This is a genomic window from Legionella clemsonensis (assembly GCF_002240035.1).
Lineage (GTDB): Bacteria > Pseudomonadota > Gammaproteobacteria > Legionellales > Legionellaceae > Tatlockia > Tatlockia clemsonensis.
Genome location: NZ_CP016397.1, coordinates 770,687 through 1,001,372 on the forward strand (window position 1 = coordinate 770,687; position 230,686 = coordinate 1,001,372).

Below are 230,686 nucleotides of genomic sequence, written 5' to 3' on the forward strand. Positions count from 1 at the left end.
CTAAAACAATCAGGTTCTGACTTCATTAACCAATAACGCGTCATCATTTACTCCAATAAATTGCGCGAGGTGTAATTATTGCTGTCAAAGCAACATCCCAGGGTTGAGCTTCGATATAGAGTTGCCGTTGGAATTCATAGGCTACACCGATGAGCAATGGATGGTTTTCATTAGCTAAAGTCCGATCATAATAACCGGCTCCCATACCTAAACGTGTTCCCTTTTCATCAAAGGCTACCAAAGGCATAAAAATAATATCCAGTTCCCGTATTGGAATGGCGGTTTTTCTGTCAACGTCTGGTTCTGGAATACCATAGTTATTATTAACAAAGGGAGTTGCTGGCGTTGCTGGTAAAAATAAAAGTGTTTTATCTTTATTGAGTACAGGATAATAACAAAATTTTCCCTGTAATGGAGCCGAGTCCCACAAAGCCTTTAAACTAATTTCACCACCTACAGGTTTATACAGTGCAATGTGTTTAGCGTAACGATAGTGTTCCATGGCGCGAATCCGGGAACAAACTTGTTTGGAGGCGGTATGCTGATAAGAGAGGGGCAGCTTTTCGCGAATTTGTCGACAACAATTTCTTAAGGCAAGTTTAAAGCGATCGGCCATATAATCTATCTCTTTATAAAAGTTTTCCCTGCAAAGGCTTATGTTATTCCAAGTCTTGGGCTTAATGAAGAAAAAAATTTTAAAAAAACTCTAGGCATTATTGAAAAAATAAGGTATATAGCTGTCGAATTTACTGGTACTTGGTAGCTAAACCACTACCAAGCGGATAGCGAGTAAGCTTTGAGAGAATAGCATGAGTGACATGTTTGATGATGATGATTTGGATGAAGTTGATCCTTTCATAAATCCTGAAGAAGAATTAATTAATACCGATGCATCTGGAAATCCAACACTGGATGCGCGTAGACGTCTTGAAAATATGCTGGAAGAAAAACGTTTGCGTGATGAACTTGATGATTTTGTTGATTATTAGTAATGTCCACGCTCATTTTTCTAAATGAAAATGGGCAACATGCTCCTTTCCCAATGGATGACCGGGTATTCGTGGGAGAGGCGCTTTTTGAAACACTTCGTGTTGCTCACGGCAAACCCTGTTATGCGAAACTTCATTGGCAGCGCCTTCAGCAGTCAGCCGCATTGCTAAAAATTCCTTTTGATGTATCTTTTGAACGTTGGTTGAAAACACTTTTACAATGCATTCAAGCCAGATCAATGCAAAATGGTGGTATCAAAATAACGCTGTGTGGAGGGAGTGCACCCAGAGGACTAACGGCAAAAGCCATGGAATCACGTCTAATTTTTGATGCTTTCAATTATATTAAAAAAACTCAGCCTCTTAAATTAATCAGTGTTCCCTGGGTTCGGGCTAGCAATAATCCACTTTACCAAATTAAATCAACTAATTATCTTGAGGCAATTATCGCGCGGCGACGTGCTGAAGATGCTGGAGCAGATGATGTCTTGTTTTACAATGAGAAATATCAGCCTACAGAAACTTCGGTGGCCAATTTTTTTATTATTAAAAAAAATACCTTATATACTCCCGATTTAAAGTGTGGCCTTTTGCCTGGAATAATTCGCCAACGGCTATTGACAATCAGTCAAGCGAATGCTATCGCATGTGTTGAAGAAGAACTGGATAAAAAAGCGCTCACAGATGCTGATGCAATGTTTACCTGCAATGCTTTACAGGGATTATGTGCAGTTTCAACACTGGATCATGTTACTTTTTCTACTAGTCATCCTTTGATGGAATTATTAGAAGATCTTTTGGCAAGCGATTGCTTTTTTTAATACGTTGTCGCTGACAGTACCTCATTATTTTTATACTACAGAATAACAAACCTAAAATAAGTAGAATAAAAATACTGGAGTTTTTATAAAAAGGAATTTGCTGCGTTAAAACTTCCATTCCTGCATAACCGCAATAGGTATAAACAATTTCAGCAGGGGTGAGAAAAATAAAGGTGGTGATTACATAGTGGCTGAGTTTGATTTGCGTAAGCCCGAGGCCGTAATTAACAAGATTGAAGGGAATAATAGGTACTAAACGGAGCAAGGCAACAAATTGCCAACCATTTTTCTCAACACCGGCAATCAGCTTGTTAATACGGGGATTTCTTTTTTTAGTAAACCAATCTGTGGCCCAATGCCTGCTAATATAAAAAGCACTGGCGGCACCTAATGTAGCACCCAAAAGATTTAATAGTGTGCCAAATAAAGGACCAAACAATGCTCCACCAGCCAGTGTAAGTACCATTGTTGGTAATAGCAAGACGGTTGCAAGACAATAGAGCAGCAAAAACAAAACGGGTGCAAGCCAGCCTAAGTTTTTGATGCTTTGCAGGATTATCGGTGCATTCTGCTGAAAAACATAGGCACTAGCAATAAATCCAATTAATGCCAATACTGTGCAGAATACTCTCATTCGTCATTAGGTCTATACCACATGGGCATCACTTTATTACAGAGCGCTAATTTGAGCAAGTTTAGTAAGTAGATCAACGAAGCTGTCCCCACTCAAGGTAAACCTGTCTACTAGCATAAATAAATTCAGAATGCCTGCATTTCGCGCTTTATGCCTGAGAAAGGATTACAAAACAAATGAGTAGTTATTTAATAAGGTAATTGCTTTTCCTCTCGCTTTGGAGCTGCGCTAATTGTTGATAATGGACACTATGGTTTTGTAATGGTTGGTTCGGCTGATTTATCAGAAGGCTTTTCTGGAAACGATGCAGCATGGAAGAAAACTACTTCAGTACTTGATGCATGAGAGCTTGGGAAATTTAGTAGTTTGCTATACCAGGAAGCATATTGTTTTTCAGATAAATAGGGCTGTAAATTATCTTTTAAGAGCATTATGGCGTTTGCAACCTCTTTCTTTGTAAGGGGGCTAGAGGTACTGACTAATGTATCTAATAAAGAAGCAAAATTGTTCACTGCCAAACGCGCACAGTCTTTGGCAGCTGAAAAATTAAGGCTTTCAACTAATCGCTGTAGATGAGAACACAACATCAAAATACGTTGAAAAGGCTCTTGATAGTTGTTAAGAATAGTAGCAATTTCTGTATTTTCTTTTAATAGCAACTCTAATTCAGACGGTTTAAAAGAAGTCTCTGTGGCATTAAAACGCAACAGTTCGCTTTGTTGTTTTTTAATTTGCTGCTGCCAATACTTAAAAAGTTCTTCGCTAATACAATGTTCTTTGCAGCGAGGCAAAAGTTGATGATAAATAAAACTTAATTGCTCAATGTCTAACTGGCAATGAGTAATTAAATGATGCAACGCGTGTAATGCTTCATTATTGATTTCATTTTCCTTGTCAATGTCTTGAAGATCTTGGCTTACTTTAAGATTGTTATCAACAAGGGCTATCAGTGTTGTAGCTGACATATCAGCAAAAGAGTTCTCCTGCGTCGTTGATAAATTTCGAGAATTAAAAATTACCAATTTATTTAAAACAGAATTTAACTGAGGTTTTAAATGGGGATATACTGAAAGAACACGCCTTACAATCCAGTCTTTCTCCAGTTGGGTTAATTGAGATTCACAACGAATTCTTCGTGCCGTTTTAAGACCTTCTTTTATATTGAGACTGCCAGATACAAGAATGGCAACAGCATGCTTTTCAGCAGGTTGATAATCTCTCATAATGCCAGAAGCATATTGATGAGGATTTAAGAGGCTAGTATTATCTTTAACTGAGTTAATATGAAAATCAGACGGCCATGTTTGTAAAATTTTTCCAGCAAAAAAGTTTAAAGTTTGATAATTAAGTCTGTCAGATGACCACTCCTTTTGCTTTTCTTCCACCACATTGTAATGAGTGCGAATGAGCACCTCAGTTACTAATCGAGTAACCTGCATGAGCAACGGGTGTGGTTTGGGATTAACATATTCATATAAATCTTTTATTATTTTTAACGGGGTATCGTAAGAAGTATACTTAAAACGAGTAGAATCAATTTTTTTTTCAAGAACGTCTAAAATTTGTTTTTTTACTTGCAGATAGATGCTTTCTCTTATGAGATCTTCTCTGGTTGGAGAAAAAGAGGATTCAGCGAGTATTTGTTTGATAGGGTCAATCTTGTTAATTCCAGAATTTAAAAAACTTAGAAGAATAATTAATTCCTGGGCAGCAAAAATAAACGGGTGAGAATTCTCTTTTGCAGAAATATCCTTCTCCGGTGAAACATATAATTTAATGAGGGTCTCTGCTAATAGATAAGATTCAATAAATTCATATTGGTCTTGTATGTTCTCTTTCTGATAGAGTGCGTAATAATAAGTAAGGCATTCTTTGGGTGCGTGCTCAAAAAGTTGTATTAAATAATTTTGATAATCCTGTGGTGGCAGTCTTCGCTTAAGTGCGTCTAATCGCTCAATAATTTGGAGATTTTCTTTTGTATCTTCTGCCTTTTTTAATCGTTGAAGACGACATCGAAAATCCTGAAGCGCTTTTTGTGGTTCAGAGAAGAGGGCTGCCTCGAATTGCGAGTCATCTAAAAAGATGGTCTCTATTGCGTTGGAGTCTATCGTAACTAACTGGTTATCAACCTCTGGCGTGATTAACAAGGCTTCGCGCAATCTTGAGCCAGGTTGTGAGTTAAGCTTTAAGTAGCCAAAAGAGATAAAAGAGATAAAATTCCATAGCCAGTTTAAATTGGCAGTCCAGCTCCAACCTTGTTGGTGTTCATCACCTAATAATGTGTTTTTTCTTTTATTAAATTGAATCAATCGATCCGATGAATTTGCATTAACATCATCTAAGAGCGTTAACAATTCCTTTTTTAAAGGCTCTCTTTTTGTGTCAATTGTATTAAGCTTTTGTCGCCACGCATATAGCAACGCTTCCTCTGAGTTATATTTACGCATTTTATGCAGAGTTAGATTTAATTCTGTATTAATAATAACCTAAATAAGGGACTAAAAATGTTAAGTTATTGTAAGGGTTTGCATCAATGATTAAATCTCTCTTTTTTGTTGTAACTTGAAATTCTACTTGTGATCCCTGATAAATTCAGGCATTTTTATAAGGAAGGGTTATTTTTTGTCATTCTGTTAATATCGGAACATTTCGCTAAATTAAATGACTTAATAAAGCCTTAATCTTTGCTTGTTATGATGTAATTATGAATTATCACGGAGGCTGTGATGACAAATAGCACACAATACATGTTGGCTCAAATGGAAAAGCCCTCATCTTCTAAATCCAAAGTAAACTCTGAGCCTGAAGTTCAAACAAGTGACACCAAAACCTCTGTAGAAGAGTCTTCACTACAAAAACTGGTACAGGAATGTCTGATTAAAAAAGACCAGTATAGCAATACCCCTTATTCCTAATTGTTATTTTTCAATAGCTGCTTTATTTGCTTGAATTCTAATTAACGAAAGATATACTGTTAATATATAAGTCAAGTGGTAAGAGGTTTATATGGCGGCTGGCAGTTTTGCTGAAACAGCCCATTGGCGTGACTCAGCACGAAGTACTCGTTTTTTCATGGTAGATGCAAGAGCAGCATTTCCTATTTTTCTTTTTTTAATGCATATCCGTGTCTGGACTGGAGTTCTGGTTCTCCTTTCTGCTGTTATCTTTGGTATTATTGAACATTACGGCTTTACGGTTCCTGTTTTTTTGCGTTGGTTGAGACAGTTTCTGGCTGGACCTATTAAAAGTTCACAACCATGGTGGCGCCAATAATGGAAACAGATATCAAGAAAAGTATGGCGCTCATTGCTGGTAGTATGAATGCCAAATTTTATTTAAATGATCGATTTGTAAGCTTTGATGAAGTTTTTTCTGAAACTGGTCTACTTCCAGCCATTGCCAGGCGAGCTGATCAATTATGTTCACTTTGTTTGGGATATGGTTTGGGTGTTACTTTTGATGAAGCGGAGAATGCTTTGTTAGGAATACGAGTTGTTTTTGATGAAGTCACACCCAACGCGTTACGGCTACTGTGTATGACTGATGTTTTAAATGAATTAATTCAAGGGGGACCGAGCAGAGATTACACGCCTTTGGATGAATTAATGTATGACTAGCAATCCTAAAGATTTTAATTGTAAAAAAAGTGAAAGTTTAGAATTCCTTAAGATTATCTTAAGGAATTTAATGATACTCTAAACTTAAGTTAGTAGTAGGAGTATACGAATGCCATCAAGTAGTGATCACAAGAAAGTCATGGAAGCATTGCGAAGCCAGAGTTTTCTTAAATCTCCGGTGTCTCCTACTAAAGATGCACAATTGATTGAAATCGATTTGGCAGATGAGCTCACTGGTCCTTTATCTAGAAAAGTGGCCAATCCATTGCAGACCATACTTTCCATTAAATCTGACGAAAATAATAAACTAGCTCAAGCGGAAGTTGGCAAACTTACAGAGATAATAAAAACAGTGGTTTCGAATCCTGCAGCAGCTGAACAGATAGCTAAAGAGCAAAGTGCTCAATATCGCGATCAGGCTATTGAAGTTCAAAGTGAAGAGCCTGTCCCTCCCTCCGCTCCACGCATGTAATAGTATGCAGCGTTTCTGTTGAATGCTGTTATACTGTTCATATTGCTTTTATTACTGGTGCATTAGCACCCTATTGTTTTTCATGAAAGATAAATTAACACCTGAACAAGCTTACGTTATTCTTAAAGCGCTGGATGATGCAATTGCAGAAGGGCCTTGGGAAGAGTCAAATTTTCTACGTGTCATTGGTAAAAATTTACGAGAAATACGTCAAAATTTTGCTGATCGTATTGGCAGCACTACAGAATTACCTCAAAGCAATGTTGCTGCTAATCGGGGAGAAGGAGCAGTCTTGCAATCAGGCCAGCAAGAAATTTTTGTTGGCCTTTATTCAACAGAAGGCAACAGTGTACAGGCATGGGAACGTATTCTTGCCAATTTGCCACGGCAAATTATATCAAGACCCATTTATACCAATGAGCAAGATGTCAAAAATTTTATAAAATCTAAAGAAAATAGAATTAATGAAGCTTATGTGGTGGCTTATGTTAATGAAAGCGATGTTCTGCAGATGGCCCCGGATAAAGCGCCAGTAGATCGTTTTGGACGGCCTTTATTAACTTTGAAAGATCGCTCTTTAAATCTCGATAATATTGTTCGCTTTGTTCATTTATCCGGGGTTTATCGTTATGTAAAGGGACGCTTGATAAAAAATTCCTCGATAGAATAGACTGGAGTGGTCGCACCATCGCTAAAGAGGGTATATACTTTCCTGTAATTAATATTTTTTATTTTGATAAAGCGGATGGCTCAACAACCACAGCAACAAGGCGGCGGTGACAATTCAATGGCACCAGTATGGATTATGGTACTGGTGTTTTTTACCCTTTTCTTTGTCTGGAAACTGGGGCATCAACATATCGTTTCTTTTGTGTTCTATTTAAATATTCTGCAAGCAAAACTAGTAGGATTTTTTGTCAGTGATGCTCAGCTTGAGAATGATATTTATTTAATGCAAACCATTGATCCGGCGACTGTAGGCTGGGATCAATTTATTGATTTAACCAAAAGCGTTGGCGATTATATCCGCTACCCCATAGTAGCGATTCTTATTTTTCTGGCTATTTTCCTCTATAAATCCAATATCACCCTTAAGTTCCGTCGAGCACATAATATGAAAACATTACGTGCACAGGAGCAACATAACTGGATGGCAATTATGCCTGTTGTTAAAGAGGATTTAGTAAGTGCTGATATCAACAAAGGGCCATGGGCAATGGCTCTTACACCGATGGAGTTTGCTCGCAAATATAAATTACTTAAAAAAGATGACGCTCTTTTAGATAATCCTGTTCCTGGACAGGAAATGACTGCCGGCATTCGCAAAGGTGATGCTAAACGTGTATTCACACTGCAATTAGGTCCTTATTGGGATGGTTTTGAACGTTGTCCCCCACAGGCTTGGGCTTTGGCAGCAGTATTCATTGCGCGCATGAATAGAGATAGAAATTCAGCCAGTGCTATTTTAGAAGCACTCGATAAATCTTACGCCACAGGTAAAATTGATTTTTCTGTGGCAAAGCCTATATTAAAAAAGTATCAGAATGCTGAAAATGTTCAGGAGATAATAGCAAAGCATGCTTACCTACTGACAGTAATGGCTTCTTTACTGGAAGCGGCTCGGGAAGATGGCGTGGTCCCGACCTCAGAATTTTTATGGTTAAAACCTATCGATCGTCGATTATGGTATATGCTTAATTGTGTAGGTCGGCAAACTCCTTTCGCAGAAGTGGCCGGGCCTTTTGCGCATTGGCGTGCTGAGAAGGTTATGAATCGTCGCTCACTTGTTCCTATGATTGATGAAGCAATAAAGGCGTTGGAAATTGCAGTGAAAGAAGTGAAGTTAACACCAAAAGAGTTGCAGGAGTTAGAGCCATGATGCGAGGTATTGATTCACGTCATGAAATAGATCCCACTCAGCTATTGCGGGATACACGTACTCTTGGTCAGCGCATTGGAGATTTTTTCTCTGATCCCACCAATGTGTCTATCGTGTTGGTATCCTTGGCTGCTACGGCTTATTACTTATCGCAGGTTTCTACGCTTATGCTCATTTTGGGAGTGAGCTTTTTCCTGTATGCATTCTCTCGCAAACAAAAACTCCCGTTTCGCTTACCTAAAATTGCAAGAGTAAAAGATTATAATGATTTAAAACCGGGTATTGGGACTCCGAATGTTGCTAGAGGGATTGCTTTTTTCGGGAATGATCGAAAGACCAAAGAGGAACTTTGGTTTGCAAACGATGATTTAAGAACTCACGCTCTTATTTTTGGCTCCACCGGTAGTGGTAAAACGGAAACCTTAGTTTCCCTAGCTTATAATGCGTTGGTGCAGGCTAGTGGATTTATTTATGTTGATGGTAAAGGCGATAACTCACTGTATGCAAAAGTATTCTCCATGGTACGCAGCATGGGGCGGGAAGATGATTTACTGTTGATTAACTTTATGACTGGTGCTCGCGATATTGTAGGGCCTCAGGAAAGACGCTTATCCAATACGCTTAATCCATTTTGTCAAGGTTCCTCAAGTATGTTAACGCAGCTTGTCGTTAGCTTGATGGGTTCTTCAGGTCAATCCTCAGACGGTGATATGTGGAAAGGCCGGGCTATCAGTTTCGTCGAAGCGTTAATGAAACTGCTTGTCTATATGCGAGATGAAGGTGCAATCTTACTTGATGCAAATACCATTCGTAACTATTTTGATTTAGGGCGATTGGAATCCATTGTTATTGATAAAGTTTTTCCACGTGACGAACAGGAGAGTATTAATATAGAATCCGTTCCAAAATTGATTACTGATCCATTACGTAACTATGTATTTAACTTACCAGGCTACAATAAAGAAAAAAAGGGCAAGCAAGTTTCACAAGTGCTAGAGCAACATGGTTTTATTACCATGCAGTTAGTCCGTGTGTTTTCTTCATTGGCGGATACTTACGGGCATATTATTCGTACCAATCTGGCAGAAGTGGATTTTAAAGACGTCGTTCTTAACCGTCGTATTCTTGTAGTACTGTTACCTGCTTTGGAAAAATCACCGGATGAATTATCTAACCTCGGTAAAGTGATTGTTTCTTCACTCAAGGCGATGATGGCTGCAGGTCTAGGAGATCAGGTCGAAGGGGATTATCGTGATGTTATTGAAAGGAAGCCTACGAATTCGCCTACACCTTATATGTGCATCCTAGATGAGTATGGTTATTACGCCGTGCAAGGCTTTGCCGTCGTGCCAGCACAGGCTCGTTCACTTGGATTTTCTGCTATTTTTGCCGGACAAGATTTACCCGCATTCCAGAAAGCATCTAAAGAAGAGGCCGCATCTATCGGTGCAAACACCAACATTAAAATCTGTATGAAACTTGAAGATCCCACTGAAACCTGGGATTTCTTTACCAAGACAGCAGGTGAAGCTTACGTTACAAAAGTCGACTCTTTTCAAACGAAAGAAACCAGTATGGCTAATAGTTATTTAGATACTAAGAGCTCTTCGTTTGAAAAACGAGCCCGTATTGATTTATTAGACCTGAAAGAGCAAACCGAGGGTGAGGCTCATATTTTCTTTAAATCAAAGATTGTCCGGGCTCGTATGTTTTATGCCAATCCTAAACCGGTAAAACAATTAAAGCTTAATCAATTCTTGAAAGTAGAGCCACCGCCTGATGAATATTTAGTGAAATTACAAAAACAGCTCTCCGGATTTCAAAAGATACTTGAGAGCGGTGATTTAAGTATTAATAAAGAAGTAGAGACAGAAGAAATTACCTTAATCACTAAAGCATTACAAGAGTCAAATGTTGCCGAGCCTATTGAACGAGGAGTCGCTGCTTTATTGGCTTTTCATGGTCATAATGAACCTGCTCCAATTGAAGAAATTATCGAAGAAGAGGAAGAGGGGGTATTAACTATCTTCAGTAAACTTCGTCGTTCAGCCAATGCCTTACCTCTTTTAGTCAAGGACGTTGAACAATTTTCACAACCTTTGTTAGCAATTAATGAGACAAGAAATTATCTTTCTGTCATTGAGCGTATTAGTGGGGCGAAGGATAAATATGCGGGTACTGTGGCAAATGAGTTAATTAAAGATTTTCAAATGGCGACCAGTTATCCTCCTCAGGAACGAGATGAGATTAGTGCTTCAGATTTGTCACAATTAGTGAATATGCTTTCTGAGAAGATAGTTAGTGAACGTGAAAAAGCAAACGCCAAGGCTTCAGAAGAACTCTAAGTCTCCTAGACTGACTCTAAGTGTAAAACACAGAGTGCTTTTTTCTTACTCACTTCATTATTAATTTTTAACAACTGCTTGTAACGCAATGATTTGTATGTTTTTATTTGGTGGAATGGGAAATCTAATAAGTGAGAGGGTATAAGGTGAGACGATTGCATGTTGGCTTCAGAGGGTTTACAACATGGCATGCCACTTTGCTTGCATCTCTATTATTATTGGGTTGCCACCGAGGCGGTGTTCTAGTGATGGATGGGCCTAAGTTGCCCAGAAAAGTAGCTGGTGCTTCTGATAAAGAAGTCATCCTCATGCAAAAAAGATTAGCAAAATGTGGCGTTAAAGTGATAACTATTGGTTCTGAATATTTAATTAGTATGCCTTCAGCTGCGTTATTCGCGGATCAATCTCCGAGATTAACCTGGCAATCCTACGGTTTATTAAATAATGTCGCCAGTTTTTTAAAACAATTCCGGAAAGTAGCTATTACGGTTACCAGTTATAGCAGTAAATATGTTTCTGCAAAACGTGAACATGCTTTAACGTTAGCTCGATCAAGAGCGGTAGCCGATTATTTGTGGTCTCAAGGCATTGATAGTCGCTTTATTTTTACAATAGGCGCGGGAAGTGATAAACCTATCATGGCTTATGCTCAAGGTGGTGATAGATCAGCTAACTCGCGTGTTGAAATTACTTTCCGAGATGCAATCATATAGGTGAGGGTAGAATGGGCCGAGAAACGTGGGATACGATAAAACGTTCTAAAGCATTTTATATTCGTACCTATCGGAAGGGTGGAACATTTGTTATCGTATCGCTGATTATTAATATATTATTAAGTCTTTTAATTTATTATATTCATTTTAATCAGCCGGAGCCTGATTTTTATGCAACCAGTGGGATTACGCCACCCATACAGCTAACCCCACTCAATGCACCGAACTATTCGAGTACACCCTTACTTGAACCCGACCCCACTAATGAAGATGAAACGAGGGTCATACCGCAATAACCGAGGTAACTATGGCTGAAGATGCTTTAACAACTGTTGCGATGAGGAATACTTTCTACCGTGATGGCCAACGCAAGATAATGGTTGCTCTTTTAATTTCTATTCTTGTTAACTGTATCTTAGGTTCTCTGGCATTTTATTTATTAACTCATCCTCCTGCACCTAAATATTTTGCGACAAGTATCAATGGACGAATAACCCCTTTATATCCTTTAAATGAGCCTAATCAATCCGATTCTGCTGTTTTACAATGGGCCAATCAGGCAGCTATTGCAGCATTTACCTACAATTTCGTCAATTACAGGGAAGAGCTGCAAGCCTCGTCAGGTTTTTTTACAGCGGATGGTTGGACTCAGTTTTTAAATGCCTTGCAAGAGTCAAATAATCTGGATGCAGTAAAAGCAAAAAAATTGATTGTTTCAGCCGTTGCTACCCGAGCTCCAATTATTTTACAAAAAGGAATACTAAACGGGAGATATTCCTGGCGTGTGCAAATGCCGATTCTGGTAACTTACCAGAGTGCTAGCGAATTTTCTCAGCAAAACAATGTGGTAACTATGTTAATTACACGAGTTTCAACATTGAACTCTCCACGTGGTATTGGTATATCACAGTTTGTTGTAGGACCAGCTAGTGGTGGAATAACTCAATGAAAAATAAAAAAATGATCCAGGGTGTTATAGCTACTGTCCTGATTCTTGGCTCTGTACCTTTTAGTTATGGAGCTGATCAATCCGATTCTGCCCAACAGGCATTACAGCAGCTTCGACTGTTACAACAAAAGCTTTCTCAAACCAGTAGCGCGTTGTCATCCGTAACTCAACCGAATCAAGCTCAACAGCCAGCGGCGGCTGCAACTGCCCCTGCCCCTACAGGTGCTCCTGCTGCTACACCCACTCAGGCACCAGCTAATCGACCAGCGCCACCCCCCCCTCCTCCTCCTCAACAACAAGCACAGACGGAGACGAGCCCTGCATCCATGGCGGCCGATAATGAACTTATTGATACTCAGGCTTTTGAAGGAGTCACTCGTCAATTATTTCCTCTGACTCCGGAACAAATAGTCAGATTAAAACAAATCTATAATGCTTCTGAATACGCCCAGGCGGCGACTGCAGGTACACCACCAAAACCAACAGCAACCTCACAATTTGTCAATTTGTCACCTGGCTCAACACCTCCTGTTATTCGCTTATCCCAAGGATTTGTTTCCTCGCTTGTCTTTCTGGACTCAACGGGCGCTCCCTGGCCTATCAGTGCCTATGATTTAGGTGATCCTGCTTCCTTTAATATTCAATGGGACAAAACAGGTAATACGTTGATGATTCAATCATTAAAATTATATACCTATGGTAACCTTGCTGTAAGGTTGCGTGGTCTTAATACACCAGTTATGCTGACTTTAATTCCAGGTCAAAAAGCTGTTGATTACCGCGTTGATTTACGCGTGCAGGGGATTGGTCCAAATGCGAAAGCCATGCCTATGGAAGAAGGTATTCCTCCCAGCGCGAATGATCTGTTATTACATGTGTTGGATGGTGTACCTCCTCCAGGCAGTCAACGTCTGACTGTAAGTGGCGGTGATGCTCGAGCTTGGCTTTTAAATGAAAAAATGTATATTAGAACCAATCTCACAATCCTGTCTCCTGGTTGGATAGCTAGTATGACCAGCGCGGATGGAATGCATGCTTATGAAATGCAAAAATCTCCTGTATTACTTGTTTCCTGGCACGGAAAAGTCATGCAGCTCAAGGTAGAAGGGTTATAATAAATGGCAGGAAAAAAAGAAAATATAAAAGCACTGTTTACCAATACCCGTACTCGGGTAATTATTATTTTTACTCTACTCTTGCTCATTATTGCCGTTGCCGTTGGTGTTATACGGTTAAGGGGTAATACGGACATTAATGGAGGCACTACAACAGTGGCAACCGTACCTGGTATTCAGTCTATACCTGGCGCCATTGATCCCACTGTACAATACGCAAAATTACAACAAGAACAAAATGTTTCTCAGGCTCAACAGGCGATGAAAACCGGAGGCAGTGCCATTCCGACGATTATTCGTTCTCAAGCTCTTGGTGATGGTGTTCAGGCTGTAGGTCCGCAGCAAGGAGAGGGTGGTGTGGGATTTGCAACACTTGCTCGCGAGGAAGAAGCAGGACCTCAACGCAGTTTATGGATTCAATCACTGCAAAATAGTAATTGTAGTAAAGCAGCTGTAACCAGTGTTGTAAATCAGGGGGCAACAATAACCGATTTAAAAGCTGGCTGTAGTTGCACACAATTAAAAGATGTGGGTTATCAGATTACTGATTTGGATCAGGTATGCTCATGTAAAGAATTACGTGCAGCAGGGTTTAACGCCCGACAATTAAAAGATGCTGGGTATGATGCCGGACGATTGAGGCTTTGCGATTTTAATGCTTGCGAATTAAGAGATGCTGGATTTACTGCTCAGCAAATGAAAGATGGTGGTTTTACCGATGGAGAGTTAAAGGGTGCAGGCTTCTCGGATAATGACATTGCCAAGGCGAGTGGTTTGCCTGACGGTATAACAGCTGCTGATGTACGGAATGCAGGCTGTCAAGTGGATGCTTTAAGACGTTTACGTGCTGCAGGAGTAACTGCTGCTGCTATTCGTCGCATTAGTGGTTGTAGTGCGGCTCAATTAAAAGCTGCTGGTTATACGGCGGCTGAGTTAAGAAACGCAGGATTTAGTGCAGCTGATTTAAAAAACGCAGGATTTACCCCCGCACAATTGAGACAAGCAGGATTTAGTGCAAGAGATTTATTGAATGCTGGTTTTACTCCGGATGAACTGAGTAATGCCGGCTATACTCCAGGAGAAATTGCTGCAGCTGAAGCGGAGCTACCTCCAGGTATAACGCCAGCGGATATTAAAAGTGCAGGCTGTGACATTGAAACATTAAAAAAAGAACGTCTTGCAGGAGTGAGTGCGAAGCTCATCAGACAGTATGCTGGCTGCAGTGCCGAAGCATTAAAGGCGGCTGGATTCACTGATTCTGATTTGGCAAATGCTGGTTTTACTCCTGCACAGATTGCTGCTGCAGGCCCGGTTGGTGATGATGCAATTCGTGCTGCAGGTTGTGATCCTGATAGATTAAGAATCCTTTTGTCTAAAGGTGTTTCAGCCAAACGAATACGTGCTTTGAATGGTTGTAGTGCTTCAGCACTACGAGCTGCTGGTTATAATGCTCAAGCTTTAAAGGATGCTGGTTTTTCTGATGCAGATCTGGCCAATGCAGGATTTACTCCTGCTGAAATTGCTGCTGCCAGTCCCGTTGATGATGCTGCTATTCGTGCTGCGGGTTGTGATCCGAATAAATTAAGGACTCTTCTGGTACAAGGTGTTTCTGCGAAAAGAATTCGAGATTTGAATGGTTGTAGTCTGGATGCCTTAAAAGCAGCGGGATTTGATGCCAAATCATTGGCTGATGCGGGATTTACTCCGCAACAATTGTTAGCAGCTGGATTTACACCGGATCAAATTCAAGCAGCAACAGGTCTTTCTGATGATACAATTCGCGCAGCGGGTTGTGACCCTAGCAAATTACGGTACTTACTCAACCAGGGTGTTTCCGCAAGAAGAATTCGTGAGCTGAATGGATGTAGTGCAGAAGCTTTAAAAAATGCTGGTTATGGTGCTAAAGCTTTATCCGCAGCAGGATTTACTCCCGCTGAACTTCTATCCGCAGGTTTTACACCAGATCAATTGCGACAGGCTGGTGTCGGTACTGCCGCAGCAATTGCTGCAGGAAGAACCGCTGATTGCAGTGTGGCATCCTTGCGGGCAGCAAGAGCGGCAGGTGTATCAGCTGCTACTATTAGACAAACGCTGGGATGTAGCGCCGCAGCAATGAAAGCAGCTGGTTATACTGCAGCTGAATTAAGAGCAGCCGGCTTTACAGCCGCCGAGTTAAAAAATGCAGGTTTTAGTGCAGCGGATCTTAAAAATGCCGGCTTTTCTGCCAGAGAGTTACGTGCAGCAGGTTTTAGTGCAGCGGATCTAAAAAATGCCGGCTTTTCTGCTGGTGAGTTAAAAGATGCAGGCTTTAGTGCTACTGATCTTAAGAATGCGGGCTTTTCTGTAAATCAACTTAAAGCTGCAGGTTTTAGTGCCAAAGATTTAAAAGATGCTGGTTATACTGCTAATGAATTGAAGAATGCTGGATTTAGCGATGCAGAGTTACAGGCCGCGGGTTTCCCAGGCTCGCAAGTTGCAGGTCTTACTGCTGTTACTCAGGAGGGAGCTCCTTCTACCGTTCCTGGCGTTCCTGGAGGAATACCCAGTATTGCAGGTACTGGAGCTCAACCAGCCGCTGCAGCAGAGGCAGCTAACGCTCAGCAGTTGCAAGCTATTTTGAATAGACAAAGCCAACAACTTGCTGATCAGCGCTTTCAGCAAAAAATTCAGCAACGAATGTCACAAATGCAGGGAGCAGCAAATCAATCTTTACAGGCATGGCAGAAAGTATCAGTGCAGTCCTACAATGCAACTTCAGAACCGGAGGCTGCAAAAGAAGCGGCCGCTCAGACTACTGCTGGTGTATCTGGACAAGTTGCTGAGCAAACACAGGCTATGAGTCCAGGCGGTGGTCCTGGTACTACTAACCAAAGAGCCATTATTAAAACCGGAGATATTATGTTTGCGGTATTGGATACCTCGGTAAATAGTGATCAACCTGGACCAATTTTAGCAACAATCGTTTCTGGAAGATTTAAGGGTGCCAAATTAATAGGTAGTTTTAATCTCCCGAGCAATGCAGACAAAATGGTTATAAGCTTTAATACCATGTCTGTGCCAGGTGCCCCAAGAACCACCTCCATTAGTGCTTATGCCATTGATCCCAACACAGCCCGGACAGCGATTGCCAGTAAAGTTAATCACCATTATCTTTTACGCTATGGCTCGCTGTTCGCTTCTTCTTTTATTGAAGGATTTGGTAATGCATTTCAATCAGCCAACACTACAGTAACGATTGGTGGTACTGGTGGTGGTGATAACATTACCGTACAGAACGGTATTGGTCGTTCTGCTTTAGAAAATGCCATCATTGGTTTGGCAACTGTTGGAAAAAGCTGGGGACAAGTTGCACAGCAGCAATTTAGCACTCCGACAACGGTAGAAGTTTATTCAGGTACTGGCTTGGGTATTCTATTTACCCAAGATGTAACCTCACTTTAACTTGATAAGTAGGTAAGACATGGTAGACGACGATAAGAATGAATATAATGATGAATATCAATTTTCTGATTTGGATGTAATCAGTCCTGATGCTAATGAAGAAGAAACCACCTCAAGTACTGTCGTAAAACAAGAATCTGGTGCTAACATCAGACGTAATGCTTTGATTGCAGTAATTATTATAGTTATTGCCATGCTGGCTTACAAATTTTTAGGTCCTCTTTTTACGAAAAAACCTCAATCTGCCGATACAGTACCCCCACTGACAACTACATCCACACCTCAACCCGTAACGCCACCGCCATCCCAGGTGCAGACTGTTACGCCGACAGAGCCGACTCCACCCGTAGAAACAACTCCTCCAGTAACTCAGCCTGTTTCTACTGTTGATAATTCTGAAATTACTCAACGATTATCAGCACTGGAAGTCAGTCAGCAGAATCTTCGTTCCGAAATGGATTCATTGAATAGCCAATTGGCAACTATTAATACCAATATTAATACTCTCACTACAAAGATAGCTCAGTTAAACCAGACTCTGACTGTTATTGTGAGCCGGGTGGAAGAACAATCAAAAGAGATCTCTGTTTTAACAGTACGTACGAAGCCAAAACCTGTTCGCAAAGTGGTAATAAAAGCACCGCCGCCACCTTCTTATTTTATTCAAGCTATAATACCTGGAAGAGCTTGGTTAATTGCGCAAAATGGGTCTACAATTACCGTTAGAGAAGGAACGCAAGTAGCTGGTTATGGTGTAATTAAGCTGATTGATTCCAGACAGGGAAGGGTACTCACAAGTTCTGGTAGAGTGATAAGGTTTAGTCAGCAAGATAGTTGAGGCAATTCTCTATGTCTACTGGAAATAATACTGGTAGTTCTATTATCAATTGGCTAAATAATCAAGCCGATATATTGAATAATATTGCCAATAATTTAATCCCGGTTGAACGTTTGGTTACGGGTGCGGCTTATTTGCTAGGCTTGGCATTCGCATTTAAAGCAATATATAGTTTAAAGGTGTATGGTGAAGCTAGAACAATGATGTCTAGCAATACGAGTATAAAAGAACCCTTAATGTATTTGTTGGTTGCCGGCATGCTGATTTATTTTCCGACAGGTTTGGCAATTTTATTACAAACTTCCTTTGGCTCGTCCAGTATTTTGCAATACGCTCCTGTAAACAGTAACAATCAAGCAATAACAGCAGTATTTGGTACTGGTAGTGTGATAGGTAGGCCAATAGCAATTATTATTCAGGTTATTGGCGTGATAGCTTTTGTTAGAGGATGGGTTCTTATCGCCCGTTCCGCGTCTCAAGGACAACCACCAGGCGGAACTGGAAAAGGACTAATTCATGTTTTTGGTGGTATGCTGGCAATGAACATTGTAGCGACGCTACAAATCATTAATAATACAATTTATGGTACGAGTTAATAGTTTTTACAGAGGAGAAATTAAGTGAGAAAACCATTAAATTTAAAGAGCAATTTAACACAACTGCTTCTATTTACTGCCTGTGTCAGCTTGATGGTGCTGGTGGGAGGGGAGGCAGTTGCGGGTCAAAAAACTTTGGGGAATATGGCATCCAGTATTACAGGTTCTTTCACTAGTGTTGCTAAGCTGATTACTGCGGGTTCCTATTTGGCTGGGCTTGGTTTCTCCATTGGTGCAATTATGAAATTTAAACAGCACAAGGATAACCCTACACAAATTCCAATTGGTACTCCTATTGCGCTGGTTTTTATTGCCGCGGCTTTGTTATTCCTCCCATCTATTCTGGGTGTTACTGGGCAAACGATGTTTGGTGAAGCCGGTTCTGTGGCTGGTCCTACAGGAACAATTTTCACAGGCTCTGGCGGTTAATATCTATGGAAAAATCAGGAAGCCAATTTATTGACTTCCTGATTTTTTATTACCTTTAATAGTGTGAGTGTTAAATGGCGGGTACCCGGGAACGTTCCAATTTAAAACTTGTAGCAAGTGCTGGTTCTTGGCGTCTTTATTCAGCCAGGAAAGCCGATGAGCGTTTTAAGGCTTATGAATTAAAAGTATTTCAACGGGATCGTTATACTTGTCAATTTTGCGGTTTTCAAGCAAAGCTGTTTCAAGAGGTCGTGAATCTTGATCATGATTTTACCAATAATCGTTTATCCAATCTGGTTACCGCTTGTTGCTTTTGTGCGCAATGTTTTTTTATTGAATCTGTAGGGGTAGGTGGATATGGGGGGGGACTCTTATTTATCTCCCTGAACTTAGCCAGCCTGAACTGAATAGTTTATGTCATGTGTTATTTTGTGCTATCACCAATGATACCGGTTATAAGAGTAGTGCGCAAAATATCTATCGGAGTTTTAAATTTCGCTCGCAAATTGTTGAAGAAAAGTTTGGTGAAGGTACGAGTGACCCAGCAATTTTTGGTCAGCTCATTATTGACTCAGGAGTAACACCGGAAGTGGCAGACAATTTATTTAAAAATATTCGATTACTACCATCGCGAGCCAAATTCCGCAAGCAAATTGAGCGATGGGCAGCGAGTGCTCTGGAAGAAATTACAGAAAGTAAATAATTTCAATTTTATAAAGATTTTTAATTCTCAATGAGAATATAAGTTTAATAGGAAATGACATGGGGAAATGGGCAGAATCATTTTTTGAGGGTGTTGATACCTTTTTTTCCTGGTTAAGTACCTCATTAAAACAAACAACAGAGTCTTATTGTGATTTGGAGACAGCTGATAGCCCTACTGTTTTAGTCAATCACGATGGTAGCCTGCTGTCAATTTTAAAAATTGAAGGGATTACAGCGCTTGCCGGAGCTGAAGAATTTGAACGTTTGGTAGAAGGTTTAAGCAATGCATTTCAGGCTGCTATGGGTCGTCCAGGTCATGCCCTGCAAGTTTATTTTAGTCATGATAAACAAAACATACGAAAAGTTATTCAAGATATTTATGAACCGGCTGAGGCTACTGCCAAGCGATTAGAATTAAACCTGGATGATTTATTTACTGAACGGGTAAATTTTTTAGCCCAGTACTGTGCTGAAGAGCGTGTCTATTTTGCTTTATATACTCGCCCCTATAATCTGGCACAAGAACAGCTGAAAGCCGCGAACAAAGCAAAGTTGAAGATGCTTAAGGACATGAAAGCACCTCCATTTAAAAATACCCAGACAGTTTACGCCGCCATACCAGAGTTGCGGGATACTCATGAAGCTTATGTTCGCGCAATTATCAATGACTTGGATTCGTTGAATATCTTTGCTCGACTAATGGAAGTGCATGATGCAGTTCACGCTATCCGTATGACCGCTGATCCTGATTTTACCGCTGATGACTGGAAGGCAACTTTACCTGGTGATACCATCATGCCCCGGGAGATTAATGGGTTCAATGGTGATCCTTCTGATTTATTATGGCCTTCTTTGGCAAAGCAAGTTATTCCTCGTGATGCTGAGAATCTTGATTTTAGAACAGTTAAAGTTGGGAATAAATTATACTCTTCTGTTTTTATCGATCTTTTTCCCAAAGACATTCGTCCCTTTATTAATTTGTTTGCACGTATTTTGCCTGCGCATATTCCCTGGCGAATTGCGTTTCTAATAGAAAGTGAAGGTTTAAATACACTTAAACTTAAGGGGTTACTTGCGGCAATTTTGAGTTTTTCTTCCGCCCAAAATCGTTTAATTAGCGACTCTGTCAATTTATTAAAATACCTTCAACTGAACACAGATGACACAATTGTTCGTTTGCGTGTAGTGGCCACCACTTGGGCGCCGGAAGATCAACTACCGCTGTTAAGACGACGTAGCTCTGAATTAGTTAAAGCAATTCAGGGATGGGGGTCAACCGATGTCTCAGAAATTTGCGGTGATCCTTTTGCAGGTTTTGTATCCAGTATGTTGGCAACCACCTTAAACAGTGCGGCAGTTCCTTCGGTTGCACCGCTATCTCATGTAATCACAATGTTGCCTATTACCAGACCTGCTTCTCCATGGGAAACGGGGGCATTGTTGTTTCGTACGCCTGATGGCAAACCTTGGCCATTTCAGCCTGGTTCTACTCAACAAACCACTTGGATTGATTTAGTTTATGCTCGACCAGGTTCGGGTAAATCGGTATTGTCGAATGCATTAAATTTGGCACTTTGTTTGTCTGGAGGATTAACTCGCTTACCTCGTATTGCTATTATTGATATTGGTCCATCAAGTAGTGGATTAATTTCATTATTGAAAGAGGCGCTTCCTGCTTCTAAACGTCACCTTGTTGCTTATCATCGCCTGCGAATGACTCCTGAGTATTCCATTAATCCTTTTGATACTCAGTTGGGCTGTCGTTATCCCACGGCCTTGGAGCGTTCTTTTTTAGTTAATTTTTTAACCTTGTTAACAACACCACTGGGCGCTACGAGACCTTACGATGGTATGGCCGACTTGGCTGGTATGATTGTTGATGAACTCTACAAGAGCCTTGCCGATGAATTCAATCCCACCCCCTATGCACAAGGTGTCGAAGAGTTTATTGACAGTATTCTTGAAGAAATTGGCTTTGTAAAAGATTCAAAATCGACCTGGTGGGAGGTCACCGATGCGCTTTATTCGGCGGGTTTTGTACATGAAGCAATGCTAGCACAGCGTTACGCAATGCCTTTGTTGGCCGATGCTGCTTCCATTTGTCGCACGCCCTCTATTGAGGATTTATATGAAAAAGTCACAGCACCTACAGGAGAGTCTCTTATCAATGCTTTTTCCCGCATGATTTCTGGTGCAGTACGTGAATACCCTATTTTGTCCCGGGTCACCAGTTTTGACATTGGTGATGCCCGTGTTGTGTCTCTTGATCTTGATGAAGTGGCCAAAAGCGGGGGTGATGCAGCGGATAGACAAACTGCTGTAATGTATATGCTTGCCCGCTATGTGTTGGCACGACATTACTATTTAACGGAAGAAAGTTTGAATAATATTCCCGAACAATATCAGGAGTATCACAAGCAGAGAGTTTTAGAGATTCGAGAAGATCCAAAGCGCATCGTGTATGATGAATTCCACCGCACTTCCAAATCAGCTGCTGTTCGTGATCAGGTGATTATTGATATGCGAGAAGGCCGTAAGTGGAAAGTACAAATTGCATTGCTGTCTCAATCGGTCGAAGACTTTGATCCGATTATGATTGACTTTAGTACAGCAATTTATGTAATGGATGCGGGGCCTTCTCAGGCTATAGAAAAAACCAGTCAGATCTTTGGCTTATCAAATACAGCAAAAACTGCCTTGCGTACGCGTGTGCATGGACCTCGTCAGGGTGGGGCAACCTTTTTGGTTCAATATGCCACCAAAAGTGGTGTTAACGTGCAATTGTTAACACTGACTTTAGGCCCTGTTGAATTGTGGGCATTTAGTACGACGGCCGAAGATGCCAGTGTTCGAAATCAACTTTATCGTCATTTGGGTCCGGCAGAAGCAAGACGTTTATTAGCGGCGTTATTTCCTAATGGTTCTGTGGCCAGGGAAATTGAAGTGCGTTTGGCTTCAATGAGAGAAGAAACAGGCCTTATTGAAGAGGATGCCAAGGCCAGTGTTATCGAGCAATTAGTCCGTGACATTCTTGATGCTTATGCCAAAGATCCGAACGTAAAAATGTTACCAAAAACTCATTAGGGTAATGTAATCAGCGCCCCTGGAGATTAACTCTGCTTTACATCCCTGCAACTTGTGCCAGTGCGTTGCAGATTTTTCCCCATTGTGAGTTAACTGTGCTTTGTGTCTGAGCGATCCTCACAAATTTTATACATCCCTACGTACCGCGCTTTATACTTCAATCAGCCAAGTTTTCTGGTCATTTAAAAGGAAAGTATAAAAGATTAGCATGGAACCGCTCGTGCTGAGGAGATGCGCTAGCATCGTCTCGAAGCTTGCATCAGGAGCAAGTCATGATGGAGAGAGCATGTTTTGAGTTTATATTTTTCAGTGCCAACCCTTATTATTTCTTTCAAATTTAATGAAATTTTATGCAAATTGTCTCATAATAAGACAGATGTACACATAAAATTCAAATTGCGCTATTGCATGATTAGGTTGTTAATATTTACTTCAGCTAAAGAACTTATAATGGATATAAATCGTGATGTGGGGAAACTCAAATGAGCGGATCAATATTTGCAGAAATGACAAAACTGAAAGCTAAACTTAAAGAGATAAATAATGGTCAAGAAATTAATCCTAACCCTAAAAATTTCTCTGGGCTAAGTTTGTCCGAAAAAACGTTTGTCCATCCTTCTCTTTTACCCCCTGCGCTTACTGAGGAAGTTTCAGGAGAATCTGTTGCTACGCCAGAAGAGATGGAAGACTATTCTAAAAGAGCTATGGAAGCGGTATGGTACATCGCTTCTTTTGATGAAGATTCTATAAAAAATTATGCCTCCATTTTTTTTAATAGAGATAATATTTGGGCAGCCTTTAATTTCCTTGATAATGACAATGTGCCAAAAATTGTCGATGAACGAACCTATCAAGTTGGAAAAGCCCTTCTTGAATTTTTAAATAAAGTGACCAGTGACGAAATCATCAACAATCTTCGAGAAGAAATTTCAATACCTCCTTTTGGCCCCCAAATAATAATACGTCAGCAAGCTCTAGCTTTTATGAACCCTAAAAAAGAGGCTTTGCGTAAAAAATTGGCTATTTATGAAGCCCATACTCCAAATAAAATTGCTGAAAAAGAGGCGTTACTCGCAATAAGAGAGACTAGACTAAAGCGATATAATGAAATCACCTCTACTTTTGGGAGTGTCCTGGAGGAAGTAACTTATTTGTCCAGTCAAATAGGAGCAAGTTTAGAAGAGGCTGGTATTGAGCCTGAGAAATTAAAAAAACTCCAGAAAGAGATTCAACAACAATTAGAAAAGCTCACAAAGGCTTATGAAAAATTTGATGAAGACATTGAACAATGGGATAACGAAAATCATGGCGAGTTCGATATTAATGGAGTTTCTGGCCGCTTACCTCAGTCAATAGAATTATCGAACTTTCTATATTTTAAATATAATTATAATTCAAAAGAAGCCGCCGTTTCTGCTGAGCGTGTTTTAGATGAATGGAAAAGACTGTTTAATTCTTCTAGCAGCCTGTTTCATTATGAGATTTTAGGTAAATTAGAAAACAGTTACGAACGAAAAGAGAATCTTCTTATTCTTAAGGAAGGGAAAATTGCTAGTTTAAAGATTTTACAGGAAGAAGTTGCGCAGCAGTTGCAAATCGCTGAAGACATCGCGCCTTTGGTGAAGGAACTTAGCGAGCGTGTTAATGAGGCCCTTTATGGCAAGGCACCTGATGTGTCTCAACCAAAAAATTCACAAGACTGTGCTAAAGAAATTGTCCAATTGCAAACTTATTTGGCAACATTTCAGCAAAAAACTGCACTTACTTACGATAGCTTTGCCACCTATCCTTTTCCAGAAGAAAAGAATGACCCCCTCTATGAAAAAGCTTATAAAAAGGCAATAGAAGAAGCGAAAGGTCAATTATTAGAAGGAAAAGAAGAAAAAATAAAAGAAATAAAAGACATGATTGCAGTTTTACAAAAGCAGCAACGAGAATTTGAGCATGAGGAGGCCAAGCAGTCTGCAGAAAAGAGAAACGAACTTCTGTCTGAACTTATACAACGAGTAGACTCCCTGCGTGAGCAAAAATATAGTATTCAAGTGCAAGAGACTGATGCTCATCGTGATGCTGAAGAATTTTTTACTAGGCAATATCAACCTGCTGTTGAAACAATTCATAAGAAGACTCAGGCGCTGCTGGTAGGGCTTACGGCAGATGATAATGAGCGACAAAGCATGGTTAGAGAAGATTACCCTCTCATGTTAAAACAGGAAGAGGCAAAGCGCAGAGAATTTCTGCAAATCGCGCAAGAAGCGTTGCAATCTTATGAAAAGCTGCTTCAAGAATCTACCGGCATTTACATTCCAACAGACAAGATTCCTAGAGAGGAATTAAAAAAATATCTGGAAGTAACTAAGGCGACACGGATAGAGGGCATCATAGATGAGATCTATGATGAACAGGAAAAAGCGAAGGCTAGTGTTGTAACTAATATTACTAATTACTGGAATCACTATACTTCTTGGATGGGACCTAGCAATTTCGATATGGATTTTAATTTACTACAGGATGCGATTGCTGACAAACTTAAACAAATTTCAGCGGAATTATCCGTTGAAGTTACTGCTGAACCGGGGGAGCCCTCTCAATCCTCAAATTTAGCTGGAAATAATTTATATACTCTGCAACGGAAAAGTAATGAAAGTACGCGCTTGGTTAATATTAACCAATTAAAAGTAGAGGAAGCAGAGTGGGACAAGAAGAAAAAAAACGTTGAACAAAAAGCAGCAGAAGCGACTCTTCACCGTCAATTAGCAATTGCTCAATATAATCAGGCTGTGCTCGAAGCAGCTATATTCAGGCTTGATAGCAGATTATTTGAAATTAAGGAAAAGGCTAATACCACCTTGGCTGATATTACTTTAGCAATGACTCAAAAGACTGGTGATGAGGCATTGGAGTATTTTACTGAGATAAAAGGAAGCCTTGATGAGCTTGATGTTGAGAGCCTGCTTACCGTTTCCAGTATTGAAGAGGGTAACGGTAGGGCTTTAAAACTATCAATTAAAGAACAGTTAAAAGACCTTGAAAAACTTTGGGGTACAGAGATAAACGAATTATCAGGTCAGATTGAAAGCTTACCCAAGGCTATACAAACCTTAAAGGAGGAAGCGGCAGCCCATTTCGTTACTCTCCAACAACAAACAGTTAAATTAGAACCTACAGAACAAAGACTAACTGAAGCTGTCAAGACAAAAAAAGGAATTATTTTCTCACTAAAAGAAATGGCAATTCAGCAATCAGAAATTGCTAAGCTGCTTGATAGAAGCAAAGAAATGCAATTAGCTAATAACGAAGCTAAGATAGGGCTAATTGCGGACATTAGCAACAGCGAAGCCAGCCGACAAAAACTACTAGAAGAGTTGGGTCTTCAGGAGAATGCTGCGATTAAAGAAAAATTGGCAGTGACGAAAGAAATGATTAAAGAGTTGGATAAGGCTAAAGTTGATTTACAGCTTGACCTTTTAAACAAGATCACTGCCAAATTTGCTGAATTCACAACAAAAAATTTTACAGCAATGAACCTTCCTGAAGAGCATTTCTTTGAACAAGAATTGGAAAATTTCAAGAAAGAGATTAAAAATGCACTGGATGTTTGTAATAACAGTGATAATGCTCAGGTCAAAGAAAAGTTTTCTGCAGTCGAAAAAATTAAAGAAGCCATTCCTGTGGTTATTCCTACGTTTGAAAAAATAGAAGAATTCTCTGAAAAATATGCTGAGTTAATTAAAAAAGCAGAAAATATTCCTCCAAAACGCTTAAGACCTGGACTTGAATTAATTAAAGCGGCTGATAAGTTAGAGGCTGAGTCAATGCCTGCCCTTGAGAAAGCTAAAGCGTTGTCTTTATCACCAGAAAAAGTGGCAGCCATTTTAAAAGCACAACAAACACTACGTGATTTAAAAGAAGAATACACCAAACGCTATACGGAAAATCCTTCACTGTTAATTCAAGAAGTCTATGACGAATATCATGCCTTGAATGTGCTAAGGAAAGAATCAGAAAAATCAGAGTTTCAATTTTATGAAAAAAGCAAAAAAGGACTTTATGATCAAATCATCGCTTTGAAGAATAGTGAACTTCTTGCTGTATTTAATTCGCGTAATCATGGGGAAAGTGAACAATTAAATTCTATTTACAATTATCAAGCTGAACTTAAAGCGTTTACCTTTCAGCAGGCACCACAATCGCATGCTGCAGCTTTATTTTTTAATAAACCTACGGTGAGACTAATAGAGGATCAACAAGAGGCAGCAGAAAAATTCTCCAATGCCAGAGCGTATTTGGAAACGAAGTATTTTGGAGACAATACCAGTGAGTCGAAGTTGGGAGGGGCTTTCGGTACCTATTTGCAGCAAAGAGCTGAACAGTTCTGGTTTAGAGATCTAATGAGTTCTTTTCTTGCCTTCGGCTTAAGTTGTTTTGGTTGGAAAACGGAAGTGAAGCTAAGAGAAGATTATTTACTTAAATTAAAAGATGCTTTTCAAAAATACAAAGAAGATCCCGAAAATTATCACGATTTGCTAAAAATTGTTGGCGAAGGACAACAATTTAAACCAAGAAGCGAGTCCGGTGAAAAAGGGTATGAAAAAACGCTACAATCTTACCTGGCGGACTTTAAGAGAGAGGTACGGATAATTCACGATCAAAACGTTGAGGACAAACCAGTTGAGAGCTCTCAATTAGGCCAGGTAAAGCTGTAGGAAAATTGTTACTATACTGTTTAAATACCGCAGTGGAGAGTAACCCATGGTTGGGAAGGATGATCAAAGGCCTGATCCCGATGCTTTACTGGCTCAAGTTCAAAGTCAGGAGAAACAAGCTTCTCAGGGAAAATTAAGAATTTATTTCGGAGCTTCAGCGGGAGTGGGAAAAACCTATGCCATGCTTGTTGAGGCCAGGAAGCTAAAAAAAGAAGGCTGCGAGGTGGTTGTTGGTCTTGTAGAAACACATGGACGTCAGGAAACGCAAGCCTTATTATCCGGTTTACCTGTCCTGCCACGTAAGACTATTGTTTATCGTGGCAGGACTCTCTATGAGTTTGACATTGATGCAGCGCTTGCCAGACACCCGCAATTAATTCTTGTTGATGAGCTTGCCCATTCTAACCTGCCAGGTATGCGCCACCCCAAGCGCTGGCAAGATATAGAAGAATTACTCGAAGCGGGTATTGATGTATTTACCACTCTCAATGTGCAACATTTGGAAAGTTTAAATGATACCATCGGGGGTATTACTAATGTGCACATTGCTGAGACTGTTCCCGATACTATCTTTAATAAAGCTGACGAAGTGGTCATGGTGGATATCACGGCTGATGATTTACTGCTGCGCTTAAAAGCAGGCAAAGTTTATCAGGGTCCGCAAGGTGAACTGGCTGCCAAAAATTTTTTTCGCAAAGGAAATTTAATTGCTCTTCGCGAACTTGCATTGAGACGAATCGCAGAGCGTCTTGAAGAAGATGTGCAGGCTTACCGTGTTGAACAATCGATTGATAAGGTTTGGAAGACTGATACAGCCTTATTAGCATGTATCTGTGAACGGCCTGGTGCTGAATATGTGGTACGTAGTACTGCAAGATTAGCAAACCAGTTAAATGCCGAATGGCATGCCATTTATGTGGAGACACCGGAAATGATGCGCCGGCCATTCTCAAAGAAGCAATACGCCTTAAATGCACTAAAGATGGCTGAGGAATTGGGCGCTACGACATCCATATTAACGGGTGAAGATGTCGCGTTGGCCATTATTCATTATGCTCGCAATCAGAATTTTTCAAAAATTGTGTTAGGAAGAAGACGACGATCTATCCGTTTTTGGCACAGCTCCTTACTGTCACGTCTTTCAGCTTACGCCCCTGATTTTGATATTTTAGTCATTGGCAATTTGGAAAAAAAAGATAGAGAGATTCGCGAAAAAGATATTGAATTGCCTCTAAAAGAAAAAAAAGGATATGCGCGTTATTTGATAGCAGTAGGAGCCAGTTTTTTTACTATTCTAATCACCAAAATTTTAGAGTTTCATCTCAATCTGATTAATATAGGATTGCTGTTTTTATTAACCGCCTTACTAGTTGCTATTCGTTTTGGACGCGGACCTGCACTTGTTGCTGCTTTAACTGCCATTGGCGCCTTGAATTTCTTTTTTATAGAGCCGCGATTTTCCTTTTTGATAGTGGATTGGCAGCATGGTCTCATGTTGGGTTTAATATTACTCATTGCTTTGATTACGGGACATTTAACTGCGAATTTACGTTATCAACTATTCATGAAAGGACAGCGAGAGTCGCGAACCCATGTACTATATAAATTTGCCTATGAATTGGCGGGTGCCTTGTTAGTTGAGTCTATTTTGGAAACTACTAGGATGTATGTTCAACATGCATTTAGCGCACGTGCCTGGCTACTTTTGCCAGACGAGAATGGTCACTTGCAACCGCCGTTGAAAACAGAACCTGTTACTGAAGCGATGCAAGGTTTGGATATGGGGATTGCGCAGTGGGCATTTGATCATAAAGAATCAGCAGGTTTGGGGACAGACACGTTGCCTGGGAACAACTTTTTCTATTTGCCTCTGATAGCTCCTATGCGAACACGAGGTTTACTCGTTATTAAACCCAAAACTTCAGAGTGGTTAAAAAAACCTGAAGAGCGCCAACAACTGGATACTTTTGCAGCTCTGGCGGCAATCGCTCTGGAGCGAGTCCATTTTATTCAAGTAGCCCAGGATGCGCTTGTTCAGATGGAATCTGAACGGATGCGAAATTCGTTGCTGGCGAGTTTGTCTTATGATTTACAAACGCCTCTGGCTTCTATGATCCATTTATCAGAATTACTGATTAGAAAGGACTCCATGCTAACTCCTTTGCAACAAGAATTGCTACATGCATTAAAAAAAGAAATAGTGCACATGGAGTTATTAATTAAAAATTTAATGGAAATGGCGCGCATCAAGAGTGGGGAATTAAAGCTAAATTTGCAGTGGTATCGTTTTGAAGAGATCCTAACGAATGTTAGCCGTGCTTTGCATAGTAAAATAACAACTCATCCTGTAGAAACATTCTCCCAAAACAATCTTCCTTTGGTTTTTGTGGATAAGCTTTTGATAGAGCGTGTGCTTATCACCCTACTGCAGAATGTCTGTAAGTATACGCCAAAAGGAACAGCGATAGTTTTAACCGTGACTACAGAAGGTAATAATTTACAAATTGCTGTGTATAATAAGGATTCTCTTTTTTCTACTGGTCAGGCCAAAGTAATTTGGGAAAAATTAAAACAAAATTTCCGTATTGATCTTGAAATTGCCATTTGTGGAACAATCATAGAGGCGCATGGCGGCAGTATGCAATTAGGGCATTCATCTACAGGAGGAACTTCCTTTGTTTGTTCTATTCCCCTGAAGCCTGCACTTAAATTAGTGCCTAGTGATAAATCAAGTTCTTGATTAATCTTTACACAAGGACTGGAGGTTTGTTATCATGTGCTTATGAAAGCAACCACTCGCTTATTTCATTATATTATTCTTGTAAGTCTGGTTTTATTTTCAATAAAGCCATTACTTCACTATGCGCCTTCTGTAGATTCTCCAGCTACAATACAATACAACGCCGTTAATAAATGCTCAGGAGGAGGCAGCACATCAATAACATCCTGTCCACTGTCAGCAACCTATACTCTTGCTGAATGGGGAATAGAAACTGATTTATATTTTTTTGTATTCGCTGGTTTGCTTTTTTATAGGTATAGACAGTTTAGTTCAGTCCCACCTTATTTCAGATTATTCAAACCTCCCATTTTTAACTGCTAGCATGATGAATGATTAATGAAAGCATATAAGTCCTTCTCTTATAGGCTTATCGGAAGTATGCCGACATTCTGTGCTACTTAAATCATCGTTGTTCTAGCGAAAAGTCACTTAATCTCATCAATTGAATTATTTAACAATTCATTAAAAAAGGATTAACTATGAACAATCTGAAATCTTATATAAGCATTTTGATGCTTATGCTTATTTCGCAGGCTGTCTGGTCTTTTACCCCAGCATTCGAAAGTGCGAACCCATTAACAGTAATGCATTTTATTCAAGCGCATAGTGCTTGGGTCTATTTAAGTGTATTTTTCGGCCTCGGTATCTTATTAGCCTTTACGCCCTGTGTGTTACCCATGGTACCCATTTTATCGGGAATTATTGTGGGACAAAAAGCGTTATCAACTGCAAAAGCTATAAAACTTTCCTTCAGCTATGTTTTAGGTATGGCTATAACCTATGCAGTTGCGGGCATACTGGCTGGCTACATGGGCAGTACCTTACAAACCTGGATGCAAAGACCGATGGTGATTATCACCTTTAGTGCAATTTTTGTATTGATGGCTTTATCCATGTTCGGTCTATTTGAACTGCGTATGCCGCAAAAAATGAATGCGCGTTTAGCCTCATTAGGTCAAAAGAATAATCGTGCCACTGTGGCATCGGTAGTTTGCATGGGAATAATCTCCACCTTGGTTGTTTCTCCTTGTGTAACTGCACCTTTAATAGGGGTATTGACTTATATTGGTCAGAGCGGAGAGGCCTGGATGGGAGGAGTCATTCTTTTTGTTATGGCTTTAGGAATGGGTATCCCTTTAATGGTGGTAGGAGCAGGTCAGGGTGCTTTATTACCGAAAACAGGCCCATGGATGCTAAAAATTAAGCAACTATTTGGCGTTATAATGTTGGCTATGGCAATTTGGATGTTAGGGCGGCTATTGCCTGAGACCTGGGTGAAATTACTTTGGGCTACTTTACTGATGATTACCAGTATCAGCTTAGGAAGTTTACGCACCCAAGTTACTAAATTGGGAAAACTGTTTCAAGGATTGGGAATAGTGATTCTGCTAACAGGTGGCATTATCGCTTATTCAACCATCACAGCCATTTCTGCCCCCCAGGGAGCGAGAGCCATCCATCCGATAAAAGCACCGTTTATTCACGTTAATAATTTGGCAGCACTCCAAAAGCATTTAGCTGAAGCTCAACAGGCGCATAGGGCAGTATTTCTCGAGTTCTATGCATCCTGGTGTAGTGATTGTCAGGAGATGGATTCGAGGGTTTTTAATCAGCCAGAGGTAGCCAAGGCAATGACAGGCTTGATTAATCTTAAGGTGGATATCAGTGATACTGACAATTTTGAAGTGAAGAAAATTAAAAAAGCGTTTGCTATTTATGGCACTCCGACAATGCTGTTTTTCGATACGTATGGTAAATCCTTAGCTGAGCTCAATGCAGTGGGTTTTATTGATAAGCAAGCATTAGTTACGTTGTTGGAACAAGTGCATAAAGCCACGTGAGTTCGCTACAGGGTTTTTGAAGAACCTTTGATTTCGCTGTGCTCCCTTAAGCCTACTTGGAGATAGGCTTAAGGGAGCACAGCGCAGTTAAGACATTTCAGGTTACTTCTTTGTTCAAGAAAAATCCGGTCAAAATTCCAGGGCTGAAAGGATTAATTTGATTTTGGGTTTTCAACAAGTACCTGCCAGAGTTGCCATTCACTTCAAATAAAATTTGTAAACTTGCACTGTCTTCACTATCCACTAACACATTAACTTTCTGCAGCATTTTAAAGAAGGCCCATGGCCCGACTTCTTCTAGCTCATAGTGATTGCCTTCGATAGAATCCAGGCTTAATTTAGCATCATTTTGTGGCCAGTTGAATTGGGTAAAGGAGTCACTGTTCTGATTGTCAGTGAGAGTAGTTTTGCCGATGGTTAATTGAAGGTTGGCTACGACAGGATCCAGATTAATTTTTTGTAAACTAAATGCAATTTTACTAATGTCATTATCCGGTAAAAAGAACATGTTGGTAATTACATTGGCACGGATGAGCTCATTCGTAATATCGCTTGAAATAGGCATGACATAACCATTAACTTCTTTAGGTTGCCATTGAGGAGAGGAGGTATCCAGGAATGGCTTTAAGTAATTACTGACAAAGTTATTTAAGGTGCCATGTGGTGAGAAGAAGTGATTAAAATCAATCAGCGATACTTCCTCTGTTCGCGACGGATCCAGTGGATAGCGATTTGCAATGGTGAGCTGATACTCACTATAAACTTGCTGCTCCCATAAGCGATTCAGATAGGTTTTACTTTCGCTGATAAAAATAAACCAGGTATCGTCAGCGATCTGTTTTGTCCATGTAGCAATAGGTTCTGGTAATTGTCTTGTTTTATTATATAAATTACTTAATGGATCAGCAGAAGTACTACCTTGAAAACGATTTTTGGTTAATTCAAAGGTGGTCCGTCCCTGATCATTAACCAGAGACAAAGTAGTCAGAAATTTTTCCAATTCATTAATGCTTAGCGTTAAATCATTAATTGTGGAATCACTCATTAAATTTAAGTTTGTAAATTCATTGGCAATCTTTTGATTAAACAATACAGCATTCTCATTGGCATCTGGTGCAGTTTGTTGCTGAATCAGTTTAATTAATTTAGCCAAAGCATTGTTTTGATACAGCGTCTGCGTGAGCTGTCTTGCTTGCTGGTAATCCTGGTAATGCAAGGGTCTCGTACGACGAATAAAATTTTGCCACCAGGTGACGTATTCAAAGCAATAAGCCTGTTCAAGCTGAGCAGGCAGGTTAGCCAAATCCTGACGAGCCAGTACCCAGTTTTCGCGTTGTAGTTGTGCAGAAATTTTAGGTAAGGCCGCTATAATTTCCAGAAATCCAGTTTTCGTATAAAAATAAGGTAATGTTTTACTTGCCAGATCAAATCCCTCGACAGCAATAGGGTAGCTGGCGGTAGGGAAACTATTTTTTGCCAGGGTATAGTACAAATAAGTAGCAGGTAAGGCGTTAAGATAATTACGCACATCGCTAACTAACTGTTTATTAATAGCAACTGGCTGTATCGGCCGTCTTAGAGCATGTTGTAATAAAGTTAGCTTTTTATGCAATCCACTTTGCTGATGAGTGGTTTTCCAATAATCACTAAACCATTTAGTTATCTCTGCTTCTACAGAATGCTCTGGTTCTCCCAACATCAAATATATTTTGAGTGCCTGATAACGTGCCGTTTGTGTTTGTGCAGGATCCAGCATAATACGTTCAATACCTGCCAAAAGCTCGGGGAGAAAATCATCATGCAGACGATGTTTGGTATTCCTGTGAAGTTGATTTTTTAGTTGCTCAATCGCCGAAACAGACAATAGGTTACTTGGTATCTGCTGTAACTTGGCCGCTGCCAATGATAAATGGTAGAGAGCCGATGTTTTATCATTAGCTTGTCCTAAAAAAGTCTCATAAGTAATAAGTTCCTTGCTGGCTTCATCCAGGAGGCGAGATGTTTTGAAATGTTGTTGCACTACCCAGATTAATGACAAACTGACAATACTTGTGGCAAGACCGATTAGGCATTTCTGTGTGGTATTTAATTGAGCCGTATAGCGCTTTGTTTGTTCCTGGAATGCCCTTATCGCTCCCTCGATAAAATAAGCACGGTAATTGTTTGATTGCGGATACTTATCCTGGATAGTCAATGCATATTCATGCTGAATTTTTTTATTTAATTTATCAATGCTTAAACCCCCTTGTTCTGCACTGGTAAAATAAATAGCTTGTAGGCGAAGAAGTTGCAGTGGTAAATTTTGTATCAAGGATTGCACCGGTATTCGCAAGCTGGCCAATTGTAATGGAAATTCGCGAATCAAGGTTCTCTTTACGCTTGAACGAGCAGGATGTAACTTGTTAATGATTTGATGACCCAGCACTTCAATCATTTGCTCAAATTGATGGCGATAATGATCAAGTAAACCTTTTCGATGGTTGACATAACTTAATGAGAAGCCAAGGGGTTTAATCAGATCATTAACATGATCAGTTTGAAAAAAATCACAAAATCCTGCCAAAGCATCAAGTTTGGTTAGAATAATTGATGCATCAACAGTATACCCCAACCCATGAGCAAATCGTTCCAACAGTTGTGTGTGGGTTTTACAATGTTCTAAAAGTTGTACGGGTTCAGTAAGTAACAACTCATTGCTGTCTATGCATAAAACAATTCCCGTGACTTTAACGCTACTATGACAGCGATTTAACTGTTTCAAAGTATAGGCCAGCAAATTTTCACTTTGATTAAGCCATGATTCACCCAGTTCAAGAATCACCCCATGCTGATTGTAAAAGAAATTTGCACTATTCTCTGTTTCGACAGGATAATGCATTAAATTACTTTGGCGTAATAGAGTGGTTTTACCTTGGTTAATTTTCCCTGTGAGGATTAGAAAGGAAATGGCATTATTTTGCGGTTTTAGAAAACCGAGAATTTTTTTGAGTGCATTACAAAGTTCGGTTAACGATTTATCCATTAGTCATCCAGTTTAGCCGCCACGGTATGTCCAAACTGGACAAATTTAGCTTGGTTCTCAAGTAAAAAATGACTTATTAAATAGCCGCCAATCAAAACACCCAAGGCAAGAATAGTGCTAATTATCAGTGGCTTATAGTTCTTGGAAAAATTAACCACGTGTTTTTGCTCTTTAAACAAATGATGTGATTTATTAACACGATATTGTTTGATTAACTGATATAATTCTTCAATTAAATCATCTAGGACCTGCCTTCCATCTGTACGGCCGTGTTGTTCACCTTCAAAACCGGTAATTAAACAGTAGTAAGCCAATTCAATCAGATCCAGATATTGATTAGGTCTTTCCTTGATGTATTTGACAATATCAAAAAAGCGTTGCTGTGGCCCTACATCATCATGAGAAGAAGGCGTGAATGCTTTAAATTCGGCTATTTTTCCATACAGGCGCAAATAATTTTTGCCTAATAATTCATCAATTGTAGCACATAACAAATAGTGAGCGATGGCATCAAATTCTTCCGTATAGGTTTTGCCACTTAAGCGACTATGAAAAGCCCGCAATTCATGATCAATATTTTCACGAATACTATTAATAGGAGGAAGTGTGGGCGTTACATACAAACGTTCGAGAAGTGAAAGCAGAGGACCTGCTGCAGCAACTAGCGGATTGGTGGTAAAAGGCGCAATAAACAATTTAGAGCGATAATAGCCTTGAGGCATTTTTTGGGCGCCAGGTAATGACAGTCGGTTCACAATAGAGGCCGAAAAGCGTTCGGCTGTCATGGCTTCACTCCGAAAAAGGTAATGTACGTTCACTATCACTCAATACTCTGACAAAATCGCTGCAAAATATAAAACTGTTGATGTGATTGTCGAGTTAAGATAATACGTTATCTAAACTTGCTTGACAATTGGTTTCATACAGCTATACAACAATCAATCACCTTTAAATTTCATTTAGTAGCTGGCCAAAATGGCGCTTAATCCATTCTTGACCAATCCATTCAAAGGCATCATTAAGAAAGTCAGCTAGTTCTTCTGGACTGAGTTCATGTTCAGATCCAACAGGTTCAATATTATGGTGAAAATAGTGACCAAAATAATGTTCGCAGAATGCTACATAATCCTCTGTATGCAATATAAATGCATGCCAAATTTTATCCAAGGTCAACAACGGCCCAAATAAATAGGTCGATTTGTTATACGTTTTTCGATAAGCATTTAACCATAGCCAGGCCAGAAGATCAGAAAGCAACTGCTGGCCTTCTTCATGGGAAAATGCGGTATAGTAATGGCAAAAATAACGAACTACTTGCTCATTTTCATAAGCAAGCAGGTCTTGAAGAGGAGGTAATTTCACCGACAACAAGTTTTTTGTAAAGCTTGTTGGGTTAGCTGACGAACGAGACGACAAATTATTTCTTCTTTGGACATAGAGGTCTCCATGGTAAGAATACAGTGTATTTGAACACCCTATTAGGTGGAAATCAATCAAAATTAGCCCAGACAGAGTAAATGCTTACTATGTTGAGCATCACAAACGAACCTACATACCTACTTCGTTATTAAGCCCATATCCTGAATTTCAGGATAATGGGGCTAATAAGTTAGTCGCTATAAAGAGGAGCGGAGAGTATTGTTTTGATTTCTTATTTCTTCCTCAGTTAGTTCGATATATCGATCGAGTATGCTGGCGGATGTGGTTCTACCCCAAGCTCCTTTAAAAATTGAATTGTTTCGATGTTCGCAAAATAAAGGCAACGTTCTGGCTTTTTTTAGAGCAGTGAGTTGCGTTTGAATATCGGGAAGTTCAGTGACTTCAACTCTTAAAGTGTTCAAAGCACGTTTCCTGAATTCTGCTAAGGTATTTCGCCAGGAGGTTGTGTTTTTTATACCAAAGAAACTATCAAAGCGAGGATTTCGGTGCTCATTCAATGCGGTAATTTCTTTAATGGCATTGTAGAGAGAGGAGAACTCATCGATAGAGAGTTGTCTGGCTTTAACTTCATCCAGCAGAATTTTTTGCTTTTCTGTTTTTGATTTTCCTTTCTCAATGGCGGCAATAATGTCAGAAAGTTGGTTCGAGGCTGGTTTTTTCTTACCCATCTCCACATTATCACTCAACGCTGTATCAGTAGAATGGTTTACAGGGGGCATTAGAGAATTAGCCGGAGGCATTATAGTGGGCTCTGGAGCTGTCTCATTAGTTGGTTTAAGAATATTGGTTACCAATCCAGCTTCAGTTACCTTAAAGGGAAGATCAAACATTGCAACAACTTCGGTGAGTTTAAGCCGCTGTTGAGTCTCATCTTGTAACAATTTAGAATCACCAAGCTTAGCTAAAAATTCTTTAGCCAAACCTTTCTCTTGCAGGGTGAAAAGCAGGGAAGCAAAATTATTTTTTTCTTCAGCACTAGCCTTTTGATATAACAGGAACACTCGCTGAAGAATTAAAGTTAACTCATTGACATCAATCACTCCGTAGGATGCAGAGCTCTCTTGTAATTTACTCGCCTGAAGCGCATATAAGTCGTGATAAAGTGTTAACATGGGGATTAGACGAGCGACGATGACTTGCTCATCAGTTGGCTCAACGGGTGCAAATTCAGCGCCCGTCGTTGCAGTCAATAATAATTTTGGACCGTACATGACCATAACAGCAGGTTTATCAGTTTCATAGGTATTTCTGTTAAGAAATTCAATTAACTCGTCCTGTATTGACTTTGGTAGTTTATTAACTGCTGCCTCAATGCTTCTAACAAACAATCGAGTATGTGCATCGTAAATCCCATGCTCAGAGATAGTTTGTTGCTTGGTTTGAACATTAATTGCTGTCTTAAATAAATGGCAACGCAGCATTTGTGCAAGACGTGTTTTAGCAAGAAGTGCAGGCTCTTGAGCGTTTTCCTGAACAGCAATTTCTGGAATAGCCTGCGCTAATTTTTGACGATAACGATGATAGGCTTCACTACTGGCTTTTTCACCCAGTCCTTCTTCTGCTACCTCCAATAAGGTTTCATAAAGCAGATTAATCTTGATGTGGATCTCTGGACTGAAGCCTCCAGTGATACTGGCGTATGAATCTAGAGGTGCTGCACCAAAAATATCATAACAGTGATGGGCAAAGATGAGTTTTGCTTTTTCAGGGTCTTGTTGATAGGCTTTAAAAAATAAATCCAGGCCTTTTTTAACGCCGATAAAAGGGATTTCTCCTTGAACAATTTGTGCGATATTGGTTTCATTACATAGAGAAATTAATTCATCACAAACTGCAAACGTTTCTCTATCTTTTATTTCAGTGGTGGGACCACCCCAAATAAGGAATTCGGTTCGCGAACAGCTTTTTAGCTTTGATCCTGCTATTGCATACACTTCAAGTGCTGCATCGTGATCAACATGTTCTTTTGCCTGGTTGAATTCTTCGTCATCAACCTCTTGTACTTCTCCATTAGATTCTAATTGATAGCATTTATTGTCAATAATGACATAATAAATTCCCTGCTTATTCATCCTGACCGCATTCTTAATCACATCGCCTTTGCCTGCATCATGAATAGCAAGGTGCAACAGAAAGGCTTCCTTGTAGGAAGGTTTTTGGGCACTTAAACTGAGTAAGGCTTTATATTGTTCAGTCATTCCAAAAATACCGCGAGGGAATGGAATAGTCAGATGACCACTAAGCGCTGAAATCGCATATAACATACTGTTTCCGGTGCGCTTAAACTCAACCCCCAGTATGTCTTTTTCTTTGAGCAATTCCCTTACTCTATCTGTATATAAAAACATTTTTCTGCAATCATTTAATAGTGCAGTGGTTAATGGAGAAAATTTTTTCTCAGGAGAAACCTGCTGTAGGGCTTTTTGCAAACTTGCTACTGTTGATTCGGTTAACGCAAATTTCATTTTTTGTATGAATTCAGCTAAATCTTTAATCCATTTTAGTAAGTCATCATTTAACATCGACTTATCGTCTAAATATTCACCCCAGGTGATTAGTGCACCTATAAAATCATGCAGGCCCTTTGCTTGCTGGGTAGTGAATCTGGCGATGGAGCATTCAGCATTTTCTTGACCTAAAAGATATTGGGTATCCTCGCTTAAAAGCTCATCCTGCATGATCAGGGCTAACTGGCTTTGTAATTCTTTAAGGCTTGCCAACGTCCAGAGGCTTTTAATTTCCTTTTCTAAAGCTTCTAATGGTTCAGGCTCACTGTTGGCTGTGTTCTTCAATTCAAAAAGCCGTGCTTTCAATTGCAAAATAGTTTTATAACTTGTTTGTAATGAGACTAGCGCTTTTTTCTTCTCAACCGGCAAGGCCTCTATCGCTAAAAAATGAAGCAGGGAAGTGAAGAAAATATTATCCAGCTCTTTACCGTAAGTAAAAAATTGCTGTTCTGTACCTAATTTAACATCCTTTTCTTGTGCCTCTACCGTAGCGTCAATTAATACCCCCGTGCTACCTACCATACGTAAACTAAGCTGTTGAGCCGGAGTGTTTTCCACGCTGGTAAAAAGCATCTCTTTTTTGAGTTTTGGTAGCCCAAGTTTTTCCCATTGTCCCAGTTCAAGTAAAACTGCCAAAGAACAAACCACATCATGAGGCCAAAATGCATGGTATTTAGAATGTTTTAAAAAGGCTACTATGCCGGACAACAACGATTCGGAATACTGTGCTGCATGAAGCGGGTAAGCACGAGCCATAATTTCTGAAAAGCTCGCTAGCCAGGTTTTCGAATTATATTGGGGTAATGTTCGAGTCGTTTCCGAAACCACATGCAAACCATTTAGTTTCATTATATTGATAATTGCTTGAGGTGCTTTATGCGGGTCAGTAATGCGAGCATTATAGGGGAAACGTGGATTTGCTATTTTTGACTCATATTCTGAATGAGAATAGGATCTGTTATAACCCATCGTTGTCAGGCTAAAATTGTTCTGCTGCTCAGCGGGAATTGTAGTAATAAAATCACTAACCGCATCGAAAGCAGCTATACTAACCAGTGCTGCGCCTTCAGGTACTGTTTTTTGCAGTTTCTCAACCCATGAAGTTGAGTCTCCCAATAAACAAAGTGACTTATCAGCATCTGATTTAGCATAATATTGTTCTACTTCTTCATTAGGATAAAAGGCAAAACTGTCTGTCTCGTGATGATAGAATTTTTGTTTTTCTTCATCAAAAGAGTAATAGGTTGTCTTAGAACCCACAATAATCGTTGGAAAAGCTTCAGGCGGTAAGGTTAATTGTTGTTGAAGTTTGGCAAGCTCCATGGATAGATAAAGTGCTCGTAAACCATATTGTCCCTCAGGATGTTGAACTCCTTTGTTATCACAGGGTATTTCATCGGTAGTTACCAAATGGATAGGAGTTTCCACGGGAATAACGCCCGCTGATTTTGCTTGTAAAATGCTATGCACAGTTGCTAATAAATCATCACCATCTTTGCCTGCATCCGTAAAAAAAACAATGGGCTTCACCTATTTTCTCCTAAATATTTAAAAATAAAAAATGTCCATTTTTACCATATTGAATTTTAAAAATAAACAAAAAGATTTATTATCAGGCAAGAGAGTATCATTTTGAATAAATTTCACACTATCATCTTGCACAAATTACCGTCAATCCTGAGCAAAGCGAAGGATCCCCCGGCAGATAAATCCCGCTCTTTGAACGAAGATCCTTCAAGCGACGGTGTCGCTTTCAGGATGACGTGTTGGAGTCTTTTGTCTATTTACCTCTCGTCATCCAGAATGCGGCAAAGCCGCATGATCTTCTGTAGTAGAACCCTATCCCTTATTGAGGATCCTTCTTTGCTCCCAAAGACGTACGTCATGTCGAACGTAGTGAGACATCTTCTGATACAAAGGAGATCAACTATGTTCGGGATGACGTGCGTCTTTTTTGATGTTGCCTCAATGTGGTGGGGATAATCAGGATTGCTTTTTATTACTTTAAAGAAAGTATGATGTGTGGCCTGTAATTTGCTGATACATTAATCGATTTTTCCTATCAATACTATAAAAATATTTGATTTTACTTATTAAATGGCAAAGGCTACATTAAAGAGGACAGCAAAAATTAGGAGAAGAAAAATGATTAGTGTAGGCAGCAAATTTCCTGAATTTCATTTAAAAGCCACCGTAAGTAATGAGGTGCCTAATGCCTTTAAAGTGATTTCAAACGAAACCTACCAAGGTAAATGGTTAGTAATTTTTTTCTGGCCAAAAGATTTTACCTTTGTATGTCCCACCGAAATTGCAGAATTTGGCAAATTAAATAACGAATTTCAGGACCGCGATACACAAGTACTAGGTGCGAGTATCGATAGTGAATTTGTTCATTTAGCCTGGCGTAATCAACATCCTGATTTACATGACTTACCTTTTCCTATGTTAGCGGATATCAAACGTGAATTGAGTCAGTCCCTGGGTATTCTTGATGAGAAAGAAGGTGTTTCACAACGCGCTACTTTTATTGTAGATCCTGAGGGAGTAATACGATTTGTAATGGTCACTGATTTAAATGTAGGACGCAATCCGCAAGAAGTGTTACGGGTGCTGGACGCTTTACAAACAGATGAGCTCTGCCCTTGTAATTGGAAAAAGGGAGAAGAGACCATTCACATCGAATAAGCCGCTAGTGAATGACTAACAACCTTGATGTGAATTTGCGTCAAGATGCATAATAAAGGATAGAATCATGCTTGAAAACATTAAACAGCAATTACCTGAATTTGCTAAAGATATGCGAATTAATTTAGGAAAAGTACTTGATTTAACGCAAACGGATGGATTGAGTGAACAACAAATTGTAGGCAGCGCTCTTGCTGTAGCTTTTCATTTGGGAAACCAGCCCTTGTTAGAGGAGTTACTTGCTTTACCTCATGCAGAGTCAATGAGTGAGAGTGCTAAACTTGCAGCGAGTTTAATGGCCATGACAAATGTCTATTACCGCTTTGTCCATTTAAGCGAACAGCCAGAGTTGGCTCAAGTTCCTGCAGGACTGCGTATGCAGGGTATAATGAACCCAGGAGTGGATCGTGCGACTTTTGAGATTTTATCATTAGCAGTCTCTATATTAAATGGTTGTGGGGCCTGCATTAGTGCTCATATGCGTCAACTTAAGGAGCATGGTTTTTCAGCACAAGCTCTTTCTCGCATTGGTCGCATTAGTGCTGTTCTTCACAGTACAGTCGTAACGCTCGAACTATAAAAGGGGTTGCCCATCCTGGGATGGGCAACGCAGAAAACTTAAGTTTAACCAAAATAAGAGGGCATCAACACACTTATTGAATGGGTCCGCAAGCGATTCTATCACCACCACCGCCTAAAGGTGGATTGTCACTGTAAGTATCACCACCTTCGTGAACCATAACGGCCAATCCTTGAAGATCATTAGTTTTTAATCGTGGAGCCAGCACTGGAGTAGTTGCACTTCCATCAGCAGCTACATATAGCACTGGTAAATCACCTAAATGGCCTTTGCCATAGGGGCCCTGGTGGCTATCAGTTTTTTCAGGATCATAATGACCACCGGCATGTTTCCCTTTATCGCCGCAGTCGGCATGTTGGTGTAAGTGAAAACCATGTGGGCCAGGTGGTAGTGCATTGAGACTGGGAATAATTAATAAACCGTAATCGGTATCTTTAAATAGCACCTTACCAATTTCTTTATTACCATTTGAGGTTGTATAAAGAATTGCTTCGACCTGACCAGCGTAACTGGTAGTGCCAAAAAGACTAACTAAAAGAAAAATAATTAATTTATTCATGATGCTCCCTGCGATATTTGTTTTAGGAATAGTAAATCATAACAAATTTATCTGTTATTTTGTTCACGCTTGCGGTTGGTTTCTTTCTTTTGGACATCACAAACATTTTTTGTTTGTTTTGTATTCGGTGATACATCACAAATGTTTTTTATCTCTTTAATTTCAGGGTGATCCTTTTTTTCATGTTTTTTCATAACATACTCCAGTCTGTTATTTAAGTATATTATACTTTAAGTTTAACTGCTTTTGGTGAGTACTCAATGGAATTGAAAATTGACAATACCCCTTTTAAATCATTATTTCAGCCACTTGACTTAGGTTTTACCCAATTAAAAAATCGCTTGCTTATGGGCTCGATGCATACGGGTTTGGAGGAAGATAAGGAAAATTTACTACGTCTTGCAACGTTTTACAAAGAAAGAGCTTTAGGCGGCGCTGGTTTAATCGTGACGGGAGGCTTTGCTCCCAATCGTGCCGGTCGTTTAGCGCCCTTTGCTGCTAAACTAACCTCTGCTAAAGAGCAGCAGCTGCATGAGTTGGTTACTCATACAGTACATGATGCCGGTGGTAAAATTGCCTTACAGATTTTACATGCTGGCCGTTATGGTTACCATCCTTTTGTTGTAGCGCCAAGTAAGTTGAAATCGCCCATTAGTCCTTTTAAACCGTGGGTATTGAGCAGACGTCGCATTATAAAAACCATTCAGCATTTTGCTCGATGCGCGCGCCTTGCCCAACAAGCTGGTTATGATGGTGTTGAAATTATGGGTAGTGAAGGCTATCTCATTAATCAGTTTATTGTTGCCCATACCAATCAACGTACGGATGAGTGGGGCGGTTCTTTTACCAATCGTATGCGTTTTCCTGTTGAGATTGTAAGAAGCGTACGCGAGGCAGTTGGGGAAAAATTCATCATTATTTATCGTCTGTCAATGCTTGATTTAATTAACGACGGTAGCAGTTGGGACGAGGTGGTGCAATTGGCAAAAGCCATTGAAGAAGCAGGGGCTACACTTATTAATACTGGTATAGGCTGGCATGAAGCTCGCATTCCTACGATTGCCACCTTGGTACCGCCTGCTGCATTTACCCCAGTTACCAAAAAGCTTAAACCGGAAATATCAATACCTGTGATTACTTCAAATCGCATCAACACCCCAGAGCTTGCAAATAAACTTCTTGAGGAAGGAGTTGCGGATATGATTTCAATGGCAAGGCCTTTCCTGGCTGACCCCCAATTTCCTCAAAAAGCAAAAGCGGGTGATACCAAAGCGATTAATATATGCATTGCTTGCAATCAGGCGTGTCTGGATCGCGTCTTTGTTAATAAAACTGCCTCCTGTTTGGTCAATCCTCGCGCTTGTAATGAAACCGAGTTGGTTTATGAAACGGTTGATCATCCTAAACGCATTGCTGTAGTAGGTGCAGGCCCTGCTGGTTTGGCCTTTGCTGCGGTTGCTGCTGAGCGTGGTCATAAAGTGACACTCTTCGAACAAGGCGAGGTGCTGGGAGGTCAATTTAATTTGGCCAAAAAAATTCCAGGAAAAGAGGAGTTTCAGCACACTATTAATTATTTCACTCATCAATTGGAAAATTTTCAGGTTGACGTGCGCTTAAAAACCCAGGCTACGAAAGATCTGTTGAGAAATTTTGATGAGATTGTTCTGGCAACCGGCATTACGCCTCGTGTTCCTAATATTGAGGGGATTAACCATAATAAAGTCATGAGTTATGTCGATTTGATTCGCGAACGAAAAACCCCGGGAGAACGAGTAGCAATTATAGGTGCAGGTGGTATTGGTTTCGATGTGGCGGAATTATTGACTCATACTTCTGAAGAAGATACAGAACAATTTTATGAGGAGTGGGGGATTGATATAAAAATGGCACATCGCGGTGGGTTAAAGACACCTCAAAGAAAGCCAGGGCTACGTCAAATTTACTTATTGCAGCGTAAAAAAGAAAAACATGGTAAAAATCTGGGTAAAACAACAGGCTGGATCCATCGTCTGAGCTTAAAACATCGCAATGTTAAAATGCTCTCCGGTGTTCAATATGAACGCATAGATGATGAAGGCCTGCATTTGCACGTGAATGAAAAGAAAGAATTGCTAAATGTGGATTCGATCATTATTTGTGCCGGGCAAAAGGAGTTACGCGAACTTTATGAGCCGTTAAAAGAGGAAGGTAAGTCTGTTCATTTAATTGGTGGAGCATTTAAAGCATTGGAATTAGATGCCCGACATGCCATTAATCAGGCGTGTCGTTTGGCGGCTATTTTATAGTAGGGGTTATTCAAAGATCTGCGTATTCTAACGGGAACTTGTCTTTAGGTTGGAAGTAGAAATTAAAAGGATGTAATGAATGAAATTTGATGTCTTGGTACTTGGTGGTGGGATTATAGGTGTGTCAGTAGCTACGCATTTGCAACTGCGTGGTCGTTCAGTTGCCTTGGTCGATTTAAAAACCCCGGGTAGTGAAACCTCATTTGGCAATGCAGGTTTAATTCAGCGGGAAGGTGTCTATCCTTATGGATTTCCAAGAGGGTTATCTTCGCTCGTTAAATATGCATTTAATCGCTCGCCGGAGGTGAGATATCATCCTCGAACGCTAGTGAAACTCACTCCTTTTTTATGGCAGTACTGGTGTAATTCTCATCCTGTGCGACATGCCGAAATTGCGCGTTCCTATGCAACTTTAATTGAACATAGTGTTACTGAACATCATAAGTTGGCAGCGTTAGCTGGTGTGAGTCATCTAATAAGAACAGGAGGATGGCTAAAGGTTTTTCGTACTGCAAAAGTACAGGATATAGAAATCAAGTTTGCTGAAAAATGCCGCGATGAACATGACATCAAATTTGAAATGCTAGATCCCCTTTTATTACGAAAACTTGAGCCCAATCTTGACCATTCTCTCCTAGGAGCTCTTCGTTATACGGAGTCTGAGACAGTGAGTGATCCAGGTGCATTGGTTAGGGCTTATGCTAATTATTTCAAAAAAATTGGCGGTTGCTTTTTCTGTGGCAATGCAAATACGCTGACTGAGAAATGGACAGTTAAAACAGAACAAGGTGTTGTTAAAGCAGACTCAACGGTCATTACTTTGGGGCCATGGTCAGATCTACTGCTCTCCCGCCTTGGCTACCGTTTTCCACTGGCAGTTAAACGTGGCTATCATATGCATTATGAAGCAAAAGCTGATGCAAAGCTGTTTCATCCTGTTCTTGATATAGAAAATGGTTATGTAATGGCCCCAATGACACGTGGAATTCGACTCACTACCGGTGCTGAATTTGCAGCACGAGATTCCAGAAAAACACCAGTGCAGCTCAATACAGTAGAGCCAATTGCACGCACACTTTTCCCTATCACCAAACGTCTTGATGAATTGCCCTGGATGGGATGTCGCCCTTGTACGCCTGATATGCTACCTATTATCGGACAAGCTCCTCGTCATGCTACACTTTGGTTTGCCTTTGGACATGCGCATCATGGATTAACTTTAGGACCAGTTACCGGACGTTTACTTGCCGAAATGATCACCGGCGATGATTTAGTCACGGATCCCATACCCTTTAGCCCCAGCCGTTTTAGTTCCTATAAAAATTTTCTTATAGCGCACAGAAGCAGTAACTTGCAAAAAGATATTCACTAAAAGGCTGAGAATTGCCCACCATTCCAATTGGTTGTGACTGATCACCAAAGTTTCTTGCAAAAAACCTTTTCCATTAAGCCTCACTTAATAAGGGCGGTGATAATATTTCTCCGATTAGTTTAATTTTTGCGCAATATGCGCTCATGTGGAGATTATTATGTTACCGGTTAACGAAATTCAAAAAATGCTGGATGAAAACAAAGTCATTAAAGAAATATTGGATACAGAAAGCACCTACAACAAGACCTTAGATTTTTTACTTAAATTATCAATGCCCGACAGTGAGCTTTTTGCCCAATTAAAAATTTATCTTTCTCAATTGAAAGAAGTCTCAGATAGGTTAATAGAAAACGTAAAAGTGACTTTTGCAGAGCCCAATATTTCTTCGCTTAATGCATTAAAAATTCATCGCATTCAGTTAATTAAAGCTTTTTTTACCCTGTATAAAGACTATTTAGGTTGGCATGAAATTTATCTTAAAGAAGTGGCAGCTAATCCTGCTAAATTTAATCAACTGAATCAATATCTTTCAACACATTCTCCAGATATGGCTGATCTCTCTTTTTATCTTATTCAGCCAGTCCAGCGTGGGCCTCGTTATGCTCTTTTAGCAGCAGAAATAATTAAGTGTAACAATAGATTAGCAGATGGACATCCAGCAAAATTTTCTGATACGACCATTGCTGATCTCATGAAGGTGATAGAAGTGATCAAGGAGCGTCTGCAAGAAGCAAATTCTTCTATGTCTCAACCCTCATCTGCTTCGTCAACCACAGTCAAACCCTATCAATTTGGCGATTACACCCGTGCAGCCCTGGCCTATCTTGGCGAATACATGGATCAAAGCGCCTATAAAGGGTCCAATGAGGTTTCAATCCCATCTACTTCAGCTGCTAAAAGAAGTGGTTATAATTTAAGTTCATGGTGTTCGATATGGTCCAGTCACTCTAAACCACAGCCTGCAGAAGCCTCATCATCCTCTGCAGCAAAACCTGAGGAGGATACTGATCTGGATTCCGAGGCAGAAGAATTTGTTCTTATGTAATGGCGTTGTAAGTAGTAACTGTAAGAATTAACAGTTGCTACTTATAGGTTATGAATTAAAGCGTCACATCAAAGGCAAGTAATTAATAGCGTATAAAATCAGGTTGCCGAGCTTCGTATCCCCGGATTGCTCCGCTACGCTCTTCGCAATAACGCCGGTTTGCCCTTGATCAGTTATAATAATGATTTCCCTCCTTCTGGGGAGGGAAAATCAACTCATGTTACGAACTTAAAGTCATTGTAGCAGCAGAAGAAGTAGCTTCCTGCCGTTGTCTGCGCTGCCCCAGGAAACCAAATTGTTCTATTTGAGCACCGACAGTGGCTTCTCTGGTTTTTGCCAAGGCTGGACCTCTCATAGTGCAAACAGCCGTGTATTTACCCAAGGTTTTTTCGTCATATTTTCCTAACTCATTGTCGAGATTTCGCACATTCGCACTGGCTATTAACTCACCGCTATCATGTCCATGCACATAGCTTACAAAATAACCATTATGCTGTGCAGACCGATTAATTGCTGTGTAATCTCTGTTCCACATCAGAAAAAGGAATGGGTTTTTTTGTTTATCAATCAAGTTATACTCACTTGCAGCTGCTGTCATATCCTGAGGATCATATAATTTATGAATTTGATTTGAGCCGGCATATTGTTGATAATGTTGATTAATGCGATCAATTGATGCAGCTAATGCTTGAGGAGTTCTGTCGTCATATTTAACCTCCCAAGCTTTTGCTAAATTTTGGATTACTTCAACATCAATAGGAGCATGGCTATACAAAGTGATTCCGTTGTTCTCATGATCCAGAGTATAAGAAAGAACGCAAGACATTGGCCTGTAAATATTGTTATAGAGACTAACCACTTCTTCCCAATCTACGGTTTTATCTTCCTCAATAGCCCATTTAAGTAGTATCATGGATTTTTGAACAGAAAAGCCAAAAAAACGAGATGGCTCGAAATCACTTCCTCTCACAGATTCTTGAGGATTGTCTAATTGCTCCGTAATTTCTTCCTCTTCTCTGCCTGTTATTGCTTGAGCTGGTAGCGCTTTTTCATTTTCCCGTCTTTTCAGTTCCTTTTCTATAGCCTCTATAAATTCAATGGTATGATTTGAAGCTAAACTTTTAACCTGAATTTTTACGCTAGCTAATTTATTAAGTAGCAACATAGTGAAAAAATCGTTTCGACCTCTGTCAGCGAAGTCATCACCGACTAATCTTATTAATAGGGTTTTACGAATAGTTTCATCGACAAATTCCATGCTCTCCAATAATTCAGCAAATTGTTGGTAGTCCTTTCTTTCATGTTTGTCTTTTTTATAAATTTTAGAAAGTTCCTGATAATTTTCTTCCGGGATACGAGCAATGCCATGAAACACCAGTGTAAAGAGCAATTTCATAGTATTGGCATGAAGGTCACCCAAGGTAATCTCACTACCCTGTTTTACCTGGTAACATTCACTAACAGCGGGACACTCATAAATATTGACTCCATCAATTTCAACGGTATCTTTAAATACTGTTTCGGTGTGAGGATTGGGCGTGACAATCGAGGCTTGTCTGTGCTGTGCTTTTTTCTGTTCTCTCTTATGAAAATACTCTTCGACGCTGATTGGGTTTAGTTCTGGATTAACTGCTTCAGAAGCTTTTACAGTAAAATGATGAAAGTAGGGGTGAGTCGATTTCCATATGAGGCTGGGAGTCAACCTATGTTTTTCTTCGAACCCTAAATGCTCGAGAAATTCTAACAAACGAGCTGCTTCTTCCTGTGGATTGGGCTGGTATGTTCTATCAATGACAATATTACTTGGAATTTCGTTCTCTTCATACCATTCACCATTTACACACACACAACGAAAACACCGAATTTTATTACCTGCTGAGGTACTTTCTTTGCGTGAAACAGTAAGCATTTTGTCATTTGAACTTTCACGGACAAGCCAGGTTCCTGGAACTGCATTTTTTAGTTCAGAATCACTGTTTTTTGTAAAAACAAAGTTCTGCTCTGGCTTAAGATCACTGGGTGAGAACAATGGACGGAACGTAAATTTCTTTTGGGGAGCGAGATGGTGTTCCTCTTCTTCTCTTGATTCAATGCGAGGTAATTCTTTATAAATAATCACGTTGCTACTTGCTTCGTCAGGTTTAGGCAGTAACAAGTTTGTGCGATTAAAGGTCCTTTCCAGAAAATTTAGTAATTTTTGAGCATCCCCATCAGGAGCGCTTATCTCATTTTTATCTACTTTATCAGCCAGTTGCCATTGCCCTTTTGCAAAACAAATGCGTGTATTCAACAAGCCCCTCTCTTTATCAAAATAGGAAACGGTTAAATTTAAGGGATATCTACTGCTCTCTCGCACCAAATAATTATTACAGTTGCCATTTAACTCTTTAAAGGAACAATTGGCTACGAACACGATGGGTTGTTTCATCTTTAGACTCCTATGAAATTATCAAGCCCGCTGCTTACTGAACAACACGCTTTTTAGGTTAAATAAGAAACAAAAAAGATGGGAAAATTTGGCTTGGTGAACAAACACTTCGCTGAATTAAAGTTAACAAACAGGAAATAACCCAAGTGGATTATTTGTTCATCTTCTTTGTCTCAGCGACAAACCCGTTTAGTCATTAAAACTAAGTGTTTTCACCAGTCCTCCAAATTATCCTTAAGGAGAAGATAGGTCGCATCTAAATCCATACAAGATTTAGTTGTTCAAAATAATAACAATTAAATCTTAAGAAAATCTTAATTAGGAGAAATTTATTTATGCTTCCATCTCACAGAGTATAAATCATGACGACGGTCTTTAAGATTAAGCACGGTACCCTGATTGCGAACAATTTCTAAATTATGCATGCTCAAATCAGCGAAACATACCATTTCCACATTAGGCGTGGTGTCTGCGGCGATTCCATCTCGGGAAAATGGAAAGTCACAAGGAGTAAAAATACTGCTTTGCGCATATTGAATGGCCATGTTGGCAACACCAGGCAAATTGCCTACATTACCTGCCATAAGAACGTAACATTGATTTTCGATGGCGCGGGCTTGTGCACAATAGCGAACGCGCATGTAAGCCTGTCTCTCATCCGTGCAAAACGGTACAAACAAGAGCTTGGCCCCCTGGTTTACGACATGTCTGGCCAGTTCTGGAAATTCACAGTCATAGCAAATTAATACAGCAATAGGACCGCAATCAGTCATAATCGTAGTCAATTGATCGCCGCCGTGAATATTCCACCAGTAGCGCTCATTAGGAGTAGGGTGAATTTTATATTGTTCGTGAATTTGGCCGTCCCGCAAGAAAACATAGGCGACATTGTAAATCATGTCTGCCGCTTTGGTAGGATGGCTTCCTCCAATAATATTGATATTATATTTGACAGCCAGCGAAGACATTAATTCTAGATAAGGTTCTGTATATTCAGTCAGTTGTAAAATAGCTTTCTCAGGACTTAGGTCAATATTTTGGATGGACAGTAACTGCATGGTAAACAATTCCGGAAAAAGAATAAAATCGGCATAGTAATCGGCAACGACATCAATAAAATATTCCACGTGCTGGGAGAATTCTTCAAAAGACTGTACCGGCCGCTGCATATATTGCACGACACTTAGCCTAACTTTATCAACAACAGGTTCGGGTGTTGCTTTTTGTCCGGCTTGTTCCGTAATCATGGCAAGGGGTGTATACCAAACTAAATGAGCGGCATAACCCATGGATTGTCTGTCAATAGGAAGATAGTGGGGAAGGACACCAATGAGTTGAAAATCATTACGTAGTTGAAATGACAGTACAGGATCCCTAACTTCCTTATGGATAACCGCATTAATATAATCATGAACATTAGGATATTTTTTATGTTGCTTATGATAACGTGGAATTCGACCGCCAAAGACAATACCCTTTAAACCTTCGGCCTGACATAACTTCTTACGGGCTGTGTAGAGTCTATTGCCAATACGTAAACCACGATAGTCCGGATGGACACACACTTCCATTCCATACAGAAAGTCTCCATTAGGATCATGGCGGGAAGCAAACCCACCCCCCGTGATTTCATTCCAGGTATGAGGCTTAAGGGCGATGTCACCGCTAATCTTGAAGGTTGCGCAATAGCCTATAATTTGCTCTTCGTATTCCACAACAAATTGTCCTGTGGGAAAATGATGAATTTGCCCACGCAACGCATCAGGTGAATAAGTCTCCATATGATCAGGATAAGCCCGTGCAACTAACTTCCGTATACTTGGAATATCACTGATTTTGGCGTTGCGAACGACTACAAGAGGCCGCTTTTTTACATGCTCAGTCATTAGATCCTGTTCATCCTGAATCTTAAAAATTTTTAGTACATTATTATGAGTATACCAAATATCGGTATAATTATTTTACAAAAAGATTGAATTATTGTCTTTGAGGATTTATAATAATCAGCTGTAACTTAGTTTAGTCGATGTTTTAACTGACAGTGAACCAATACCTGCAACAAATTAAAGAAGAATAATTTCGTGCATCATCCTGTTTATTTTGTTATTATAATGCGCTAATTTTTTGCATTAATTTTACACGTCGCATTTACACTTTTTTGGATTTCCTATGACACAAGAATTATTAAACTTTACTGCCCTCAATTTATCCGAGGCATTACTAAAAACGCTTGAGGACATGAAGTTTAAAACACCATCGCCAGTACAGGCACAAACGATTCCTTTACTCCTTCAGGGAAGGGATGTCATCGCCCAGGCGCAAACTGGTACGGGTAAGACTGCGGCTTTTGCTCTACCTATTTTACAGCAAATAGCTGTAAACTCACAGGCAACTCAGGCATTAATTTTGGCACCTACCCGAGAGTTAGCTATTCAGGTTGCTGAGCAATTTGAATTGTTAAGTACTCACATGAAGCAAGTGTCTGTTGCTGTTCTTTGTGGTGGTCAGGATTATCGGCGACAGCTAAAACAATTACGCGATGGGGCTCAGATTGTTGTTGGAACTCCCGGACGTATACTCGATCATCTTGAGCGCACTACACTACAATTAGGTCATTTAAAAACTTTCGTGCTTGATGAAGCTGATGAAATGTTACGCATGGGCTTTATTGAAGATGTAGAAACAATTCTTGCCAAATTGCCAGCAGAAAAGCAAATTGCTTTATTCTCGGCAACAATGCCTGCGCCAATACGCAAAATAGCAAATAGTTATTTAAATCATCCTGCTTCTGTGGAAATTCGTGCAGAAACAGCAACTGTAAAAGCGATTGAACAGCGATTTCTGTTTGCCTCAGCGGCTCAAAAACCAGATGCCTTATTACGCGTATTGGCTGTTGAAGATTATCAAGGCGTCATTGTATTTGTGCGGACCAAAAGTAGTACAGAAGAGGTTGCACAGCTGTTGCAACAGCAAGGACATCGGGCAATGGCAATTCATGGAGATATAACCCAGGCTTTGCGTGAAAAGGTGATTGCTCAATTTAGACAAGGTAGCATAGACATTTTAGTCGCTACCGATGTTGCAGCCCGTGGTTTGGATGTTGAACGTGTGACTCATGTTATTAACTATGACATCCCTTATGATTGTGAGACTTATGTGCATCGCATTGGACGAACTGGTCGTGCGGGGCGTAGCGGGATAACTATATTATTCATTACTCCTAAAGAAGGACGTCTTTTAAATACGATTGAACGCCATACCCGCCAGCGTATCGAAAAAATTGTTGTTCCCAATGATTATATGATTCAAACAGCAAAACAAGAACGATTTATGGCTAATATTGCAGCGCGTTTGCAGCATGAGCATTTACCGTCTTACAAACGCATTATTGAGGAATTCCTAAAGCAAAATCCAGCTTCTGCAATTGATGTTGCAGCAGCGTTGGCTCTTCTGCTAAATCAAGATAAACCATGGAAATCTGAATTACCTAAACCTGTTCGTGCAACTAAGGAAGTTCGTCACTCTGAAAGGGATAGAGAGTTTAAATCTAACAACCGCGGCAGTAAATCAGATAGGAAAAGAAAGTCATTTCATGAAGATTACCCACAAGAGCTGTTTCGTTTGGATGTAGGTCGAGTACATGGTGTAAAACCTGGTAACATTGTTGGTGCTATTGCTAATGAAGCTGGACTCGAGAGTCGCTACATCACTGGTCTTAAAATTCATGAAGATCATTCAACTGTGCGATTACCACAGGGGATGACTAAAAAAGTCTTTCAAGATTTAAATAGTGCCTGGGTATGCGGTCGTCAGCTTAAGCTTACGTCACTGGGTAGTGCCTGATTTTATCAATTAAACTGGTGACGCTTATCTCGTCATCTTGGGAGAAAAGCGAAGGATCCGAGCAGTAAATCCTGCGCTTTGCACGAAAAAATCCTCCCACTTTGCTCCCAAAGACGTACGTCATGTCGAACGTAGTGAGACATCTCCTGATACAAAGGAGATCCTTCACTACGTTCGGGATGACGGTCGTCTTTTTTGATGTTGCCACAATGTGGTTAGGATACTCAGGATGATGCCTTATTGTATAGATTAGATAAAGGATGATCTTGCCCCAGGGCAAGATCATCCTATTTTGAATTAATTTCACACGATTATCTTGCACAAATTACCGTCATCCTGAGCAAAGCCCGTCATTCTGAGCAAAGCGAAGGAGCCCCAGCAGATAAATCCCGCTCTTTGAATGAAAGATCCTTCAAGCGACGATGTCGCTTTCAGGATGACGTCTGTTATAATCTTTTGCATATTTTTTCCATCTCGTCATCCAGAATGCGGCAAAGCCGCATGAAGGATTGCAAGTAGAACCCGATTCCATATCGAAGAGGTCCTTCGCTTTGCTCCCAAAGACGTACGTCATGTCGAACGTAGTGAGACATCTCCTGATACAAAGGAGATTCCCTCACTACGTTCGGGATGACGGTCGTCTTTTTTGATGTTGCCACAATGTGGTTGGGATACTCAGGATGATGCCTTATTGTAGATGAGATAAAGGATGATCTTGCCCCAGGGCAAGATCATCCTATTTTGAATTAATTTCACACGATTATCTTGCACAAATTACCGTCATCCTGAGCAAAGCCCGTCATTCTGAGCAAAGTGAAGGAGCCCCAGCAGATAAATCCCGCTCTTTGTATGAAAGATCCTTCAAGCGACGATGTCGCTTTCAGGATGACGTCTGTTATAATCTTTTGCATATTTTTTCCATCTCGTCATCCAGAATGCGGCAAAGCCGCATGAAGGATTGCAAGTAGAACCCGATTCCATATTGAAGAGGTCCTTCGCTTTGCTCCCAAAGACGTACGTCATGTCGAACGTAGTGAGACATCTCCTGATACAAAGGAGATCCCCTCACTACGTTCGGGATGACGGTCGTCTTTTTTGATGTTGCCACAATGTGGTTGGGATACTCAGGATGATGCCTTATTGTATAGATGAGATAAAGGATGATCTTGCCCTGGATCTTGCCCTGACGGCGTGGAAAAAAAATTGATCGTTGACTTATTTCTCTATATAATTCGACATTTTTCTATGGAAAATCAATTGATTAGGTGGCAGATGAAAACCTTATTTACCTTTTTTATCCTTCTTTTTTCAGGATTGGTAGCTGCAAAACCTTTAAATAATATAGTTGTATTTGGTGATAGTTTATCGGATAACGGCAATCTCTACGAATACATGCATCAAAAATTACCCCAATCTCCACCTTATTATCAAGGACGTTTTACCAATGGGCCAGTGTGGGTTGAACATTTAGTGGCTTCCTATTTCCCCGAGCCTTCAGGTCATTTTTTTGATTATGCCTTTGGGGGAGCGGGTATTTCAGAAGATCCTGATGATGACGTTTTATTTACCTTAAAAAAAGAAATTGATACCTATTTTCTAGCCCATCAAAATAAGGCTGATGAAAATAGTTTGTATATTATTTGGATAGGAGCCAATAATTACTTAGGTATTCCAGATGATATGGAAAAAGCTCTTGATGAAGTAAATCAAGGCATTAACCATGATCTGCATCGTTTGGCAAAGGCTGGAGCCAAGCATATTTTGGTTGTAAATCTACCTGATTTGGGAAAAACACCCATTGCTCTTGCGTTTGATTCAGCAGAAAAACTCTCCTATCTTACCAATCAACATAATGAATTGCTGGCTATGAGCATCAATAATCTTAAACAAGAGTTTCCAGAGGTTCAATGGCTTCTCTTTGATGTAAATCAAACATTAAGTGAGTTAGTTATTTTTCCTGAAAAATATGGTTTTACCAATATTACTGACACCTGCTATGAAGCAATGGTAGAAAAACCATCTCATCGTTCTGTTCTGCATATGGCAGCAAAAATTAAAGCCAAAAATGAAGCGGATGCCTGTGACGGCTTTCTATTTTTTGATCCTGTGCATCCGACAGCACCGGCTCATAAAATTATGGCTGAGCATGCCAGACTGTTTTTAGAGGCTGAAGGCATAGAGTTTTAAATAATCCCTAACTAGCCTGATGTTAACATCAGGCTAGCACTACCGGCATTTCAATAGCGCTAGTTTTAACATTAGAGTGGGCAGGAAATTTGCTTGGCTTACCAAATCTCAAACAAAGGGATAAAAGCGATGCAACTACTCCTGGGCTTTTGTTTGTTGTTTTTTTTAAATTTTGCTGAAGTTGAGGCGGCAAGTTTGGATATTCTTGTCAATCAGCAAAAAGTTGCCTTACCTTATTGGCATTTCAAAGGGAAAAAACAACATGGGGTAGTTGCAATTATTAACGGCGAACAAGACAGTGAGGGTTCCGAGTTAGTAAATAGTTTAGGTAAGGCGCTGGCAAAACATGGTTGGTCAGTGGCATTGCTAAATACCAGTCTACAAATTCCTGTGCCCTGGACTGAACAGCTACCCGAGACACTTACCACTTTACGCAAAAAAAATAGTAAGCGAATGGTAGTGATTCATTACGGGTCACAACTTAAGAATTCTGTGAATTATTTTACTCAACTACAATCCAAACAGGCGAGCGGTCTGGTTTTACTTTCAGCCTTTGATCACCCTGAAAATAAAGAGGTAGCGAATTTAATAAAAAAAATACCTTTTCCTGTATTGGATATCACCGGTCAATTTGATTACACTCCTGTATTAGAACAGGCTTCAATTCGTCAATTAACTATAAAAAATGAGCGCTATTTACACCGGCGACTACCAGGAGCAAATCATGATTATGCTTACAGCAAAAATATCCTGGTGGCAATCATTAATGGCTGGATGAAAAAATTAAAATCTGCAAGGCCAGTAAAGGCTCCTATTATTTTAGATAAATCAATTCCCAATTCACATCAATAATGTGACAGAGATTCTGCTCACTATCAACTTAGCACGTGCTTTATGCGAGAGACCCTCACAAAAGTTGGTTATAGTTGTATCATTCATTTCTTGTTACCTAATAATCCTTTGCACAAGACAAAAATTTAGAGTCGTGTTGTTGCGAGCGCCAGTGAAGCAGTCGAGTACGATTTTGAATAAAAATCTATTCCGGATTGCTTCACTTTGTTTGCAATGACGACATATAAAAATTTTGTCCTGTACTAAGCTAATAATGGTGTACTCTCATTAATTTCAGTTTCTTTTTGTGAGGTTAAGTTACAGTATTTAATGAGTAAATTCTTTGCTAAATCGGCAATTACAGCATCTCTGAATGGAAGAGATAGATTTGATAGGCAAGTATGGATCGACAAAATTACCCACCTGCCATCTTTTAGATGAATAAATGCGGTATCGTTCCTAATGCCTCCTAGACCACCTTGTTTAGACCCAAATGCAGAAGAATAAGGAAGAAAATTCCTTGCGCCAGTTTTAATGGTGGTTTCCCCAGTTAAACAATGTTCCATTTTAGTAAAAATGACATTAGCAGCTTTTCCTATCCAGCTTTCATCTTTTTCTTTTTCCATCAACATTAATTTTAACAAGTCTGCCATCATTTGGGGCGTACATGCATCTGATTCACTCTGTACCATACTGGTTTCAGTTGGTCTTAGAGAATAAGCTGACAAGAACTCATATAAAGTGTTGCAAATATTTAAAAAGGACTTACTGACCGTAGTACCATAATAATTTGCCAGCAATGATTTGGAGGAAAAAGATAAATGATGTTTGCCAAGGTTCAAGTCCTGCATTAGTTTATTAACAACATCTTTACCGCCGACTAATTCAAGTAATACATCAGTTGATGTATTATCACTTTCAGTTAACATGTATGTGAGCAGTTCATCGATGGTTCGCTTATCTGCTACAGCCCATGGGAGAAAAAAATATCTATCCAATGTATTAGTCGGACGCCCTGCTGAAAATTGTGAATCAGTAATGTTAATTTCAGAATTTAAATCAAGATCTTTATCTACAAAGATTCTTTTAAGCACTGTTAATGCAATTCCAATTTTTTTAGTGCTTGCCATTGGCAGCATCATATCAGCATGATAACCTGACTGTGCGAGCACCTCTCCATCTGAACCAAGCAAGTAAAATTTAACTCCTAATTTTGCTCCCTCTCCTAATTTTTGTTCACTCGCTCTAAAAAACATAGGGATGTCCTTCTATTATTCATTTTCTTGGTAATTCCAGAGAACCGGTATAGTGTAATTATATCATTAGGCTTGAAGCTTAATTCTAAGCTCAAATACCTCAGCGTTAATACGCACTCGACCCGTGGTAAATGGAAATTGCTGACCGTTTAGGAATAAATAATTTCCAATCAGTGTCTTGGAAAATACATGACCATAGAGCAATTCCAATGTGGTGAGTTTGGAAAGATGATAGTCAGTTGCCAGTCCTAAAAAATATTGCGTATCGGAAGGAAAGTTAATTGTGCGCAAGTGATCACGCTCAGGACCATTATCAAGGAGTCCAATTAATGTCAGCCCTAAATTTTCACTGTACTGCTGCCTTATGGCTGCCGAATAAGCCCAGGAGGGATTGTATTTCATTGTAAATGTGAAATTGGGTCCCGCCGGTGGGGGCGCTGCTGTATTTTGAATACGGGCAAATTGATTGGCATTCCATTCAGAACAAAAAATCTGAAAACTTGCCAACCATTTTTGACTGAAAAGATGCGTGTAGTGCAATATCGTGGTTGCAGGCATGCGGAAATTAAAGCGTAAATCTGTACTCACATTTCCATTTAAAATACTTTCACCACGCGTTTTTTGTTTAATAGCAGAATAATAAGTTGCACCCAAAAAATTATTGGAGTTAGCCATGAAATAAACGCCTGCATCATAGCCAATACCAAATCCTGACGTGCGGTTAATAAACATAGCGTACTGCGTTTGACTGACAGGTAATGCCCAATTGGTCTCATTATCCTTAAGAAAGTTAAAATTCAAACCAGCACCAATCGTGAGTTGGGGTACAATGTTATAAGAAAAGCGGGGACTGATATCTACGTCAGTCATTAAAGTTTCTGTAGCTGCATAACGGGTAAAGGCATCTAATCCATAGATTAAATTAGAATGGAAAGGCTGAGTAACATCCACTCCCCATACAAGTTTTTGATTAATTCGTGAGGCGATGCGTCCATAAGGTAAAAAACTAAATCTCCTGGAGGCACTGACACCGCTGTCATATTGAAAGGTATTTAAATTTAAAACACTACCTGCAAATCGAACATCACCATAAAACCCTGTGCCCCCGATTAAAAATTCATTCTTTTTAACCTTAAAAAGTTCGGCGGGATTACTATAACTGATCCCTGCAAAATATTGCAAAACATTGGCATAACTGCCAATACTTGAAAGACTTAAAATAATAGCCAAAGAATAGCGCATAATTTTATTCTACTTCAGTAGGGATACAACGTGGTGGCTGTATCCCAATTAATTAAATGTTACTGTGGTTGAACTGTAGTTGTTGTTGATGGCGTTACACTACCAGATGGTGTGGTCTGGGTTGATGTGGTGGGAATATGAACATTGCGCGGTACAGCTATCATTTGCATGATACCCAAATCACCAGAAACTTTCCTGCCAACCACCAAATTTACGGTAAGAGGTTGTGTCAATTTTTCTTTATTATTTTGATAAACCACTTGCACAGGCAAGCTAATTTTCCATTGGTTCTCTTTGACTTCTGTAATTTGTCCAGGCCCGCTAATCATGCTGCTAACCATTAATTGCTGGGATTTGATGGCGTTAAGATTTCCTGATTTTTGTAAAGCATCATTAAAACCTTGCCAACCTAATTCTGTATAGCAGGCCTTAAGTGCTGCAAGTTGGGAGTCCATGGTGTTGTAGTCGAAGTCAAATGATTGCACCGTTGCTTTTTCTGCCCACCTCAACACCAGCGCTTGATCAATCGCTGTTGTGGATGGAGGAATACGATAATTGCAGTCAAGAGGTTGAGTTGGCTGCGACTGAGTAACTATGCCAGTTTGTACATTTTGTGAGGCGGGTTGAGTGACTGTTGTCGTGGTCGTGGTGGTTTGAGTAGATGCAGGAACTGGTGGGGTATTCACATTGCTACTGGACGTTGTGGTTTGATCTGTTGTGGCCGGTGTTTGAGTGGTTGTGGTTGCTGTACCTTGAGAGATTGACGTTTCTACTGCAGGTGTTTGTACCTGAGCAGGCGCAGAAGGAGCATCCTGTGGTGTGGGTACGCCCTGAGGATTGGGTACGTCTGGGCCCTGCGGATTTGGCACTTGTACGCCACTGTTTGCTGGTGCAACGGTCTGGGAAGCCAACATTTGTCTCTGTTGCCCAGTATTTGTTGCATGAACAGGGTTGGTCATCTGCGTGTTAGCTTGTATAGCGGCTACCAGATTCTCACGAGTTTCATCATGATTTTCAGCATATACCGAAGTGCATAAAATACTTATTAATCCTGCATACAGCATGGATTTATTCATCGAAGACTCCTTGCATTAATAGTAATCCAATAATTCTGCCACTAAATTTGCAGAAAGACGTATCGTTTTCTGCTCGCTGTCGAGTGGAGGCGAAAGTTCAGCTACATCGAAACTTACCACTTTGCCAGTTTGTAAGATGTATTTCAACAGGGGGAGTGTTTGCCATGGAGTTAAACCCATGGGTTGCGGTGCACTAACTCCCGGAGCAAAACATTCAGCAAATACATCAAGACAAATTGTTAAATAAATAGCATCATGATTTAATAAAAAAGAATCAAGAAAAGCGGTTTGCCAGGCGATATTTTCCGTATGAATTTGCTCTGCAGTCAGAAAAGAAACATTTAATTCATCGGCAGCATCGAAAAGGCTTTTCGTATTGCCCAATGCTTGAATACCCAAACAACAATAATTAAAAGGCAGTTGATTTTGCTCACAAAATTGAGCAATCTGGCGAAACGGGGTACCGGATGTCCCATAACTTTCCCTTACTAGGGGTCGCAAATCAAAGTGTGCATCAAAATTGATTATTCCAAGCTTGGGATATGAAGAAACAAGTCCTAAGAAGTGTCCCAATGCAACTTCATGGCCGCCACCAAAAACAATTGTTTTGTAGTGTTTTTTTTGCAGATAAGAAACTAACTTTGCAAGCTGGGCTTGAGCTTCTTCTAATTGACCACTATTGCAAACAATATTACCCACATCAAATAACTGCTTAGGAGTGTGACAAGGTAGTTTGGCCAATTGCTCCCTTAGTTTTAAAGATCCATATTGTGCTCCGATACGCCCTTCATTACGCTTTATGCCTTCGTCACTACAAAATCCAAGAATAGCGATGTCCTGTTGTCCGTCACTTAAATGTTGCAACGACAGATCAACCAAATTAATTCGTTGGAAAAAACGTTCGCCTGATAGACTGTCCTTACGCCCGTGCCAAAGAGAAAAATCTGGCGGGTCGTAATGTAAAAGATCAAGTGGCATTAGAGAGATCCTGATTCTAAGGGTGATGATTCTCGTTAATTAAATGATTCTATAAAAAAAAAAATTAAAAAAACAGACAATTAATAAATAAGCCTTACACAGGAATAATTTTAAGTGGTCATTGCGAACAAGTGAAGCCATTCAAAACAGATTTAGTTTTCAAAACTAGTATTAGATTACTTCGCTGGCGCTCGCAAGGACTTAATTTCAATATGAAATGTTGTATTCTCATGACACTTTGGGTTGCAAAGAAGATTCTACTTTTTTCTCCTTGTTATTGGTCCTTTTGAACATTCTAAAATTCTCGCCGACTGGCCCTGTTTCTTCTGATGATTTCTCTTCAGGTATTGTCCCTAAACTAGGCTCTCTTTGAACTGATTTTTGTGTAGTTTTCATGCTATTTTGTGTGTGATCATGGATTGTACCTGCACTCATTGCTTGAGCTTGGTGCGAGTCACCTGTAGGCGCTTTCCCCTCTAATTCAGGTCTTTTTTCATATATACTTTGAAGCAGGTGACGTCCACTGTTACTTTGTCTCAATACCATTAATAAATTTGTTTTTTCTTGTGTTTTTCTACAGATAACAGGCCTGAGCAATTCTGTATGTGAAATTAGCTTAAGAAGCGCTTCATTTTCCTGAATTAATTTTGCTAAAATTTTTAGACCTTCTTCACCACTGCATGCTAACCAATGTAAGCAACATGAACCCATTTCCTTCTCTGTATCAATAACCGTAGTCCAGGCAGAAGCTGGAATTTCTTTAAGATAGTTTGGATTTGCCTGCAATAACTCAGTCAATGTAGGAATACCATAATGTGCATGACAGAGATATTGTAGAGGTGTAGAGGAATAATTGAATAAAGGAGGGCCAATTTTGATTATTAAATCTTTGGCAGGAAAAAATTTTACAAAAGATCGATCTTGTCGTAATTTTTCGCATAATAACAATCGCCCTTCGCATGATAGGAGTAGAGCGTAACTAGGCCTCAATGAGAAGGGCTGGAGATTAGGAAGGGTTCTATCAACTCCTGAAAATGTCAGTAAGGTGTGACTTATACAATTATCAAGAGTTGTTGGATATTCTGAGAATATCTGTCTTATTTTTTGTATGCCATTTTGGCTACGGCTAAAGCCATCTAAAAGACTCTGTGGAATTGCTTCTATTCTTGCATGAGTCTTAAGAGTCAATAGCTGTGATGTAAGAGTTTCCATCTCCGGGGTTAGAAACTTATCTAGCAAGTCACTTAGTCCGTAGTGATAAACCAGCCAATATAAAGGAGAAGTATTTACAAGCATTGGAGGAGACTTGTCAGTTAATAGTTGTGTTAATTGAGTGTAGGAAACTTCTGTTGGTAACTGGGGATTATTTTCCAGAAGCTGGTTCAAAACTCTATGTCCTAAAAGATCCGATGTCAGATAATAAAATGCAGTGGTATAGGCGTATTTTTCTGCTTCTTCTGGTCGCATACGTAATAAGTCGGAAGAATGAAGTCCCTTCCTAATGTTTTCATTTAAATCCAGTAATGCAACAAGTAACTGACGACCGTCAGAACAAGTGGTTAACCAGTAAAAAGGAGTTGCATTTACATCTGATTTGAAAGCACTTGCACTCGTTATTGGTCGAATAAAATCTTCCAGTTTTAAATCAGTTGCAAGTTTTTTGTTTAAATTAAATAGATTTTTTAATACAAGTCGACCTGCAGCATTAAAACTCAGCCAATAAAGTGGAGAGACATCTTCGTCCTTAACAGTTAAACCCAAATCCTTGGCGGAAATATAATTTGCAATGGCAGGTTTTAATTTTAAAAGTTCATTTAACCAGGTGCACCCCTCATTCATTTTAGATAGAGTGTACAATGCGCGCATTCTCTTTTTATTTGGGGTGAGCGCGGACGCTAATTTTTCTGCTGGAATTTTAGCAATGATATCTGGTTTAAGTTCTAATATTTTCTTAAAGACTGAAAAATGCTCTCTGTCCATAGTCAGCCAAAAGAAAGCCATCTCAAGTTCTGGCGAGGGGATAGAAAATAAAGTCTCGATTAATTCTTCAGCGGACAGGTTTGCTATAAGCTCTGGATTCCTATCAATCCATTCACCTAATAGCACGGGTGAAGAAAAACATAACCAGAAAAAGGGCGAGGTATTTTTAAAATTATTCTTGTCAACGGGTTTCATCAATGCAGGGGATAATTCAGTAATTAATTTTTGATTGTTCTTTAATATCAACCGCAATAAATTACTGTCATTGGGAAAATTTGAATCGTTATTAGAGAAAAGTTGAGCCGTAACTAAATGCATTAACGCAAAATTATCTTTTGTCATATAACTGGTAGTCATATCTAAAGAAGATAGATTTAGTAGGATTGGATTTTTTTTGAACAAAATAGATAAAATTTCATGACCTTCGGGCTTTTGAGTCAAATCTAGAAAAATTGTGCTTTCTTCTTCGCCGTAAGAATATTTTTGCGTCAGAAATTCCGGTAATAAGTACCTGGCTATTGCGGGGATATATTTGAGTAAATTATACAGTCTATTCTGTCTAAATAATTCCAGAAAAAGAGGGCGGCCATTAAAATCACCCAGTAAACCCTCCGCTATCATTTTGATGTATTTTTGATTTTCTACTACAGACAGTAATAATTTTTCATGCTGTTCCAGCTCTAATGACTTTTTATGTTGTGCTGGCACAGACGCTAATAGTTTTTTATGTTGCTCTAACTCCGATTGCGAGAATAATTCAGGATGTTTTAAAACGGCCTCCAAAAGCTTTTTATGTGACTCTACTACTGTTCTATATTTTGCTGGGATACGCGCTATCTTTTTAGATTGATCTGGCGATACTAACCATTTTTTAAGTTGTTCCAGTGCAGAGGTAAATATTTCTTCTGGCTGTTCCAACACAGAAGCTAATAACCTGAGGTTATCTTCTTTGGCAATAAAATCGATAAAATTACACGAATCACCCTTAGGTTGAAAAAAATACTCAGTAATTAGCGGGCTATTAAGTAATTTTGCGAGTAATTTTCTTGAAAAATTAGCTGGAAACTTAAGTTCAGCTCCTGGAGCTCCATGCTTTCCTTTGGCTGGTAGTGATTGGTGACTAGTTTTTTCAGTTTTTATGGCTTCAGGGTTTGTCGAAGAGTATTCAACATCTTGTGTTACAGGCTCAACATTCTCTTTAAGTTTCTCCACTTCAATTCTTGTGGCAATTTCCTCATTGCCGTGCTGTCGTTGTTTATCCGCTTCTTTAAGCCAATCAGTTTGATAATCCTCTGCAAGTTCAAGGTGTAAGAGCGTGTTCTGATTAGCAATGGCGTTTTGTAATACCTCGCTAAGCTGCACTATTTGTGTAATATCCTGGACAATAATCAAATTCTTTTTAGTTCTGGTAAATGTCGTAAATATTTTGTTCCATAAAGGCCCGACGCTTGAATTTCTTTGACCCTGTTTAGCGCGATGCATTGGTGCAACCAGAGTGCCTTCCTTAATTTTATTCTTAAGTTGTGCATTAGCTTGTTTAAACTCCTCTTTGTCAAATAAGCGAAATACAACAACAGTTTGATACTCAAGTCCTTTAATTTGTTCAGGCGTAAACACAAGAGGAGTTTGGAAAAGTTTTATTGCTTCGTCTTTAAATTCCTCATAAGTCACCACGACAAGTTCTTTCTGACGTAACTTTAGTAGTTCTTCGGTTGCGGAGTAATTAAGCCACTGTACAAACCCCGTTTCAGTTTGCGAATCAGAGACAGATGAAATCGTTGTAAATTCTTTTTTATCAGCGATACCACCAGTCAAGCTATTTTTGATTTCAATCACTTTATTGGCTAATTTAACAATCGCAGGAGGACAGCGATAAGTAGCACTTAATGGCAAATGTTGCGCTTTATAATGACGTTCACTCAACATTTGCAGCAAATAATCGCGTTTGGCTTGCTCATCTTCCAGACTTTGATGCGTATCCATGCATGCAGCCAATTGGCATTCTTTGGCCAAGTCGCGTAAATTTTTCAGCTGATAATGGGATAAATCCTGGGCTTCATCGACAACAATAAGTGAATAAGCAGGGTTCATTTGCAATGGATAAAGTGCAGGATCAAGACGTTTTGTTTCTTTAAGATGGAGTAAATAGGCTTTTGCTATTTCTAACATCCATTGCTTTTCATTTGCACCATAAATCAATGATTGACGCTCACCGAGCTTTAAGTAGTCTTCAGGTGTATAAGCTGTAAGAATTCGTAATTCCCGATAGAGGAGAGGAGCTTGTTTTAAGAAAACCTCATAACCTGTAATCGTTTTTTTACGATGTTTTTGTTTAGCATTGTATTGCTTAAACCACGTTTGAAAATACGGCTCCCCAACTGTTTCTTGCGCTACATTTAATTTATTTAAAAGCTCTATATAGGTACAAAATTGTACTGAATTAGGTGGTAAATTTTGAGCAGCAGGTAATTCTTTCCAAGCTGTTTCGAGTAGCTTTTTTAAAGGCTCAGATTGGGTAACATACAAAATAGGAGCATCATTATGGGCTTGCTGACTAACTGCCTGCTCTAAAAGTGAAAGGGCAACACAGGATTTTCCTGAACCAGGTGGACCACTAATCACAGCCGGAAGCGTTGCGCCTCTCGCGATTTGTTGCTCATCATTGAACTCAATATACATTTGGTGGTAGTAGTTAATGGGGGCAAACTGCAATGAGGGAGCCAACTCTGGCGCCTCTTGAGTAAGCAATGGAACTTTATTGATAGCAATAAAATTACTGTGATCGATTTGCTGGACAATTCCGTCGGCATTTTTTTTCAGATAATTTTTTAATACGGAAGGATTAAAAAAGGAACATTTTCTGTAATCATGGTTTAATACCACGTCCAACAAAAGCAGGTAGGATTTTCCCTCTTTCTCAAATGTAGTAAATATTAAACGATCGCTTTTATTTACACGGACACTGTAAACACGGTGGCCATCAAGCTGTTTTAAATCCAAATCAGCGGCTTTGTAATTACCTTGAGCCAGCTTACTAATTGTTGCCTGATAGGGCGCAAATAATTCAGCATCTCCTACAATACCTTGCCAGTAATAGACCTTAACTTTACCCATAGTATCTAAATTGCCTAATTTTTAATCTGAGTAATAATAACTCAATAAGGGCAAAAAATGGATGTGCATATTTACCCATATAGTTTAAATTCGAGGTTCATAAAAAAATCAAATTGAGTTCGGCATGTTTTTTACATCTGTATAAGGCTCGCAATAGACGCGATTCCAATTTTTGTTTCCAAGCCGTTTCGCCTTAGTTCTACAGGTTTTGCATGGAAACTAAGGGGGGAGGTAATCAACTGTACCGTTATTTATCCAAGTTATGCCAATTCAATAGAATGTCTGTTATTATTCGGCGCAAAAATTATCTGATTTTTGATCATTCTGAAGCAGATTATAATATTGAGGTGCATCAGAATCTCCGTGGTCCATTAATTCAGATTAAGGTTGATTTCTATTGGGGGCATTATTGTGTTTGTAATCACTGGTGGCGGCAGTGGAATTGGGCGTGCATTGGCACAACATCTAGCCACGCAGAAAAAAGAAGTGTTAATTATCGGAAGACGGGAGAAAGCGCTGGCGAAGACAGCTTCTTTTTCCCCCCTTATTTCTTCTCTTGCTGCCGATGTGTCAACCAAAGAAGGCAGAGAGCAAATTGCATCACAGTTGCAGTCTAAGAAACCTATCGATGGATTAATTCATAATGCGGGTATAATCGAACCTATCACTCCTATTGCTGATATTGATGAATCATCATGGCGGCAGACATTAGCAACCAATCTTGAGGCGCCTTTATTTTTAACCCAACTGCTGTTACCCCAATTAAAAAAAGGACGTGTTCTTAATATAGGTTCCGGCGCGGCTTATTTTCCAGTAACAGGATGGGCAGCCTATTGTGTCTCAAAAGCGGCCTTATCCATGTTAACCCGCTGCTGGCAATTGGAAAATCATGAGACAGCGTTTGCTTCAGTGATGCCAGGAATCATTGATACCGATATGCAGGCTTTAATTCGTCAGGCGCAATTTATGGATGAAGAAAAACTGCATTTTTTTCATACCTTAAAAGCCGAGAAACGTTTATTAACCACGGAAACTGTTGCTCTTTTTCTAAGTTGGTTGCTTCTTAAGGTAAGTCGAGATGAATTTATTGCCAGGGAATGGGACATTTATGATAAAAGTCACCACCAGTTTTGGCTTATCCCCTCTCATGAAGTGCCTGAGTGGGAGAGCTAATGATCGACTGTGAGCGCTTATTACTCAATGCAACAACGATTAATGCTGCCGGTGAGGAATGTCAGCATCAGGCCATTGCTATTTCAAATGAGCATATCGTTTGGTGCGGTGATATGGCGAATCTTCCAACTGACTATAAACAACATGCCATAGCGATCCATGAGTGTGATGGTCAATTGGTGACACCTGGCCTTATCGATTGCCATACCCATTTGGTTTATGCAGGAAACCGTGCTAATGAATTTAAACAGCGGTTACTAGGAAAAACCTATGCGGAAATTGCAAAAGCAGGTGGGGGTATTTTATCCACCGTTCGACTCACAAGAGCAGTGTCTGAAGACGAGCTATTCGAACAATCGTTGCCAAGAATGTTAGCCATGCGGGCCGAGGGTGTTACTACGGTTGAAATTAAATCAGGTTATGGTCTTGATTTAAAAAATGAGATAAAAATGCTTCGTGTTGCCAGACAACTAGGTGCAATGAGCGGCATTCGCGTGAGAACCACATTTTTAGGCGCTCATGCAGTACCACCGGAATTTAATAATGCGCAAGGCTATACGGATTTTTTATGCTCTGACATGCTACCGGCAGTAGCAGAGGCAGGTTTGGCCGATGCAGTTGATGTTTTTTGTGAGTCAATTGGTTTTAATCTGGCGCAAACAGAGCAGCTTTTTATAAGAGCAAGAGCCCTTGGATTACCTGTTAAATGTCATGCGGAACAATTATCAAATCTGGGTGCGAGCAAATTGGCTGCTGAGTTTGGTGCCTTGTCTTGTGATCATCTGGAATATTTGGATAATGCAGGGATTGTTGCGATGGCTCATAGCGGTACTGTCGCTGTATTATTGCCAGGAGCCTATTATTTTCTGCGAGAAAAGAGAAAACCTCCAGTGGATAATTTGCGTAAGATGAACATTGGTATGGCTATCGCTACCGACTCAAATCCTGGTTCATCACCAACCACCTCATTAACACTGATGCTCAATATGGCCTGTCAATTGTTTGGCCTAACTGTTGCTGAAGCCTTGGCAGGTGTAACGTCTCATGCAGCCAAAGCACTTGGTTTGGAGCAAGAAACAGGTTCAATTGCGGTAGGATTAAAGGCGGACTTGATACGCTGGTCAACCAATCAAAGTGCAGTTCTTTGTTACCATTTTGGTTACCCATTGGAACATAGCACCATGATCGCTGGAAACTGGTTAAGCATTTAATATGAGGAGTAGAATCATGCAAAAATGGCTGAGTGGATTAATAGCATTGATTATTTTCGCAGTAAATCCGGTTTGGGCTGAATCGCCAACAACAGTAACCATAAAAAAAGAAACCCCCACGTTTGATTTAGATATTAAATATCCACAAGGGTTTGCCAATAGAAATATTGATAAAGTGATAAAGGCTTTTATTGACGAAACGCAGCAAGCAGATTCTAATCCAGACGCGAGTACAGCAAGTACTTCAGGAAAAAACAGCCTCTATATTGACTACAAGCTTCCATTTCAGAATGAAAAAGCAGTGAGTTTATTATTTACAGTGTCCGTTTATAGTGGCGGTGCTCACCCCAATAATACCGTAAAAACGTTTAATTTTATCGAGGGGCAAGAGATTACATTAGCGGACGTGTTTAAACCGGAAAGTCCTTATTTGTCTCAAATTGCCAAAGTGAGTCGTGCTGCTATTCTTGAGAAAAAACTCTCTGATGAAAAATGGGTAATTACCGGAACAGAGCCAACTGCCGACAATTATCGCAACTGGAATTTTACGAAAGATGGAATAGCCATTGTTTTTGATACTTATCAGGTAGCAGCGTATGTTTACGGACCACAAACCGTGGAAATTCCTCGATCAAAACTTGCAAATTGGTTACGCCCGGAAATAGCCAAAGTACTATGGGGTACTCAATGAATAAATCTGCTCCGTTTATAACAGCGGATAAAAAAGTCGGAGAATTAACATTTCGTGTAGTAGTCCTTGCTATTATTCTTACCGTATTATTGGCATTATCGAATGCTTATCTGGCATTGAAATTAGGCATTTTAACCTCGGCGTCGATTCCTGCTGCCATTATTTCAATGGGGATTCTACGATTTTTTAAAGACGCTACAATTCTGGAAAATAATGCAGTGCAAACGGCTGCCTCTGCGGGCGAGGCAGTTGCAGGTGGAATTGTTTATACCATTCCGGCCTTAATTATTATTCAATATTGGAATGGATTTGATTACCTTACCAATTTTTTAATTGCGGCAACGGGTGGAATATTGGGAGTTTTGTTTTCTATCCCCTTGCGTCGGGTTCTGGTTAATGAGCCTGTTCTTAAGTTTCCTGAGGGGCGAGCTATTGCGGAGGTACTGAAATCTTCTGCTGAAAAAGCTGGCATTCACGATATTTTTTTAGGCGGTGCAGTTGGTGGTTTTCTTGAACTTTTACAAACAGGATTTAAAGTAATTGCCAACAATTGGAGTTATTGGTTTGTCGCAAGGCGCTCGTTGTTTGGTTTTGGTGCAGGATTTTCAGCAACAATGATAGGTGCTGGTTATTTAGTAGGCCATGAAATGGCGCTCAGTATCTTTTTAGGCGCCATCATTTCCTGGTTAATAGCCATGCCTGTTGTAAGCCAATTTTATCCTCAATTCTTAGAGCAATACTCTGCTGATCAAGCTGCCGGATTTTTGTGGAATAGCGAGATGAGGTATTTAGGAATAGGTGCAATGCTTTTTGCAGGAACCTGGACATTTTTAAAATTAATAAAACCTCTGATAAAAAGCATGCAAGTATCATTCCGTGCTTTCATGACTAAAAGCCATTCAGAGGCTCAGTTACCGCGCACTGATAAAGATATCCCTATGCCATTTATTATTATTGGAATATTTATTATGGCAGCTATATTATTTTTATTTTTTCAGTTTATTTTTCCTTTGGAAGAAGTTGGTCTTGATGGCGATTTTAGTCCAAGCATCATATTTGGTGCTGTTCTTTATATTTTAATCATAGGCTCTTTGTTTTCGGTGATTACCGCTTATTTTTCAGGCATGGTAGGTGTTACTGCAAGCCCCGGTAGTTCTGTTGTTATTGCTGGGATGCTATTTGCCGCCTGGATATTATTAACGGTGATGAATCATTTGTTCTCATCGCCGCTAACCAATGAACAAATTAGAGCAGCTGAAGCAATTACTATTATTATTGGTTCAGTGGTGACTGGAATTGCAGCAATTGCTAACGATAATACCCAGGATTTAAAAGTAGGACAGTTAGTTGGTGCGACTCCCTGGAAACAACAAGTTATGCTGTTACTGGGAGTAGTTATTTCTTCACTGGTCATTCCTCCTGTGATGCAACTTTTGTTTGATGTCTATGGAATAGCAGGCGTTATGCCTCATGAAGGTATGGACCCAGGTCAAACCTTACCAGCTCCTACAGCTGCATTAATGGCTGCAATCACAGAAGCGGTTTTTCGTAACACACTTCCCTGGACAATGATGTTTGTTGGTGCAGGTATTATCTTATTAATAATTATTTTGAATCGTGTATTACAATTGGCCCGTTTTATAAGATTATCTATTTTGGGCGTAGCTATTGGGATGTATTTACCCTTGGCATCCTCATTTCCATTATTTCTAGGTGGCATGATAGCAATGGTTGTGCAATGGCGTTTGAACAAGCGAGCTTTAGCTGAAGAAGAAAAGCATTATCGAAGGCAAAAGGGGGTATTAATTGCCTGCGGCCTTGTTGCTGGCTCGGCGTTGGTTGATGTACTATTGGCAATTCCTTTTTCTATTTTTCACACGCCCGATGCTTTGACTCTTGTTGGTCGAGATTGGAATAACTATGGCAGTATACTGGGAGTATTATCTACATTACTGCTTGCCGGGTGGATTGGACATCGCGTATGTGGTAAGGTTTAAAAGGATCACTGATGATTATCTATGAAGTGAATTTGGAGATTGAGGTTGCTATTTTTGATGCATACATGCACTGGCTAAGACCTCATATCAAGGATTTACTGACAATAGAGGGGTTTATCAAGGCTGATTTATTAGTTGATATGGATAGCAAAGACAAAGGAATTAGAAAAATTATCGTTGCTTACTATATCAAAAATTATGAAGCCTACAGTAACTATCTAATTAATCATGCAACTCAAATGCGTGAAGAGGCTCTCAAACGTTTTAATGGGCAATTTAATGCTTCCCGACGTGTACTAAAGTTGGAAGACACGTATTCTCTGTGATAGAGACTTCTAATATTGAATTTGCTAAAACCCCGTCTGTATAGTCGTTAGTCAAATATAACCTGATTTTAAAGGTTTTTCACTAAACCGTGTAAGATTGTCGCTTGCATGGTGATTTTTTATTGTTTTAGGAGTTTGACCTACTAAGGAGAGAATCAATGTTAGAGAAGAATACCAAGTCCACTATAAAAATTTTTTCCTTCACCACGCTATGTTTTTTCTTACAAGCGCAAATTGCCTACAGCGCGACGCAGCTTGGCCAGGGAATCTATTATGATGAACAACAAATTGCAAAACTTGCTCAAAAATATCCTGGACGCGTTTCAAAGGATGCAGGCTACCCGCTGATTGATAATTACTCCACTTTAAAATCAGTCTTTCGTGGAAGTCAATTTGGCCTTAGCAATAAGCCTGTAACCACAGGGCTCTGGTGGACACCTCTGCTAGCTGTTGATAAGCCAGCCTCTCAAATACAAGATAGGGATTATCTTTCGCCGCTATTACTGATTCCAAATCCACTGACTGTGCGATTAACTGAGCAAGGTATTTCTCTTGGGATCCCTTTACAAAGTGCCAAAGTTGATAATGTGCATGTGGACAGAGGTTACGATAATACACTCGATGTCACTGTTACAACGGGTGATTTAGGCGGAACAGCGCCACTCGTTGCTGATTATTCGGATTGGATGGTAAAAGCAGAATGGGCTCGCAATAATATCCCCTTGCTTGCTGCCAGTATTATAGAAGGCTCCCCCTTTGTTTTTCTTGAAAGAAAAAATAATCAAACGGCCTCCTATCTGCAGTTCAATAATTCACAAGAGGCAAAATTGTTAAGTCAGAGCGCAGGCTTAAGCGTATTCAAAACGAAAAATGCCTCAGATCCGGGCTATCGCTATTATGCTTATTTTACCAATCCTGATTCGTCAATTAATCCGTGGAAAACAGGTGCTGGCACTGTCATTGTTCCAGTCAATCAGGGTGGTAGTGGAAATATCGTACCCGGAACGTCTATCAATACCATGGAAAGTAATCGCTATTTTTCCATGGCAGTTATCCCGGCGTCCTCGGATTCAACGGCTATTGAGATAGCTAATCAATTTAAACCCTATGCCTATAGCGTCGTCAAAAGAACTACGATTAGTTACGAATATGATAAAAATAAAGCAGAGGTCATTACTCATTTTAATTTTGATTCTGAAACAGTTTATCAAAATTCATCTCTAAAAAAACAACCGCTGGTTATGGTTTATCCCTGGCAGATAAAAAACATGAATAGCGATTCGAAAGCAAGTTGCCTCTTTCAGGATGATTGCGCCAGCAATAAAGGGATAATACACACTTTAAAAGGAACAATGCATGCCTATGTTGTCCCTGTCGATCCAACATCATCCGGGAAAGCTTCATTTACTACTGAAGTAGCATTTCGAGGCATTCTGCCTGCGCTGCCCAATCGTCTTAGTCAGGCTGAGCTGGATAAATTAGCCAGTTATTCATTCAGTTTACCTCCTGATCCACATTTGGACGCTAAAAATCCCTGGACGGATACTTATGCAACAGGAAAATTATTAAGTCGTGAGGCTCAGCTCATAAAGATAGCCAATATACTCATGGGCTCACCAACCAATCCTAATCCACAGTATAAAAAAATTCGTGATGATCTATTAGCGAATCTAAAGAAACAGGTGACCAGCTTTTTAACCGGTTTAAATTATACCGATCCTTGTCCTGATGGGTCTTCGGATTGTCAACGTCCAGAAGGTAGCTGGTTTTTTACTTACAATAATGAATGGCATACGATGATGGGGTTTCCTAGTGGTTTCTTTACCGCAACGATGCTCACTGATCACCCATTCCATTGGGGTTATCTAGTTGATGGGGCTGCAACCATTGCGCAATTTGATAAAGCTTGGGCTCGCCAATATGGCGCTATGGTTAACCTGCTTATTCGCGATATTTGTAATTACAAATATCAGGACGGAAGTACTGAACCTACTACCTTCCCTCATTTCAGGAGTTTTGATCCCTACGCCGGTTTGTCTTCTGCTTTGGGCATGCCTTATAGTCCTGACAATGTTAATGAGGAAGATAGTGCTGAATTTATGAATCTGGCTCAAGGTATTGTTTTATGGGGCTTAAACACCCAAGGGCTTACTTTTGAAGCCGATGATACATCACCACAAACATTGGTAGAAACCGGTTTATATTTATACACTACTGAAGAACAAGGCTTAAATCATTATCATTTTAACCAAAATCCTGAGTCAGGTGTTTTTCCTCCTGGATGGGCAAACAGTTCAACCGGTCAAAATTATTTATTAGTGGGTAATGTCTGGGGTGGGAAGCTAGACAGATCAACCTATTTTTGTGCAAGACAGCCTTGCTATTATCAAAATCTTGCTTCAAATACTTTACCCATTAGCGCAGGTTCCTTATACCTTGGTTTTGAGCCTGCTTTTGTTAATAAAGCTTACAATGAGGATGCAAAAAATCCTTGTTCAGGTGATGCGTCAAATGCTGCTTATTGTGGGACCTTATTAAAATATCTGGCTCTTGGTGATGCTACAAAAGCTTCCCAATATTATACTCGCTATTTTGATGAGCAGGCTAATACACCTGATCCCGGCGAGTCAAAACCCAGCATTTATTATTGGATTAATAATCTAAAGGCTTTAGGGCATTTAAATAAAACAATCAGTGCCGATACACCTGCCTATGCTGCTTTTGGTGCAGGCAAAAATCTTTATGTAGCAGCTTACAACCATGAGACCTCACCTAAAGCAGTCAATTTTTACCGTGAGGGAAGCCTTGTCTGTCGTTTGGAAAATATACCCGCAGGGGAAATAAAAGGAAGTATTTGTGGTGAGGATGAGCCTGAACCGCCAGTGACTCAATATTCCTATATGATTTATGTCGGTTATCCCTTTAAACCAGTATTGATTAATAATACTATTACCTGTCCTGATCCAGTTACCAAGAATCCGGCATGTTTGGTTAAAAATATTGCTGGTCCGTCAGTTATGACCATTACTGGCAGTAACAGTAATCTGTGTACTTTGGCAATCAATAAAGAGGGTACTGTCTCTGTGAATGGCGAAAAATCAAAAGGCTGCTATATCAATTCAACACCTGCAACACCTGATAAGGCTGGTAGCATTAACTTGCCGGGGGGATTTTAAGAATAAATTCTTGACTTACATTGCATTGGTTACTTTCGTAGCCTTGACGCAGTGTAGTCAAGTTTTTTTCATGAAGGTTATCCAATTGATGCGCTGGCTCAATGCTCTGCTTAAAAGCTCCCCATTTCCGTTTGCTAAACTTAATAATATAGCTTTGAAAAGAAAGGGGAGAGAATCCAATGGGTACAAAGGAAGAAACCAAACAGCCTGATAAGCAGAAAGATATTGCCCAATCTTATAACAAATTTAAAGAATTTGAGGGAAAACGGTATACAGGTATGAAGGTGGGACGTAGTCATTCCTGGATTTATGATGCAGGTCCCTGGAAAGAAACCAAAATAACACCTGATAAATGGGAAATTAATTATACCGTCACTAAAAGACGAAAAGGTAGAGCACCTGAAGGTTCTGGTGTACCTGTGGGAACCAAATACCACTGGTATATTCTGGCGCATCAGATTGTTGAAAAATTAAATGCAAATGATTATTCAACGGAAATGAGAGGCTTAAAATATAAAGTGGCTCATCAACGAGCCAATAAAGATGACTGGAATATTTCAGAGTTAGCTCAGAAAAAGCGTCTAGTGAAAGTGTTAAAAGAAATAATCAGTACTTTGGAAGAAGAGATTGAAGAAGCGGCTGAGAAGAAACAAACTAAACCCAGAAAAGAAAAAGTAATAGCAAAAAAAGAAAATCTGTTGCAGCGCCTAAAAAAGAAAAATCTACCAAGGAAAAGATTGCTGCAAAAGAAGAAAAGAAAAAAGCTGCATCAGTTAAACATCTTCACAAAAAAATGCCTGCCAGAAATGAGCCTTATCATGAAGAGAAAAAAGCCAGGAAGAGCGGACATCGCTAACTGACAAACGAAACATAGTAAAATAGGCAATATTGCTGTGTGCCAAAGAATAACCTATTTGCGTTTTGGTAGTGCTACAAATAATGATCCTGGGTGATTTAGCGCATTTGCCTCCACACCAGCTTGGTTACCCTCGCCCTTGTAGACATCCACATGAGCACCCACAATTGCGCCTCCTGCGTCTTGGGCTACGCACCATGAAGTAGATTTTTTGCAATGATAGATAAAATTCATTCCAATAGGGATAACCTTGTGATCAGTTGCACATGAAGTATGCGGAGTTAGAGCAATATTCTCTGAACCATAAGGCCCCCCCTCTTCTTTGGTAAAGAATACAAAGCTTTGATCGCGATTGCGCAAGTTGTCCGCTTTATCTTGGTTAAGAAGGCTACCTAGATACTGGCGAATTAGCTTTTCTGATGCAGCGCTTTGCCTAATTTCTTTTGATATATTACAGCGTAACTTTGCTTCATCATGGCATTTAGGATTTTTAGCACAATGTTCCATGGCATCCAGGTTGCCCCCACAGGTTGGGTCTTGCGCACATTGGACTATGCGACCAAGCATCGTGCGTGGCCTGCCGTTAGCACTGTCGTAATTGATCCGGAATACTTTACCATCAAGAATTAATGAGCCAGAGCCTTGAAGCATTAAAAAAGCTGGATCATTGGGATCTTTAACGTAACCAATTACATATTTTGGATCTAAAGCCCCACGATTGATTTCCTCTCGGTCTGGCGCTACAGAATACGTGCCATTGGCATTTTTCATACAAAATCCGCGCGGTATTTTGGTAAGCGGGTCAATTCCGCAAAGAGGAGCTTTCAAATTAAATTTTCTGCATTCCAGAGCTACATTAACAACCCCTGGGTTACTGTAGATAGGATATTGAAATACGCCACCACGTTGGGTGCGAGCCTCTAGAGCAGCCGGTGCATAATAGGCGGTAAATTGAAACTCACCTTTTTTAAATCCTGCATAATTTTCAGGCCATCCATCGCTTTTATACCAATCGAACTTGGTTTTAATGGTCGATAAAAATTTTTTAAAATCTCCATGGGCAGCTTTGGCAAGTTGAAGCATTTTTTTATTGGTCTTAAGGCACCATTCTGTATGCTTGAATGTATGACCAGCAATAGTTACTGTCTTAAATTCGCTCTGATTTTTATTGCAGTTTTCAATCTGATTATTTAATGCTTGAATAACTTCCTTCATATTCCCTACCGGGTTATCTAGCGGCAACTCTGATGCTGAAACTTTATGAAACTTAAAACGCAATACCCCGGGTTCTTTGGCAGCTATCTTCTGCCTTGTAGTAATGTCCACAAGCCTTCTGACATCCAAACAACGCTGAATTGGATCAGTGGGAAGGGCTGCTTGAGTCATGATGCTAAAAGTCATTAGAGCAATTATTAACGCTGATTGAAACATGGTCTCCTGCCCTTGTCTGGTTGAATCTTTGCTTTACCAATGATATAGATTATATAGAGTAAGACCAGACATTCAAAGGTATGAATATAGGGGAATTCAGTAATGCCTGGACAAGCCTCCTTGTTTGTCAATAATTCGCAGTATGGTTTGAGACGTAGGGTAACCTTGATACAGCGCAGCTAAATCAAGGTTTTACTCTCAACAAATCCCTAAAGAGACTCTACCGTTTTCTTATGGTGTAACAATTTATCCTTTGTAAGTAATGCCTGAGCAAGCTTTTCTTGTTCTTTGGCAATAATATCCGCGGGAGCATTGTCGGTAAATTTAGGATTTCCAAGTTTATTTTCTGCCAGAGAAATATCTTTGTCTAATTTAATGAGCTCTTTCTGTAGTCGTGCCAACTCAGCATTCTTGTCAATTAATCCCGCCATGGGAATTAATAATTCCAACTCACCCACTATTGCTGAGGCAGAAACAGGGGTTTTTTCATCGTCTTCCATACAATAAATATGAGTCAATTTGCTTAAAGTCAGTAATGTGGTTTGATATTTTTCTACACGTTCTTTGATATCAGGTGTTACATTTTTTAGATATAAAGGAATAAGCTTCGCAGGAGAAATAGTCATCTCACTACGAATAGTACGTATCGATTGAATTACTGCCTTTAGCCAATCGATTTCCTCTTCCACTTCAGGATTAATAAATTCTTCATTAACCTTTGGGAAAGGGCTTAACAGGATGGTTTCACCGTTGGTGCTGGTTAATTTACTGGTGCGTTGCCAAATTTCTTCGGTAATAAAAGGCATAATTGGATGTAATAATTTTAAAATCTGATCAAGCACATGAATTAAGGTACGACGTGTACCTCGTTTCATAGCACCTAAAGCTTGCTGATCATAAAGTACGGATTTTGATAACTCGAGATACCAGTCGCAGTATTCATGCCAAACAAATTCGTAGAGGGTATTGGCCAGCAAATCAAAGCGATAGGTTTCAAAATAATGATGACACTGAGCGATAGTATGCTGTAAACGAGACAGAATCCATTCATCAGCAGGACTGTATTGGAAAGCACCGTCGCCAAAATCAATCTGCTCTTCATCAGTGTTTAACAAAACGTAGCGGGAAGCATTCCACAGTTTGTTACAGAAATTGCGATAGCCTTCAACACGACCCATATCAAAACGTACATTACGGCCAGTGGATGCCAGAGAGCAAAAGGTAAAACGTAAGGCATCAGTACCAAAAGCGGCGATACCCTCTGGAAATTCCTTACGTGTTGTTTTGGCTATCTTGTTGCGAACCGAAGTCAGCATAAGATTTGATGTTCTTTTTTTAACCAGGCTTTCCAAATCAATGCCGTCAATAATATCAATTGGATCAAGTACATTACCCTTGGATTTGGACATTTTATGCCCCTCGCTATCACGAATAAGGCCAGTGATAATGACTTCTTTGAAAGGGACTTTGCCAGTAAATTTAAGTCCCATCATAATCATGCGAGCAACCCAGAAGAAAATAATGTCAAAACCAGTGACTAACACTGAGGTGGGGTAAAATTGTTCAAATTCAGGAGTCCGTTCCGGCCAACCCAAGGTAGAGAAGGGCCACAAGGCGGAAGAAAACCAAGTATCTAAAACATCTTCATCCTGTTTCAAGGAAATGGACTCATCGAGTTTATACTTAAAGCGTACGTCATTCTCGCTATAGCCGACATAGACATGGCCGTGACTATCATACCAGGCGGGAATGCGATGCCCCCACCATAATTGTCGACTTATACACCAGTCCTCAATATTTTCCATCCACTGAAAATAAGTTTTTGTCCAGCTCTCGGGAACAAAACGAATGTCTCCTTTTTTAACTGCTTCAACAGCAGGTTCAGCCAAGGGTTTGATTTTGACATACCATTGATCGGTTAAGAGAGGTTCAATAATAACACCGGATTTTTCTCCTCGAGGGACTTTTAGCTTATGTGGTTCTATTTTAACCAGTAATCCTGCTTTATCCAGATCTTGAACAATTTGCTCACGTGCGACGAAACGATCCATTCCCTGATAATTAAGGGGAGCATTCTTATTAATGGTGCCTTTTTTAGTTAAAATATTAATTAAAGGTAATTCATGACGTTTACCAATTTCATGATCATTGAAATCATGAGCAGGAGTAATTTTTACACAGCCACTGCCAAAATCCTGTTCGACGTAGTCATCAGCAATAATAGGAATCACTCTCTCGCTCAGTGGAAGTTTAATTTGTTTACCAATAAGATGCTTGTAACGTTCGTCTGCAGGATGAACGGCAACTGCTGTATCACCCAGCATGGTTTCAGGACGTGTGGTTGCAATAACAAGCGATTCCTCTGAATCAAGAATAGGGTAACGAATATGCCACAAAAAACCGTCTTCCTCTTCAGAAAGTACTTCGAGATCAGAAACTGCTGTGCCTAACTTGGGATCCCAGTTTACCAGTCGTGTGCCTCGGTAGATTAAGCCTTCGTCATATAATTGCACGAATACTTTCTGCACTGCTGCAGATAAGCCTTCATCCATCGTGAAGCGCTCACGAGACCAGTCGACAGAGGAACCAATGCGACGCATTTGTTGAGTAATTTGATTACCCGATTCTTCTTTCCATTGCCAAACTCTATCTAGAAATTGCTCGCGTGACATGTCTCTGCGTGAAAGACCTTCGGCTTCCAGTTGTCGTTCCACCACTAATTGGGTGGATATCCCTGCATGATCAGTTCCAGGCTGCCAAAGTGTTTTATAACCTTGCATGCGATGGTACCGTATTAATGCATCCATTAACGTGTGTTGAAAACCATGCCCCATGTGTAAACTGCCAGTCACATTGGGTGGAGGCAACATAATACAATAACCCTTACCATCACCACGCGGTGCAAAATAATGGTGGTTTTCCCACTTTTCATAACAAGTTTTTTCAATCGCATGAGGAGAGTAAGTCTTATCCATCGTTTAACCCGTACAAATTAAAGTTGCGCATATTACCATATACCACAGGCATAAATCATCGTTAATCAAAAGAGACTCCAAATCACAGATACCCACGGTATTGAATCAAAATTATTACCAGAACTATTCAGATTCAGGTGGAGAAGTCATCAAATTTTCATTTAAACTGGCCTGTTTTTCTTTAGCCAAGTCATGACGATGGTCAGCGGCAAGGTATGTATACATTGTAGGTACAACAAAAAGAGTAAATCCAGTACCCACTAACAATCCCATGGCAATTACCAAACCGATATCAAAACGACTCACCGCACCTGCACCTGTAGCCATTAATAAAGGAATAACGCCAAATACCATGGCAGCAGTAGTCATTAAAATAGGACGTAATCGAATGCCTGCTGCCTCTTCAACTGCAGCTCTGCGATCAAGGTGTTTTTCACGTTGTAACTGATTGGCAAAATCGACAATCAAAATTCCGTGTTTACTGATTAAACCAATTAAAGTAATTAAGCCCACTTGCGTATAAATATTAATACTTGCAGCACCTAAATTCAGTGGAATAAGAGCTCCACAAATCGACATAGGCACGCTAATGAGAATGATTAAGGGATCTCGAAAGCTTTCATATTGCGCTGAGAGTACCAGGAAAATAACAATGATAGCCATAAAAAAAGCAAGAATAAGAGCACTTCCTTCCTGAATAAATTGTCGTGACTGTCCACCATAGTCATAGGTAAATCCCTTGGGTAATACGTCTTTGGCTGCTTCGGCAAGAAAGGCTAATCCTTGACCCAAAGTTTGCCCTGGCATCATTACCCCTTGAATGGTAGCGGAGTTAAGCTGCTGGAAATGAGTAACAGCATTAGGCTGTACTATTTCTTTGCCTGTAACAACGGTTGATAAAGGCACCATAGTGTCATTGGCGGTGCGAACGTAAATTTCGCTTAGCTGTTCAGGAGTAAGGCGATATTTTCTATCCAATTGGGGAATCACCTGATAACTTCGCCCTTGAAGGTTGAAGTAATTCACATAATTGCCTGATAATGCACTCGTTAAACTGCTACCAATAGTTTGCATGTCCAAACCTAAATCAGAAGCTTTTGAGCGATTAATTTGAAATTCTACTTCTGGTTGATTAAATTTTAAACTGTTATCCAGGTAAATGAAAAGACCACTCTGTTGTGCCTTCTCCATCAGTTTATTGGAGATCTCAAATAGCGTTTGAAAATCATTCGTAGTTTTTATAACAAATTGAATGGGCGTGCCGCTACCACCTCCTGGCAGCGGCGGAGGAATTACAGCAAAGGCTTTTAGTCCTGCAACTTCATCTAATTTCTTCTGTAGCGGCTCTTTCAATTGAAACTGGGTTTTAGTGCGTTTATCCCAGGCTTTTAACACCATTCCAGAAACGGGTGCACTCATGTTAACGGTAAAATAATGCTCTGTTTCGGGAAAACTTTTATAGATTTCATCGAAAGGTTTGGTGAAGGCTTCAATGTAATTAATGGTTGCATATTGAGGTGCTGTACCCACGACGAAGAAAAAACCTTGATCTTCTTCAGGGGCTGTCTCATCGGGTGTATGAGTATAAAGATAGGGAAGCATTAGTAAAACGGCTGCGGCGAATATCAATATAATGGCTCTTGTATCCAACAGGCTATGAAGTAGGCGCTGGTAGCGGGCTTTTAGTCGATTAAACTTGTCATCAAGAAAATGAACGAAACGCCCGCTGCTAATGTCGGCAGAAAGAATTTTAGAACACATCATAGGCGTTAAAGTAAGTGCGATGATTCCAGAAATTATTACTGCACTTGCCAGGGTAAATGCAAATTCTTTAAATAGAGCACCAGTTAACCCTCCCATAAAACCAATGGGGGCATACACGGCAGCCAAAGTAATGGTCATGGCAATAACCGGTGTTGCAATTTCACGCGCGCCAATAATGGATGCTTGCAGTGGTGTTCGACCCTCTTCGATATGGCGGTGCACATTTTCAACCACGACAATGGCATCGTCCACTACAAGTCCAATTGCCAGAACAAAAGCAAGTAGTGTCAGCAAATTAATCGAGTAGCCAAGAAAAAGCATAAACGTGCAGACACCGATCAATGATAGCGGTATGGTAACGACTGGGATAATAACCGAGCGTACAGATCCCAGAAATAAAAAGATCACCACGATAACAATTAAGGCTGCTTCCAGAATAGTTTCCACTACTTCTTCAATGGAGGCACGAATAAAGTCTGTGGCATCATAGACCACCGTACCTTTCAATGAAGGGGGAAATTCGCGCTGAATGGAAGGCATAATCTTGCGGACATCACTAATTACTGTGAGTGGGTTTGCAGTGGGTGTTGGAGTAATGGCAATAAATACAGCCTTTTTACCATCGAAACGAACAGACGTATTATAATCCTGAGATCCCAGCTCTATCTTGGCAATATCACGTAGACGAATAATAGAATTATTACTGGAGCGGACGATCAATTGGCTGAATTCTTCCGCATTATTAAGATCAGTTTTCGCCGTCATATTAATGGCAACGTATTCACCTTTTGTACTGCCTGCTGCTGTTAGGAAATTATTGCGCGCCAGTACATTGGAGACATCAGCAGGCGAGACGTTTAACGCTGCCATTTTTACAGGATTAAGAAAAATTCTCATGGAATAAGTAGCCCCACCAAGAATTTCAGCTTTGGCCACACCATCTACGGTTTCAAGCTGTGGTTGCACAACACGCGTTGCGTAATCCGTGATTTGTTGTGGGGTCATATCCGCACTATCCAGACTAATGTACATTAGTGGTGTTGAGGTGTCAGAACTTTTGACAATCACCGGTTGTTGCGATTCGGGTGGTAGCTGGTTTAAGGTTTGCTGCACCTTGCTCATGACGTCAGTAAAAGCAACTTGAGGATCAAAGTTGAGCTTAATTGTTAATGTGATTGTACTAACACCCTGGGTACTTGAGGAGGTCATATAATCAATCCCTTCTGCACTTGCCACAGCTGCTTCAAGTGGGGTGGTTATAAACCCTGCGATTAAGTTGGCATCTGCGCCAGGATAAGCCGTGGTTATTGTAATCACTGTATTATCCATCCGTGGATATTGACGTATCTGCATGGTCAGGATTGAATTTAATCCAAATAAAAAAATTAGAAGACTTATGACAGAAGCTAAAACAGGGCGTTTGATAAATATATCTGTGAATTTCATGATTATCCTGATAAAACTATTTCAATACCTGCGTAGAATGTATTCGCTTTTTAGGGGATGAACGAATTACTCCAAGCGTCATGGGTTTATCCCAGCGCTAACCATGTTATTGACCTAACTGATCTGGATCAGCGGCATCTTGCAGTTTTACGCTGTTATTAATGACTACACGTGTTCCATTTTGCAATTTGAGCTCACCAGAACTAACGACTTGTTGTCCAGGTTCAATGCCTTTTTTAATCACTGTAAAGTTACCTTCCTGTTCACCCGTGCTCACAAAGACGCGTCTTACACGTAGAATATCTTTGCCTTCATTATCTTTTTTACCTTGTTTGTCTTTCTCGATAACAAAAACGGAATTGCCATATAAACTATAAGAAATCGCGGTGGAAGGTAAGACAACTGTATCGGGAATTGAGGGTTGCTCAACAGAAATGGCAGCAAACATTCCAGGAATAAATGCAAACTGGGTCACGTGATTTTTTGCATTTAAACTGCTATCACATTTAATGACCATCGGGTTATTTTCTTTTTGACTTTTTTGATCCTTGGCACTTTTTAGCTGAGGATCAGTTGCCGGACAATTTGGAACCGTTGCCTGTACCAGGATATTATGTGTATTCGTATCAACCTTGGCATTGATAGCGGTTATTTTTCCTTCAAATACGCGATTGGGGAATCCTTCAACACTAAATTGAATCCGTTGCTCAAGATGTAAGCGTTTTAACATTTGCTCAGGTAAGTAAAATTCAAGAAATAAGGGGTCCATCGATTGCAGGGTGACGATAGAGGTTTGTCCTGGGGTGATGTATTGGCCTAAGTTAACCTGACGAATCCCGAGTTGACCTGAAAATGGGGCAGTAATGTGTTTTTGACTTATTTCAGCCTGAGTTTTTTCGACATTGGCTTGTGCTTGCTGCAGGCTTGCAAGAGCCTCATCAACATTTGAACTTGGAGTCGCTCCACGTTTGAATAAATCAGCTTGACGTTTGTAACTTAATTCTTTTAAGGCCAAATCTGCCTTATTAAACTTAAGCGTAGCTTGATCAACCCTATCATCAATATCAATAAGAGGCTGATCCTTTTCAAGATATTGACCTGACTCAAAATGAATTTCTATAACGTTGCCTGAGGTTTGTGAGTTTACCTCAACGCCATTAATGGCAACAAAATTGCCAACGGCAGCAATGGTGGGTTTCCAATTTTTTTTAACAGCGGTGACCGATGAAACGCTAACAGCTGGAGGTTCGTAACTTGCAAAAAACCGCTTAATCATAAAACTTTTAAAGAGATTAAACGCAATAATTCCTCCAAATACAACCACAAGAGCAATTATCATGATAGTCATGCGTTTTTTCATTTTAAATCCCCAAACAGATGCGCGGTCAATGAAGCGGCGTTTACTATAACATAAATACTTTTTGAGGGGATCCTTCATGCATAAAGCGCAGTATGTAGAGGCATAAAATTTATGAAGAGCTCTCAGAGACAAGCCGCAGGACATAGGCATTAAATTCACTTAAAATGGTAGGTTCTATGAAATCTAAAGACCTGGCTTATTTTTTTTGAGTGATTCAATTTCTTTCTCAGTTTTTTGTAATTGAGCGTTAAAAAAACCTGTGCGATTTTGATGACTACTGTCTGCTTTCAGAAAGGAAAGTATATGGCTTGCTAACTCATAGGGCAGATTATATTGCCTTCGTATGGTGGGCATGGTGACTAATGCCCTTGCCAAATCAGATTCACCATTCCCTGCAAGATTAAATCGTGCGCTTTCGTCCCCTAGAGCTGTTAGTATCTCGTTCTTTTGTAAAGTAGTTTTTCCTAAAAACAAATCATTGTTGGCCAAGTCAACTGTTGTTACGGTTAACGGAATAGCCGCAAAGATTTTAGCGAGCTCCTTTGGAGTAAATTGACCAAGGTCATTTTTACACAAGCGTAGGGAAGTTATATTGGGAGGAATCAATTGGAATAATGCAGCCAAATCAGCCGCCATTAAGTCATTGAAACTATTATTGCTTAAGTCTAAAGAAAGATTATGTGCTGGAAGAACAGCGAAAATTTTGGTTAGTCCTGTAACCAGTTCAACAGCAGAATTATTATTCAAAATCAATGAAGTAATATTTTTTGGAAGCTCTTTAAAAACTTCCTCAGGAATCCGGTAAATTGGGATAGCACTTAAATTGAGACAGCTTACGGTATTAGGAATCGCTTGGAAAATTTTGACCAATACATTGCGTTTTAGTTTATAAAGTTTATTGTCGCTCAAGTCTATCATAGTAAGGGCTTGAGAAATTAAATTTCTTAAACTTTTAGCTAAAACAGCACCTGAAACTATATTAAGTTCATTGGAACTTAAGTTCAATGAAATTAGCCCTGCAGGGATAGAGTGAAAAAGTTCGATCTGGTTTGTTGTACTGCTTTTGAATAAGCCATTTTTGCTTAAATTAAGTACTCGAATGTGGATTGAGAGGGCATTGAAAGCCTGTGTCACAGAGATAGCTGGCAGTAGGTGGAGTTGATTACTACTTAAATCCAATGAAGTGACCTTGCGCGGAATTGCTAGAAACAGGGGAAGCAATTTAATGAGCTCAGTATTACCAAAATTATTCTCTCGAAGTTGCAATGAGCTGATAGTTTCAGGAAGTACTTTTAAAACACGCGTCAATTTTTCAGGTGAGCTAGTAAAATTGTTACTTAGATCAAGGGAGCTTACAGCAAGTCCTTCAAAAGCACTGGCTAATACTTCCTCTGGTAGTTGGTAAAGAGCATTGCCTCCTAGACTTAAGATTCTGATTGTTTTTGGAATACTCTTTATAACTTGGACAAATTCCTCTCCCTGGATATTACTAAGATAATTCCAATCAATCGATAATGCCTTAATATTTTGTGGAATCGATTGGAAAGCCTGAATTAATTCTGCTGCTGATTTAGTACCTAAATTGTTTGAGCTTAAATTCAGCATTTGTATCCAGGAGGGGATTGCTTTAAAGAGTTGGGCCAATTCGTCGCCGGTTTTCCCACTTAATTGATTGTTAGTTAAGAGGAGTGAATCTACGTTCTTTGGAATAGAGCGAAAGGCTTGCTTGATAGTATCATTGGATACCAGATTAAAATTACAATAACTTACTTCGAGTGAACTGCATGTAGCTGGAATCGCAGCAAAAGCTTTTGAAAAGTTACCTTCTATTATTTTCACCAAATAATACATGTTTCAGACATGCTATCTAAACTGCTGTTACTTTATCTCTGCTGGGAGAAGTGGAACATAGGTAAGTTTACCCACTTGAGGAGATCTGTGGTTAACTGTTGATGATAATTTATTATCTTAACAATAATGCAACATAATTTTACAAAAAATAGAGATTGAATAATTTTCGCTTAATAAAAAAATGCTACATTCTTTTTATGAAGTAAAATATTGTCGTATGTGAGATTTTATGAAGTCAACAGTTGTTTCAATACCTTCCTCTAAGATAAAACAAATTGAAATTGAGCTTGTTAATGATCTCGCTCAAATCGAAAGAGACTATTCCAACTTATTTGAGCAGATTAAAGAGCTGGAAACATTATTATTATTTATCCGTGAGTTGGATAAGAATCCACAAAAGAAAGAAGAAATGCGACTAGAGCAGCAAGCATTGCAGCAAAAAGCGAGTACAGAAGAAAAATTAACTGCGCAAGAAGAGCAAAGGTTATCTTTTTTGAAAAAGTTAGAATTGGGTAACTACTCAACCCAAATCGATAAGTTAGCGATAGAATTTGGCGATAAGGTGATTACCAGCTTTAGCTTAATGCAACTAAAAGCAAAAGCAATCGGTATGGAGATAGAAAAATTACCTGATTTTATCAAGACAGAAGATCTTAAGATAATTACTCAGGTAATTGGAGCTTCGCTACATATGATAGTTCCATCTGACATTTGGTTACGACGCTTACTTGGAGTAAAAGCAGATACAAGTTCTCAGAAATTAAAAGCAAAATTACAGGAATTTGTACAAACAGAAATTGAAACTAGAGTCGATAAAGGTCAGTTATTACCTGCCCTAAGCAGATTTGAGAAGGATATATTAAAAGAGTTTAATGCATATTCACGGGAATTAAAGCTTGCTAATAACCTCATTAAATCTTTTGAAAAGTATAGTGATGCTGCTGGGAATCGTTTTCAGGTGGCCGTGCATAATGTTTTAAATCAATTAAGCATTCTCTCAAAGACATTGGTTGCAAAGGAAGAGTCAAGATTCCAAAAAAGCGATGCCTATAAAAAGATTTCCGGTGAAAGAGATAAAAGAGCGGCTCTTATTGCGCATATAGGAAAATTTGAGGAGCTCTTACCTGTCGAAGAAAGATTGCAATTTATTGAGAGAATACTAAATAGTCAGAAGTCCGCTAAATTTACCGGAGAAAATGCAGAAGACCAAAGAAAACAGCATAAGGAAGACAAAAAAACATTTGCCCCCCTATTTAAAAATAAACAGTTTATACGAGAACTGTCAGAACTACATAAAGCGTTTAAAGCGGTTCAGTCTGCAAGAGTAGCTTATCTGAAAGCAGAGGAAAAAGCTGATAAGCCAGAGGAAAAAGCTGATAAGCTCTCTCGTAAACGAGCTATAGAAGAGAAAAAGGTTGATTATGGCTGTATAAGAGATAAACGAATAAAAACTCGCGCGCTTGTTACAGATTTTTTTTCTAAACCGTCAGCAGATAAAAGATCTGTACAAGAAGACAATACGGTGGATAGTTCACAGAAATCATCTCGTAAACGCCCTGTAGAAGAAACACCGGCAGAACAAAAGGAAAACCATCATATAGGACGTAAGCGTGTAAAAGTTAGACCTGCAATCTTCTTTGAACCGCCATCAGAGAAGAAACCTGAACACGACGTAGACGTGGCAAGTAACCCACGGTTTAAATAAAATAAAAGGCCAGTCGCACTGGCCTTTTATTAGTTTTATCAGAATAAAATCAAAGCTACTGCTAGAGATCTTCAAGATCACCAGAGGGAACGTCAGGATAAACAGGATCACCAGGAATTTTTCGGGTTTCATTGGCCCATTCACCTAAATCAATTAATTTACAGCGCTCGGAACAAAAGGGCTTAAACGTATTTTCAGGCGTCCAGGTGTTCGGTTTTCCACAGATGGGACAACTGGGTTTCTGTTCTTTTTTCATAGACTAAATATCCAAAACTAAGCTAATAAGGCGCTTTGAATATCATGGGTTTCATAGTGGTAGTCAAATGGCCATAATGAGTTAATCTCGTCTAGATTAAATCGCGTAGAATTTTTATACTCTTCGATTGCCATAGGAGTAATACTAAGAATATCTGACTGGGAAAAACTGCAACCGATAAGAGTCCATAAACAACGGTAAGAAGAAGCGTTAAGAGAAATTTGCTCCACATGCCCATAGATCTCACTTTCAGATAGCTCACGACTTGATAACAAATGTTTAGGGATCTTTACGCGCACTAGAAGCTGTGGGTAATGAAACTTATGCAAGTTATTAATTGCCACCATTTTTTCTTTAGTTAAGGTAACGGCAAGAGTAGTTTTAGCGCAGGTATTATTTAATAGGTTAACAAGATGTTCAAGATTAACTCTGGGAAGTTCTCCATTCTTAAGCTTAGGTAAAGTAAGAATGTCCGGATAGTTGCTATTTTCGCCCTTTTCGCAAAAAGGAATACTAAGATAGTATTCTCCCATACTCTCTTGTGCAAAAAAACCGGTATAGTGTTTCCCCCGAAGAAAGCAATTTAAGGAATATCGAGTGCGATAGGAATTTAATTTTTCCTCGGAATTAACTGTTTCATAAGCCAACTGTATCTGACGTAGCTCTGCGTTGATTATTGCAGAATCTAATTCTTCTTGAGTATGAAGCTCAATAGTTCGAGTATAATAAGCACTTTTTATTTTTGGCAAATCAGCGGTAGGCTCTACTTTAAATAGTTTGAAAATATCCAGAGGGGCTTTCATAAATACTCCCGATTTATTTTGCCTGATTGTATTGAACTTTAGAGAATAATTAAAGGGTAAAAAATTGCCATGAGATTAATAAAAAATGCAGGGAGTATGATTGTGAGACGGAGTACTTTATTTCATGGACACAAAAAAAACCTATTGACTAAATTAAATCCTTTGTTACCATTTGGCTTCCACTAATTATAGGGGTTTATAATAATGAAACTTAAGTCACTGCTTTTTGTTTGTTGCCTGAGTTTGTTAACATCAGCATTTGCTGACAACCGTCATTTACATCCGCAAGCAAATAATCCTAATGCAAAGGCTACAGACGCTAAATCTGCTGCAAAAAGTGCTAAGTTACCAGGTTACTGTGAAATAGAAATTATCAATAGCAGCTATGATAATGTGCGTGTTTATGGGGTTTTTGATGATGGCACTAGTTTAACGCCTTTTAATATTTATCGCTATGAAAGTCCCCATTATATTGACCTATTTTACTATGGCTATTGCCATGCAGGTATGAACTTGTACATTGATACCTTCAGTGGCTATCGAGTATACTCTGGCTACACCTATGTCAATAGCACTGTACACGTCGTACCTTATCTGACTAACAAAGCCAAAGTAGAAATTACTGCTAAATAATTTATTAAGAAGCTCTTACCAAGGCACGATTTTTCGTGCCTTTCTTTTATCCATTATCCTTGAGGTTTACCATGACACGTATTCTTGCTTTACTCATTTTATTGCCTTTAATCAATGCATGCACGATTGAAAATGACTATTATGAGAGTAATTATCACTCACATCCCAGTACGCATTACCATTCAAACCCTGGTGCTCAGGTTGAAGTGCCCTATGGTGATTCGTATAGAGAGCCCAATACCCATTATCACTACAATGAAAGAATGGCTTATAAACATTCTAACCAGCACGGGCATAGAAATAATGTTCCTCGCGGTAAACCTTATACCTATCAACATGCTCCCAATACACATGGTCACTCCAATAAGGCGATAACAAGAAAAGGACCTGCCAATAATAAAGCAGATTCCAATATCCATAGTCATGAAAATAAAAATTCTTCCAATCATGGTCATCATTCAATTCGTAGCCATGAAAAGGAAGTAGGGATTACTACTCATGGTCATGACTCCTAAATTATGGTGTGGTATCTTTCCTTTGATTTTTTGTTTAAAGGAAATAACATGTTAAAAATAATCAAGTTATTCACTATCACATTACTGATAACTCTTATCGCTGCTTGTGCTGCGACACCAACGACTGAAAGCACTGGACAATATCTTGACAGTGCTGCAATTACAGCAAAGGTTAAAGCGGAATTGGTGGATAAATTAGGAGCTAAAGGATTTGCAATCAAGGTAAAAACTTATAAAGACCTTGTGCAATTGAGTGGGTTCGTAAACAGTGCGGTAATCAAACAGCGTGCTGGTGTCATTGCTGGCAATGTGGAGGGTGTGAAGCACGTTCGTAATGATTTGATTGTTAAATAACTTAAACGTTTGCGTGACAGTATCAGGTGAGCAGTACTATAATTGTTCAATTATAAAACGTAAGGATTACAAATGTTTGATAAAAGCTACACGATTGCAGATTTTGATGGAGAACTTTGGCAAGCTATCGAGGCTGAGCGTAAACGTCAGGAAGATCATATTGAGCTTATTGCTTCGGAAAATTATGCAAGTCCGCGGGTACTTGAAGCTCAAGGTTCAGTACTGACTAACAAATATGCTGAGGGTTACCCCAACAAACGCTATTATGGTGGCTGTGAACATGTTGATATCGCAGAATCATTGGCAATAGCAAGAGCTAAGCAATTATTTGGTGCTGATTATGTAAACGTGCAACCACATTCAGGTTCGCAAGCCAATGCAGCTGTCATGATGGCACTCCTCTCACCAGGTGATGTTATTCTTGGAATGGCTCTGCCTCATGGGGGTCATTTAACGCACGGCTCAAAAGTTAATTTCTCAGGCAAACTTTATCATGCAGTGGAATATGGTGTAGATGCTGATACTGGCTTAATTGACTACAATGTTTTGGAGAATCTGGCTGTTGAACATCGACCTAAAATGATTATTGCCGGTTTTTCGGCCTACTCGCAAATCCTGGACTGGCAGCGATTTAGGGCAATTGCTGATAAAGTAGGGGCTTATTTAATGGCCGATGTTGCTCATGTTGCTGGTTTGATTGCTGCAGATCTGTATCCTTCTCCAATTCCCTATGCTGATGTAGTTACCTCAACAACACATAAGACCTTGCGGGGTCCCAGAGGAGGATTAATACTGGCTCGAGCCAATGAGGAAATTGAAAAAAAATTAAATTCCTCCGTATTTCCCGGGATGCAGGGCGGGCCCCTTATGCATGTGATTGCAGCAAAAGCGGTTGCTTTCGCGGAAGCGTTGCAACCTGAGTTCAAAAAGTATCAGCGTCAGGTTTTGTTAAATGCAAAAATTATGGCAGAAACGCTAAAAGGCCGAGGTTATCCCATCGTTTCTGGTGGTACAGAAAATCATCTAATGTTGGTTAATCTGATTGCAAAAAATCTTACTGGCAAAGAAGCTGATGCGGCTCTCGGCAAGGCTCATATTACAGTCAATAAAAATACTGTTCCTAATGATCCTCGCTCTCCTTTTGTAACCAGTGGTCTTCGTTTAGGGACTCCTGCAATTACCACACGCGGCTTTAAAGAAAAAGAGGTAAGCATGTTAAGCGAATGGATAGCTGATGTGCTTGATGATGTTAATGACGAGGCAACCCTTTCCCGAGTTAAAAATCAAGTGTTGCAGTTATGTCGAGAATTTCCGGTATATCGCTAACATGCATTGTCCATTTTGTCATGCCGAAGACACCAAGGTAGTTGATTCTCGCCTTGTTGCAGAAGGAGCTCAGGTTCGAAGAAGACGACAATGTCTTATCTGTCATGAGCGTTTTACGACTTTTGAGACGGCTGAATTAATTATGCCGTTAATTATTAAGCGAGATGGGCGCAGAGAGCCTTTTAATATTCAAAATTTACGTGCAGGCATGTTGCGTGCCCTGGAAAAAAGACCTGTAAGCGTTGATGCCTTGGAAGAGGCAATTGTGACTATTATGCAACAGATTCGCCGTCGCGGTGAGCGGGAAATTGATTCACGTGAAGTAGGCGAGCTGGTAATGAAGCAATTATACCGTCTTGATCATGTTGCTTATGTACGTTTTGCTTCCGTATACAAGCGCTTTAAAGACGTCAGTGATTTCAGACAAGCGATTGATGAAATGAAAGATGATAGAAACTCATGAGGTAATTTGTGGAAAAACAAGAAATTAGTGGCAAAAGACGCGCCAGGAAATTAGCATTGCAAGCGCTTTATCAATGGCACATGTCTCATCAAGCGTTGTACGAAATTGAAGCCCAGTTTCGCGTGAATAATAATATGGCAAAAGTAGATGATAAGTATTTTTGCCGGCTTCTTCATGGTATTCCTAAGCAAATTGACAAATTGGAGGAGAATCTTAAACCTTTTTTAGACAGACCTATTGAAAGTTTAAATCCTATTGAGCTGACGGTATTGCGATTAGGCGCCTTTGAACTCCTTCACTGCCCTGAAATACCCTACCGTGTTGTCCTGGATGAAGCCATTTCCCTAACCAGGGAGTTTGGTTCTCAAGATGGTTATCGTTACGTAAATGGCGTCTTAAATAATTTGGCGCAGCAAGCCAGAAAAATTGAAATTAGTCATGGATGAGTTCTCTTTAATAGATACTTTTTTTAAATACCCAACTCACCCGCGTGATGATGTCAAGTATGGAATTGGCGATGATGCGGCCTGCGTAACTATTCCAGCAGAACATGAATTACTGATTAGTACGGATACACTCGTCTCAGAAGTGCATTTTCTAAGCACTTGGGATGCCTATGATATTGCTTATAAAGCAGTGATGGTTAATATAAGTGATATGGCCGCTATGGGAGCGATGCCTTGCTGGCTCAGTCTCGGATTAACCTTACCTGAATCAAATGTCACTTGGCTGCAACGTTTTTCACAGGGACTGCATGAGGCTTTAAATCAATTTAACGTGGCGTTGATAGGTGGTGATACAACCCGTGGTCCTCTGAGTATGACGTTAACTATTCATGGCTTGGCGCCGAGAGGCAAAGCGGTGCGCCGTAGTGGTGCAAAGGTTGGTGATAAAATTTATGTGAGTGGTGAGTTAGGTGCAGCTGCACTTGCTGTCTATTTTTTACATCACAAGAATATCAATACCGAAGATATAAAAGTTTTAATGAAAAAATTGCAGCATCCTAAACCTCGTGTTGATTTAAATGGGATCCTGCAGGAGTATGCTTCTGCTGCTATTGATATTTCCGATGGTCTAAGTGCAGATTTAAATCATATTTGCGTCTCTAGTAGCGTGGGAGCTTGTTTGATAGGGGAAAATATTCCCATTCATCCTCTTGTAAAGAAATATCAACAGGACGAGGCCATTTATTTTTCCCTTACCGGTGGCGATGATTATGAGTTATGTTTCACAGTATCTCCGGTGAAAGAGCAGCAATTCATTGCTTCGCTTACTAAACTTGGCTTGGAGTGCTGCTTTGTTGGGACAATAGAAGAGCAAAAGGGGATAAGGATAACCATGGCAGGTAAATCGAAAGTTTTTACACCACGTGGCTACAGTCATTTTTGATTGCACCCGAATGCCGCAGCTTTATTGGAGAAATAATGAATGCAGTAAAACTAGAGAATAAAGTCTGGCAAAATCCCGTATATTTTATCGCCTTTGGTTTTGGTAGCGGGTTAATGCCGTTTGCTCCTGGGACCTGGGGGACACTTGCCGCAATTCCTGTTTATTTATTAATTGCGGGACAATCTTTAGGTCTCTACTTAATAATAACGCTCTTGGCATTCTTGCTGGGGGTGTGGGTTAGCGAAAAAGTATCGAAAGAATTAGGGGTTCATGATTATTCTGGTATCGTCTGGGATGAAGTGGTTGGCTACTTATTAACTATGATAATGGCTCCTCAAGGAATAGGATGGGTAGTAACAGGCTTTATACTTTTTCGTATTTTTGACATCTGGAAACCACAGCCAATTCGATTCATTGATCTGCATGTGCGAGGTGGGGTAGGCATTATGCTTGATGATGTTCTGGCAGCCATTCCTGCCTGGTTAATACTGCAGTTGTTAGCCTGGGGTTTTGCATAAATGAATGAAAATCACAAAGAATTAATTAGTATCGGCTTAACCATCGGGATTGTAGTATTTGCGCTGTTTATTGTGCATCGCTTTATCCCCTCAATGATTTGGGCGACTATTATTGGTATTGCTACCTATCCTTTATACCTGCGTTGGCGGTATTTTTTCGGCAATTATCATAATCTTTCAGCCTTACTGTTTACCTCAATTCTTGCTTTATTATTTTTACTTCCTTTAAGTTGGTTAGCCACGATTTTAATTAAAGAACTACAATTGTTTATTAACTATCTGCAAACAATCAACCGTCAAGGCGGACAGGCGCCCTCCTTGTTACAACAATTTCCTGTGATTGGTAATGATTTAGTCACCTATTGGGATAATAACATCGGCCAACCTGGAAAAGTAAGAGGTCTATTATCGAATCTACATTTGTCTTTGACGCCAGCCAGTTACTACATCAAGCAAATAGGAGTTAATTTGGCGCATCGAGGGTTTCAATTGGGATTTACGCTGTTGGCGTTATTTTTCTTTTTTCGTGATGGCGATAAATTAATTCAACAGGTTAATCATATCGGAGAGTTTTGCTTAGGCCAACGATGGTTTCGATATGCCGACAGGCTTCCTTCAGCCTTACGGGCCACAGTGAATGGCACTATAGTCGTAGGCTTAGGAGTGGGGGTTTTAATGGGGGTTTGCTATATGCTTGTTGGTTTTCCTGCGCCTACCTTGACGGGCTTTATCACCGCATTTGCGGCGATGATTCCCTTTGTGGTTCCTATTGTGTTTGCTATCGTAGCACTTATTCTGCTGTCGATGGGGTCGCTGATTAGTGCAATCATTGTCGTTATTTGGGGTACGGTAGTGATGTTTGTAGCCGATCATTTTATTAAGCCAGTTTTAATTGGTGGTGCTATTAAATTACCATTTTTAGCAGTGCTTTTTGGTATTTTGGGAGGCGTAGAGACGCTAGGCTTGTTAGGGTTATTTGTGGGACCAATTATTATGGTTTTATTTGTTACGCTTTGGCAGGAGCCTCAGGGTGATGTTAAACCAATCCTCGGTTAGAACAAATGTTACGTGTGCTCCACTATGCCTCGAAGCTCAGGGTTTCTGACTTAGGCCAGCGAAATGGCAGATTTTCTTGTGCTAAAAAATATTTTTTAAGACCTCTTGGAATTTGATACCTTTAGCCCAATATTATTATCATAATTTTCCCAAGACCCATAGAAGTAGGGGGTATAATGAATAAGGATTGGCCAACAAGAGATCAAGACATGTTTACTGCCCAACGCATAATGGAAGAATATGCAAAAGAGCAAAATACCGACTCCCTTGGATTATTTGAGCTTGTCGTTAATCAAGAAGAAAAAAGAATGGACTTTCGTTTATCTTCCTGGGTTTTACTCTTGGCAGAACACTTCAAATCCCTTTATGGTGCAAGTCAAGGTGATTTTGTAACTCGACAAGTCATTAGTCGCTGTATCACAAAGGATGAAACTGTACATTAATCTTTTATCCAACCCAGCAATTGTAGAGGCGTTTTTAAGCAAGCAAAATGCGTAAGACAACAGGATAAACGCCTCTAATGCGCTATTAGATGCGTTTACCTGGCAAGACAATAGCTATGCGTCGAGCAGAGCCCTCAAAAAAAGGCAATGTACTTATTAAACTCCCGTTTGAAAGCGTTGCTATTTTGAAATTTTATTAGGGCCTGATTAATCTGGTTTAGTAATTCTGCATTATTGCGATTGACTGCAATTCCAAGACCAAAGCCATAACTGAAAGGTTGACCCAACACCTTTAATCTTCCTGAAGATTGTGCTTGCCAATACATGGCAGAAGGATTATCCATCAAGACTATCTCCACTTTTCCTGCTTGCAGAGCATCAATGAGACTGGGTGCGTCATTAAAGCTGATAATTTTAGGATCTCGAATCCCCAAGGCATTTATTACAGCCGGAAAAATAGTTCCTTCTTCGATACCAATCGTTTTATTATGCAACAGTTGCAGTGTAAAAGGTTGGTCAGCCAATTGGTTAAGACCTATAAAACGAGAATGACTCAACAGATAAGGCATGGAAAAAAGCACACGAGCAGAGCGTTCTGGCGTAATGGTCAAGGCGCTTACTGCAGCATCCACTTGTCCCCTTTCAAGGGAAGTAAAAATATTATTGAACTCCGTGGGAACAAAAACACAGGTGCGCTGGATTTCCTGACAAATATATTTCATCATGGAAATGTCAAATCCATAAAGTTGTGAATTTGCTCCTTCCATAATGAAAGGAGGTGTAAATGTATCCACTGCGATTCTAAGTGGTAGAGGCGCAGGTTGAGGGGGCTCCTGAGTTGCATGCAGGGAGTTAAGGAAAAAAAAGAAAAGCGTGAAAATACCGACAAAGAAATGTTTCATACGTTTAATCATTGAGAGTTGCAATAATTAAGAATATAACTTGATAACTATTTTTTAAAGAAAATATTGCTTAATTCCTGCCTTGAAAATTCAGTGCCGGCAATAACCATTACTACCGCTATTTATTTCTTAAATGGTAATTGTCTTTATCATTGAGTTTTCTTTTACTCTTCGCTAGGCTTAAGTATTGTTATTAGCAAAGTTTACTCGATGGAAATTCCATCCCTCTTACAAGCAAAACTTACGTTGTATCAAAAAAATTTTACTGCGTCTGAGCCCGATGAAGCCCTGGCAAAACTGTTGTTAACGAGTGATTATGCTTGTCGACATATTAATCTTTTACAGCAGTTAATGACCGAGGGTTATCAGCGGCCTTTAACCTTGCAAGATTATTCTTATTTGTTAAGGCAAGTCAAAGATCAGCCTTTTGATCTTTTTGCACGTGCATTGCGTCAATTCAGGCATAAACAATTATTACGCTTATTGCTTAGGGAGTTAAAAGGATTTGCTGCAACAGAAGAAAGTATGACACAGTGGTCAGATTGTGCAGATGCGATTATTTTAAGAGCAATGCAGTTTTGTGAAAATGAAGTGGCAAAATGCTACGGAAACCCCTGTAATGAACAGGCAAAACCCGCCAAATTATATATTCTTGCTATGGGGAAGTTGGGAGGGCGTGAACTTAACTACTCTTCAGATATAGACTTAATCTGTGCTTTTTCTGAAGCCGGTTATACTCAAGGAGAGATGTCAATAACTAACCAACAATACTATACCAAAGTAGTGCAGTTATTTATTCAATTGTTGCAAACGGTTACAGCAGACGGCTTTGTATTTCGAGTGGATTTACGCTTGCGCCCTAATGGTGATAGCGGAGCTCTTGTCTCAAGCTTGGCTGCCATGGAAACCTACTATCAAGAGCAGGGGCGAGACTGGGAACGTTATGCAATGGTAAAGGCTCGTGTAATAGGAGAGGATACCACTAATCCTCATCACTGGTTTCACCGCTTAATTACCCCCTTTGTATACAGACGCTATGTTGATTTCAGTGTAATTGAATCGTTGCGCAGTATGAAAGCCATGATAGAGCGAGAAGTTCAACTCAATCCCATGCTCGATGATATTAAACGCGGATTAGGAGGTATTCGTGAAGTTGAATTTATTATCCAAAACATGCAACTGATTCGCGGGGGTCGATTACCTAAATTACAGCAACAAAATACAATTGCAGCACTAAATGCTCTAGAGCAGGAAAATTTGTTATCGCATACGGCTGTCTTAAAGCAGGCTTATCTTTTTTTACGCAAACTAGAAAATAGTCTTCAAAGCCATAATGATCAGCAAACCCATTCTTTACCGCAAAATGAAATGAAGCAAATGCAAATCACTTTAGCCATGGGATATGATAACTGGCAGCATTTAGTAAAAAAGCTTCATCAATATCAACGAATTATCAGCAGTCTTTTTCGTGCTGTATTGGCAAAACCTGATCCCTATGAAGATGAGAAGCGGCTGCTAGCCAATCAATTAATGAGTATCTGGCAGGGACATGTAGAAACAACCATGGCTGTTAATTTGTTGGCGAGTCTGGGATTTCAAGAGGCTGAGCGCTGCTATCAAATGCTTAATACTTTTCGCCATGCTCCTCGCTGTAGAAGATTAACGCAGGCAGCCAGAATAAGACTTGATCGGCTAATCGTATTATTGCTGACTGAACTGGTAAATGTGAGTGACACTGATGCTGTTCTTGCGCAGGTATTACACTTATTAGATAACATTGTGGGCCGCAGTTCCTATCTCGCCTTAATTACAGAAAATCCGCAAGTGTTAAAGGAGTTATTATATTGGTTTGCGCATAGTTCATTTATAACCACATTAATTGTCAATCAACCTTTTTTGCTTGAAGTATTGTTACACCAACCGCAATGTTTTCATTTGGATTCTAAAAAAGAACTGACAAAATCCTTAGAAAAGCAATTGTTGAATTGCTCAGAGATGGAACAAAAAGAAGAGGCTTTACGGCAATTTAAACTCGTCAATTGGCTTTCAGCCGCTCAGGCAGAAAGATATGGTCATCATCATGCAATACGTATTAGCAACTTTCTAGCCGACGTTGCTCAGGTTATTGTGCAACAGGTTTTTATACTGGCTTGCGAGCAGTTAAGTCCACGTTATCCGCAAATGGAAAAAATTAAATCACGATTTTCCATTATTGCTTATGGTAAATTAGGCAGTCGGGAAATGAATTATAATTCTGACCTCGATTTAGTATTTATGCATGCAGCTGCACCAGAGGAGGAAGCGCTCGTCACACGCTTGACGCAGAAAATTTTGCATATGCTTACCACCCGTTCGCAGGCAGGTATTTTGTATGCAGTGGACACCCGCTTGCGTCCATCAGGTGAGGCTGGATTACTGGTAAGTCATGTGGATGCTTTCATCGAATATCAATTGCATCATGCCTGGATTTGGGAGCATCAAGCTTTAATCAGAGCAAGAACCATTGTGAGTGACAAGCGCCTCTCTCAGTTATTTAATCAATTAAAAAAATCTATATTCAAACTTTCGCGAAATTCTGCTCAGGTTCGCCAGGAAATTCTTACGATGCGTGAAAAAATTTTCAAGCATATAAAGAGCGAGGAAAAGGGGATTAAGCATGAATCGGGTGGACTAATTGATATAGAATTCCTGGTACAATTTTTGGTACTAACCCACCCGGATAAAAATTTTTATCCATATACCAATACACTCAGTTTGTTGCGGAAACTATCTGCAGAACAACTTCTATCACAGCAACAATTTAAAAAACTTATCAAAGCCTATAAATACTACCATCAACTGTTACACCAGAATTTACTTAACCCTGTGGCTAAAGATATACATCTTCAACAAAAAAATGTGCTGGAGGTTTGTCAGGAAATTTATCGTCTTTCTTAAGCGTAGAGCATACTTGGATATTCAAATATTCTTATCTGATAGTCAGGGAAAAATCATACTTAATATAAAAGCATTAACAAATATGACGTCACCTGAACAAGCTATTGTTACAGATTTCAATGTTGCTGTTTTTGTAGCCAATCAATAATTGCCTGTTTGGTTGCCTCTAGAATTTGTATCAGCTGATGATATAGTTTCTCTAAAAGAGGGCTAGGAGTGGTTTTTTGATACCCTTCCAAATAATGGCAGGCATATCGCAAACGGGTTGTTCCGCAGTAAAGTGCACTGCTTTTCATTTTTAAAGCCAGCTTTTCAACAGTTGGCCAATCCTTGGCGGCAAATGCTTCTTGAATCTTGGCTTTATCATTGGGGATATCTTCATTTACCATTAGAGTTAATAATTCTTTTAATAAATCAACGCTTCCAAGATTATTCAGACCTTGTTCAATATCTAATAGAGGATAACTAGTTAAGTTGAAAAGTTTTTCTTCATTAACAGGAAGCTCTTCATCAAACAAAGGTGTTGTTACTTCAAGTTTATTTAAAGGTATAAGTGCTGAAACGATATCTTGCATAGTGGCTAAATTAATCGGCTTGGCAAAAACTTTATTCATCCCGGCTTCCAGGCATTCATCGACAGAACTTCCCAGAGAATGCGCTGTTAAACCAACAATAGGAACTGGCTTTTTATTTAAAGCTTGCTCCCAATGGCGAATATAAATGGTTAACTCAATGCCTGACATTCCAGGTAGCCCAATGTCTGTAATTATCAAATCATAGTTATTTTGTTTGACCAGTTCAAAAGCTTCTTCGGCATCCATTGTGGAGGTGAATTGGCAGCCCACTTGTTTGCTAACTGACTCGAGTAAGCGTAAGGCTATGGTATTATCTTCAATTAACAGAAGATGCGGCAATTCATTCGATGCCTGCTTTAACTTGTTGGTGTGGCTAAAAGGTTTGACATTCGCAGTATGCTTCTCTTTGGAAGAGTTTTCTCCCTCTAACTCATGGGAATTGGAAAGAGGGCTCGTGGGGTACCCCATACCTGACTTAACGGATAACTTAAAGGCGAAAATACTTCCTTTGCCAACCATACTTTTTAACCTTATTTCGCCGCCCAATAAAGCGACATATTTTTTTACGATATGCAAACCCAATCCATATCCTTTATAAATGCCTTTGTAGGAAGGATCTATACGAAAAAAACGCTCGAAAACCCTTTCCTGCTGATTATCGGCTATCCCAATCCCTGTATCTTCCACACGAAACTCAAGCTCAACGGTTTCTTTAGATGAAGAGAGATGTTTAACTGCTAAAATTATATGTCCTTTTTCAGTAAATTTGATCGCATTTCCTAATAAATTTAATAGAATCTGATGAATTTTAATACGATCACTCAATATAAAGTCAGGAACTGATTCTTCTATATCAAGAGTAAATTCAAGATTTTTAACCTTAATTGCGGGTAATTCCAGTTTGCAAATGGTTTGAAGTTCTTCTTTCAAAGAAAACCATTCCTGATTAACCTCTAATTCTTTCATATTTTCAAGAGAAATCAATTCCAAGACATTATTTAATAAATCAAGTAATTGCTCTCCACTTTGATTAATCCAATAAGCGTATTCCTTTTCTATTGCAGTTTGCGCTTCATCCTCTAACAATTTGGAAAGGCCAACAATGCCACTTAAGGGGGTGCGTATATCATGGCTCATATTAGCAATAAATTCTGATTTAGCCTTATTAGCAATTTCAGCGGCTTCTTTGGCTTTTTTTAAATCCTCAGTTTGTTTAAGCTCATCGGTGACATCAGTGGCAACACCTGTGACACCATAGCACACCCCTCGATGATTAATAAGTGGAAAACCTTTATCAATTATCCATCGGACTTCTCCGTTAGGCCGGATAATACGATATTGCTCTGAATATCGCGCTTTCTCTCCAAGAAGTCGAATTTGCTCCGCCATATGATGAATTGGATGATGATGTTCAACATCTTCAGGGTGTAAAAAATTTATCCAGATTTCGGGGTTAGCATAGAGCTCTTCTCGTGAGCGCCCCCAGATTCGCTCATAAGAAGGACTGATGTATTGAATTTTTGAAAAATCAGGACTACTAATCCAGTAGACCTGATCGCTATGCTCTGACAATTTGGCTAAAAAATCGCCTACTTCGTCAAGTGTAAAGCGAAATCTGGTTTTTTTTTCTTGCATTGTCAAGTTTTCTATATCGAAGGTATAATTAAAATATTAGCAAACAACAAAATATTTGTTCAGTATACAAGGAAATAAGCCATGTTTACTCCAGACGGTCAACCTGCTGATAAAATTGACAAAATTATGTTACTTTCCTTATGGGTTAAGGCTTTACGCAAAGAAAGAGCTCAAATTAAAGATTCCTTGCAAAAACTGCAAACTATTATTACTGCAGGTATGGGACAGCCAACTTATCCTGTAAGTGCTCATACTATAGACTTTTTTTTGGTTTATTGGAAACATTTGGAAAAACTGGTTAAAGACGCCCAGAATAATCTCGATGAAATCAAGGAAGCAGCTGCCATTGATTATGGTCATCCACAAGGTGATGAAGAGGCAAGGACGCTTATGGCTGAAGCCATGACCGCTTGGTACAAAAAAGAGATTAAGCCTGAACATATTTTATTTACGACTGGCGGTGCAGGCGGTTTGCGGGTTGTTTTTGAAGCACTGCATGAGCGGTATAAGGACATACCACTACATCGAATAATTACACCGTTTCCGTATTATGGACTCTATGGTGATTATCCAAAGCACCGTTTGCATCCGATTGAGGTCATGAAAGAACCAGGATTTCGACTTACTGCTGAAGCACTTGAAAAGAGCATTATTGATGCTTACGCGTTAGGTAAAATAGATGGTGGTATCCCAAAAGCAGTGCTTATTTGTAATCCTAGTAATCCTTTAGGAACAGTTATAAGTGAAGCAGAATTTAAGAAAATTGCTGAGGTTTTAAGAAAATATCCCGATTTACATATCATTTTTGATGAAGCTTATACTGAAATGACGTATGTTGAGCTACCGTCTTTTCTGCAAATTGCGCCTGATTTGCAACACAGAACGGTAATAATGCGCTCCGCTACGAAAGGTTTGTCAATGGCCGGTGAGCGGATGGCAATGCTTTTAACGGCCGATCCAAAATTAATGAATGAACTGTTAACCATTAACATAAGCATTAGTGGCCATGCACCACGCTCTTTACAGATGGCTTATGCACATACCATGAAAAACATCACCGAAAAAGAAAAAGAGGATCTTAAAAATTTTTATAAAGAGAAAGTAGATTATGTAACTGACCGCTTGAAAAAAATGGGCGCAGAAATATCGGATCCCAATTATAAAGTAGAAGGAACTTTTTATGTGCTGGCAGATTTCAGTGACATGTTCAATTTGGAGATACCCGAAGAGGCTGTAAGGGCTTTGGGAAAAAAAGGAAAAGTTACAACGGATGAAGAATTAACGTATTATCTGCTGTTTAAAGATTCGATAATGATTGCTCCTCTTTCCTATTATGGAGTCTCAGAGAAAGCAGGGTTAATGCGAATAACCTGTAGCAAAAACTTAAAAGAATTGAAAGAAGTAATGGATAGGCTCGAATCTACCTTGCTTGAAGCAAGACAGGCCAGGAAGACAGAGTTATTAACTCATAATTATCAGCAACTTCAAAAAATTGGTGATCCAACCCTATATGAAGAAATTAATAGCAGGCTTAACCAAATTACCCACAAAACTGGCGATTGTTTAAGCTATAAATCGCAACTGAAAGAATTAAATAGTCTCCATCATACAATTATGAAGACATTATTGCATGACTCTCCAGAGCCAAAGATTTTTCCTGAAGAAAAAGAAAAGGAGAGAATATTAGCCCCTCGTTTTTTTAATACGGGAGAAGTCTCTTGCGTAAAGAAGCAGGTGGATAAAGAATGGGAAGAGTTTTTAGATAAAACGTTTGGTAAAGAAGGTACTGTGAGAAAACTGATGGCAGGACTTTCAGCCGATGAACGGTTGGAAATTGTGCCCTGGCGTGAACATCTGGCGAGTAGACCACCTTTAGCTTAAGGCTAGCCAGAGCTTATTAGCTCTGGAGCTGTAAGGAATTATTTATTTTATGAGAGTATCTCTCCATACAGATCATAATCGTCACTGGATGTAATGGAGACCTCAATTTTATCCCCTGTCTTGATACCCTCAGCAGGAGAAAGATAAACTAAACCATCAATTTCAGGGGCATCACTTTTGCTGCGAGCAATTATCTGTTCTTTGTCAATATGATCAACCAGAACCGTTTGCATTGAACCAATTTTTTGTTGCAATTTTTTGCGACTGATTGCCGCTTGAACCTGCATAAAGCGATGGTAACGTTCTTCTTTAACGTGTTCAGGGACAGGATTTGCCAGTTCATTTGCTTTCGCACCTTCTACCGGTGAATATTGAAAACAGCCTACTCTGTCTAACTCGGCATTTTGTAAAAAGTGCAACAACTCTTCAAACTCAGCTTCTGTTTCACCAGGAAAACCAACAATAAAGGTCGAGCGTAAAGTTAGCTCAGGACAGATAGCACGCCATTTGGCAATTCTTTCCAGGGTATTCTCACTACTTGCAGGACGTTTCATCGCTTTTAATACCCGTGAACTGGCATGCTGAAGCGGAATATCGAGGTAAGGTAAAATCAAGCCATCGCGCATTAAAGGAATAACATCATCAACATGTGGATAGGGGTAAACATAATGCAAACGCACCCAGATGTTCAATTCGCCTAATTGTTCACATAAATCATAAAATTTAGTGTTGATGGTTTTTCCTTGCCAATCGATAGGTTGATAACGTGTATCAACACCGTAAGCACTGGTATCCTGAGAAATGACCAATAATTCTTGAACACCTGCCTCTTTTAAACGTTTGGCTTCCGAGAGCACTTGAGTTATGGGGTAGCTCTGTAATTTGCCTCGCATGGTAGGAATGATGCAAAAAGTACATTTTTGGTTACAGCCTTCGGATATTTTGAGATACGCATAATGTCGTGGCGTTAGTTTAATTCCTTGAGGAGGAATTAATTGAGTAAAAGGATCTGCAGGGGGTGGAAGATGGCGGTGCACGGCTCGAACTACTTCTTCATAAGCATGGGCACCACTGATGTGAAGCACGTCAGGACAAGTTTCGCGAATGACATCGGCTTTAGCACCAAGACATCCTGTGACAATGACTCGACCATTTTCAGCCATGGCTTCTTGAATTGTATCCAACGATTCAGTGACCGCTGCATCAATAAAACCACACGTATTGACAACAACAACGCCTGCATCCTGATAACTGGAGACTAATTCATATCCTTGAGCTCGTAGCTGCGTGATGATTCGTTCTGAATCCACTAATGCTTTGGGACAACCCAAACTGACAAAACCCACCTTATGATTCATTGTTTCTATCTGTAAAAAAATGGTAAATTATAGCGCGCCTGTAGCAATTTTGTCTAATTATGATTGCTCTCATACCTAAAGCTCCATTGCTTAATCAAGGGCTGATGCTTGCACTAGTTTCTCTAGAAATTTACTTGCCGAGGTTTCGCCTACAAGACGCAGATGACTTTGTTCATTACCGTGTTTATTAAAAAATAAAAATGTAGGTGGGGCAACAACACCATACTGGCGTAGCAGTGCTTTATCTTGAGCATTATTAGCCGTAATATCTACCTTTAGAACAATAAAATTTTTTAATGCTGCTTCAACCTGGGGATCCTTGAAAGTAGTCGATTCCATGACTTGACAAGAGGTGCACCAGTCAGCATAAAAATCCAACATGACAGGTTTGCCTTTGGCCTTGGCGATTGCTTGTTGCACTTCAGAAACAGTACTGACAGTTTCAACCGAAAAATTAGGTTTGGCATTTGCAATAGCCTGAAATCCTGTCAAAGGCTGTAAAGGATTGGTATTCCCCATACTGGCACCAATTAGAATTAATAAACCGTAAACGAAGCTAATAAGACCAAATCCTTGCTGTAGCTTCGCGTAATTAGAGAGGGATTTACTAAGAGCACCGCAATAAATCCCTAGGAGAATCAACAGACTGGCCCATAAGAGCATTACTATTACGCCGGGCAAAATGCGACTTAGCAGATAAATGGCGACGGCAAGAAGCAGTACACCAAAGAATACTTTGACACCATTCATCCAGTTTCCTGCTTTAGGAAGCCATTTTCCAGCAGAAGTTCCAATCAAGAGTAAAGGGGTACCCATCCCTAATCCTAAAAAAAATAAAGTCAGGCTACCAAATATAATATTGTTACTATGGGCAATATAACTTAATGCACCAATTAAAGGAGCAGTGACACAGGGAGATAAAATGAGCGTTGAAAAACAACCCATGACAGCTGCTCCCAGATAATGTCCATTGGCGTGGTGATGGCTGGCCCCTGCCAGTTTTGCTTGCCAGGAAACCGGCAAGCGTAATTCATAGTAGCCAAACATGGAAAGGGCTAGTAGTACAAAGACTGCACTAAATAAGCCAATTGCCCAGGGCGATTGCATGGCAATTTGCAGGTTGCTGCCTAACAAAGAGACAATTGCTCCTACTAAAGCGTAAGTGGCTGACATGCCAAGGACATAACTTAAAGAAAGAAAAAAAGCTTTGCGCGTGGAGATATTTTTTCCATGCCCCACAATAATTCCTGAAAGCACAGGTACCATCGGCAAAACACAGGGAGTAAAAGATAGAAGCAGACCAAAACCAAAAAAAGTTAAAAGAACGAGACTCCAATGTTTGGTAAAAATCTCTTCAATCTCGCTGGTAGCGGGGATAGCTTCGCTTTCTTCTTCATATTGAAGGGGAGTAGTTTCTATGGTGACATGAGTCAAGGCTAAATGGTCATCAATGGTTAATTTAATTTGCCGTGTTTCTGGGGGATAACAAAAGCCATCATCTGCACAGCCTTGAAAACTTAAGTTAACTAAAGTTTCTCCGGGTTGCTCTCCCAGAATAGGTACGGAAAGTGATAATTCGTGGCGGTAAATGGCATAGCTTTTTCCCTGTTTATCCGTTTTTGTCAAAGGAGTAGGGAAGCGTAAATCGCCTATATGCACGTTGCTATTGGGTTGAGCGGTGACTTTAATGCGATCCGCATACAGAAAAAAGCCTGGTTTTACTTGCCAAATAAGAGAGAAGGTATTTGGATCAATCTGTTTCGCATTAACTTGAAAAACCTCTGTTGCAGGAAGAGGGGTTGCATAATTAAGAAATGAAGCGAAACAGAGTAATGAAAACAATAACCATTTTTTCATGGATGTCTTATAGCTAACCAAATAGTAGAACATTGTAGTAGCAGTATCAAAAAAAACCAAAAAAAATTTAAAATCACCCCTTGAAAGCCGGTGAGGGAGTCCCCATATGGCTGTCATCAGCGAAATGCAATGAGAGACATCAAGTATCAGCATTGCATAACGCTAAAAAATCAGAGCTTACCTCTGAAAATTATAGGTGATAATCAAAAACCAGGAGAAAACAAGTATGAAAATTCGTCCTTTACACGATCGTGTTGTTGTTCGTCGTATGGAAGAAGAACGCACTACAGCCGGCGGTATCGTTATTCCAGATAGCGCTACTGAGAAGCCCATGCGTGGCGAGGTTATCGCTGTTGGTGCAGGTAAGGTATTAGATAATGGTGATGTCCGTGCCTTGGCTGTGAAAATTGGAGATATAGTTCTCTTTGGCAAATATTCTGGTACAGAAGTTAAAGTAGCAGGCCAAGAATTGGTTGTGATGCGTGAAGACGACATCATGGGTGTGATTGAGAAGTAAATCAACTATCTTAGGATTTAAAGGAGACTATTATAATGGCTAAAGAAGTACGTTCTGGCGATGATGCACGTCAAAAAATGATTGCCGGTGTAAACATTTTGGCAAATGCTGTACGTGTAACAATGGGTCCTCGTGGAAGAAATGTGGTATTGGAAAGATCTTTTGGTGCTCCTACAGTAACCAAAGATGGTGTATCTGTTGCTAAGGAACTTGAGCTGGAAGATCGCTTTGAAAATATGGGTGCACAGATGGTTAAAGAAGTTGCTTCCAAAACTTCTGATGCAGCCGGTGATGGTACTACTACTGCTACTGTATTGGCTCGCGCTATTATGGTTGAAGGGAACAAAGCGGTTGCCGCTGGTATGAATCCAATGGATTTAAAGCGTGGTATCGACAAAGCGGTTACTGCTGTAACCAAAAAGCTGCAAGAAATGTCCAAACCTTGTAAAGATGGAAAAGCAATTGCTCAGGTTGGAACAATTTCTGCAAACTCTGATCAATCTATCGGTGATATCATTGCTGAAGCGATGGAAAAGGTTGGTAAAGAAGGTGTAATTACTGTTGAAGACGGTAATAGTCTGGAAAATGAATTGTCTGTGGTTGAAGGTATGCAGTTTGACCGTGGCTACATTTCTCCTTACTTTATTAACAACCAGCAAAACATGAGTGCTGAGTTAGAGCATCCATTTATCCTTCTGGTAGATAAGAAGATTACCAATATTCGCGATATGCTTTCTGTATTGGAAGGTGTTGCTAAATCTGGTCGTCCTTTGTTAATCGTTGCAGAAGACGTTGAAGGTGAAGCATTAGCTACCTTGGTGGTTAACAACATGCGTGGTATCGTTAAAGTATGTGCTGTAAAAGCACCTGGCTTTGGTGATCGTCGTAAGGCAATGTTGCAAGATATTGCTATTCTGACCAATGGCCAAGTGATCTCTGAAGAAGTTGGCAAGAGCCTTGAAGGTGCTTCATTAGAAGACTTGGGTAGTGCAAAACGCGTTGTAGTGACTAAAGAAAATACCACTATCATTGATGGTGAAGGTAAAGAATCTGAAATCAATGCTCGTATTACTCAAATTCGTGCACAGATGGAAGAAACCACTTCTGATTATGATCGTGAAAAGTTACAAGAGCGTGTTGCCAAATTAGCTGGCGGTGTTGCTGTGATTAAAGTGGGTGCAGCTACTGAAGTAGAAATGAAAGAGAAAAAAGCGCGCGTAGAAGATGCTCTGCATGCAACTCGTGCTGCTGTTGAAGAAGGCATTGTTGCAGGTGGCGGTGTTGCCTTAATTCGTGCCCAAAAAGCACTGGATGGTTTAAAAGGTGAAAACGCTGACCAAGACATGGGTATTAGCATTCTGCGTCGTGCTATTGAATCACCATTACGCCAAATCGTGGCGAATGCTGGTTATGAGTCTTCCGTAATCGTTAATAAAGTTGCTGAAAATAAAGATAATTATGGATTTAATGCAGCAACTGGTGAATACGGTGATATGGTTGAAATGGGTATTCTGGATCCAACCAAAGTGACTCGTACTGCTCTGCAAAATGCTGCTTCTGTGGCTAGCTTAATGCTTACTACCGAGTGCATGATTGCTGATCTTCCCAAGAAAGAAGAACCAGTAGGTGCCGGTGATATGGGCGGCATGGGTGGAATGGGTGGCATGGGCATGATGTAAGCCAAGCTGCTGTTCCCCCAAAAAAACCCGCTTTCGAGCGGGTTTTTTTTATGATATTTTCAACAGCGGGATAAATAAGTTAGTCTAAACTAATAACGAAGGTAAAGTAATTTACTTTTTTAATATCCTTTGTCACAAGGAGATGAATATGGTAAGCCAACGCAGTGTGGTAAAAGCCAGTGAAGTGACCGGTGTTGATGTTAAAAATATGGAAGGAGAAAGTTTAGGTACTATTTATGAAGTAGTAATTGATAAAGCTTTCGGTAAAGTTAATTATTTAGTATTAGAATTTGGTGGTATTTTAGGCTTTGGTAATAAATTTTTTGCTCTTCCATGGCATTTATTCAAATATGATAAGACTGAAGATTGTTTTTTAATTGATATGGATAAAGAACGGCTACAAAATGCACCTGGTTTCGATAAGGATCATTGGCCTGATTTTGCTGCACCGGAGTTTGCTACAAGAATTCATAAATATTATGAATAAGCAACAACTACTCAACTATAAGGAAATATCATGAATAAAAATCCCTCAAAATCAAATGATGAGAAAAAAAGTACAAAATCTTCCCAAACCAGGGAGCATTTAACGGCTGACTCCGTTTCTGAAGCTAAAAGAAGAGCACGAGGCACTCAAGCACGAGATACTCAAGAAAAAATTGAGGAACATTATCGACAGTTGAAAGATAATACCAACGAATGGTTAGAAGAAGGCAAGAAAAAATTTGAGGAAACGCAAGACAGCTTCAAAGAATATACGGATGAGCTTGCAGAGAATGTAAGAAATAATCCACTTAAAGCAATTCTGATTGCGGGTGGCATTGGATTTATTTTATCGTCACTTTTAAGAAAGTGATCGTATGATAAATTTTATTGAGCATTTGGAAGGTGTTATTGCCAGTAAAATGGCTACAGCGAAAGGAATGTATACCTTATTTAAGCTGGAGGCTCAACTGGCAGGATTAAATATAGTGCCCTTGTTAGTAAGCATAGGCGCGCTAATAGCGCTTTGTTTTTCAGGCTGGCTAACTTTAATGGTATTAATCAGCTATTTATTGATGCTTTTGATTGGTCCTTTACTAGCGATTATTACTGTTTTAATACTCAACATTATTGCGCTATTTATTGCCATTAGAAGTCTGGCCTCCTGTATCAGGCAAATGAGTTTTGAAAAAACAAGGGCTTTATTAACCAATCAGCCAAAGGAAACTCATGAGCTCACGAAAACAACTACGGCAATCCATAAATCAGCTAGAAGTTAAGCTGCAAATGGAGAATACCAGATTGATAGAACATAAGCGCTACTTTAATCAACTGTTCAAAGAGCATCGCTATCTTTTTCTCGCTTTATTAATTCCTACTTTTTGGGCAGGATGGCAAGAAGGAAAGCGAATAAGAAGTGGAAGAGGCGGTAGTTTTAAACGCTTTGCCAGGTTTATGTTTAATACTTCCTTTGCGACGTTTAATACTAAAAATTTATTTAAATGATACCATCAAAAACTTGATGGTATCATTTTAGATTATTTTCTATAGTCGCGGGGGTTCTCTGAGCTACGATGCTGACCGCCTATTGGTTTGCTGTCTGAAAAATGCTTACCAGCTTTATTATTTTGATGACGCTCATCTCGACGAGAGTGAGGAGAACTGGAGTCTGGATTGTGCGAATAAGATTTATCTCGATTTGAAGCTTGATTAGAATGACGTCCTTGTTGATCATGATGACCAGGTCTGTTGTTTTCATTTTTTTGAGTCATGATTAATATCCTTATTGTTAGTAAATTTCCAAGTACAGCAAATTAATAGTAGGAGCTGAATTTAAAAAATTCCAATGACTTAAAAAAATTATTTTTTTTATAGTATTAGGCAAAATACTTATCTGAATTATAAACAACAAGCGTCACCCTGAGCAAAACGCTGAAACTTATACACATCTCTGAAAACTCTGTTTTTTCCTCCTAGAAATGGTCAAGCTAAAGATGAGCTTCATTATTGTTCTAATCATTTGATTAGCAATTAAAAATGCGAGGTTACAACTAAGCTCCGGTTTTTTTACGGCATATTTTTTTGTATTCTTTTTCCAATGCTATCAGCTCTTCGTCAGTAAGCTTATTCAAATCAATCGACTGATTATTTGCAGCTCGATGTGATTTAATTAATTCATCAAGTTTTAAGTTTAAAATGACAGTATCGCGATTTTGAGTATGCTGAATTAAAAAGACCATAAGAAAGGTAATGATAGTGGTGCCCGTATTGATAATTAGCTGCCAAGTGTCTGAAAAATGAAATAAGGGCCCTGTAATAGTCCAAATGACAATAGCGAGCAAGGCTAACAAAAAGCTCCAGACGGTACCGACCGCATCAGAAATGATTTTGGCAAAACGCGCAAAATAATTATGCGGTGTTTTTTGAGTTTGCTTCATATCTTCTCTCCTGTACTACGCATTTCCTTTCCTGATTCACAACTATACTTAATTTAATGAGTAAACGTAATATTTTAAAACCAGCAAATTATATGAAAACAATTGAAATTCTGGATGTCTCTTTAAGAGATGGTGGGCATAGAACAAATTTTCATTTTAGTGATCAGGAATTGCAACATATCTTAACTGCCCTCGATAAATCCGGTATTGAATATATTGAAATTGGCTATCGTAATGGGCTTGCAGGTTTAGCCAGTCCCGTTGGAAGAGCGGGATTGTGTGAAAGAGATTACCTTTATTTTTGTCAATCCTTAATCAAGCACGCAAAAATTGCCGTCATGATTCATCCGCAAAATATTTTAGAGTCAGATCTCTTAGAATTGAAAAAATGCGGGGTCACATTAATCCGGGTCTGCGTCCTTAAAGATAAATTGATTGATGCGCTATCGTTTTTTAAAAAAGTGAAGAATTTATCTCTGAAACTTTCTATTAATTTTACCAATATGTCGCACTACCAGCCAGCCGAACTGGATGGACTGATAAAACAAATCATTCAGTTTGAGCCAGATATGATTTATTTTGCGGATTCAAATGGAAGTATTACTCCTGAAAAAATTAGTATGATTTACCAAAAATACACGCAGCAATATGCTATTCCATTCGGTTTTCATGCTCATGATAATCTTGGTCTGGCACAGGCAAATGCCTTGGCGGCTATTCACTCTGGGGCTACATTTATTGATGCTTCTTTGGCTGGTATGGGAAAAGGAATCGGGAATTTAAAAACGGAATTTTTTGCTGCTTATTTACAAGCCACAAAAACAAAAACATATAATCTTGCAGAATTATTAACAGCTTCAAATTATGTCCGTCATGCGCTAGGTATTGGACATGAACCCATTGAATGGGATGAATTCAATCGCGGTATTTCTGATCCCGCTTATTAAGCTGAGTTATTTTTAATTGGCGATTCCCAAAGAATTTGCCTATTATTAGGTTTAGCCACGCAACATGTAATAGATATAACCTATTATGTTAATATAAATAATTGATTTTATAAATTATTGATTTTTGGCTATGTTTAGGAAGAGAGAGAACCTATAAAAAGGAGTATTAAATGGATGAAATTATCAAAAAATTATCAGTTTTAATGGCAGATACTTACGCTATTTATTTAAAAACCCAAAATTACCACTGGCATGTCACCGGGCCTCAATTTAAGGGAATGCACGAATTGTTTGAGATGCAATATCAGGAGTTGGCAGAAGCTGTTGATGCTGTTGCAGAGCGTATTCGCACTTTGGGACATAATACTCCGGCTACTTTCAAAGAATTTGAAAATTTAAAACGAATAAAGGATGGAGATGCTAATAAAAATGCTAATGAGATGGTGATAGATTTAGCTCATGATCATGAGACGCTGGTAAGAGACTTAAATCAGGCACTTGCACTTGCTCAGGAAAATAAAGATGAAGGTACAGCTAATCTGTTAGGGGATAGAATTGCTGCGCATGAGAAAGCACGTTGGATGCTTAATGCTTCTCGAGAAAAAGCTTAAACTCTGGCTGTCAAACGCATGCACTATGAAACTTGCCTGACAGTGTTAACTTAAGAAAATACTAGTAGCCTTAGTGAAACGATAGCATAAGATAAACATTTCACTGGAAGAACCTGATTATGCTATCGCTTCACTAAGACCAGAGGGTTGCAATTATTGTCATTGCATTGGAAGGGATAAGAACAGCTAAATAACTGTCTTGGCAATTAAATTAAAGACAGTGACAACCGACAATTTATTTTGATATAAAACTTTCTTCATTTTTATTTATAAGCGAAAATTCCCGAGGGAAACTTTTTCCAAGGATTTTAGGATTCGCTAATGCAATTTCTTTTTTCAATAGGTCTTTTTTTAAGCGCAAGTCTATTATTTGTTATCCAGCCCATGGTAGCAAAAGTTTTACTTCCTGTTTATGGAGGCACACCTGCTGTATGGACAGTTTGTATGCTTTTTTTTCAAGCTATGTTACTGGTATCCTACGGTTATGCGTGGTTGCTTAGCAAACTAGCTACAGCTTGGGAGTGGCGTTTTACTCATAGTCTTTTAGTAGTGGTAAGTCTGCTAGGTTTTCCCTTTTTATTTGTTGTTTTTCCAGAAAAAGGTATCCCTGAGTTTATTATTTTGCGGCACTTGATTTCTCAGTTGGGTCTCCCATTATTAGTGATAGCCGCTTCAGCGCCACTCTTACAATTTGCCTATAGTCAAACCCGAGGTAAAAAGGCCAGTGATCCTTATTTTTTATACGTGGCAAGTAACGCAGGGAGTTTACTGGCTTTATTGGCCTATCCCTGGATTATTGAAAGATTTGTAGGATTAAAAACGCAATTTTATGGCTGGACGATAGGTTATATGATGTATCTTGTTGTGTTAGGGAGTCTTCTTTTTGGTACATCTTATCAACCTTTGATAAAACAAAAAATTGCAAGCTACTCATTATCACGGTTGCTCAAGTTTCAATGGATTGGATATAGCTTTGTTCCATGCAGTTTGCTTTTAGGCGTTACTTTTTATATTACTACTGATATTGCAGCAACACCGGTATTTTGGGTTTTGCCACTGGCACTTTATTTATTGTCCTTCATGATAACTTTTGCGGAAAAACCGCCTATTCCTTTTCCTTGGATAGAAAAAAATGCTTTATTCTTTTTCATTTTTCCTGTAGTTGGTTTTATTCTGGGGAGTGCGGTACCTGCCTGGCAATTCATCTTTTTTCATTTGCTTAATTTTTTTATATTTGCTTTGTTGTGTCATGGCCGATTAATCCAAAGTCGTCCTCCTGCCAGTCAGCTGACAAGTTTTTATTTTTGCTTGGCATTGGGAGGCATGTTGGCTGGTGTTTTTAACAGTCTCATTGCGCCAAGACTTTTCAATGATGCTTATGAGTATCCCCTGGTTTTAGCGTTGGGAATGCTTTGTATTCCAAAAAATAAAACAAAAGGAATGACTCTTACTCCCCTTGTCGTTTTACTCCTATTGCTGATTAATTATTATTTGCCCAATTTGGGTTGGCTTGCGATAGTCAAGAAGTATAAAGTGGCCGAGTTTCTGTCCTTGTGTATGATTATGTGTTGGCCTGGCAACAGGATTACTCTTTTTGTCAGTGTATGTATTTTATTTGTATTTTTATTTTATCCCGGCTTGAAACATAGCACCATTTTATTCCAGCAACGTAATTTTTATGGTGTTAAGAAAGTTTCAGCCATACCGGGGTCTAATGTGTTAATTAGCCAAAATACAGTCCATGGCTTTCAATTGACTCATTTAGAAAAAATAGACCATGGTGCTTTAGGATACTATGGACCGTCTGCACAGGTGGTAAAGCTATTTCGCCAGCGAAAAGCACCCTTGAATGCCATGATTCTCGGACTGGGAACTGGCATGATGGCTTGTCAATATGAAGGGGATGACAAGCTAAGCATGGTGGATATTGACAAACAGGTCATCGAGATTGCTAAAGATCCGCGATTATTCACCTATTTAAGGGATTGTCCACCCCAGGTTTCTCTTGAAGAGGGAGATGGCCGTTTGGTAGTGCAAAATATTCCCGATAGCAGCATTGATATCCTAGTGATCGATGCTTTTTCGTCGGATTCGATACCGATTCATTTATTAACGCTGGAAGCTTTTCAATTATATTTAAAAAAAATTACACCGGATGGTCTCATTTTGGTGCATATTAGCAATCGTCATTTAAATTTATTGCCAGTGTTAACTGCTGTTGGACGACAACTGGATTTAATCGTACTTCATAAGTTTCAACCTGCTGATGCCAAGACTGGACAACTTGCCTCTGAATGGGGATTATTAACAGCCAATCAACAGTTTGCCATTTCTCTAATGCGCACTGCCGGATGGCGTTTCGTGACTGAGGGTGAAGAACACTTATGGACAGATGACTATTCAAATCTAATACCGTTGTTGAAATGGTAGCTCGAGGTGTTTTTGGCTCGTTGAAATTTGCATGTGGCAATAAGTGCTGGTTTAATTTATCCTACTGCTTTTTATCGGGCTGTGAGACTAGACTTATAAATCTATTAAATTTCAGCTAAATTTCCTTTTGTCTCTAGCCAGATTTTACGATCAGCTGCTCTTTTTTTAGCTAACATCATATCCATAAGCGCTAAAGTTGCTTCTTCATCCTCTAAAGTAAGCTGTATCAATCGTCGCGTATTCGGATCCATGGTGGTTTCGCGCAATTGCATGGGATTCATTTCACCAAGCCCTTTAAAGCGTTGTACATTAATTTTTGCTTTACTGGTTTTGCTCAGTTTTTCTATAATTGTTTGTTTTTCCTCATCATCCAGCGCGTAATGCACTTCTTTCCCTGCATCAATGCGGTAAAGTGGGGGCATAGCAACAAATACGTGTCCGGCCTGGACCAACGGTTTAAAGTGACGCAAAAACAGCGCGCATAGCAAGGTTGCAATATGTGCACCATCAGAATCGGCATCGGCAAGGATGCAAAGTTTTCCATAACGAAGCCCAGAAAGATCGGGTGACCCTGGATCAACGCCAATTGCGACAGAAATATCATGTATTTCCTGAGAAGCAAGCACTTCTGCAGAATCCACTTCCCAAGAGTTTAAAATTTTTCCACGTAATGGCAGAATAGCCTGATAATCTTTATTTCGCGCCTGTTTTGCAGAACCCCCTGCCGAATCCCCCTCTACTAGAAATAATTCTGCCTGGCTTAAATCCTGCTGCAGGCAATCAGCCAGCTTTCCTGGAAGGGCTGGGCCTTGGCTAATACGCTTGCGCGCTACCTGTTTGGCTTGCCGAAGGCGTTTTTGGGCGCGCTCAATGGCAAATGCAGCAATGATTTCGCCCTGGCTGCGGTGTTGATTTAACCAGAGTGCAAAAGCATCTTTGACGACATTACCCACAAAATTGGCTATTTGGCGCGAGCTAAGACGTTCTTTAGTTTGACCCGCGAATTGTGGTTCTTTCATTTTGACAGAAAGCACGTACTGGCAGGGCTCCCACAGATCATCAGCTGTCAACTTGACACCTCTTGGTAATAAATTTCGCAATTCGCAAAATTCAGACAAAGCGTCATAAAGCCCTGAACGTAATCCATTGACATGGGTACCACCCTGTGCGGTAGGAATTAAATTGACATAGCTTTCACTTAAACCATTATGGGTTGTTGGTGACCATGCCAGTGCCCAATCAGCGGTTGCTTCTTCGCTGGCGAATTCGCCAACAAAAGGCTCATCAGGAAAATAATCGGAAGGGAGTGACTGTTTTAAATAATCAGCCAAACCTTTTTCATAACACCAATGGCTCTCTTCATTGGTTAATTTATTAATGAAGGTCATGGAGAGTCCAGGGCATAATACGGCTTTAGCCCGCAAAACATGAGTAAGGTGTTTGACGGACATCTTAGTCGTATCAAAATATTTTGCATTGGGCCAAAAGCGAATAATTGTGCCGGTATCGCGCTTTTTGGTCACACCCGTTTCATTAAGTTCTTGAATTTTATCACCATTGGCAAAAGCCATGTGATAAATAATGCCGTTTCGCTTGATAGTAACATCAACACGCTCTGATAAAGCATTAACGACAGAAACCCCTACGCCATGCAAGCCTCCAGAGAAGCTGTAATTTTTATCTGAAAATTTTCCGCCAGCGTGCAGACGCGTCATAATCACTTCTACACCACTTAAACCAAGTTGTGGATGGAGATCTACAGGCATCCCTCGACCGTTGTCTTCAACTTCAACGGAGCCGTCTTCATGTAAAACGACAGTGATTTGATTGGCAAAACCTGCAATTACTTCATCAACACTATTATCAATGACCTCCTGGGCCAAGTGATTAGGTCTGGTGGTGTCAGTGTACATTCCGGGACGGCGTTGTACAGGTTCAAGACCACTTAATACCTCAATCGCTTCAGCTGTGTAATTGTCAGACATTGATTGTATAACCTTGGTTAAATAAGCCATAGTGTAGCATGAAAATCATCTTATAGAGCGAGAGGCTGGTCTAAATCAGTTGGTCAAGAAATTACTCAATTGCAATTTTTCCAAATCTTTCTGCATAATTAAGCGGCTTTTTGGATAAGGCTATTGCAGTATGGATTGCCGTCTTCATAAAAATTTTTGCCAACTCATCATTTCGGGTTGCTGTAGGATTCCCCTCATCACATTGCATTTGAATGCGCTTATCCAGTGGGAGTTGGCCCAATAGAGGTACTGAAAAAGTTTGACTTAAAATTTCACCACCACCATGACCAAAAATGGTCTCTTGATGACCACACTGACTGCAAACATGCAGTGACATGTTTTCTACCAATCCAAGAACATCGATGTTGGTGCGAGCAAACATTTTGATCGCTTTTTGAGCATCTAAGGTGGCTACATTTTGCGGTGTGGTAACAATGATAGCACCTGCCAAAGGAATTTTTTGTACCAGACTTAATTGGATATCACCGGTACCGGGAGGTAAATCAATCAATAAATAATCAAGCTCATCCCATTTTGTTATATCGAGCATTTGGATTAATGATTTAGCCAGCATAGGACCGCGCCATATCAACGCTTCCTGATGATCGGTGAGGTAGCCAATGGACATAGCCTGGACACCCTGAGCAAAAATGGGTAAATAATGCTCTTCATTGACCTGTACGGGTTCTGTGCTACCTAACATCAGGGGAATGCTGGGGCCATAAATATCAGCGTCAAGAATACCGACTTTAGCGCCTGCTCGTGATAAAGCGATAGCCAAATTAATCGCTACCGTTGATTTGCCTACACCCCCTTTGCCTGAGCCAACGGCAATTAAATTTTTGGCCCCTTTTAAACCTTTTCCAATAAGCTGGGTGCGATGGGCTTTTATAAAAAAGTTCAGGGCAATTTTAATTTCATAATCAGGCAAGGCCTGTGCAAGGTGGTTTTTTAACGCAGGTAATAAACTTTCTTCTAAAGGCAGGGTAGGAAAACCTGCTTGTAGTGTAATTTCTATTTGCTTGTTGTTGACCCTCACTATAGGTTGTAATCCCATCTGTTGTGGGGTCAGGTCAAGCCATTGGTCATGGACAGTATTAAGCAGTTCAATAACGGTATTTTCAATAGTCATACAACAATCCAAAGAGTTTAGCATAAATGAACATAATAGCAGATAACGGAACTCCGTAGATTTAAATCTTGCTAATCAGGCAAAATCATATCATTTTGAATTAATTTCACGCGCTTATCTTGCCTAAGTTACCGTTATCCTGAGCAAAGTGAGATTCTCAGCAGATAAAATCCCGCTCTTTGGACGAAAAGATCCTTCAAGCGACCATGTCGCTGTCAGGATGATGCCTTTGTTGTTTATATTTATTAGATAAAGTAAGAGTGTTCCCTGTCTTGCTGATTACGCTGCGCTTCACCAAGGTTAACTGGAGCGTAGTTGCGGCAACTAAACTTTTATTATTCTTAAAAAAGAGAACAGGGATTTTCATTACCCTCTTCAAGGGTATGCTCATTTTCTTTATTGTGAAGTTTTTTCATAGCTGCTACCAAGGAAGGATTTTTAGCAATTAATTTCCCCTCATTATCAATCCAGCCTAACTCAGTAATCACTTCTCGTGTGCGTTTGCCGCCGTCTTCTAAAGCATGCTTTAGAATATTCTCTAAAGTAAGTGATTCGGTTTTATAATTGATGTGTGTAGTTCGGAAAAATCCAAACCAACCCTCCTTATCATCTTTCCATTTCTGGCCGTAATTTTCACGAAATTGGGTTAAGAGTGATTCGTGCGGGGCTGAGAAATGGTATTTTTCACTGAATTCGTCATAAAATTTTTCGGCTAAAATTTTATGAACATGTGCTGAGGGATGCTTGTCATCCCAAAACATATAACCTGGCGCTGGTGAAGTTTTATTTGAATTTAACTTAAAATCTTTTGACTCAAGATAGGGGGAGTGAATTTTTGCAGAATCAAGCTGATATTTTTGCGGATTATAATAGGCATCGGTAAAAATTTTATTGACATCAAAGGTATTAATAGAACAATTAGGGTGTTTTTCTGATAATTCTGTTACTTTTTGCTGTAGTAATTGGTTATAGTAGTTACACACCTCCCGTGCATTAGCCTGCTCTTTTTCACCTAATCGATAAAAATGGGGAGTCAGTGATAAATCAGGCAGATTAAACAAGACGAAATGGTAATACCCTGCTTTGATTAATTCCTCAGCGTTCTTAATTCTTGCCAGAACTGCTTTTTCCGCCTCTTCTTTAGAGGGTTCATTATTAACTGTGATTAAATCATTAGCGCCAGACCATTCGGTAATAAGGGTTCTTTTTTTATGTTCTGCAGAAATAGCACGTGCATTATCATCCGCCAAGAGTAAGCTGCGTTTTTCATCAAGATTAGAGACAACCTTCTCTGTAACAAGACATTTAATATTGGTAGTGATTCTGCCAGAGTAATCATAAGAAGTCAGGCCACCTTCGTCATAATACCTGATAAAATCACGTCCTGCGAAATTGATACGTCTATAATCATCAAGCTTCAGATTGTGGAGAGAATTTTCTACCTTTGGATCATGAACAATTACCTCATCAGCAATCTCGGTAGAGTCTTCACCCTTACGCTTAAGGGTGCGAATAATTCTTTCCTCGACGAAGTCAGTTCCGAAGTCAGTATCCCAAACGTAACCATTCGTGAATGCCCCCTTAGGCGATTTGCCTTTTAAACCACTTAAACCATCCATTGGGATTAAACCACCCAGTTTTTTATGAGCCATTCTCCCTGGATCAGAAAGGCTATCGCCCATGGAGATGATATGTTCAATGATTGGTTTAGGCATGGTTTCCTCAGCGAGAAGTTAATTGACAGTGTTTATAAAATCACACACTTAAGATAATATTAAATACCATAAAGTAAATGAATTGAGCAAAAGGAATTATTTTGATTTAGAATAATTGATCAAATTGGTTCATAATTGTACTAATAGGTTATTGTAGCAAGGATGCAGTATGAAAAAAGTACAATGTTTAAAATTTCTGGGGCTTTTATTAATGTGTAGCTTTTTTGCTGCACCAAGTCTTGCTGCTCCTGATACTATTCCCACCGTTGCTCGTTTAAGCTATATGAAAGGCGTGATTAGCTTTGCTCCTGCAGGGCTTAAAAAATGGATTAAAGTGAGCTTAAACCGTCCGTTGGTGATTGGTGATCAGTTGTGGGCTGATAAGAATGGATTGGTTGAATTACAATTAGGTACAGCAGTGGTTCGTATTGGTGATCACACCAGCCTTAAAATTTTAAATCTCAATAATACGATTGCCCAGTTTCAACAGACCAATGGCATGCTAGGGTTAAGTGTTAAACCAGAAAATAAGAACAGACGCTATGAAATTGATACGCCTAATCTTGCTTTCACTACTACTGTTTCTGGTTATTATCGCATTGATGTTGATAGTAAAAAAAATGTAACTATTGTAACTGTGCGTAAAGGTAGAGGTGATATCTACGGCAAAAATTCTTCCTTTAAAATTAAGGAAGGGCAATCCTGTCGCTTTACAGGGAATGATTTGAAAGGCTACCAATGTAGTGCTGTGGGTCCTGCTGATGATTTCGATCGCTTTAATTTAGAACGTGATCGTCGTTCTGTTAAAACAGTGATTAAATATGTTGCTCCAGAAATGATTGGTTATGAGGATCTGGAACATTATGGTACATGGAAGGTCATTAAAACCTATGGTCGCGTATGGGTTCCTCAAGTGACAGTCACCAACTGGGCTCCTTACCGCATGGGGCGATGGATATGGCTTAATCGTTGGGGTTGGACCTGGGTTGATGATCAACCCTGGGGTTTTGCACCTTTCCACTATGGTCGTTGGACACGTTGGCAAAATCAATGGGTATGGGTTCCTGGGCCGCGCAATATAGCGCCAGTTTACGCACCTGCATTGGTTGCCTTTGTGGGAGGAAGACAATTTAATTTACGAGTAGGAGGCGCTCCAGGAATTGCCTGGTTTCCGCTTGCACCAGGTGAAATTTATATACCTCCCTATCGGGTAAACCAAAATTATTTTACGCAAGTAAATATCAGCAATACCGTGATTAATCAAACCTATATTAATCAGATTTATAATGCATCAACAGTTAATATTAATTATCAAAATATTAATATACCTACTGCCATTACTGCGGTACCAACCACCACATTTGTGCAGTCAGTTCCTGTTAATACAGAAGCGGTTGAAATTTCGCCAGAGACTTTGAAGGCTGCTCCTGTAACACCGGTGGCTGAGGTGGTACCTGAACCCATCAGTGTTCAAGGGGGAAATGCACCTTCTAGTGCTGTTCCAAGCAGTGAAATAGTTAATGAAGAGACGGTAACTCAAACAGAGCCTCCTCCGGAGCCTATACCGTTTACTCAAGAGCAATCGTTGTTGGCTAATGATCCAGGCAAACCTTTGACAGAAGAACAGCTTGAACAACTCTCACCACAGGCGCCGTCTCAGGAACAGCAACCAGCGCCTGAAGTACAACCAGCGCCTGAAGTACAACCAGCGCCTGAAGTACAACCAGCGCCTGAAGTACAACCAGCGCCTGAAGTACAACCAGCGCCTGAAGTACAACCAGCGCCTGAAGTACAACCAGCGCCTGAAGTTCAGCCAGCGCCTGAAGTTCAGCCAGCGCCTGAAGTTCAGCCAGCGCCTGAAGTACAATCAGCGCCTGAAGTACAACCAGCGCCTGAAGTACAACCAGCGCCTGAAGTTCAGCCAGCGCCTGAAGTTCAGCCAGCGCCTGAAGTACAACCAGCGCCTGAAGTTCAGCCAGCGCCTGAAGTTCAGCCAGCGCCTGAAGTTCAGCCAGCGCCTGAAGTTCAGCCAGCGCCTGAAGTTCAGCCAGCGCCTGAAGTACAATCAGCGCCTGAAGTACAACCAGCGCCTGAAGTACAACCAGCGCCTGAAGTTCAGCCAGCGCCTGAAGTTCAGCCAGCGCCTGAAGTTCAGCCAGCACCTCAGGCTCCTGAAACTCCTGAGATTCAGCAGACTCCTCACTTACAACAAGCACCGGAGATGCAACAAGCTCCGCAAATTCAATCCACTCCGGAAATTGAGCAAAATGCTCCCTAGTTGAGAGTGAGTTTGCTGGCAACGGAAGAATGAGTAACTACAACTTTTTAAGTTACAGGGTCAGCAAAGAAAGTTCTTCTGTATACGCCCACTCTATCCAATTACCTTTTGCAAGGTAATAAACCCCACAGCGAATAGGGTGGCTGGATTGTCTGGATAACAGGTGTGCATATTCATTAACCTGCAGGCGGTGTTTGGCTTGTGCAGTTTCATCGTCGCTTCCAGTTTTAAAATCAATGACCCACCGTGTCCCCGCATCGATAAAAGTACGATCGATAATGCGTGTCATTGCAGTATGTTCACTGACGAATAGTGCATATTCGTTGGCTTCTTCTTCATGAGTCTTAATTAGCCATTGTCCAATGGGTTCGGTAAATAATTGCTGTAGCTGTTGTCTTAAGTTTTCACAAGCCTCATTTAATTCGCTTTTTGTAAATCCTAATGATTTAAAACGGTTAGTTACCAATTGCCATGGTAATTCTTCAAAACTGATTGGATGATTATTACAAATCCATTGTAATAATTCATGCGCTACAATGCCGATTTGACGCGCATTGGTCGAATAAGGAATTAAAGTAGCTTGTCCTTCTTGTAAGGAGGAGGAGGGTATTGGTAAATTTTCATAAAAGTGAGCAGGTAATTGCTGGCGTAAAGGGAGTGAAATTTCCTGACTTTCCTTTGTTAACACTGCTTCATTGGTTATAAATTCTTGATGCTTTAATAGATGACGGAAAGTACCCTTGGTCTCTTTTTCACGATTATCAAAAAGATAAAGACGTTTTTTAGCACGAGTAACAGCAACATAGAGTAAGCGCTGTAATTCATAGCTGTCTTTTTTGGCATCAAGTTTGGCAAGATAATCATAAAGTTTGCATTCTTCTTGATAAGCTGCTTTTACTGGCGAAACCAGTAGCAGATCATTTCTCTCTGCACCTGGAAGTTTTAACCAACGCAATAAGGGTTGATCAGTGTTATGCGTTTTGGCGCTTAAACCTGGTAAAATGACACAATCAAATTCCAAGCCCTTCGATTTATGAATAGTCATAACCTGCAAACGTGAAGCAGTGGTACGTTGGGAATAGAGTTTATTAAATTCAATTTTAAATTGTTCCAGATTAGGAAATTGTCCTTTAGCAGTAAAGCGCTCAAGTAGCTGCCAAAATTGCTCAAGATCTTCCTGTTGCTGGGCATTTAGAATATGTTGCCCGTGCAACTGTTTGAAGGTTAATTCAATCCAATCGACTAAGGTTTCTTGCTGACGCAAATGCAGAGCATTTTTTATTACTTGATATACAAACTTAAGTCTGGTATGTGTATTTTCCTCAAAAGGCAACTCATCCATTTGTGAAAGAATTTCATAGATTGACTTATTCTTATTTACATTTGCAATGACATGTAACTCTTCAAGTGACAAACCACAAAAAGGACTTCTTAATAAGGCTAACCACGCCAGCCGACTTGCGGGTAGCAGTAAAACCTGGGTGAGTGTCCAGAGATCACGAAGATGAGGAAGTTGAGATAGACAATCGATTTCAACACCCTGAAAAGGCACATTCTTTTCACGTAATAAGCGGGTGATTTGAGTAAGCTGGTTGCGAGAACGCACGAGAATGGCAATGTCCTGTTCCGAATGTGCTTGAAGCTCAGCAATAGCACAATCAACCACTGCTTCGGCTTCTTTTGTTCGAGTGGGAAATTGACAGGCGCTAATCAAACTTGCTTCATCTGCAAAAATCACCGGTGTAGCATGATGAAATGAAATTGCTCCGGATTCAATCTCATCGAACTTTGGAAAAATCATTTGAAATTGCTGATTTACCCAATGAACAATTGTTGGTGTGGAGCGAAAATTACAGCATAACTCTAAAAACTCCAGTTTTACCGATCCTATGCCTTCTTGTTTTGCTTTTAGAAAAAGACCTACTTCCGCTTGACGAAAGCGATAGATGGATTGCATAGGATCGCCCACTACAAAAAGAGTTCTGCCATCGCCAGGTTGCCAACCGTTTAACAATTTTGTTAATAACTGGAACTGTTGAATGGAGGTATCCTGAAATTCATCAATTAAAAAATGATGGATTGTATTATCAAAGTACAAGGTTAAATCGGTAGGCTGTTCTTCATTGCCTAAGGCAAATAAAGCCTGCTGAGAAATTGCTGTAAAATCTACTTCATTGTTTTCTGCAAAGATTAAATGCAGATGTCCAACCAGTAAGGGTAATAAAGTAAATAAAGATTGAAGAACTTGCCATTGCTCTGTAGCGTATTGGGATGGAGGCAAATCCTTAATATGCAAAAGCGTTTCCAGAAATTCTGGCTCCCTGTTTAGTTCAGTTAACAGCGCTTTACTTGCAGTTTTCAATTCATCATAAAGCTTATCGTCACAGACGCCACGTTTTAGGCCAACATGGTGATCAAAACTTTGGCGTAACGTGTTTTGTGAGGTGAGTAACAAAGCTGCCAAACCCAAGGCAATCTCACGGTTCAGTTCATCATTATTATGCCATTCTCGCAATACAAAACGGGGCGATTCAGGAGCATTTTCGATGGTAGCCAACTGGCGAGCGAGTGAACATAATTGGGTGCGACAGGATAGGGGGATAGACTGTTTGAACCGCAGAAGCGCTTGTTGTTCAATGAGTTTTAGCGTGTTTTCAAAACAAACCTGAGTTTGCTCTCGTGCAATATACAAGACTGAAAGCCATTGATCGCGATTAGCTAACAAGTCACTGAATAAATTCAGGAGCTTATCCTGACGATTATCAAGATGTCTTAGCAAGTTTTTCAGGGGAAGATGCAAATTACTCTCAGCCAGAGCATAGGCTAAAAAAGAACGAGCCGCTGCCTGATAATGAGGTTGTGCATTTTCCGTGACCTGAGCATAAGGAATTTGTTTTTCCAGCAAGGGAATGGCTTGGCAAATTATTTGACATAAAGAATCAATAGTCATTACACGCAGGCGATTAGGCTGCTGTAGTATTTGCCACTTCAATTGCTGGCTACGAGCCAAGGCTTCTTTAGCATAGAGAAAGGTTTGCTGTTGATGAGATGAAGCAGGAACTTTCCCCTCGGTCGCGTGCTTCAATGCCAACAAAATACGTTCACGCATCTCATTGGCTGCTTTACGTGTAAAAGTTAACGCTACAATTTGCTCTGGTGTAGAAACTGTACTCAACAACCTTAGGTAACGCTGTGTCAGTATTTCCGTTTTACCAGAGCCTGCAGGTGCTTGTACAATAAATGATCTGCAAGGGTCTGTGGCTTGCAGTCGTTGTTGGCCGTCCTGAAGCATTCATTAATCCATGATAATTTCTTGTGCTGGCGCTCTGAGATTATAATGGGAACTCATACAATAACCATAGGCGCCCGTGCTTGCTATCAAAATGACATCGTTTTCATAGGTTTCGGGAAACAGTCTATCATAACCTAACGTGTCTCCTGATTCACAGATAGGACCTACCACATGGGCGAATCCAGTTTTCTCTTGATTTAATTGACTTAAATTCACAATTTCGTGATAAGCACCGTAGAGGGCGGGGCGCATTAAAGAATTCATACCCGTTTCAATACCAATAAAGCGCACCTTTCCTTTTTCTTTGCATTGCGTGACTTTGGCAAGGATAACACCGCTTTCTGCAACAAAAAAACGACCTGGCTCTATCCAAAATGACAATTGAGGGTGCCCGGATTTGACGGCCATCAGCAACTCATCCAATGCATTTAAATCTAGCGGTTGTTGTCCAGGTTTTTCAACGACACCTAAACCACCTCCCAGATTAATAATGCGAACATCGGAAAATTGACTGATAAGTGCGGTAAGCATTAAAGCAGTTTGCTGCCACAATTCTGGTGTGAGAATACCGCTGCCAGAATGAGCATGCAAACCGATGACTTTGATTTGATGTTTTTCAATAAGCTGTTTAACTTGCGGCAAGTCAGCTTGAGGGATGCCAAATTTTGATTCATTACCGCCTGTGCAAACATACTTATGATGACCTGCACCGCAGCCAGAATCAATGCGTAACAAAATAGATTGATTTTTAAAAAGTTCAGGCCAGTTTTCTAAAGGGTAGAGATTATCAATCGTAAGGTAACAGCCTGTTGATAAAGCAAATTCATATTCCTTTTTTGCCGCAAAATTTGGCGTGAATAATACACGTTGTTTAGCAATGTCAGGGAACTGCGTGAAAACCTGTTGTAGTTCATCAATAGACACGCATTCAAAGCCAATGCCTTTTCGATACAGATTTTTTAAAATAGCAGGATTCGGATTTGCTTTTATTGCATAAAAGACGTGGTCAATGGATTTTAATGCCATTAACTCGTCAGCTTTCTTCGATTGGGTCTCCAGATGATAAACATAGCAAGGTGACTGAGTCGCAGCCAGATCAAGTAGTTTGTCTTTTTCCTGTTCCCACCAGGGACTATTTTTTACACCAGGATTACCGAATTCCTCTTGCCAGCTTTTGGAGTAGTAAAAGCTTTGGGGGTTATTATCGATCAACACATTATGCAGTTTTTGACACAATTTGTCGGCTTTGGATTCGTCAACGACAAACGTTAAATTAAGATCATTTGATGCAAGGGACATTAAATACACTTGCTGAGCATCAAACACCTCCAGTGTTGGGCCTAGTTGTGGAAGAACAGTACGTATATGATGACCAACCAAACTCACAGCACTACAAGGTTCGATCAGTTTTGCACGACCAAAACGATTTAAGTCAGCAAGTAACGCCTCAAGTGCTCGACGATCATATAATTTAGCATTACTATCCAACGAGAGGGTAATATTCGTCTCTGAAGAGGAGAGTAAATCTACTGAAAATCCATGCAACTTAAAAGCGGTAAACACATCAGCTAGGAAACCCACCTGCTGCCACATATGAATGGTGTCAATAGAAATTAAAATAATGCTGTGTTTCACCTGAATGGATTTAATAGGAGGTGCTTTGTCATCACTTTCATGAGAAATACGTGTTCCTGAATGCGCAGGCATTCGCGTGAACTTAACCACCATAGGAATGCCGGCCTTGCGTACAGGTGATAGACAGTTTGGATGCAATACCTTAGCACCCATTGAGGCAATTTCTTGAGCCTCATCATAATTAAGCTGCTTCAACAAGCGGGCATGAGGCAATAAATGTGGATTTGCAGTATAAATACCTGGAACATCTGTCCATATTTCACAAACCTTGGCTTGCAAAATTGCTGCTAACAGGGCTGCAGAAGTATCAGAACCGCCACGACCCAACAAGACTGTCTCTCCCTGGGGATTCGCAGCGAAAAAACCTTGAGTAATAATCGCTTGGGCACCACTGGCCGCCAATTTATGACGCAGTTCAGGATTAGACTCACTGTTGCAGCGTGCAGCTAAATAATTAACTGCGTCACCACCAGCAAGTGGAGTTGAGACCAATGCTTCACGCACATCAAACCACAGACATTTAATTCCTTGATTGCATAAAAACGCATGCCCCAACCTTGTCATCATTAACTCGCCCAGACTTAATATTTGAGCGCGAGTTTTGGGGGATGCTTCTTTTAGAAGTGCAATCCCCGTAAGCCATTGTTGCAGTTGGGTTATTTCTGTATTAATAAGCTCAGAAGAAACTTGTAAGGCTTTTGCCAATTCTTGATAACTCTCACGGATATCAGTTTCAATACTTTGATGCTGATTAATAAGAGCAGCCTCAATCGCTTTTTCTAATTTGTTGGATATTTGGGTTAGCGCTGAGCAGACAAGAACGGGTTGTACATTATCAGCGATATGCTGTTTAGTAATTGCTGCAATATTTTCCCATGTCTGCAAAGAAGAAACACTGGTTCCACCAAATTTGGTAATGACTTGTTGCATAAACGATATCCGTGCAAAAAAAGAACACATTATCATGGAGTGGTTAGTGTTTACAAGCCAGTGGATGAGTAAAATAAATGATAATAATCTCTCACTGTGATTTTTTTGTATTCATGTTGGGTTTTTTATGGTTATCTTTTGATTCTATGGAGAATTTTTTTGCTTTAGACGTTTGAAATCATTGCTAATTCATTTATTATCACTTTAGTTCGCCATGTATTGGGATGCATTTAACGTAAGGAGTGTGATGAGTATGCAAAAACCCATTAAAACATTAGTCAGCGCAGCTGTCGTTGCGTTGATGGCGGGTTCCGCCAACGCAGGGAGCTTCTCCCTTTACACAGAAAGCAATGGATCTGCCGTGGGCAACTTTGCTGCCGGTATCGCTGCCGAAGCTGCAGATGCATCAACAGGTTGGTATAATCCGGCGGGACTTGCGTTAATTCGTGAGCAACAGGCTGTATTTGGTGGTGTGGGAGTGTTCCCGGTTTCCGAATTGAGTGGAACAAGTACTTTCAGAACCACAGGCATTCCATTCCCTTATGTCCAAACGTTCAGTGATTTGGACGGTGCTAAAAACGCTTTAGTACCTTCCCTGCACTATGCATTGCCTTTAGGTGACAGTGCCACTTTCGGTTTCAGCGTCGTCTCTCCCTTTGGATTAAAAACCTTGTGGAGTGAAAGAAGTCCTGTCCGTTATGCTGCGACCTTAAGTGAGTTACAAACTATTAATGCTTCTCCTGAAATTGGTGGTAAGATAACGGATAACATTGCGTTAGGCGCTGGTATTGATTTTCAATACGCAAGAGTTAAATTTAACCGTATGCTCGGTGCTCCTGCTTTAATGCAATTCTATGGGCTTTTCGGTGTGCCAGTTACCCCAAATTTTGTAGATTCAGAAAGCTACAACAAAGGCGACTCGTTCGGTGTTGGTTTCCATGCGGGTATATTGGGGATGTTTAATGATAACCATACGCGCATTGGTTTAAATTATCAGTCAGAAATGCGACACAAGTTCCATGGCTTTAGCCGTTTAAATGGTCGTTTAGCCTCACCTGGGCTTGATATTACTGATCCTTTCTCAGTACTAGCCGCTGACCCAAGAGCAGTGCTTCAAAATGATAGTTTATCTAGTAATAACATCAGCTTCCCTGATATTGTTACGCTAAGTGGATATCATGATGTCAATGAGAGACTTGCTCTTCTGGCATCTGTTGTATGGACTGGTTGGTCAACCATTCAAACTATTGAGCTTAATAATGCAGTTGCTTATGCACCGCCATCAGCAACATTTCCAGGTGGTCAAGTATTAGTTAACTCTGTTTCTACTGAAAACTATAGTGATGCCTGGCGTTTTGCCATTGGAGCCAACTATCGCTTTACTGACCAATTCATGCTCCGTGTGGGTGGTGGTTACGATGAGACACCAACTAACGATATCCACAGAAGCGTTCGTATCCCTGATGCAAGCCGTTGGGCTGTTGCTATCGGTGGTCATTATCAGTGGAGACCTAATCTCGGTATTGATGCGGGTTATACTTATTTGTTCACTGATGAAGATCCTATTATCAATAGAACAGAGGTTATTGGTTCAAGCACGAACACTATTAACGCACGCGGTAATGCGCATGCTCATCTGGTGGGTGCTCAACTTACCTGGATTATTGATCAACCTGTTCCCGTTCCAACGAAGTAAAGTAAAAAGCCACGCTAGCGTGGCTTTTTTATTTAATCAAATTACAGACTCTAATACTATTTTTCTGGATGATGCTCGTTTAGCGACACAAAGGACTTCTACCTTATGTCGAATTCATTTTAGCCAGTCTACAACTATAAGCTGTCCATTTAATATCTGATAATATACTCTTAGATTGATTATAAGCAACCAAACTGTTAAAATACTTATCAATATACATCCTCTTACTTATGAAAATGAAGTTATATTTAATTGGTAATTTGGCCCCAGTCAGTCCTTTTATACAGTTAACTTTTCCCATAGAAAAATATACCCCCGAACCACGGAAAGAACGCCACTCCCATGCCTTTATTATCAATGAATTATTTAATATCGATCCTAAACGACATCCTACAGTCTTAGCTTTCACTTCCGAAGATAAAGCATTAAAGGTATTAGGAACTAGTGCACAAATTCTCTATACCTTAGAGGTAGAAAATTTGAATATAGCTTCTTACGAATGTGGTATACTTGTGCATAGCGTACGCTCTATTGCTCAAAAGGCCATTCTAATTTCAGCTAAGATCCAAGATACAGTCTATCAAATCAATTTGGATTTATCTAAATACAAACTTATTTCAACTCACGACTTTATTAAGGCTTACAACAAACAATATAAAAGCGAATGGTTCTCTAATCCTTGGAGTAAAATGAAGCAATTGATTGCAGGTCCAAATCTCACCATGAGTGATATTTATGAACATGCGTTTAGAAATCCATATAGCAGAACAGCAAATATCCTAAGAAGTATGCAAGTTCCTCAGTCACTTCTTACGAATGAGGTCGAGGTAATAAATCCTTCACGTAATGAACCTGGAGGATGCTAGTAAGCACTCCTGCCCTGCTTAACCATGGAACCCTCTGGAATTTAAAAATTCAATTAAATGAGCGTATTTTTAAATATATTTTTCTTGTCTAGCTTAAGATCTCTCTTACACAAAAGGTATTTCTACCTTTTGTGTAAGATTTCATTAATTTTTAGTTAATGTTGCTTCACCCTTACCATTGACGGTCATTGTATAGCCATTTGCACTCAATCGGGTAGGACTGATTTCACCGCTTTCTACATTCAATGATACCACTCCTAAATCTACTGGATTGGCAGTATCTGTAGCCATTTTGATAACTGCTTTGCATATGTTGTTTTTGTCTGTGTTATTAAAGCAAGCCATTCTTACTACATACCAGGAAACCTTGCCATCACTATTGGGCGCTGTGGGGTGAGGAGAGGCTTTTCCTGCTACGTAAGCATTTGATTCTACGTCGGTTTTATTATGAGTTACTAAATAGGCTGGACTTGCCAGGGCGGTTGTTGCAGCGAAGGCCAAAGCAGAGACAGTCAAGCTTTTAAGCAATTGGTTCATATAAATTTCACTCCATGGTTAAAAAAAATTGGAATCACGAGTCGATGCAATCTATTCCAACAAACATTTACTATAGGGGAATGGTTTGCTCGAGACAATAGTTTTATTTTTTCTTCAGGAACTTAGCAATATTTTTTGCAAAATAGCTGATTATAAAGTCAGCACCTGCACGTTTGATAGCCAATAAACTTTCATACATCCCTTGCTCTTCATTGATCAATCCATGAATAGCCGCATTTTTAAGCATGGCGTACTCCCCACTCACCTGATAAGCCCCTAAGGGGATTTCGGGAAATTGTTGTTTAATCTTAAAAATAATATCCAGATAATTCATTGCAGGCTTTACCATCAGCATGTCTGCACCTTCGGCTACATCCAGTGTCGCTTCTCTTATTGCCTCATTGCTGTTAGCAGGATTCATTTGATAAGTTTTTCTGTCACCAAACTGGGGAGCACCCTGAGCAGCTTCTCTAAAAGGACCATAAAAACTGGAACTGTACTTAACAGCATAACTTAAGAGAGCTGTATCGATATAACCAGCTTCGTCCAATGCTTCACGAATTGCTCTTACCATCCCATCGGTCATACTACTGGGTGCTACCCAGTGAGCTCCTGCTTCAGCATGACTTACTGCCTGTTGGGCCAGTGCTGCCAGGGTTTTGTCATTATCAATTTGTTCACCCTTTAAAATGCCACAATGACCATGGTTTGTGTATTCACAAAAACAGACATCGCTAATTACTACCATCTGTGGATTAATTTGACGTATTTTGCGTATAGCTTGTTGAATAATTCCTTCCGTATGGAATGAAGCGCTTCCATGAGGGTCCTTATGCGCGGGAATGCCAAAAAGTAAAACGGCGGGAATGCCTAATAGCGAAAGTTCTTCTATTTCCGCGGGCAAATCATTTAAGCTTAATTGAAATTGACCCGGCATGCTTTTAATTTCGCACTTTTCAGTTAATGTCTCATTAATAAATAAAGGCGCGATAAATTGGCTGGCCTGTAAATGCGTTTCCTGCAATAGACTTCTTATGGCTGGAGTTTGACGCAAACGTTTTAAGCGTAGAGAAAGGTTATAATCTGTCATAGTTAATCCTTGCGATGTGTATAAAGCAGATCAATACCGCTACCGGCAAGACTGGAGTTGACCTGTATACTAAAAAATTTATTCAGTAAGTAGGTTAGAGTAACTACATTGCTGTCTGTTTTGGCCAAACCATAGTTATAGCTGACATACAAGCGCTTGGACAGTGATTTTCCTACCACAACCGATGTTTTTTCGGTTATCTGATTATTCTTAGGATCAAATTGGGGATTGCTTTCCAAGTTGACATCGACGCCAAGCGTTTGTTTTAACTGCTCAACCAATTGTGTACCATTTGCGCCTGAGCCTAAGTTCATGGAAGACATGGCTGCCAACAATAATTGTCCACCTGCTTTGTTAGCCTGACTGGCTGGCCTGCCGAGTAAAAGCATTGACAAAATATCCGCTTGCGAAAGGGTGCTGGGAATAGAGAAAAGTTCTACTTTAGGAGAATTTAAGCGCCCCGTTACTTCAATACCAACCGTGGTTTTGCCACTAAAATTCATGGTTTGCAAGTTCGACGTATTAAAATCCAGCAATTGATTTGAGCCTGAAAATACAGTAGACGTGTTATTAAACTGACGAATTGCTCGTACCCGCAGCCCAGGATTCAATACTGAACCACCTGTAAAAATGAGTTGACCTTGGTCAATGGTTAAATCTTGTCCGTAAGCCTGATACTTACCATTTTTAATGGTAAGATCTCCTGTCGCATTAAGAGGCTCTTGTGATAGTTGGTGCAAATGAATAGCACCTGTCAAAGCGCCACTTAATCCCTTTACGCTGAGCGAGACATCCTCTCCCATCTCCAGGCGAATATTAGTATTAACAGGCAAACGGGTAGCTTTTTTTTCCTGACCTTCAAATACCACATCCTCTGACAGGCTAACAGAATTGGTAAAGGACTGTGGTTTTATTTGTGCTTTTGGAATAGTGACAGTGCCTTTGATATTAAGGGCTTCAGGTGTCATTTCAAGCAGTAATTTAGGTGAAACGTTGATTAAATACTCTGGGGTATTAATTAAGGTTAAATTATCGCCCTCAAGATGGAGAGTGCCAGAGACTCTGGGATCAAAAATGCCTTCCCCATAAAGCGTTAGGGGTTTATTATTGGAAATCAGAGAACCTGTTGTTTTCCAACGTTTGTTTTGACTTTGCAGATGCATTTGCATCGTATGAAAATTAAGCCCCCAATCAGGCAAGGAAATCTGTCCGTGAGTTAAGTCAATTTTACCTTTGAGGGAAGGTTTACCTAAAGTACCTGTGGCTTCAAGAGTCGCTTTTAATTGCCCTTCCAAGTGGTGGATTTCACTGCTTAAGTTTTGCAGAAAATTTAAAGAGTTCACCTTTAAACGCAAATTTCCTTCAATGACTTGATTTGCGATTAATTTTTTATCCAATTGTAGATTGGGTAATTTCAATGTTATGGCTAAATGTTTATCTTTATCGATGGTTAGTTTGCCATTTAAGGCTAATTTTTGCGGCGTTAAAACAGCCTCTAATTGACCGCCTGCAAACGGTAATTTTGATAAATTTCCTTCTTCAAATTGATAGTGACCAGGTTTAATTATTACATGCGCTTGCCCTGTCCTATAGCGAGATAAAGAGGCGTCGGCAATAATTATTGTGTCTAATCCAGTTAGCGAGGGTGACAGGAGGTGCGGTTTCGGTAAGTTAGCTTTTGCTTGCCATTGATAGGGATAGGTCCCGTTAATCTCCAAGCGATTCCCGCCCAGATTTACTCGTGCGTGCAGCTGTTGATTTTGGTAAAGAAGATTAGCTAGTAGGGGCGTATTTAAATAGTTAGCTGTTAAATGGGTATTGAACGTAAGATTATCCGGAGAATCACCAGTAAAGTCAGCATTCAGTTTTACATCTTCGAGTATCAGGCTTTTTTTATTGGGTAGAGTAGATGCCTGTAAATTTCCCTTGAGTTTGGGAAGATCACTCTCCTTGTAATTTAAATTAAAATTTACTTGACCTTCTGCTAACTGAATAAGCCCTTGTGCTTTTAAACCTTTAGCTTGTGTATGAGCGTGCAGGGTAATCTCGGATTGAACCGGAGAGTTGATGGTCGAATGCAGGGCTAGAGTTACTTTTGGAATACGTCCTGTTATTTCAAGTTGTCCATTACTATTCAGTGTTGATTGTGTAGTTAGAGGCCAAATAAAATCCTGCCACTGCGCTTTGGTATTCAGTTCCTGTCCATGTCTTAGAGTGCCATGCAAAGTTACTGTCGTTGGTTGGGTACGATTGAGATTCGTCACTTCACCTTCCCAGCGGTAAAAAGATAAATCTCCATTTACCCTGATAAAACCTTTAATGGGAAGATTAGGATTGAGATGATTTGTTAGCTTTAACTCAGCCGAGATAGCATAGGGTAAGACAGGTTGAATTTCGCCTTTTGCTTCCAGACTAATATTTCCATGGTTTAAGTTAAATTGTTTAATATCCCATTGCCTGTTCGTCATCTGTGCTTGTAGTTTAATCTCTTCAAAGGTATGTATGGTATTATTTTGAACAAGTTGGACCTCATGGAAAGAGGCATCATGAAGAGTTACTGTCAAGGGAAGTCTGGGAAAAGCAAAAGATCCAGCGTCATGTTGTGCAGTCGTTTGTGGGTGTATAGTGAAGCGTCCCTCTTGACTGGCAAACGTTTGTATCTCTAGCTTGCGATCCAAAAGTCCTAAAATTTTCCACTTAAGATTCACGTTTTTAAGTGTCACATCTATTTCGGAGTCATGATAGTGCAAGTAACCTAATGAGCAGTGACCAAGTAATTGACCATGAACAGTTTCTACATCCAAACGTCCAGGTAAAAAATAATGGGCTAACTTTAACGTCAAGGCTAAACCCGGCGTAGTTGCGATTAAAAAAAGCAACATACTAGTGAGGATTAAAAAAGCGATAAACAGTTTATATATCGCTAATTTAAGTAGTTTAACAAGCCTGCGCATTTATAAATCGGGACCCATGTTAATGACAAGCCTTGGTTTTTGATCGTTTCTATTAAAATGATTGTCCATCGGTTGAGCTACCCCTATTTTAATGGGACCTACCGGCGACACCCACATTAACCCAACACCTGCATCATTTTTCCAAATCTTGGATATTGGCATGTAAACATCGCCGCTGTCAAAAAAAACTACAAAATACCAATGATCGGCAGTCTCTTTTTGAATTTCAATGCCGTTATAAGTCAGAATTTTTCCTGGGCCCAGAGAATTATAGCTATAACCTTTTAAGTTATCTGAGCCGCCCAATAAGAAAGCTAAAGATAAGGGCATTTGATTGATGTCATTAATCTCGGTGATACCTTGAATTGAATGAAAATAAAGACGGGTACGAATAGGGTCCAGTGTTAACGCTGCTTTAACATTAATGGATGCTTGGGCAAAATTAACCTCTGAAAGAACTGCTTTACTGGCGCCTAAACCTGTTAACGTAATGTTATAGCCAGAAGGTGAAAAAAGTTTATCCTTTGTTTTAAGCCAGGTAAAACTTGCTTTAGGGAATAATGTATTTTTCTCTTCCCTGGGTTGATTGGTATAGGTGTAACGTTCATATAAGCCATTTAACGCCAAGGTTCGTTGAAAACGTGCTGCGGTATGTTGTTGAGCAATAGAGGTTAAAACCGAGTTACTGGCACCGCTATTGTAATCTAAGTGGGCGAGATTGGCGGTAATGGTGTATTGATCAGTAATCGGATTGGTACCAGGGATAATGTATTGAGCTTGTAGTGCATTCTCTTTAAAGGAACCAAGTGCCGCAGCATTAAATTTATGGCCAGCGGGATTAAGCGGAACCACGTGATATCCCAGACGGCCACGCAGCCCGGTATCTGTCCCATAACCAAGACCTAATGAATAGCTAAATCTTTCAGCAGGTTCCAAATGAACATCTACAGGAATGTGACGTAAGCTATCTATTTGTGGTTTTATTGACACATTCTTGAAATAGCCGCTAAATGCCAATTGATTATTGAAAGCAAGAATTTGATCAGTGGAATAAGGTTGGCCGTATTGGAAAGGAATATAGCGTTTCAATAATTCAGGAGAAATAAACGTTGGGTCAAAACGAACCTGACCAAAATAAAACTGTGGGCCAGTATTCAAAATTAAATCAATGGAGGCAGTACTATCAGGATGAATAAGGATTTCCGATTTTTCATAGGCTGCACGCATGAACCCCTGATGTTCTGCTGCATTCAATAAATTTTGTTTAAGTTCCTCGTATTTAATGGTATTAAGTGCGTCGCCTTGTTTAAGAGACAGAGGTTCCAGCACGCGTTTAATCATACTATTGGTTGTGCCTTCGCCTTTAATTTCAATATTGATATCGGAAATCAATACTTGTTCGCCAGGAACAATAGCAATTCTCAGTGGTTGATAACCTAGAAGGGTAACCTGGGGCTTAAAATATCCATAGGGTTCCATCGCCTTGATGATTTGAAGGCGTAACTCTTCGTCGGATAAATTATTCAGCGGTTTATCTTTTGCCAGTTCCGTAAGCCGTGCTTCAATATTGGTTGCAATTTTTTTCTTGACACCAGTTATTTTAATTGTGGGAGATGTTGCAGCAACAAGCAATACCACGCTAGCGACTGCAACAAAAAAACGTAGATATTGTTTATGTAATTTTAAACACAAAGTAACAAAACCGAGGCGATTATCAGTTGATGTTGTTTTTAGTTCATATCGGTTCATATGGACTACCCGTCCGTAGCATTTGCTTCTAAATCTTTTAATCGATAAACCAGTGCCAATGCTTCTCGTGGTGATAAATTATCTATATCAATTGCTGCCAATGCTTTAAGAATGGGCGATTGCGTTTCTTGTTCAGGTTTTGAGTGTGATGAGGGGCCTGTTTGTTGTTGTAAACAGTTTAACTGTTTTGAGGCGATTGCTAATACTTCCTTAGGGATACCAGCGAGTTGGGCAACTTCCAAACCATAGCTACGATTAGTTGCCCCTTCTTCAACACGATATAAAAATACAATGCGACCCGAGGTTAGGGTGGCTTGTAAATGAATATTTTTGATGCAATTAAACTGTGCTGGTAAATGAGTTAATTCAAAATAGTGGGTGGAAAACAAGGTGTAAGCTTTAATGGTATTGGCAAGGTAGGCACAGGTCGCATAAGCCAATGCCATTCCATCGTAGGTACTGGTTCCTCGACCTATCTCATCAATAAGGACCAAACTTTTATCTGTAGCTTGTCGCAAAATCTGTGCTGTCTCAGTCATTTCTACCATAAAGGTTGAGCGGCCTGAGGCAAGATCATCACTGGCACCAATGCGGGTAAATATTTTATCAATGGGACCTATACACGCTTTTTCGGCCGGAACATAACTACCAATATGCGCCAGTAGTACAATTAAGGCATTCTGCCGCATATAGGTTGATTTCCCTCCCATATTGGGTCCAGTAATTAAAAGAATATTTTGTGTCTTGTCTAAATAAAGATCGTTGGCGATGAATTGCTCCTGCAAGACCTGCTCTACGACAGGATGGCGGCCAGCTTTAATGTAAATCCCGGGAGTAGATACTAATTGGGGACGACACCAGTTCAGACGCCGTGCACGCGCAGCAAAGGTTGTCAGTACGTCCAGCTCAGCGATTGCTTGTGCGAGTTGTGTCAATGAACCAATAAATTGCAAAACTTCTTCTAATAGATTGTCATAGAGCCATTTTTCTCTTGCCAATGCTTTAACTTGTGCAGACAGTACCTTTTCTTCAAACAATTTTAACTCAGGCGTGATATAGCGCTCTACATTCTTTAAAGTCTGTTTGCGCTGATAATTAGCCGGGGCTCTCTCAGCTTGTGTACGTGACAATTCAATGTAATAACCTTGCACGCGATTATAACCAAATTTGAGGGAAGACAAGCCTGAGCGTTGTTTTTCGGCATGTTCAAGTTCAATAAGCTTGTCAGTTGCATTGCTATTAAGCCTTCTTAATTCATCAAGTTCTTCATCAAAACCTGTTGCTATGACGCCACCATCACGAATGAGCATGGGAGGATTCTCAACAAGGGCTGCAGCCAAGAGCTCATACAGCGTGGGTTGAGGTAGAAGTTTACTGGCTATTTCTTTGATTAAAGGCGTCTGATTACTCTTTAGAGCTTCACTAAATTCAGGTAAAAGTACTAATGTATTTCGCAGCTGAACCAAATCCCGTGGTCTGGCCGATTTTAAGGCAATACGTGAGGCAATACGCTCAATATCACAAGTCTGTCGTAACAAAACGTGAAGAGGGTTATCCTGTCTTTTATCAATTAATTCAGAGACAGCTTGTTGTCTTTGCTCAATGCATTCGTACTGATTGAGTGGTTTGCCTAGCCAACGTTTTAAAAGTCGACTTCCCATGGCGCAAGCTGTATGATCAAGCACAGCCAGTAAACTATTCTCCCGTCCTCCCTGATAATTTTCAAATAGTTCCAGATGCCTTTGAGTCGCTGCATCCAATTGTAAATAATCTGTACTTTGTTCCAGAGTAATCTGGGATAAATGAGGCAGAGCTTGTCGTTGAGTGGTTTGCAAATAACTTAATAAGCAACCTGCTGCGGAAAAGGCAATGCCATAACTGTGTTCACCTAATCCTTCCAAGTGGCTAACTTCAAACTGCTCGCACAATAATTGTCTGGCATGTTGAGCTTCAAATTCCCAATCAGGACGGATTTTGACGGTATATTTTCCCTGTAATACAGAAGGAAAAGACGAGGACAATAAAATTTCCGCTGGCTGTAAACGACTCACCTCAGCAGTTAATTGCACTTCATCGCTAACCTGCAGCAAATGAAATCGTCCACCACTTAAGTCTACCCAGGCCAGGCCATAATGCTGTCGCTCTTGATGAATAGCCAGCAGAATGGTATCACATTTGGCATCCAGTAAGGCTTCATCAGTCACCGTACCGGGAGTAATAATGCGAGTAACTTGTCGTTCAACAGGTCCTTTGCTAGTTGCTGGATCACCAATTTGTTCGCAAATTGCAACGGATTCCCCCTTTTTTAACAAGCGTGCCAAATAGTTTTCTACTGCATGGTAGGGTACACCCGCCATAGGAATCGGTTTATCAGCAGATTGTCCGCGGTGGGTTAAGGTCAAATCAAGTAATTGGGCTGCTCGTTTGGCATCCTCATAAAAAAGCTCATAAAAATCGCCCATTCGATAGAAGAGTAGCATATCGGGGTATTCTGATTTGATGCGCAAATACTGCTGCATCATAGGGGTATGAGTTACAGACATGGACATTCAAAAGCAATAAATTTTAGGAATTCTAACAAATGTACTTCATCAAGTCAGTAAACGGATTATATTCAAATCGCTTACGGAATCGAGAGCCAGGGCAAGATCATGCCATTGAGTGATAGTTAACGGTAATACCGTATCAATTTTGCAAAAAAATAGTACTGGCGGTTTAAAATTGAGCGTGTAAGAAAATTTATTTATAGCAATATTTCATAAGTCCTTCACTTAAGATAAATTTTTGCTAGACTAATGGAGGGAAGTTAATAACCTATGATCAACTACGGAGAATGATTATGAAACGTCTGGCTCTTTTAGCTGTAACCGCATTTTTGGCAGTAATACTTTCTGCTTGTGGTGAAAATGCGGAAAGAAAAGCTGAGAATAACGCTACAACTACTATGGAGCAACAGGATCAAAATAAAGCGACAGACACTACTGGAACGACTGACGCTAATAAAACTGAGCATACTACAGGTCAGTAATTCCTCACTTTATCTTAACCCCGCAGATTGCGGGGTTTTTTTTAGTTAATTTTGAGCTACATTATGAACGATTTAGTGCGTGAGGTGACGGGGAGTTTACACGCTTTGCATTTGCAAATTGCTACCGCAGAATCATGTACCGGTGGGTTAATTGCAGGGCTATTGACAGACTTGCCTGGAAGCTCCCAGTGGTTTGAGCGCGGTTTTGTTACTTACAGTAATCTGGCCAAAGAAGAGATGCTTGGAATTGACTCGAAGTTAATCCAGATGCATGGAGCTGTAAGTGAGCCTGTCGCAGAGGCAATGGCACTGGGGGCGTTAAAATACAGCGTGGCCGAGGTCTCTTTGGCAGTAACAGGCATTGCAGGTCCTGAAGGAGGAAGTGTGGCAAAGCCGGTTGGAACTGTTTGTTTTGCCTGGGCGATCCGCGGACTACCCGTTGTGTCTGCCCAAAATCACTTCGCCCATGCATCCCGCGAAAAAGTACGGCAATTAGCGTGCACTCGTGCTCTCGAAGGCGTTTTATCATTGTTGAAATCTTTCTCTTCTAGCCACTCTTAAGACTTCACAGCAATGACGCCTGTTTTGGGCTTACGCAGTTTTAATCACCCCCTTAGGTGAGTCTTGAGTTTACTGCAGCCTCCTATCTGTGTGATAATTTGCCCTTTGCAAATACGTGAGTAAAAAATGGAAAATAACAAACAAAAAGCATTAAGTGCGGCACTCGCTCAAATTGAACGTCAATTTGGTAAAGGATCAGTGATGCGCATGGGTGATAATCAGGCTGTGCGCGATATCGAAGCGATTTCAACAGGTTCTTTGGGACTTGATATTGCTTTAGGGATTGGTGGCTTACCTCGAGGCAGAATTGTTGAGATTTATGGCCCTGAATCTTCAGGTAAAACGACACTTACCTTGCAGGTTATTGCTGAATGCCAGAAAAAGGGCGGTACAGCTGCGTTTGTTGATGCTGAGCATGCCCTGGATCCGAGTTATGCTGCAAAGCTTGGTGTCAATGTGGACGAGTTATTGGTTTCTCAGCCTGATACCGGTGAACAGGCCCTTGAAATTACCGATATGCTGGTTCGCTCCGCTGCGGTGGATGTGATTATTGTCGACTCTGTTGCTGCATTGACACCTAAAGCCGAAATTGAGGGCGAGATGGGTGATGCTCATGTAGGTCTGCAGGCACGACTAATGTCTCAAGCACTCCGTAAATTGACAGCAAACATCAAGCGTTCCAATACATTGGTGATATTTATTAACCAAATTCGGATGAAGATTGGTGTGATGTTTGGCAACCCTGAAACAACGACTGGTGGTAATGCGCTTAAATTCTATGCTTCAGTACGCTTGGATATTCGCCGTGTAGGCTCAATTAAGAAGGGTGAAGAGATTTTGGGTAGCGAAACCCGCGTTAAAGTGGTTAAAAATAAAGTTGCACCGCCCTTTAAAACAACCGATTTTGATATTCTTTATAATGAGGGTATTTCTCGAGAGAGTGAAATTATTAACCTGGGTACGCAGTTAGGTTTGATTGAAAAAGCGGGTGCCTGGTACAGCTATAATCAAGAGAAAATCGGACAGGGCAAAGACAATGTTCGTCTATACCTCAAAGAAAATCCTCAAGTTGCTCAAACATTGGAACAGCAAATTCGTGCGGAGCTTCTGGTTAAAAAATTATCAGATAATACGGCAATGGAAGAAGTATTAGAGGATATTGATGGCTGACGCGTTTGAGTGTGCAGTGCGTCTGCTAGCCAGACGCGAGCATGGGGCGTGTGAGCTGGCTGGAAAGTTAGCGCAAAAAGGTTTTGGGCAGGTAGAAATTGACGAAGCAATCACTAAGTGTCAGCGTCTTGGCCTTCAAAGTGATAGGCGCTTTGTAGAAGCGCTTAGCGCTGTACGCATTCGTCAAGGTTGTGGGCCTTTAAAAATCCTTCAAGAATTGCAGGCTAAGCATATTGCCCGTGAATTAATTGATGAGATTCTTAGCCAGGAACAAGATAATTGGTTAGATTATGCACAGGCTGTATGGGATAAAAAATTTAAAAAGCAACCTAAGCTATCCTATATAGAGCTACAAAAGGCACAACGTTTTCTGCTATATCGCGGATTTCCGACAGATATTATTGCAAAAGTTGTGAAAGAGATCGGAATCGATGTTACCAGATGATAAGTGATAAATAATATAAACCATGAAAAGTTCAGAAATTAGACAAGCATTTATTCATTATTTTGCTGAAAGAAACCACGAGGTTGTTGATTCCAGCTCTTTAATCCCTGGAAATGATCCAACCTTATTATTTACTAATGCCGGAATGGTACAATTTAAAGATATCTTTCTTGGCCTGGAAACACGCTCCTATACCCGAGCAGTCAGTTCACAACGTTGCGTTCGCGCGGGGGGAAAGCACAATGATCTGGAAAACGTAGGCTACACGGCAAGACACCATACCTTTTTTGAAATGCTTGGCAATTTCAGCTTTGGTGATTATTTTAAGCGTGAAGCAATTCACTATGCCTGGGAGTTTTTAACGCAGGTATTAAAACTACCAGCAGAACGTCTCTGGATTACGGTGTATACTGACGATGACGAAGCGGCGGATATCTGGTTAAAAGAAGTAGGCGTCTCTGCAGAGCGATTTTCACGATGTGGAGAGAAAGATAATTTTTGGTCAATGGGTGATACTGGACCATGCGGGCCTTGTACAGAAATTTTTTATGACCATGGACCAGCGATTGCCGGTGGCCCCCCGGGAAGTCCGGATGCTGATGGTGATCGCTACATTGAAATCTGGAATTTGGTCTTCATGCAATTTAATCGTGATAAAAATGGTCAATTGCATCCTTTACCAAAACCCTCTGTCGATACAGGAATGGGATTAGAGCGCATTGCTGCAGTCGTTCAAGGTGTGCACAGTAATTATGATATTGATAGTTTTCAGCATCTCATCGAAGCCATTGTAAAACTTGCTCCCACAGTTGATAGAAGCCATGCCTCTTTGAAAGTCATTGCCGATCACATACGCGCCTGTTCTTTTTTAATTGCCGATGGTGTTATTCCTGGCAATGAGGGGAGAGGCTATGTGTTGCGCCGTATTATTCGTCGCGCTGTGCGCCATGGCAATAAGCTTGGTTTATCTTCACCGTTTTTTTATAAATTGGTTAAACCTTTAATTGCTGTGATGGGGGATGCTTATCCTGAGTTAATCACTAATCAAGCGCAAATAGAGCGAATTTTAACACAAGAAGAGAACCAGTTTGTACGAACACTCGAACAGGGGTTGCGTTTATTGCAAGAACAAATTCAGCAGTTGACGACCAATGAAATTCCGGGTGATGTGGCCTTTAAACTCTATGACACCTATGGTTTTCCCCTGGATTTAACGGCTGACATTGCACGCGAGCAAAATCTTTTGGTTGACATGGATGGGTTTGAACAATGCATGCAGCAACAACGTCAGCTATCACAATCAGCAAGTCAGTTTGCAACCGATTATTCAAGGCCTGCTCAACTGACGGAATCTTCTGTATTTCATGGTTATGAGAATATTCAGTTACAGGCTAATGTAACCGCAATGATGCGTGAGGGCGTGAAAACCGATCATTTATCTGTTGGAGAAAAAGGGGCGATTATTCTGGATAATACCCCTTTCTACGCTGAAAGCGGCGGGCAAGTCGGTGATAGGGGGCAGTTGGTGAGTGAAAACGCTGTATTTCGCGTTGACGATACCCAACGTGTGGGACAAGCTATTGTCCATTATGGGGAAATGGTAACAGGTCAATTACAAGTTAATGCAAAGGTTGATGCTCAGGTTGATGCTTCTCGCCGGCAGGCAATTCGGTTAAATCATACCGCCACCCATTTATTGCATGCGGCATTAAAGGTGGTTGTTGGTGCCCATGTTCAACAAAAAGGTTCTTTAGTGGATGCTGAAAGGGCACGCTTTGATTTTTCCCATTTTGAAGCGTTAACAGCCGAGCAATTACGTCAAATAGAAACATTGGTTAATGACAGAATCCGCGCTAACGATCCGGTCGTAACTGAGTTAATGGACATTGAATCGGCAAAGAAAAGTGGGGCTGTGGCCTTATTCGGAGAAAAGTACAGCGAATCTGTACGAGTTTTATCCATGGGCGATTTTTCCAAAGAACTGTGCGGGGGAACACATGCTTCTCGTACAGGTGATATTGGTCTTTTTAAAATTATCGCTGAATATGGTATTGCCAGCGGAGTCAGACGCATTGAGCTAATTACAGGGGCATATGCACTCGATTGGATAAATCAACAATTAGACAATCTGGAAGAGGTGGCTACTAAGCTTAAAACGTCTGTAACGAATGTGTCTGAAAAATTGTCACAATTTTTGCATGATGCAAAACAACAAGAAAAAGAATTAGGGCGTTTGCAAGCAAAACTAACTGCAAAATCAAGTACTAATTTGTTATCAGAAGTACAGGCGGTGAATGACGTTAATTTGCTTGTCAAGCAATTGGATAATAAGGATAGTCAAGCACTTAGGGCAACTTTGGATCAGCTGAAGTCTAGTTTGGACAATGCAGTGATTGTGTTATTTGCTATTGATGAAGACAAGATGAATGTTGTTGCTGGAGTGAGCAAGTCTCTTTTAGGGCAGGTACCCAATGCCGCTGAGTTTGTTAAACATTTGTGTGGCAAAGGTGGTGGCAGAGAAGATATGGCTCAAGGTGGAGGACGTGTTCCTGAAGATCTGGAAAAAAGGATTTCACAAATAAGAACAATGATCGTTGAGCACGCGGGTTAACAAGAACAAGACGGGGCGCTGAAATGGCATTATTAGTGCAAAAATTCGGGGGAACGTCGCTGGCTACGCTCGAACACATCAATCATGCGGCTGATATTGTGGCAAAAGCAAAGCAAGCTGGACATAGTGTGGTTGTCATTGTATCTGCCATGAGTGGTGAAACTGATAAACTTATAGGGTTTGCCAATAGTATCAGTGAATTTCCTGATGAACGAGAATATGCAGCATTGGTGTCGACCGGTGAACAGGTATCAATGGCATTAATGGCCATGGCCTTAATCAATCGAGGAGTTAAAGCGCGTTCATATACTGGCGGACAAGCTAGGATTCAAACTTGTAGCCAATTTAAAAAGGCACGTATTCAGGCGATTGATACCCAGCCTATATTAAGAGATATTGAGCAAGGTGTTGTAGTGGTTATTGCAGGATTTCAGGGGATAGATAAGGACGGTAATATCACAACATTAGGTCGAGGTGGCTCTGACACGACGGCCGTTGCCATTGCGGCAGCGTTAAATGCAGATGAATGTCAAATTTATACAGATGTTGATGGTGTGTATACCACGGATCCCAGAATTGTTCCAGATGCTAAACGTCTTGAACAAATTACCTTTGAAGAGATGCTGGAACTGTCAAGTTTAGGAGCAAAAGTTTTACAGATTCGTGCTGTTGAGTTTGCTGGCAAATACAATATTCCTTTACGGGTATTATCTTCTTCTCAAGAGGGTCCAGGAACATTAATCACTTATCAACAAAAAAACAGTATGGAAGCGCCCCTTGTGACAGGCATTGCTCTTAGTCGAGATGAAGCGAAAGTTACTTTGGCTGGCGTTCCAGATGCTCCCGGTATTGCTTCCGGTATTCTGGCTGAAATAAGCAATATTGGAGTTAATATTGACATGATAGTGCAGCACCTATCAGCGCATAATAAAACCGATTTTACGTTTACAGTGCATCGTGATGAATATCAAAAAACATTACAGAAATTACACAAAGTGGCTAAAAATTTGGGCGCTGATGAGGTTATTGGGGTAACTAATCTGGCAAAACTTTCCTTGGTTGGTGCTGGACTTAAAAGCCATCCGGAAGTCGCGTCAATTATGTTTAAAACCTTGGCTACAAAAGGAATCAATATTCAACTGATTGCTACTTCAGAAATTAAAATTTCTGTATTAATTGATACCGTGTTGCTTGATGAAGGGGTTAGAGCACTTCACAGTGTTTTTCGTCTGGAAGGAGACAGTCATGAGGAGTCTCGCAGGATTCCAGTACAAAAAGAAAATGACGTAGTCGCTGTTTTGGGGAATTTGAATACCTAACAGTAATAAACTTCTTTATCTTAGCGCCAGGTGAATTCCCGCTTTTTGCGGGAATGACAACAACTATTCACTGGGTTGAAAAATAAAAACGTTAACAGGACTAGTCAGACTATATATTCAGTTGAATTTATTCTGTAGTAGCAGTGCCTACGGATTAATACAAATGGTTAAAGGAGAAACCATGAGTTTTTTTGATGAATTTAAACAATTCGCTATGCGAGGTAATGTGATGGACCTTGCTGTAGCTGTCGTTATTGGCGCTGCTTTTGGTAAAATTGTTTCCTCGTTAGTAGACGGTATTATTATGCCTTTAATGGGTTTACTAATGGGAGGCATCGATATTAGTGATAAATCTTTAAAAATTGGTGCTGTTGTACTGAAATGGGGCGCTTTTTTACAGACGATTATTGATTTTACCATTATTGCCTTTGCTATTTTTATTGCCATTAAATTTATTAACATGTTACAAACCAAACGTGAAGAAGCCCCTGAGACACTCACAAAAGAAGAGGCTATTTTAATTGAAATAAGAGACTTATTGCGTGCAGGAGTAAAAAGAAAAAATTCAGATATTTAGATATTATTCCCAAGTTTGCATTTTGCTATGTCCTAAGGCATGTACGCACTCTAATGGCTAATTCTGTGGCTTTCTCGCAAAATCTTGAGATCTGGGCTAATTTACTGAATCCGTGCAAAAGGTGAATGTTGGGTTAAATAAACATTTATCATAAGTATAAATCGCATTAAATATGAGGTCATAAGGAAAGGTTAAAATGCATATTGGGTAAATTTTGTGAAATATGGTATTATTTGCGCAAATTAATTCTTGCTTTAGTGTTGTTAAAAATAAGTAAGTTCAATATTTAATATCTGATGAGAATTCCATTGAGTAAAAAACAGTTTTTATTTTTGTTCTTTTTTATGATTGCATTTTCACTTTTTGCACAAAAAAAGGAAATTGCGATCACTATTGATGATTTACCTTTCGTTGGTGAGACTAAAAATTTTCATTTGAACATGATTATTGAGACGCTCAAAGCGAATGAAATACCAGCTACAGGTTTTGTAATTGCCAAAGAAGTAACGCCTGAAAATTGGAAGATGTTACAAAAATTTCATGATGCAGGCTTGGGGCTAGGCAATCATACTTATTCACATTTAAATTTAAATCAGGTAAAAACAGAAACCTATCTTCATGAGATAGATGCTGCCGACAAAATTTTATCTCCTATTCTAACTGAACCTAAATATTTTCGGTATCCCTATCTGGCGATGAGTCAAGGTGATAAAAAGGAAAAAGTGTTGCACTTTCTTTCTGCAAAAAATTATCAAATTGCGCCCATTACTGTAGATAGTAAAGACTTTTTATTTAATCAAATTCTTTATGCTGTTCCAGAAAAAGAAAGACGTAATTTTCTAAAAATTTTAAAGGAATGTTATATTAATTTTATTTGGCAACAAACATTAAAAGCGGAGGAGCATAATCGGTTGGCGCATAAATCTGATCAAGCGCAAATTTTGCTGATTCATGCCAATTTACTTAATGCCTATGTATTACCTGATATCATTAATCTTTATAAACAAAATGGCTTCAGTTTTATAAGTCTGGAAGAGGCGTTAAGAACGACAGGTGAAAATTCTGTAAAAGAGTTTGAGGACAGCCCAAAACAAATTGTCAGAAAGCCAAAGCCACGTTTTTATCAACCCAAGTCTCCTGCGCGTCCAAATCGCGAATGGGTTAATCCTGATAATATCGAAAATTATGTAGAGTGGGACTAGGATTTTCATTTTACTGAAAATCCTGATTTTCCCATACTCATTCACTTTAAGGGCTTGTATTCTTAGTGTTTTGTGCTCAACGGCTGTCATCAGTTGAGAGTTTTACCAGCAACAATGCCGTTCTTTTTCATATTCGGGCAACTTGTTGTGAGGCAGATATTCCATTAATAATTGCAGCTGTTGGCTGAAATTGGCTGTAGATACAGGCGCTCTTCCCGGGGTTAAGAATTGTCTGCCAGGGACATTCAGCTCCTGTAAAAAATAGGTTAATAAAAGGGTACGCAAAGAGTGAGGATTGGTATTCCCTTGTCTAGAGTCATTTAAAAAAGCTAATAAAGTTGTATTGAAATCTTCGATAGTAGTTGCAGATTCTAATGTTTGTTTTAAGTGTTCAGCACGTTTCCTTCCTGTCGCCCCATGACGATGAAAGATAGAAAAATAGCATTTTTTATTGTAGTCAGAATAAGCCTTAATCACCAAGCTTGCCATGGTTTTTAATTCAAGCAACCGGGATGACAGCGCAGAGGCGTCGTCTGTCGTATCGATTTTTGGAATTGAACGCAGTCCTAGTGCTACTGTAATATAGGGGGTTGTGGCCTGCAGCTCCCTCAGGCGCGTAAGAGAAAAGTTTTTAGCGGAAGTTTCTTGTACAAGCGGATAGTAACTACTGCTAAACTTGGCACATTCTTTCTCAAAATTCCTATAAGAAGATTTACTCTTTATCTCTCCTAAATAACCGTCATGTATTAAAGCCAGGGTAAAAGCATGCCAGGGTTCTTTATAATAATTACGCAGATCGGCTATTAAAGAATACTGATTCTCCTCGTCTAATAAGTCAAATAGCTGAATACTTTTGAAGTTAGGTTCATGAGATTGCGTTTTTTCCATAATGGCACGAACTTGTTCAACAAGACGAGCTCGAATCATCTCGTCTTTGCGATAATATTCGGTTTGCAGAATGCTAAATTTAATGAAGCATGAGAATGGTGCTGCTGATGAAGCCCAGTAACTATCCAGCTCCAGTTCACTATGCTGTTGAAAGCTGCAAGCTTTAATCCATGGTGGTAGCAAGAATAACAGCCGTCGTTTTTCCTGTTCAGTAAACTCATTGCCTGACAAATCAATACTGCTAATTGTTCGCGGAAGTGCTGCAAAAATCTTTTTTAACTCTGCAAGAGGAATTTTTTTTAACTGTTGCGCGGATAAGTCAATGTGCTGGATGTGAGATGGCAGTTTTCGAAGAAAACATAGGAATTGTACAACGGGTAAGTCATTGACTGCACTGACAGCAATTTCTGTGAATTCTGAAGTCAGTGTGTTGGGTGGGAATTCAATCACAGCCTCAATGGAAGCCTCAAAAATATATTTCATGGATGGATTAAATTTAAAATAAATTGCGCTATTTATACCAAGATTCCCGGTTTAAACGCAAGCAATGTTAATAAAATTAGGTCAAATTGTTTTCCTGATTAAAAAATTAAAATTTAGTCTGTTAGTAAAGCTGCCTGAAGGATGGTTGAATTTATTGGCATTTCTGATAGAAAGAGATAGAGTTTAAAAATAGTCCAAGTTGAAGGGTTGTATGTTTAGAGCGCAAACCTTAGAGACGAGAAGGCAGAGTAATCAAACCCACTTTAAAGTGTTTACCTTCCAACCAGAAGAGGCATTCTATTTTTATTCATTCGATAAGCGACTACAAATTTTGGAAGAGCGCATTAAGCTTGCCAAAAAAATGTTAAATGAAAATCTTGCAAAAAATAGCAATGCAGGAGTTACTGTTCCAATTAACTATAAGGAGCAGTCAAAATTATATGGTATAAAGGCTGGAATAAAATTTTTTAAAAAAAAATCAGCCAAGCAAACTATCTCCGAACAGGCACCGCCTTCAGCAATTTTTGTGGCTCCGGAGTATTTATTTAAAGACTTTTCCGAACTTTGTTATAAACGCTACTACAATCAGCAACAAAAAAATAATTTTAAGAAGAAATTAGCTGAACTGTCTCTGGATACGACGATGCTCTTAGTGCCTGGTACTATATGCTGGTACAAAAAAGCCAAGATAAACTACGAAAATTACTATCGTAATACAGCTTATTTTTTTTATCAGGGGCATGTGCAAAAATACATTAAAAAGAATCCACATACTGCCTTTGATTTTGATTTTGTTGATGAAGGATTTTTAAACCCGATGGATGCTCGTCGCCTGTATTTTAAATCGAATGAAAGTGAGTCGTCTGTTAAAGATTTTGGTATTAAAATTGGCATTGAAATTTGCTATGACAGTGTTCAGGGGGAGCTGTTTAATTATCTTCAAAAAAATAAGTTTATGATTGACATGCAATTGATTATTGCTGATGGCGCAAAAAAGCCTGTTCTAATTCAGCAAGAGGGACTGTTGTACGTCAAGTTAGAGAGAAGTCGTGAAGAAACTAAAATAGGTACCATCGTCATCAATGGGCAGGACAATCAGACTGTAGAAATTAAACCTGCCATACCATTAGAGTGCATTGAACAGAACGATTTAATGTGCTTCCAATTCAATTAATTTCAACTTACCTAGTTGGGGTGGATACAGGGCATGAGTAATTAATCCTTAAAATAAGTATTATTATACTCATTTTGTTCTCTGTAATGTCCCTACAGTTTTTTGTAGGCTTCCCAGCTTTAATCGTTGCGCATAATTATCCTGTTAGGAGGGGTTGTCCTCGTACATTAAAATTTATGGTATACTTTGCATTGCACTTCATTGAGTATGATCAAACGATACTTGTTTTATATCCCCAAAGACTTATCTATCGCGAGTAGTGACAATACTGAATGATATTCAGTTAGCAATTAATTTATAGGAATCCACATGAATTTTACATCACTGGGTTTAATAGAGCCCTTGGTTCGTGCCGTTAACGAATTAGGTTATCTTGAGCCCTCGCCCATTCAAATTCAAGCTATCCCTGCCATTTTAGGTGGTAAGGATGTGCTAGCCTCAGCTCAGACAGGAACGGGTAAAACCGCGGGTTTTGTATTGCCCATTCTACAAAATTTAAAAGATAAACCCCGTGCTGGAAATAATCGAGCTCGAGTTTTAATCCTTACTCCAACCCGTGAATTAGCTGCTCAAGTCCATGAAAGCATTGTTCAATATGGATGCCATTTGACGCTGCGTTCTGCTGTTGTTTTTGGTGGAGTAAAAATTAACCCACAAATGATGAAATTGCGCGGAGGTGTAGAGTTATTAGTAGCAACACCTGGACGACTGTTGGATTTACACCAACAGCGAGCTATTCAGCTTGATACAATAGATACCTTAGTTTTAGACGAAGCAGATCGGATGCTGGATATGGGCTTCATTCATGACATAAAGCGGATTATGAAGTTATTGCCTACAAATCGGCAAACTCTCCTATTTTCTGCAACTTTCTCTGAAGAAATTCGAGTCCTTGTTAAAAATATATTAAAGCAACCCTTAGAAATTGACGTAAACCCACGTAACACGACTGCGGTTGCTGTAAAACAAACGGTTCATCCAGTGGATAAAGGTCGCAAGTCGGCTTTACTGAGCCATTTAATTCATACCAATAAATTGGGCCAAACACTGGTATTTTCTCGCACCAAACATGGAGCCAACAAATTAGTAAAACAATTAGCACAAGACAATATTCATGCCGCAGCCATTCATGGTAATAAATCGCAGTCACAGCGCACCAAAGCCCTGGCTGAATTTAAATCGGGCAAGTTACATATTTTAGTTGCAACCGACATTGCAGCCCGTGGTATTGATATTGATCAACTTCCCTGTGTTATCAATTTTGATCTTCCCCAGGTTGCAGAAGATTATGTGCACCGTATTGGCCGCACAGGTCGAGCGGGTGCTTCAGGGCAGGCAATTTCTTTAGTGAGTGCAGATGAGGTGGGTCAACTAAATGCCATTGAACGATTGATCAAGCGCAAATTGAATAGAGTCGACATTGAAGAGTTTGAACCTAATCATCATGTCCCTCATGGTCTATCACCTGCTCAAACTAAAAAAGCCCTTCCTCAAAGAAAGAAAGCATCTGTCAGTTCAAAAACCACTCAGAAGCAACGTTTTGGCAGACGTAACTAAATAATATAAGGGGGAGGCTCTTCTTCGATCGCAGAAATGCAGGAATGAAATAATATCTATATTCTCTATATAGAGAAAACCCTTCATCGAAAATTTAGATGAAGGGCAAAAAATATTATGTTTTATCGAACAAGCACGTATCGACCATTGTGAATGCGATAGGCATGACCGTCGTGATAAACTACGCCTCTTTTGCGATAGATAACCACATCTCGATCAGTCGCAACACGACCTACCCAGGTACCAACACCAGTGCCGACAGTTCTTACAACTCTTGTACCGGTTGCGCCTACATAGCCTACACCAGTGCCTACATAGTCCACGCCAGTACCAACTACAGCTGTTCCTGTGCGAGTTATACCGCCAAGACCGCAACTGGTTAAGCCAAACGTGAAAGCGCTAAGAACAAGAGTTATTAAGATATGTTTTTTCATTATTATTCCCTCCGAAAATGTTTTACTTCCTTTTTTTCAATACTACAGTAGAGAAATATAGTACAAAAAAAACATTTTGTTGCTTATTTGTAAAATTAATGTCATAAATTTAAAGGGAAGTAAGTTTGTTGAAACGTATTCAGGAGATTCTCACAGCGGCTATGCCGCTTCAGGAAAATGTAGAGAATTTTAAACTTGTACTACACTAATAAAGAAGTTACTGACAGGGAATATCATGAGCGATTTGTTAAATCTATTAGCCATTATTATTGTCTTTGGAGTAGCCATGTGGCTAGTCAATGTATTAATACCAATGCCCTATGCCATTAAAACGCTACTTAATCTGGTAGTTTTAATTATTTTAATCATTTATGTACTGCAGTTTTTTGGCATAATTCATACTGTATTGCCGCCAATCAGGCTTTTCCGCTAAAGACGGTGAGTAATTAGAACTTCATCCTTTTATAAATAAAAAATGGCAAGTGTTTAATGATAGCCATGATGAAACGCCAAAAAAAAGGATGATAAATTTGGCGCTTTCCAGTGGTTACGGCGCGCCAGCAGGCTTTAGCACACGCTTTCGGGGAAGAGGCATAAAAAATTCCCGGATTCCCGTATGTTTGAATTGTATCAATAAAGCCTAGTCTGGCAACCGTTACCTGCAAATTTTTGGTGGATTGCTGCAACCCTTCGAGATAGACTTCAATAGCTGCTTTCGTACCTCCATAGAGACTGTTCTTGCTTCTGCCTCTACAGGCGGCCACCGAACTTAAAAAGAGCAAATAATAATGAGACTGTGCACGTTGTAAGTACACATGAATTAATTGAAGCGTACTTAACACATTCGTATGAACCATGTCTTCAATCGCTGTTAAATTAAGTTCATGATTTTGTAACATCGCACTGTGAGCAATGAATAAATCAAATTCGCAAGGTGATTTGCGCTGTAGCAATTCCAATAACGTGCTTATATCTTTGGAAAAATCAGTAAATAATAAGTCACATTGCACCTTATACCGTATGCGGAGATTGGCAGCGATGATTTCCAGTTGCTCTAAATTACGACCAACCAGGAGTAAATTTTTCTTTTTGCGCGCAGCCAACTGAGCGAACTCTTCAGCAATAATAGAGGTGGCGCCTAAAATAATCCAGGTTCTCACCCTCATGAAGTTATACCCAAACGTTTGCTCAAGTCAGAGCACATAGCGCTTTTGTAATGCGCTAGAATGTCAATAAATTCTTCGTGATGAGGGTATTGCCGGCGGAATTGCTCTGGGGTCAGTAATAAATCTTTGGCTAAATAGCTTTTGCCATTCATTTCAGTAATGTATTCATTCATTAAACGTATTGCAGTCTGTGCCTGAGAGTTATTGATAAAGTCAACAGCGAGGGTAAATCCTGGTTGGGTAAATGATAATAATCCACAGCCTTGTTGAGTAAAATATTTAAGTACTGCCAGCGTTGGTGTTGCTTGAGTTGTAGTGATGAGAGTTAACAGGCGCTCGATGACATCCTCTGCCTTTTCTGTGTCAAAAACAGCCTGAAATTGCAGTAACCCTTTTTTACCATATAAACGATTCCAATTTCGAATGGTATCGAGGGGATTGTTAAAGTAATAAAGCGGTATAATTCGCTTTTTAGTTTGATAAGATTTGAAATAGTAGCGGTTGAATAACTTCATATTCCAGCGATTAACCAAACGCAATGGTATTTTGGGGATCGTGAAATGATAACGTGATTTTGCTTTCGTTTCTTCAGTATGATTCGCAAGTGATAATAAGGCGTAATGCTTTTGATTAAGTAAATCAAGCCAGGCGACCTGATAGTCATATTGAAGTCCATGAGATTGCATACGCTTCAGTAAAGAGGCCAACTCAGTATGTTTTTCTGTTTCGGTAATAACAAATGGATGGGCTTTACGCATTTTTATTGCAACGCGTTTAATAATCCCTGTTAAACCCAGCCCCCCGATGGTTGCGTAGAAAAGGTCGCTATGCTTTTGTGGGCTACAAATGAAAGTTTGAGCTCCCAGTTGCAATTCTAACCATGCCAGATGCTGTCCAAAACTGCCGGCATAATGATTATTCTTGCCGTGTATATCATTAGCAACACCACCGGCAAGTGTTGCTCTTAGTGTGCCAGGAATAACTGGCGGTACGTAGCGAGGGCTTACGGAAAACAAGTCCGAGAATTTTACACCTCCCTGAGCAATTAAAATCCCTGATGAGTCATCAAAAGAAATAAGATGATTTAGACGAGTCGTATCAACAATAACCCCTTCATGATTAACACAACAATCCCCATAGCTTGAACCCTGACCACGGGCTAACAAACCAGAGGAATGAGTAAAAACCTGAGCCACTTGTGCTTCAGTATCGGGTCGCAAACAGAGAGCGTTTGTTTTGACCGAATTGCTGAAATTTGATAGTTTTTTAGTTCGACCAAGCATCTATGAATTCCTTCTTTAATTCTAAGTGTGGCACGTTTTTCTGTAAACGAAAATAGTAGTCAACAAGGGCCTCCGGACAACAGTGTTTACACAAGCGAAAGAGGCAATCTTCATTAGTTTTTAATCGTTCAAGAACTATGCAAATAGTACAAGCCTGCTCTAGATAGTCGCCCACTAAATAATAAACTATTGACTTAAAGCACAGGTTGTTTAACAGTAAGCAGTATCTAGTTGAAAAATTTAATGTTTTTGGCATGTCATTTGCTTATGCCATCTTTAAATAATAAGTATAAGCTAAAGTAGTAACCTAAAGCGCTTACAGGATCGTTATGGCGGAAAAAGAAGTTTTATCTCAGGAAGAAATAGATGCATTATTAAATACAGTAGAGACTGATTCCCCACCGCATGACAAGGATGCTTCAATTCCCGTTGAACGAACATCGACGCCTCCCGGGGAAGAGCATATCGAAGTGCTTAATTTTTCCAGCCAGGAAAGAGTAGTACGAGGAGAGCTTCCTGTACTTGATAAAATTCATGATCGGGCGGCCCGTTTTTTCGCAAATGATATCTATCAGCTGATGGCTAAGGACTTGCAGATTAAACAAGAGGCCTTGGGAATAATTAAGCACCGCGAATTTATGAGTAGCCTCCCTAATCCCACCCTAATGACTATCCGTCGTTTTAAACCGCTAAGAGGGAAGGCATTAATCTTATTCGATAGTATTTTTGTTTATGATTTGGTGGATTACTATTTTGGGGGAAGTTCCCAATTTCTGGCACAAAAAACACGTACTGATTTTACTGCTACTGAACTTCGCGTTATGGAAATTATCATTGAAAAGTTGGTGCGTAATATTGAGCAGGCATGGGCACCCATCATTAAACTGGAAGCGTTAAAAGTAGGGGATGAAACAAACCCCCAACTTGTACATATCGGTGAACCGAACGAATTACTTTTGGTAAGTCGGTTTAATCTGGATTTTGGCAAAGAATCAGGTTCTTTTTCCTTCGTTATTCCCTACTCTATGGTTGAACCGATTAAACAGCAGCTGGAATTAGGTGCTGCACGACCTGATGATGAAATTGATCCTAATTGGGTTATGTCTTTGAAAGAAGAATTAATGGATGTGGAACTTACCGTAAGTTCAGTGATGGCACAAACCAGCAGCACGCTAGGAAAAGTGATGGAGTGGCAAGTGGGTGATTTTATTCCCATGGAAAGAAATGAAGAGGTTACTCTGGATATTGAGGGTACGCCAGGATTTACTGCTACGATGGGTAGTGCCAATGATAAAAGAGCGGTAAAGATTATTAAGAAAATAAGTTACTAGGGGAGTTGAATGACTAATCAAGCAGAACCAGCACCAGCACCAACTAATGAAACAATACCACCTGCCAATACCCCACAGGATGCTGCTGATGTGGAGAAATCACAGGATGCTGATGTAGAGAAAATGGAATTAATTTTGGATATTCCGGTGGCAATAACGGTTGAGATTGGGCGCACGAAAATGACAATTCGCAATCTTTTACAGTTGAATCAAGGGGGAATTATTGCACTGGATCGTCTGGCTAGTGAACCCCTCGATGTGTTGGTGAATGGAACATTAGTGGCTCACGGAGAAGTGGTCGTAGTTAATGACAAATTTGGTATAAGATTAACGGATATCGTCAGTAAAACAGAAAGGATTAAGCGCTTACGATGAGGAAATGGTTTTGGATTTTCTTTCCGACTACAGCATGGACAGGCAGTATCAGCAATGCGTCTTCTATTAGTAACAGCGAACTCTTACGGGTAATGTCAGGTTTATTACTTGTGGTGGGTGTCATTGTTTTTTTATCATGGCTGTTGCGTCGTCTCAACAATGCTGGGTTAGGCAATACAAAGGAATTCAAAGTTATTGCGAGTATGAGTTTAGGGACTAGAGAAAAAATAATGCTAATTAATACGGGAAATCGTTTTTTACTAATAGGGGTCACTTCAGGAAGTATCAATACCCTCTATGATTTTGGTGAGGAATTACCTGCGGGCTTTTTATCAGAGACTAAACCATCATTTAGTGAATTTCTTAAAACAGCTCTCGGAAAGTCGTAAAGCATGAAAAAACTAATAATTCCCGTATTACTTTTAATCAGCATTCCCTGGTTTGCCAGTGCAGCAACGACTTCTTTGCCTGCAGTGACAGTTTCAGGTGCTCCAAATGGAAGTCAAACTTACAGTATCAATTTGCAAATCCTCCTTTTTATGACATTGTTAAGTGTCTTGCCCGGTTTACTGATGGCAGTGACGGCATTTACCCGCATCATTATTGTCTTATCGATTCTGCGACAAGCCATTGGCATGGCGCAAACCCCTACTAATCAGATTTTAATCGGTATTGCCCTTTTCTTAACATTTTTTGTAATGTCACCTGTATTTAATCAAATTAACCAACAGGCACTACAACCCTATCTGGCTGACCAAATTGAATTCCCGCAAGCCCTGCAAAATGCTCAGGGTCCCTTGCGTACTTTTATGTTAAATCAAACACGAAAAAATGATCTCTTACTCTTTGAAAAATTTAATAATGCTACTTATAGCAATCTTAATGAGATACCTATAAATGTGCTTATACCTGCTTTTGTTACTAGCGAATTAAAAACCGCGTTTCAAATTGGTTTTATCTTATTTTTACCTTTCTTAATTATTGATTTGGTGGTTGCCAGTGTACTTATGGCAATGGGTATGATGATGTTATCGCCGTTGATTATTTCCTTGCCATTTAAAATCATGTTATTCGTGATGGTCGATGGATGGACTTTGGTATTAGGTTCATTGGCGTCAAGTTTTGCTACTTAGGAGGAGCAATGACACCAGAAACAGTATTATCGGTATTTAGCGAAGGCGTCTATGTAATGATTCTTATGCTGACTGTGCTCATTATTCCGGGTTTAATTGTCGGTTTGCTGGTAGCTATGTTTCAAGCGGCAACTCAAATTAATGAAATGAGTTTAAGTTTTATTCCTAAATTATTGATTACTTTTATGGTGATGGTGATTGCAGGTCCGTGGTTATTGAAAACCATTGTTAATTACACCGACTCATTAATCAGCAACATTCCTTATCTAATAGGTTAATCGATGAATGTTAATTATCCTGAAATGATTACCTTGTTTAGTAAAGTGGTGTGGCCGTTGCCTCGCATAAGCAGTTTATTTTTAACTATGCCTTTAATTTCCTCAGTCATGGTTCCCGCTCGCATTCGCATTATTTTTTCCATGGTACTGGCTTTTTTATGTGCACCTGCTATTGCAGATAGTCTGTCTCTGCTCCATTTTGATGGACGTTATATTGGGTTTATCGGCAATGAAATATTGCTTGGTATCTTGATTGGTTTTATTTTGCAATTGGTTTTTCAAGTGTTTATCTTGGGTGGACAAATTATTGCCATGCAGGCAGGGCTTGGATTTGCTGTCATGGTTGACCCTGCCAGCAAAGCGAGTGTTCCTTTATTAAGTCAGTTTTATTTGATGATGATAAGTTTGATTTTTTTAAGTTTAAATGGTCATCTGGCGGTATTGAATATTTTGCTGAGTAGTTTTAGGGAAATGCCTGTAGGACAAGTTGATATCAGCTTGTCAGCATTGGGTAGCATATTAAGTTTTTCCGGGTGGATGTTTAAAGAGGCAGTGTTAGTCGCTTTACCAGCTATTCTGGCCTTACTTGTCGTAAATCTCGCTTTTGGTATCATGACGCGCGTAGCGCCACAGCTTAATATTTTTTCGATGGGTTTTCCCTTAACCTTGTTAATGGGGATGGTGATTATTCACATTAGTTTACCAGGTGTTTCTTCGCAAATAGCCGATAGCATTGAGCAGGGAATGCATCTTATTAAAGGACTTCTACACTAATGGCCGACGAAGAACAATCACAGGAAAAAACCGAACAGCCCTCGCCCAAACGACTTAAGGAAGCCAGAGAAAAAGGGCAGGTAGCGCGCTCAAAAGATTTTAATGCTACATTAATCTTGCTTTTTTCCGGAAGTGGCATTTTCCTCTTTGGCAGCTATATCGCCGAGCAGCTCATGCAAATGATGCGTCAAGCTTTTGACTTTAACAGTCAGATATTAAAAACACCCTTTGTATTGTTAAAACAGCTTTACCTGATAATCCAGGGGGATTGTGGTCAATTATACCTTTGCTGCTATTGATTTTAGTCCTGTCTGCCTGTGCTCCTTTACTGATGGGAGGGTGGGTTTTCAGCATGGATGTCTTGCAGCCAAAATGGTCACGCTTAAGCCCGCTTAAAGGTTTCAAGCGCATGTTTTCATTAAAAGGCATGGTCGAAATGGCCAAGGCATTGATAAAATTTTTATTGGTTGTCGTTGTAGCCATTGTTGTCTTATGGTGGAAAATTTCTTTTTTGTTAAATCTTGCTGATTTTTCATTAAGTAACGCTATTACCAGTGGATTGGGAACTGTGGCGCAATGCTTTTTATTAATTAGCGCCAGTCTCATTTTAATTGCTGCGGTGGATGTACCATTCCAATGGCATGAGCACAATAAGCAGTTAAAAATGACCAAACAAGAATTAAAAGACGAATACAAAGAAACGGAAGGTAAACCTGAAGTTAAAAGTCATATTCGCAAAGTGCAACAGGAAATGGCGCGAAAACGGATGATGAGTGAGATACCAAAAGCTGACGTGGTTCTGACAAACCCGACTCATTATGCGGTGGCATTGAATTATAAGCAACAAGGTAATAAAGCACCTGTTGTTGTCGCTAAAGGAAAGGATTTAATTGCCTTGCAAATCATCCGGGTTGCTCAGGCAAACTATATACCCTCACTAACAGTTCCTACTCTGGCAAGAGCAATTTATTTTTCAACTGAACTCAATGCCGAGATTCCAAGAGGACTCTATGTCGCTGTTGCCCAGGTACTGGCTTACATCTTCCAACTCAAAGACAAGCAACATTACGATAAAAATCCTGAGTTTTTAAAGCATTTACCGATTCCCGATGAATTAAAACGAGAGGCAGCATTATGAATGCGGTATTACAATTCATGCGTCAATGGATACAACAAGGTTTGGGTACTCCTTTAATGCTCATCATCATGCTAAGTATGATGATTTTGCCTTTGCCGGCGTTTTTTCTGGACATTTTGTTTACCTTTAACATTGCCCTGTCTCTAATTGTATTACTGGCAGTCATCTATAGTGACAGACCATTGGATTTTGCCGTATTTCCTACAGTAATCTTAATTGCTACATTATTACGTCTGGCTTTAAATGTCGCCTCTACCCGCGTGGTACTGCTTCATGGACATACTGGTACGGATGCTGCAGGACAGGTGATTCAATCCTTTGGGGAAGTTGTTATTGGAGGTAGCTATACCGTAGGTTTGGTTGTTTTTATTATCCTTGTTGTTATTAACTTTGTGGTGGTCACCAAAGGTGCCGGGCGCGTGTCGGAAGTAAGCGCTCGTTTTACGCTTGATTCTTTACCTGGCAAACAAATGGCAATTGATGCAGATTTGAATGCAGGATTGATTACACAAGAACAAGCGATTAATCGACGTGCTGAAGTTGCTCAGGAAGCAGATTTTTATGGTTCAATGGATGGTGCCAGTAAGTTTGTACGTGGAGATGCTATCGCAGGTATTCTAATTTTGCTGATTAATATCATCGGTGGTTTGGTAATAGGCGTTGCCCAACATGGAATGAGTTTCGCAGATGCTTTACATAACTATATTCTGCTGACAATTGGTGACGGATTAGTCGCTCAGGTGCCTTCTCTCGTTTTATCGACCGCGGCGGCCATTATGGTGACTCGTGTCTCCAGTTCGCAAAATATGAGCAATGCAGTCGTCAATCAAGTCTTTGGTAATCCACGCTCCCTCATTATTGCTGCAGCGATTATTGGTATTATTGGTCTTATCCCCGGAATGCCACATATTGCTTTTTTAATGCTGGCAGCTGGTTTGGGAGGGATGGCCTATATGCTGAATAAACAACAGAAACAGAAAAAGAAAGCTGAAAAAATTGCTGAATCTACAGCCAATACGCCGAGTGAACCAGCAGGAGGCGAGCTTTCCTGGGATGATGTAAATCCGGTTGACGTCATTGGATTGGAGGTGGGCTACAGGCTTATTCCATTAGTAGATAGTGCTCAGGGGGGTGTTTTATTGTCACGGATTAAAGGGGTACGTAAAAAAATATCGCAGGAGTTGGGATTTCTTATTCCAACAGTGCATATCCGCGACAACTTGGATTTAAAGCCTAATCATTATCGAATTAGTCTTGCAGGCGTTGTTATGGGAGAGGCGGCAATTTTTAATGATAAATGGCTGGCAATCAACCCGGGGCAGGTTTTTGGTGAGCTGGATGGGCAGACTACTAAAGATCCAGCGTTTGGTTTAGACGCTGTCTGGATTAATGAAAACCAAAAAGAACACGCCCATACCTTTGGTTATACCGTTGTGGATGCTTCTACCGTTGTTGCAACTCATTTAAGTCAAATCCTTGAAGAAAACAGTTATCAGCTTTTGGGATATGAAGAAACTCAACAATTGCTGGATAAATTGGCAAGTAATTCACCTAAATTAGTTAAAGAACTTATACCTGAAGCACTCTCATTAGGTGCAGTGAGCAAAGTGCTGCAAGGTTTGCTAGTAGAACATATTCCGCTAACGGATATTAGAACCATTGTTGAAACTTTGGCGGAGGCAGCTGTCAAATCCAAGGATACTGATTATTTAATTAGCCAGGTGCGCGTTGCCTTGTCTCGATTAATTACCCAGAAAATTAGTGGCTTGAATCAGGAACTACCTATTATTACATTAAAACCCGAATTGGAACAATTATTGCAAAATACAATTCAAAGCAGTGGTGGACAGGGAGTGAGTTTTGAACCGGGAATGGCTGACAAGATTCAGCAATCTTTGGCTCAGTTAGCCGCGCAGCAACAGGCTAAACAGGAATTGGCTGTTTTAGTGGTACAACCTGGTATTCGATCGGTTCTGGCACGTTTTGTGCGTAATATTTCAAGTAATTTACATGTGTTATCGTATCAGGAAATTCCTGATAACAAACAAATACGGATTATTGGTACGGTTGGTTAATAAGGTGGAGACTTATGAAATTAAAACGCTTTGTCGCACTCGATACACGAAGTGCAATGCAACAAATCAAAGCGACTTTTGGCCCTGATGCAGTAATTTTATCAAGTAGCCGCGTTGATAATGGGGTAGAGATTGTAGCTGCAGTCGATTTTGACGAAACAGTATTAACAGCTAATGCAGCGATTGCCAGTGCTGAGCCTGCCAGTCAAGTGAGTGAAAAACAAGCTTCATCAATGTCTCCATTAGATGAAATGCGTCAGGAAATTCAAACACTGCGAGGAATGCTAGAAATCCAGATGCGTGGTCATACCCCACCACAAGCAAAACAACCTCTTCATGCTTTGTTAATCCAAAAATTAATGGATTTAAGTGTCAGTCAAATAACTGCTTCAAGTTTGGTTCATCAGATTGATCCCAGACTCAATCAACAGCAAGCATGGCAAAAGGTATTAAGTCATTTCTCTGACATTTTGCCCATTCGTAATCTGCAACGTATAGAAGAGGGTGGTATTTATGCCTTTGTTGGTCCTACAGGCGTTGGCAAAACAACAACATTAGCAAAAGTTGCTGCACGTTTTGCGCTTCGCTTTGGTGCCGATAAACTTGGTCTGGTCACCATGGATACTTATCGAGTTGCTGCTCAGGAGCAATTAGTACTTTACGGTAAAATTTTGGGTGTTCCGGTTTGTGTGGCTCAGGATGAAGTATCACTTAGTCGGGTCATCAGACAACTTAATGATAAAAAATTAATTCTTATTGATACTGCTGGAATGAATCCGGCAGATAATCGAGTTTCTGTACAAATGGACTTATTGAATTCGCGACTGCATTCGATTTCTACTGTTTTGGTATTGCCGGCCACCAGCCATTACCATGTATTGCTGAATGCCATTAAGCTTTATCAAGTTGAACGTCTTGAGCAATGTATTATTACCAAACTGGATGAGGCTATTACGTTGGGGGGGTGTTAAGTGCAGTAGCAGAAACAGGTTTGGAACTTAGTTATTTAACGCACGGGCAACGTGTGCCTGAAGATATTAAAATGGCCACAAGTTATCAATTAATTGAACAATTTTCCGAGCAGGAAAAATTACTTCATAATGAAGCTAATCCTCTGAAGGCTACAAGGGGGCAGTATGTCGAAGACTAGTAATACCACTGATCAGGCAGCAGGACTTCGCAACCTGTCTCGTTCAAAACCAGTCCAAGTGATTGCGGTAGCTGCAGGGAAAGGTGGTGTAGGAAAAAGCAACATTTCTGTCAATTTAGCGGTAGCTTTAGGACAAAAAAACAAAAAAGTGTTACTTCTTGATGCTGATTTAGGTTTGGCTAATGTGGATATCATGCTTGGGTTGCATGCTAAATATAACCTTTCTCATGTTGTTCAGGGACTCTGTCACTTAAGCGATATTATGCTTCAAGGTCCTGAAGGTATTCGCGTGATCCCTGCCTCCTCGGGAACTGATTACATGACGCAATTAACTCCCAGTGAGCACGCGGGGATTATTAATGCGTTTAATGAGATTACGGATGATGTGGATTATATGATTATTGATACTGCTGCCGGTATTTCAGATACGGTATTAAGTTTTGCTCGCTCCGCACAAGAACTCATTGTTATTGTTTGCGACGAGCCCACCTCTCTTACCGATGCCTATGCGTTAATCAAGCTTATGACTAAACGCTATGAGTGGAGCCATTTTCATGTTTTATCGAACATGGTACGCAGCAATAAAGAGGGGCGTGAACTATTCAATAAATTAGACCGTGTCGCTGAACACTTTTTGAATGTGCGATTGGATTATATTGGCGCAATTCCATTTGATGAACGTGTGCACGAGGCAGTGAAAAAACAAAAACCTGTATTATTAGCTTACCCTGACTCGCAAGCCGCAAAAGCAGTTTTACAGTTAGCAGAGAGGGTAGAGAGTTGGCCGCATAAACAGGCTTTAGGAGGTAATACCAGCTTTTTTCTTGAGCGTCTCGTTACTGGTGAACACTAGGGAGTTTTAAGCTTGTCTTGCCAAAGCTTAATTTTAATTAAACTTTGGACGGAAAGACTAAGGAGAAATCGTGGATGCTTTGGCTGCGTACAGCAAAGTGAATCAACAGACACAGGAAATGCTGGTGAAAAGCCATGCATTAATGGTAAAACGAATCGCACACCATTTATTGGGGCGCCTACCACATTCTGTGCAACTGGATGATTTAGTACAAGCGGGCATGCTTGGTTTATTAGAGGCGGTAAGACATTATGACTCAACAAAAGGCGCTTCCTTTGAAACCTATGCAGGCATTCGTATTCGTGGGCATATGTTAGATGAGGTGCGACGTAATGATTGGGTGCCTCGATCTGTGTATCGGAATGCGCGTATGATTGCTGATGCTGTTAGAAAAGTAGAAAATCGTTTGGGTCGTGACGCAAAAGATCATGAAGTGGCAAAAGAGCTTCATGTAAGTCTCGATGAATACTACGACATGTTAAAGGATTCTGCAGGTAGTCAGCTCTACGGGTTTGATGATTTAGGCGTTACGGATGATATTCTAAAGATAGATAGCGATAATACCTCTACTGAACCTCACAAAAAGGTATTGCAGGACGATATAATTGATCAGCTTTCTCAAATCATAGATGGTTTGCCTGAAAAAGAACGGCTGGTGTTATCGTTGTATTACGAGCAGGATCTTAATTTAAAAGAAATTGGTGAGGTACTCGGTGTCAGTGAATCGCGCGTTTCGCAGATTCATAGTCAAGCAACGCTTCGCATTAAATCGCGCTTACCGGAGTGATATCACTATGGATGGATTGACATTACTTGGGCTAATCACTGCTTTTGCTTCAATCATTGTCGGTCAAATGTTTGAAGGTGGGGAAATTCATTCTCTTCTTAATTTTCCAGCCTTGTTTATTGTAGCTGGAGGTACTGTTGGTGCTGTTATGATACAAACGCCATTTCGTACATTTGTAAGAGCTTTCAAAGTATTGCCCTGGATTTTGAAACCACCCGAATTACCTTTTGAAAGAAGCCGCGAGCAATTAATTGATTTATCGCGCAGAGCCAGACAATTTGGTTTACTCTCTTTAGAAGAGCATATTGAACGAGAGAAAAATCAGCTCATGCGTCATGGGTTAGAATTATTAGTAGTTGGTGTGGACAAGCAAACGATAAGACAAGTACTGGAAGCAGAAATTGTACGTTCTGAAGATCAGGACATGCGTGCGGCTCAGGTGTTTGAAAGCATGGGCGGGTATAGTCCGACTATTGGTATCTTAGGCGCAGTATTAGGTCTGATACAGGTTATGCGTAATTTAGCTGATCCAACTGAACTAGGAGTAGGAATTGCAGTTGCTTTCGTAGCTACAATTTATGGCGTAGGGTTTGCAAATTTAATGTTTTTGCCAATAGCTAACAAAATAAAAAGCTGCATTGCTAATCAAATGCATCATGATGAAATGATTGTGGAAGGATTAGTCTCGATGGCAAGTGGTGAAAGCCCTAATATGCTAAACTTGAAATTAAATAACTACGGACAGCACCATCAGCATGCAAGGAAGAAAAAAGAAAGCGGATAACCATGAGGATGCCCACCGATGGGTGGTTTCCTATGCAGATTTCATCACATTATTATTTGCTTTTTTTGTAGTAATGTATGCAATATCCTCCGTTAATGTTTCGAAATACAAATCCCTGGCTCAGGGGATGCATTCTGCCTTTGCAAAAAAAGGAGATAAGAAACCCGTTGATGAGCCACCTAAATTAAAAGATCCAAATAGTCCTGAAGCGACATCGAATCCTAAAGATCCATTTGGTGATCTTGTTAAATCCCTAGCTGAACTTCAAGATTCTGATTATCAAATGAATCCTCAAGATGGATGGATTGAATTAGACATCAAAGCTGGTGCTTTATTTGAAAGTGGCAGTGCCGAATTAAGACCGATTGCCTTTGTAAAATTAATGCAAATAGCTGAGGTCATCAAGAAACTTCCTTACCCTATTGCTTTGGAGGGTTATACGGATGATGTGCCCATTTATACGAATCAATACCCGTCAAACTGGGAATTATCAGCTGCTCGAGCGGCGTCAGTTGCAAGAATGTTAACCATGTTCGGGGTAGGTCAAAGTCGTATTACAGTTACCGGTTTTGGAGAACAATATCCCATAGCCGATAATGCTACTGAAGAAGGACGTGCTAAAAACAGACGAGTGAACATGATTATTGCCAAGGATAAAACTGTACCACGCTTGCTAAATCCGGCCATCATTATGAAAACCCCCAAGCTTATCCCCGATGAGGATGAAGAGATATCAAAGGATAATGACAAACAAAACAACAAAATTGAACCAGTAAGTAAGGAAGCATCATGATGATTGTTGCAAGCATTGCTATCGTTTCAAGTTTATTTCTAGTTAGAGCAGCTTTTCGTTTTAAGAAAATAGTTAAGGGATTAAATGAACAGCTCAATGCATTAGCGCAAGAATTAAAACAGCTTCAGCGTAATCATGCGGTTTTAGTAAATGCGGATTTGGGCTTTGCCAAACAAATTGCAGAAATTAACCGTTTGTTTGCTAGTATGGATAACCAACTGCACACCTTGGAAAATAAGCGTGACAATGATGGCGGTTATCAGCATGCATTACGTATTTTAGAAATGGGTGGTGATAAAGAGGAAATCATTACCAGCTGTCATCTATCGAATGCGGAAGCAGAATTATTAATGAATTTGCATGCTTATCGCACGGTTATAAAAACGCATCCTCATCGGGGTAATAGTTAGGAGCTAACTGTATCCTATAATTGTAGAAGGAGAAAATTATGGCTGTTTTTCTTAATCATACCATTGTAGCAGCGCGTGATAACCAAGCCTCAGCAGATTTTTTAGCTGAAATACTGAACCTCCCCACCCCTAAACATTGGGGACCGTTCGTCATGGTACAAACGAGTAACGAAGTCAGCCTTGATTATAAAAAAATGACTGGAACCATTCACCCGCAGCATTATGCATTTTTAGTCAGCGAGGCTGAATTTGATGAGAGCTTTAAGCGAATTAAAGATAAAAATCTTAGCTATTGGGCTGACCCAGAGCAATCAAAGCTTGGCGAGATTAATCATTGGGATGGGGGAAGAGGAGTTTATTTTGAAGATCCGGATGGTCATTTGATGGAAATTATTACGCGGCCTTACGGAGATAGAAAAGATAGAGAGAAATAAAAATTTGTTCTGGATTGCTTCACTTTGTTCGCAACGCCGACATTAAAAATTTTGTCTTGTGCAGAGCTTTTTTATATGACAAGGCGCTAATTTTAATTTTCGCTTAATAGTCTTATGGTAAAGTTTGTCTTTTCGAAGACTACAATGGTGAAAAAGTGCTCTATTTTGTCCATCTTATCAAAACAAAAAGTTTTTCTGAAATAATAAAACCACTTCCCAATTCCAAAATATTCAAGATGATTCTCCCTTTGAATTACGAAATCTCGACGTTAAAATTCTTCGATATCACCAGGAAATTTCCTCATTAAAAGAAAAACTTTCCCCATCAACGATTTCAAAGACAGCAGCCATTGTTGAAATCTTTCAAACTTTTAAGAAGCAACAACAGTCGCTTCTTGAAATTTTTAAAATCTCCGCAAATCTCACCATTCTCTATAAAAACAAGAATGGAATACATAAGGAATTAGTTAATTTAAAATTGGCAGCAGAGCAACAATTAAAAATTCATCGTCATTTTAGGCGCTGGGCGGCTAGCATTGTGCCAGAGCAAAGCCTTTATTCTATACCCCATGTGATTTCTAGAAATGTTTCGGAATCCTGACCTTCTAAAGCTATAGGCTATGACGAGGCGTATGTGTATGACAATTCCTCAGAAAAAGATAAAGGATTTGCTCTTCGCGGTGAAGGTGTGCCACTACCGCCGCGTTTACAACGAGAAGCACTCGATCCAAAACATCGCGCATGGGTACCATGTACCATGCAATTCGGCATGCTCTAAAACCTATCCATGATGATTGGGTGAATGGGGACAAAGAAGAAGATTTAACCGTTGAAGTGGCTTTTAATGAAGCGCTGCAACAAAAAGAAAAACTCTTTGATATAACCCTGTCGCAAAAGGATTGGGAGGAATTTGTAGCGGATGATCCACGCTGGTTTAACAGCTTTAATTACTATTTAAACGCAACATAGGCTTTGGATTATTTAGTAACAACCAATGAGCAAAAGCAGCTATGTTGGTCATAATTATCATGGCAACAACCCAGAGGATGCATCACTTGCTGCGATGGAACATTAAAAAATAGGCTATAAATTTTTGAGGAAAGAAGTAAGATCTGGAATAAAAAATGAATTTGTAAAAGATGATCTTTTAGCCAAACAGGAATACAATAACGTCGCTAATTTTAATTAATTAACCCTAAATCTGAGGCCATCAATGGATCACTCGCTTCATACTTTAGATATCGATAGTTTAAATAACCTGACCACTGAGGCCAAATATCAGGCTCTTGCTTCGCTGGAGGCAGGAAAAGTGATTTATTTGCCTCATTATCCTTTTCATCTGAATACATTGGAGCAGCATCAGCTTTTGTCAGATAATTTTTTGGATGGGAAGCATAAGAATTTGAGCTTTGACTACCAAAAGAGACGTTTAGGGGGCATTGATTGCAACCCTGATCCTGCAACAGAAGCGCTTTTACAAACGTTTATGACCCGTTATGCTGAATTTGCCAAAAGTTTGATCACTACCTTAATACCGGAATATGAGAACGCAATTCTTTGGGGGCGAACCAGTTATCGACCTACTGAAATTAAAGGACGCATCAGTTCAAGACGAAAAGATGACAAGCGTTTACATGTGGACTCTTTCCCTTCAAGCCCTGTCTATGGAAAACGAATCTTGCGTGTTTTTACGAATGTAAACCCTTATGGTGAGCCACGCGTTTGGCATTTAGGGGAATCTTTCCCTCAGGTACTAGCACGTTTTTCCTCAAGCATTCCTCCTTATAACCGTATGATAGCCAAATTACTACACATGATTAGGGCTACTAAAACTGTACGTTCAGCTTATGATCATTATCAATTAAATTTACATAACAGCATGAAATTGGATGATGGTTATCAGCAGAAAGTGAAGAAACAACGTGTCGAATTTCCGGCGCAAAGCACCTGGATAGTGTTTACTGATCAAGTTTCCCATGCTGCCTTAAGCGGCCAATTTCTATTGGAACAAACGTTTTATTTACCAGTAGATGGTATGAAGAATCCAGAGTTATCCCCGTTAAAGCATTGGGAGAAAGAAAAAAACCTCGATGCAACGACTCAACCCGCTTGCTAGTTTGCTGTTTAATTGCATACGATTTCTAGACCGCATTGATTACAAAGATGCCAATAATTCATGCAAGATGGGGGGTATGAAGTTAACTCAAATATGATCTTGTCATGAAACACCGTAATACTCCTATGGTCAGAAATTAGCTTTAGTTGTACAATAATGCCCTTGTTTTAAAACCTGAAGGATGCTCATGCTAGAAGTAAATCAAATCACTCTAACTTTGGCTGATTTGGATAAGCGAATTACAGCGCTTAGGGGGTATCTTTGACTTTGATAATAAATGTGAGCGTCTGGAAGAGGTTACGCGCGAATTAGAATCTTCAGAAGTCTGGAATAATCCTGAACATGCCCAAGCATTAGGTCGAGAACGTTCACAACTTGAAGCTGTCGTTCATCAATTAGAGCAATTAAGCAAGTCAATTGTCGATTTAACCGAACTTTTTGAGCTAGCTCGCACTGAAGACGATGAAACAATGATTCAGGAAGTGGCCGGTGAAATGGCTGTTGTCGAACAGCGTGTTTCTGAACTTGAATTTCGCCGCATGTTTTCCGGAGAAATGGACAGTGCCAATGCTTATTTGGATATTCAGGCAGGCTCAGGTGGGACAGAAGCACAAGATTGGGCTGAAATGTTGCTTCGTATGTATTTACGCTGGGGAGAGCATCACGGTTTTGGTACAGAATTAATTGAATGTTCCGCAGGGGAAGTGGCAGGTATTAAAAGTGCCACTATCTATTTTACCGGTGAACATGCTTACGGTTGGTTGCGGACTGAGACGGGGGTGCATCGGCTAGTAAGAAAATCACCGTTTGACTCTGGAAATCGGCGTCATACTTCCTTTGCAGCTGTTTTTGTTTCTCCTGAAATTGATGATGATATTGATATTGAAATAAATCCAGCGGATTTACGTATCGATACCTATCGAGCGTCAGGTGCAGGAGGACAGCATGTTAACCGTACTGATTCTGCGGTACGTATCACGCACGAACCTAGTGGTATTGTAGTTCAATGTCAAACGGATAGAAGCCAACATAAAAACAAAGATCAGGCGATGAAACAGTTACGTGCTAAGCTCTATGAAATGGAAATGCAGAAAAAAAATGCAGCGCAGCAAGTGCTGGAGGCATCGAAATCTGATATTGGATGGGGGTCGCAAATTCGTTCCTATGTCCTTGATCAATCGCGAATAAAGGATTTACGAACAGGCGTAGAAACAAGTAACACACAAGCAGTTTTAGACGGTGATCTTGATCAATTTATTGAAGCCAGTTTAAAGGCAGGAGTAGGGGAACAATGACAGAAGAACATTTAGACGAAAGTGAAGTTTATCAAATTCGTAAACAAAAACTAACTGATTTGCGTGAGAGTGGATTTAATTTCCCCAATAAATTTCGCCGCCATGATGTAGCACTCGATTTGTTTAATAAGTACGCCCATCTTGAAAAAGAACAGTTGGCTGAACAACACATTAACGTGGTGGTGGCTGGACGAATTGTCTTACGTCGTATTATGGGTAAGGCAAGTTTTTTCCATATTCAAGATGTTTCAGGCCGCATTCAAGTTTACGTTCGTCAGAATGAGTTACCCGAACTTTATGAGCAGTTTAAACATTGGGATTTAGGAGACATCGTTGGCGTCAAGGGTGAATTATTTAAAACCAACACGGGTGAATTGACTGTTAATGCACAGCATATAGAGTTATTAACAAAGTCATTACGGCCTTTGCCTGATAAATTCCATGGTCTGGCTGATCAGGAGTTACGTTACCGTAAACGCTACGTGGATTTAATAGCGAATGAAGAGAGTCGCAATACATTTTTGATACGTTCCAAACTCATTACGGCCTTTCGTCAGTTTATGGACAGCCATCAGTTCCTTGAGGTTGAAACACCTATGATGCATCCAATTCCTGGGGGTGCTATAGCACGGCCATTTATCACGCATCACAATACGCTGGACATGCAGATGTTTCTTCGCATTGCGCCTGAGCTTTATTTAAAGCGTTTGGTTGTTGGAGGGTTTGAGCGTGTTTATGAGATTAACCGGAATTTTCGTAACGAAGGTATCTCTACACGGCATAATCCTGAATTTACCATGGTTGAATTTTATCAAGCCTATGCAGATTATAGTGATTTAATGGATTTTACCGAGAAATTGCTACGCTATTTATGCGATACGGTATTGGAAAAGCAGCAGATTGAATACCAGGGACAGTTAATCGATTTTTCCAAACCCTTTGAAAGAATGACAGTTAAAGAGGCAATTTTACACTATCATAAAGAATTAGCGCATGGTCAGCTGGATTCTGTCGAGGGTTGTCGCGCTTTGCTTGAGCAATTAAGCATCATTTATAAACCTACGGATGGTATAGGGAAGTTACAAATGTTGGTGTTTGAAGAAACTGTTGAACATTTGCTCATTCAACCCACATTTATTACTGCTTATCCCACAGAAGTATCTCCTTTGGCAAGACGTAATGATATGAATCCTGAGGTGACTGATCGCTTTGAGTTTTTTATTGCAGGTCGTGAAATTGCTAATGGCTTCTCGGAACTTAACGATGCACAGGATCAAGCCGAACGTTTCCAAAAACAGGTGGAAGAAAAGGACGCAGGAGATTTGGAAGCCATGCATTTCGATAGTGATTACATCGAAGCGCTGGAATATGGTATGCCTCCTACTGCTGGGGAAGGGATAGGTATTGATCGCCTGGTAATGTTATTCACTAATTCCCCTTCTATTCGCGATGTCATTCTATTCCCGCATTTACGGCAAAATTAATTTTAAAGGGGCAGCTTAAAAGCTGCCTTTTTATTTTAGTTAGAGTCATTGCTTCTCCGTTTATTATCTATAATAAATTTATACAAGGGAGAAAATAATGGACACCGACACAAAAATAGAGGAGATGCAAAAACTCCTGCGTAGCATTGACTATAAAATGGATGAACTCATGTCGCAGCTTGATAATATTGAGAATTTACTAGACGAGCGTTTTGATGAGCTATTAACTCGTTCCCAAGGCAGTAAGAATGCCGAATGAGTTTATCTGGCAATTATTCTAACAAGTATTATAAAAACCGGCCTTTTAAATGTCCTGAGTCGTGATTTTTCCCCAGTGTGCCAAATCAAGCTTATGGATCGGATATTCCTTATCTGTCAACACAAGAGGGCTGATAATCGGGCAGACTATTGATTGACTTATCCTAACCATCCCACTCACCCCTAGTCCCTCACTGTCCGATGCTGTAGTTCAGGCAGCATCTCACGATGCTTGCCTGATGCTTTCGTGCCGGCTACATTATATTGACACTTTACACCTTCCCGTGGTGCTCAAGGGGTAAAAGCCCGAACACACCTAAGCCGAAAATTGATTGATTTGCCGCCGCTGCCCTGGACGTCATCGTTGAAGTCCTGGATCCATGCGGTGGTATCAGCGTCGCCCGAAACCTCGGTAGAACTCCAGTAGACCTCATTGGTAAACCCGCCTAAATTACTCGTAAACAAGGTTGTGTATAAGTTGGGGTTAGTAGTGCCACATCCAGCATCATCACCTAAACCTATAAATCGTCCGAGCTCGCAAATGGCCGGCATGTACCAGTCATTAAAGCCGCCGTCAGATAAATCTACACAGAGTTGAGCGGCAACGGGTGGGGTTAAGCCCGCGGCAATGATGCGACTCGTGTTGCATGCTCCATCATTTTTACCATCACAGGAATTTGGACCGGGCATAGATGTTTGATTAATGCCTCCTACCTCTACATTCGGTCCCCATTGAACTCCTGCTGATTGGTCACTCATTGCCGCCACTTTACCACTGATACTTCCGGTATTGGAGGTGGAGTCATCGATAGAAAATAAAAAGCCGCCTTGATAAATACAACCGTATCCTAATACCAGCACATTGATATTTGTGGAGAACGCATTATCAGCACTGACCGTGACAACAGTCGGCACGGGTTCAGTCCCTGGCGATGTGGTACAGGCATTCGCATTGCTATCGGGGCTGGCCGTACTGCCCGGGGTGATGGTAATGTCGCAGGTGGCGCCAGCATTGAGTGTACCCATACAGGTATTACTGGTAATTAAAGTGCCCGTTGGAAATCCGGAAGTACTCACCTGTACGTTGCTTGCGGGCATTGAGCCTGTATTTTCTATGCGGATGATGCGTGGATTGCCAGTCAATGCTGGGTCAGACACAGGAAAAGGGCTTTGAATTGACAGCGCCAGGTTTTGACTGAGAGGAGACAATGTTGCCTGACCAAAGGTCACCGCTACGGTATGGTTAGCCTGGATATTGTTCAACTGAAAGGTGGTACCGCCATTTTGTACCACATTGCCATCCAGCAACCATTGATTGACTCCGAAGCCGGTATTGGGTGTTGCCGTAAATGTCAGGCTGCTGCCAGCATTAACTCGCTGTGCTGTTGCAGGGGAAATAGAGCCGTTAGCACCCGCCGATGGCGTGACAATGAATTGCTGGACGGGGGGCTGCTGTGTCAGACGAATTCGTAACATATTGTCTGAACTCGGCTGGTAACACTGCAAGTCATTACCCTGCTGACATAATACCGGGCCTCCAATGACATTTCCTTGCAACGCTGAGCCATTCACATTAAGTATCAATGTGCAACTTCCTTTAGCGGGGAGTCGGCAGGGTGCAGTTTGATTAATCCCCGCAATCCTTTTCATGAATAGAATCTTTGGTTTGGAGGATTGATTATGTAGGGTATAGATAATCTGGGCGCTTTGTCCTTTGGCAACAGTAATGGAAGTTGGCGTTTGGGGTGCGAAAGTCCATAAGGGCTTGGCTGCTTGTACGTTTAACAGCATTAAACAAGAGAAAAGGGCTGTGATGGCAATGCTAAAAAAATGTCTTTCCTTTCTATGCATGATCTGTCCTTAAGCGACATAAGTTAGGTTAAATAAAACCCCATTGGTATAAAGGTGATTGAGAGTTAATCCTGAGTTCATGGTCTGCCCCAAAGCGCGACCCAGTTCACTTTTCCCCCAATCAGCAAACTCATAGCCAACGCCTATCTGCCAGTGGTCATTGAGCGCTTTTTGCACGCCAGCGCCTAAGGTGTAGGTAAAAGCGGTTTTCGTGTGGTTTGTAAAATTAGGATTGGGCAATGCTTCGAAAATCAACGGTGTATTAGTAAACTCATGAGCACGATTAAACCCAACGCCTACACTTGCGCTCACCCAGGGCATGAACCAATACCCTTTATCAAGCAACAGTTTGCCTTTCACCGCTAGGCGAGTGTTTCGTACTTTATATTGGTAGCTGTAATTATCAAATTGAGGGTCGGCATCATCCCATATCACGCCTTGAAGTTTGGCATTACCGGTAGTGGCGACTGCCAGACCCAATTGCCCCAGCCATTGGGAAGTCAACGATTTTTGTAGGCCTACAAACAGCTCGCCAGAAGCGAGAGCATTCGTGGATTTTCTCGCCGCATACGTCTTTTCAATGTCTGGCGCCAAATAAAAAGTCTGTGTCTCACCACCACGAGCCCAAACCGGGCCTGCGGCTATTGAGCCAACCCAGGTCCAGTCTTTGGAGCCCATAATAGGACCCATGGTGCCCGCAAAGGCTGTACTTCCCAACACACCGGCTGTTGCAACAGAAAGAAATAAACGATACTTCATGAGCACTCCTTGCAAAATAAAAATGCCAATTCTGAATAGAATGAAGACTCTCCTTAATAGGGATCCCCGGGCAACACATTGAATAACATGCTAAATCTACAAAAAAAATTTAAAATAAACAAAGAAATTTGAAAAAAAAATAATTTTTATTTGTTTTTTCCTCAGATAGATTCTATTCTGTAAATTACCTGAATAAGAATTCAACAGTTCGTAGCCTTTAAATACATTGCATTTAGAAATATTTATTTCAGGATAGATATGTGGCTTGGATGCCGTAGAAGAAAATTAATAGTGAGTGGCATAGGAGTCCATATGTTAGAGTTACTAGTTATCAAGGAAATTAACTCTAAGGGAGTTTCAGTTTGTCTTAAACCTCGTTTAGCCGAAGTAATAACCCCTACATTAACCAACGAAATTCGAAATTTACAGAACTCTATAGTAGACAAATATCTCTCTTCTCCCTGGGAAGGGTACTTTTATGTCATTTGGTATTCGCATAGAGGCCATGGTCATTGTGGGAGAGGTTTGGATTTTAATTTTATATTAAGCACTATTTTAAGTGGAAAGGAAGTCGCTTTCGAAACTTATATTAAAAATTTGTTTGATTTATTATTTTTAAATTACATAGGATTAGGTCTTCCTGTTGTTAATTGTTCAATTATAGATAGAGATATCAGAGGGATCTCTCAAGAGTTTTTTTTCTTAAACCAGATAAATTTTATTAAAAATGCGACTCAAACTTCAGTTGAAGACAAAATTTTATCTGTAAATCTACAGGATATTTCAAATCGCCAAGTCTTTCCAAAATTTTTATATGAAAATAATCGCTTCTATAGGTTTTCAAACATCAATTTAAAGGCAATGCGAAGACTAATAGCTAATACAGAAATGCCATCTTTGGATGAAGCTCTAATTGAAAGAATAAAACTTATTTTTGATGAGATAAAAAATGAAACAATTAGTGAAATTTATAACTTAGCTTCCACGAATTTAAAGCTTTTACAGCGGATTGCACAAATGCAAATGAGCCATTTATCAGCGCCTGTAAGTAATGATTTATAGCCTTGTGTGTAAGTAGCGGCAAAGAGTTCGGTGGTGTTCCGATAACACACCACACTTAACCCCAAGTGATGAAAAATTATCTGAAATCCTTCCTAGTCAATCAATTTTGGTGGTTGGCTTCTGTCCCTCTCCTTCGGTAACAGATAATTTGAGGCAATTCGGTCCTTGGTGATGGAACTTTCATTTAATTTTAATTTAATAATTATGTCATATAATAAAATAACCTGCTCTCATTAGAGAAAAACCATAAACCTGGTTGTTATTGATATTATGCCACACGAAGAAGCGACAACAATTAAAAAGACAAAGGCCCAAGTTGACTTTACCACACGTGAAAGTGACGATGGTTTGGGTATTGAGGATGGTACAGAGTTTAGCACCTGGTACCATAATGATGATGCGCAAAGAATAGTATGGGCTTTATATCAAGAGGTTCCTGAAGAAAAAAAAGAACATTTTCTTAAGCCTTATGTTTTTTTTGATACAGGAGGAGCAATTTCTCTAGACCGTTTGATGACTGCAGCTAAAGCCTGGCTACTTAATTCTGACAAACGTTATTTTCCTTTTATCATTAAACCTGAGTTAGGCGGTGCTCATTATATGGCTGGTATTCTTCGCCGGGAAAAGGACTCCGAGGTTACTTTGTTACTCTTTAATCCAATAGGGTATCCTGATGAAGCTGCAAAGGAACGGGCAAGAAAACGTTTCGAGCTATCCAGCATCAACGAAGTTGGTGGAATGAGGTTGATTACATCTCCGCATCAGATCCAAAGTCTTAAGAAAGATGGTAATGAAAAACTCGTTTCATGTGGTCCAATAAGTATTGAATTCATTAAGTATGCCATTAACAATCCCGACTGGATAGATAGAGTTGATGAGACGTTTGAACTGCCGGCATATCTGTTGCAGTATGCATTGGATTCAGAGACTGACTATCAACGTCGCATTGTAGAAGTAAGAAAAGCACATTACCATGCGTTGGGAAAAATACCGGACTCTATGCTTAAAAAAATAGAAAATGCTGGCGCAAAAGTCACTGATTTTCTTCTTACATTTCCAGAGAATTCTGCATCAACTGTTGAAGAGAAGGGTTCTACGTCAACTGTTGAAGTGAAGAGTTCTACAAAAAGTAATCAAGAGATGAAAGGAGATTTAAAGGTTGATGAACGCTATTTTGAGCAGCTATCTTCAGACGATAACACTGAAGAGGATAAAATAGAACCTTCAGAGAATGAAGCACTTGAAGAAGATGAAGCACTTGAAGAAGATGAAGCACTTGAAGAATATGAGGCACTTGAAGAATATAAAGTATTGGAGGATGAACAAGAAGATGAATTGAAATCGCAATTTTTAGTTGAAAGTTTAACCTCAAGTATTAAAGCGGAGTTAATCAATCACAGTACCTCTTCTCCCCAAAATAGAAGCATTGATGTCAGTTCACCTGTCCCCGTTAACCCAAGTCATGTAAGAGATGCCAAAGGTATTGAAACTGTTGAAAATGAAATCGAACGCCTAAGAGCTTTGCGAGGTTTTTTTAGTATAGGGGCTAGCAGTAAAGCAGATAAAATTAAGCAAGCTTTAAACGCTGCCAAATCCTCAATGATTGAGGATGTTCGTAAGGATAAAAAGGTTCGCGATGCTCTTGCTGAACATCGTTTATTTGGCTTTTTTGGCTTGAAGAAGGCCAATGCCCTGAGACATATTGATGAGGCTTTGGAAGCGGAAAAAGATAATAAACTACAGTAACCTTTGCACGATTTAAGTGGTTCTTGCTGTAAGATTAAAGAGGTGCCACTATTTGCTTATACTAAATAGCATTAGCTACTTAATTCAGGACAAGAATGTCATTTTTGCAGCGACTAAAGAAATTTTATAAAGCTTCCTCAGAAAATAAAACTCAAATTCATGTCTTTCTCGGATTTGTTATTATTCCTGTAGTTGGCATGTTATTGTTGTATCTTTACGTGAACATTTTTTGGCTATAGGTGCTTTACAGGTTAATTTGGATACCGCGGATAAAACCGCGGCATTGGCATTAGTAGAAGGTGTTTAGTCTTCGTCTTCCCAGCTTAATGTTCCACCAGCTTGATATTCAATCACTCTGGTTTCAAAGAAATTCTTTTCTTTTTTCAGATCCATCATTTCACTCATCCAGGGGAAGGGATTTTCTGCACCCGGATATTGTTCAGCTAAGCCAATTTGGCTAAGGCGACGATTAGCAATAAAGTGGAGATATTCTTCAAACATCTCGGCATTCATACCCAAAATACCATGGGGCATTGTATCTCTGGCATATTGATATTCCAATTCAACGCCTTCTTTAATGAGCTGAATCATTTCCTCTTTGAATGCAGGAGTCCATAACTGCGGATTTTCAATTTTAATTTGGTTAATGACATCAATGCCAAAATTCATATGCATGGATTCGTCTCGCAATATGTATTGGAATTGCTCAGAAGTGCCTACCATTTTATTACGTCTACCCATGGATAAAATTTGAGTAAATCCGACATAGAAGAAAATACCTTCAAAAACGACATAAAAAGCAATTAGATCGCGTAGCAGGCGTTGATCAGCCTCTAAAGTTCCGGTATGGAAATTAGGATCACCCAAACTTTGCGTGAAAGGTAAGGCCCAGGATGCCTTTTTTGCTACAGAGGGAATTTCCCGATACATGTTAAAGACTGCAGCCTCATCCAGGCCTAAGCTCTCAATAATATATTGATAGGCATGGGTATGTAAGGCTTCCTCAAAGGCTTGACGCAGTAAGTATTGGCGGCATTCCGGATTGGTAATATGACGGTAAACTGCCAGTACTAGGTTATTAGCGACCAGGGAATCAGCGGTTGAAAAGAAGCCTAAATTACGTAAGATAATCAAGCGTTCATCTGCAGTTAATCCGTTGGGATCTTTCCATAAAGCAACATCTGCACTCATATTAATTTCATTTGGCATCCAATGATTAGCACAGGCGGCCAAATATTTATCCCACGCCCATTTATATTTAAAAGGAACCAGCTGATTTAAATCCGCCCGGCAATTAATGATTTGTTTATCATCAACGTGAATACGGCCAGCTCCCATCTCAAGTAATTCCAGACCAGTAGCACCCATTGGTTTGGGTGCTGTTGCAATCGATTCTAGATTTGACATTCAATTCTCCTCTTATTGGCAGGCTTCGCAATCGGGATCCAGAATAGAACAAACTTTAGGTGCTTCTTCTATTTTTACCGCATTGAGTGCCCCATCAGTAATTGTTGACTTTTCAGCATTACTAGCCCCCATACTACGCAGGTAATAGGTGGTTTTTAAACCACGTATCCATGCCAGTTTGTAGAGCTGGTCAAGCTTTTTCCCTGAGGGTTTTGCCATATAAATATTTAATGATTGCGCTTGATCAATCCATTTCTGCCTTCTGGAGGCGGCTTCAACCAACCAGGTGGGGTCAAGTTCAAACGCGGTGGCATAGCGTGCCTTTAATTCATCCGGGATGCGACTGATGGGTTGTACACTACCATTGAAGTACTTTAAATCATTAACCATTACCTCATCCCAAAGATTCAGTGCCTTTAAATCAGCAACCAGGTAGGGATTAATCACTGTGAATTCACCGGACAAGTTTGATTTCACATAGAGGTTTTGATAAGTCGGCTCAATGGATTGTGAAACACCACAGATGTTGGAAATAGTTGCTGTAGGGGCAATTGCCATTACATTGGAATTACGCATACCCTGAGTACGCACTTTAACACGCAAACTTTCCCAGTCAAGTCGTTGTGAACGGTCTTGTTCAAGGTATTTATTGCGAGTCTGTTGCAACAAGTTAATGGAATCAATGGGGAGAATACCTTTGCTCCATAATGATCCTTCATAACTGGAATAATTGCCACGCTCTTTTGCCAACTCACAAGACGCTTCAATGGCAAAATAACTGATTAACTCCATTGAGGTGTCTGCAAAATCAATGGCTTCCTGAGACGCATAATTAATTTTTAACTCATACAATGCATCCTGAAAGCCCATTAAACCTAATCCAATTGGACGATGTTGCAAATTGGAATGGCGTGCTTGAGGCACAGAGTAATAATTAATATCAATCACATTATCCAGCATACGCACGGCAGTAGTAATGGTGCGTCTGAGTTTTTCTCTATCCAGTTCACCATTAATGATATGGGCTGGAAGATTAATACTGCCTAAGTTACAAACAGCAATTTCTTCTTGAGAGGTGTTCAGAGTAATCTCTGTACATAAATTGGAACTATGAATAACGCCAGCATGTTGTTGTGGTGAACGCAAGTTACAGGGATCTTTAAAGGTTAACCAGGGATGCCCTGTTTCAAATAACATGGAAAGCATTTTGCGCCATAATTTAACCGCTGAAAGGATTTTCACATTTCTGATTTCACCACGACGAGCTTTTTCCTCACATCGGACATACAATGTTTCAAATGCCCTGCCATATTCATCATGTAACTCAGGTACTTCATCTGGAGAAAATAAAGTCCATTCTCCCTCTTCATGCACGCGTTTCATAAATAAATCAGGAATCCAAAGCGCTGTATTCATGTCATGCGTACGACGTCTGTCATCACCTGTATTTTTGCGTAATTCAAGAAACTCTTCGACGTCGCGATGCCAGCATTCCAAATAAGCACAGACAGCCCCCTTACGCTTTCCTCCCTGATTGACTGCAACGGCTGTTGCATCAGCAACATTCAAAAAAGGAACAACACCTTGTGATTTGCCATTGGTCCCCTTAATATGTGCTCCCATGGCTCTAACAGGTGTCCAATCGTTACCAAGACCTCCTGCAAATTTTGAAAGCAAGGCATTATCTTTAATCGCACTGTAAATACCATCTAAATCATCCGGTACGGTTGTTAAATAACAACTTGATAATTGCGGTCTTACGGTACCTGAATTAAAAAGGGTAGGGGTAGATGACATATAATCAAAGGAAGATAACAGTAAATAAAACTCGATGGCTTTTTCAGTCTTGTATTCTTCACGAATGGCCAGTCCCATTGCAACGCGCATGAAAAATGCCTGGGGCAATTCGTAGCGAACGCCATTCTCATGAAGGAAATAGCGGTCATAAAGTGTTTGCAAGCTTAAATAAGTAAATTGCATGTCACGTTGAGGTAGTAACGCTTTGCCCAGTGCGTCTAAATCAAATTCACTCAGCCGATGATCCAGAAGGCCCTGATTAATTCCCTGGGCAATATAGGCTTTGAAATAAATTGGATAAAGTGCTGTCATTTCATCAAACGTAGCTTCAGCTTGCATTTCCAATTTATTAAGCGCTTCTGTTCTTAAACTATCCAATAATAAGCGAGCACTAACATAGGTATAATTAGGCTCTCTCTCTACCAGGGTACGAGCAGCCATAATCAATGCTTTATGCACATCTTCCAGTTTGGCTTGATTATAAAGATTTCGCAAAGCATCTTTAATAACAGGTTCAGCTTTGACATTTTCCAGTTCTCGACAGGCTTCTTCGACAATGGTCGTCACGCGCGCCAGATCTAAAGGCTTGAGTTCGCCATTTGGCATGGTAATTAATGGGACTTTAGCATCACGTGCCTGCTCTTTTAAGGCAACTTCACGAGCTCTACGATGTTCTTCGCGATAAAGGACATAGGCACGAGCAACTTCATAGTGGCTGCTTCTCATTAATGCAAGCTCAACCTGATCCTGAATGTCTTCAATGTGAACTGCTCCACCACTCGGTAAACGGCGTTTAAAGGCTTGAGTAACCTGTTGTGTTATCTCATTAACCTGCTGATGAATGCGATTAGAGGCAGCAGCGTTACTACCCTCAACAGCAATAAATGCCTTGGTGATGGCAACTTTAATTTTATTATCGTCATATTGAACGACTTTACCGTTGCGTTTAATGGTTTTTAATAAACCTGGAGCATTGGCAGTCAATTCCAATTGACTTATTTGCGGCACATCTTTTACCGGCTCAAGAATTTCAGACATGTTTTCTCCACGGAAGGTGTTGTGTAGTAGACCTTGTCAGTTTCTAATCCTTGAAACTAACGGAGTCCCTTATTAAAAATATAGAATAATTTATCCTAAAGCACAACCCTAAAAACACAATATCTGGTTGTTTTATAAAGCGCAGTAAACTATATATTGTGTTTTTCAAAAAAGGTCAAGAGAATAAAGTGGGTATAAGCTGTGGATAAAATGTTAATGTTTAAATTTCAGCCAAAGAGCTGTTTTCTCTTCAATCAAAATGAATATAGTAAGCTAAAATTATATAACTATTAACACTCATGAGCGACCAAATATTAACTCATGTAAGAAGGGGTTAATGTATCATTTTTGTCGAACTGTTTTACTTGTTGTTTTATGGTTTTCCTTATTAGCTGCTTTTTATTCCTTTTTTTCCTATCTCTGTTATGCAGGGCTTTGCGGTGGAGCAGTCGCAGAAGAGATAAGTCGTAATCCGCTGTACGTTAAAATTTTGGGTTATTACACTTGGTTATATCCTCTAATTGTTTTTGGAGCTTTGTATTTATCAAGACGCAGGCGACAGGCGGAAGATGCTGTTGGTTCATTAACTATCCTGCTTGTTCCTTTAATAAGTCTTCTCCCACTAATTTATATATATTTCCAGGTGGAAAAAATAAGTAACAACTATGCAAAGCAGCAGGATGCTTACTATACTGCCCACCCGACTGATTTTGTTTGTGCTCCAGGAAAATTTATTCGACGGGATAATTCACATTTTTATTATTTTTCAGGTATCGCAGGTTCCTGGTCAGTGACTTATTTTGATAACTATGAAGAAATGGTGACTTTCCTGGAGAATAATGAGCTCAATATTCTACACTGCAAAAATCAGAAAGGAATTTCACTTTATTCTCTAGGCAAATCATATTTTATCTAAATTATAACCAACAAGGCGTCATCCTTTGCAAATCAAAGGATGCAATTCAGATTAAAGCTCTACTTGCCTGATGCTCTAAGCAGACATAAAGGTAAGAAAATAACCGATGGAAATTATTACCTGCTCTTTGGCAAAAAAATTGCTTTTAAAAGCAAATAAAACGAATAAAAATGGCTATGGTCTCCTCTCCTTCGTTACATCGCATTGTGATTCCAGGGTTACTGGGAAATGTACTTGAATGGTATGATTTTGCTCTATATGGCTATTTTGCATCTACATTGACCCCTTTGTTTTTTCCTGCTCAAAATAAAACGCTTGCATTAATTCTAACATTTACTGTTTTTGCGATAGGTTTCCTAATGCGACCATTGGGAGCTATTGTATTTGGTTATATAGGGGATCGTTTGGGGCGAAAGCATGCGTTGTCTTACGCCATCCTATTGATGGCTATCCCAACCACTCTGATTGGATTATTACCTGATTATTCACAAATTGGTATTATTGCTCCAAGTTTGCTTATTGTTTGTCGATTGTTGCAAGGATTAGCTGTAGGTGGAGAGTTTACGGGTTCAATGGTTTATTTGCTGGAACATACACCCACCGCAAAGCAAGGTTTTTATGGTTCATTAGCGATGGCGTCCGCTTTTGGCGGGTTATTATTAGGTTCGGCAGCAGCCACAATTGTAGAATTATTTGCGGTAGCCTGGGCTTGGCGTATTCCTTTTTTGCTGAGCATTACTTTAGGGGCCCTGGGTTTATATCTTCGTTTGCATATGCCTGAGTCCCCTGTTTTTGAAACGCTTAAAAAAAAGCACCCCTTAACAGTAAATCCATTAAAGGAGGTAGTGAGCAAGCATTTTTCATTAATGTTAAAAGCGATGGCCTTGGTTATTTTACCCTCAACGGGCTTTTATCTGTCATTCTTATATTTAACAACCTATCTTAATCATTTTCTTGCTGTTGCTTTACCTCATGCCATGCTTATTAACACGCTTACCTTATTTTTACTTATGCTGGCTTGCCCGGCAGTGGGAGTGTTAGCTGATAAAATTGGTAAGTGGCGAATTTTAATAACAGGTGCAGCATTTTTTATTTTCTTGTCAATTCCCTTATACCTTCTTTTGCAAGAAAAAAGCCTTATGGCTATTTTTATTTGTCAAATAGCATTTGCCTGCATGGTGGCTTTGAGCTATTCACCTATTCCAGCTGTATTACTGGAATTATTCCCCGTTGCTTTTCGTTATACCGGTTTATCACTCTCTTATAATTTGGCCAATGCATTATTTGGTGGTACAAGTGCTGCTGTTGCAACATCATTAATTCATGTCACAGGAATTTTGTTCATGCCTGCCGTCTATCTTATTTTTATTGCTACAGTTACTTTTGTAACATTATTAAAATTTAAACAGTTATCCGCGGTGAGCGTTCACTAGTTATCCGTCATATAATTCGAATGGCGGGGTTTGACTATAATAGCGTCACTTACATTCGAAAAGCCATGCACTTCTAATTGAAAGGAGGGAAGTTGAGCCTTTAATTGACTTGAACTCCCTCCATCCAAATTCAGTGCATTCTGGCAATTTAATGGCGGAGCTTTCATCAACTGAGCTAATTCAGTTGTTGAGAGAGGGAGATTGTCAGTCACCAGAATAATAATGCGACCATCATGGGTAATTCCTAATGCTGAGCGTTCTGCTCTACCAGGTTTTAGTGGTGGAATGCGACTGTTAATTAGTAATCTTGGCCCACTCTGAATTGCAAAATCAACTGAATTATTAGAACGAAATTGATAAACATTCGTTAAATAGGCCTTTTGATTTTTAATAAAAAAGATGCCCCACCAACTGATGTTCTTAAGAGGGGATGTTTGACGCTTATTGTCAATTCTCAATCCCAATGGCTTATAATCATTATCAAAAAAGCCGCCATTAATAGTAATTAGAGCGTTGGTGTGTTGTGCGTACTCATTCACTGAGGCATGTTCTCGTGATAAATCAGCAGCAGTAACTACTGAGAGGCGGTTTTCTTTTAAATTGATACGAAAGGCATGAATATGTGACCAGGGTGTTAAAAGATTACCATCAAGATCTTGATATTCAATACCTGGCGCCAATTTGCGCCATCCTTCAGCATTTAAATCCTGACTGGCAAAAACAAATAAGATGAACAGGGAAATGAATTGAAAGGTTCGAGTTAGCCATTTTGCTGAAGTAATGGTTTGCCTGGACATATTAATCTTGTATCCTTGTTAACAACTTTTTATAGCGGCGGAACCACCATGCGAACATTACCGGAAAATAGCAATAGAGTATCAGGTAAGTCAACCAGCAATTTGTCAGAATTAATGCACGAAGTGCTTGACAGAGCCAAAGCTCATGGCGCTACTGACGCCATGGTATCGGTGAATCACGACAGTGGATTCTCAGTTGATGTACGCATGGGTGAAGTAGAAACAGTTGCCTTTAATGAGGATAAGGGAATAAGTCTTATTGTGTATATAGGAAAGCGCAAAGGGGCTGCCAGTAGTACCGATACGTCTGCTCAAGCATTAGACTCTTTAGTCACGGCTGCGTGTGAAATTGCAAAAGTAAGTGCGGAAGATCCTTGCTTTGGATTAGCTGATCGTGAATTGATGACCACTGAATTTCCTGATTTGGACTTATATCATCCCTGGACAATTACCCCTTCTGAAGCAATTGAAATGGCCTTGGCATGTGAAAATAAGGCGCTTTCTCTGGATAAACGCATTCGCAACTCTGATGGTGTTAATTTATCGACGCATGCCTTTTGTCATGGATTTGCAAATACTCAGGGAGGGGAAGGCATTATTCGCAGTACTCGTCATGGTGTTAGCTGTTCTTTGATTGCTAAAGAAGCAGAAGCGATGCAACGGGATTATGAGTACACTACAGCAAGATATGCTGAGGGTTTGCAATCTTTAGAGCAAATTGCAAAAACAGCGGTTGAACGAGCAACAAGCCGCTTGGGAGCAAAACAGTTAAAGACACAAAAAATGCCTGTATTATTTTCTTCTCGCATTTCCAGTGGCCTTTTTTCCAGTTTTATCAATGCCATTAGTGGCGGAAATCTTTATCGAAAAAATTCCTTCTTGTTAGATTCAATTGGCAAGCAAATTTTTCCTACGGGTTTTACGATTTATGAGCAGCCTCATCTTTTAAGAGGCCTGGGTAGTTCTCCATTTGATGGGGAAGGTGTACCCACAAGAAATAATGTTTTTATTGAAAATGGCATACTGCAGCAATATGTCCTGGGGAGTTATTCGGCACGTCGATTAGGTTTACAAACCACGGCAAACAGTGGCGGCGTTCATAATCTAACAGTGGATGCCACAGCTGGCGACTTGCAGGATTTATTAAAGAGAATGGATAGAGGTCTTTTAGTGACGGAGCTTATGGGACAGGGGGTTAATGGTCTAACTGGTGATTATTCAAGAGGCGCTTCAGGATTTTTGGTGGAAAATGGAATCATTCAGTGTCCCGTTGAGGAAATAACGATTGCAGGTAATCTTAAAGAGATGTTTAAAGCCATTGTAGCAGTTGGTACAGACATTAATCCTAATTACGCCACTCGCTGCGGTTCAGTGCTAATTGAAGAAATGATGGTGGCTGGAGAGTAGCGTTTGCTGTGCTGGCACTACAAGCTCCGTATGCATCATCAACTGCCACAAGTTCGCAATAGAAGGGCAGGTTACCCGCTTACAAATCTTGCGAAGTTTTCCAGTGTAGAGTCCAACTAATTTTAGAGATAGGTAACTATGTTAGGCCTTGACCTAACATAAGGTTCTATAAGAATTAATTTTTATCGCGGAAGATAATTCGGCCTTTAGTGAGATCATAAGGGGTTAATTCTACCTTGACTTTATCACCGGTTAATATGCGAATGTAATTCTTGCGCATACGTCCTGAGATATGCGCGGTTACAATATGGCCATTTTCAAGCTCTACACGAAACATCGTGTTGGGTAGAGTATCAACGACGGTACCAAGCATCTCAATATGATCTTCTTTTGCCATGGGTCTCCCACTGAATGTGTTACAATTAAAGGCGCAAATAGTGCACTAAATTAAGAAAAATGGCAATGAGTTTACCAATTTTCACGAGATAACCGCAATAATATTCATTTGGGGGCGATTAAAGTATGTTTTCCTGCTAATCGCGCGCCATCCATTCGTCAATACTATTCGTCCATTGGCCTTTGCAAGTAGGATGTTCCAGTGTTTTTTGCAGCAAACCAAGAAAGTGGCGACGACTGATAGTTATTGCTCCTAAACTTTGCAAATGAGCTGTCGGTAATTGACAATCGATAAAATCGAATTGCCAATTTTGCAAGGTCTGACAGAGATAATACATGGCTAATTTTGAGCTGTCACGCGTTCGATGAAACATTGATTCACCAAAAAAAGCACGACCCAGGCTAAGGCCGTATAAACCACCCACTAGCGTATTTTCATTCCATATTTCAAAAGAATGCGCATAGCCCATCGTATGCAGGGTGATATAGGCTTGTTGCATTTCATTTGTAATCCAGGTTCTATTAATTCTATCTTTACTGGATGCACAGGCATTGATTACTTCGGAGAAAGCTGTATCAACAGTAAAGCGATGCGATTTTTTTAAGGATTGTTTTAAACTCCGAGACAGCTTAAAGGATGCTGGTCTTAAAATTAAGCGTGGATCAGGAGACCACCAAAGTGGAAGTTGCCCTGACTCAAACCAGGGAAAAATACCTTGGCGATAGGCTTCTAATAAACGTTGGGGAGATAAATCACCACCAACTGCAAGTAGCCCTTGTTTATCACTGTTTTCAGGATTGGGAAATTCAAAACTATTGTTGGTCAACAGGATTACAGGAGCAATCGTTATTTCTCCAGCATATCCAAATATTTTTCTGCATCCAAAGCAGCCATGCAGCCAAATCCTGCAGAGGTGATTGCTTGGCGATACACATGATCGGCTACGTCACCGCATGCAAAGACTCCAGGTACCGTGGTTGATGTTGCCATACCATCCAGGCCTGAGCGAATAATAATATAGCCATCTTTCATAACCAATTGCTCTTTGAAAATGGCTGTGTTCGGATCATGACCTATGGCAATAAATACTCCATCAAATTTTAATTCTTGTTGAATATCATTAGTAACATTCTTAACCCGAACGCCAGTAACCTTCATGTCATCACCCAATACTTCTTCTAAAGTATGATGCCAAAGCAGTTTGATATTTCCTGTGCGTGCTTTTTCAAATAGTTTATCTTGCAGAATTTTTTCAGCTCGAAGCGTATCACGACGATGAATAAGGGTGACTGATGCAGCTATGTTTGACAGGTAAAGGGCCTCTTCTACCGCTGTGTTACCTCCACCTATAACGCAGACTTCTTTATTGCGATAAAAAAATCCGTCACAAGTGGCACAGGCTGAGACACCGCGGCCTTGATAGGCTTTTTCAGACTCAAGCCCCAAATAACGTGCAGAAGCACCTGTGGCAATGATTAAAGCATCACAAGTATAAATTTTATTGTCACCTTCCAACCTAAAAGGACGTTGTTGTAAATCAGCTTTTACGATATGGTCGAACACAATTTTTGTTTCAAAGCGCTCTGCATGTTTTTGCATACGTTCCATCAATGCAGGGCCTTGCAAGCCTTCAATATCACCTGGCCAGTTATCCACATCTGTCGTTGTCGTTAATTGTCCTCCAGGTTGCATGCCAGTAATTAGGACGGGATTTAAATTTGCACGAGCAGCGTATACTGCGGCGGTATAACCAGCAGGGCCTGAACCAAGAATTATGAGGCGATGGTGATTGCTTTCACTTATCATATCTGCCTTTCCAAATATTATGTTAAGATGGCAAATAGTATGACAAAATAACAAACAAAGAAATACCTATGACAAAACAACAATCGAATAATCACACCGGTAGCCGTAAGCAGGCCTTGCCGCATTTTTTAACCAGAAGATTAAGCGAAGGTGGTTTTATTCTGGTAGCAACCTTTGCTTTATTTGTTTTACTTTCTTTAAGTACTTATGATTTAAGTGATCCAAACTGGTCACAGGTAAGTAAGAGTAATACTGAGATCAGTAATGCCGGTGGACAGGTGGGGGCTTATATAGCGGATGCGCTTTATCTTGTTTTTGGTTATTTCTCTTTCTGCATTCCGCTGGTATTCGCTTATATTGCCTGGATAGTTTTAAAAGATTACCGAGCTTTCCACACAATTAACAGACCCGCTATGCTACTGCGCAGTAGTGGTTTTATTTTTATGATGCTGGGGGGGGGGCTCTTGCAAGTTTGAATCCAGAATTAGCACTCGATGCCAAACACAGTGCAGGAGGGGTGCTGGGTGCCTTTATTGCTGATGGATTTGATTATGCACTGGGTACACAAGGCGCAGCGTTACTTTTATTGGCTATTTTTCTAACAGGAGTGACTTTATTGACAGGTCTTTCCTGGATTTATGCAATCGAGTTAGTTGGTGAGTATACTACCATCGCGGTTAACCGCTTTATTGCCAGTGCATTGGCTGCCACACGTGTTATAAGAGCTCGACTTAAGCAGATCAATGCTAAACAGGAGAAAGAGACGCCTGTTACAAAGCCAGAACGTAAACTGCTGACCAGGAAAAAAGAAAAAATCGATGCTACACCGGTTGTCATGCCTTCCCTGGAACCTTTATCTGTCGCAAACGCTCCTTCTGTCTTGCCCGCTTTATCACTGACGCCAACTCCACCTCTTGTAAAAATTAAAGAGCCTGCACGTCCTGTCAACAAGCCGGCTCAATTTAGCCAGTTCAGTGGTAGTCTCCCCTCATTAAGTTTGCTCGATAAAGGGCAGCAGGGAAAAAACATGGGAGGATATACGCATCAGGAGTTGGAGAATTTATCGCGTGAAGTAGAACAACATCTCCTGGATTTTGGTATTCAGGCTGATGTGGTGGCTGTACATCCCGGACCAGTAATCACCCGTTTTGAGCTGCAACTTGCAGCCGGTATTAAAGTTAGTAAATTATCTGCGCTGGCGAAAGATTTGGCGCGCTCCCTTTCTGTGATTAGTGTGCGCGTGGTTGAAGTAATTCCAGGCAAAACAGTAGTAGGGCTTGAGTTACCGAACCAACATCGAGATGTAGTGCGCCTGTCTGAAGTACTATCGGCTGATGTCTATCAACAAGCACATTCACCCTTAACATTGGCCTTAGGTGTTGATATTGCTGGACATCCAATGGTCGTTGATCTAGCAAAAATGCCACATTTATTAGTGGCTGGAACGACAGGTTCGGGTAAATCAGTGGGCATTAATGCCATGATTTTAAGCCTATTGTTTAAATCAACACCAGAGCAGGTGCGTTTAATCATGGTGGATCCCAAAATGCTTGAGTTATCTGTTTATGATGGGATTCCGCATTTGTTGACTCCTGTCGTTACAGATATGAAAGAAGCAGCAAGTGCCTTGCGTTGGTGTGTGGGTGAAATGGAGCGTCGCTATCGCTTGATGGCGGCTTTGGGTGTGCGTAATTTGGCGGGATTTAATACTAAATTAGCCGAAGCCGAGGCAAAAGGAGAGCCACTTACTGATCCTCTATGGAAACCAGGAAATTCCATGGAAGAAACTGCTCCAATTTTACAGGCGTTGCCCTACATTGTCGTCATCATTGATGAATTGGCGGATATGATGATGGTGGTAGGCAAGAAAGTCGAACAATTGATTGCTCGTATTGCTCAAAAAGCACGGGCTGCCGGCATTCATTTAATATTAGCAACCCAAAGACCTTCTGTGGATGTGTTAACCGGGTTAATTAAATCAAATATTCCAACACGAATGTCGTTTCAGGTCTCTTCGAAAATAGATTCCCGTACCATTCTTGATCAACAAGGTGCAGAGCAATTATTGGGACATGGGGATATGTTGTATTTGGCACCAGGTAGTGGCGCGCCATTGCGCGTTCATGGTGCTTTTGTAGATGATAAGGAGGTTCACCGTATCGCTGATGATTGGAGAGCTCGTGGTGAACCTGAATACATCGACGAAATTACCCAGATTAATGAGACTTCTGAAGGTGGTTTTGCAGAAGAAGGTCAAGATACCGAAGAGGCTGATCCACTTTATGATCAAGCGGTTGAATTTGTTATTCAAACGCGAAAAGCCAGTATTTCATCTGTACAACGTCGTTTTAAAATTGGCTATAACCGCGCTGCAAGATTAGTAGAAGAAATGGAGCGCACCGGCATTGTAGGGCCATTGGATGGAGGCTTCAGAGATGTCCTGGTCTCTACTATAACTGAGGATTAATCATGAAAAAAATAGTTTCTCTGGGATTATTGCTACTCCTGAATATCAATGCATTTAGTGATTCAGCAGAAAATTTGCAAAACAAGTTAAATACCATTCGTAGTTTGACTGCCACCTTTAGTCAGGTAGTAAAATCTAAAGAAAGAGAACTTTCCTCGTCTTCAGGGAAAATGGCACTTGAGCGACCGGGGCGATTTCGTTGGGAAACCAAAGATCCCATGGAGCAATTAGTAATAGCTGATGGCGAGCAGTTATGGGTTTATGATGTTGATTTAGAACAAGTCACAGTAAAAAAACAGGAAAAGGGGGTCGGCGGTACAGCTGCTTTATTCTTAAGCGGATATGATGATACCGTTGCGCGTGATTTTGATGTGACTGAGTCGACTAAAGGAAAGAAACAGTTATTCGATTTACACTCAAAATCAAACAAGGCCAACTTTCAACGTGTTAAACTGATTTTTGTTGGTGACGTTTTAAGCGGCATTGAAATGTATGACCAATTAGGACAACACACTATCGTTCATTTGAAAAATGTAAAGACTAATCCTAAACTTGGCGCAAACCTGTTTAAATTTAAACCACCAAAAGGAACTGATGTGGTACAACAATGAGTTATAAAAATTATGCAACCCAAAGCTCCGCTTGCTGAATTATTAAGACCCACACACTGGGATGAAGTTATCGGTCAAGAGCATTTATTAGGTCCAGGCAAACCTCTGAGAGTAGCCTTCGATTCGGGAGTTCCCCATTCAATGATTCTATGGGGGCCTCCTGGTGTGGGTAAAACTACTTTGGCAAGATTAAGTGCCAAGGCATTTGACTGTGAGTGGATTGCCTTGTCTGCTGTTTTCTCTGGTGTTAAGGATATCCGTGCGGCTATTGATGAAGCGAAGCATTATCTCGAACAAAATCGCCGCACTATCCTGTTTATTGATGAAATTCATCGTTTTAATAAATCACAACAAGATGCACTATTGCCATTCACTGAATCAGGCTTAATAACTATTATTGGTGCTACGACTGAAAATCCATCCTTTGAAGTGATTTCAGCCCTTTTATCCCGCTCACAAGTTTATGTATTAAAACCGCTATCTGTTGCCAATTTACGTGAATTACTGGAGCGTGCCAAACATAGAGTATTCTCGCAACTTCATTTCACTGAAGAAGCAATTGCCAGTTTAATTGATTACGCGGACGGAGATGCACGTAGACTCTTAAATTTGCTTGAACAAGTAAATACCGCAGCTCAAAATCAGGATACTACGAAAATTACTGTGGAGCTTATTCAAAATGCCTTAAGTCCAGCTAATCGGCGTTTTGATAAGGGAGGAGAGAATTTTTATGATCAAATTTCCGCACTGCATAAATCAGTTCGCGGATCTCATCCTGATGCAGCGCTTTATTGGTTGTGTCGTATGTTCGATGGTGGGGTAGATCCCTTGTATTTGGCCCGGCGTATTATCCGCATGGCTTGGGAGGATATTGGATTGGCCGACCTGCGAGCAATGCAGGTGGTTAATGACGCTGCTGCAACTTATGAGCGTCTGGGGTCTCCTGAAGGAGAGCTGGCCTTAGCCCAGGCTGTTATTTACCTGGCCATTGCCCCTAAAAGTAATGCCGGCTACAACGCGTTTAACGACGCCATGGCTTTTGTAAAAAAGGATAGGTCGCGAGAAGTTCCTCTTCATCTTCGCAATGCGCCAACCCGGCTAATGAAACAGCTTGGTTATGGTCATGAGTATCGTTATGCGCATAATGAACCACATGCTTATGCAGCCGGTGAAACTTATCTTCCGGAAGGTATGAACGAACCCGGATGGTACAAACCTGTTTCTAGAGGCTTGGAAGTAAAAATTGCGGAAAAATTAGCTTTTTTAAAAACATTGGATAAAGAGGCAACCAAAAAATAGTGAGAGTTTTAATATAAAGAGATGCATGTTTTTGATGTTTGAACGTATCGCGGAAAAGCGCGCAGCATTGATGCGAAATTTAGAAATAATTAGATGTTTCAAAGGGGAATTGAGATGCAATCAGCCATTACTGCAATAGGGACTGCCAATCCTCCTTATAAACGTTCCCAACAAGAGATTGCGACACTGATTTGCGAAGGATTTAATTTAACAATTGCTCAAAAAAGGCTGGTAAAAACAATTTACAAAGCATCAGGGATTAAACAACGACACAGTGTGCTTAGTGATTACTGCAAATCTTGTGGAGAATTTGATTTTTTTCCCAATACTGCGGATGCAGCATTACCAACAACTGCAAAGCGGATGCAGATTTTCAAAGAGCATGCCTTGGGATTGGCTCTACAAGCCATCGATAATTGCCTGTTAACCCTGCCAAATTTTAACAGGCAAGAAATAACCCATCTGATTACCGTGAGTTGCACAGGGATGTATGCACCTGGTCTGGATATAGAGCTTGTTCAGCATTTAAGACTACAACCTACCCTCAAACGAACAGCAATCAATTTTATGGGATGTTATGGTGCTTTTAACGGGATGAGAGTTGCTGACACAATTTGCCGCGCTGATTCTTGTGCGAATGTATTGGTCGTTTGTGTAGAATTATGTACTATTCATTTTCAACGGGAACAGTCTGTTGAAAATATCATTTCAAATGCGATTTTTGCTGATGGGGCTGCTGCTGTACTCATTCAAGGAAAACACCGTCAACCAATCCATTTGAGTCTTGCATCATTTCATTGTGATTTGGTTCCCCAAACAAACCAACAAATGGCATGGCAGATTGCAGATTACGGGTTTGACATTGTATTAAGTGCTTATGTATCTGAGACCATTAAATCGGGCATTAGTAAATTTACTTCGCATCTTTTGCAGACGGTCAATTGGACATTCGATGATATTGACTATTATGCCATTCATCCTGGAGGTCTTAAGATTTTACAAGCCTGTGAAGAGGCACTGAATATCTCTCAAGAAAAAAATAGATATTCTTATGAGGTATTAAATCAGTTCGGCAATATGTCTTCAGCAACTGTTCTTTTTGTCCTAAAAAGTATTTGGAGTAACTTGAAAAAACAAGACCATGGCAGGAATATATTTAGCTGTGCGTTTGGGCCAGGTCTAACTTTAGAATCAATGTTGTTAACAATAAATTACTCCTAAATTGCTTAAAGAAAAGAACGGCCTTCTGCACAGAATAATTAGCATCGCGTCATTGCTTCGCTTAGCTCGCAACACATAAAAAATTTGTCCTGTGTAAAGACAGCTGCCTTTATTAAAGGCAGCTAAAGCAATAAGGTTACACAGGAACGGAAGTGTGGGATGATTCTTCTGTAGATTCTCTCGAAAAAATCTGCCCAACGGCTCTAAAGCTATTTTTAATCGCAAAAGCAATTCCTTGTAAAATATCGAAAAAGTTGCCTTGCTTGTAACCATAGATTTTGAAATAAAGCTTATTTTCTTCTTGATTAAGTTCATGATCAAAAAGTCTTATATGGTCTTTCACTTGGCTGGCATGAACTACATAATGCTCTTCAATTTTATCATCAATGAAATCCCGTAAGTGTTGCGCGCTGGTTACTGGAGCCAGGGCGGTGATCATTGCATTGAGAACTTCATCATTTTTAAAGGCTTCTATACGGTGATTGTCAACATTTCCCAAGGTCCAGGTGCAGCACATTGCTAAATTTTCAAGTGCACTGGTGTATTCGGCATAAGCCGCTTTACGTTGCCCTAGCTGATAAGCTCCATAAGCAAAGCATCCGGCAGCAAAAAAACCAACCGGAAGAATAAACGAGAGTCCCCAGGCAAAAGTACCTAAAGAAATACTGGCTGCAATTTTGGTATCCAGGGATTGTAAAGCCCGTAACTTTCCTGCAAGCAGACTGGTAGCTTCTTTTATTAATGTGGTATGCCCTAAATCTTTGGGATTAAAGGTAACATGTTTGGCGATATGACTTGATAAGATAGAGTGGTGCTCAAAGAGCTTTTTAGAGGGGTTGGTATAAAAAGATGTAAAACTCATAGATTAACTCCTGTTAAAAAGAGGAGATACTTTAGTGCCTATTTTGTTCATAGACAACATTTTTTGTGATTATTGAAGATATTATTATAAAACAATGTATATCATAGGCTTTATAGTTAGTTAGAAAGCAATTTTATAAACTGGACTTAGCTGCTCTAACTATCCTTCGTCTTTTGATAAACAGTACACCATTTACGGTAGAGAACAGTGAACATGGGCGGCAAAAGGGAAATAATAATGATACCGTAAATAACAAACGTAAAATTATTTTTTACTAAGGGAAGTCCGCCAACAAAATATCCAAGTCCTGTCAGACTACCTATCCAAAGTGCTGCACTGGCCAGATTATAGAGAAAGAATTGGTAATGATTCATATAAGCTATTCCTGCAACAAAGGGAGCGAAAGTACGAATGATGGGAATAAATCGAGCCATAATAATTGTTTTTCCACCATGCTTTTCATAGAAGCTATGGGTTTTCTGTAAGTGTTTCTTATTGAGAAAACGCGCACTATCGCTGGAAAATGCTTGCGGTCCTACTTTTCTGCCAATGAAGTAATTAAGTTGGTTACCTGTGATAGACGCTAAAACCAATAGAACAAACAATAGAAAAATATTTAAGGATGAGTTGGATTGAGCGGCTATGCTACCACTTGCAAAAAGTAAGGAATCTCCTGGAAGAAAAGGTAATATAACCAAGCCTGTTTCGCAAAAAATAATGGTAAATAACACCAGATAAGTCCAGATTCCATAAGTAGAAACAAAAGAAAAGAGATAAGAGTCAATATGTAAAATATAATTCAACAAGGGGTGTAATTGTTCCATTTTTTATTTCTTTATACTGTAATCAGGCGAAGTACATTTTGAGTAATTATGACGACAGGGCCTGAAAATTGCAAAATAATTAATCCATTCACCTAGAGCAAATCATACTTTAAAGCTGATGAATTGTGACGTAGACATTCAATGACCTGAATTTAGTTGAGAGTTTTTCTGATAATCAAGAATTATAGTTATGAATTGAATTCTTTTTTGCCGCGGCTGCCTTATCCACGATTTCCTGACCTAATGAAACTTGAGACTACATGTTTTCAAATGCTTTGACAATTATTAGTGACAAGATGTAACCCCAAGTTACCTGTAAATGAAAAATCTAGACAAGACTAAAATAAAGACCTAAAATAAGACCGTAATAAATTTATTAAGGTCTTATCATGCAAACTTTATTTGCCACACAAGTAGCGAGTATTAGTGAATTAAAAAAGAACCCCACTAAGCTCATTAATGATGCTCATGGGAAACCTGTTGCTATTCTTAACCACAATACAGCGGCAGCATATCTAATTCCTGTTGAAACATTTGAAAAACTAATGGATTTGGTTGATGAGAATGAACTATATAAAATAGTAGAGCAGCGTTTGTCTGCACGGTTTACCTCAATAAAGGTAAATATTGATGATTTATGAGCTTCATTTTCATCCTTTAGCTCTAAAAGAATGGAAAAAGCTGGGGAAAAACCTTCAAGAAGAGTTCAAGAAAGTGTTAAAAGGCCCTTTAGAAAATCCACATGTGGCTTCGGCTGGCTTAAGAGGAGCTTTGAAAAATTGCTATAAAATAAAATTACGTCAATCTGGTTATCGTTTGGTGTATCAGGTTAATGATAATAAATTGATCGTAACCGTCATAGCGGTGGGGAAAAGAAACAAAAATGTTGTCTATGATGATGCGGATAACCGACAAGAAGACAATAAATTAGATAAATCATCTTGGCAGAATCTCGCGCCAAGTGCGACAGATGAATAAAATATCATCAGTTGCATGAGGAGCGGTAAATTGGGAGTAAGGTATAAACATCTGAGCGAATTGGATCGTGTATTTCTTCAGATAATGCTAGAGAAAGGCTATTCAAAAGTTAAGATAGCGCAGATATTGAAGATTCACCGGTCAACGATTATTTACTATTAAGAACTTAAAGAAAGCAATACGGTCTATTACTTTTGATCAAGGCATGGAATTTCAAAAATTTGAATGGATTAAAGATTGTTTGGAGACTGACATTTATTTTTGTCATCCAGCCTCTCCTTATGAAAAGGGCGCAATTGAAAATGGTAATGGGATTATTCGTGTTGAATTACCACGACATGTTAATATTGATGTATTAAAGGAAAAAGAGGTGAGGCGCATTGCTGAAGAGATAAACAATAGGCCATTAAAATGTTTAGACTATCAAACTCCCGCAGAGCGATTTGCAGAATATTTACAAGACATCAATTGATGGACAAGGTAAGTCGAATAATAGGATAGCCCCATGAAAATTAATCTAACTAAAAAAGAATATCGAGCATTGCTTGATATGTTATACCTAGCTGACTGGGTTCTTCATGCCTATACCATAAAGGAAAATGAACAGGATGAGTACGAAGCTTTAAAGAAAAAGCTATTGTCTTATTTCAAGGAAATGGATGCAGAAGACAAAATAGAGTTTTCCCCAGAGCTCAATGATTACTTTGAAAAAGCAGATTTTGAAGATTACCTTAATGAGAAAATTATTCAACCCTATGAAAACGAACTTTTCTGGGATGAGCTAATTCATAGACTGAGTGAACGAGACATGGTTAAAGCATTAGGAATGGAACAATACAGTAAAATGGATGCTATCGAGCGAATAAAAAGAATGGAAGAAATTAAAGAGCAATATGCTAATGAATTTGAAGCGCAGGGCCTTGCTAACTTAAAATTAATGACAGTTACTTGCTAATTTTTATAGTTATTAACAGATAGAAGTGGTTGTAACACTAGTAATCTACATAGTCAGAAAGGGGTTTGTTGCACTTCGCGTGAGATTCTCCATCTTTAAGTTGTAAGTCTGATAAATTCTATAACTAGTCTGTCACATTTTCGCTTAAACGAGAGTTGGCGAGAGTATTCTCATCTCCTGCGGTTGGCTAAATTATCTTTCAACGGTCGCTCACGCCCGTACCCCTTTGTTTTCTGCAAAGGGCTACTCAGGATAGTTCTTGCCCCCTTGTCTGTTACTAAAAGATTAAAATTAAATCATTTTGGCTTTATTTAATTAATTATGATTTTTTCCTGCTTTTAAAGTTAATTCCCTGATTTTTAGCTATATTTTTATTTTGTCATAAATTTTGTTAAAGTCGTAAATAGAAGAACTATCAACCAGTAAATATATGGTGATAAAAAACTCCCTTTATAAAGAAGAATTGGTTAATTTGCCAGAGCAAGATATTCTTGCTTGTTTACCCTGTGGTCTTCTGATTCTTAATGCAAACGGTAGAATTATTTGGTTAAATACTGCTGCAGAGGCGCTGCTAGGTTCTGATTTACAAGGTGCCTCATGGCGTGAGGTTATTCAACGAGCTTTTGCTCCTCGCGAAGATGATGGGCATGAAGTGTCTTTGGTAGATGGACGCAGAGTACGTGTGGCTATTTCTTCCCTGGATAATTTGCCAGGACAATTGGTTACATTAACCGATTTAACCGCAACTCGAGTTTATGAACAAGCCAAGGCTAACCAGCATCGGTTAATGGCGATAGGCAGGATGACAGCGCAATTGGCTCATCAAATAAGAACCCCGCTGTCTTCAGCTATTCTTTATACAGAACATTTGGCTGCGCATCAAGATATGGATAGTCGCTGTTTACAGTGGATCATGCGACTGCAAGAATGTCACGCAAGTATTGAGCAACAAATTCAGGATCTCCTTCTATTTGCTCGAGGCGAAACAATCGAACTTTCACAAGTTTCTATTCAAGACTGGTTGAATCAATTAATAGAAAGAGCACAACCTCTTATTGAAGCTCAGTCTGCCGAATTAACGGTTAATAATTCCTTACAAGATAAAATGCTGCCCTTACATAGCGAATCATTGACTGGAGCAATGTTGAATTTGATTATTAATGCCTTGCAGGCAAAAGCAAGTTTTATTACGGTTAATATTCAGGAGACTGAGAAAAATAAGGTGCAAATTAAGGTAATGGATAATGGAACGGGGATGTCGGAAGATATTAAATCACAGGCCTTTGCCCCCTTTTTTACAACAAAGGCACAGGGAACAGGTTTGGGGCTTGCTGTTGTGAATGCAGTGGTTAAGGCCCATGGCGGAGAGGTGGTATTGGATTCTTTGTCAGGACAAGGGAGTTGTATAACGATTAATCTACCAGGATAATGGTACTTTAACAAAGGATTTTACCATGAGTGATGTATTGATAGTTGAAGATGATCCGGTTTTACGTGAAGCGCTTGCAGAAACAATGAATCTGGCAGGGCATTCTTATCTTGCTGCTAAAGACGGTAAGGAAGCATTAGCCATGCTTGAACGTCATAGTCCTGCTATTGTTCTTAGTGATATACGCATGGATAAGCTTGATGGTCAACAATTACTTGCAGAAATTCAACGTCGTAATCCTGGTGTACCCGTCATTTTGATGACTGCGCATGGTTCTGTTGAGGATGCTGTTGCTGCAATGCGCCATGGTGCGGTTGATTATTTACAAAAACCTTTTAGCGCACATGCTCTGACTGAAAAGATTAATCGCTATATTAAACCATTGTCTACAGAGGATGATCAACCTGTCGCTCAGGATCCTAAAAGTCAAGCCTTATTATCCATGGCATTGCGTGTGGCGCAGTCTGATGTCGGGGTGATGATTAGTGGGGAAAGCGGGACAGGAAAGGAAGTATTAGCTCATTTTATTCACGATCATTCTCCTCGCAAACAACATCCTTTTATCGCCATTAACTGCGCGGCAATTCCTGAGCAAATGCTCGAGGCTACGCTTTTTGGTTATGAGAAGGGAGCTTTCACTGGTGCCTATAAATCTACTCCAGGTAAATTTGAACAAGCGCAAGGAGGTACCTTGCTTCTTGATGAGGTGAGTGAAATGAGTTTAAGCTTGCAAGCGAAGTTATTGCGGGTACTGCAAGAAAAAGAAGTTGAAAGAATAGGGGCTAATAAGCTTATTCAGCTTGATGTAAGAGTACTGGCTACCAGCAATAGAAAATTGCTTGATGAAGTGAAAGCAGGTCGGTTTCGCGAGGATTTATATTATCGTCTTAACGTATTTCCTCTGCATTGGCTACCATTAAGAGAGCGTGTATGCGACATAATTCCTCTGGCAAATTATTTAATTCGCCGCCACTGTCAGAATAATCAACCGGTCATTCCAGTGCTAAGTGAAGAAGCCACAAAAGCTCTTCTGGAGTATAGCTGGCCTGGTAATGCGCGTGAACTGGATAATGTGGTACAGCGAGCTTTAGTGCTACAAACACATGGAGTGATTGAAGTGCCGCATTTACAGCTTCCGCAATCGTTGGACGAGAATGCCTCGGCACCTACAGAAGAGATAAAAAAAAGCGACACAAAAAGCTTACAAAATCACGAATTTGAGTTAATTTTAAGGACGCTGAAGGAACACAATGGAAATCGACAGCAAGTTGCCGCAGTTTTAGGAGTTAGTGAGCGTACCTTGCGTTATAAGCTGGCGAAAATGCGTGAGGAAGGATACGTTATATAATTGCTGTCTCTTGATCATCTTTCTGCCTACCCCCTGCGCTTTATGCGCGGTACATAGGATAGTAAAGCTGGAGTGAATTTTCAGAGATGTGTATAAGATTCAGGTATGATGAAGGGCTACCATGAGGTGGTTTTACCAAAGCAAGGTAATAAGAACAGTTTGCTTGGGGTCACGGAGGCGAATATGAGTGAAATAAATACAGTATCTTTATTAAATCAACTACGGCTAATGGCTGCTAAAGCTGAAGGTGGTACTGTCGAATTTGGTGCGGCTACTGTGCCTTTTGGTGCTGTATTACAAAATGCATTGGATGCAACTAATCAATTGCAGCAAAATGCAGATGCTCTGAAAGCCCGATATGAGATGGGTGACCCTAAAGTGGGTATTGGTGAGGTTATGGTGGCTGCTCAAAAATCAAATTTGTCATTTGAGGCCACCTTGCGGGTGAGAAATAAAATGGTACAAGCATACCAAGACATCATGAATATGCCTATTTAACAGGGTTGAGGAAGATTTTATCTCATAAGGGACAGGAGTTATCATGACGTTGGCGGATAATGCTTCAGCTGCTGCTGCAAAATTTGGAAATTTATCTATTCCGCGACAAATAGGGTTAATACTTGGACTTGCAGCCAGTGTTGCGATTGGAGTGGCTGTCGTTTTGTGGTCACGTGAGCCTAATTACATGCCTTTATATAATGAAATCAGTACACGCGATGCAGCGGATATTGTTGACTCATTACAGCGAAATGGCATTGCTTTTAAAGTGGATAAAAATCAAGGGACAATCCTAGTAGCTGCTGATGAAGCACAGAATGCTCGTCTTAAACTGGCTGCAGAAGGATTACCGCGGGGTAATGGTGCAGGTTATGAGCTATTTGCCGATAAAAATACCTTTAACAGCAGTCAGTTTATGGAGAACGCACGTTACAAACAAGCTTTAGAGACTGAATTGGCACGTACTATTAGCCAGTTCCATGACGTGAAGTCAGCACGTGTCCATTTGGCCATTCCGCGTGAATCTGCTTTCATCCGGGATAACCGTGAACCGAGTGCATCAGTTTTTATTGATGTATATCCTGGGGTAGAGATTAAAAAACAGACTATAGCCTCCATAATTAATCTGGTCGCATCAAGTATTCCAAGTCTTTCGGCCAGTAAAGTAACAGTGGTTGATCAAAATGGCCAACTGCTAAGCGAGGGAGCGGGGCAAACATTATTTACCCATACTGAGCGTTATATGGAGTATCGACAAACTCTAGAGCATCAATATGTGCAAAAAATTCAGGATATCTTGACGCCTCTTTTAGGATTTGGTCGCGTTAAGGCAAAAGTCTCAGCTGATATAGATTTTACTGCCTTTGAACAAACTCAGGAGATGTACAATCCTGAATCTCAGTCGTTGCGTAGCGAGCAAAAAATGGAAGAAAAGCGCAATGTAGGGTCTACACCGAGTGGAGTCCCTGGTGCTTTATCCAATACGCCTCCAGCCAATGCTGCATTACAACCTAATAAAAACAACAATAATGACAATAATCAAATAAGTAATAATACCGATACAGCCCAGGGCAATGACTTTCGGACGCAGACGACTAAAAATTTTGAACTGGATAAGACTATCAGTCATACAAAAAATCAACCAGGAACTATCAAGCGACTCACTGTGGCTGTCTTGGTAGATGATAGAGCAGTGCTAAATCCAAAGACAAAGCAAATGGAAACACAACCACTGACTCCTGCCGAAATTGATCAAATTAAAATGCTGGTTGCTAATGCAATTGGCATCAATCCGAAACGTGGTGATAGCATCAATGTATTAAATAGTCATTTTGTTAAGCCTGAGCCTATCGATCCAATTCCCGAACCGCATTTTTGGCAGAAGGATTTGTTTTGGTCAATAATAAAACAAATTGGCGCTGCTCTTTTTGTGCTGGCACTTATTTTTGGACTGTTTAGACCCTTGTTTAAGTCCTTGGTTGGTCAGCAGAAAGAAGAGCCTGAGCCTGAACAACAACCTGAACTGACTTATCAGGCACAACAAAATCTATTACCTATCGCCAATGATTATGAATCACAATTGGCATTACTACGCCAGGTAGTAGATAAAGAACCCAAACGGGTAGCACAAGTAGTAAAAACCTGGGTTGAACGAGGATAAACATGGATGGAATAGAACGGGCTGCAATTTTACTTTTAGGTATGGGTGAGAAAAATGCTGCCGAGGTACTAAAGCACCTTGAACCACGGCAAGTGCAAAAAGTAGGAATGGCTATTTCTACCATGAGCAGTGTGAGTAAAGCCAAAATGCAGGGTGTTCTGGGTGAGTTTTTAAATGCCATTGAAGATCAAACCAGCTTAACTGTGGATGCGGAAAACTACCTTAGAACAGTCTTGATTAATGCCTTAGGCGAAGAAAATGCCATTCCATTTATTGATAGAATCCTTGTTTCTGATAAAGACAGTGGACTTAATCGTCTTAAATGGCTGGATGCACGCTTAATTGCTGATGTTATCCGCAATGAACATCCACAAATTATTGCCACAATTTTAATTCATCTGGATAGCGAGCAGTCAGCAGAGGTAGTAAGTTACTTCTCTTCTGAGAAGCGTGCAGAGGTTTTACTGCGCATGTGCACTATTGATACTGTAAAACCAGAGGCTATTTCAGAACTCGGTCATGTCATTGAGCGGCAGCTAAGTGGGCAGAAAGTGGGGAAAACTGCCTCTGCGGGTGGCATTAAAAGTGTAGCTGATGTTATTAATTTTCTTGAAGGTTCCGTAGAAACTGATGTGTTGGATAGAATCCAGGAATGGGATTCTGAACTGTGTGACAAGATCAAAGACAAAATGTTTGTCTTTGAAAATCTGGTGGATATGGATAATCGTAGCGTTCAGACCCTACTACGTGATGTTTCTACTGAACAACTTATGCTGGCACTTAAAGGAACAACAGAACCTGTAAAAGAAAAAATTTTTGACAACATGTCAAAACGAGCTGCTGATCTGTTAAGGGATGATTTAGAGATGCAGGGCCCTGTAAAAGTGAGTGAAGTTGAAAAAGCACAGCGAGACATTCTGGCGATTGCACGAAGTCTTGCTGAGGAAGGAAAGATTGCCTTGGGTACGAAAGGTGGCGATGAGATGATTTAAGTGATAACAGTACTCAGGATGTAACGACCGTGACTTACATCCGCGAGTCTTTAGCATTAGAGACAGACAATAGAGGCTACACGTGAAAAATGAGTTTCAACCGCTCTATCAAGAGAAGGACAAAGAGGAGTTTAATATTTGGGAACTCAAAATGCCTGAGCTTAAGCCTGCTGTAGAAATCAATCCTGAGGAGGAATTTGCCAAAGAGTGTGAAAAGCTACGTGAGGAGGCAAAACAGCAAGGTTATCAGGAAGGTCTACAAAAAGCTGCACTTGAACTGGAGGCAAAAAAACAGGAATTACTGGCCTGGTTTCATTTCTTTAAAAAGCCTGTTGCTCTCCTTGATAAAAAACTCAGCCATGAATTGATCCAAACAATTACATGGGTATGTGAAGTTTGTATTGGAATAGAACTATCTATCCACCCTGAGAAACTATTATTGCTCCTTGAAGATATAAAAAAGGAATTACCTACTCTTCAAGGAGAAAGGCAGCTCTTTATGAATCCAATTGATGTTCAATTGCTGCGCAGTGAGCTCAATGACCAGGAGATTGCAGAATTAAATAATATCCTTATCGCTGATGAAAAATTGGAAAGGGGCGATTTTTACTTAAAAAGTGATTATAGCGAACTGGATGGACGACTAAAAACGCGCTTACAGCAAATCTTTAAAAAGGAATTGTCTGAAACAGCAACGAACTCCCAAGACGAAGATTCTCACAATGGCCTGCTATGAGTCGCAATTAATAAAGAAGTTAAACAATTTGCGCTTAAAGCCTGCTACAGGTCTGCTTCATTGTGGTCGAGTCAGCAGAGCAGTGGGACTTACTTTGGAAGCGAGAGGTTTTCACCAACCGGTAGGAGCAAGATGTTGGGTAAAAATTAATCAAACAGACCAGGTTGAAGCTGAAGTAGTTGGATTTGATAATAAAAATGCTTATCTAATGTCTATTGGGCATACGCAAGGTATTGGACCAGGGATGCTTATTATTCCTAGCGGTAAAGTAGCACAAGTAGGTGTCGGATATAATTTATTGGGAAGAGTTATCAATGGTGCTGGAATTCCTATTGATGATAAAGGAGAAGTTGAAACATTAGAAAATTATCCTTTAATTAGTCAACCGTTTAACCCTCTCAAAAGAGCCGCAATTGATACGCCTATGGATGTAGGAGTGCGAGCGATTAATGGACTACTTACAGTCGGGCGCGGTCAGCGAATCGGTCTGTTTGCAGGTAGTGGCGTGGGAAAATCAGTGCTCCTTAGTATGATGACCCGTTTTACCGCAGCTGATCTTGTTGTGGTAGGATTAATTGGTGAGCGTGGGCGAGAGGTTAAAGAGTTTATTGAGCATAATCTCGGAGAAGAAGGTCTTAGACGTTCTGTTGTAGTGGCTGCCCCTGCTGATGAAAGTCCTTTGATGCGATTGCATGGCGCAATGGTAGCTACGAGTATTGCGGAGTATTTTCGTGATCAAGGAAAGCATGTTTTATTACTTATGGACTCCCTCACGCGCTTTGCTCAGGCGCAGCGTGAAATCGCCTTATCGATTGGAGAGCCCCCTGCAACGAAAGGTTACCCGCCCTCAGTATTTGCCAAACTACCACAATTGGTGGAACGTGCGGGTAACGGTAAGCCTGGTAGTGGGTCTATTACTGCCTTCTACACGGTATTAGCTGAAGGGGATGATCAGCAAGATCCAATTGCTGATGCGGCACGAGCAATTCTTGATGGACATATCGTGTTAGACAGAGAATTGGCTGAGGCAGGACAATTCCCAGCCATTAATCTTGAAGCATCCATTAGTCGGGTCATGCCGAATGTTGCTACAGAAGCTCAAATAAAGCAGATGCTTTTAGTAAAAAAATATTTAGCGATTTACGAAAAGAATAAAGATCTCATCTTATTAGGAGCCTATTCGAAAGGAAATGATAAACAATTAGACAAAGCAATCAAATTTCGTGATAAAATTAATGAATATATCGTTCAGCATATGGACGAAAAAGTAGATTTTACGATTAGTCTGCAATGGCTTGATCATTTGGCAGCTTTACTGGACGAAGAAGCTAAATCATGAACTCACGCAAGGAACGTTTGTTAAAATTATTAGCTGTAAAAGATCGAGCTACTAAAGTAGCCATGGAAAACTTACTGCGAGCACGCGAGCAATTTCTATCGGATAAATCACGTCACAACCAATTATTAGGATATCGTCAAGATTATGTGCAACAGCTTCATAATTTGGGTAATGCAGGGTGTATGGTAGGGCGTATGCGTAACCGAATTGATTTTATTGCACAACTGGATACAGTTTTGAGCCAACTGAACCAGCATCTGGCACAGCTTGCAAAACAACGGTCGCATTATGAGGCTATGTACAAAAAGGCGAAATCAGAGCAAGATGCTGTGAAGCGCTTGCTTGAACGTTTGGAAGAGCAACAACATTTAAAACAGGAACGAATGGAACAGAAAGAAAGTGATGAGTACGCGCAAAAGCAATGGTATAGTAAAAGTTCAACTATTAACTTTAATATAAAACGCGGTGAATAAATTAATTAAACGATGCTGGATGCTGCTAGCCATCCTAATTATTGCTGCCGCGGTTATTTCTAGCCTTTTCCGTGCATTAACTCCGTGGGCCACACAATACAGAACTGATGTAGAGCGTCATCTATCTGCTTTGTTAGGTGAACCTGTGACCATTCATGCTATGGAAACGGGGTGGTACTGGTTTGAACCTGTCATTAAATTAAAGCAAGTTGAAGTATTGGATGGTACTAAAGCTGTTCTCAAATTAAAAAAATTATTTGTAGGTATCAATCTCTTTAGTTCACTATGGCATTGGCAAATTCAGCCCGGGGTATTGTATATCGATGACTTACATTTAAGTTTGCATGAGACAGACAATGGCTGGGAAATTGATGGCATTGCTAATAAACAGAAGATGACTTTTGATTTTAAAGCTTTAAAGCCAGTGATGGAGTGGATTTTAGGGCAACAAAAGATTATTTTAAAAGATATCTCAGCCAATTTTTATTTTAAAAATGGCGCCCTAATTCCGTTTGATGATTTGGATTTAAGTATTGCCAACCACTCAGGGCGTTATCGTATAAAAGGTAATGCACACCTGGGACAGACTACCGCAACTCATTTTGAATTATTAGCTGACCTGGATTTAAATGCTGAGACATTAAATAATACATCAGGTCATATTTATTTTGCAGCTCATCAGTTATTGCCTGCCCAATGGCAACAATTTATGCCTCAAGCACGCTTTCGGGCAATGGGAGGAAAAGGAGATATCCAGCTATGGGCCGATGTTAGCAAAGGAAAGTTTGCAAATGCGCAAGCAAGATTAAATTTTGATCATTTGGCTTGGGGCGATAGTCAAACAGAAAAAGATCAATTAATACAGTCGTTGCGCGCCAATCTAGCCTGGAAGCCTCAAAAGAAGGGGGGGTGGCAACTTGCCGGTGATCACATCGGTTTGCGGTTGGGTGGTATTTCATGGCCGGAAAATTCTTTTTTAGTGCGTTATCAACCAAGTACGCAAAATTATTTTGTATATATTAAAAATATTTTATTGCAGTCTTTATTTTCAACGTCGATTGCCTGGCCTGAATCAATGAATGCTGTTTTGGCTATAAAACCTTTTGGTGAACTGCATGATACACAGCTCCAAATTAATGCAAAAAGGGTTGATTATCTTCTTTCGCGTTTTGTAAATCTTGGCTGGTTGTCGAATAACAATTATCCCGGTATTGAAAATTTATCGGGTGTGATTTATTGGCAGCCTAACGAGGGTCGGTTGGAATTTGATAGTAAAAACACCCTGGTTGTTCCTCAAGATCAGCCTCCTGTTAATTTTCCTGTGTTCAATGCTGCTTTTGATTGGAAGGAGTTAGACCAAGGCTTACGGGTAAGTATGGAGCGATTTATTATCAGTCATCCTTATCTTTTGCTGAGTGCTCAGGGAGTTGCTGATGAAGTTACTAAAGATTCTTTAGGTGCTGTGCGTTTGAAAGCAGAATTTTCTGCTAATCATGCCGAGGAATGGATGACTTATTTACCTTCCAGGCATTTAAAGCCCAAGTTGAATGCATGGCTTAAAAATGAGGTTAAACATATTGCCAAAGCTACGGGGGAGTTGACCATCAATGGTAATATGAAAGATTTTCCTTTTGACACACAACCAGGTGAGTTCTCGATTAAGAGCTATCTGTCAGGCGTGGATTTGGTTTTTGCTCCTAATTGGCCTCTAACTCGGGATATTGAAGCTTATTTGAATGTCAATAAACGAACTCTTGAAGCAAGCATTGTGCATGCCAATCTTCAGGGAATTGCAATTGAAAAGGGTAATGTACGTCTTAATAATTTGGGTTTAGATCGCGAAACATTATTAATTCATACCAAGGCAGAAACAGAGGCGAGAAAGGCTTTAACCTATGTACGATCTTCACCTCTGAAGAAAAAACTATCTGCTTTAAATATGTTGGAAATAAATGGACCGTTAGCTTTAGATTTACAATTAGAGGCACCACTTTATCCTGAGAATGATGACATATTGGCTTTAGGAGATATTGCTTTTAATAAAAACCATGTAAAAGTACATCATGCAGTGGACGATATCGAATTGAAAAATTTCTCGGGAACTCTGCAATTTGATCAAGACAGTGTCCTTGATAGTAACCTTCAGGCTTCTCTCTTGGGGAATCCAGTTGCTATTCTAATTAAAACCATTAAAGGACCAACGCCTTCAACGAAAGTAAGCGTTAAAGGCCAAACGGATATATCGGTTCTAAGAGACAAATTTAAACTACCTGTGTTTTCACTCATGCAGGGTTCTTTAGGGCTAGAGAGTTTATTGACGATTACCGATGAACCCGGTGATTTGGATCATTTGCGAATTCAAACTTCCTTACAGGGTTTAGCCATTGATTTGCCACCTCCTTTGGGAAAAACCAAGGAAAGCAAGGCTCCCTTAAATATTGATATTGATTTTAACCCGCAAAAAGCAGTGCGATTACGCTTTAATTATGCCAGTCGTCTTAGCAGTGATTTATTATTTTCCGGCAATAAAGGCAATTTTGCCTTGCAAAAAGGAAAAATTATTTTAGGGGATAAGAATATTGTTAGCCATGAACAACGGCATGGTTTACAAATTCTGGGTATCTTGCCGGAATTTGATTTGCAGCAATGGCTTCGTGTAAAAGAAAAAATGACAACCAATAATCAACAGAATATTCCTGATGCAATCCATTTAGTTGATATTAAATTAGGCCTTGCCAAAGTTTTCAATCAAAGTTATAAAAATCTATCTTTTAGGGCGCAAAAATACAATGAAAGTAGCTGGTCAATTCACTTAGAGCAAGAAAAAATTGCAGCCAATCTTCGCTATCAACCGGCTAGTAATACAGTCACTGGATTCATTGAAAGGCTACAACTGGACTTTGATCATCCTATTGATTTCACGTCTGCTTCCACATTAAAACCTGCTGATTTGCCCAATTTTGACTTAAGGATTGCTTCACTCCAGGTAAAGGGTTTAAATCTTGGTGATGTTGCACTGAAAACAAAAGCCTTTAAAAATCGATGGGAACTTAATTCTTGTAAAATCAAATCCCCATTTTATGAGCTCACCGCCAGAGGTAGCTGGGAAGGAAAGGGTAAAATTAATACCACTCAATTACAGGCAGATTTACATATCACCAATCTTGCTAAAAGTTTGGAGGAGTGGAAAATAAGTCCGGTGGTTGAAGCTAACAAAGGCGATGTACAGTTTAGAGGTGGTTGGCCTGGTGCAATCTATAATTTTTCTTTATCCAAGCTTCATGGGCAAATGGCAATGCGGTTTAAAGATGGCCGCATTACTAATCTAAGTCCTGAAACGGAAGAAAAACTTGGCTTGGGGAAATTGCTCAGTATTCTGAGCCTGCAGACTATCCCTCGTCGTCTTAAGCTTGATTTTAGTGATTTATCTGAGGATGGATATAGTTTCGATGAGTTTAAGGGAAGCTTTATGATTGACAAAGGAGTAATGACAACCAGGGACAGCTACATTGATGGACCTGTTGCTTATGCCAGTATGAAAGGAAATCTGGACATTGCCAAACAATATTATGATCTTGATTTAAAAGTTAATCCACATATTACAGCCAGCCTTCCAGTAGTAGCAACGATTGCTGGAGGACCTATTGCAGGCATTGCTACATGGGTAGCCAGTAAACTTATTAATCAGGGGATGCAAAGAATAAGCGGCTATACCTACAAAATTTCAGGCCCCTGGCGACAACCTATCGTGCAACAGGTCAAAATTATAAAAAAATCTAATGGTTGAAGCAGATTATAGGATTCGTCATGTGGAAGGCAGTTTTACAATGTTATTGGCAAGTGGCTACCTTTAAGGAAAGTCCTGCCAACACACCTTATTCGGTACCTTTATTGGTTTTTGTAGCCTTTTTATTTTTTATTCTAATTGTGCTGCAGTGGTATATGGCAGACATAAAACAGCAGTTTGAAATAACAAGTTCAATCGCTGCGGGGCTAAGTTTAATTATTGTTTATTTTATTTTTACTTTTTTATTGTTAAAGCTTAACGACAAAGTTAATCGACTAATTCAATCCCTAACTTCGCTGCTGGCAAGTCATTTCATAGTACATGTTTTTGCTTTGCCTTTATTGATTGTTGCCCCGGCTTTGGCTGCAGCCAAAGTAAGTCATGGTTTGGCTCTATTATTAGGTTTAATCTATCTGATTTTGACTCTAATTCTAACAGTATGGCAGTTTTTGGTGACGGTTCATGTGTATAAGCTGGCATTAGAGGTAGATAATTTAACTGCTGTTCTGGCAAGTTTTGGATTATTAGCCTGTAATATTTTAACTGTGTCCTTTTGGCGATGAGAAAAATTATGCATTTACATATCCTAGGAATTGGCGGAACCTTCATGAGTGCCTTGGCTATTCTGGCGCGTGAAGCAGGTTATAAGGTGACTGGTTGTGATGCGAATTGCTATCCTCCGGTAAGTGATCTGTTAAAAGCCAAAGGGATTGAGTGGACAGAAGGCTATGAGGATACTGCTCAAGCCTTAAAAGCAGACTCGGTGATTATAGGAAATGCAATTAAGAGAGGAATGCCAGTACTGGAAGCAGTACTTAATGCCGGAAAAAATTATATTTCAGGCCCCCAGTGGTTGGCTGAAAATATATTACCTCGTTATCGTGTATTGGCCGTTGCTGGCACCCATGGGAAGACAACAACAACTTCCATGCTGGCATTTATTCTTCAGCAGGCTGGTCTTAATCCTGGATTTCTCATTGGGGGAGTTGCTCCAAATTTTAATACTAGCGCTTTTTTAGGGCGGGGAGAATGGTTTGTCATTGAGGCGGATGAATACGATAGTGCCTTTTTTGATAAACGGCCTAAATTAATGCATTATCGACCTGAAGTGGCCATTCTTAATAATCTTGAATTTGATCATGCAGATATCTATGCCAATCTGGAAGCAATTCAACAGCAATTTCACCATTATCTGAAGACTATTCCTGGAAAGGGGGTAGTCATTAAACCCCGAGATGATGTGGCGCTTAATCAGGTTATAGCGCAAGGTGTTTTTTCAGCAGTGGAAGAGCTGGCTTTCAAGGGGCATGCGACCTGGCGCGCTGAAATACTTGAGGACAGTGGAAAAGCCTTTCGTATTTGGTACAAAGGTACACCAGTGACTGAAGTGAATTGGCCTTTAATTGGTCAATTTAATGTTGAAAATGGTTTGGCAGCGATTGCTGCGAGTTACCATGCCGGAGTAGATATTGAGACTGCAGCCCGTGCATTGGCAGAATTCAAACCTGTCAAACGCAGACTGGAGATTAAATCGGAACGGCACGGAGTTACTGTCTATGATGATTTTGCTCACCATCCTACTGCAATAACAAAAACGGTTAACGCTTTAAAAAACAGCGGTCGTCATGAGCGAATATTGGCGGTTTTAGAGTTTGCCTCTTATACCATGAAAACCGGGATACATGCAGGGGCAATGGCTCAAGCTTTATCAGCTGTTGATCATGTCTATGTGTTGAACCCGGAGCATTTTAGCCTTGATAAAGTCATTCACGACTGGCAGTGTCCTTATCAAATTTTACCCGATGCGAGTACTATCATTGCTGCGGTAGTTGAGGAAACTCGTCCCGGTGATGCTGTGTTAATTATGAGTAATCGAGGATTTGATAATATTCATCAAAATTTAGTCTTGCAAATTGATTTAAAATTTGGCAAATGAAGATTTATCATTCAATTGTTGCAAATTCTTTGGCAGATTGTTATAAAAAAAGAAGGTTCCCAAGGATGGCTTTGGGTGGCAGGCTCGCTGTGTTAGGTGCGGGCGAAGGGCTTGCAAGGAGAAAACCATGCCAATGTATGAGGATTTGCAACATAACGCCAAAAATTTAACGGTCCTGCTAACTCATGCATTAGGCAAACAAGTGACTTATGGCGGTTTATTTTGTACCTGTCTTCCTTCTCTTACCAATCAACAATTATTTAATGATGCCGATTTAATTCAGCAAATAGCAGAATGTCTTGATTTTTACAGAGGTATAACCAGTGCGGGGAAAGCAATTACTCCTCATACCCGATATCTTGTTCTAGTTGGGATTTATCTCTATGTTTGGTATCAATATGATAGTCTTTTGCAAAGTTACTTAAATAAACCTTTACTGAAATTATTTCAGCAGCATCTTGGGATTACTTCTTTAAATGAACTTAAACCAGAATTTTATAAGGCCTGCCTTGAGGAGCTGGATGATTTTTGCAATTGGGTTTATGAAAAAAGTAATCAATATCAGCAAACATACAAGTTATTTCAAGCTTTCCCCACCAACATGCAAGGAAACCTTCATACGCAAAAAGAGCAGATTACCGCCAGTTTATCTTGGGACAATTTATTTTCAGGATTAATGACAAGAATAGGAATTAAAGGCCTATTTTAAGGAGAACATATGGGCTACAAACTCCCAGGCTATCGCTATTTACACAACAATACAAACATCCTTCACGATACATTCAACAAATTAATCAATCGTTATATTCCTCCTACCTATGAGCAAGTGCGTCAAAAAGTGAGTTCTTTTCCTGAAAAATATAATGAGAAAGTAAACAAAAAATCAGGACTTTTAGTCAATACTACACGGGGATTAAGACTTGATCAAAGTGCATGTATTAGTTTGTTACTTCCTAAGCTACCTGAAGAGGGAAGTGTGCAGGAAATTAATCAGGCTCACAACATTCTACTGGGTGCTGTCATTTATCGGTTTTTGCGTATTAAAAAGTCTTATAAGCCAAAATATTATTCCTATTTTGGTTATTCTCCGAAGGATAGTTGCACCTATCAGATTTTGGAAGAAGATTTTGAATTCGATAAGCAACAACTTGATGCTGAAACGATTGCAACTTGCTGTGAAGCCTATTTAGCCTATCTTGAGCAAGAGGTAGTCACTACTATAGGCAAAAAACAAAAAGTCGGTGATCAATTTCCCTACATCAAAGAGGATGTCGATTTTTATAAAAACCTTAAAGCCATTATTCGTGATGCGCGTGCAATAGCTCAACCCATAACTGCTCAATTAAAAATCATTTCTTTTGTACAATCGGTAGCAGTTTCATTCCGAACAATGGATAATAATGCATTAGAGGTTTTACCAAAGCTTTCATCTGTAGTTTCCAACAAATTAAAAAAATCTCCTGCTCAAGAGCTGACAAGTGAAGATGTGGCTGAATTGCTTGATACTATTCATCCTGCGGTTAATGAAGCCGCGAAAGAAACTTTAAAATTGGTATTACCTGATATGGTGACTTCTAAAGGAGTCTTTACCAAAGTGATAATTTCGAATTCATCGCCAATTAGAACAGAAGATAAATATCTAAGCTTTCAGGATTATGTGCAAGAGGCTTTGATAATGAATAGTCAATATGCTTTGCTGGGGGCATATATTTTGGCCTTATCGCGGAGCGAAGCGGATAAGCCTGAATTAAAAGATGCTCTTAATCATGCTATCGCGGCGCAAGGTGTTAATCAACTGGATGAGAAGACGAAAAAGTGGGGATTAGTTGCCTTTCACAATTATGTCACTATTCCAGGCATACCTGCTATTAACTATAAATGTTGGCATGCGGACACTGGCTATGAGCATATGGATAAGGAGTTGCAACAGCAATTAAATAAGCTGTCGCGTTTAAAAGAAAAGGAAGAGGAAGTCTTCTCATTTTTTTAAACTAGAATTAAGCTAGATCCTGCTGCACAATGGAAGTAAGAAAAGAGCCATATAAGTCTATGACTCTTTTTCCCTTATTACTTGGTCCCAAAATGTAGCCGTCCATCCTTCCAGGACACTTTAACTTCATCCCCGGATTTGAATTGGCCTGTCAATAATGCCTGTGCCAAAGGATTTTCAAGTTTTTGCTGAATGGTTCGTTTCAAAGGTCTTGCTCCATAGACAGGATCAAACCCTGCCTCAGCCAAATGAGTCAGGGCCTCAGAAGTTAATTCCAATGAAATATTCTGTTGTAACAGACGTTGCCGCAGCAATTCAATTTGAATAGAGGCAATAGCGGCAATCTGTGCTTTTCCTAATGGATGAAACACTACCGTGTCATCAATACGGTTGATGAATTCGGGTCTGAAATGCTGACTCACAATATCCATGACCGCAGTTTTAATTTGCTCATAATTCAGTTTGCTTCCCATATCATGGATAAGAGAAGAGCCTAAATTAGAGGTCATAACAATGACAGTATTACGAAAATCCACTGTACGCCCTTGACCGTCCGTTAAACGACCATCATCCAGGACCTGAAGCAGAATATTAAACACATCACTGTGCGCTTTTTCAATTTCATCCAGTAGAATGACAGAATAGGGGCGCCGGCGTATAGCCTCTGTTAAGTAGCCACCTTCCTCATAACCGACATAGCCTGGGGGGGCGCCGATTAACCTGGCAACAGAATGTTTTTCCATGAATTCAGACATATCAATTCGTACCATGGCTTCTTCCGTATCAAAAAGAAAGCCAGCCAAGGCTTTGCAGAGTTCTGTCTTACCCACTCCTGTTGGCCCAAGAAATAGAAAGGAACCAATTGGACGTTTTGGATCGGACAGTCCAGCACGTGAACGACGAATAGCGTTAGCCACGGCTTCAACCGCTTCATTTTGACCAATAACACGTTGATGAAGGGCTTCTTCCATATGTAATAGTTTTTCTTTTTCACCTTCGAGCATTTTAGCGACGGGAATACCAGTCCACTTGGAAACAACTTCGGCGATTTCTTCTTCCGTGACTTTGTTTCGTACTAATTTGGTTTCACTGGCTTCAGCGGCTGCCACTTGCGCAAGTTGCTTTTCAAGCTCAGGAATCCGTCCATATTGCAATTCCGACATACGAGCTAAATCACCAGCTCGTCTTGCGGTTTCCAATTCAATTTTTGCTTGCTCCAGCGCCTCTTTAATCTGCGTAGCGCCTTGTAAAGTGGCTTTCTCCGCTTTCCAAACCTCTTCCAGATCGGAGTAATTTTTTTCCAGTTCGTTAATGAGTTGTTCTAAATCGGTCAAGCGTTTTTTAGAGGCTTCATCACTTTCTTTTTTGAGCGCTTCCCTTTCAATTTTCAACTGAATTAAACGTCTTTCCAACTTATCCAGACTTTCTGGTTTGGAGTCAATTTCCATACGAATTTGACTGGCTGCTTCATCAACTAAATCAATGGCTTTATCGGGAAGTTGTCTGTCCGTAATGTAGCGGTGAGACAGTGTGGCTGCTGCAACAATAGCAGGGTCAGTGATATCTACACCATGGTGTACTTCATAACGCTCATTTAATCCTCGCAAGATAGCAATGGTATCTTCTACGCTGGGTTCGTCGACAAAAACTTTTTGGAATCGGCGTTCAAGGGCAGCATCTTTTTCAATATATTGGCGATATTCATCCAAGGTTGTTGCACCAATACAATGCAATTCACCGCGGGCCAGAGAGGGCTTTAACATATTGCCAGCATCCATTGCCCCTTCGGCTTTTCCAGCACCTACCATGGTATGCAATTCATCAATAAAAAGAATAATTTGTCCTTCCTGCTTGGCCAAATCATTTAAGACTGCTTTTAAACGCTCCTCAAATTCACCACGAAATTTGGCGCCTGCGATCAATGCTCCCATATCCAGAGATAATAAACGCTTGTCCTTTAAACCTTCCGGAACTTCACCATTTACAATTCGTTGCGCTAAACCCTCAACAATTGCTGTTTTACCTACACCGGGCTCGCCAATAAGCACCGGATTATTTTTAGTTCGTCGCTGTAAAACCTGAATGGTCCGGCGAATTTCATCATCACGGCCAATAACAGGGTCAAGTTTTCCTTGCTCTGCACGTTCGGTTAAATCAATGGTATATTTTTCCAGGGCCTGACGCTGTTCTTCAGCATTCGGGTCATTGACTGTTTCACCTCCACGCATATCATTAATAGCTTTCTCCAGAGACTGCTTGTTTGCACCCGCCTGAGTTAACAAGCGCGCGAGATTACCGTTCTCCTCCATTGCAGCAAGAATAAATAATTCGCTTGAAATATAACTATCCTTGCGTTGTTGTGCCAATTTATCAGTAAGATTTAGCAAGCGCCCCAAGGCATTGGAAATATGAATTTCTCCCCCCGTTCCGGAAACTTTGGGAAGTTTATCCAATGCCTGATCTATCAATGTGCGTAACTGAGACAGATTCACGCCTGCTTTAGTCAGTAAGGGTCTGCAGCTCCCTCCCTGCTGATCAAGTAAAGCCTTCATGAGATGTTCAGGTTCGATGAAACTGTTATCTCGACCTAAGGCTAAGGATTGCGCATCAGCCAGAGCCATTTGAAATTTTGAGGTGAGCTTATCCATCCGCATAACGTGACCCCTCTTAATTGAATGTTTAAAATACTTCTTACCTGCCGTAAAATGTGGGTTCTTTTTAAAAAATCAAGTGACTTAATATAATGAATGATACTCCACCAACCAATAATTCTGATTCACAGGCATTGTTAAATCAATTAGTTATTGAGTATATGCGTGATAAGAGACGTCAACGCTACTGGCGTTGGATTAAACGCATTTTAATTGTTATTTTTGCCCTTTTAATCTTTTATCAGTTATACAGCTATGGAGATGAAGACAAGACTATAAGACTTAAACCCCATGCTGGTTTAATTGATTTAAATGGGACTATCTTTGATAGCCAAGGTGCTGGTGCTGAAAATTTTGCAAAAGCGATGGATTCTGCCTATAAAAGTTCTGGACTAAAAGCTTTAATTATCCGTATCAATAGCCCAGGAGGTAGTCCTGTACAAGCAGATTATATGTATAATACATTGCAATATTACCGCCAAAAATACCCTGATATTAAAACTTATGCAGTCTGTGTCGATATGTGCGCCTCTGCTGCCTATTATGTCGCTGCTGGAGCTGAGGAAATTTACGCGAACCCATCCAGTATTGTCGGCTCTATTGGCGTTTTATACAACGGATTTGGGTTTGTCGATGCCATGCAAAAATTAGGGATAAGCAGACGCTTGCAGACAGCAGGTAAGAATAAAGGATTTATGGATCCTTTTTCGCCGCAAACTCCTCAACAAGTGCAATTATTGCAAACCATGTTAAATAACATTCATCAGCAATTTATAGCCAAGGTAAAAGCTGGACGAGGTACTCGCCTTCTTATCGATGATGAGACTTTTTCAGGTCTTTTCTGGACTGGTGAACAAGCTAAGGCTCGCGGTTTAATTGATGGTTTTGCAAGCAGCGGTCAAATCGTTCGCGAAAAAATGCAGTTGGAAAAAGTAATTGATTATACTCACAAACAAAGTGTGCTGGAGCGTTTTTCTAAAAATCTTGGTACGGCTATGGCCGAGCAATTGCCTTTGGCTTTGGGATTAAAACCAGGGGTGCTTGATTAGCGCTTATACCGCGCGTAAGCGCGGTATAGAGAAGTATATTGGGTGAGTGGAGAAGGGAGTCGGAAATAACATTGTGTATTTTTGAAACCCTCCATGCATTAACATCAACACGAAAGTTGGCTTTACTAACCCTTCACAGCCGGCATTAATGTTTGCAAGAGGGATTTGAAAATCTTGGGTGTTCCTGCAGCAACATCACCTTGCTTCATATAATCTTCGCTACCATCCACACTGCTAATTAAGCCCCCTGCTTCCTTGATTAATAAAGCACCTGCAGCAATATCCCAGGGACGTAATCCAAACTCCCAGAATCCGTCAAGACGACCACTTGCAACATAGGCGAGATCCAATGCTGCAGAACCGGTTCTACGGATACCAGCACATTTTCCAATCAGCGTTTCAAAGGTAGGAAGATAGCGGCGAGCTATGGCAAGATTGCGGAAAGGAAAGCCTGTCCCCAATAAAGCATCCGATAATTGTGTCTTTTTAGAAACACGGATACGACGTTCATTTAATTGTGCTCCACGACCGCGACTGGCAGAAAAGCATTCATGGCGTAAGGGATCATAAACGACACCGTGTTCAATTCGATTTTTAATTCGAAGTGCAATTGATACAGAGAAAAAAGGAAACCCATGTAAATAATTGGTTGTTCCATCTAAAGGGTCGATTATCCATACTGATTCAGCATCACCATTATAAATTCCACTTTCTTCAGCGATAATACCATGATCAGGGTAGGCTTTATGAATGGCATTTATGATCGCTTGCTCAGCTTTAACATCAACTTCGCTAAAGAACTCTTCGCCGTTTTTCGCAGTAATTTTAAGTCTGTCTACTTGCTCAATATGGCGAATAATAATATCGCCTGCAAGTCGGGCGGCTGAAATAGCAATATTTAATAATGGTTGCATGGATTTGCTCTTTTTACAAAATCAGCGATTTTAACACATTTTTTTTTGTACAGAGAGAAATCGTTGATGTATAGTTTGCACCTGTTAAAATTAATTCTTGAAATTGTTATTTATTCGCAGCAAAGAGCTTTATTGTTATGATTCTTTATTGCCTCAATATCTGTGCGAGCTCCTTGCGCAAAATAACAATTGAAAGAGATAAATAAAGTTATTGCCTTATGAATTTTTCAGCAGTCCGAATAGTATTAATTGCCACTTCACATCCAGGCAATATTGGTTCTACAGCTCGAGCAATGAAAACCATGGGTTTTCGCAACCTTTATCTGGTTTCGCCAAAAGCCTTTCCGCATCAAAAAGCTTATGAAATGGCAGCTGGGGCAGATGATGTGTTGAATGAAGTGATAATAACAGACTCCTTGGATGAGGCATTAAAGGGTTGCCAATTAATTTTTGCAACAAGTGCAAGACCTCGAGGTATTGCTTTGCCTGGATTAACGCCTTCTGAATTTGCCACAATGCTTGCTGGACAACCTGATAGTACGGAAGTGGCGATTCTTTTTGGTCGTGAGCATGCAGGACTAACCAATGAAGAATTATTGCGTAGCCACTATCATATTAATATTCCGAGTAATCCGGAGTACAGTTCACTCAATTTATCTCAAGCTGTGCAAATTATAACCTATGAGTTACGCATGAAGTTACTCTCTCCTGCTGCTGAGGTGGGACTCATTGCTGATCGATTAGCTACTGCGGATGAAGTGGAGCAGTTTTTTGAGCATCTGAAAACAGTAATGACGACAATCAAATTTCTAAAGCCCACCCGTCCTACAAAACGTTTATTACAACGGATTCGTCGCCTATTTAATCGCGCTAAACTTGAATATATGGAGGTAACTATTTTGAGAGGCATTTTAAGTCATATTCAAAAAGCATTGAGTGGCAAGTAAAAGCTTATTTCAGGACAATATAAAGTTTAGTTCTTGGTTACAGTAGCCTATAGTGATAAATAATTAATTAGGGACGGCTATAAACAATAGGAGTGAAAGATGGGCAATTTGCCGATTTATTTAGATTATATGGCAACCACCCCGGTGGATCCTCGTGTGATTGAAAAAATGATGGATTACTTAGGTCCTGATGGCATTTTTGGTAATCCTGCGTCCACTACTCATATTTATGGCAAAAGAGCTACAGAAGCAGTTGAGCACGCTCGTCAACAAATTGCTGATGTTTTTAATGCTGCCCCTGCTGAAATAATATTTACTTCAGGGGCTACTGAGGCAGATAATTTAGCAATTCTCGGAGCTGCTCAATTTTATCAGCGCAAGGGGCGTCACGCTGTGACGATGCAAACGGAACATAAAGCCGTGCTTGACAGCTTTCATCGATTAGAGAAAGAAGGATTTGAGGTCACTTATTTGGAGCCGCAGTCTGACGGGTTATTAAATTTTGAGGATTTAAAACAGGCGCTGCGGGACGATACAATTTTAGTATCCATCATGCATGTTAACAATGAAATTGGTGTTATTCAGGATATTGCCATGATTGGTGAATTTCTGCGTGACAAGGGTATTATTTTTCATGTCGATGCTGCGCAAAGTGCAGGAAAGTTGACTATTAATTTAAGTGAAATGGCTGTGGATTTAATGTCTTTTTCTGCCCATAAAAATTATGGGCCTAAAGGAATTGGAGCCTTATATGTTCGTCACAAGCCTCGAATACGCTTACAACCTCAATCCTTTGGAGGAGGGCATGAAGGTGGCCTGCGCTCCGGAACACTTGCTACTCACCAAATTGTTGGCATGGCTGAGGCTTTTGTTTTATCCGAAGCTTCAAGAATTGCAGAGCAAGCGCGTATTTTGAATTTACGACAACAATTGTGGGAAGGGATTAAACATATCCCTGGCATACGTTTAAATGGTCATGAGCATCAACGAGTAGCCGGTAATTTAAACCTCACATTTTCAGGAGTAGAGGGGGATTCATTGTTATTAGCTTTACGTGAATTGGCAATCTCTACAACATCAGCCTGTGCCTCAGCCAGTTTACAACCCTCTTACGTATTAAGGGCATTGGGATTGGATGATGAGTCCGCCTTTAGCTCGATACGTATCTCCTGTGGTCGTTTTACTACGGAAGAACAAATTAGACAGGCTGTCACAATAATTTGTCGCCAAGTTGGTCGTCTGCAAGAAATATCACCACTATGATGTATAATAATCTTTTAGAACGTTGTTTTTTTTCACCCAAACATGTGGGCGTTATTGATTTAGCGGAACCTTTAACGGTTTGTTATCGCAGTGGAAAGGCAGGTCGAGGTGATGTGTTTGATTTTTACCTGCAGTGTGATAAGCAGGGCTCAATAGTTAAGGCTCGATTTAAAGCCTATGGAAACCCTTATTTAATCGCTGCCTTAGAGTTGGTTTGTCATCGACTGGAAAGTAGTAATATCCGTGAGCATCCGCAGTTTGACTACTCCTGGTTAGTGGAGCAATTAGAAATACCTGGAACCCGATATCCTGTTGCGTTGCAAGTGCACGACGGTTATCAAGAAATCCTAAAGATAATGCAAGAGAAGTTAGAAGGGGAATTAGAAATGTCAGAAGTAATGCAGCATAGAAGTGATTTGGCCGCTGGCGTTACCTTAAGCGATGCTGCCAAACAGCACATTTTGTCTTATCTTGACAAACAGAAAGACAGCAAAGGCATCCGCTTATCTGTAAAAAGAACAGGATGTTCAGGGTTATCTTATGTAGTGGATTATGTTCAATCTCCCCAAGATAATGACATTGTTCAGGTCTTAGCTGATGATTATATAATATGTATTGATAAATCGAGTTACCCCTATCTTAAAGGAATGAAAGTGGATTATGTCAGGCAGGGGCTAAATTATAAATTTGTGTTTGATAACCCCAATCAAAAAGGCCAATGTGGATGTGGGGAAAGTTTTACTGTGGAGGATTACTAAACGTTTAAATCTCACCATTAACTATGTTTTCAGTAACAAGGCAAATATACCTTCTAAATTATAAACAATAAGGGCGTCATCCTGAGCAAAGCGCTGAATCTAAATAGAGCAGGTTCAACTTGCAAAAGATCATGCGGCTTTGCCGCATTCTGGATGACGAGATGTAAAAATACAAAGACTCCAATATAGATTATCTTGAAAGCGACATAGTCGCTTGAAGAATCTCTTTGTTTTAAAGCTCAGGCTTTATCTGTTTGAGAACTCACTTGCTCAGAATGACGGTAATTTGAGCAAGTGTGAAATTAATTCAAAGGATACAGTATTGCTCTAATTCCAGTAATTAAACCTCTTTATTAGCAGGAGAGTCTTCTCTGCTAATTGAATTCTTAAACTACAGTTTTAGTCTGCGTATTAATTCATGGCTGCAAAAGTCCGTTACTGAGTAAAAAAACTGTAAAAAAATGTTACTAATGTTTTTGAAATGAGTCGTTCGTGCAAAAATTGCTTGAAAAAATCTTCATTTTTACTTAAGCTTCCCTTAAGAAATGAATATCATTAAGACAATGTTTACATACTTTGTGATATTTGATAGTATATCGGTCATGATGGTCGTTATATGGCTTATCAAAATAGTTTACTTTGGATGTGGAGAGGATAATGAGTGCAGTTATGCAACAAGTTGAACAATATAATGAAGCATTAACCCAACAAGTTGTTGGTGCGGTGAAAGGTTATTTAAATAATGTGGGTAGTAAAGACGGTAACCTTAATCTGTATCAATTAATTGTTGAAGAGGTAGAAGCTCCTCTATTTCGTACAGTAATGGAGCTGACTCGTTATAACCAATCAAAGGCTGCCCGAGTTCTTGGCGTAAGCCGTGGTACTTTGCGTACTAAATTAAAGCGTTATTTTGACGATGAATTTATCGGTACTCGTGGTTAATAGCGTAATCAGCTATTTAAAAAGTTAGTATCTAGCAAAAAGCCAGGGTTTCCTGGTTTTTTGCTATTCATTCTGCTAGTATTGATTACAAAGTCGATCAGACAATCGCTTTTTACTTCAGTAAAAAGAGGAAAGTCCGGGCTCCATAGGGTAAAGTGCCAGGTAATGCCTGGGAGGCGCGAGCCTACGGAAAGTGCCACAGAAAATATACCGCCTTGCCTGAAGCATAGCGACAGTTGAGGTAAGGGTGAAATGGTGCGGTAAGAGCGCACCGCGCGATTGGCAACAGTCGTGGCAGGGTAAACCCCACTGGGAGCAAGACCAAATAGGAATCCATCTTGCTGCAAAGCTGGAACGTATGACCCGTACGGGATTCGGGTAGGTCGCTCGAGGCTTATGGTGACGTAAGCCCTAGATGAATGATTGTCCAAGACAGAACCCGGCTTATCGATCGACTTTTTCTATTTTCTCTTGATTTATTCTTGCAAGTAGACTTACCATCACGCTTTCTAATGGTTGAGTCTTAATTCATGATGCTTTGTATTGACGTTGGTAACTCCCATATCTATGGTGGTGTATTTGCCGGTGAAGAAATTCGCCTTCGATTTCGTCATACTTCACAGGTAAGTACTTCAGATGAATTAGGCATTTTTCTTAAATCTGTCTTGCGCGAAAATCAGTGCTCACCCGAAGCTATTAATCAAATTGCTATTTGTTCCGTAGTGCCTCAACTGGATTATTCCTTACGGTCGGCCTGTGTTAAATATTTCTCGGTAGAACCTTTCTTTCTTCAGGCTGGGGTAAAAACAGGTCTAAATATTAAATATCGAAATCCAGTCGAGGTGGGAGCTGATAGAATTGCGAATGCAATTGCAGCAACACATGCTTATCCCGAAAAAAATATTATCATCATAGACTTCGGTACAGCGACGACATTTTGCGTTATTACTGCTCAGAAAGTGTATTTAGGTGGTGCTATTCTGCCCGGTGTACGTTTATCTGTAGATGCATTAGCGAATAAAACTGCAAAGTTGCCAGCTGTAGAAATTATTAAAATTGAACAAGTAGTAGGACGCTCTACAATTGAAAGTATTCAATCGGGAGTATTTTATGGGGCATTAGGTGCTTGTCGTGAACTGATTACTCGGATTAAAGAGGAGACCTTTGCTCATCAGGATGTTTTAGTCTTGGCAACAGGTGGATTTGCTTCTTTATTTGATAAGCAAGACATTTACGATTATCTGGTGCCTGATTTGGTATTACAGGGCATACGTTTAGCTGCTGAATTAAATAGCTAATACCATGAGGTTCCTTGTATAAATAGTTAACTGGCTACTCTATTGCTGTAACTCAGTTGTACCTCTGTTTCATTCAAAACCGTCTTCGAACTGACAGAAAGCATTGTCACCAAGTGTTGTTGATTTTTTCAATCTGCCATTTCGAAGAGCATATTTTCTATTAAGGAGTAGCTGTGCATTTTTTTTATTAAAAAAAATGGTTTTTAGGGTTGACGCCTGGGAAATAGTGTTTCTATAGTGTATAAAAGTGGGTTAAAATAACAAAAAAGTGGAGAATTGTGGGACTCTTCGGACTACCCACAAAGAGAAGATTATGTTTCGCGGAATTAATGCCATCACAATTGACGGAAAGGGCCGTCTAACCGTACCAACGCGCTATCGCGACGCGTTGGCGGGGGGCAATGAGAAAGCCCCCTTGGTGGTGACAATCGATACCGAGGAAACTTGTTTGCTGCTTTATCCAGCAGCTGAGTGGCAAGTTATAGAGGACAAACTGCAGAGTCTTCCGAGTTTTAATGCTGCTGCCCGTCGTATTCAAAGACTGTTAATAGGGCATGCCACAGATGTCGAATTAGATAGTAATGGGCGCGTGCTGCTGCCTCCCTTATTGAGAGATTATGCCCATCTCGATAAGCGGGTCGTAATGATAGGGCAAGGGAATAAATTTGAAGTTTGGAGTGAGTCGTTGTGGCAATCCAGGCGTGAGAAGTGGCTAGCTGACGAAGCATCTGGTGAAGGTGGTGGATTGCCCGATGAAATGAAAACTTTTTCTTTGTAGTGGAAAGCAAAATCATGGCGCATCAATCTGTTTTGTTGCAGGAGGCATTAGAGGGTTTGGCTATCAGGGCAGAAGGAACCTATATTGATGGAACTTTCGGTCGTGGTGGCCACAGTCGTGCCATTTTACAACAGTTGTCCGAGTCAGGAAAACTGCTTGCCATTGACAAGGATCCTGAGGCAGTTGTCTATGCCAAAGAGCATTTTGCTGCAGACAAACGTTTTCATATTTATCAAGGTTCATTTGCTAAACTCGCGGAATTTGCAAGAAAAGAAAATGTCTACGGCAAAGTAGATGGGATTTTACTGGATCTGGGCGTATCGTCACCGCAGTTAGATAATCCAGCCCGTGGATTTAGTTTTCTGCAGCAAGGCCCTTTAGATATGCGCATGGATCTTGGGCAAGACTTAAATGCTGCACAATTTATTAATGAAGCAGAAGCCGATGAGATGGCCGCTATTTTTAGAGAGTACGGTGAAGAGCGTTTCGCTAGACGAATTGCCCGGGCAATTGTTACAGCGAGAGCCGAAAGTCCAATTACAACAACAGAAGAGCTTGCTGAAATTGTAAAACAAGCAAATCCAAAATGGGAAAAGCATAAGCATCCAGCCACTCGTGTTTTTCAAGCCATACGAATTCACGTTAATCAGGAGTTAAATGAGTTAACAAAATGTTTGGAAACGGCAATTGATGTCTTAGGAATAGGTGGGCGTTTGGTGATAATTAGTTTTCATTCTTTGGAGGACCGAATAGTTAAACAATTTATGCGAGACAAAGCACAGGGATTACGTCTGCCAGCTTCAGTGCCTGTGCGAAATGAAGAGGTAAAAACCAATTTTAAAAAAATAGGTAAGGCGATAAAAGCAAGTGATGACGAAATAAAAGCAAATGTCAGAGCTCGCAGTGCAGTTTTAAGAATAGGGGAGAAAATAGCATGAACGCAGCAGCCAGAGCGATTCATCAAAGCAATCTTTTTAGTGGACATTTATCAGATATGCGTCTCTCAAAACAGCTTTGTTTCATATTGTCTTTGTTATTCGCCGTTTTGGTTAGCGCATTGATGGTGGTCTATGTGACGAATGAACATCGAATCGTTTTTAGTGAGTTACAGCGGATGGAGCAGCAAACACATCAATTGCAACTACAATGGGGACAACTGTTGTTAGAACAAGCGAGTCTTGCCACTCCTGGTCGAGTTGAAGCACTCGCAGTTGAAAAATTACAGATGAAACTGCCCGCAGATAAAAATACTTATGTGTTGCAAACCCGATGAAAGCAAAAGGTGTTCTGGCTCGTCTTGCGGTTGTGTCACTGTTTTTTCTTATGCTTTTGATAGCCTTGCTATGGCGAATGGTCGATTTGACCATTTTACATCGGCAATTTCTGCAAGTTCAGGGTGACGCTCGCAGCGTACGGGTTGTTGATATTCCTGCGTACCGTGGCATGATCATTGATAGACAGGGAACACCACTTGCTGTGAGTACTCCTGTGCAATCAGTCTGGGTAAATCCTCAGACTTTTTCAGCGAATGCACAGCAGTTAGCCGAATTATCTCGCCTGGTAAATATTCCAGCCAAAACATTGTTAACACGTGTTGAGAAGGCCAAAAATCGCGAATTTTTATATTTGCGTCGCCAACTGCCTCCTATGATTGCCAAAAAGATTGAGCAATTAAAAATTCCAGGGATTAATTTTCAACAAGAGTTCAAACGCTATTATCCCGCAGGAGACAGCACTGCCCAGTTATTAGGGTTTACCAACATTGATGATATTGGCATTGAAGGTCTAGAACTTGCCTATCAGGACTGGTTAATGGGAATTAATGGTAAAAAACGAGTCTTGAGGGATAGGATGGGACAAATTATTGAGGAACTTGGTGTGATAAAAGAGCCTCGTCCAGGTCATGATCTTGTTTTAAGCATTGATAATCGTATTCAATACTTAGCCTACCATGAATTACAAAATACACTGGAGAAATTTGCTGCCAAATCAGGATCAGTTGTAGTCGTAGACGCGACCAGTGGTGAAATTTTAGCAGCAGCAAACGCGCCGTCTTTTAATCCTAATGCCCGTGGACGCTATACGCGAGATAGTTATCGCAATAAAGCAATCACAGATACTTTTGAACCTGGTTCGGTGATTAAACCTTTCAGTATCGCGAGTGCTCTTAGTACAGGTTTATTTAAACCGGATACCATTATTGATACACGTCCCAGCTGGATGATAGTACATGGTCATACTATTCGAGATGTCCATAATTATGGCGTATTGGATGTTACTGGTGTTTTACAACATTCCAGTAATGTGGGGGTGACAAAAATGGTTTTACAAAGCCCACCAGAACAACTGATCGGTTTATTGCAGCGAAGCGGATTTGGGCAACGCACAGAAAGCGGTTATCCTGGGGAAAGTGATGGTAGTATAGTGCATGTTAAAGATGCCAATCCTTTTGTATTAGCTACACTGGGTTTTGGCTATGGTTTGTCAGTGACAGCCTTACAAATGGCCAAAGGTTATCTTATTTTTGCAAATAAAGGTCGCTCAGTACCGGTAACATTACTGCATAATCAGCCGACGCCGCCAGGTGAGCAAGTTGTCGACGAAAAGACAGCAGAGCAAATTCTGGCAATGATGGAAGCAGTACTTGGTAATGAGGGGACAGGTAAACAGGCAAGAGTACCTGGTTATCGGGTTGCAGGTAAAACGGGTACGGCACGTATTGCTGGAAAGAATGGTTACGAAGCCAATCGCCATATTGCGAGTTTTGCAGGGATTGCACCGGTATCAAATCCGAAATTAATCGTAGTAGTAGTCATTCATGAACCAACAAAAAACAGTTATTATGGCGCAGCAGTTGCTGCTCCTCTTTTTGCACAGGTGATGTCCGGAGCATTGCGAATATTAGAAGTTCCTCCTGATAAAACAACAATGTGAGGTTTAAGAAATGAAACTGGCTGAATTGATGCGTCCATGGGTTAATATAGCCCTTCCTGATTGTGAAATTTCAGGATTGCAAAACGATAGTCGCCAAATTAGCCCGGGCTTTTTATTTCTGGCTTATCCTGGGGCACACACTGATGGTCGATTGTTCATTTCACAAGCAGTCGCTTCAGGTGCTTCTGCGATAGTGTATGATCCTGCTGGCTGGTCGACTGCCAAGTTACCTGAACAGGTTATTGGTATCCCGCTAGAAAATCTTGCAGCAAAACTTGGCGACATCGCCAGTCGTTTTTATCATTATCCTGCGAAAAAGTTAACAGCAACCGGTGTCACCGGAACGAATGGAAAAACAACCATTGCTTATCAATTGGCTCAAGCCTATGACCTATTAGGAGAAAGTGCTGCATACATTGGTACCATTGGGCAAGGAAAAATTGCAGAGCTTAAAGAATTAGGGAATACAACCCCCGATGCATTATGTCTACAACAGCTATTGGCAACTTATCAACAGAATGCAGTTCAACAGGTCTGCATGGAAGTGTCTTCACATGCTCTATGTCAGCATCGGGTTGATAGCATTGAATTTCAGCAAGCCATTTTTACCAATCTAAGCCATGAGCATCTGGATTATCATCTCACGATGGAGGCTTATGCCAAGGCAAAAACATTATTGTTTGCTAAACCTACCCTCAAATCAGCCATTATTAATCGGGATGACTCCTACTATCAGTTAATGAAAGATGCTATTACTGCCATTTCATGCCAAGTGGTTAGCTATGGTATTAAAGAAGAAGCAGCCGATGTACGCGCTTTAAATTGGCAGGTTGATTTAACTGGAACAACTTTTGATGTTTTGTCCCCTTGGGGGCAATTGCAGTTAAAAATAAATGCCTTGGGTTTTTTTAATATTTATAATGCATTGGCAATTTTTTCAAGTTTGGCGGTCAATAATTATCCTATCGCAACCATTGCTTCCATTATGAGCAAGCTACAGGCAGCTCATGGCCGAATGGAAGTAGTTTCTCATGAACCTTATATCATTGTTGATTATGCGCATACACCAGATGCATTGGAAAACGTGCTTGCTACGTTAAGCAGAATCAAAAAAAATCGTCTTTTAGTGGTGTTTGGTTGCGGTGGTGACAGGGATAAAACTAAACGTCCCATGATGGGAAAAATTGCTGAACAATACAGTGACATTGCTATCATTACCAGTGATAATCCACGCACAGAAGATCCCATGACTATTATTAAAGACGTTGAAGCCGGAGTTGCTAATCCTTCTCGAATTGTGAAAATTGTTGATCGACGAGAAGCAATTGCTAAGGCACTCAGTTTGGCAGAAAAAGATGATATTGTTCTGATTTCGGGCAAAGGGCATGAAACTTATCAGCAAATAGGAAATTTACGTTCTTTTTTCTCTGATCAAGACGCAGTACGAAAATTAGTTAATAAATAGCCTATTTTACTCCATAAGAGTCTGATGTTATCTCACTTTGAAAGGTATAAAGCTGTATCATGGTTGTAGCGTGCTATTGCTTAAACATTTTTCTTTCTGCTCATACAGGCTATGAATAGGTCTTATGTATAACCACTTAAAGGAATGGGTATTTATACCCATATCAAAAAGATCAAAATTAGCGCATAATTTTCTCTTTTAGTACATTTAATGTGAAATCGATATGCGCTGGGAACACTTCAACCAAAATTTATCCTCCTATGATCGAACGAGAGGAATTAGCAAAACCTCTATTTATGCAGTTTACAAAAATGTGGAAAAAGATAGTGAGCTTGGCGAAATAGAAATTACTAGCTCCGATGAGACCTTGTTTTTTAGCTTTGGTTTTTCTGAAAAAGCGCAAGATTTCTATCTTAAAATGATGAGGTGGTTAAAACAATTTGAGAATGAGATGATCTGTTCTCGAAGCAGTATGGATCTTGAAAAAAGGGAGATGATAATCTCTGTTAATAGTAAGGATTTTAACATTCGTGAAATATTTAATTTTCTTTTCCAGGAAAAACAAATCGATGAGTCCATAGCAGCAATTCCTGATATGTTGAATTTAAAATCTCCTGAAGAAACGCTTAGCAATAAGACCTCTGAGAATAATAATGTTGAGGTCTCTCAAGCAACAAATAGTCTTGAGCTTAATAATTTTTCTGCAGAGGTAACCCCAGTTGAAAATTATGCCTCTCTAATCGAAACAATTGAACGCC

At 40.0% G+C, this 230,686-nt stretch carries 186 protein-coding genes, 1 other RNA gene and 4 pseudogenes (2 of these 191 cut by a window edge); 135 read left to right on the forward strand and 56 right to left on the reverse strand.

The genetic code is table 11. The annotated features are described in order from the left end of the window. Positions 1–47: the beginning of an EVE domain-containing protein gene (locus clem_RS03390; RefSeq protein ID WP_232505548.1), read on the reverse strand. It extends 424 nt beyond the left edge of the window; only the first 47 of its 471 coding nucleotides appear in the window; it begins with the start codon at positions 45–47; the stop codon falls past the left edge of the window. Beyond that, positions 44–616 carry a 5-formyltetrahydrofolate cyclo-ligase gene (locus clem_RS03395; protein WP_094090329.1) on the reverse strand — a complete coding sequence of 191 codons (573 nt, stop codon included), beginning with the start codon at positions 614–616 and terminating at the stop codon, positions 44–46. Before clem_RS03395 ends, clem_RS03390 begins: the two co-directional genes overlap by 4 nt. A gap of 193 nt (positions 617–809) precedes the next feature. Here clem_RS03395 and clem_RS03400 point away from each other — a divergent pair, with 193 nt between their 5' ends. Further along, positions 810–989, forward strand: a complete 180-nt coding sequence (locus clem_RS03400; protein ID WP_094090330.1) for a PA3496 family putative envelope integrity protein — start codon at positions 810–812, stop codon at positions 987–989. Between the two features lie 2 nt (positions 990–991). Beyond that, a complete protein-coding gene (locus clem_RS03405; RefSeq protein WP_094090331.1) occupies positions 992–1,810 on the forward strand; it encodes an aminotransferase class IV in 819 nt (272 codons plus the stop codon). On the opposite strand, the gene clem_RS03410 is transcribed toward clem_RS03405, so the two are convergent. Further along, positions 1,752–2,444, reverse strand: a complete 693-nt coding sequence (locus clem_RS03410) for a TVP38/TMEM64 family protein (protein ID WP_094090332.1) — start codon at positions 2,442–2,444, stop codon at positions 1,752–1,754. The genes clem_RS03405 and clem_RS03410 overlap by 59 nt on opposite strands. A 248-nt stretch (positions 2,445–2,692) precedes the next feature. After that, positions 2,693–4,891: a hypothetical protein gene (locus clem_RS03415; RefSeq protein WP_094090333.1), complete on the reverse strand. Its 2,199-nt coding sequence runs from the start codon at positions 4,889–4,891 to the stop codon at positions 2,693–2,695. Between the two features lie 279 nt (positions 4,892–5,170). On the opposite strand from clem_RS03415, the gene clem_RS03420 reads away from it, so the two are divergent. The 20 genes and pseudogenes from clem_RS03420 (at position 5,171) to dsbD (clem_RS03520) (ending at position 31,956) form a co-directional block, all read left to right on the forward strand. Beyond that, positions 5,171–5,359, forward strand: a complete 189-nt coding sequence (locus clem_RS03420; protein WP_094090334.1) for a hypothetical protein — start codon at positions 5,171–5,173, stop codon at positions 5,357–5,359. 91 nt (positions 5,360–5,450) lie between these two features. Continuing rightward, positions 5,451–5,717 carry an IcmT/TraK family protein gene (icmT, locus tag clem_RS03425; RefSeq protein WP_094090335.1) on the forward strand — a complete coding sequence of 89 codons (267 nt, stop codon included), beginning with the start codon at positions 5,451–5,453 and terminating at the stop codon, positions 5,715–5,717. Beyond that, complete coding sequence (locus clem_RS03430; RefSeq protein ID WP_094090336.1) at positions 5,717–6,061, forward strand: type IV secretion IcmS family protein; 345 nt, start codon at positions 5,717–5,719, stop codon at positions 6,059–6,061. The genes icmT and clem_RS03430 overlap by 1 nt, the downstream gene beginning before the upstream one ends. Positions 6,062–6,170: 109 nt before the next feature. Continuing rightward, on the forward strand, positions 6,171–6,533 hold the full coding sequence (locus clem_RS03435) for a hypothetical protein (protein ID WP_094090337.1): 363 nt from the start codon (positions 6,171–6,173) through the stop codon (positions 6,531–6,533). Between the two features lie 82 nt (positions 6,534–6,615). Beyond that, positions 6,616–7,203 carry a Dot/Icm secretion system protein IcmQ gene (gene icmQ, locus clem_RS03440; protein WP_094090338.1) on the forward strand — a complete coding sequence of 196 codons (588 nt, stop codon included), beginning with the start codon at positions 6,616–6,618 and terminating at the stop codon, positions 7,201–7,203. A 75-nt stretch (positions 7,204–7,278) separates the two neighbouring features. Continuing rightward, complete coding sequence (gene icmP / locus clem_RS03445) at positions 7,279–8,412, forward strand: type IVB secretion system coupling complex protein DotM/IcmP (protein ID WP_094090339.1); 1,134 nt, start codon at positions 7,279–7,281, stop codon at positions 8,410–8,412. Continuing rightward, complete coding sequence (locus clem_RS03450) at positions 8,409–10,757, forward strand: TraM recognition domain-containing protein (RefSeq protein ID WP_094090340.1); 2,349 nt, start codon at positions 8,409–8,411, stop codon at positions 10,755–10,757. Before icmP ends, clem_RS03450 begins: the two co-directional genes overlap by 4 nt. A 131-nt stretch (positions 10,758–10,888) precedes the next feature. Next, positions 10,889–11,470 (forward strand): type IVB secretion system protein IcmN/DotK, encoded by a 582-nt coding sequence (icmN, locus tag clem_RS03455; protein WP_094090341.1) that lies wholly within the window; start codon positions 10,889–10,891, stop codon positions 11,468–11,470. A gap of 11 nt (positions 11,471–11,481) precedes the next feature. Further along, positions 11,482–11,766 (forward strand): type IVB secretion system protein IcmM/DotJ, encoded by a 285-nt coding sequence (gene icmM / locus clem_RS03460; protein WP_094090342.1) that lies wholly within the window; start codon positions 11,482–11,484, stop codon positions 11,764–11,766. Between the two features lie 11 nt (positions 11,767–11,777). Then, positions 11,778–12,419 (forward strand): type IVB secretion system apparatus protein IcmL/DotI, encoded by a 642-nt coding sequence (locus clem_RS03465; protein WP_094090343.1) that lies wholly within the window; start codon positions 11,778–11,780, stop codon positions 12,417–12,419. Next, positions 12,416–13,534, forward strand: a complete 1,119-nt coding sequence (locus tag clem_RS03470; RefSeq protein ID WP_408606874.1) for a DotH/IcmK family type IV secretion protein — start codon at positions 12,416–12,418, stop codon at positions 13,532–13,534. Before clem_RS03465 ends, clem_RS03470 begins: the two co-directional genes overlap by 4 nt. 3 nt (positions 13,535–13,537) lie before the next feature. Further along, the gene (dotG, locus tag clem_RS03475; RefSeq protein ID WP_094090344.1) at positions 13,538–16,975 is read left to right on the forward strand and encodes a type IVB secretion system protein DotG/IcmE; all 3,438 of its coding nucleotides are present in this window, start codon (positions 13,538–13,540) and stop codon (positions 16,973–16,975) included. A gap of 19 nt (positions 16,976–16,994) precedes the next feature. Next, positions 16,995–17,813 (forward strand): type IVB secretion system protein IcmG/DotF, encoded by an 819-nt coding sequence (icmG, locus tag clem_RS03480; RefSeq protein WP_094090345.1) that lies wholly within the window; start codon positions 16,995–16,997, stop codon positions 17,811–17,813. 11 nt (positions 17,814–17,824) lie between these two features. Beyond that, entirely contained in the window at positions 17,825–18,409 is a 585-nt protein-coding gene (locus clem_RS03485; protein WP_094090346.1) for a type IV secretion protein IcmC, read from the forward strand. Between the two features lie 93 nt (positions 18,410–18,502). After that, a complete protein-coding gene (locus tag clem_RS03490) occupies positions 18,503–18,838 on the forward strand; it encodes a type IV secretion protein IcmD (RefSeq protein WP_232505596.1) in 336 nt (111 codons plus the stop codon). A gap of 74 nt (positions 18,839–18,912) precedes the next feature. Next, a pseudogene (gene icmJ / locus clem_RS03495) lies at positions 18,913–19,541 on the forward strand (type IVB secretion system protein IcmJDotN). A gap of 59 nt (positions 19,542–19,600) precedes the next feature. Then, positions 19,601–22,627 (forward strand): type IV secretion protein IcmB, encoded by a 3,027-nt coding sequence (locus clem_RS03500; RefSeq protein ID WP_094090348.1) that lies wholly within the window; start codon positions 19,601–19,603, stop codon positions 22,625–22,627. A gap of 482 nt (positions 22,628–23,109) precedes the next feature. Further along, the gene (locus clem_RS03505; RefSeq protein ID WP_094090349.1) at positions 23,110–27,333 is read left to right on the forward strand and encodes a coiled-coil domain-containing protein; all 4,224 of its coding nucleotides are present in this window, start codon (positions 23,110–23,112) and stop codon (positions 27,331–27,333) included. A 46-nt stretch (positions 27,334–27,379) separates the two neighbouring features. Next, positions 27,380–30,073 carry a DUF4118 domain-containing protein gene (locus clem_RS03510; protein ID WP_094090350.1) on the forward strand — a complete coding sequence of 898 codons (2,694 nt, stop codon included), beginning with the start codon at positions 27,380–27,382 and terminating at the stop codon, positions 30,071–30,073. A 521-nt stretch (positions 30,074–30,594) separates the two neighbouring features. Further along, a complete protein-coding gene (dsbD, locus tag clem_RS03520; RefSeq protein ID WP_094090352.1) occupies positions 30,595–31,956 on the forward strand; it encodes a protein-disulfide reductase DsbD in 1,362 nt (453 codons plus the stop codon). Positions 31,957–32,053: 97 nt separating this feature from the next. On the opposite strand, the gene icmF is transcribed toward dsbD (clem_RS03520), so the two are convergent. From icmF to clem_RS03540, 4 genes are all read right to left on the reverse strand, one after another. After that, positions 32,054–34,978 carry a type IVB secretion system protein IcmF gene (icmF, locus tag clem_RS03525; RefSeq protein ID WP_094090353.1) on the reverse strand — a complete coding sequence of 975 codons (2,925 nt, stop codon included), beginning with the start codon at positions 34,976–34,978 and terminating at the stop codon, positions 32,054–32,056. Next, on the reverse strand, positions 34,978–35,763 hold the full coding sequence (icmH, locus tag clem_RS03530; protein ID WP_094090354.1) for a type IVB secretion system protein IcmH/DotU: 786 nt from the start codon (positions 35,761–35,763) through the stop codon (positions 34,978–34,980). Before icmH ends, icmF begins: the two co-directional genes overlap by 1 nt. A gap of 163 nt (positions 35,764–35,926) precedes the next feature. Then, positions 35,927–36,340 carry a glycine-rich domain-containing protein gene (locus clem_RS03535; protein WP_332460231.1) on the reverse strand — a complete coding sequence of 138 codons (414 nt, stop codon included), beginning with the start codon at positions 36,338–36,340 and terminating at the stop codon, positions 35,927–35,929. Between the two features lie 254 nt (positions 36,341–36,594). Continuing rightward, complete coding sequence (locus clem_RS03540) at positions 36,595–40,455, reverse strand: hypothetical protein (protein WP_094090355.1); 3,861 nt, start codon at positions 40,453–40,455, stop codon at positions 36,595–36,597. Between the two features lie 615 nt (positions 40,456–41,070). Here clem_RS03540 and clem_RS03545 point away from each other — a divergent pair. Together clem_RS03545 and clem_RS03550 are read left to right on the forward strand one after the other, a co-directional pair. Beyond that, positions 41,071–41,610, forward strand: coding sequence for a peroxiredoxin (locus tag clem_RS03545; RefSeq protein ID WP_094090356.1), 540 nt, complete (start codon positions 41,071–41,073; stop codon positions 41,608–41,610). Between the two features lie 67 nt (positions 41,611–41,677). Continuing rightward, entirely contained in the window at positions 41,678–42,190 is a 513-nt protein-coding gene (locus tag clem_RS03550; RefSeq protein ID WP_094090357.1) for a carboxymuconolactone decarboxylase family protein, read from the forward strand. Between the two features lie 73 nt (positions 42,191–42,263). On the opposite strand, the gene clem_RS03555 is transcribed toward clem_RS03550, so the two are convergent. Together clem_RS03555 and clem_RS14760 are read right to left on the reverse strand one after the other, a co-directional pair. Next, positions 42,264–42,749: a superoxide dismutase family protein gene (locus clem_RS03555; protein ID WP_094090358.1), complete on the reverse strand. Its 486-nt coding sequence runs from the start codon at positions 42,747–42,749 to the stop codon at positions 42,264–42,266. 47 nt (positions 42,750–42,796) lie between these two features. Further along, positions 42,797–42,943, reverse strand: a complete 147-nt coding sequence (locus clem_RS14760) for a hypothetical protein (protein ID WP_157698165.1) — start codon at positions 42,941–42,943, stop codon at positions 42,797–42,799. Between the two features lie 66 nt (positions 42,944–43,009). On the opposite strand from clem_RS14760, the gene clem_RS03560 reads away from it, so the two are divergent. From clem_RS03560 to clem_RS03570, 3 genes are all read left to right on the forward strand, one after another. Then, positions 43,010–45,034, forward strand: coding sequence for an oxidoreductase (locus tag clem_RS03560; RefSeq protein WP_094090359.1), 2,025 nt, complete (start codon positions 43,010–43,012; stop codon positions 45,032–45,034). Between the two features lie 79 nt (positions 45,035–45,113). Next, positions 45,114–46,406, forward strand: a complete 1,293-nt coding sequence (locus clem_RS03565) for an NAD(P)/FAD-dependent oxidoreductase (RefSeq protein ID WP_094090360.1) — start codon at positions 45,114–45,116, stop codon at positions 46,404–46,406. A gap of 157 nt (positions 46,407–46,563) precedes the next feature. Next, positions 46,564–47,451, forward strand: a complete 888-nt coding sequence (locus clem_RS03570) for a RhoGEF domain-containing protein (protein ID WP_094090361.1) — start codon at positions 46,564–46,566, stop codon at positions 47,449–47,451. 220 nt (positions 47,452–47,671) lie between these two features. Here clem_RS03570 and clem_RS03575 read toward each other — a convergent pair whose 3' ends face one another. Further along, on the reverse strand, positions 47,672–49,879 hold the full coding sequence (locus clem_RS03575; protein WP_094090362.1) for a hypothetical protein: 2,208 nt from the start codon (positions 49,877–49,879) through the stop codon (positions 47,672–47,674). Positions 49,880–50,208: 329 nt separating this feature from the next. Then, positions 50,209–51,765 carry a bifunctional GNAT family N-acetyltransferase/carbon-nitrogen hydrolase family protein gene (locus clem_RS03580; protein ID WP_094090363.1) on the reverse strand — a complete coding sequence of 519 codons (1,557 nt, stop codon included), beginning with the start codon at positions 51,763–51,765 and terminating at the stop codon, positions 50,209–50,211. Positions 51,766–52,048: 283 nt separating this feature from the next. On the opposite strand from clem_RS03580, the gene clem_RS03585 reads away from it, so the two are divergent. From clem_RS03585 to clem_RS03595, 3 genes are all read left to right on the forward strand, one after another. After that, positions 52,049–53,722, forward strand: coding sequence for a DEAD/DEAH box helicase (locus tag clem_RS03585; protein ID WP_094090364.1), 1,674 nt, complete (start codon positions 52,049–52,051; stop codon positions 53,720–53,722). Between the two features lie 1,272 nt (positions 53,723–54,994). After that, positions 54,995–55,909 carry a GDSL family lysophospholipase PlaA gene (gene plaA, locus clem_RS03590; protein ID WP_094092259.1) on the forward strand — a complete coding sequence of 305 codons (915 nt, stop codon included), beginning with the start codon at positions 54,995–54,997 and terminating at the stop codon, positions 55,907–55,909. Between the two features lie 93 nt (positions 55,910–56,002). After that, a complete protein-coding gene (locus tag clem_RS03595) occupies positions 56,003–56,761 on the forward strand; it encodes a DUF3530 family protein (protein ID WP_094090365.1) in 759 nt (252 codons plus the stop codon). A 242-nt stretch (positions 56,762–57,003) separates the two neighbouring features. Here clem_RS03595 and clem_RS03600 read toward each other — a convergent pair whose 3' ends face one another. From clem_RS03600 to clem_RS03620, 5 genes are all read right to left on the reverse strand, one after another. After that, positions 57,004–57,996 (reverse strand): serine hydrolase, encoded by a 993-nt coding sequence (locus clem_RS03600; RefSeq protein WP_094090366.1) that lies wholly within the window; start codon positions 57,994–57,996, stop codon positions 57,004–57,006. 66 nt (positions 57,997–58,062) lie between these two features. After that, the gene (locus clem_RS03605) at positions 58,063–59,238 is read right to left on the reverse strand and encodes an OmpP1/FadL family transporter (RefSeq protein WP_094090367.1); all 1,176 of its coding nucleotides are present in this window, start codon (positions 59,236–59,238) and stop codon (positions 58,063–58,065) included. A gap of 59 nt (positions 59,239–59,297) precedes the next feature. Further along, positions 59,298–60,314: a DotI/IcmL family type IV secretion protein gene (locus clem_RS03610; protein WP_232505550.1), complete on the reverse strand. Its 1,017-nt coding sequence runs from the start codon at positions 60,312–60,314 to the stop codon at positions 59,298–59,300. 15 nt (positions 60,315–60,329) lie between these two features. Beyond that, positions 60,330–61,292 (reverse strand): formimidoylglutamase, encoded by a 963-nt coding sequence (gene hutG, locus clem_RS03615; RefSeq protein ID WP_094090368.1) that lies wholly within the window; start codon positions 61,290–61,292, stop codon positions 60,330–60,332. Between the two features lie 228 nt (positions 61,293–61,520). After that, on the reverse strand, positions 61,521–66,386 hold the full coding sequence (locus tag clem_RS03620; protein ID WP_094090369.1) for a DNA/RNA helicase domain-containing protein: 4,866 nt from the start codon (positions 66,384–66,386) through the stop codon (positions 61,521–61,523). Between the two features lie 411 nt (positions 66,387–66,797). Between clem_RS03620 and clem_RS03625 the strand changes: the two genes are divergently transcribed. From clem_RS03625 to clem_RS14960, 7 genes are all read left to right on the forward strand, one after another. Next, a complete protein-coding gene (locus clem_RS03625; RefSeq protein ID WP_094090370.1) occupies positions 66,798–67,559 on the forward strand; it encodes an SDR family oxidoreductase in 762 nt (253 codons plus the stop codon). Continuing rightward, complete coding sequence (gene hutI, locus clem_RS03630) at positions 67,559–68,770, forward strand: imidazolonepropionase (protein ID WP_094090371.1); 1,212 nt, start codon at positions 67,559–67,561, stop codon at positions 68,768–68,770. The genes clem_RS03625 and hutI overlap by 1 nt, the downstream gene beginning before the upstream one ends. Before the next feature lie 16 nt (positions 68,771–68,786). Next, the gene (locus tag clem_RS03635) at positions 68,787–69,461 is read left to right on the forward strand and encodes a DUF3298 and DUF4163 domain-containing protein (RefSeq protein WP_198333182.1); all 675 of its coding nucleotides are present in this window, start codon (positions 68,787–68,789) and stop codon (positions 69,459–69,461) included. After that, positions 69,458–71,458 carry an OPT family oligopeptide transporter gene (locus tag clem_RS03640; protein WP_094090373.1) on the forward strand — a complete coding sequence of 667 codons (2,001 nt, stop codon included), beginning with the start codon at positions 69,458–69,460 and terminating at the stop codon, positions 71,456–71,458. The genes clem_RS03635 and clem_RS03640 overlap by 4 nt, the downstream gene beginning before the upstream one ends. Before the next feature lie 11 nt (positions 71,459–71,469). Continuing rightward, complete coding sequence (locus tag clem_RS03645) at positions 71,470–71,784, forward strand: DUF4286 family protein (RefSeq protein WP_094090374.1); 315 nt, start codon at positions 71,470–71,472, stop codon at positions 71,782–71,784. A 158-nt stretch (positions 71,785–71,942) separates the two neighbouring features. Further along, on the forward strand, positions 71,943–74,960 hold the full coding sequence (locus clem_RS03650) for a glycosyl hydrolase (RefSeq protein ID WP_094090375.1): 3,018 nt from the start codon (positions 71,943–71,945) through the stop codon (positions 74,958–74,960). A gap of 179 nt (positions 74,961–75,139) precedes the next feature. Then, a complete protein-coding gene (locus clem_RS14960; RefSeq protein WP_198333183.1) occupies positions 75,140–75,820 on the forward strand; it encodes a hypothetical protein in 681 nt (226 codons plus the stop codon). Positions 75,821–75,870: 50 nt separating this feature from the next. Here the strand turns inward: clem_RS14960 and clem_RS03660 are convergent, their stop codons facing one another. The 5 genes from clem_RS03660 to clem_RS03680 form a co-directional block, all read right to left on the reverse strand. Next, complete coding sequence (locus clem_RS03660; protein WP_094090376.1) at positions 75,871–77,247, reverse strand: MltA domain-containing protein; 1,377 nt, start codon at positions 77,245–77,247, stop codon at positions 75,871–75,873. Between the two features lie 209 nt (positions 77,248–77,456). Then, positions 77,457–80,222: a valine--tRNA ligase gene (locus clem_RS03665; RefSeq protein ID WP_094090377.1), complete on the reverse strand. Its 2,766-nt coding sequence runs from the start codon at positions 80,220–80,222 to the stop codon at positions 77,457–77,459. 123 nt (positions 80,223–80,345) lie between these two features. Further along, positions 80,346–83,432 carry an efflux RND transporter permease subunit gene (locus tag clem_RS03670; RefSeq protein WP_094090378.1) on the reverse strand — a complete coding sequence of 1,029 codons (3,087 nt, stop codon included), beginning with the start codon at positions 83,430–83,432 and terminating at the stop codon, positions 80,346–80,348. A gap of 106 nt (positions 83,433–83,538) precedes the next feature. Continuing rightward, positions 83,539–84,792: an efflux RND transporter periplasmic adaptor subunit gene (locus clem_RS03675; protein WP_094090379.1), complete on the reverse strand. Its 1,254-nt coding sequence runs from the start codon at positions 84,790–84,792 to the stop codon at positions 83,539–83,541. A gap of 183 nt (positions 84,793–84,975) precedes the next feature. Beyond that, positions 84,976–86,631 (reverse strand): hypothetical protein, encoded by a 1,656-nt coding sequence (locus clem_RS03680; RefSeq protein ID WP_157698166.1) that lies wholly within the window; start codon positions 86,629–86,631, stop codon positions 84,976–84,978. 241 nt (positions 86,632–86,872) lie between these two features. Here clem_RS03680 and clem_RS03685 point away from each other — a divergent pair, with 241 nt between their 5' ends. Next, positions 86,873–88,348 (forward strand): hypothetical protein, encoded by a 1,476-nt coding sequence (locus clem_RS03685; protein WP_094090381.1) that lies wholly within the window; start codon positions 86,873–86,875, stop codon positions 88,346–88,348. Positions 88,349–88,409: 61 nt separating this feature from the next. On the opposite strand, the gene clem_RS03690 is transcribed toward clem_RS03685, so the two are convergent. Together clem_RS03690 and clem_RS03695 are read right to left on the reverse strand one after the other, a co-directional pair. Further along, positions 88,410–88,604, reverse strand: coding sequence for a DNA gyrase inhibitor YacG (locus clem_RS03690; protein ID WP_094090382.1), 195 nt, complete (start codon positions 88,602–88,604; stop codon positions 88,410–88,412). A gap of 17 nt (positions 88,605–88,621) precedes the next feature. After that, entirely contained in the window at positions 88,622–89,407 is a 786-nt protein-coding gene (locus clem_RS03695; protein WP_094090383.1) for a J domain-containing protein, read from the reverse strand. 204 nt (positions 89,408–89,611) lie between these two features. On the opposite strand from clem_RS03695, the gene clem_RS03700 reads away from it, so the two are divergent. The 10 genes from clem_RS03700 to clem_RS03745 all read left to right on the forward strand — a co-directional run bounded on the left by clem_RS03700 (position 89,612) and on the right by clem_RS03745 (position 96,104). Beyond that, positions 89,612–90,040 (forward strand): hypothetical protein, encoded by a 429-nt coding sequence (locus clem_RS03700; RefSeq protein ID WP_094090384.1) that lies wholly within the window; start codon positions 89,612–89,614, stop codon positions 90,038–90,040. 71 nt (positions 90,041–90,111) lie between these two features. Next, complete coding sequence (locus clem_RS03705; protein WP_094090385.1) at positions 90,112–90,555, forward strand: hypothetical protein; 444 nt, start codon at positions 90,112–90,114, stop codon at positions 90,553–90,555. Between the two features lie 48 nt (positions 90,556–90,603). After that, positions 90,604–90,909, forward strand: coding sequence for a BON domain-containing protein (locus tag clem_RS03710; RefSeq protein WP_094090386.1), 306 nt, complete (start codon positions 90,604–90,606; stop codon positions 90,907–90,909). Positions 90,910–90,981: 72 nt separating this feature from the next. Continuing rightward, positions 90,982–92,235, forward strand: a complete 1,254-nt coding sequence (glyA, locus tag clem_RS03715) for a serine hydroxymethyltransferase (RefSeq protein ID WP_094090387.1) — start codon at positions 90,982–90,984, stop codon at positions 92,233–92,235. 1 nt (position 92,236) lies between these two features. Beyond that, positions 92,237–92,698, forward strand: a complete 462-nt coding sequence (gene nrdR, locus clem_RS03720) for a transcriptional regulator NrdR (RefSeq protein ID WP_094090388.1) — start codon at positions 92,237–92,239, stop codon at positions 92,696–92,698. Positions 92,699–92,706: 8 nt separating this feature from the next. Beyond that, the gene (gene nusB, locus clem_RS03725; protein WP_094090389.1) at positions 92,707–93,144 is read left to right on the forward strand and encodes a transcription antitermination factor NusB; all 438 of its coding nucleotides are present in this window, start codon (positions 92,707–92,709) and stop codon (positions 93,142–93,144) included. Further along, positions 93,137–94,087 carry a thiamine-phosphate kinase gene (thiL, locus tag clem_RS03730; RefSeq protein WP_094090390.1) on the forward strand — a complete coding sequence of 317 codons (951 nt, stop codon included), beginning with the start codon at positions 93,137–93,139 and terminating at the stop codon, positions 94,085–94,087. The genes nusB and thiL overlap by 8 nt, the downstream gene beginning before the upstream one ends. A gap of 35 nt (positions 94,088–94,122) precedes the next feature. Continuing rightward, the gene (locus tag clem_RS03735; RefSeq protein ID WP_094090391.1) at positions 94,123–94,605 is read left to right on the forward strand and encodes a phosphatidylglycerophosphatase A family protein; all 483 of its coding nucleotides are present in this window, start codon (positions 94,123–94,125) and stop codon (positions 94,603–94,605) included. Then, positions 94,606–95,661, forward strand: coding sequence for an AI-2E family transporter (locus clem_RS03740; protein ID WP_094090392.1), 1,056 nt, complete (start codon positions 94,606–94,608; stop codon positions 95,659–95,661). Positions 95,662–95,837: 176 nt separating this feature from the next. After that, positions 95,838–96,104, forward strand: a complete 267-nt coding sequence (locus clem_RS03745) for a hypothetical protein (RefSeq protein WP_094090393.1) — start codon at positions 95,838–95,840, stop codon at positions 96,102–96,104. A 134-nt stretch (positions 96,105–96,238) separates the two neighbouring features. On the opposite strand, the gene clem_RS03750 is transcribed toward clem_RS03745, so the two are convergent. After that, entirely contained in the window at positions 96,239–97,018 is a 780-nt protein-coding gene (locus clem_RS03750) for a transporter substrate-binding domain-containing protein (RefSeq protein WP_094090394.1), read from the reverse strand. 198 nt (positions 97,019–97,216) lie between these two features. Here clem_RS03750 and glnE point away from each other — a divergent pair, with 198 nt between their 5' ends. Then, the gene (gene glnE / locus clem_RS03755; protein ID WP_094090395.1) at positions 97,217–99,943 is read left to right on the forward strand and encodes a bifunctional [glutamate--ammonia ligase]-adenylyl-L-tyrosine phosphorylase/[glutamate--ammonia-ligase] adenylyltransferase; all 2,727 of its coding nucleotides are present in this window, start codon (positions 97,217–97,219) and stop codon (positions 99,941–99,943) included. Between the two features lie 116 nt (positions 99,944–100,059). On the opposite strand, the gene clem_RS03760 is transcribed toward glnE, so the two are convergent. Then, complete coding sequence (locus clem_RS03760) at positions 100,060–102,153, reverse strand: PAS domain-containing hybrid sensor histidine kinase/response regulator (protein ID WP_094090396.1); 2,094 nt, start codon at positions 102,151–102,153, stop codon at positions 100,060–100,062. Between the two features lie 81 nt (positions 102,154–102,234). On the opposite strand from clem_RS03760, the gene clem_RS03765 reads away from it, so the two are divergent. Further along, positions 102,235–104,034, forward strand: coding sequence for a pyridoxal phosphate-dependent aminotransferase (locus clem_RS03765; protein ID WP_094090397.1), 1,800 nt, complete (start codon positions 102,235–102,237; stop codon positions 104,032–104,034). Positions 104,035–104,081: 47 nt separating this feature from the next. Here clem_RS03765 and rimO read toward each other — a convergent pair whose 3' ends face one another. Both rimO and dsbD (clem_RS03775) read right to left on the reverse strand, forming a co-directional pair. Then, entirely contained in the window at positions 104,082–105,392 is a 1,311-nt protein-coding gene (rimO, locus tag clem_RS03770) for a 30S ribosomal protein S12 methylthiotransferase RimO (RefSeq protein WP_094090398.1), read from the reverse strand. A 90-nt stretch (positions 105,393–105,482) separates the two neighbouring features. Beyond that, positions 105,483–107,249 carry a protein-disulfide reductase DsbD gene (gene dsbD, locus clem_RS03775; RefSeq protein WP_094092261.1) on the reverse strand — a complete coding sequence of 589 codons (1,767 nt, stop codon included), beginning with the start codon at positions 107,247–107,249 and terminating at the stop codon, positions 105,483–105,485. Positions 107,250–107,475: 226 nt separating this feature from the next. Here dsbD (clem_RS03775) and groES point away from each other — a divergent pair, with 226 nt between their 5' ends. The 6 genes from groES (at position 107,476) to clem_RS03805 (ending at position 110,933) form a co-directional block, all read left to right on the forward strand. Next, positions 107,476–107,766 carry a co-chaperone GroES gene (groES, locus tag clem_RS03780; RefSeq protein WP_058448288.1) on the forward strand — a complete coding sequence of 97 codons (291 nt, stop codon included), beginning with the start codon at positions 107,476–107,478 and terminating at the stop codon, positions 107,764–107,766. Positions 107,767–107,801: 35 nt separating this feature from the next. Then, positions 107,802–109,445, forward strand: coding sequence for a chaperonin GroEL (gene groL / locus clem_RS03785; RefSeq protein WP_094090399.1), 1,644 nt, complete (start codon positions 107,802–107,804; stop codon positions 109,443–109,445). 148 nt (positions 109,446–109,593) lie between these two features. Continuing rightward, positions 109,594–109,932: a PRC-barrel domain-containing protein gene (locus clem_RS03790; protein WP_094090400.1), complete on the forward strand. Its 339-nt coding sequence runs from the start codon at positions 109,594–109,596 to the stop codon at positions 109,930–109,932. A 30-nt stretch (positions 109,933–109,962) separates the two neighbouring features. Continuing rightward, the gene (locus tag clem_RS03795; RefSeq protein WP_094090401.1) at positions 109,963–110,301 is read left to right on the forward strand and encodes a DUF883 family protein; all 339 of its coding nucleotides are present in this window, start codon (positions 109,963–109,965) and stop codon (positions 110,299–110,301) included. Positions 110,302–110,305: 4 nt separating this feature from the next. After that, positions 110,306–110,707, forward strand: coding sequence for a hypothetical protein (locus clem_RS03800; RefSeq protein ID WP_094090402.1), 402 nt, complete (start codon positions 110,306–110,308; stop codon positions 110,705–110,707). A 7-nt stretch (positions 110,708–110,714) separates the two neighbouring features. Further along, positions 110,715–110,933 (forward strand): hypothetical protein, encoded by a 219-nt coding sequence (locus tag clem_RS03805; RefSeq protein WP_157698168.1) that lies wholly within the window; start codon positions 110,715–110,717, stop codon positions 110,931–110,933. A gap of 32 nt (positions 110,934–110,965) precedes the next feature. On the opposite strand, the gene clem_RS03810 is transcribed toward clem_RS03805, so the two are convergent. Both clem_RS03810 and clem_RS03815 read right to left on the reverse strand, forming a co-directional pair. After that, positions 110,966–111,199, reverse strand: coding sequence for a hypothetical protein (locus clem_RS03810; RefSeq protein WP_094090404.1), 234 nt, complete (start codon positions 111,197–111,199; stop codon positions 110,966–110,968). 279 nt (positions 111,200–111,478) lie between these two features. After that, positions 111,479–111,865: a low affinity iron permease family protein gene (locus clem_RS03815; protein WP_094090405.1), complete on the reverse strand. Its 387-nt coding sequence runs from the start codon at positions 111,863–111,865 to the stop codon at positions 111,479–111,481. Positions 111,866–111,957: 92 nt separating this feature from the next. Between clem_RS03815 and clem_RS03820 the strand changes: the two genes are divergently transcribed. From clem_RS03820 to clem_RS03830, 3 genes are all read left to right on the forward strand, one after another. Beyond that, a complete protein-coding gene (locus clem_RS03820; RefSeq protein WP_094090406.1) occupies positions 111,958–112,812 on the forward strand; it encodes a beta/alpha barrel domain-containing protein in 855 nt (284 codons plus the stop codon). Between the two features lie 170 nt (positions 112,813–112,982). Continuing rightward, positions 112,983–113,423, forward strand: a complete 441-nt coding sequence (locus clem_RS03825; protein WP_094090407.1) for a Dps family protein — start codon at positions 112,983–112,985, stop codon at positions 113,421–113,423. 321 nt (positions 113,424–113,744) lie between these two features. Beyond that, positions 113,745–115,853 carry a spermidine synthase gene (locus clem_RS03830; protein ID WP_094090408.1) on the forward strand — a complete coding sequence of 703 codons (2,109 nt, stop codon included), beginning with the start codon at positions 113,745–113,747 and terminating at the stop codon, positions 115,851–115,853. A gap of 104 nt (positions 115,854–115,957) precedes the next feature. Here clem_RS03830 and parE read toward each other — a convergent pair whose 3' ends face one another. From parE to clem_RS03845, 3 genes are all read right to left on the reverse strand, one after another. Then, positions 115,958–117,838 carry a DNA topoisomerase IV subunit B gene (parE, locus tag clem_RS03835; RefSeq protein WP_094090409.1) on the reverse strand — a complete coding sequence of 627 codons (1,881 nt, stop codon included), beginning with the start codon at positions 117,836–117,838 and terminating at the stop codon, positions 115,958–115,960. 91 nt (positions 117,839–117,929) lie between these two features. Continuing rightward, positions 117,930–119,000: an iron-sulfur cluster carrier protein ApbC gene (apbC, locus tag clem_RS03840; protein WP_094090410.1), complete on the reverse strand. Its 1,071-nt coding sequence runs from the start codon at positions 118,998–119,000 to the stop codon at positions 117,930–117,932. Positions 119,001–119,341: 341 nt separating this feature from the next. Continuing rightward, positions 119,342–120,715, reverse strand: a complete 1,374-nt coding sequence (locus clem_RS03845) for an SGNH/GDSL hydrolase family protein (protein WP_094090411.1) — start codon at positions 120,713–120,715, stop codon at positions 119,342–119,344. A 169-nt stretch (positions 120,716–120,884) separates the two neighbouring features. Between clem_RS03845 and clem_RS03850 the strand changes: the two genes are divergently transcribed. Next, positions 120,885–122,993: a DUF6600 domain-containing protein gene (locus clem_RS03850; RefSeq protein WP_094090412.1), complete on the forward strand. Its 2,109-nt coding sequence runs from the start codon at positions 120,885–120,887 to the stop codon at positions 122,991–122,993. Positions 122,994–123,045: 52 nt separating this feature from the next. On the opposite strand, the gene clem_RS03855 is transcribed toward clem_RS03850, so the two are convergent. Both clem_RS03855 and clem_RS03860 read right to left on the reverse strand, forming a co-directional pair. Then, a complete protein-coding gene (locus clem_RS03855) occupies positions 123,046–126,285 on the reverse strand; it encodes a UvrD-helicase domain-containing protein (RefSeq protein ID WP_094090413.1) in 3,240 nt (1,079 codons plus the stop codon). A gap of 3 nt (positions 126,286–126,288) precedes the next feature. After that, complete coding sequence (locus clem_RS03860; RefSeq protein ID WP_094090414.1) at positions 126,289–128,850, reverse strand: bifunctional aspartate kinase/diaminopimelate decarboxylase; 2,562 nt, start codon at positions 128,848–128,850, stop codon at positions 126,289–126,291. 244 nt (positions 128,851–129,094) lie between these two features. Between clem_RS03860 and clem_RS03865 the strand changes: the two genes are divergently transcribed. Beyond that, a complete protein-coding gene (locus clem_RS03865) occupies positions 129,095–130,546 on the forward strand; it encodes an OmpP1/FadL family transporter (RefSeq protein ID WP_408606875.1) in 1,452 nt (483 codons plus the stop codon). Positions 130,547–130,776: 230 nt separating this feature from the next. Beyond that, positions 130,777–131,412 carry a hypothetical protein gene (locus clem_RS03870; RefSeq protein WP_157698169.1) on the forward strand — a complete coding sequence of 212 codons (636 nt, stop codon included), beginning with the start codon at positions 130,777–130,779 and terminating at the stop codon, positions 131,410–131,412. A 144-nt stretch (positions 131,413–131,556) separates the two neighbouring features. Here the strand turns inward: clem_RS03870 and clem_RS03875 are convergent, their stop codons facing one another. From clem_RS03875 to mutS, 5 genes are all read right to left on the reverse strand, one after another. Next, positions 131,557–131,949 (reverse strand): hypothetical protein, encoded by a 393-nt coding sequence (locus clem_RS03875; protein ID WP_094090416.1) that lies wholly within the window; start codon positions 131,947–131,949, stop codon positions 131,557–131,559. 103 nt (positions 131,950–132,052) lie between these two features. Next, positions 132,053–133,039, reverse strand: a complete 987-nt coding sequence (gene hemB, locus clem_RS03880; protein ID WP_094090417.1) for a porphobilinogen synthase — start codon at positions 133,037–133,039, stop codon at positions 132,053–132,055. A gap of 2 nt (positions 133,040–133,041) precedes the next feature. Beyond that, positions 133,042–135,921, reverse strand: coding sequence for a translocation/assembly module TamB domain-containing protein (locus tag clem_RS03885; RefSeq protein WP_232505552.1), 2,880 nt, complete (start codon positions 135,919–135,921; stop codon positions 133,042–133,044). Positions 135,922–135,993: 72 nt separating this feature from the next. After that, positions 135,994–137,742: an autotransporter assembly complex protein TamA gene (locus clem_RS03890; protein ID WP_094090419.1), complete on the reverse strand. Its 1,749-nt coding sequence runs from the start codon at positions 137,740–137,742 to the stop codon at positions 135,994–135,996. Between the two features lie 5 nt (positions 137,743–137,747). Continuing rightward, positions 137,748–140,285: a DNA mismatch repair protein MutS gene (mutS, locus tag clem_RS03895; protein ID WP_094090420.1), complete on the reverse strand. Its 2,538-nt coding sequence runs from the start codon at positions 140,283–140,285 to the stop codon at positions 137,748–137,750. 296 nt (positions 140,286–140,581) lie between these two features. Here mutS and clem_RS03900 point away from each other — a divergent pair, with 296 nt between their 5' ends. From clem_RS03900 to clem_RS03935, 8 genes are all read left to right on the forward strand, one after another. Then, complete coding sequence (locus clem_RS03900) at positions 140,582–140,770, forward strand: hypothetical protein (RefSeq protein WP_094090421.1); 189 nt, start codon at positions 140,582–140,584, stop codon at positions 140,768–140,770. Positions 140,771–140,833: 63 nt separating this feature from the next. After that, positions 140,834–141,331 carry a CinA family protein gene (locus clem_RS03905; protein WP_094090422.1) on the forward strand — a complete coding sequence of 166 codons (498 nt, stop codon included), beginning with the start codon at positions 140,834–140,836 and terminating at the stop codon, positions 141,329–141,331. Positions 141,332–141,457: 126 nt separating this feature from the next. Next, the gene (gene recA, locus clem_RS03910) at positions 141,458–142,501 is read left to right on the forward strand and encodes a recombinase RecA (RefSeq protein WP_094090423.1); all 1,044 of its coding nucleotides are present in this window, start codon (positions 141,458–141,460) and stop codon (positions 142,499–142,501) included. After that, on the forward strand, positions 142,494–142,946 hold the full coding sequence (gene recX / locus clem_RS03915; RefSeq protein ID WP_094090424.1) for a recombination regulator RecX: 453 nt from the start codon (positions 142,494–142,496) through the stop codon (positions 142,944–142,946). The genes recA and recX overlap by 8 nt, the downstream gene beginning before the upstream one ends. Before the next feature lie 22 nt (positions 142,947–142,968). Next, on the forward strand, positions 142,969–145,557 hold the full coding sequence (alaS, locus tag clem_RS03920) for an alanine--tRNA ligase (RefSeq protein WP_094090425.1): 2,589 nt from the start codon (positions 142,969–142,971) through the stop codon (positions 145,555–145,557). A gap of 23 nt (positions 145,558–145,580) precedes the next feature. Continuing rightward, complete coding sequence (locus tag clem_RS03925) at positions 145,581–146,876, forward strand: aspartate kinase (protein WP_094090426.1); 1,296 nt, start codon at positions 145,581–145,583, stop codon at positions 146,874–146,876. Between the two features lie 181 nt (positions 146,877–147,057). Further along, positions 147,058–147,453, forward strand: a complete 396-nt coding sequence (gene mscL, locus clem_RS03930; protein WP_094090427.1) for a large-conductance mechanosensitive channel protein MscL — start codon at positions 147,058–147,060, stop codon at positions 147,451–147,453. Positions 147,454–147,797: 344 nt separating this feature from the next. Continuing rightward, positions 147,798–148,655 carry a polysaccharide deacetylase family protein gene (locus clem_RS03935; protein ID WP_232505553.1) on the forward strand — a complete coding sequence of 286 codons (858 nt, stop codon included), beginning with the start codon at positions 147,798–147,800 and terminating at the stop codon, positions 148,653–148,655. Between the two features lie 102 nt (positions 148,656–148,757). Here the strand turns inward: clem_RS03935 and clem_RS03940 are convergent, their stop codons facing one another. Next, positions 148,758–150,026, reverse strand: coding sequence for a hypothetical protein (locus tag clem_RS03940; protein WP_094090429.1), 1,269 nt, complete (start codon positions 150,024–150,026; stop codon positions 148,758–148,760). Between the two features lie 211 nt (positions 150,027–150,237). On the opposite strand from clem_RS03940, the gene clem_RS03945 reads away from it, so the two are divergent. Both clem_RS03945 and clem_RS03950 read left to right on the forward strand, forming a co-directional pair. Then, positions 150,238–151,200, forward strand: a complete 963-nt coding sequence (locus clem_RS03945) for a carbon-nitrogen hydrolase family protein (RefSeq protein ID WP_094090430.1) — start codon at positions 150,238–150,240, stop codon at positions 151,198–151,200. Positions 151,201–151,509: 309 nt separating this feature from the next. Further along, positions 151,510–152,757, forward strand: a complete 1,248-nt coding sequence (locus tag clem_RS03950; protein ID WP_094090431.1) for a DEAD/DEAH box helicase — start codon at positions 151,510–151,512, stop codon at positions 152,755–152,757. Between the two features lie 122 nt (positions 152,758–152,879). Here the strand turns inward: clem_RS03950 and clem_RS03955 are convergent, their stop codons facing one another. After that, on the reverse strand, positions 152,880–153,191 hold the full coding sequence (locus tag clem_RS03955; RefSeq protein ID WP_094090432.1) for a hypothetical protein: 312 nt from the start codon (positions 153,189–153,191) through the stop codon (positions 152,880–152,882). Positions 153,192–153,426: 235 nt separating this feature from the next. Between clem_RS03955 and clem_RS03960 the strand changes: the two genes are divergently transcribed. Beyond that, positions 153,427–153,624 carry a Thivi_2564 family membrane protein gene (locus tag clem_RS03960; protein WP_094090433.1) on the forward strand — a complete coding sequence of 66 codons (198 nt, stop codon included), beginning with the start codon at positions 153,427–153,429 and terminating at the stop codon, positions 153,622–153,624. Between the two features lie 13 nt (positions 153,625–153,637). Here the strand turns inward: clem_RS03960 and clem_RS03965 are convergent, their stop codons facing one another. Beyond that, the gene (locus clem_RS03965; RefSeq protein ID WP_094090434.1) at positions 153,638–154,357 is read right to left on the reverse strand and encodes an SDR family NAD(P)-dependent oxidoreductase; all 720 of its coding nucleotides are present in this window, start codon (positions 154,355–154,357) and stop codon (positions 153,638–153,640) included. Continuing rightward, complete coding sequence (locus clem_RS03970) at positions 154,354–155,640, reverse strand: FAD-binding oxidoreductase (RefSeq protein ID WP_094090435.1); 1,287 nt, start codon at positions 155,638–155,640, stop codon at positions 154,354–154,356. The genes clem_RS03965 and clem_RS03970 overlap by 4 nt, the downstream gene beginning before the upstream one ends. A 329-nt stretch (positions 155,641–155,969) precedes the next feature. Here clem_RS03970 and fliM point away from each other — a divergent pair, with 329 nt between their 5' ends. The 20 genes and pseudogenes from fliM to clem_RS14765 all read left to right on the forward strand — a co-directional run bounded on the left by fliM (position 155,970) and on the right by clem_RS14765 (position 173,109). Then, positions 155,970–156,971 (forward strand): flagellar motor switch protein FliM, encoded by a 1,002-nt coding sequence (gene fliM, locus clem_RS03975; protein ID WP_094090436.1) that lies wholly within the window; start codon positions 155,970–155,972, stop codon positions 156,969–156,971. 9 nt (positions 156,972–156,980) lie between these two features. Beyond that, positions 156,981–157,346, forward strand: coding sequence for a flagellar motor switch protein FliN (gene fliN / locus clem_RS03980; protein WP_232505554.1), 366 nt, complete (start codon positions 156,981–156,983; stop codon positions 157,344–157,346). Continuing rightward, positions 157,343–157,735: a flagellar biosynthetic protein FliO gene (fliO, locus tag clem_RS03985; RefSeq protein WP_094090437.1), complete on the forward strand. Its 393-nt coding sequence runs from the start codon at positions 157,343–157,345 to the stop codon at positions 157,733–157,735. The genes fliN and fliO overlap by 4 nt, the downstream gene beginning before the upstream one ends. A gap of 3 nt (positions 157,736–157,738) precedes the next feature. After that, positions 157,739–158,479, forward strand: coding sequence for a flagellar type III secretion system pore protein FliP (fliP, locus tag clem_RS03990; RefSeq protein ID WP_094090438.1), 741 nt, complete (start codon positions 157,739–157,741; stop codon positions 158,477–158,479). 8 nt (positions 158,480–158,487) lie between these two features. Beyond that, positions 158,488–158,757 carry a flagellar biosynthesis protein FliQ gene (gene fliQ / locus clem_RS03995; RefSeq protein ID WP_094090439.1) on the forward strand — a complete coding sequence of 90 codons (270 nt, stop codon included), beginning with the start codon at positions 158,488–158,490 and terminating at the stop codon, positions 158,755–158,757. 3 nt (positions 158,758–158,760) lie between these two features. Beyond that, positions 158,761–159,531 (forward strand): flagellar biosynthetic protein FliR, encoded by a 771-nt coding sequence (gene fliR, locus clem_RS04000; RefSeq protein ID WP_094090440.1) that lies wholly within the window; start codon positions 158,761–158,763, stop codon positions 159,529–159,531. Beyond that, a pseudogene (flhB, locus tag clem_RS04005) lies at positions 159,531–160,669 on the forward strand (flagellar biosynthesis protein FlhB). Before fliR ends, flhB begins: the two are co-directional and overlap by 1 nt. After that, positions 160,666–162,744, forward strand: a complete 2,079-nt coding sequence (gene flhA / locus clem_RS04010; protein WP_094090441.1) for a flagellar biosynthesis protein FlhA — start codon at positions 160,666–160,668, stop codon at positions 162,742–162,744. The pseudogene flhB and the gene flhA overlap by 4 nt, the downstream one beginning before the upstream one ends. Positions 162,745–162,758: 14 nt before the next feature. Further along, positions 162,759–163,894: pseudogene (flhF, locus tag clem_RS04015) on the forward strand (flagellar biosynthesis protein FlhF). Continuing rightward, entirely contained in the window at positions 163,881–164,747 is an 867-nt protein-coding gene (locus clem_RS04020; RefSeq protein WP_094090442.1) for a MinD/ParA family protein, read from the forward strand. Before flhF ends, clem_RS04020 begins: the two are co-directional and overlap by 14 nt. A 70-nt stretch (positions 164,748–164,817) precedes the next feature. Then, a complete protein-coding gene (locus tag clem_RS04025; RefSeq protein WP_094090443.1) occupies positions 164,818–165,534 on the forward strand; it encodes an RNA polymerase sigma factor FliA in 717 nt (238 codons plus the stop codon). 7 nt (positions 165,535–165,541) lie between these two features. Continuing rightward, on the forward strand, positions 165,542–166,318 hold the full coding sequence (locus tag clem_RS04030) for a flagellar motor protein (RefSeq protein ID WP_094090444.1): 777 nt from the start codon (positions 165,542–165,544) through the stop codon (positions 166,316–166,318). Further along, positions 166,290–167,111, forward strand: coding sequence for an OmpA family protein (locus tag clem_RS04035; protein ID WP_094090445.1), 822 nt, complete (start codon positions 166,290–166,292; stop codon positions 167,109–167,111). Before clem_RS04030 ends, clem_RS04035 begins: the two co-directional genes overlap by 29 nt. Then, positions 167,105–167,521 (forward strand): DUF2802 domain-containing protein, encoded by a 417-nt coding sequence (locus clem_RS04040; RefSeq protein WP_408606887.1) that lies wholly within the window; start codon positions 167,105–167,107, stop codon positions 167,519–167,521. The genes clem_RS04035 and clem_RS04040 overlap by 7 nt, the downstream gene beginning before the upstream one ends. A 38-nt stretch (positions 167,522–167,559) precedes the next feature. Then, on the forward strand, positions 167,560–167,955 hold the full coding sequence (locus clem_RS04045) for a VOC family protein (protein WP_094090446.1): 396 nt from the start codon (positions 167,560–167,562) through the stop codon (positions 167,953–167,955). A 750-nt stretch (positions 167,956–168,705) separates the two neighbouring features. After that, positions 168,706–168,924 (forward strand): hypothetical protein, encoded by a 219-nt coding sequence (locus clem_RS04050; RefSeq protein WP_094090447.1) that lies wholly within the window; start codon positions 168,706–168,708, stop codon positions 168,922–168,924. A gap of 244 nt (positions 168,925–169,168) precedes the next feature. Continuing rightward, positions 169,169–170,071, forward strand: coding sequence for a Kdo hydroxylase family protein (locus tag clem_RS04055; RefSeq protein ID WP_094090448.1), 903 nt, complete (start codon positions 169,169–169,171; stop codon positions 170,069–170,071). Between the two features lie 187 nt (positions 170,072–170,258). After that, positions 170,259–171,366, forward strand: a protein-coding gene (gene prfB, locus clem_RS04060) for a peptide chain release factor 2 (protein ID WP_157698171.1) whose coding sequence is annotated in 2 segments (ribosomal slippage) — positions 170,259–170,333 and positions 170,335–171,366 — 1,107 coding nt in all. Because the reading frame shifts where the segments join, the coding sequence is not laid out codon by codon here. Then, the gene (gene lysS, locus clem_RS04065) at positions 171,363–172,850 is read left to right on the forward strand and encodes a lysine--tRNA ligase (protein WP_094090450.1); all 1,488 of its coding nucleotides are present in this window, start codon (positions 171,363–171,365) and stop codon (positions 172,848–172,850) included. The genes prfB and lysS overlap by 4 nt, the downstream gene beginning before the upstream one ends. A 97-nt stretch (positions 172,851–172,947) precedes the next feature. Then, positions 172,948–173,109, forward strand: a complete 162-nt coding sequence (locus tag clem_RS14765) for a hypothetical protein (protein WP_157698172.1) — start codon at positions 172,948–172,950, stop codon at positions 173,107–173,109. 290 nt (positions 173,110–173,399) lie between these two features. Here the strand turns inward: clem_RS14765 and clem_RS04070 are convergent, their stop codons facing one another. Continuing rightward, positions 173,400–174,959, reverse strand: coding sequence for a DUF1566 domain-containing protein (locus clem_RS04070; protein ID WP_094090451.1), 1,560 nt, complete (start codon positions 174,957–174,959; stop codon positions 173,400–173,402). Between the two features lie 9 nt (positions 174,960–174,968). Next, positions 174,969–175,718 carry an outer membrane protein gene (locus clem_RS04075; RefSeq protein ID WP_094090452.1) on the reverse strand — a complete coding sequence of 250 codons (750 nt, stop codon included), beginning with the start codon at positions 175,716–175,718 and terminating at the stop codon, positions 174,969–174,971. A 312-nt stretch (positions 175,719–176,030) separates the two neighbouring features. On the opposite strand from clem_RS04075, the gene clem_RS04080 reads away from it, so the two are divergent. Both clem_RS04080 and clem_RS04085 read left to right on the forward strand, forming a co-directional pair. Continuing rightward, positions 176,031–176,780, forward strand: a complete 750-nt coding sequence (locus tag clem_RS04080) for a hypothetical protein (protein WP_094090453.1) — start codon at positions 176,031–176,033, stop codon at positions 176,778–176,780. Positions 176,781–177,050: 270 nt separating this feature from the next. Next, positions 177,051–178,526: a hypothetical protein gene (locus clem_RS04085; RefSeq protein WP_094090454.1), complete on the forward strand. Its 1,476-nt coding sequence runs from the start codon at positions 177,051–177,053 to the stop codon at positions 178,524–178,526. A 303-nt stretch (positions 178,527–178,829) separates the two neighbouring features. On the opposite strand, the gene clem_RS04090 is transcribed toward clem_RS04085, so the two are convergent. Further along, complete coding sequence (locus clem_RS04090; RefSeq protein ID WP_094090455.1) at positions 178,830–179,933, reverse strand: ribonucleotide-diphosphate reductase subunit beta; 1,104 nt, start codon at positions 179,931–179,933, stop codon at positions 178,830–178,832. Positions 179,934–179,945: 12 nt separating this feature from the next. Continuing rightward, on the reverse strand, positions 179,946–182,768 hold the full coding sequence (locus clem_RS04095; RefSeq protein WP_094090456.1) for a ribonucleoside-diphosphate reductase subunit alpha: 2,823 nt from the start codon (positions 182,766–182,768) through the stop codon (positions 179,946–179,948). Positions 182,769–183,105: 337 nt separating this feature from the next. On the opposite strand from clem_RS04095, the gene clem_RS04100 reads away from it, so the two are divergent. Together clem_RS04100 and clem_RS04105 are read left to right on the forward strand one after the other, a co-directional pair. After that, entirely contained in the window at positions 183,106–183,684 is a 579-nt protein-coding gene (locus tag clem_RS04100; RefSeq protein WP_094090457.1) for a hypothetical protein, read from the forward strand. Positions 183,685–183,854: 170 nt separating this feature from the next. Further along, positions 183,855–185,117: an MFS transporter gene (locus clem_RS04105; RefSeq protein ID WP_094090458.1), complete on the forward strand. Its 1,263-nt coding sequence runs from the start codon at positions 183,855–183,857 to the stop codon at positions 185,115–185,117. Here clem_RS04105 and clem_RS04110 read toward each other — a convergent pair. Beyond that, entirely contained in the window at positions 185,114–185,914 is an 801-nt protein-coding gene (locus tag clem_RS04110; protein ID WP_094090459.1) for a phosphodiester glycosidase family protein, read from the reverse strand. The two genes, clem_RS04105 and clem_RS04110, sit on opposite strands and share 4 nt — an antisense overlap. A gap of 48 nt (positions 185,915–185,962) precedes the next feature. Between clem_RS04110 and pmbA the strand changes: the two genes are divergently transcribed. After that, complete coding sequence (gene pmbA / locus clem_RS04115; RefSeq protein WP_094090460.1) at positions 185,963–187,321, forward strand: metalloprotease PmbA; 1,359 nt, start codon at positions 185,963–185,965, stop codon at positions 187,319–187,321. A gap of 175 nt (positions 187,322–187,496) precedes the next feature. Here pmbA and infA read toward each other — a convergent pair whose 3' ends face one another. The 3 genes from infA to trxB form a co-directional block, all read right to left on the reverse strand. After that, the gene (infA, locus tag clem_RS04120; RefSeq protein WP_094090461.1) at positions 187,497–187,718 is read right to left on the reverse strand and encodes a translation initiation factor IF-1; all 222 of its coding nucleotides are present in this window, start codon (positions 187,716–187,718) and stop codon (positions 187,497–187,499) included. 136 nt (positions 187,719–187,854) lie between these two features. Continuing rightward, on the reverse strand, positions 187,855–188,547 hold the full coding sequence (aat, locus tag clem_RS04125) for a leucyl/phenylalanyl-tRNA--protein transferase (RefSeq protein ID WP_094090462.1): 693 nt from the start codon (positions 188,545–188,547) through the stop codon (positions 187,855–187,857). A gap of 17 nt (positions 188,548–188,564) precedes the next feature. Further along, positions 188,565–189,524, reverse strand: a complete 960-nt coding sequence (trxB, locus tag clem_RS04130; protein WP_408606876.1) for a thioredoxin-disulfide reductase — start codon at positions 189,522–189,524, stop codon at positions 188,565–188,567. A 68-nt stretch (positions 189,525–189,592) separates the two neighbouring features. Here trxB and clem_RS15390 point away from each other — a divergent pair, with 68 nt between their 5' ends. The 5 genes from clem_RS15390 (at position 189,593) to clem_RS04150 (ending at position 195,122) form a co-directional block, all read left to right on the forward strand. After that, positions 189,593–190,000: a DNA translocase FtsK 4TM domain-containing protein gene (locus clem_RS15390; RefSeq protein ID WP_157698173.1), complete on the forward strand. Its 408-nt coding sequence runs from the start codon at positions 189,593–189,595 to the stop codon at positions 189,998–190,000. Next, positions 189,997–191,991: an FtsK/SpoIIIE family DNA translocase gene (locus clem_RS04135; RefSeq protein ID WP_157698174.1), complete on the forward strand. Its 1,995-nt coding sequence runs from the start codon at positions 189,997–189,999 to the stop codon at positions 191,989–191,991. Before clem_RS15390 ends, clem_RS04135 begins: the two co-directional genes overlap by 4 nt. A 2-nt stretch (positions 191,992–191,993) precedes the next feature. Further along, positions 191,994–192,602: an outer membrane lipoprotein chaperone LolA gene (gene lolA, locus clem_RS04140; RefSeq protein WP_094090463.1), complete on the forward strand. Its 609-nt coding sequence runs from the start codon at positions 191,994–191,996 to the stop codon at positions 192,600–192,602. A gap of 12 nt (positions 192,603–192,614) precedes the next feature. After that, a complete protein-coding gene (locus tag clem_RS04145; RefSeq protein ID WP_094090464.1) occupies positions 192,615–193,901 on the forward strand; it encodes a replication-associated recombination protein A in 1,287 nt (428 codons plus the stop codon). Positions 193,902–194,015: 114 nt separating this feature from the next. After that, positions 194,016–195,122, forward strand: a complete 1,107-nt coding sequence (locus tag clem_RS04150; RefSeq protein ID WP_094090465.1) for a type III polyketide synthase — start codon at positions 194,016–194,018, stop codon at positions 195,120–195,122. A gap of 136 nt (positions 195,123–195,258) precedes the next feature. On the opposite strand, the gene clem_RS04155 is transcribed toward clem_RS04150, so the two are convergent. Together clem_RS04155 and clem_RS04160 are read right to left on the reverse strand one after the other, a co-directional pair. After that, entirely contained in the window at positions 195,259–195,984 is a 726-nt protein-coding gene (locus clem_RS04155; RefSeq protein ID WP_094090466.1) for a hypothetical protein, read from the reverse strand. A 155-nt stretch (positions 195,985–196,139) separates the two neighbouring features. After that, on the reverse strand, positions 196,140–196,808 hold the full coding sequence (locus clem_RS04160) for a DedA family protein (RefSeq protein WP_094090467.1): 669 nt from the start codon (positions 196,806–196,808) through the stop codon (positions 196,140–196,142). 389 nt (positions 196,809–197,197) lie between these two features. On the opposite strand from clem_RS04160, the gene clem_RS04165 reads away from it, so the two are divergent. The 18 genes from clem_RS04165 to clem_RS04250 all read left to right on the forward strand — a co-directional run bounded on the left by clem_RS04165 (position 197,198) and on the right by clem_RS04250 (position 214,929). Beyond that, a complete protein-coding gene (locus clem_RS04165) occupies positions 197,198–197,449 on the forward strand; it encodes a type II toxin-antitoxin system Phd/YefM family antitoxin (RefSeq protein WP_094090468.1) in 252 nt (83 codons plus the stop codon). Further along, a complete protein-coding gene (locus tag clem_RS04170; RefSeq protein WP_094090469.1) occupies positions 197,439–197,786 on the forward strand; it encodes a type II toxin-antitoxin system RelE family toxin in 348 nt (115 codons plus the stop codon). Before clem_RS04165 ends, clem_RS04170 begins: the two co-directional genes overlap by 11 nt. A gap of 84 nt (positions 197,787–197,870) precedes the next feature. Then, on the forward strand, positions 197,871–197,948 hold the full coding sequence (locus clem_RS15395; protein WP_408606888.1) for a hypothetical protein: 78 nt from the start codon (positions 197,871–197,873) through the stop codon (positions 197,946–197,948). Positions 197,949–197,991: 43 nt separating this feature from the next. Continuing rightward, entirely contained in the window at positions 197,992–198,258 is a 267-nt protein-coding gene (locus tag clem_RS04180; protein WP_094089730.1) for a hypothetical protein, read from the forward strand. Positions 198,259–198,291: 33 nt separating this feature from the next. After that, positions 198,292–198,741, forward strand: coding sequence for a hypothetical protein (locus tag clem_RS04185; RefSeq protein ID WP_094089729.1), 450 nt, complete (start codon positions 198,292–198,294; stop codon positions 198,739–198,741). Between the two features lie 430 nt (positions 198,742–199,171). Continuing rightward, the gene (locus clem_RS04190; RefSeq protein ID WP_094090471.1) at positions 199,172–200,170 is read left to right on the forward strand and encodes a sensor histidine kinase; all 999 of its coding nucleotides are present in this window, start codon (positions 199,172–199,174) and stop codon (positions 200,168–200,170) included. A gap of 25 nt (positions 200,171–200,195) precedes the next feature. Further along, complete coding sequence (locus tag clem_RS04195) at positions 200,196–201,518, forward strand: sigma-54-dependent transcriptional regulator (protein WP_094090472.1); 1,323 nt, start codon at positions 200,196–200,198, stop codon at positions 201,516–201,518. Positions 201,519–201,701: 183 nt separating this feature from the next. Beyond that, positions 201,702–202,016, forward strand: a complete 315-nt coding sequence (gene fliE, locus clem_RS04200; protein ID WP_094092266.1) for a flagellar hook-basal body complex protein FliE — start codon at positions 201,702–201,704, stop codon at positions 202,014–202,016. Between the two features lie 43 nt (positions 202,017–202,059). After that, positions 202,060–203,676 (forward strand): flagellar basal-body MS-ring/collar protein FliF, encoded by a 1,617-nt coding sequence (gene fliF / locus clem_RS04205; RefSeq protein ID WP_094090473.1) that lies wholly within the window; start codon positions 202,060–202,062, stop codon positions 203,674–203,676. Positions 203,677–203,678: 2 nt separating this feature from the next. After that, a complete protein-coding gene (gene fliG / locus clem_RS04210; RefSeq protein ID WP_094090474.1) occupies positions 203,679–204,668 on the forward strand; it encodes a flagellar motor switch protein FliG in 990 nt (329 codons plus the stop codon). 82 nt (positions 204,669–204,750) lie between these two features. After that, positions 204,751–205,404 carry a FliH/SctL family protein gene (locus clem_RS04215; protein ID WP_094090475.1) on the forward strand — a complete coding sequence of 218 codons (654 nt, stop codon included), beginning with the start codon at positions 204,751–204,753 and terminating at the stop codon, positions 205,402–205,404. Then, positions 205,391–206,743 carry a flagellar protein export ATPase FliI gene (gene fliI / locus clem_RS04220; protein ID WP_094090476.1) on the forward strand — a complete coding sequence of 451 codons (1,353 nt, stop codon included), beginning with the start codon at positions 205,391–205,393 and terminating at the stop codon, positions 206,741–206,743. The genes clem_RS04215 and fliI overlap by 14 nt, the downstream gene beginning before the upstream one ends. After that, positions 206,740–207,216: a flagellar export protein FliJ gene (locus clem_RS04225; RefSeq protein ID WP_094090477.1), complete on the forward strand. Its 477-nt coding sequence runs from the start codon at positions 206,740–206,742 to the stop codon at positions 207,214–207,216. Before fliI ends, clem_RS04225 begins: the two co-directional genes overlap by 4 nt. Further along, positions 207,209–211,003, forward strand: coding sequence for a YhdP family protein (locus clem_RS04230; protein ID WP_232505558.1), 3,795 nt, complete (start codon positions 207,209–207,211; stop codon positions 211,001–211,003). The genes clem_RS04225 and clem_RS04230 overlap by 8 nt, the downstream gene beginning before the upstream one ends. Before the next feature lie 20 nt (positions 211,004–211,023). Then, complete coding sequence (locus tag clem_RS04235; protein WP_094090479.1) at positions 211,024–211,566, forward strand: hypothetical protein; 543 nt, start codon at positions 211,024–211,026, stop codon at positions 211,564–211,566. A gap of 8 nt (positions 211,567–211,574) precedes the next feature. Continuing rightward, positions 211,575–212,939: a UDP-N-acetylmuramate:L-alanyl-gamma-D-glutamyl-meso-diaminopimelate ligase gene (gene mpl, locus clem_RS04240; protein ID WP_094090480.1), complete on the forward strand. Its 1,365-nt coding sequence runs from the start codon at positions 211,575–211,577 to the stop codon at positions 212,937–212,939. A 127-nt stretch (positions 212,940–213,066) separates the two neighbouring features. After that, positions 213,067–213,648: a hypothetical protein gene (locus clem_RS04245; protein WP_094090481.1), complete on the forward strand. Its 582-nt coding sequence runs from the start codon at positions 213,067–213,069 to the stop codon at positions 213,646–213,648. A 9-nt stretch (positions 213,649–213,657) separates the two neighbouring features. After that, positions 213,658–214,929: a hypothetical protein gene (locus clem_RS04250; RefSeq protein ID WP_094090482.1), complete on the forward strand. Its 1,272-nt coding sequence runs from the start codon at positions 213,658–213,660 to the stop codon at positions 214,927–214,929. A gap of 77 nt (positions 214,930–215,006) precedes the next feature. Here the strand turns inward: clem_RS04250 and clpB are convergent, their stop codons facing one another. Then, positions 215,007–217,583, reverse strand: a complete 2,577-nt coding sequence (clpB, locus tag clem_RS04255) for an ATP-dependent chaperone ClpB (RefSeq protein WP_094090483.1) — start codon at positions 217,581–217,583, stop codon at positions 215,007–215,009. A gap of 89 nt (positions 217,584–217,672) precedes the next feature. On the opposite strand from clpB, the gene clem_RS04260 reads away from it, so the two are divergent. Further along, positions 217,673–218,629, forward strand: a complete 957-nt coding sequence (locus clem_RS04260) for a S49 family peptidase (protein ID WP_094090484.1) — start codon at positions 217,673–217,675, stop codon at positions 218,627–218,629. 125 nt (positions 218,630–218,754) lie between these two features. On the opposite strand, the gene clem_RS04265 is transcribed toward clem_RS04260, so the two are convergent. Next, complete coding sequence (locus clem_RS04265; protein ID WP_094090485.1) at positions 218,755–219,543, reverse strand: inositol monophosphatase family protein; 789 nt, start codon at positions 219,541–219,543, stop codon at positions 218,755–218,757. Between the two features lie 218 nt (positions 219,544–219,761). On the opposite strand from clem_RS04265, the gene clem_RS04270 reads away from it, so the two are divergent. The 13 genes and pseudogenes from clem_RS04270 to clem_RS04325 all read left to right on the forward strand — a co-directional run. Beyond that, positions 219,762–220,490, forward strand: a complete 729-nt coding sequence (locus clem_RS04270) for an RNA methyltransferase (protein WP_094090486.1) — start codon at positions 219,762–219,764, stop codon at positions 220,488–220,490. A 99-nt stretch (positions 220,491–220,589) separates the two neighbouring features. Further along, positions 220,590–221,753: an IscS subfamily cysteine desulfurase gene (locus clem_RS04275; protein ID WP_094090487.1), complete on the forward strand. Its 1,164-nt coding sequence runs from the start codon at positions 220,590–220,592 to the stop codon at positions 221,751–221,753. After that, positions 221,753–221,989: pseudogene (locus tag clem_RS15050) on the forward strand (iron-sulfur cluster assembly scaffold protein); the annotation flags it as partial. The gene clem_RS04275 and the pseudogene clem_RS15050, both read left to right, overlap by 1 nt. A 150-nt stretch (positions 221,990–222,139) precedes the next feature. Then, positions 222,140–222,511 (forward strand): HesB/IscA family protein, encoded by a 372-nt coding sequence (locus tag clem_RS15055; protein ID WP_232505599.1) that lies wholly within the window; start codon positions 222,140–222,142, stop codon positions 222,509–222,511. 657 nt (positions 222,512–223,168) lie between these two features. Beyond that, a complete protein-coding gene (locus clem_RS04285) occupies positions 223,169–223,453 on the forward strand; it encodes a helix-turn-helix domain-containing protein (protein ID WP_058449409.1) in 285 nt (94 codons plus the stop codon). Between the two features lie 89 nt (positions 223,454–223,542). Next, positions 223,543–223,916: RNase P RNA component class A (gene rnpB, locus clem_RS04290), an RNA gene on the forward strand. 67 nt (positions 223,917–223,983) lie between these two features. Continuing rightward, positions 223,984–224,751 (forward strand): type III pantothenate kinase, encoded by a 768-nt coding sequence (locus tag clem_RS04295; protein ID WP_094090489.1) that lies wholly within the window; start codon positions 223,984–223,986, stop codon positions 224,749–224,751. A gap of 313 nt (positions 224,752–225,064) precedes the next feature. Next, the gene (mraZ, locus tag clem_RS04300) at positions 225,065–225,529 is read left to right on the forward strand and encodes a division/cell wall cluster transcriptional repressor MraZ (protein WP_094090490.1); all 465 of its coding nucleotides are present in this window, start codon (positions 225,065–225,067) and stop codon (positions 225,527–225,529) included. A gap of 11 nt (positions 225,530–225,540) precedes the next feature. After that, positions 225,541–226,467 (forward strand): 16S rRNA (cytosine(1402)-N(4))-methyltransferase RsmH, encoded by a 927-nt coding sequence (gene rsmH, locus clem_RS04305; RefSeq protein ID WP_094092267.1) that lies wholly within the window; start codon positions 225,541–225,543, stop codon positions 226,465–226,467. Beyond that, positions 226,464–226,802, forward strand: coding sequence for a cell division protein FtsL (gene ftsL, locus clem_RS04310; protein WP_094090491.1), 339 nt, complete (start codon positions 226,464–226,466; stop codon positions 226,800–226,802). The genes rsmH and ftsL overlap by 4 nt, the downstream gene beginning before the upstream one ends. Beyond that, positions 226,799–228,463 (forward strand): peptidoglycan D,D-transpeptidase FtsI family protein, encoded by a 1,665-nt coding sequence (locus tag clem_RS04315; protein WP_198333184.1) that lies wholly within the window; start codon positions 226,799–226,801, stop codon positions 228,461–228,463. The genes ftsL and clem_RS04315 overlap by 4 nt, the downstream gene beginning before the upstream one ends. 10 nt (positions 228,464–228,473) lie before the next feature. After that, a complete protein-coding gene (locus clem_RS04320; protein WP_094090492.1) occupies positions 228,474–229,928 on the forward strand; it encodes a UDP-N-acetylmuramoyl-L-alanyl-D-glutamate--2,6-diaminopimelate ligase in 1,455 nt (484 codons plus the stop codon). A 313-nt stretch (positions 229,929–230,241) separates the two neighbouring features. Further along, on the forward strand, positions 230,242–230,686 hold the 5' portion of the coding sequence (locus tag clem_RS04325) for a hypothetical protein (protein WP_157698175.1). 275 nt of this gene lie beyond the right edge of the window; the window shows 445 of its 720 coding nt (coding positions 1–445); its start codon is at positions 230,242–230,244; its stop codon lies beyond the right edge, outside the window.

Excerpts from the sequence above, each read along its gene's own strand:
- clem_RS03395 (WP_094090329.1), bottom strand. The coding sequence starts at position 616 with ATGGCCGATCGCTTTAAACTTGCCTTAAGAAATTGTTGTCGACAAATT.
- clem_RS03400 (WP_094090330.1), top strand. The coding sequence starts at position 810 with ATGAGTGACATGTTTGATGATGATGATTTGGATGAAGTTGATCCTTTC.
- clem_RS03405 (WP_094090331.1), top strand. The coding sequence starts at position 992 with ATGTCCACGCTCATTTTTCTAAATGAAAATGGGCAACATGCTCCTTTC.
- clem_RS03410 (WP_094090332.1), bottom strand. The coding sequence starts at position 2,444 with ATGAGAGTATTCTGCACAGTATTGGCATTAATTGGATTTATTGCTAGT.
- clem_RS03415 (WP_094090333.1), bottom strand. The coding sequence starts at position 4,891 with ATGCGTAAATATAACTCAGAGGAAGCGTTGCTATATGCGTGGCGACAA.
- clem_RS03420 (WP_094090334.1), top strand. The coding sequence starts at position 5,171 with ATGACAAATAGCACACAATACATGTTGGCTCAAATGGAAAAGCCCTCA.
- icmT (WP_094090335.1), top strand. The coding sequence starts at position 5,451 with ATGGCGGCTGGCAGTTTTGCTGAAACAGCCCATTGGCGTGACTCAGCA.
- clem_RS03430 (WP_094090336.1), top strand. The coding sequence starts at position 5,717 with ATGGAAACAGATATCAAGAAAAGTATGGCGCTCATTGCTGGTAGTATG.
- clem_RS03435 (WP_094090337.1), top strand. The coding sequence starts at position 6,171 with ATGCCATCAAGTAGTGATCACAAGAAAGTCATGGAAGCATTGCGAAGC.
- icmQ (WP_094090338.1), top strand. The coding sequence starts at position 6,616 with ATGAAAGATAAATTAACACCTGAACAAGCTTACGTTATTCTTAAAGCG.
- icmP (WP_094090339.1), top strand. The coding sequence starts at position 7,279 with ATGGCTCAACAACCACAGCAACAAGGCGGCGGTGACAATTCAATGGCA.
- clem_RS03450 (WP_094090340.1), top strand. The coding sequence starts at position 8,409 with ATGATGCGAGGTATTGATTCACGTCATGAAATAGATCCCACTCAGCTA.
- icmM (WP_094090342.1), top strand. The coding sequence starts at position 11,482 with ATGGGCCGAGAAACGTGGGATACGATAAAACGTTCTAAAGCATTTTAT.
- clem_RS03465 (WP_094090343.1), top strand. The coding sequence starts at position 11,778 with ATGGCTGAAGATGCTTTAACAACTGTTGCGATGAGGAATACTTTCTAC.
- clem_RS03470 (WP_408606874.1), top strand. The coding sequence starts at position 12,416 with ATGAAAAATAAAAAAATGATCCAGGGTGTTATAGCTACTGTCCTGATT.
- dotG (WP_094090344.1), top strand. The coding sequence starts at position 13,538 with ATGGCAGGAAAAAAAGAAAATATAAAAGCACTGTTTACCAATACCCGT.
- icmG (WP_094090345.1), top strand. The coding sequence starts at position 16,995 with ATGGTAGACGACGATAAGAATGAATATAATGATGAATATCAATTTTCT.
- clem_RS03485 (WP_094090346.1), top strand. The coding sequence starts at position 17,825 with ATGTCTACTGGAAATAATACTGGTAGTTCTATTATCAATTGGCTAAAT.
- clem_RS03490 (WP_232505596.1), top strand. The coding sequence starts at position 18,503 with ATGGTGCTGGTGGGAGGGGAGGCAGTTGCGGGTCAAAAAACTTTGGGG.
- clem_RS03500 (WP_094090348.1), top strand. The coding sequence starts at position 19,601 with ATGGGGAAATGGGCAGAATCATTTTTTGAGGGTGTTGATACCTTTTTT.
- clem_RS03505 (WP_094090349.1), top strand. The coding sequence starts at position 23,110 with ATGAGCGGATCAATATTTGCAGAAATGACAAAACTGAAAGCTAAACTT.
- clem_RS03510 (WP_094090350.1), top strand. The coding sequence starts at position 27,380 with ATGGTTGGGAAGGATGATCAAAGGCCTGATCCCGATGCTTTACTGGCT.
- dsbD (WP_094090352.1), top strand. The coding sequence starts at position 30,595 with ATGAACAATCTGAAATCTTATATAAGCATTTTGATGCTTATGCTTATT.
- icmF (WP_094090353.1), bottom strand. The coding sequence starts at position 34,978 with ATGGATAAATCGTTAACCGAACTTTGTAATGCACTCAAAAAAATTCTC.
- icmH (WP_094090354.1), bottom strand. The coding sequence starts at position 35,763 with ATGACAGCCGAACGCTTTTCGGCCTCTATTGTGAACCGACTGTCATTA.
- clem_RS03545 (WP_094090356.1), top strand. The coding sequence starts at position 41,071 with ATGATTAGTGTAGGCAGCAAATTTCCTGAATTTCATTTAAAAGCCACC.
- clem_RS03550 (WP_094090357.1), top strand. The coding sequence starts at position 41,678 with ATGCTTGAAAACATTAAACAGCAATTACCTGAATTTGCTAAAGATATG.
- clem_RS03555 (WP_094090358.1), bottom strand. The coding sequence starts at position 42,749 with ATGAATAAATTAATTATTTTTCTTTTAGTTAGTCTTTTTGGCACTACC.
- clem_RS14760 (WP_157698165.1), bottom strand. The coding sequence starts at position 42,943 with ATGAAAAAACATGAAAAAAAGGATCACCCTGAAATTAAAGAGATAAAA.
- clem_RS03560 (WP_094090359.1), top strand. The coding sequence starts at position 43,010 with ATGGAATTGAAAATTGACAATACCCCTTTTAAATCATTATTTCAGCCA.
- clem_RS03565 (WP_094090360.1), top strand. The coding sequence starts at position 45,114 with ATGAAATTTGATGTCTTGGTACTTGGTGGTGGGATTATAGGTGTGTCA.
- clem_RS03570 (WP_094090361.1), top strand. The coding sequence starts at position 46,564 with ATGTTACCGGTTAACGAAATTCAAAAAATGCTGGATGAAAACAAAGTC.
- clem_RS03575 (WP_094090362.1), bottom strand. The coding sequence starts at position 49,879 with ATGAAACAACCCATCGTGTTCGTAGCCAATTGTTCCTTTAAAGAGTTA.
- clem_RS03580 (WP_094090363.1), bottom strand. The coding sequence starts at position 51,765 with ATGACTGAGCATGTAAAAAAGCGGCCTCTTGTAGTCGTTCGCAACGCC.
- clem_RS03585 (WP_094090364.1), top strand. The coding sequence starts at position 52,049 with ATGACACAAGAATTATTAAACTTTACTGCCCTCAATTTATCCGAGGCA.
- plaA (WP_094092259.1), top strand. The coding sequence starts at position 54,995 with ATGAAAACCTTATTTACCTTTTTTATCCTTCTTTTTTCAGGATTGGTA.
- clem_RS03600 (WP_094090366.1), bottom strand. The coding sequence starts at position 57,996 with ATGTTTTTTAGAGCGAGTGAACAAAAATTAGGAGAGGGAGCAAAATTA.
- clem_RS03605 (WP_094090367.1), bottom strand. The coding sequence starts at position 59,238 with ATGCGCTATTCTTTGGCTATTATTTTAAGTCTTTCAAGTATTGGCAGT.
- clem_RS03610 (WP_232505550.1), bottom strand. The coding sequence starts at position 60,314 with ATGAATAAATCCATGCTGTATGCAGGATTAATAAGTATTTTATGCACT.
- hutG (WP_094090368.1), bottom strand. The coding sequence starts at position 61,292 with ATGCCACTTGATCTTTTACATTACGACCCGCCAGATTTTTCTCTTTGG.
- clem_RS03620 (WP_094090369.1), bottom strand. The coding sequence starts at position 66,386 with ATGGGTAAAGTTAAGGTCTATTACTGGCAAGGTATTGTAGGAGATGCT.
- hutI (WP_094090371.1), top strand. The coding sequence starts at position 67,559 with ATGATCGACTGTGAGCGCTTATTACTCAATGCAACAACGATTAATGCT.
- clem_RS03635 (WP_198333182.1), top strand. The coding sequence starts at position 68,787 with ATGCAAAAATGGCTGAGTGGATTAATAGCATTGATTATTTTCGCAGTA.
- clem_RS03640 (WP_094090373.1), top strand. The coding sequence starts at position 69,458 with ATGAATAAATCTGCTCCGTTTATAACAGCGGATAAAAAAGTCGGAGAA.
- clem_RS03645 (WP_094090374.1), top strand. The coding sequence starts at position 71,470 with ATGATTATCTATGAAGTGAATTTGGAGATTGAGGTTGCTATTTTTGAT.
- clem_RS03650 (WP_094090375.1), top strand. The coding sequence starts at position 71,943 with ATGTTAGAGAAGAATACCAAGTCCACTATAAAAATTTTTTCCTTCACC.
- clem_RS14960 (WP_198333183.1), top strand. The coding sequence starts at position 75,140 with ATGGGTACAAAGGAAGAAACCAAACAGCCTGATAAGCAGAAAGATATT.
- clem_RS03660 (WP_094090376.1), bottom strand. The coding sequence starts at position 77,247 with ATGTTTCAATCAGCGTTAATAATTGCTCTAATGACTTTTAGCATCATG.
- clem_RS03665 (WP_094090377.1), bottom strand. The coding sequence starts at position 80,222 with ATGGATAAGACTTACTCTCCTCATGCGATTGAAAAAACTTGTTATGAA.
- clem_RS03670 (WP_094090378.1), bottom strand. The coding sequence starts at position 83,432 with ATGAAATTCACAGATATATTTATCAAACGCCCTGTTTTAGCTTCTGTC.
- clem_RS03675 (WP_094090379.1), bottom strand. The coding sequence starts at position 84,792 with ATGAAAAAACGCATGACTATCATGATAATTGCTCTTGTGGTTGTATTT.
- clem_RS03685 (WP_094090381.1), top strand. The coding sequence starts at position 86,873 with ATGAAGTCAACAGTTGTTTCAATACCTTCCTCTAAGATAAAACAAATT.
- clem_RS03690 (WP_094090382.1), bottom strand. The coding sequence starts at position 88,604 with ATGAAAAAAGAACAGAAACCCAGTTGTCCCATCTGTGGAAAACCGAAC.
- clem_RS03695 (WP_094090383.1), bottom strand. The coding sequence starts at position 89,407 with ATGAAAGCCCCTCTGGATATTTTCAAACTATTTAAAGTAGAGCCTACC.
- clem_RS03700 (WP_094090384.1), top strand. The coding sequence starts at position 89,612 with ATGAAACTTAAGTCACTGCTTTTTGTTTGTTGCCTGAGTTTGTTAACA.
- clem_RS03705 (WP_094090385.1), top strand. The coding sequence starts at position 90,112 with ATGACACGTATTCTTGCTTTACTCATTTTATTGCCTTTAATCAATGCA.
- clem_RS03710 (WP_094090386.1), top strand. The coding sequence starts at position 90,604 with ATGTTAAAAATAATCAAGTTATTCACTATCACATTACTGATAACTCTT.
- glyA (WP_094090387.1), top strand. The coding sequence starts at position 90,982 with ATGTTTGATAAAAGCTACACGATTGCAGATTTTGATGGAGAACTTTGG.
- nrdR (WP_094090388.1), top strand. The coding sequence starts at position 92,237 with ATGCATTGTCCATTTTGTCATGCCGAAGACACCAAGGTAGTTGATTCT.
- thiL (WP_094090390.1), top strand. The coding sequence starts at position 93,137 with ATGGATGAGTTCTCTTTAATAGATACTTTTTTTAAATACCCAACTCAC.
- clem_RS03735 (WP_094090391.1), top strand. The coding sequence starts at position 94,123 with ATGAATGCAGTAAAACTAGAGAATAAAGTCTGGCAAAATCCCGTATAT.
- clem_RS03740 (WP_094090392.1), top strand. The coding sequence starts at position 94,606 with ATGAATGAAAATCACAAAGAATTAATTAGTATCGGCTTAACCATCGGG.
- clem_RS03745 (WP_094090393.1), top strand. The coding sequence starts at position 95,838 with ATGAATAAGGATTGGCCAACAAGAGATCAAGACATGTTTACTGCCCAA.
- clem_RS03750 (WP_094090394.1), bottom strand. The coding sequence starts at position 97,018 with ATGATTAAACGTATGAAACATTTCTTTGTCGGTATTTTCACGCTTTTC.
- glnE (WP_094090395.1), top strand. The coding sequence starts at position 97,217 with ATGGAAATTCCATCCCTCTTACAAGCAAAACTTACGTTGTATCAAAAA.
- clem_RS03760 (WP_094090396.1), bottom strand. The coding sequence starts at position 102,153 with ATGCAAGAAAAAAAAACCAGATTTCGCTTTACACTTGACGAAGTAGGC.
- clem_RS03765 (WP_094090397.1), top strand. The coding sequence starts at position 102,235 with ATGTTTACTCCAGACGGTCAACCTGCTGATAAAATTGACAAAATTATG.
- rimO (WP_094090398.1), bottom strand. The coding sequence starts at position 105,392 with ATGAATCATAAGGTGGGTTTTGTCAGTTTGGGTTGTCCCAAAGCATTA.
- dsbD (WP_094092261.1), bottom strand. The coding sequence starts at position 107,249 with ATGAAAAAATGGTTATTGTTTTCATTACTCTGTTTCGCTTCATTTCTT.
- groES (WP_058448288.1), top strand. The coding sequence starts at position 107,476 with ATGAAAATTCGTCCTTTACACGATCGTGTTGTTGTTCGTCGTATGGAA.
- groL (WP_094090399.1), top strand. The coding sequence starts at position 107,802 with ATGGCTAAAGAAGTACGTTCTGGCGATGATGCACGTCAAAAAATGATT.
- clem_RS03790 (WP_094090400.1), top strand. The coding sequence starts at position 109,594 with ATGGTAAGCCAACGCAGTGTGGTAAAAGCCAGTGAAGTGACCGGTGTT.
- clem_RS03795 (WP_094090401.1), top strand. The coding sequence starts at position 109,963 with ATGAATAAAAATCCCTCAAAATCAAATGATGAGAAAAAAAGTACAAAA.
- clem_RS03800 (WP_094090402.1), top strand. The coding sequence starts at position 110,306 with ATGATAAATTTTATTGAGCATTTGGAAGGTGTTATTGCCAGTAAAATG.
- clem_RS03805 (WP_157698168.1), top strand. The coding sequence starts at position 110,715 with ATGGAGAATACCAGATTGATAGAACATAAGCGCTACTTTAATCAACTG.
- clem_RS03810 (WP_094090404.1), bottom strand. The coding sequence starts at position 111,199 with ATGACTCAAAAAAATGAAAACAACAGACCTGGTCATCATGATCAACAA.
- clem_RS03815 (WP_094090405.1), bottom strand. The coding sequence starts at position 111,865 with ATGAAGCAAACTCAAAAAACACCGCATAATTATTTTGCGCGTTTTGCC.
- clem_RS03820 (WP_094090406.1), top strand. The coding sequence starts at position 111,958 with ATGAAAACAATTGAAATTCTGGATGTCTCTTTAAGAGATGGTGGGCAT.
- clem_RS03825 (WP_094090407.1), top strand. The coding sequence starts at position 112,983 with ATGGATGAAATTATCAAAAAATTATCAGTTTTAATGGCAGATACTTAC.
- clem_RS03830 (WP_094090408.1), top strand. The coding sequence starts at position 113,745 with ATGCAATTTCTTTTTTCAATAGGTCTTTTTTTAAGCGCAAGTCTATTA.
- parE (WP_094090409.1), bottom strand. The coding sequence starts at position 117,838 with ATGTCTGACAATTACACAGCTGAAGCGATTGAGGTATTAAGTGGTCTT.
- apbC (WP_094090410.1), bottom strand. The coding sequence starts at position 119,000 with ATGACTATTGAAAATACCGTTATTGAACTGCTTAATACTGTCCATGAC.
- clem_RS03845 (WP_094090411.1), bottom strand. The coding sequence starts at position 120,715 with ATGCCTAAACCAATCATTGAACATATCATCTCCATGGGCGATAGCCTT.
- clem_RS03850 (WP_094090412.1), top strand. The coding sequence starts at position 120,885 with ATGAAAAAAGTACAATGTTTAAAATTTCTGGGGCTTTTATTAATGTGT.
- clem_RS03855 (WP_094090413.1), bottom strand. The coding sequence starts at position 126,285 with ATGCTTCAGGACGGCCAACAACGACTGCAAGCCACAGACCCTTGCAGA.
- clem_RS03860 (WP_094090414.1), bottom strand. The coding sequence starts at position 128,850 with ATGCAACAAGTCATTACCAAATTTGGTGGAACCAGTGTTTCTTCTTTG.
- clem_RS03870 (WP_157698169.1), top strand. The coding sequence starts at position 130,777 with ATGAAAATGAAGTTATATTTAATTGGTAATTTGGCCCCAGTCAGTCCT.
- clem_RS03875 (WP_094090416.1), bottom strand. The coding sequence starts at position 131,949 with ATGAACCAATTGCTTAAAAGCTTGACTGTCTCTGCTTTGGCCTTCGCT.
- hemB (WP_094090417.1), bottom strand. The coding sequence starts at position 133,039 with ATGACAGATTATAACCTTTCTCTACGCTTAAAACGTTTGCGTCAAACT.
- clem_RS03885 (WP_232505552.1), bottom strand. The coding sequence starts at position 135,921 with ATGTTGCTTTTTTTAATCGCAACTACGCCGGGTTTAGCCTTGACGTTA.
- clem_RS03890 (WP_094090419.1), bottom strand. The coding sequence starts at position 137,742 with ATGAACCGATATGAACTAAAAACAACATCAACTGATAATCGCCTCGGT.
- mutS (WP_094090420.1), bottom strand. The coding sequence starts at position 140,285 with ATGTCTGTAACTCATACCCCTATGATGCAGCAGTATTTGCGCATCAAA.
- clem_RS03900 (WP_094090421.1), top strand. The coding sequence starts at position 140,582 with ATGAAACGTCTGGCTCTTTTAGCTGTAACCGCATTTTTGGCAGTAATA.
- clem_RS03905 (WP_094090422.1), top strand. The coding sequence starts at position 140,834 with ATGAACGATTTAGTGCGTGAGGTGACGGGGAGTTTACACGCTTTGCAT.
- recA (WP_094090423.1), top strand. The coding sequence starts at position 141,458 with ATGGAAAATAACAAACAAAAAGCATTAAGTGCGGCACTCGCTCAAATT.
- recX (WP_094090424.1), top strand. The coding sequence starts at position 142,494 with ATGGCTGACGCGTTTGAGTGTGCAGTGCGTCTGCTAGCCAGACGCGAG.
- alaS (WP_094090425.1), top strand. The coding sequence starts at position 142,969 with ATGAAAAGTTCAGAAATTAGACAAGCATTTATTCATTATTTTGCTGAA.
- clem_RS03925 (WP_094090426.1), top strand. The coding sequence starts at position 145,581 with ATGGCATTATTAGTGCAAAAATTCGGGGGAACGTCGCTGGCTACGCTC.
- mscL (WP_094090427.1), top strand. The coding sequence starts at position 147,058 with ATGAGTTTTTTTGATGAATTTAAACAATTCGCTATGCGAGGTAATGTG.
- clem_RS03935 (WP_232505553.1), top strand. The coding sequence starts at position 147,798 with ATGATTGCATTTTCACTTTTTGCACAAAAAAAGGAAATTGCGATCACT.
- clem_RS03940 (WP_094090429.1), bottom strand. The coding sequence starts at position 150,026 with ATGAAATATATTTTTGAGGCTTCCATTGAGGCTGTGATTGAATTCCCA.
- clem_RS03945 (WP_094090430.1), top strand. The coding sequence starts at position 150,238 with ATGTTTAGAGCGCAAACCTTAGAGACGAGAAGGCAGAGTAATCAAACC.
- clem_RS03950 (WP_094090431.1), top strand. The coding sequence starts at position 151,510 with ATGAATTTTACATCACTGGGTTTAATAGAGCCCTTGGTTCGTGCCGTT.
- clem_RS03955 (WP_094090432.1), bottom strand. The coding sequence starts at position 153,191 with ATGAAAAAACATATCTTAATAACTCTTGTTCTTAGCGCTTTCACGTTT.
- clem_RS03960 (WP_094090433.1), top strand. The coding sequence starts at position 153,427 with ATGAGCGATTTGTTAAATCTATTAGCCATTATTATTGTCTTTGGAGTA.
- clem_RS03965 (WP_094090434.1), bottom strand. The coding sequence starts at position 154,357 with ATGAGGGTGAGAACCTGGATTATTTTAGGCGCCACCTCTATTATTGCT.
- clem_RS03970 (WP_094090435.1), bottom strand. The coding sequence starts at position 155,640 with ATGCTTGGTCGAACTAAAAAACTATCAAATTTCAGCAATTCGGTCAAA.
- fliM (WP_094090436.1), top strand. The coding sequence starts at position 155,970 with ATGGCGGAAAAAGAAGTTTTATCTCAGGAAGAAATAGATGCATTATTA.
- fliN (WP_232505554.1), top strand. The coding sequence starts at position 156,981 with ATGACTAATCAAGCAGAACCAGCACCAGCACCAACTAATGAAACAATA.
- fliO (WP_094090437.1), top strand. The coding sequence starts at position 157,343 with ATGAGGAAATGGTTTTGGATTTTCTTTCCGACTACAGCATGGACAGGC.
- fliP (WP_094090438.1), top strand. The coding sequence starts at position 157,739 with ATGAAAAAACTAATAATTCCCGTATTACTTTTAATCAGCATTCCCTGG.
- fliQ (WP_094090439.1), top strand. The coding sequence starts at position 158,488 with ATGACACCAGAAACAGTATTATCGGTATTTAGCGAAGGCGTCTATGTA.
- fliR (WP_094090440.1), top strand. The coding sequence starts at position 158,761 with ATGAATGTTAATTATCCTGAAATGATTACCTTGTTTAGTAAAGTGGTG.
- flhA (WP_094090441.1), top strand. The coding sequence starts at position 160,666 with ATGAATGCGGTATTACAATTCATGCGTCAATGGATACAACAAGGTTTG.
- clem_RS04020 (WP_094090442.1), top strand. The coding sequence starts at position 163,881 with ATGTCGAAGACTAGTAATACCACTGATCAGGCAGCAGGACTTCGCAAC.
- clem_RS04030 (WP_094090444.1), top strand. The coding sequence starts at position 165,542 with ATGGATGGATTGACATTACTTGGGCTAATCACTGCTTTTGCTTCAATC.
- clem_RS04035 (WP_094090445.1), top strand. The coding sequence starts at position 166,290 with ATGCAAGGAAGAAAAAAGAAAGCGGATAACCATGAGGATGCCCACCGA.
- clem_RS04045 (WP_094090446.1), top strand. The coding sequence starts at position 167,560 with ATGGCTGTTTTTCTTAATCATACCATTGTAGCAGCGCGTGATAACCAA.
- clem_RS04050 (WP_094090447.1), top strand. The coding sequence starts at position 168,706 with ATGTACCATGCAATTCGGCATGCTCTAAAACCTATCCATGATGATTGG.
- clem_RS04055 (WP_094090448.1), top strand. The coding sequence starts at position 169,169 with ATGGATCACTCGCTTCATACTTTAGATATCGATAGTTTAAATAACCTG.
- lysS (WP_094090450.1), top strand. The coding sequence starts at position 171,363 with ATGACAGAAGAACATTTAGACGAAAGTGAAGTTTATCAAATTCGTAAA.
- clem_RS14765 (WP_157698172.1), top strand. The coding sequence starts at position 172,948 with ATGGACACCGACACAAAAATAGAGGAGATGCAAAAACTCCTGCGTAGC.
- clem_RS04070 (WP_094090451.1), bottom strand. The coding sequence starts at position 174,959 with ATGCATAGAAAGGAAAGACATTTTTTTAGCATTGCCATCACAGCCCTT.
- clem_RS04075 (WP_094090452.1), bottom strand. The coding sequence starts at position 175,718 with ATGAAGTATCGTTTATTTCTTTCTGTTGCAACAGCCGGTGTGTTGGGA.
- clem_RS04080 (WP_094090453.1), top strand. The coding sequence starts at position 176,031 with ATGTTAGAGTTACTAGTTATCAAGGAAATTAACTCTAAGGGAGTTTCA.
- clem_RS04085 (WP_094090454.1), top strand. The coding sequence starts at position 177,051 with ATGCCACACGAAGAAGCGACAACAATTAAAAAGACAAAGGCCCAAGTT.
- clem_RS04090 (WP_094090455.1), bottom strand. The coding sequence starts at position 179,933 with ATGTCAAATCTAGAATCGATTGCAACAGCACCCAAACCAATGGGTGCT.
- clem_RS04095 (WP_094090456.1), bottom strand. The coding sequence starts at position 182,768 with ATGTCTGAAATTCTTGAGCCGGTAAAAGATGTGCCGCAAATAAGTCAA.
- clem_RS04100 (WP_094090457.1), top strand. The coding sequence starts at position 183,106 with ATGTATCATTTTTGTCGAACTGTTTTACTTGTTGTTTTATGGTTTTCC.
- clem_RS04105 (WP_094090458.1), top strand. The coding sequence starts at position 183,855 with ATGGCTATGGTCTCCTCTCCTTCGTTACATCGCATTGTGATTCCAGGG.
- clem_RS04110 (WP_094090459.1), bottom strand. The coding sequence starts at position 185,914 with ATGTCCAGGCAAACCATTACTTCAGCAAAATGGCTAACTCGAACCTTT.
- pmbA (WP_094090460.1), top strand. The coding sequence starts at position 185,963 with ATGCGAACATTACCGGAAAATAGCAATAGAGTATCAGGTAAGTCAACC.
- infA (WP_094090461.1), bottom strand. The coding sequence starts at position 187,718 with ATGGCAAAAGAAGATCATATTGAGATGCTTGGTACCGTCGTTGATACT.
- trxB (WP_408606876.1), bottom strand. The coding sequence starts at position 189,524 with ATGATAAGTGAAAGCAATCACCATCGCCTCATAATTCTTGGTTCAGGC.
- clem_RS15390 (WP_157698173.1), top strand. The coding sequence starts at position 189,593 with ATGACAAAACAACAATCGAATAATCACACCGGTAGCCGTAAGCAGGCC.
- lolA (WP_094090463.1), top strand. The coding sequence starts at position 191,994 with ATGAAAAAAATAGTTTCTCTGGGATTATTGCTACTCCTGAATATCAAT.
- clem_RS04145 (WP_094090464.1), top strand. The coding sequence starts at position 192,615 with ATGCAACCCAAAGCTCCGCTTGCTGAATTATTAAGACCCACACACTGG.
- clem_RS04150 (WP_094090465.1), top strand. The coding sequence starts at position 194,016 with ATGCAATCAGCCATTACTGCAATAGGGACTGCCAATCCTCCTTATAAA.
- clem_RS04155 (WP_094090466.1), bottom strand. The coding sequence starts at position 195,984 with ATGAGTTTTACATCTTTTTATACCAACCCCTCTAAAAAGCTCTTTGAG.
- clem_RS04160 (WP_094090467.1), bottom strand. The coding sequence starts at position 196,808 with ATGGAACAATTACACCCCTTGTTGAATTATATTTTACATATTGACTCT.
- clem_RS04165 (WP_094090468.1), top strand. The coding sequence starts at position 197,198 with ATGCAAACTTTATTTGCCACACAAGTAGCGAGTATTAGTGAATTAAAA.
- clem_RS04170 (WP_094090469.1), top strand. The coding sequence starts at position 197,439 with ATGATTTATGAGCTTCATTTTCATCCTTTAGCTCTAAAAGAATGGAAA.
- clem_RS15395 (WP_408606888.1), top strand. The coding sequence starts at position 197,871 with ATGCTAGAGAAAGGCTATTCAAAAGTTAAGATAGCGCAGATATTGAAG.
- clem_RS04180 (WP_094089730.1), top strand. The coding sequence starts at position 197,992 with ATGGAATTTCAAAAATTTGAATGGATTAAAGATTGTTTGGAGACTGAC.
- clem_RS04185 (WP_094089729.1), top strand. The coding sequence starts at position 198,292 with ATGAAAATTAATCTAACTAAAAAAGAATATCGAGCATTGCTTGATATG.
- clem_RS04190 (WP_094090471.1), top strand. The coding sequence starts at position 199,172 with ATGGTGATAAAAAACTCCCTTTATAAAGAAGAATTGGTTAATTTGCCA.
- clem_RS04195 (WP_094090472.1), top strand. The coding sequence starts at position 200,196 with ATGAGTGATGTATTGATAGTTGAAGATGATCCGGTTTTACGTGAAGCG.
- fliE (WP_094092266.1), top strand. The coding sequence starts at position 201,702 with ATGAGTGAAATAAATACAGTATCTTTATTAAATCAACTACGGCTAATG.
- fliF (WP_094090473.1), top strand. The coding sequence starts at position 202,060 with ATGACGTTGGCGGATAATGCTTCAGCTGCTGCTGCAAAATTTGGAAAT.
- fliG (WP_094090474.1), top strand. The coding sequence starts at position 203,679 with ATGGATGGAATAGAACGGGCTGCAATTTTACTTTTAGGTATGGGTGAG.
- fliI (WP_094090476.1), top strand. The coding sequence starts at position 205,391 with ATGGCCTGCTATGAGTCGCAATTAATAAAGAAGTTAAACAATTTGCGC.
- clem_RS04225 (WP_094090477.1), top strand. The coding sequence starts at position 206,740 with ATGAACTCACGCAAGGAACGTTTGTTAAAATTATTAGCTGTAAAAGAT.
- clem_RS04235 (WP_094090479.1), top strand. The coding sequence starts at position 211,024 with ATGTGGAAGGCAGTTTTACAATGTTATTGGCAAGTGGCTACCTTTAAG.
- mpl (WP_094090480.1), top strand. The coding sequence starts at position 211,575 with ATGCATTTACATATCCTAGGAATTGGCGGAACCTTCATGAGTGCCTTG.
- clem_RS04245 (WP_094090481.1), top strand. The coding sequence starts at position 213,067 with ATGCCAATGTATGAGGATTTGCAACATAACGCCAAAAATTTAACGGTC.
- clem_RS04250 (WP_094090482.1), top strand. The coding sequence starts at position 213,658 with ATGGGCTACAAACTCCCAGGCTATCGCTATTTACACAACAATACAAAC.
- clpB (WP_094090483.1), bottom strand. The coding sequence starts at position 217,583 with ATGCGGATGGATAAGCTCACCTCAAAATTTCAAATGGCTCTGGCTGAT.
- clem_RS04260 (WP_094090484.1), top strand. The coding sequence starts at position 217,673 with ATGAATGATACTCCACCAACCAATAATTCTGATTCACAGGCATTGTTA.
- clem_RS04265 (WP_094090485.1), bottom strand. The coding sequence starts at position 219,543 with ATGCAACCATTATTAAATATTGCTATTTCAGCCGCCCGACTTGCAGGC.
- clem_RS04270 (WP_094090486.1), top strand. The coding sequence starts at position 219,762 with ATGAATTTTTCAGCAGTCCGAATAGTATTAATTGCCACTTCACATCCA.
- clem_RS04275 (WP_094090487.1), top strand. The coding sequence starts at position 220,590 with ATGGGCAATTTGCCGATTTATTTAGATTATATGGCAACCACCCCGGTG.
- clem_RS15055 (WP_232505599.1), top strand. The coding sequence starts at position 222,140 with ATGTCAGAAGTAATGCAGCATAGAAGTGATTTGGCCGCTGGCGTTACC.
- clem_RS04285 (WP_058449409.1), top strand. The coding sequence starts at position 223,169 with ATGAGTGCAGTTATGCAACAAGTTGAACAATATAATGAAGCATTAACC.
- clem_RS04295 (WP_094090489.1), top strand. The coding sequence starts at position 223,984 with ATGATGCTTTGTATTGACGTTGGTAACTCCCATATCTATGGTGGTGTA.
- mraZ (WP_094090490.1), top strand. The coding sequence starts at position 225,065 with ATGTTTCGCGGAATTAATGCCATCACAATTGACGGAAAGGGCCGTCTA.
- ftsL (WP_094090491.1), top strand. The coding sequence starts at position 226,464 with ATGAACGCAGCAGCCAGAGCGATTCATCAAAGCAATCTTTTTAGTGGA.
- clem_RS04315 (WP_198333184.1), top strand. The coding sequence starts at position 226,799 with ATGAAAGCAAAAGGTGTTCTGGCTCGTCTTGCGGTTGTGTCACTGTTT.
- clem_RS04320 (WP_094090492.1), top strand. The coding sequence starts at position 228,474 with ATGAAACTGGCTGAATTGATGCGTCCATGGGTTAATATAGCCCTTCCT.